Here is a 230686-nt window from a genome sequence, read left to right as displayed (position 1 = left end):
CAGGGCCTCGCCCACGGTGCGGATGCTGCCCAGCTCGCCCCGGACACCCCGGCCGAGCTGCTCGACCCGGCCCCCGCAGCGGGCCTGGGCCCGGCAGTGGAAGCCGAGTTCGCAGGTCGACAGGCAGTCCGGGCTGTACGCGGCCGGCACCGTCCCGACCGTCTTCTCCAGCTCCTCGGTGGAGCGGACGGGGGCGCCGTCCGCGTCGGGGGAGAGGTCGAAGTCCGCCCCCGGCGGCAGCACCGCGAGCAGCCGCTCGATGCCGGTCATCCGGCTCAGCTGGCGGCGGGTGGTCGCCAGCTCGCGGCGGACGTCCACCGGCACGGCGGTCGGCCGGCTGCCGAAGTCCTCCGGGCAGACCAGCAGCACCGTCGTCCGGGGACTGCCCGGCAGCCGCTGCTCGGCGTACGGGTCCGGATCCACCGCTCGCCCGGCCAGCGCCGCCGCGGCCTCCTGGAGCGCCAGCACGTAGACCGCCGCCTGGCGGGCGGCGGCGCCCACCTTGCCCGGGTCGGCGGTGCCGTCCAGCACCGGGAAGGACTTGATCTCGACCACGGTGCAGCGGCCGCCGTGCACCACGACGGCGTCCGGCTCCAGGTAGGCGGTCGAACCGGCCACGTCCAGCCGCAGCAGCGGATGGTCCAGCAGCGTCCAGGCGTGCTCCTCGGCGGCGGCCTCAGCCAGCGCCGCCGTCGTCCGGTCGGCCCGCACGGCCGGACCGGATGAACGCAGCAGGTCCGGCACGAGCAGCGGGCCGTCCTCGCCGGCCGGCCCGAGCCGGTGGCGCAGCGGCTCCAGCAGCGCCGCGTAGCCGTTCTCCTTCAGCCGGGCCTCGAACACGACGCCGCGCGCCAGTGCGAGCGGCGACCGGCCGAAGGGGGCGGGGCGGCCGAGACGGGCGGCCAGCGCCGTCTTGTCCACCCCGGCGGCGTCCAGCACGGCGCGGCGGTGGCACCCCGGATTGGCGGCCAGGGCGGCGAGGGCGCGGGCGTTCAGACTGCGCTGCGGCGCCGGTCCGCGCAGCTCGGCGAGCCGCTGGGCGAGCGGCTCCGCCGGCCCGCGGAGCGGGGCGTTCGTCGAGACGTTCATGGTGCGGCCCAGTGTCGCATCCGGCTCCGACAATCCGGCCGGAACCGGCCGTTGGCGACCGACGGGCGACCGACGGGCGACCGCCGGGCGGCCACCGGGCCCGGTGGCGGGACCGACGGAGCGGGTCGGCGGGACCGTCGGAGCGGGAGCCGGAGGCCGGGATCGTGGGCGCTCCGCGGGTGGGGGATCATGGAGGCCGGTGCTCGATGGCGAGGCCGACGTCGACACCCGCCCCGATCGCGAGGAGCCTGCCATGCCCGCCCGAATCCTGCTGGTCCGCCACGGTGAGACCGAGTGGTCGGCGACCGGCCGCCACACCGGCCGCACCGACATCCCGCTCACCGAGGACGGCCGCGCGATGGCCCGGGCGCTCGGCGTCCGCCTCGCCGCGGCGCCGTGGAACGGCCTGCCCGACGCCCTCGTCCTCACCAGCCCGCTCGACCGCGCCAAGGAGACCTGCGCGTTGGCCGGCCTCGGTGACCGGGCCGTCGAACGCCCTGAGCTCATGGAGTGGGACTACGGCAGCTACGAGGGCCGCACCGGCGCCGACATCCGCGCCGCCGACCACCCCGGCTGGCTGATCTGGCGCGACGGCGTCCCCGGCGGCGAGAAGCTCTCCGACGTCGCCGCCCGGGTCGACGCCCTCCTCGCCGACCTCAACACCGAGCACGGCGTGCCGGAGCCGGACACCACCGTCATGCACTGCGCCGACCGCGACGTGGTGCTCTTCGCCCACGGCCACCTGCTGCGCATCCTGACCGCCCGCTGGCTGGGCCTGCCGCCCGAGTTCGCCCAGCGGTTCAAGCTCGGCACCGCCGCGCTCTGCATCCTCTCCTGGGAGTACGGCGCCCCGGCGGTCGAGCTCTGGAACGACCAGGGCCACCTGGAGACCCTCACGCACAAGTCCTGACCCCGGCACCGGCCCGAGCCGTCCGTCGTCCCTGTCCCGTCGGGGCGGCGGGCGGGCGGTGGGTGGTGGGTGGTCAGGGCGGGCACCGGTCTCAGGCGGCCGCCGTCGCCGCGCCGTACGCGGCCAGGAAGCGCCCGACCTCCGGCACCCGCCGGTGCTGCCGCAGCCGCTGCGCGGTGTCCGCGAGCATCGAGCGGATCCGCGCCGAGCGCACGTTGTCGAACAGCGCCACGGCGGCCGAGCCGTGCTCGGCGGCGCCCGCCAGGTCGCCGCGCCCGAGCCGGTCGTGGGCGAGCTCGGCGGTGTACAGCACCCGGTTGCGGACGAAGTGCGGCTTCTGGAGCGCTATGGCCAGTCCGGCGCGCTCGCTCGCCCGCTCCCAGTCCCCGAGGGCGGACCAGCACTGGGCCTGCAGCCCGGCGAGTTCGGCCTCGCCGAAGAACGACATCCACTCCGGGTCGGTCCCGGACGGGCCCCGGTCGAAGTGCCGGCAGGCCCGGGCGACCGCCCGCTCGCAGGCGGCGCGGTCCTGCAGCAGCGCCCAGCCGCCGGCCTCGCGCATGGCGAGCAGGGCGAGCAACCGGTCCGAGTCGAGCTCCCGGGCGGCGGACTGCCCGGCCTGGGCCGCCCGCAGCGCCTCCCGGGGCCGGCCGGCGTCGCGGGCGAGGAAGGCGCTGTTGCAGAAGACGTGCGCCTCCAGCGCGGCGTCCCCGGCCATCCGCGCGGTGGCCAGCGCCTCGGCGTAGTACGAGCGGGCGTCCGCGAGCCGGTTCGAGTCGTGGGCCAACCAGCCGACCGAGACGGCGAGTTCGCCCGCGCCGGCCTGGAGTCGGCGCTCGGTCCCGGTGGAGTACTCGCACGCGTCGAGCAGGACGTAGGCCTCCCGCAGCGAGCGGCCCGCCTGCTCGAACAGCGCGTCGGCGCCGTGCGCGTCGTCGGCCAACCGGAGGTCCCGGACGGCCTGTTCGACGCTCAGCACCTCGGCCGCGCCGACCTTGCGGGGCGGCGGGACGGCTCGGGGCCGGCCGGGCACGAAGCCGTCGGCGGGCGCGAAGCCGTCGCCGTTGCCGGGGCCGGGCCGGGTGCCCGCCGTGCGGGGGGCGTCGGCCGCGGCGGCCGGGGCGGGCCGGTCGATGCCGATCACGGTGGCCAGCGCGGCAGGGCCGCCGGCCAGGAACGTACGGCGACGCACGTCGTCGTTCTCCTCGTCGGGATGGTGCGGTTCGGCGGACCCCCGGGGCGCCGTCGCGGACCTCGGTGCCGGGGGCCCTTCCGGTGGGGGCGGTTCCGCGTACGGCCAGGCAGCGTACGGGAGTTGGGTGGAGAGCGGAGAGCGGGGGGCGGGCAGGGGCGGGAACGGGGGGTGGAGGAGCGGTGGCGGCCCGCCGGCCGGTGCGCCGTCCGGTGCGCCGTCCGGGCCGGGGCGGAGTCCGGCGGGCTGTCCCGGGTGCTGCCGGAGGTGATGTCCGAGGGCGTTCGCCCCGCCGGGCCGGACGCCGTCGCTCCCGCCCTCACCCTCGCCCCCCGTACCGCCGTCCGTCGAGCGGCGCCGGACGGCGGTACGGGGGGCGAAGCCCAGTTCGGTGAGCGGCCGCTCCGGCCACATGTGCCGGAACACCCGCTCGTACGCGTAGTTGGGGCAGCGGATCTCGCCGGACTCGACCCGCCCGATGTACCGGGCGTCGCACGAGACGTGCTCGCCGATCTCCCGGGCCGCCCGGCGCACGGCCATGGCGAACTCGCCCGGCGAGCGGTCGCCGCGCAGGGCGCGCATCACGGTGTTGGGCGACGGGCGGTTCGGCTCGGCCGGTGGGGTGGCTGCCATGGTGCGCTCCGTGGTGGTGCGGGGTGTCCGTGGTGGTGCGGGGTGGTGGTGCGGGGGTCGGGCGGTGGTGGGGCGGTGGGGGCGCCCGGCCACGAGCGGGTCCGCCGGGGCGTGTCCTGTGGATCGGCCCGGGGCCGCCGGGCGCGGCACCGACAGTACCGGGAGTCACCGGGCGGCCACAGTGCGTCGATGGATGATGTGCCACCAATACCGGGCAAACCGGGCGTAGTTGCCGGGATCCGCCATGAAATGCCATGCCTTGCTGTAAGGCGCCCCGTGGCCTCGGGGGCCCGCCCGGCGTTGTGCTGTTACGTGGAAGCCCCGTCCGCCGCACCTGCCGCACCCCCCCGGCGGCAGCCCCAGCGGCACCCCCCACGCCGGGCGGCGCGGCTTCCACCCCCGACGAGGTGACAGGAGGGCCGATGCCGGCCACTGGAGTACCGCAGTACCGCCGCCTGGTCGCCGGAGGGATGCCGGCCGCCGCCGCCCCCGCCCTGCTGCCCGAGTCCGCCGACGACCGGGGCCCCGCCCGCCCGCCGTCCGGCGGCGGCCCCTCCCGCCGCCCGGCCGTCGATCGGGACCGCGCCCCGGTCGACACCCACGACACCGTGACCGTCTCCTTGCGGCACGGGCTGGAGGCGGTCGACATCCTGCGGCTGCGGCGGGCCTGCGGTGCCGTCCTGCAGAGCCGCAACGGCGCCACCGTCTCCTTCCTCGTCCCGGCCGGCACCTCGGCGACCTGGCACCTGCCCGGCAGCTCCTGTACCGCCGGCGCCCAGCTGCCGCCGGCCACCGACCCGCGCTGGGTGATGCCCCCGGCCGGAGCCGACTGCACCGCCCGCCCCACCGACGCCTGGGTCCTCCGCTCGGCGCTCTGCGAGGCCGCCTGCACCCTCACCGCGGGCGGCCTCGGCCCGTTCTGAGAACGCCGCCGTCCGGGCCGGGACCGCCGCCGTCCGGGCCGGGCCGCCGGTCCTCCCCTAGGGGCGGCGATAATGGCCGGTATGGGACGAAGCAACCGAGCCGGCCGCACCACGGACCGGGGCCGCGCCGCCGCCGCGGACGAGCAGGCCGCCACCGGCCCCGGGGGCCGCACCCACGCGCAGGGACCGCTCACCCGCGCCGTCGACTCCGGCCTCGCCGAACTCCGCCCCGACCGCGACCGCCCCGCCGCCTGGTCGCTGCTGGTCGACGGCGCGCCGCAGTCGCTGGTCGACCTCGCCGACCCGACCCACCTGGGCTTCGAGTACCAGCGCCGGCTCGGCCACCTGGTCGACCTGGTCGCCCCGCCCGGCCGTCCGCTCACCGTCCTCCACCTCGGCGGCGGTGCGCTCACCCTGGCCCGCTACGTGGCCGCCACCCGCCCGCGCTCGCGCCAGCAGGTCGCCGAGATCGACACCGCGCTCACCGACCTGGTCCGCACCGAACTCCCGCTGGAGCGCGGCTGGCAGGTCAAGGTGCGCGGCGCCGACGCCCGGGCCGTGCTGGAGCGCACCCCCGAGGGCAGCGTGGACCTCGTGATCGCCGACGTCTTCTCCGGCGCCCGGGTGCCCGCCCACTGCACCACCGTCGAGTTCACCGCGCTGGCCGCGCGCGCCCTGGCCCCCGGCGGCTGGTACGCCGTCAACATCGCCGACGGTTCGGCGCTGGCGTTCGCCCGCTCCCAGGTGGCCACCCTGGGCGCCGTCCTCCCCGAACTCTGCCTGGTCGCCGACCCGGCGGTGCTGCGCGGCAAGCGGTTCGGCAACCTGGTCCTGGCCGCCGCGCACACCCCGCTCCCGCTGGCCGACCTGGCCCGCCGGGTTGCCTCCGACGCGGCCCTCGGCCGGGTCGAACACGGCCGCGCCCTGGTCGACTTCGCCGCCGGGGCCGCTCCGGTGACCGACGCGGCCGCCGCGCCGTCCCCGGCCCCGCCCCCGGGCGTCTTCCGGTAGCCGCGACGGTGCCCGGTGCGGCCGAACGGGCCCTGTCCGCAGGTCCGTTCGGCGGTCCGGCCGCGCGTTCGGCCGGTCCGGCGCCCGATTGGCCGCCGCGCCGTCGGGCCGCCGAGAATGGGACCGGCGCGGCGGGGACCCGGTCGCGCCGACCCGACCAGGAGGGGCGCACGTCATGCCGATCCGACCGGCCCGGCCCAGCGAGGCGGCGGCACTCAGTGCCCTCGCCCTGCGATCGAAGGCCCATCTCGGCTACGACGCCGCCTTCATGGCGGCCTGTCGCGCCGAACTCACCCTGGAGCCCGGGCGGATCGAGGCCGACCGCACGACCGTCGCCGAGGACGACGGCCGGGTGCTGGGCTTCGTCACCCTCACCGGGGCACCGCCGGAGGGCGAGATGGACATGCTCTTCGTCGAGCCGGACGCCCTCGGCCGGGGGATCGGCCGCCGCCTGGTCGAGCACCTGTGCGCGGAGGCCGCCGACCTGGGCTTCACCCGGATCGTCGTCGAGTCCGACCCGCACGCCGAGCCGTTCTACCTGGCCGTGGGCGCCGTCCGCACCGGCACCGTCGCGTCGGGCTCCATCCCCGGCCGGGAACTGCCGGTCCTCACCCTGCACTTGACCGGGCCGACCCCCGGCCGCTGACCGGCGCCGGAGCGCGGGGCGTCCCGAGGCCCTCGTCCTACCGACCGTGCTCAGTGCCCCTTCGGCAGGCCCCGGTGCTTGTACATCGCGGCAGCGGTCAGGGCCAGGCCGGCCGCGATCGGGGCGAGGACGGAGGTCGCGGTGCCCGCGGCGTCGTGCGCGACGGTGACCACGGCGGTCGTGGCCGCGGCCCGGGCGGGCGCGGGTGCGGTCCCGGCCGTCGCCGAGGTGTCGGCCGCAGTCCGGCCGGGTGCGGTGCCGGCCGCCGGGGTGCTCCCGGCGTCGGCGGTGCCGGGGTGCCCGGGGGCGGGGAGCCGGGGCCGGTCCGAGGGGGCCGGGGCCGGGGGCGGGGCCGCGGGGTGGCGCTGGTCACCGGCCGCCCGTCCGGTTCCGGTGCTCCCGCCGGTCCCGGCGGAACCGCCCGCCGGTCCGTCGGCCGACTCGCCCCGGGTCGTGTGCGCCTCGGCCGGGCGGGCCTGGGCGGGCACGGTGCCGAGCAGCCCGGAGGCGATCGCGAACGCGTCGGGCACGGCGGCCCGTTGCCCCGGCAGGGGGAGCCCGCCGGCCCGGATCCGGTCCTGGAGCGCACTGCCGACGACGGCCGTCGCGCCGTCCAGCTCCGGTACGGCGCCGCCGGTCGCGGGGCCGATGCCCGTGGTGCCCGCTCCGGGGGCGTCCGCGGGAGCCGGGCCGGTGATCCGGTCGAGCAGTCCGGCCGTCGGGTCCTGTCCCGGCAGGTCGGGCCCGGACGACGGGCCGGGTGCGGGGGAGGGGCCGGGCGCGGTGGCCGGGGCGCGGGGCGCGGGCGCTGCCGTCAGGCCGGGGGCGGTCCCGTCCGCGGTGCCGCCCCGGACTCCGCCCGGGTGCCCGGCCGACGGTCCGCCGACCGCTGCCCCGCCGCCGGTCAGCGTCCGGCCGACGGTCCGGCCGGCCGGTTCCGGAAGCGCCTCGGCGGCGGCCGCACAGGCGCCGGGGGCACCGAAGCCCCAGAGCTGCGCGAGCAGCGCCCCGCCGGCCGCGACGGCCCGGGGGCCGGGCAGCCACCGCCGGGCCCGACGCCACCCGGTCGGACGCCACCGGCCGCCGACGGTCCGTCGGGCGGGTTCCGGGCCACTGGTCCCGTGATTGGCTCGCACGTGGATCGAGAACGAGCGGACGGGCCGTGAGGTCACGGCCGCACCGCCGCGGACGGTCGTCGCGATCCGCGCGCCGCCCTCGCCCGCGCCGTGCTTCCGCCCTGCCGCTCCCGCCCCGTCCGCCGGCCGGTCGGCGCGGGTGATCAGGAGTTCGGGCGCAGGGTCCAGATCACCGTCATGACACCGGTCACGCCGCCGTCGGCGCGGGTGATCTCGACGGTCACCGGGAACTCGGGGCGCTCGCCCTTGTCCAGCTCGGCGACGATCTCGGCGGCGGGCCGGCCGAGTACCGCGGTGGCCGTGACGACGCCCATGGCGAGCTTCTTGTAGGCGATCTCGGCACTCACCGCGAGCGGCACCGCGCGCGAGAGCTGGTCGCCGAACGCGGCCAGGACGATGCAGCCGCTGGCCGACTCGGCGAGGGTGAACATCGCGCCGGCGTGCGGGCCGCCCACGTGGTTGTGGTACTCGGGCTGGTCCGGCAGCCGGAGCACGGCGCGCTCGGGGGAGGTCTCCAGGTACTCCAGCTTGAGGGTCCGCGCCATCGGCACGGTGGAGTCGAGCAGCTGGCCGATCGTAGGTGTCGTCATGGCGGCTACGTTACTAGCCGGTAGCTTTTGGCGGCAGGTCTGTGACCGGGGAAAAAGATGAGACGCGGGCCACGGTGCGGCCCGGCTCGCACGGCCCTCCCGTCCCGGCCGCCCCGCCGCGGATGTGAGGGAACGCGAAAAAGCCCCGAGGGCCGGCCTCTTGACGAGACCGACCCTCGGGGTCATGGGGTGAGTGACGGGACTTGAACCCGCGGCCACCTGGACCACAACCAGGTGCTCTACCAACTGAGCTACACCCACCATCAGTCCGGACCGTTCGCGCTTTTCGGCGTTCCCGCTCCGACAAGAAGAACTCTACAGGATCCGAGAGGGTGCTCGCGCCAGGGTTCCCGCTCCCCGCTCCGGTCGGGCGTCCGGGTGTCCGGACGCCCGACCGGGACGGTTCGCGGCCGGTGGGTCAGCCCGCCGGGGGCTGGAACTTCTCGGCGATCGCGCGCGCGGTGTCGGTGTCCGGGCCGGGCTGGGCGACGAACACCGCCTCGCGGTAGTAGCGCAGTTCGTCGATGCTCTCGCGGATGTCGGCGAGCGCGCGGTGGTTCCCGCCCTTCTGCGGGCTGTTGTAGTACGCCTTCGGGTACCAGCGGCGGGCCAGCTCCTTGATCGAGGAGACGTCCACGATCCGGTAGTGCAGGTGACCCTCCAGGGCCGGCATGTCCCGGCTCAGGAAGCCCCGGTCGGTGGCCACCGAGTTCCCGCACAGCGGCGTGCGCCCGGCCTCCGGCGCGTGCTCGCGCACGTAGGCGAGCACCAGCGCCTCCGCCTCGGCCAGGGTGACGCCGTGCTCCAGCTCGTCCAGCAGCCCGGACGAGGTGTGCATCGCCCGCACCACGTCGGGCATGTTCGCCAACGCCTCCGCCGGCGGGCGGACGATGACGTCCACACCCTCGCCGAGGATGTTCAGCTCGGAGTCCGTCACCAGCGCCGCGACCTCGACCAGGGCGTCCCGGTCGAGGTCGAGGCCTGTCATTTCACAGTCGATCCATACCAAACGGTCATTCACGCCACTCACCCTACGGCGCGATCACGCGCCGCGGGCACCGATGGAGCCGAGCGGGGCGCCGGGGCGTAGCCCTCGGAACCGTGCTCGTCCGGCGTGCGGCCGTCCGTCTCCCGCACCTCGCGGGCCTCGCGGGAGTCCCGGACCTCCCTGGCGTCCCGGACCTCCCTGGCGTCCCGGCCGGGGTGACCGGCGGGGTGCGCCGGCCGGCCGTCCCGGGCGGACCGCGCCTCGCGGGGCTCCCTGGCCTCGGCCGCGGCGCTCCGACCGCCCTGCGGACGCAGCTGACCCGCCCGGGCCTGCCGGGCCCTGGCCTCCGCCGACCCGCCCGGGGCAGCGGCCGGCAGACGCCCGCCGGGCGCGCCGTGCGCACCGGTGGCCGGTCCGCCGGAAGGCTCGCTCCGGTGCCCCTGGCCCTGGCCGCGCGCCCCCGGCTGCGGGTGCCCGTCCTCGGCGGCGGCATGCTCCGCCGTCCGGGGCGGACGGCCCGCGCCGGGCCCGGGCTGGGCCGGGACGATCGGCGGCCGCGCCGGACCGCGCCCGGTCCCCGGCTGCCCGGGGTGGGCCTGGTGCCCGGCCGCCTGGTGCGGGTACGGCTGCCCGGCCCGCGCGTGGACGCCCTGGCCGGACGGCTGCCCGTGCTGGCCCGGGTGCGCGGCGGCACCCGGCCCGCCCGGGAAGCCCGGGGCCGGGGACTGCCCGTGCCCGCCCGGCAGGCCGTGGCCGCCGAGCGCCGGGTGGCCGCCGAGCGCGCCGTGCTGGCCCGGCACCGTCCCGCCGAGGGCGGCCGCCGAGGCGATCGCACCGGCGGACCGGAGGTCACCGCCCGCCGACACGGCGGGCACCTGGGTCGACGCACCCGGCCTGCGGGCCCGGTAGCTGGTCCGGTACGCGGCCGGCGAGACCCCGAGCTGACGGCGGAAGTGCCCGCGCAGCGCCACCGGCGAACGGAAGCCGCAACGGCGTGCGACATCGTCCACCGACAGTTCCGAGGTCTCCAGCAGCCGCTGCGCCTGAAGCACCCGCTGGGTGATCAGCCACTGCAGCGGGGCGCTGCCGGTCAGCGTCCGGAACCGCCGGTCGAAGGTCCGCCGGCTCATGTAGGCGCGGGCCGCCAGCACCTCGACGTCGAACTGCTGGTTGAGGTTCTCCAGCGCCCAGGTGACCACCTCGGCCAGCGGGTCGTTGCCGATCTCCTCAGGTAAAGACTGATCGATGTACTGGGCCTGTCCTCCGCCGCTGCGCCGGCTCGGCACCACCAGGCGGCGGGCGAGCGCGTTGGCCGCCTCGGCGCCGTGGTCGCTGCGCACCACGTGCAGGCAGAGGTCGATCCCGGCGGCGGTGCCGGCCGAGGTCAGCACGTCGCCGTCGTCGACGAACAGTTCGCGCGGGTCCACGTGCACCCGCGGGTAGCGCTTGGCCAGGGTCGGCGCGTACATCCAGTGCGTGGTCGCCGGACGGCCGTCCAGCAGGCCGGCGGCCGCCAGGACGAACGCGCCGGTGCACAGGCCGATGATCCGTGCGCCCTCGTGGTGCGCCTTGCGCAGCGCGGTGATCGCCTCGACCGGCGGCGGCTGCGAGATCGAGCGCCAGGCCGGGACGACGATCGTGCCCGCCCGGGCGAGCGCCTCCAGCCCGTAGGGGGCCGAGAGGGTGAGGCCGCCGGTGGTGGCGAGCGGGCCCTCCTCGCCGGCGCAGACCAGCAGCCGGTACCGGGGCACCCCGGCGTCCTGGCGGTCGACGCCGAAGACCGAGAGCGGGATCGAGCTCTCGAAGATCGGCGCGCCGCCGAAGATCAGGACGGCGACGGTCTCCCGGCGCCGACGGCCGGAGAGCTTGCGCGGGGAGGTGGCCGTCACGGCCGTCGAGGAGCCGTTGGGACCGGCCGCGGGACCGCCGTGGCCGCCGGGGCCGTGGCCGAGCGGTCCGGCGGGGAGCCCGGCGGAGGCCGCCGCGCCGACCATGCCGTGGGCGACCGCGCCGAGGCCCTGGCCGGGCGCCCCCGTCGCGGCGAAGGTCGCGAAGCCGCCCTCCGGGCCGGCGTGGCCGTATCCGCTCTGGTGCGCGTTCTGGTGACTGCTCTGGTGGCCGCTCTGGTGACTGCCGGAATGGCCGGTAACCGACGCCCCGGCCCGGCCGTCCGGACCCGCTCCGTACCCGCCCCCGTGGCTGACACCGGATCGGCTGACGGGGCGTCCGCCGTGCTCCGGGGTGACCGGGAAGGACGGGGAACCCGTGCCCGACGGTGCGCCCGCACCGGCTGGGGCGCCTGGTGCGGAAGGTGCGCCCGGGGCTGTCGGGACCGCAGTGGAATAGGAGGGGTACGAGGCGGTGCCGGAGTGACGGGTGTTGGCGGTGGAGGCCTGGGAGCCGGTGCCTCTCGCGGAACGACCCACGATGCCGGCCACGGGCTGGCCGCTGTCAGGACCCGCGTCGCTCCTGCTCACCCTGCTCAAGGCGCTCAAGCCCCCTCGGTGGTGTGGTGTGGTGGTGCGGCACTGCTGGCCAAGATCGAATCTATCGGGTGGACCGTTGCCGTTGTGACAAGTTCACCATCCGACGCTATGTCGACATGGCAATTTGGCGTGATGCATTCGATCACGAAGCGTGGCACCCGTCGACCCTTCTGGGAAGAGGGTCGGTGCAACGGTGGCTGGTTGTCGCGGGACGGGTCCTGGGGCGTCCGGCTCCGACGTACCCGGCCGGTGCGCCTGGGCTGCGGATTTGCCCAAGGGCAGGGGACCCGGGCGAGATTGACCGAAAATAGGCGGTGCACACGAGGGGCGCACAGTCCCGGAGTATGCGCCTCCCAGGCTTCATCCGGCCAGTGCCGGAGCCGGGAAACGGGAACTGGTGACGTCGTGTCACCGAGCTCCCGCAGAGATCGCCGCCGGCTCGAACCGGCCAATGACGGCGGCCTCGTGCGGGCGTCGGACCGGCCGCGATGTCCGCGCGGAGGCCGGGCCGAGCTGCGGTGCGGCCCCGGTTCCTGCCGCCCGTGCACGAACAGGCCGTACAGGAACCGGAACTGACGGTGTCGATCCCGGTACCGGCGGTGCGCCCGGTGGTCCGGTCCCGGCCGGGCGCCGGCCCGAGCGGCGGGCTGCGGCAGCTCCGGCCGGCGCCGGTGCCGCCCCCGGTCCCCGCCGGACCCTCGGCCGGTTCCGGATCGAACTGCTGACGGAGGGTGAGGTTGCCCGCCCCTGGGGCGGCTGGGGACGGTGGGCCGGCCGGCGACCCGGTCGGCCGGTCGATTCGGAGGGGCCGGCGGGGCCCGCGGTGCGCTACCCGGCGCGGGCCGCACTCGCCGCCGAGGCGTCCGGAGCCGGCATCGACGGCGGCGAGGAGGGCGACGGCGACGGCCGGACGGGGAGCGGGACCGGCGGCGGCGTCGCTCCGGGGCGGCCGTCGGACCACCGGGCAAACCCGTCGGACCGGTTTCGGACAGCGGATCCGGCCGTCGCGGCGGACGAGGCATCGCTGTCGGCGTGCGCGACAGAAGGCGCATGCCCGCCGTCCGGGGCGGACAGCAGGAACTGCACGCTGTGGTGCGCGCCGCTCTGCGCCGTCGGACCCTGCTCCAGCACCGCTCCGCCCCGCGCCCCGCTCGCGACGGCCCCGCCTGCGACCGGCAGGCTCACGACCGCCCCGCCTGCGGCTGCCCCGTTCGAGGCCGCCCCGTTCGAGGCTGCCCCGTTTGCGACCGCCCCGCGCCGTCGCCCTGGTGCCCCGGCCCGCACCGCCGGGCGGGGCGACGGTGCGCTGCGGGCTGCCAGCACCTGCCCGACGGCCTCCGGCAGACCGGCCGCCTTGAGCGTGGGCCGGTAGCCGGGCTCCGCCCAGGGCCGGCCGTGGTGCAGCCAGACGCTCCGCAGCCCGGCCAGCTCGGCACCCGCGATGTCGGCGGGAGCGTGGTCCCCGACCATCCAGGTGTGCGCGGCCCAGTCCCCGGTCGGTGCGACGCCGCACCGCCGCGCCGCGATCTCGAAGATCAGCGGGTCCGGCTTGAGGCAGTCGGCCTCCTCGGAGATCACCCAGCCGTCGACCATCGGACCGAGGCCGGTCCGCCGGATCTTCTCCAGCTGGGCCCCGGTGCCGCCGTTGCTGACGATGCCCAGCGTCCACCCGGCGGCGCGCGCGGCCCGCAACGCGTCGAGGTTGCGCGCCGGGCAGTGGATGTGGGCGTTGATACCGCGCCGGTAGTGCGCGAGCAGCCGGTCGAGCGACTCGTCCAGGCCGTAGCGGCGGCGGGCGGCGGACAGTACGGTGCTGCGCGGCACGTAGCCGCCGCCGTCGATGGTGGCGAGCCACTCGACGTCGGCGGGCGGCAGGGCCCGTTCGAGCAGGAAATCCTGAGCCCAGGCCCGGAATGCGGCGTCCCTGGGGAGCAGCGTGTTGTCGAGGTCGAGCAGGAGCAGGGGCATGCCGAGCATGCTGCCAGCGGCCGTGCCTATGCATCTGGCAAATGCCGGGCGCCGTCGCGAACCCGTACGTATTGGCTGAAACGGGGTGCCGGGACCGTTCGGCTCCGCACGGTCCCGGGGCGGGCGGCGGCCCGGACCGCCTCACTGGCCGGTGACCGGCCCGCAACGGATCGTCATCGATCCATGACAGTCCGGTCACGGTGTCCCGGAGTCCTGTTGCGCCGCCCGGTCCGCTCAGTCAAGCTCCAGGGAACCTCCTTCGCCGGAGGGGCGTTCTCGCGCTCGGGCAAGGGGCGCACGGCCGTCGGCACGCGCATCCCTCGTTCGCGGGAAGAGTGTCGCCCCGAGGCCGCACGGCTGGGCGGTATGCCCCGCCCGACGTACTCTGAAAGGAACAGGTCACAAACGGTGGTGCTCGGTGCAGACCGACGACTTCCCGTGGGCGGGCCTGCCGCTCGGGCAGCGTTGTCCTCTCCTTTCGGCCCATCTCCTTCGAAGAGCCTTGTGCCATGGCTGGTTCTGAGCACTCCCGACCGGGGGAACCGGGCGCGGACGCCCGGAGCGGTGGTTTCGCCCGCCCCCTTCGCAACCTCGCGCGCCGCGGCCGCTCCGGTTCCGGCTCCCGCCAGCGGCGCGACGCCCGGCGGTCCGGCCCCCAGGAGCCCCCGGTGACCGGCCGGCCGGGACCGGGCGCCGACCGCCCGGACACCGCCGGCCTGCCCGGTGCGGCCGGAGAGGCGGCCGTCCGGGAGGCACCCGCCAAGTCCTGCGACCCCGCGTTCCAGCACGGCGTGGTGGTGGGCTTCGACGGCTCGCTGTCCAGCGAGCGCGCCCTCGCCTACGCGGTGGGCATGGCCCGCCGCTCCCAGTGCGGGCTGGTGATCGTGCACGTCGCCAACCGGCTGCCCGCCACCGTGTGGGCAGGCTGCGAACCGCCGGTGTTCGTGGACCTCCCCGACCACCGGACGGAGGTGCTCGGCCTGGAACTCGCCTGCGCGGACTTCCTCTCCGGAGTGCCCTGGATCCTGGTCGAGCGGGGTGGCGACATCTGCCACGAGATCGAGGAGGTCGGCCGCGAGTTCGCCGCCGACGCGATCGTGGTCGGCACCACGCACGGCCTGCTCGGCAAGATCTTCGGCTCGGTCTCCGGCCGTCTCGCCCGCCGCGCCAACCGCCCGGTGATCGTCATCCCCTGACGTTCACGGGTGCTGCTGTTCCGGTACGGCTGTTCCGGTGCTGCTCTTCCGGGGGGCTCCTTCGTCTTCCCGGGCGCCCCGCCGAGCGCCCTCTCGGACGTGTTGCGGCCCTCCGCGCCGGCCCCGACGGGCGGCGCGGAGGGCCGGAAAAGGACCTGGCGCAGCCTCAGGAGACGCCGAGCTCACGGGCGATGAGCATGCGCTGCACCTCCGAGGTGCCCTCGCCGATCTCCAGGATCTTGCAGTCCCGCCAGAAGCGGGCGACGGGGAACTCGTTCATGAAGCCGTACCCGCCGTGGATCTGGGTCGCCTCGCGGGCGTTGTCGACGGCGGCCTCCGACGAGTACAGCTTGGCGATCGCGGCCTCCTTCTTGAACGGTTCCGAGTGCAGCAGTCGGGAAGCGGCGTCCCGCCAGGCGAGGCGGGAGGTGTGGGCGCGCATCTCCATGTCGGCGAGCTTGAACTGGATGGCCTGGTTGGCGCCGATCGGCCGGCCGAAGGCGCGGCGGGTACCGGCGTAGAGGACGGACTGGTCGACGCAGCCCTGGGCCAGGCCGGTGGCCAGGGCGGCGATCGCGATGCGGCCCTCGTCGAGGATCCGCAGGAACTGGGCGTAGCCGCGACCTCGCTCGCCCAGCAGGTTGGCCGCGGGAACGCGGCAGTCGGTAAAGGACAGTTCGCGGGTGTCGGATGCGTTCCATCCGACCTTCGAGTACTTCTTCGACACCTGGAACCCGGGGGTCCCGGTGGGCACGATGATGGAGGAGATTTCGCGCCGAGGCGAGGAGAATTCGCCCTCTTCACTCGAACGAGCGAGCGGTTCGGTGAGCGCGGTGACGGTGACCAGACCCGTGATGTCGGTACCGGAGTTGGTGATGAAGCACTTGGTGCCGTTGATCACCCACTCGTCGGTGGCCTCGTCGTAGCGGGCGGTGGTGCGGGTCGCCCCGGCGTCGGAACCGCCCTCCGGCTCGGTCAGGCCGAACGCGCCGAGCAGCTCGCCGGAGGTCAGCCGGGGCAGCCACTCCCGCTTCTGCTCCTCCGTGCCGAAGCGGTGGATGGGCATCGCGCCGAGCGAGACCGCCGCCTCCAGGGTGATCGCGACCGAGGAGTCGACCCGGGCCAGCTCCTCCAGCACCAGGCAGAGCGCGAAGTAGTCGCCGCCCATGCCGCCGTACTCCTCCGGGAACGGCAGGCCGAACAGGCCCATCCGCCCCATCTCCCGCACGATCTCGTAGGGGAACTCGCCCTGCTCGTAGTACTCGCCGATCTTCGGCGCGACCACGTCCTGGGCGAATTCGGCCACGGTGCGCCGCAGTTCCTCGTACTCGGTGTTCAACCGGTGGTCGAGCATGGTGATCCTCCTGGGGCCCCGCCGGGGTGGGCGCGGGCGTGGTCGGGGCGACCGGCGTCCGTGCGGGTGTGACGGACGGCGGACGGTGCGAAGAGCGGACGAACGGGGGTGGACCGGCCGGTGGTCGAACGGCCGGGTCCGCGGGGTGCCGGCCGGGCGGGCAGTCGCCCGGCCGACGGGCGGGACGGTCGGTGCGGGGTCAGTCCCGGGCTCCGGCCCCGACGGCGCCGAGCAGGGCCTGGACCGTGCGGGACGGGCTCGGGCGGCCGAGCCGGCGCGCCATCCAGCCGCTGGTGGCGACCAGGGCGCGCAGGTCGACGCCGGTCCGGATGCCGAGGCCGTGCAGCATCCACACCAGGTCCTCGGTGGCCAGGTTGCCGGTGGCGCTCTTGGCGTAGGGGCAGCCGCCCAGGCCGCCGGCGGACGCGTCCACGGTGGTGACCCCGGCGCGCAGCGCGGTCAGCGTGTTGCTGAGCGCCTGGCCGTAGGTGTCGTGGAAGTGCACCGCCAGCCGGTCGACGGGCACGCCCGCCGCCGCGAACCCGTCGAGCAGGTCGGTGACCTGGCCCGGGGTGGCCACGCCGATGGTGTCGCCGAGGCTCAGCTCGGCGCAGCCCATCTCCAGCAGCCGCAGACCGGACCGGACCACCTGGGCGACCGGGACCGGACCCTCCCAGGGGTCGCCGAAGCACATCGACAGGTAGCCGCGGACCGGGACCCCGGCCGCCGAGGCCCGTTCCACCACGGGGCGGAACATCGCCATCGCCTCGTCCGCCGAGCGGTTGAGGTTGCGGCGGGCGAAGGTCTCGGTGGCGCTGGCGAACACCGCGACATCGGTGGCGTGGTGGGCCAGCGCGCGGTCGAGCCCGCGCTCGTTGGGCACCAGCACCGGCAGCCGCAGCCCGGGGCGGCGCTCCGGGAGGTCGGCCAGCCGGGGCATCAGTTCCTCGGCGTCGGCGAGCTGGGGCACCCATTTCGGGTGGACGAAGCTGGTGGCCTCGACGGTGCGCAGCCCGGCGGCGGCCAGCCGGTCGATGAACTCGGCCTTGACCCCGACCGGGACGAGGGCGCTCTCGTTCTGCAGCCCGTCGCGCGGACCGACCTCGTGGATCCGCACCTCCTCGGGCAGGCCGGGGGCGCGGACCGGGGTGGGCAGCCCCAGGTCGAGGGCGTCGGGTTCCCGCGCGGGGTCGGCGCCTCTCGGCGCGGTGGCGGTCACGACCGGACCGCCGGAACGGGCCCGTCGGCCACCGGGCGGGGCTCGGACCCGGCCTCGGCCGGGGTCACGACGACCAGCAGTTCCTCCATCGCCACGGTGGCGCCGGCGGTGGCCCGGAGCTCGCTCACCGTGCCGTCGTGCGGGGCCGAGATCACGTGCTCCATCTTCATGGCCTCCAGGACGAGCAGGGGCTGGCCCTTGCGGACCGACTCCCCGGCGGTGGTCTTGACGACCGTGACGGTGCCCGGCATCGGCGCGGTCAGGGCACCGTGGTGGGCGGCGCCGTCGGCGGCGCCCTCGCCGACCGGGTCGTGGCCGTGCACCGGCCAGGCGTCGCCGTCGACACCGAGCCAGGTCACCGGGCCGGCGGCCGGGGCGGTCCGGTCCTCGGCGAGGGCGAAGCCCGTCCGCAGGCCGTCGACGGTCAGCCGCAGGCGGTCGCCGGAGCAGTCGGCCGCGGCCCGGTGGACCGGTCCGGCGCCGAGCCTGATCTCGACCTCGGCGGCGGTCCCGGACGGATTGTCGGTGGCCTCCGCTACGTTGCTCGCAGTGATCGGACGGATGCTCACCGACACCGGGTCCTGGCCGGGGACGCGGAGCCGGTGGGTGGTCCAGGCGGGGTCGCCGCCGAGGCGCCAGCCGGAGGGGAGGGAGAAGGGGTCGGTCCAGCCGTCGGCGTCGGCGGCGGGGGTGAGGTCCAGGTGCCGCGCCAGCGCGGCCGCGTAGTAGAGGAGGTGGGCCGGTGCCGGTTCCTCCGGCGGCAGGGTGTCCGGGGTGCCAGCGGCCGTCGCCGGGTTCTCGGAGGCCGTCGTCGGCTTCTCGGCCGAGGTGGCCGCAGTGGCCGGGGAGTACGGCGAGGCGAGCAGTCCGGGCTCGCGCTGCGCCGTCTGCTCGACCAGGCCGGTGTCGAGCCGTCCTGCGGCGACCTCGGGGTGTGCGAGGAGCCGTCGAAGGAAGCCGGTGTTGGTGGTGACGCCGAGGATCCGGGTGTCCGCGAGGGCGGCGCGCAGGCGCCGCAGCGCGGTCGGGCGGTCGGGTCCGTAGGCGATGACCTTGGCGAGCATGGGGTCGTAGGAGCTGGTGATCACGGTCCCGGGGGCGACCCCGGAGTCCACCCGGATGCCTTCGCCCCGGGGTTCGTCGAGGAGCAGGATGCGTCCGCCGGTGGGCAGGAAGTCCCGTTCCGGGTCCTCGGCGCAGATCCGGGCCTCGATGGCGTGGCCCTGGAAGGAGATGTCGGACTGGGTGAAGGCGAGGGGTTCACCGGCGGCGACCCGCAGCTGCCACTCGACCAGGTCGAGCCGCCCCGAGCCGGCCACGGCGACGGCGAGTTCGGTGACGGGGTGTTCCACCTGGAGACGGGTGTTCATCTCCATGAAGAAGAAGTCCCGCACGCCCTCCGTGGGGGTGGGGGAGTCCGGGTCGATGCCGGGGACGATGAACTCCACGGTGCCGGCGCCGGTGTAGCCGCAGGACTCGGCGGCCCGGACGGCCGCGGCGCCCATGGCGGCGCGGGTCTCGGCATTGAGCAGGACGGAGGGAGCCTCTTCGATCAGCTTCTGGTGGCGGCGCTGCAGGCTGCACTCGCGCTCGCCGAGGTGGACGGTGGTGCCGTGGGCGTCGGCCAGCACCTGCACCTCGATGTGGCGCGGCCGGTCGACCCAGCGCTCCAGCAGCAGGGTGTCGTCGCCGAAGGCGGTGCGGGCGACGCGCCGGGCGGCGGCGATCTCGGTCGGCAGCTCGGCCGGGTCGCGGACCAGGCGCATGCCCTTGCCGCCGCCTCCGGCGGAGGGCTTGAGCAGGACGGGGTAGCCGATCCCGACGGCCGCCGCGACGAGGTCCTCGTCGGTGGGCGCGGTGGCCCGGCTGCCCGGGACCACCGGCACACCGGCGGCCCGCACGGCCTCCTTGGCGTTGATCTTGTCACCCATCAGCTCGACCGCGGCGGGAGGAGGACCGATGAAGACGAGGCCGGCGTCGGCGCAGGCGCGGGCGAAGGAGGCGTTCTCGGCGAGGAAGCCGTAGCCGGGGTGGACGGCCCGGGCGCCGGTCCGGCGGGCCGCGGCGAGGATCTGGTCGGTCCGCAGGTAGGTCTCGGCGGCGGAGCTGTCGCTGCGGTCGGCCGGGCCGAGCCGGACCGCGACGTCGGCCTCGCGGACGTGCGGCGCGTCGGCGTCGGCGTCGCTGAACACGGCGACCGAGCGCACGCCGAGCCGCCGCAGGGTGCGGATCACCCGGACGGCGATCTCGCCGCGGTTGGCGACCAGAACTGTGTCGAACATGGGAGGCGTTCCTCCGGGTCGAGGGGGCCGTACGAAGGAGGTGGCGGGCACCGGGTGGGTGCCGGGCACCGGGGAGGGCGGCGGAGCGGGTGGGCCGCCGCCCCGGGCGGAGCGCTACATGCGGAAGACGCCGAACGGGCCGGGCGCCGGGAGCGGGGCGTTGGCGCAGGCGGTGAGGGCGAGGCCGAGGACGGTCCGGGTGTCCATCGGGTCGATCACGCCGTCGTCCCAGAGCCGGGCGGTGGCGTAGTAGGCGTTGCCCTGGCGCTCGTACTGCTCGCGGACGGGGCGCTTGAACTCCTCCTCCGCCTCGGTGGCCCACTCCTCGCCGTGGGCCTCCAACTGGTCGCGGCGGACGGTGGCCAGCACCGACGCGGCCTGCTCGCCGCCCATCACCGAGATCTTGGCGTTCGGCCACATCCACAGGAAGCGGGGTGAGTAGGCCCGGCCGCACATCGAGTAGTTGCCGGCCCCGTAGGAGCCGCCGATCACCACCGTCAGCTTCGGGACGCGGGTGCAGGCGACGGCGTTGACCATCTTGGCGCCGTGCTTGGCGATGCCGCCCGCCTCGTACTGCCGGCCGACCATGAAGCCGGTGATGTTCTGCAGGAAGAGGAGGGGGATGCCGCGCTGGTCGCACAGCTCGATGAAGTGGGCGCCCTTGAGGGCGGACTCGGCGAACAACACGCCGTTGTTGGCGACGATGCCGACCGGGTGGCCGTGGATCCGGGCGAAGCCGGTCACCAGGGTCGCGCCGTACTCGGCCTTGAACTCGGCGAACCGGCTGCCGTCGACCAGCCGGGCGATCACCTCGCGCACGTCGTACGGCGTGCGCGGGTCGACCGGGACGGCCCCGTACAGGCCGGCCGGGTCGACGGCCGGCGGCTCGGCCGGGGCGAGCGGCCACGGGCGGGCGCTGCGCGGGCCGAGCCCGGCGACGATGGTGCGGACGATGGAGAGGGCGTGGGCGTCGTCCTCGGCCAGGTGGTCCGTGACACCGGAGGTCCGGGAGTGCAGATCGCCGCCGCCCAGCTCCTCGGCGGTCACCACCTCACCGGTCGCCGCCTTCACCAGCGGCGGCCCGCCGAGGAAGATGGTGCCCTGGTTGCGGACGATGACGGCCTGGTCGCTCATCGCCGGGACGTACGCGCCGCCGGCCGTGCAGGAGCCCAGCACGGCGGCGATCTGCGGGATGCCCGCGGCGGAGAGGCGCGCCTGGTTGTAGAAGATCCGGCCGAAGTGGTCGCGGTCCGGGAAGACCTCGTCCTGCATCGGGAGGAAGGCGCCGCCGGAGTCGACCAGGTAGACGCAGGGGAGCCGGTTCTCCAGCGCGACCTCCTGGGCGCGCAGGTGCTTCTTGACCGTCATCGGGTAGTAGGTGCCGCCCTTGACGGTGGCGTCGTTGGCGACCACGACCACCTCGCGCCCGGCGACCCGGCCGATGCCGGCGATCACCCCGGCGGCCGGGGCGGCGCCGTCGTACATCCCGTCGGCTGCCAGCGGGGCCAGTTCGAGGAAGGGGGAGGCCGGGTCGAGCAGGGTGTCCACCCGGTCACGGGGGAGCAGTTTGCCGCGCGCGGTGTGGCGGGCGCGGGCCTTGGCGCCGCCGCCGAGCGCGGCGGTGCCGAGCTTCTCGCGGAGTTCGGCGACCAGGGCCCGGTGGGCGTCGGTGTTCGTCCGGAACGCCTCGGACCCGGGGTCGGCGGCCGTGTCGAGGCGGGGCGCCGGTGCGGCCGCGCCGGGTGCGCCGCGGCCGTGGGCCGCGCCGCCCGCCGGGGTGCCGGTAGCCGCGTTGCCATTGATGCCGGTGGGTGCGCCGACAGTGGAGATGACCATCCCAAGAGCTCCCTTGCCCTCGGCGGCAGGTGGGCCGACAGGGCCGGTGAGCCCGCGACCCCCACACGTTAATGAACGTTAACTTCCGTCGCCCAGGTTAACCACCGATAACCCGACTGTCTACGATGGTCGGCATGCCGAACGTCCCGTCCGCCTCCGGGCTCGCACGCCGCGACCAGATCCGCAGGGAGGCCGCGCGACTGTTCGCGGCCCGTGGCTTCCTCGGGGTGGGTGTCGACGAGATCGGCAAAGCCGTCGGCATCAGCGGCCCCGGTCTCTACCGGCACTTCGCCGGCAAGGACGCGATGCTCGCGGACCTGCTGGTCGGCATCAGCGAGCGGCTGCTGGAGGAGGGCCGCCGCCGGGCCGGCGGCAGTGAGGGCCCGGCCGCCGCGCTGGACGCGCTGATCGGCGGCCATGTCGACTTCGCGCTCGACGACCGCGACCTGATCACGCTGCACGACCGGGAACTGCTCAACCTCCGCGACGAGGACCGCCGTACCGTCCGCCGCCTCCAGCGCGCCTACGTGGAGCTCTGGGTGGAGGAGGTCCGCCGGGCCTTCCCGCCGCTCGCCGCCCCGACCGCCGAGCCGGTCGCCCGGGCGGCCGTGCACGCCGTCTTCGGGCTGATCAACTCGACCCCGCACAGCCACGGCCCGAACCCCGCCCAGGGGGACGAGCGCGCCGGGCTCACCCGCGACGCGATGGCCGCCCTGCTGCGCGACCTCGCCCACGGCGCGTTCTCGGCGGCCGCCGACTCCGTCGCCGCCGCCGTCACCGTGACCGCCGCCGATGCTGTCACCGTGACCGCCACCACCGCCACCACCGTCACCGACGCCGCACGGGCCTGACCACCGGGCCCGCCGACCCCCGCGGCGCCGTTGCTCCATTCGGGCGAGCCGGGTCGGCCGCCCGACCTAGGACCAAGGGAGGTCCGCCCCCTGCGTCGGTGGGCGGTGGGCGGTTCCCGCTCCGTCGGCGACCCTGGTAACGAGCGCCGGTCCGGCCCGGCGGGAATCACCGCAGGCCGAGGGCTGTTGGCCCGACCGTCGGGCCGGGACCTCCGGCGCGTCCTGGCCTGAAAAATCCATGGCGGTCACCCGACGGAATGGTTAGCATCCCTAAATATGCCTGAGACTCACGGATCTACGGTGGAGCTTTCCCCGAGCGGCACCCGAACCGGCACCCCGGGCGCGGACGCCGCCAAGAGCGGCGCGGGCACCTCGGCGGACAAGCCCGCGGACGGGCCTGCCCGACCGGGCCAGGAGCCCGGACAGTCCACGACCGCCTCCGACACGCCCGACGGCTCCGGCACGCCGGCCGGCGCCGACGGCCCCGAGGGCGCGGGCTGGCTCCGACGGCTGCTCGGCTACTGCTGGCGCTCCCGGCGCAGCGTGCTGCTCGCCTTCGGCGCCTCGCTGCTGGGCATGGCCGTCACCGCCCTGGTGCCCCTGGTCACCAAGCTGATCATCGACGACGTCATCACCGCGCACTCCCGGCCGCTCGCCCCGTGGGCCGTCGTCCTGCTGCTGGCCGCCGCCGTCGTGTTCGGCTGCACCCAGGTCCGCCGCTACTACGGCGGGCAGCTGGCCGTCGACGTCCAGCACGACCTGCGCGCGGACCTCTTCCGCTCGCTCGGCAGACTCGACGGCCACCGCCAGGACCGGCTCGACACCGGACAGGTGGTCGGCCGCGCGACCTCCGACCTCCAACTGGTCAACGGGCTGCTCTCGATGCTGCCCATGATGACCGGCTACCTGCTGATGTTCGTCATGTCGCTCGGCGTGATGCTCTGGCTCTCGCCGCCGCTCACCCTGGTCGCGCTGGTGATGGCCCCGGTGCTGTGGTGGGTCTCGACGCTCAGCCGCAAGCGGCTGTTCCCCTCCACCTGGGCCGCCCAGCAGGAGGCCGCAGCCGTCGCCGGGGTGGTGGACGAGGCCATCGGCGGCGTGCGGGTGGTCAAGGGCTTCGGCCAGGAGGGGCAGGAGCTGGACAAGCTGGAGGCGGCCTCGCGCAGCCTCTTCGCGTCCCGGCTGCGCTCGATCCGGCTCAACAGCCGCTACAACCCCGCCATGCAGGCCGTTCCGGCGCTCGCCCAGGTGGCGGTGCTGGCCTTCGGCGGCTGGCTGGCGGTCGAAGGGCAGGTCTCGCTCGGCACCTTCGTCGCCTTCTCCACCTATGTCGCGCAGATGACCGGCCCGGTCCGGATGCTGACCATGGTCATCACGGTCGGCCAGCAGGCCCGGGCCGGTGTCGAGCGCGTGCTCCAGCTGATCGACGAGCGGCCGCTGGTCCGGGAGCGCCCGGACGCGGTCGTCCTCGACCCGGCCGCGGAACCGGCCGCCGGCACCGCCGTACCCGGCGCGGGCCCGGACACCACCCCGCCCGTCACCCCGCCCGCAGGCCCGCGCGTGGTCGGACCGCTCACCACCGAGGTGGCGCTGGAGTTCGACCGGGTCGGGTTCCGCTACGACCCCGAGCACCCGGCCCCGGTCCTGCACGGCCTCAGCCTCCGCCTCGCCCCCGGCGAGACCCTCGCCCTGGTCGGCTCCTCCGGTTCGGGCAAGTCCACCGTCGCGCAGCTGGTCCCCAGGTTCTACGACCCGGCCGAGGGCGCCGTCCGCCTCTACGGCCACGACCTGCGCGACCTGACCCTCGACTCGGTCCGGTCGGCCGTCGGCATCGTGCCCGAGGAGAGCTTCCTCTTCTCCGAGACCGTCCGCACCAACATCGCCTACGGCCGCCCGGACGCCACCGACGAGCAGATCGTCGCGGCCGCCCGCGCCGCCCAGGCCGACGAGTTCGTCCGGGCGCTGCCCGACGGCTACGGAACGAAGGTCGGCGAGCAGGGCCTCACCCTGTCCGGAGGCCAGCGCCAGCGCATCGCCCTGGCCCGGGCGATCCTCACCGACCCCCGGATCCTGCTGCTCGACGACGCCACCTCGGCCGTGGACCCGCAGATCGAGGCCGAGATCCACGACGCGCTGCGCTCGGTGATGGCCGGCCGCACCACCCTGCTGATCGCCCACCGCCGCTCCACCCTCCAGCTGGCCGACCGGATCGCCGTCCTGGACCACGGCCGTCTGCTCGACATCGGTACGCACGAGGAACTCGACGCCCGATGTCCCCGCTACCGGGCCCTGATCACCGACCCCGAGGCGGGCCGGACCACCCCCGCCGCACCCCCGGCGGCACCCGGAGCGGCCGAGCCGCCCACCACCGTAGGCGCGGAGACGACCGCCACCGGCGCGGAGACCACCGCCACCGGCGCGGAGACCACTGCCGCGGAGGCCGCCGCCGCAGAACCCACCCAGGACCCGGGCGCCCCCACCCCCGCCATGCCCACCCCGGCCCTGGCCAAGGCCGCCCGCACCGCCGCACCCGAACTGCTCGCCCGGGTCGCCGCCCTCCCGCCGGCCACCGACCACCCGGAGATCCCCCGCGCCGAGGCCGAGCGCGGAGACCCCGACTTCAGCCTCCGCCGCCTGCTGCGCCCCTTCCGGGCCCCGCTCGCCCTGGCGCTGCTCCTGGTCACCCTGGACGCGGGCGCCGGCCTGGTCCTGCCGATCCTGATCCGGCACGGCATCGACGACGGCGTCAGCAAGGGCGTCATGACCGGCGTCGCCGTCGCCTCGCTCGCCGCCCTGGTGATCGTCCTGCTGGACTGGCTGGTGCAGGGCGCCGAGAACCGGGTCAGCGGCCGCACCGGCGAGCGGGTGCTCTACACACTCCGGCTCAAGATCTTCGCCCACCTCAACCGGCTCGGCCTCGACTACTACGAGCGTGAACTCTCCGGCCGCATCATGACCCGGATGACCACCGACCTGGACTCGCTCACCTCGTTCCTCCAGACCGGCGTGGTCACGGCGGTGGTCAGCCTGCTGACCTTCGTCGGCATCTTCGCCGCCCTGCTGGTGATCGACGCCGGACTCGCCCTGGCGGTCCTCGCGGTGCTGCCGCTGCTGGCGGTCGCGACCCTGGTGTTCCGCCGGAAGTCCAAGGCCCAGTACGAGATCTCCCGGGACCTCATCAGCACGGTCAACGCGGACCTCCAGGAGAACGTGGCCGGCATGCGGATCGTCCAGGCGTTCCGCCGCCTGGACGCCAACACGGACCGCTTCGTCGCCCGGGGCATCGCCTACCGGGACGCCCGGGTCCGGGCGCAGTTCTACATCTCGCTGTACTTCCCGTTCGTGCAGTTCCTCTCCAGCGTGGCCGCCGCGCTGGTGCTGATCATGGGCGCGTCGCGGGTGGACGCCGGGACGCTCACCGTCGGCGCGCTGGTCGCCTACCTGCTCTACATCGACCTGTTCTTCGCGCCGGTCAACCAGCTCTCCCAGGTGTTCGACGGCTACCAGCAGGCGGCGGTCGGCCTCGGCCGGATCCGCGAACTGCTGCGCACCCCGACCAGCACCGCACAGGCGGCCGACCCGGTGCCGGTCCCGGCCGGGCTGCGCGGCGAGATCGAGTTCGACCGCGTCGGCTTCGCCTACAACGGCGGCGCGGACGGCGCCCCGGACGTCCTCACCGACATCAGCCTGCGGATCCCGGCCGGGCAGACGGTGGCGCTGGTCGGCGAGACGGGGGCCGGCAAGTCGACCCTGGTCAAGCTGGTCGCCCGGTTCTACGACGCGACCTCGGGCACCGTCCGGGTCGACGGCATCGACCTGACCCGCTACGACCTCGCCGAGTACCGGCACCGGCTCGGGGTGGTGCCGCAGGAGGCGTACCTGTTCGCCGGGACGGTGCGCGAGGCCATCGCGTACGGCCGGCCGGGGGCCTCGCCGGCCGAGGTGGAGGCGGCGGCCCGGGCCGTCGGCGCGCACGACATGATCCTCCGGCTGTCCGGCGGCTACGAGCACGAGGTCGCCGGGCGGGGACGGAACCTCTCGGCGGGTCAGCGCCAGCTGATCGCGCTGGCCCGGGCCGAACTGGTCGATCCGGACATCCTGCTGCTGGACGAGGCCACCGCGGCGCTCGACCTGGCCACCGAGGCGGCGGTCAACCACGCCGCGGACCGGCTCAGCGGCGGCCGCACCACCCTGGTCATCGCGCACCGGCTGACCACCGCCGAGCGCGCGGACCGGGTGGTGGTGCTGGACCGGGGCCGGGTGATCGAGGACGGCACGCACAAGGAGCTGCTGGCGCGGGGCGGGGCGTACACCCGGCTCTGGCAGGCGTTCGTGGCGGAGGGGCACCACCGGTCCGGCACGGGGTCCGCCCCGGTCCCGGACGCGATCGCCGGAGCGTGACGGCCGCGGCGTGAGTGGTCGGCGCGGCGCGGGCGGTCCTCACGACCGCCCGCCCCGCCCGACCACGTGTCCCGACCGCGCGCCCCGACGCTCCTGGGCCGGCCGGCCCCGGTCCGTCACGCCGCGAGCAGCGCGATCAGCAGCCTCGAAGGATCGATCCCCCGGGGCAGTTCGCTCACCTGCCCGTCACCGACCTCGACCACCCGCCAGCCGGAGCCGTCCGCCCGCTCGGCCAGGTCGGTGGTGACGAACCGGCAGCCGAGCGTCCGTACCGGCGCCCGCACCCCGGACAGGTCGGGCGTGGACGGTGAGCCGGGCAGGTCCGGATGCGGTCCGACCAGTACCGGCTCGCCGTCCAGCCACCACACCCGGGACTCCACCGCCCGCCGTCGCCCGCCCCGTCCGTCGTCCGGCAGCCCGGGGTCCTGGGACCGGGCCTGCCCGGAACCGCCGGACGGCGCGTCGTCGGCGTCCCACAGCACCCGGGTGAACTCCTCGAACCGCCGCAGCACCACGCCACCGGCCAGGTAGGGGCCCTGCCGTTCCACGAACCGGGCGACCACCCGGGCCACGGCCGGAAGGTCCGACAGCTCCGGGACGAAGCAGGCCTCGCCCCACTCCTCCTTGCGGGACTTCACGTAGTCCTTGACGATCGCCGGTCCCCGCCCGCCGAGCCCGGCGACGGCCGCCGCCAAGCGCTCCGGACCGGGCGGCGCGATCCCGGCTCCGTCCGCACCGCCGCTCCCGTCGCCGTCACCGCTCCGGGCCCCGCTCCCGCTGCCGGCCCCCGCCAGCGGCAGCCAGACGCTCTGCGGCGTCGCCCCCTCGAACACCCCGTACCAGCCCGGCAGTTCATGCGCCGACGCGTACCCGGGCGGGCTGGTCAGCAGATGCCCGCCGCGCTCGGCCAGGGCGGCCGCGAACGCCGCATAGCGGTCCGAGGGGAGCATCCACCCCCGGTACCAGAACGGTCCGCGACCCGCCGGGACCCGGTCGACGGCCGCGCGGGCGTCGCCGGCGAGCAGCGCGTCGTGGTCGACGAGGTGGTGCTCACCGCCCAGGTCCCGCAGCAGCCGGGCCTCCCGGACGAACTGGGGATCGATCCGGCGCGGGTCCAGCGGATGGGAGGGAAGGAGGAACGCGGGTGCGGGCATGGGCGTCAGAGTACGGGCCCGGACAGTCCGTCGAGCCGTCAAAACCCCGACGCCACAGGCCCTGACCGGCCCGGCGGGGCCTTCGGGCCGCCGCCCTCCGGCCGTCGCGGCCATTGCCCTCCGCCCGCCGGGCCACCGCCCGGCGGGCGGTGGAATCCGTTCGACCGCCGGAGTGCACCGCTGGCAGAGTGACCCGATGCGAAACCTGTGGCGAAACGCGCGAAGGACCCCACGCCGGGCCGCCAGGACGGTCGTCCTGGACGAGCACGGCTCCGTCTTCCTCCTGCGTTCGGACAACAGCGAGGTCGGCGTGCACTGGACCATGCCGGGCGGCGGCATCGAGGCCGACGAGACGCCGTGGGCGGGGGCGCGCCGCGAGCTCTGGGAGGAGACCGGCTGGTCGGACCTCGAACCCGGCCCGCTGCTCTGCACCTGGGAGCACGACTTCACCTGGCACGGCACGCCGGTCCGCCAGCACGAGCACATCTACCTCACCGACGGCCCGCACCGGGGCCCGGTCGGCGACGTCAGCGCGGTGCACGCCGCCGACCGGATCCTCGACTGGCGGTGGTGGACCCCGGCGGACCTCGCGGACGAGAACGCGGACGCACTCTGGCCGCCCCGGCTGCCGGAGCTGCTGGCCGAGGTCCGGGAGGGCTGGCTCACCGAGCGGCGCGAACCCCGGCCCGTCGATCTCGGCTACATCCCGAACGGCGGATCCGTCCGCTCCTGAGCGGCGGTCCCGTCGGCGCCGAACGCCGGGAGCGGGCGGCGCCGGCCGCGTCGGCCCGGCCGCCCGGGCGGGCCGACCTGCCAGTCCCGGAGCTCCAGTTCCCGGTCGTGCAGGGCGGCGGGGTTGATCACCACGGAGAGCCGCGCCTCCGCGAGCTGTTCCCAGGCGAGTCCGGTGGCGCTCAGCAGCTGCTCGGTCGGTACCGAGACGGCGATCGCGGGCCGCCAGACGGGCAGCACGACCAGGCACGTCCCCCGGCCGAGCCGGAGGAGCTCGGCGGTCGCCCGGACGGCGGGCCGTTCCTCGGGGCGGCCCGGGCGCCCGCCGGCCTCCGGCAGCCGGGGCGTGCCACCGATCAGGACGCCCAGCGGGGGTTCGGCCGCCGCCGGCTCCGGCCGGGGGGCCTCCCGGCCGGGGGCGGTGCGCGGTCCGGGGAGGACCGGCGCGCCGGCGGTCGGCGCGGGGCCGGTGCGGGCGCTGTCCGGCCGGACGGGGGCGGCGGTCGTCTGCGGATGCAGCAGGCGGAGGCGGCGCGACGGCGAGGGCCGCCGGCTGATGCCGGTGCGCAGCTCCTCGTGGGCCGCCCGCAGTACCGGGGCCGTCCGCTCCTGGACGGCCGGCGGCTGCCGGAGCCCGGGGGAGGACTCGCCCGACCGGCCGGACCTGCCCGACCCGCCCGCCGCCTCCTCGGCAGCCACGGGGGAGTCGGGGGAGTCGGACGCCGCGGCCCCGCCGTCGGCGTTCCCGTCGCGCGGCCGAGGCACGGAGCCGCCCAGCAGGCCGCCGGCCGCGCCGCCCGTCCGGTTGTCGGTGCCCGCCGCCGTGATCGAGCAGCGGGTCCCCCCGTCCACGGGGGCGGCGGCGTCGAGCGCCGGGGGAGCGGGTGGGGCGGACGGCTGCCGGTCGGCGGCGGTCCGGTCGAGCGTGGTCATCGGCACGGGCCCTTCGGGGTACGGTCCCGTCGATCCTCCCGCACCGGGCGACGTGCTCCAAGCGCGTTTCCGCCCCCTGCGACCCACAACACCGTCACGCCCCACGAGTCCCCCTCGTACCACTGGTCCCACCTGCACAACACCCTGACGTCCTATCGGGCTCGCAGGTTCCCTCCTCGGGCCCACCGGATCCCCGCCGCCCCCCGATCCCCCCCGGGGAGGGTGCCGGTCAGGCGCCGGGTGCCACGAAGCCCTTCAGGTCCGACAGGACAACGTTGGCGGCGGCCACGCCGAGCCCGAGGAACCAGGTCTCGTCCGGGACCGGCCGCGCCTGTCCGGACTTGACCGCGCCCAGGGTCTTCCAGAGCGCCCCGCCGAGCACCGCGTCCTGGTTGGTGGAGCTGGGCGTGCCGTAGACCCCGTAGAAGATCCAGTCGGCGTCCGCCTTGTCGATCTGCTCGGGGCCGATCTCCACCGCGAGCTCCTTGACCTGCTCGATCGGGGGCTGCGGCAGCCGGACGTCGGTGAGGACGGTGCCGATGAAGGACAGCTCCGCGTACAGCCGGGTCTTGCCGGGCATGAAGCGCAGCGGCGTGATGGTGGGCCGCTTGTCGCCGAGCGCGGAGCCGATCGCCGCGGCGGCGGCCTGGTAGGCGTCCAGCTGGGCCCTGGCCTCCGCCTCCAGGCCGAACGGGCTCGCGTTGAGCACGAAGTTCTGCTTCCACGGGTAGCCGGGGCGCAGCGAGAAGACGGTCGGCGCGATCTTGGAGAGCTGCTGGTACTGGTCCTGGGCGCGCAACTGGCTGCCGAGGATCAGGTCCGGCTTGAGCGCGGCGACGGCCTCCAGGTTGAGGCTGTTGATGGTGCCGACGGCGGCGGGGCTGCCGGCCCTGTCCTTGAGGTAGGACGGCATGGTCTTGGAGCCGTCGGTGTGGACCACGCCGACCGGCTGGATGCCCAGCGAGACGACGTTGTCGAGCTCGCCGGTGTCGAGGACGACGACCCGGGTCGGCTTCGCCGGGACGACGGTCTCGCCCAGTGCGTGCCTGATGGTCCGCGGGTAGACGCCGGGTGCGGCGTCGGTGCCGAAGCCCTTCATCTTCTCGATCACGGTGGCGTAGTCGTCGCCGCCCTGCTTGACGGACTTCTGGTCCGGGGAGGAGCCGCCGGAGGGCTTCGCCGCGCCGCCGGAGCCGCCCGGTCCGGTCGACCCGCCGGAGCCGCCCGAGCTGCCGCAGGCGGTGAGGAGTCCGCCGAGGCCGAGGACGGCGCCGCCGGTGAGCGCCGCGGTGAGCAGGGCCCGTCGGCCGGGGCGGGGGGTGGTCTGGTGGCCGGGAGTGGGGGGCACGCGGCGCTCCTTCGGGGGCGGAGTGTTGGTTAGGCAAGGCAAACCTATCCGACGTCCCCCGAACGATCCCGTGCCGCGCCGACCGGGCCCGCGCGGCCGATGGCAAAACATCTCAAAAGGTGACACGGCGGGCAAATCAATTCGGCAACAACCCTTTGAAATAAAGGTACACGCCTTAACAGTCCATGCATCATCGGCCACCGCCCAGCCTCGCGCGGGTGAATCGAAGGGAGTGGTTCAAATCACCAAGGGTTGGCCTACTCAACCTTCGGTACCCGCACCTAGGGTGCGCAGGTGGTTGATCAGCAGCTCTCAGAGCACGGAAGCAGCGGCCGGGCAACGGCGCCCGCCGCTCCGCAGGGTGCCCCGGTCAGTGGTGCCAGTGGTGGAGCCCCCGGCACGGGGGCGACGGGGGCAGCGGGGGACAAGGGCCTACGGGGCAACTCGGTCGGCCTGCTGAGCAGCGTGGTCCTGGGCGTCTCCACGGTCGCCCCGGTCTACTGCCTGACCGCCACCCTGGGACCGACGGTCACCGCCGTCGGCGTCCAGATGCCCGCGGTCTTCCTGGCCGGCTTCCTGCCGATGCTGCTCGTCGCGTTCGCGTACAAGGAACTCAACAAGGACTTCCCGGACTGCGGCACGTCCTTCACCTGGACGGTCAAGGCCTTCGGCCCCCGCGTCGGCTGGATGGCCGGCTGGGGCCTGACGGTCGCCACCATCATCGTGCTGTCCAACCTCGCCGGGGTGGCCACCGACTTCCTGTACCTCATGCTCGGCGAGATGACGGGCAGCGGAGCCGTCGCCGACCTCAACGACAACAAGGCCGTCCATCTGGCCACCGTCGTCGTCCTGATCGCCGCTGCCACCGCGATGAGCTACCGCGGCATGACGGCCACCAAGTGGTTCCAGTACAGCCTGGTCGGGCTCCAGCTCGCCGTCCTGCTGCTGTTCGCCGGCGTCGCCATCGGCAAGGCCGCCACCGGCGACCTGCCCGACTCCGTCGGCTTCTCCGCCTCCTGGCTCAACCCCCTTGAGGTGGGCTCGTTCAGCGCCTTCACCGCCGGCCTGTCGCTCTCGATCTTCATGTACTGGGGCTGGGACACCTGCCTCACCATGAACGAGGAGACCAGCGGCAGCGCCAAGACCCCGGGCCGGGCCGCGATGATCTCGATGGTCACCCTGGTCGGCTCCTACCTGCTGGTCGCCGTCGCCGCCCAGATGTTCGCCGGCGTCGGCAGCACCGGCAACGGCCTCGGCAACCCGGACACCGCCGACAACGTCTTCTCCGCCCTGGCCCGGCCGGTCCTCGGCTCGCCGTGGAGCATCCTGCTCTTCCTGGCCGTCGTCGCCAGCGCCGCCGCCAGCCTGCAGACCACCTTCATCCCGGTCGCCCGGACCCTGCTCGCGATGAGCGCCTACCGGGCCGTGCCGCCCCGCTTCGGCACCGTCCACCCGCGCCACCGCACCCCCGGCTTCGCCACCCTCGCCGCCGGTGCCGCCACCGCCGTGTTCTACGTCGGCATGAGCGTGATCAGCGAGAACGTCGTCCAGGACACCATCCTGGCCCTCGGCCTGATGATCTGCTTCTACTACGCGCTGACCGCCTTCGCCTGCGTCTGGTACTTCCGCCACTCGCTCCGCGACAGCCTGCGCGACCTCGTCCTCAAGGGCCTCGCCCCGCTGCTCGGCGGCCTCCTGCTCGGCGGGGTCTTCCTGCAGACCCTCACCGACGCCTGGGACCCGGAGTACGGCAGCGGCGCCGTCCTCGGCATCGGCTCGGTGTTCGTCATCGGCGTCGGCATCCTGCTGCTCGGCGCGGTCCTCATGCTCGTGTACAGCGCCTACCGGCCCGCGTTCTTCCGCGGCGAGACCCTGCGCCAGGACACCCCCGCCCTCGTCGTCGAGGACTGAGGGCGGCGGAGGACCGCGGCACATCGCGGCGCGGAAGCGGAAAACCGGCGGCGGTCCGGCACCCGCGACCGCTACCCTCGAACCCATGAAGCGCTTCGCAGGTCTCGACTGGTGGCCGTCCTAGGACGGCCACCAGCCACGCCTGACCAGGGCCGTCCGGGATGGACGGCCCTGCTGCGTTTCTCCGACGGGACGGGCCCCGAGCCCCGGACGGCCGCGACCACCGCCGTACCGAGGAGAACCCCCCGTGACCACCGTGACCACCGCGACCACCGCGACCGCCCCGGACGTCCCCGCCGACGCGACCGGCCCGAGCCACCTCACCGACCTGGCCGCCCTGGACGAGGGCATCCGTGCCAACCCGGCCGCCCACCGCGTCCTCACCGGCGACCGCCCCACCGGCCCGCTCCACCTCGGCCACTACTTCGGCAGCCTCCGCAACCGCGTCCACCTCCAGCGCCTCGGCGTCGAGATGTTCCTCGTCATCCCCGATTACCAGGTCATCACCGACCGGGACGTCGCCGACCGCCTCGCCGAACACACCGAGAACCTCGTCGTCGACTACCTCGCCACCGGGATCGACGCCGACCGCGCCACGATCTTCACCCACAGCTCCGTCCCCGCCCTCAACCAGCTGCTGCTGCCCTTCCTCAGCCTGGTCAGCGTCGCCGAACTCCACCGCAACCCCACCGTCAAGGACGAGATCGCCCACTCCAGCCAGGCCGCCGTGAACGGACTGATGCTCACCTACCCCGTCCACCAGGCCGCCGACATCCTCTTCTGCAAGGCCGACCTCGTCCCCGTCGGCAAGGACCAGCTGCCGCACCTCGAAGTCGCCCGCACCGTCGCCCGCCGCTTCCACGAGCGCTACCCGCACCCCGACGGCACCCCCGTCTTCCCCCGCCCCCGCGCCCTGCTCTCCTCCGCACCGCTGCTCCTCGGCACCGACGGCGGCAAGATGAGCAAGAGCCGCGGCAACTCCGTCCCGCTCGCCGCCGACGAGGACACCACCGCCCGCCTCCTCAAGGGCGCGAAGACCGACGCGGACCGCCGCATCACCTACGACCCCGTCGGCCGCCCCGAGGTCGCCAACCTCCTCCTGCTCGCCGGCCTCTGCCAGGACCGCGCCCCCGAGGAGCTCGCCGAGGAGATCGGCGACGGCGGCGCGGCCGCCCTCAAGCGCACCGTCACCGAGGCCGTGAACGAACACCTCCGCCCGATCCGCGCCCGCCGCGCCGAACTCGCCGCCGACCGGGGCCACATCCGCCAGGTCCTGCGCACCGGCTCCGAACACGCCAACGCGATCGCCGACGCCACCCTCACCGAAGTGCGGGCCGTCATGGGATCGCTGTGAGCGCGGCAGGGGCATAACCTCTCGGGGCCGGTCCCGCGCCGGCCCCGAGAGCACCCCGACCCGGAAGGAACCCGGCCATGGCCCAGCACCCGACCACCCCCGGCCGAGGGCTGACCCGCCCGCCGCACCTCCGCCCCGGGGACCACATCACCGTGGTCGCCACCAGCGGCCCCATCGATCCGCAGCGGCTCAGCGCCGGCACCGCCGTCCTCCGCTCCTGGGGACTGCGCGTCACCGTCGCCCCGCACGTCCTCGACACCCACCCCGTCCTCGGCCACCTCGCCGGAACCGACGCCGACCGCGCCGCAGACCTCCAGGCCGCCTGGCTCGACCCGACCGTCGACGCCGTCATCTGCGCCCGCGGCGGCTACGGCGTCCACCGCATGGTCGACCTCCTCGACTGGGAAGCCCTGCGCGCCGCCCCACCCAAGATCCTCATCGGCTTCAGCGACGTCTCCTCCCTGCACGAGGCCTTCGCCCAGCGCCTCGGCCTCGCCACCCTCTACGGACCGATGGCCGCCACCGCCGGCTTCATCGGCGACGCCCCCACCGCCGAACACCTGCGCCGCACCCTCTTCGACCCCGCCGCCACCACCGTCATCACCTCGCCCACCGCCGCCACCCTCGTCCCCGGCAGGGCCCGCGGTGTCACCGCCGGCGGCTGCACCCACGTGCTCGCCGCCGAGCGCGGCACCCCCGCCGCCCGCCCCTCCTACGCCGGCAGCATCCTGATCCTGGAGGACGTCAACGAGCACCCGTACCAGCTCGACCGCCTCCTCACCCAGTTCCTGCGCTCCGGCGCCTTCGACGGCGTCACCGGGGTAGCCCTCGGCTCCTGGGAGGGCTGCGGCCCGCTCGACCGGGTCCGGGACGTCATGCTCGACCGGCTCGGGCCGCTCGGCATCCCCGTCGTCTGGGAGCTCGGCTTCGGCCACTGCCCGTCCACCCTCACCGTCCCGCTCGGCGTCCCCGCCCTGCTCGACGCGGACGCCGGCACCCTCACCCTGGACCTGCCCGCCCTCGCCGACCGCCCCGTGTAGTCGTGGCCGGCGGGGCTGCCTGCCGGGGTCGGCCCGACGAGGTCGCCCGCTGAGTAGGGTTCGCCCATGAACGCGGACCGCACCACCGGGGACCGCACGGGGGACACCCCCGGCGCCGACAGCCTGACGGCCCTCGCCCTCGGCCTGCTGCGAGGCCCCGGAAGCGAGGCCCGCACCGTCCTCGGACTTGCCGGCCCGCCCGCCGCCGGCAAGTCCACCCTGGCCCGGCACCTCGTCGCCGAGGTCGAGCGCCGGGAGGGTCCGGGCAGCGCGGCCTACCTCCCCCTCGACGGTTTCCACCTCTCCGCCGCCCAGCTCGACCGCCTCGGCCTCGGCCACCGCAAGGGCGCGCCCGCCACCTTCGACGCGCACGGCTACGTCGCCCTGCTGCGCCGGGTCGCCACCGAGCGGTTCCAGGACATCTACGTCCCCGACTTCGACCGCGGCCTCGACGAACCGGTGGCCGCCCGCCACGTCGTCCACCCGCGGACCCGCCTGGTCGTGACCGAGGGCAACTACCTCGCCTCCGCCGACCACCCCTGGCCGGAGGCCCGCCGGCTGCTGCGCGAGCTCTGGTACGTCGAGGCCGACGACGCCGTCCGCGAGGCCCGTCTCCTCGACCGCCACCGCACCGGAGGCCGGGACGAGGCCACCGCCCGCCGCTGGGTCACCCGCAACGACCGCCCCAACGGTGAGTACGTGAAGGCCGGCCGTGCCGTCTGCACCCGCGTCGTCCGGGCGGACTGTTTGCCTTTGCCTCCGAACGGGCGTAGTGTTCTGTAGTCGCTCGGCAGGGAGCACCGGACACGCATTGGCGCGGACGGTCCCGGGGCGGCCAATCCTCTGAAACACCACTCCTCCCATTTCGGGCCGAGGCGTGTCGTTATTTCTTTCGATACGTTCCGGCGCAGGGTCTATTAGGTGTGCCTGTTTTCAAGGATTGCGGCCGGATTCGCTTTTCGGAGCGGGGATCGGCTAGAGTTTGAAACGTCGGACGGGGCGTCAAGCCGCAGAAGACACCAGCGAGTTGGACGAAGGAAGCGCCGGGAACGGCACGGAGAACATCTGATAAGCTGGGAACACGAAAGAACGAAGCGCCCGGAGGCCCGGTGTGAAAGCCGCCTGAAGGAAGTGTCCGTTCCTTGAGAACTCAACAGCGTGCCAAAAGTCAACGCCAGATATGTTGACATCCCCGGTCTCAGGGTTTCCTGGGGTTGGAGATTCCTTTTGAAGTAAAACACTAGCGAGGACGCAGTGCGCGGGATCACCTAATTCCGGTGGTTGCCGTGCCGCTCGACGCGAGTGTGAACCGGATTACCGGTAATCATTCACGGAGAGTTTGATCCTGGCTCAGGACGAACGCTGGCGGCGTGCTTAACACATGCAAGTCGAACGGTGAAGCCCTTCGGGGTGGATCAGTGGCGAACGGGTGAGTAACACGTGGGCAATCTGCCCTGCACTCTGGGACAAGCCCTGGAAACGGGGTCTAATACCGGATATGACCTGGGACCGCATGGTCCTGGGTGTAAAGCTCCGGCGGTGCAGGATGAGCCCGCGGCCTATCAGCTTGTTGGTGGGGTAATGGCCTACCAAGGCGACGACGGGTAGCCGGCCTGAGAGGGCGACCGGCCACACTGGGACTGAGACACGGCCCAGACTCCTACGGGAGGCAGCAGTGGGGAATATTGCACAATGGGCGAAAGCCTGATGCAGCGACGCCGCGTGAGGGATGACGGCCTTCGGGTTGTAAACCTCTTTCAGCAGGGAAGAAGCGCAAGTGACGGTACCTGCAGAAGAAGCACCGGCTAACTACGTGCCAGCAGCCGCGGTAATACGTAGGGTGCGAGCGTTGTCCGGAATTATTGGGCGTAAAGAGCTCGTAGGCGGCCTGTCGCGTCGGATGTGAAAGCCCGGGGCTCAACCCCGGGTCTGCATTCGATACGGGCAGGCTAGAGTGTGGTAGGGGAGATCGGAATTCCTGGTGTAGCGGTGAAATGCGCAGATATCAGGAGGAACACCGGTGGCGAAGGCGGATCTCTGGGCCATTACTGACGCTGAGGAGCGAAAGCGTGGGGAGCGAACAGGATTAGATACCCTGGTAGTCCACGCCGTAAACGTTGGGAACTAGGTGTTGGCGACATTCCACGTCGTCGGTGCCGCAGCTAACGCATTAAGTTCCCCGCCTGGGGAGTACGGCCGCAAGGCTAAAACTCAAAGGAATTGACGGGGGCCCGCACAAGCAGCGGAGCATGTGGCTTAATTCGACGCAACGCGAAGAACCTTACCAAGGCTTGACATATACCGGAAACGGCCAGAGATGGTCGCCCCCTTGTGGTCGGTATACAGGTGGTGCATGGTTGTCGTCAGCTCGTGTCGTGAGATGTTGGGTTAAGTCCCGCAACGAGCGCAACCCTTGTTCTGTGTTGCCAGCATGCCTTTCGGGGTGATGGGGACTCACAGGAGACTGCCGGGGTCAACTCGGAGGAAGGTGGGGACGACGTCAAATCATCATGCCCCTTATGTCTTGGGCTGCACACGTGCTACAATGGTCGGTACAAAGGGCTGCGATGCCGCGAGGCGGAGCGAATCCCAAAAGCCGGCCTCAGTTCGGATTGGGGTCTGCAACTCGACCCCATGAAGTTGGAGTTGCTAGTAATCGCAGATCAGCATGCTGCGGTGAATACGTTCCCGGGCCTTGTACACACCGCCCGTCACGTCACGAAAGTCGGTAACACCCGAAGCCGGTGGCCTAACCCGTAAGGGGAGGAGCCGTCGAAGGTGGGACCAGCGATTGGGACGAAGTCGTAACAAGGTAGCCGTACCGGAAGGTGCGGCTGGATCACCTCCTTTCTAAGGAGCAATGTGCCGCTTGCAGGCGAATGTCCTGCACGGTTGCTCATGGGTGGAACGTTGACTATTCGGCACACGGGATCAACTGCCGCAAGTACTGCTTCGGCGTGGAACGCGGTTGATGGATTCTGGGTGTCGGGCACGTTGTTGGGTCCTGAGGGAACGGCCGTGAGGCTGTTGCTTCAGTGATGCCGGTCCCATGCGAGGCAAGTTTTCGGACTTGTCGAGTGTGGGTGTCTGGTCGTTGTTTGAGAACTGCACAGTGGACGCGAGCATCTGTGGCCAAGTTTTTAAGGGCGCACGGTGGATGCCTTGGCACCAGGAACCGATGAAGGACGTGGGAGGCCACGATAGTCCCCGGGGAGCCGTCAACCAGGCTTTGATCCGGGGGTTTCCGAATGGGGAAACCCGGCAGTCGTCATGGGCTGTCACCCATACCTGAACACATAGGGTATGTGGAGGGAACGCGGGGAAGTGAAACATCTCAGTACCCGCAGGAAGAGAAAACAACCGTGATTCCGGGAGTAGTGGCGAGCGAAACCGGATGAGGCTAAACCATGAGCGTGTGAGACCCGGCAGGGGTTGCGCTGATGGGGTCGTGGGATTTTTCTTGACCGGTCTGCCGGCCGGTCGGCGAGTCAGAAACCGTACAGGTAGTCGAAGGACATGCGAAAGGTCCGGCGTAGAGGGTAAGACCCCCGTAGACGAAATCTGTACGGCTCGTTTGAAGAACTCCCAAGTAGCACGGGGCCCGAGAAATCCCGTGTGAATCTGGCGGGACCACCCGCTAAGCCTAAATATTCCCTGGTGACCGATAGCGGATAGTACCGTGAGGGAATGGTGAAAAGTACCGCGGGAGCGGAGTGAAATAGTACCTGAAACCGTGTGCCTACAAGCCGTGGGAGCGTCGGACACGCAGCTTGCTGTGTGTCTCGTGACTGCGTGCCTTTTGAAGAATGAGCCTGCGAGTTTGCGGTGTGTAGCGAGGTTAACCCGTGTGGGGTAGCCGTAGCGAAAGCGAGTCCGAACAGGGCGATACAGTTGCATGCCCAAGACCCGAAGCGGAGTGATCTAGCCATGGGCAGGTTGAAGCGGAGGTAAGACTTCGTGGAGGACCGAACCCACCAGGGTTGAAAACCTGGGGGATGACCTGTGGTTAGGGGTGAAAGGCCAATCAAACTCCGTGATAGCTGGTTCTCCCCGAAATGCATTTAGGTGCAGCGTCACGTGTTTCTTGCCGGAGGTAGAGCACTGGATAGGCGATGGGCCTCACCGGGTTACTGACCTTAGCCAAACTCCGAATGCCGGTAAGTGAGAGCGTGGCAGTGAGACTGTGGGGGATAAGCTCCATGGTCGAGAGGGAAACAGCCCAGAACACCGACTAAGGTCCCTAAGCGTGTGCTAAGTGGGAAAGGATGTGGAGTCGCAGAGACAACCAGGAGGTTGGCTTAGAAGCAGCCACCCTTGAAAGAGTGCGTAATAGCTCACTGGTCAAGTGATTCCGCGCCGACAATGTAGCGGGGCTCAAGCACATCACCGAAGTCGTGTCATTGCAGCACATAGGGCCAACGCCTGCTGTGATGGGTAGGGGAGCGTCGTGTGCCGGGTGAAGCGGCGGTGGAAACCAGTCGTGGACGGTACACGAGTGAGAATGCAGGCATGAGTAGCGATACAAGAGTGGGAAACTCTTGCGCCGATTGACCAAGGGTTCCTGGGTCAAGCTGATCTGCCCAGGGTAAGTCGGGACCTAAGGCGAGGCCGACAGGCGTAGTCGATGGACAACGGGTTGATATTCCCGTACCCGCTTTGAAGCGCCAACGCTGAACCAGGTGATGCTAAAGCCGTGAAGCCGGCCCGGAGTCTTCGGACGAAGGGACGTGGTGGAGCCGCTGGACCAAGTCTGTACTAGGTGAGCGATGGGGTGACGCAGGAAGGTAGTCCAGCCCGGGCGGTGGTTGTCCCGGGGTAAGGGTGTAGGCCGAGTGATAGGCAAATCCGTCACTCATCAAGGCTGAGACCTGATGCCGAGCCGATTGTGGTGAAGTGGATGATCCTATGCTGTCGAGAAAAGCCTCTAGCGAGTTTCATGGCGGCCCGTACCCCAAACCGACTCAGGTGGTCAGGTAGAGAATACCGAGGCGTTCGGGTGAACTATGGTTAAGGAACTCGGCAAAATGCCCCCGTAACTTCGGGAGAAGGGGGGCCATTCCTGGTGACGGCACTTGCTGCCAGAGCTGGGGGTGGCCGCAGAGACCAGCGAGAAGCGACTGTTTACTAAAAACACAGGTCCGTGCGAAGCCGTAAGGCGATGTATACGGACTGACGCCTGCCCGGTGCTGGAACGTTAAGGGGACCGGTTAGCTCTGATTCGTCGGGGCGAAGCTGAGAACTTAAGCGCCAGTAAACGGCGGTGGTAACTATAACCATCCTAAGGTAGCGAAATTCCTTGTCGGGTAAGTTCCGACCTGCACGAATGGCGTAACGACTTCTCGACTGTCTCAACCATAGGCCCGGTGAAATTGCATTACGAGTAAAGATGCTCGTTTCGCGCAGCAGGACGGAAAGACCCCGGGACCTTTACTATAGCTTGATATTGGTGTTCGGTTCGGCTTGTGTAGGATAGGTGGGAGACTTTGAAGCCGTGACGCCAGTCATGGTGGAGTCGTCGTTGAAATACCACTCTGGTCGTGCTGGATGTCTAACCTGGGTCCGTGATCCGGATCAGGGACAGTGTCTGGTGGGTAGTTTAACTGGGGCGGTTGCCTCCTAAAGAGTAACGGAGGCGCCCAAAGGTTCCCTCAGCCTGGTTGGCAATCAGGTGTTGAGTGTAAGTGCACAAGGGAGCTTGACTGTGAGACTGACGGGTCGAGCAGGGACGAAAGTCGGGACTAGTGATCCGGCGGTGGCTTGTGGAAGCGCCGTCGCTCAACGGATAAAAGGTACCCCGGGGATAACAGGCTGATCTTCCCCAAGAGTCCATATCGACGGGATGGTTTGGCACCTCGATGTCGGCTCGTCGCATCCTGGGGCTGGAGTAGGTCCCAAGGGTTGGGCTGTTCGCCCATTAAAGCGGTACGCGAGCTGGGTTTAGAACGTCGTGAGACAGTTCGGTCCCTATCCGCTGTGCGCGTAGGAGTGTTGAGAAGGGCTGTCCCTAGTACGAGAGGACCGGGACGGACGAACCTCTGGTGTGCCAGTTGTCCTGCCAAGGGCATGGCTGGTTGGCTACGTTCGGGAGGGATAACCGCTGAAAGCATCTAAGCGGGAAGCCTGCTTCGAGATGAGCACTCCCACCTCCTTGAGAGGGTAAGGCTCCCAGTAGACGACTGGGTTGATAGGCCGGATATGGAAGCCCTGTGAGGGGTGGAGTTGACCGGTACTAATAGGCCGAGGGCTTGTCCTCAGTTGCTCGCGTCCACTGTGTTGTTCTGAAACAACGACCCCCATGACATGGCCTGTCGTGGGTGCGGTTGACAGTTTCATAGTGTTTCGGTGGTCATAGCGTGAGGGAAACGCCCGGTTACATTCCGAACCCGGAAGCTAAGCCTCACAGCGCCGATGGTACTGCAGGGGGGACCCTGTGGGAGAGTAGGACGCCGCCGAACAATCATTGTGAAGAACCCCCGTCGGGTAACCGACGGGGGTTCTTTGCGTTGTGCCCGATTTCTGCGGAGGAATCGGGCGAGAAACCGGAGAATTCGGCGCCGCCCGGCCGGCCGCCCCGCCGACGACCCAGTCGCGGTCGGCGGATCCCCATCAAAATGGCGCTAAAACTCCCAGCTCAAGGCCCCGATCGCTGGCAAAGCGACGTCTTCGCCGTAGTCTCGAAGGCGAAGGGAACTGGTGTCCGGGATGGCCGCCAGCTTCGGTCGGACCAAGAATGGTGCACATGGGACGCGGCAGGCTACGGATCTACCTCGGGGCGGCCCCCGGGGTCGGCAAGACGTACGCCATGCTCGCGGAGGCGCACCGGCGGCTGGAGCGCGGCACGGACGTCGTGGTGGCGTTCGTCGAGGATCACGGGCGCCGGCACACGGCGGCACAGGCGGCGGGTCTCGAACTGGTGCCGAGGCGGGAGCTGACGCACCGCGGGGCCCGGTTCACGGAGCTGGACCTGGACGCGCTGCTGGCACGCCGGCCGCAGGTGGCGCTGGTGGACGAGCTGGCGCACACCAATGTGCCGGGGTGCCGGAACGAGAAGCGCTGGCAGGACGTCGAGGAGTTGCTCGCAGCCGGGATCGATGTCATCTCGACGGTGAACATCCAGCACCTGGAGTCGCTCGGGGACGTCGTCGAGGGCATCACCGGGGTGCGGCAGCGGGAGACCGTGCCGGACGAGGTGGTGCGCCGGGCGGACCAGATCGAACTGGTCGACATGTCGCCGCAGGCGCTTCGGCGTCGGCTCGCGCACGGCAACGTGTACGCGCCGGAGAAGGTCGACGCGGCGCTCGCCAACTACTTCCGGCCGGGGAACCTGACGGCGCTGCGGGAGCTGGCGCTGCTGTGGACGGCCGACCGGGTCGACGAGTACCTGCAGAAGTACCGGGCCGAGCAGGGGATCAAGGGCACCTGGCAGGCGCGCGAGCGGATCGTGGTCGGTCTGACGGGCGGTCCGGAGGGCGCGACGCTGATCCGCCGGGCGGCCCGGATCGCGGCCCGCGGGTCCGGTGGTGAGCTGCTGGCCGTGCACATCTCCCGCTCGGACGGGCTGGCCGGTTCCGGCTCGGGGTCGTCGCAGACGCTGATCGAGCAGCGGGCGCTGGTGGAGGGCCTGGGTGGTTCGTACCACGCGGTGCTGGGGGACGATCCGGCCGCCGGACTGCTGGAGTTCGCCCGAGGGGTGAACGCGACCCAGATCGTGCTGGGCACCAGCCGCCGCCCGGCCTGGCAGTACGTCTACGGGCCCGGTGTGAGCGGCACGGTGACCCGGGAGTCGGGCGACATCGATGTGCACATCGTCACGCACGAGCACGAGGCGAAGGGCCGGGGGCGGATCCCGGTCCGCCGGGTGACCGATCTCGGCCGGACGAGGACGATCGGCGGTTGGCTGATCGGGGTGGCGGGTCCGCCGCTGCTGGCGCTGCTGCTGATCAATGTGGACGGTCTCGGCCTGACCACGGACATGCTGCTGTTCCTGTCGCTGACGGTGTGCGCGGCGCTGGTGGGCGGGCTGTACCCGGCGATGGCCTCGGCACTGGTCAGCTCCTCGGCGCTGAACTACTACTTCGCTCCACCGATCCACACCTTCACCATCGACGAGCCGCAGAACATCCTGGCGGTGGCGATATTCACCGCCGTCGGCATCGCCGTGGCCTCGGTGGTCGACCTGGCGGCCCGGCGGACCCATCAGGCGGCCCGCAGCCAGACCGAGGCGCAGACGCTCAGTGCTCTGGCGGGCACGGTCCTGCGCGGGGCGCCCAGCGGGGACGGGGTGCTGACCGCGCTGCTGGAGCAGGTCCGGGAGACCTTCCAGCAGGAGTCGGCGGCGCTGCTGGAGCGGCCCGACCCGCTCGGGGCGTGGCACCCGGTGGCGACGGCGGGCCCGCGTCCGCCGGAGCGGCCGGAGACGGCGGACGTCGACGTGCCGGTCGGGGACAACCTGGCCCTGGCGCTGCGGGGCCGGGTGCTGCCGGGCGAGGACCGGCGGCTGCTCGGGGCGTTCGCGGCCCAGGCGGCCGTGGTGCTGGAGCGCCGGCGGCTGGCGGGGGAGGCGGCGGCCGCGCGCCGGGAGGCGGAGGGCAACCGGATCCGGACCGCGTTGCTGGCGGCGGTCTCGCACGATCTGCGGACCCCGCTGGCCGGGATCAAGGCCTCGGTGAGCTCGCTCCGTTCGGCGGACGTGGAGTGGGACGAGGAGGACGAGGCGGAGCTGCTGGCCGGGATCGAGGCGGGGGCGGACCGGCTCGACCATCTGATCAACAATCTGCTCGACATGAGCAGGCTGCAGACCGGTACGGTCACCCCGCTGATCCAGGAGACCGATCTGGACGAGGTGGTGCCGTTCGCGCTGGGCGGTGTCCCGGCGGATGCCGTCCGGCTGGACGTGCCGGAGACGCTGCCGATGATCCGGGCGGACGGCGGGCTGCTGGAGCGCTCGCTCGCCAATCTGATCGAGAATGCCGTGAAGTACAGCCCGGACGGGGTGAAGGTGCTGGTCAAAGCCGGTGCCCTGCGGCCGCCGGGCGAGCCGGGCCGGGTCGAGCTGCGGATCGTGGACCGGGGGCCGGGGGTGCCGGAGGACGCCAAGGAGCGGATCTTCGCGCCCTTCCAGCGCTACGGCGACGCGCCGCGCGGCGCCGGGGTGGGGCTGGGGCTCGCGGTGGCGCGGGGCTTCGTCGAGGCGATGGACGGCACCGTGACCGCGGAGGACACCCCGGGCGGCGGGCTGACCATGGTGGTCACCCTGCCGGCCGTCGACCGCCTGCCCGACGGCCGGGCCCCGAACGACCACCCGCTCGACGACCGTCCGTCCGACGAGCACCTGCCCGACGACCACCCCCCGATCCGACAGCCCCGAAAGGCGGAGCCCGCATGACCCGGGTCCTCGTCGTGGACGACGAACCGCAGATCGTCCGCGCGCTGGTGATCAACCTCAAGGCCCGCAAGTACGAGGTCGACGCGGCGCACGACGGCGCGAGCGCCCTGGAGCTCGCCGCCGCCCGCCATCCCGACGTCGTCGTCCTCGACCTCGGCCTGCCCGACATGGACGGGGTCGAGGTGATCCGCGGCCTGCGCGGGTGGACCAGGGTGCCGATCATCGTGCTCTCGGCCCGGCACGCCTCCGACGAGAAGGTCGAGGCCCTGGACGCGGGCGCCGACGACTACGTCACCAAGCCCTTCGGCATGGACGAGCTGCTCGCCCGGATGCGCGCCGCCGTCCGCCGGGCCGAGCCGGTCGCGGGGGAGGACGACTCGGTGGTGGTCACGGAGAGCTTCACCGTCGACCTGGCGGCGAAGAAGGTGAACCGGGACGGCGGCGACATCCGCCTTACCCCGACCGAGTGGCATCTGCTGGAGGTCCTGGTCCGCAACGCGGGCCGACTGGTCAGCCAGACCCAGCTGCTGCAGGAGGTGTGGGGGCCGGCCTACCGCACCGAGACGAACTATCTGCGGGTGTACCTCGCCCAGCTGCGGCGCAAGCTCGAACGGGACCCCTCCCACCCGCGCCACTTCATCACCGAGCCGGGGATGGGCTACCGCTTCGAGGCGTGAGCGGGCGGCCGTCCGGGGGCGTCCGGCGGCCGCCGCGGGAGGCCCGGAGGAGCCCCGCGGGGGCCCCGGGCGGCTTGCGCGGCCTGCCGCCGGGGGCCCCGGAACCGGTACCCTTCCGGCATGAGTGGTGACAACAGCAGCGGCCAGCCGCAGGGGCGCTTCCGCCGCATGCTCAGCCGGCTGACCTCCTCCGCGGAGGAGCTCCAGGCCGAGGAGCTGCGTCAGGAGATCGCGGCGGAGTCGGGCTGTACCCCGATCGCCAGCTGCGGGGACCGGGAACTGGTCACCGTCGCGGGCACCCTGCGCACCGTGACGCTGCGCCCGAGGGCCGGCGTGCCGGCCCTGGAGGCGGAGCTCTTCGACGGCACCGAGGCGCTGGACGTGGTCTGGCTCGGGCGCCGCTCCATCATGGGCATCGAGCCGGGGCGCCGTCTGGTCGCCAGCGGCCGGATCAGTCATGCGCGCGGTCGGCGGGTGCTGTTCAACCCCCGCTACGAGCTGCGTCCGGTCGGACACGGGAGCGAATGAGCGTGAGCAAGCAGTCCGGCGGCGATTCCGCCGCCCAGCTCGGCCTGGTGGATATCGACGCCGAGGAGGCCGCCCGGCAGGCGCAGGCCTCGCGCGAGGCCGCCGACACCGTCATGAAGGCCTTCGGCGGGGTCCGGGGCATGATCGACATGACCCTGCCCGGTCTGGTCTTCATCGTCACCTACAACATCACCCACAAGGTGCCGGCGGCCGCCTGGGCGGCGCTGGCCCTGAGCGCGCTGTTCGTGGTGGCGCGGCTGCTGAAGCGGGAGACCGTCCAGCACGCCTTCAGCGGGGTGTTCGGCGTCGCGATCGGTGCCTGGATCTCGATGAAGACCGGCAAGGCGGAGAACTTCTACCTGCCCGGCCTGCTCTGGAACGTCGGCTACTGCATCGGCCTGGCCGTGTCGGCACTGGTCCGCTGGCCGCTGATCGGCATCATGCTCGGCCCGGTGACCGGCGAGATGTTCACCTGGCGCAAGGAGAACCCGGGCCGGCTGGCCGCCTACACCAAGGCCACCTGGGCCTGGGTCGTGATCATGGGCATCAAGCCGCTGATCCTCTTCCCGCTGTACTTCACCCACAACGTCAATCTGCTGGGCTGGCTCAAGGTCGCCCTGGGCATCCCGCCGCTGCTGCTGGCGATGTACGTGACCTGGCAGATCCTGCTGAAGGCGCCGCCGCCGATCAAGGCGCAGCTGGACGAGGAGCCGGAGCCGGGGCAGGAGCAGCCCGACCACGAGCACTCCGCGGGCGGTCCGGCCCGGGGGAACTGACCCGGTCGGGGCGCACCGCAGGAACGGCCGGGGGCCCGCACTCACGAGGAGTGCGGGCCCCCGGCCGTTCCCGTACGGCGGAGTACGGCGGCTGCTACTGGGCGTTCGGGGAGCTGGAGAGCAGGTCCTCCAGCTCCTCCTCGCGCTCCTGGGCGGCCACGAAGAGCAGCTCGTCGCCGCCCTCCAGGGTGTCGTCCTTGCCCGGCACCAGGACCCGGCCCTCGCGGATGATCGTCACCAGGGCGGTGTCCTGCGGCCAGGCGACGTCGCCGACCCGGGTGCCGACCAGTTCGGTGTCGGAGGCGAGGGTCAGCTCGACCAGGTTGGCGTTGCCCTGGCTGAAGCGCATCAGCCGGACCAGGTCGCCGACGCTGACGGCCTCCTCGACCAGGGCGGACATCAGGCGCGGGGTGGAGACGGCGACGTCCACGCCCCAGGACTCGTTGAAGAGCCACTCGTTCTTCGGGTTGTTGACCCGGGCGACCACCCGGGGCACCCCGTACTCGGTCTTCGCGAGCAGCGACACGACCAGGTTGACCTTGTCGTCGCCGGTCGCGGCGATCACCACGTGGCAGCGCTGCAGCGCGGCCTCGTCGAGCGAGGTGATCTCGCAGGCGTCGGCCAGCAGCCACTCCGCCATGGGCACCCGCTCCACCGAGATGGAGTTCGGGTTCTTGTCGATCAGCAGGACCTCGTGGCCGTTCTCCAGCAGCTCGCCCGCGATCGAGCGGCCGACGGCTCCGGCTCCGGCAATGGCTACGCGCATCAGTGGCCCTCCTGCTCCGGGCCCCGCGCGAACGCGGCCTCGACCGTCGTCAGGTCGGCGCGGCGCAGCATCACGTGCACCAGGTCGCCCTCCTGAACCACCATCTGGGACGAGGGCAGCACGCCCTCGCCGAGCCGGGTGAGGAACGCGACCCGGGTGCCGGAGGCCTCCTCCAGCTCGCTCAGCCGGTGGCCGACCCACTCGGGGTTGTAGGCGACCTCGGCGAGCTGGACGGCGCCGCTCGGGTCCTGCCAGAGCGGCTCGGAGCCGCTCGGCAGCAGCCGGCGCAGCATCTGGTCCGCCGTCCAGCGGACGGTGGCGACGGTCGGGATGCCCAGGCGCTGGTAGACCTCGGCGCGACGGGGGTCGTAGATCCGGGCCGCGACGTTCTCCACACCGAAGTTCTCGCGGGCCACCCGGGCGGCGATGATGTTGGAGTTGTCACCGCTGGAGACGGCGGCGAAGGCGCCGGCCTCCTCGATCCCCGCCTCCTTCAGGGTGTCCTGGTCGAAGCCGACCCCGGTCACCCGGCGCCCGTTGAAACCGGCACCCAGCCGGCGGAACGACGTCGGGTCCTGGTCGACCACGGCCACCGAGTGGCCCTGTTTCTCCAGTGCGCGGGCGAGCGCGGAGCCCACCCGGCCGCAGCCCATGATGACGATGTGCACCGGCGCTACCTCACCCGTCCCGTTGGGGCCATGACCTGCGCAAACACCGCTCAATCTCCGTTTCCCCGCTCCGGTGTCCGGGGCGGGCGTCCTCGTGGGGCTAGGTACGACAACCTGAGTGTTGCCGCCCTGCTCGTATCCGACACGCTAGCCGGTCCACCGAACACAGTCGCGACGAAGGGGCACCCCGACGGGCGGCAAGGGGGTGGCCCTTCGGACCCCGGGGTCGACTACCCCTACGATTCCTTAACGTGCCTATGCCGACTGACCTACCGAAACGCATCCTGATCGGGCGTGCGTTGCGCAGCGACAAGCTGGGGGAGACTCTGCTCCCCAAGCGCATCGCGCTGCCCGTCTTCGCCTCGGACGCGCTCTCCTCGGTCGCGTACGCGCCCGAGGAGATCCTGCTGACACTCTCCCTGGCGGGTGCCTCGGCCATCCACTTCTCGTGGCAGATCGGCGTCGTCGTCGCCATCGTCATGCTCGCCGTGGTGGCCTCCTACCGGCAGAACGTGCATGCCTACCCGAGCGGCGGCGGCGACTACGAGGTCGCCACCGTGAACCACGGCCCCAACTCCGGCCTGGTGGTCGCGAGCGCGCTGATGGTCGACTACATCCTCACCGTCGCGGTCTCCACCACCTCGGGCGTGGCCAACGTGGTGTCGGCGGTGCCGGCGCTGCGCGGCCACGAGCTGACCCTGTCGGTCGTCGTGGTCATCGTGCTGATGGGTATGAACCTGCGCGGCGTCCGGGAGTCCGGTTCGGCCTTCGCCGTCCCGACCTACGCCTTCATGGTCGGCGTGCTCGGCATGGTGGTGTACGGCGTGGTCCGGCACTTCGGCCTGGGGCAGGACATGCCCGCCGAGAGCGCCGGCTTCCACCTGCAGGCGACCCCGGGGAACGAGTCCCTGGCGGGCTTCGCGATGGTGTTCCTGCTGCTCAAGGCGTTCTCCTCGGGCTGTGCGGCGCTGACCGGAGTGGAGGCGATCTCCAACGGCGTGCCCGCGTTCCGCAAGCCGAAGAGCAAGAACGCGGCGACCACCCTGCTGATGATGGCGAGCATCGCGGTCGTGATGTTCATGGGCATCATCTGGCTGGCCCGGCTGACCGGCGTCCAGATGGCCGAGCAGCCCGCGGAGCAGCTGGTCGGCGTGCCCGGCGACTACCACCAGAAGACCGCGCTGGCGCAGATCAGCGAGGCCGTGTTCTCCAACTTCACGCCGGGCTTCTACTTCGTCGCCGCCGTGACCGGCCTGATCCTGGTGCTGGCCGCGAACACCGCGTTCAACGGCTTCCCGGTGCTGGGCTCGATCCTGGCCCAGGACCGCTACCTGCCGCGCCAGCTGCACACCCGCGGCGACCGGCTGGCCTTCTCCAACGGCATCATCCTGCTGGCGCTGGCCGCGATCCTGTTCATCATCGCCTTCGACGCGGACCCGACCAGGCTGATCCAGCTCTACATCGTCGGCGTCTTCGTGTCGTTCAACATGAGCCAGTCCGGCATGATCCGGCACTGGACCAGGCACCTGCGCACCGAGACCGACCCGGCCAAGCGCCGCCACATGCAGCGCAGCCGGGCGATCAACACCTTCGGCCTGGTGATGACCATGGCCGTGCTGATCGTCGTGCTCGCCACCAAGATCAGCCACGCCTGGATCGCGATCGCGGCGATGGTCGTGCTGTTCGTGATGATGAAGGCGATCCGCCGGCACTACGACCGGGTGTCGGCCGAGCTGGTCGCCGCCGAGGAGCCGGACGACGTGGTGCTGCCCACCCGGGTGCACGCCATCGTCCTGGTCTCCAAGCTGCACAAGCCGGCGCTGCGCGCGCTGGCGTACGCACGGCTCGCCCGGGCGCACACCCTGGAGGCGGTGACCGTGAACGTCGATCCGGCGGACACCGCGGCGCTGCGCGCGGAGTGGGACGAGCGCGGCATCGAGGTGCCGCTGAAGGTCCTGGACTCGCCGTACCGGGAGATCACCGCGCCGGTGCTGGACTACGTGAAGAACCTGCGCCGCAGCAGTCCGCGCGACGTGGTCTCGGTGTACATCCCGGAGTACGTGGTCGGCCACTGGTACGAGCACCTGCTGCACAACCAGAGCGCGCTGCGGCTGAAGGGCCGGCTGCTGTTCAAGCCGGGAGTGATGGTGACCTCGGTGCCGTGGCAGCTGGAGTCGTCCGAACGGCGCAAGCCGCAGAAGGCCTGGTCGGCGCCGGGTGCGGTGCGACGTGGTGAGCCCCGGGCGCCGAAGGCCGTAAAGTCGGAAGTCTCGGCGAAGCCCGCCGGGTCGGCTGACAGCGGCAAGAAGGACTCCTCCCAGTGACCCGCAACACCCCGTCTCGTTCCAACGGCTCCTCCGGCAAGGGTGCCCGCAAGGGCGGTTCGTCCGGCAAGCCGGGGCAGGTCGCCCGGCCCCGCTGGGGCAAGCCGCAGCGGCCGGAGGCGACCGACCGCGACGGATTCACCGCGCGGACGGCGCCGCTCGCGCCGGAGGAGCGCGCTCCGGAGCGCACTGAGCGTCCTGAGCGTGCCGAGCGTGCCGAGCGCACCGACCGGCCGAAGAAGGCCGAGCGGTCCGGGGGCGCCGGGGGCGCCGGGCGTACCGAGCGGACCGAGCGTGCGCCCCGCGGCGAGCGTGACGGCCGTTCCGACCGTCCGGCCCGTTCGGGGCAGCAGGGGCAGGGACAGCAGGGCGACGGCTCGAAGGACGGCGCGCGCCCGCGCAAGCAGGCCGTGCGCCCGCCCCGCGCGCTGCGCTCCACCGTCCGCGCGCCCCGCGCCGAGTCGGCGCCCAGGGTGCCCGCCGGTGACTCGCTGATCGGCGAGCGCTACGAGGTCGAGGTCGGTCCGGTCGCCCACGGCGGCGGGCACTGCGTGGCCCGGCACGAGGGCCGGGTGCTGTTCGTCCGGCACACGCTGCCGGGCGAGAAGGTGATCGCCCAGGTCACCGAGGGCACCTCCTCCTCGCGCTTCCTGCGTGCCGACGCGGTCGAGGTGCTGGAGCCCGCCAAGGAGCGGATCGCCCCGCCGTGCCCGTTCTCCGGGCCCGGCAAGTGCGGCGGCTGCGACTGGCAGCACGTGACGCCGGGCGGCCAGCGCAAGCTCAAGGTGCAGGTGCTGACCGAGCAGCTGGCCAAGCTGGCGGGCCTGACCCCGGCCGAGGCCGGCTGGGACGGCAGCGTCGAGCCGGTCGGCGACAAGCTGCCGGCCGGGCAGGTGCCGACCTGGCGCAGCCGGGTCCAGTACGCCGTCGACCCGGGCACCGGCAAGGTCGGGCTGCGCAAGCACCGCTCGCACGACATCCAGCCGATCGACCGCTGCCTGATCGCCGCCGAGGGCGTCACCGAGCTGGGCGTGGAGGCGCACGACTGGCCGGGCGTCGCCACGGTCGAGGTCATCGCCGCCGCCGGCTCCTCCGACCGCCAGGTGGTGCTCACCCCGGCCCCGGGCGCCCAGCTGCCGCTGGTCGAGCTGGACCGGCCGGTCTCCATCAGCCGCATCGACGACCAGGGCAACATCCACCGGGTGCACGGCCGGAACTTCGTCCGCGAGCGCGCCGCCGGGCGCACCTGGCGGGTCAGCGACGGCGGCTTCTGGCAGATCCACCCCGAGGCCCCGGACACGCTGGTCGACGCCGTCCTGGACGGTCTGGACCCGCAGTGGGGCGAGAACGCGCTCGACCTGTACTGCGGCGTGGGCCTGTTCGCGGGCGCGCTGGCCGACCGGGTCGGCGAGGACGGCGCGGTGCTCGGCATCGAGTCCGGCAAGCAGGCGGTGGCCGACGCCCGGCACAACCTGGCCGCGCTGGAGAACGTCCAGATCGAGTGCGACCGGGTGGAGGCGCTGCTGCCGCGGACCGGCATCACCGCCACCGACCTCATCGTGCTCGACCCGCCGCGCGCGGGGGCCGGGCGGGAGACGGTCGCGCACCTGGCCGGTCTCGGTGCCCGCCGGATCGCGTACGTGGCGTGCGACCCGGCGGCGCTGGCCCGGGACCTCGGCTTCTTCCGCGAGGGCGGCTACCGTCCGGTGTCGCTGCGGGCGTTCGACCTGTTCCCGATGACGCACCACTTCGAGTGCGTGGCGATCCTGGAGCCGATCGCGGGCGCGTAAGCAGGAGCGCGCGGGCCCGGCCGGCGGCCGGGCACGGGCAGGACAGGACGGAGGCGGTACCCGGCGTTCGCGCGGGTACCGCCTCCGTCGTCTCGTGGGCCGGTGCGGCGCCTCAGGGCAGGTTGTGCTCCTCTTCCCGGGCGTCGTGCGGCAGGTCGACGCCGTGCTGGGCGGCGAGCCGCAGCAGCCCGGCGATCCGGCCCTCGTACGCCTGGACGCCGTCGGCGTCCCCCTCGGCCCGGGCGGCCGCGAGTTCCTTGCGGGCCTGGTCGAGCTGCTCGCGCAGCTCCTGGTCGAACATGGCTGTCATTGCCGGCCTCCACAACCGGTCGGTGCCGCTCCAGGGAATGCTCAGGGCACTTCAGAGTCTCCGAACGTGAAGAACTCTTCAAGTCTCACTCCCGGTGGGCCCGGGCGCGTCGGACGGCGGGGGAGCGGGTAGTCGGTAGGGGCGTACGGCGGGCGTGCCGGTGGGGCGTGCGAGTGTGCGTCGGCGGGGGCGTGCGACGGGATGCGTGAGCCCTTGTTGTGCTAGCACTTCGGCGCTAGCTTGAAAGCATGGGTAAGAAGCAGCTGAACGTCCGGGTGGACGCCACCACCGCGGAGATGGCCCGGGAGCGGGCGGAGCAGCAGGGGATCAGCATGAACCAGTACATCGAACGCCTGGTCCAGCAGGACATGGGCGAGGCGGGGCGGGTGTTCGTCGACGCGGCCGCGCAGTTCATGAAGGAGTACGAGACGGCCTTCCTGGCCGAGTTCGGCGAGCAGCGGGGCGAGGCCGACCTCCAGGACGTGCGCCGTTGAAACTGGAGGTCGACCTCTCGTGGCTGCTCATGACCGCCGAGCAGTACACGCCCGGTGACCCGCAGGTCACCGACTACGGATCGCTGCTCGCCGCCGTCGCCCGGCACCAGGCCGAGATCTTCGACATCGCCGTCTACCCCGAGCCGCAGGACCGCGCCGCCGCCCTCATGCACCAGCTGATCCGGGTGCCGGCGCTGGAGAAGACCAACGAACTGTTCGCCACCGCCGTCGCCTACGCCTACCTGGTGGCCAGCGGCTGCACGGTGGCCACCACCGCCCGTGAGGTGCGCAGCCTCGCCCGGGCCATCCGCGAGGGGCGGCTGACCGTCTCCGGGGTGGCGGACCGGCTGGCCGTCTGGGTGGTGGACGAGGCCGAGGACGAGGAGGTCAGCGGCGAGGACGACGACGACGCGGAGTGAGCGGCGGTCCCGGCGGACGGCGGGGTCAGTGGGCCCCGGTGGTCGCCGCGGCGTCCGGCCCGGACTCCGCTTCGGTTCCCGGTTCGGTTCCGGGCTCGGCTCCCGCCTCGGCTCCCGGCTCGGCGATCAGGGCCGTCGCGAAGGAGCGGAAGCCGGCCCGGCGGTAGATCCGGGCCACGTCCTCGTCCGCGGCGGACAGGAACACCGTCCGCGCCCCGCCGGCCCGGGCGTGAGCGACCAGGGCCGCGGTGACCGCCTGCGCGAGGCCCCGCCGCCGGGCCGAGGGGAGGGTGCCCACCCCGGCCACCTCGGTGACCTCGCCGACCGGGTTGTGCTGGCCCGCGCAGAGCGCCGTGCCCTCCCCGAACGCCGCCGCGAGCGCCGTCCTCCCGGCGGTGATCCTGGCGGCGAGCCGCTCCGCGCTCCCGTCGGCCCTCAACGCCTCGGCCCGCACGGCCAGTTCGGTCGGACCCGCGCTGCCCACACCGGTACCCGGTTCGCCGAACGCCAGGTGCGGAACGGCCAGCGCCTCGGCGAGGGCCGGATCGTCGGCGGCCAGCACCCGGACCGACACACCGTCCGGTCCGGCGGCGTCCCCGGCACGGTCCCCGGGCTCGTCCGTGGGCCCGTCCTGCGGGCCGAGCACCAGCAGCGGGTGCTCGTGCACGGTCAGCCCCGCCTCCTCCACGGCGGCTCGCAGCAACGGGTCGTGCTCCGCCACCCACTCGAAGGCCTCCGGCAGTCCCAGCTCGCGCTGGCGGGCCCGCACCCGGCGGACGTCCGCCGCGGTGGCGGCCGGACCCCCGTGGCCCAGCGCCGGCCGGGCGTAGTACGGCCAGCCGGTGCCCTCCGCGACGAACAGGCTGAGCGGACCGAAGTCCTCGACCCGGGCGGAACCGCGCGGTACGGCGTCGTAGTAGCCCTCGATCGCTTCGAGGAGGGCCGGGTCGGGCTGCGCCGGGGCGGCGGCGTCGGCGGCGGTCGGGGCGGTGGATGCGGGATCGTGGGAGGTCACGCCGTGCATCAAAGCAGGCCCGCCGCGTTCCCGCCGGGAATTTCCGGCCACCCCGTCCGGACCTGCCCCGGTCCGCGCCGACGTGACCCGCTGGGCCCTCCGGCGGCCGTTCGGCCCGGGCATTTCACCGCGATTGTTGCCCAACGCTTACAGGCCGGGCGATCTTGCGTGAGGGGCGCGTGGCATCCTGGGGCCTTTACAGCTCTGCCGGACGTGAACGGCGGACGTCCGCGCTGGGCGAAGCGAGGGGGATGACTGGCTCATGAGGCTCTGCTTTCTGGTGGAGGAGCACTACCGGCACGACGGCATGCCGCTCGACGTCGTACGCCAACTCACCGCGTGGGGGCACCGGGTGGACGTGCTGCGCCCCGGCGACTCGCTGATGGCGATCTCCGAGGCGGTCCGGGCCGGCAGCCACGACGCCTGGGTGCTCAAGACCGTCTCCGGCGGACCGGGCCTCACCCTGCTGGAGGCGGCCGCCGCCGTCGGCCTCACCACCGTCAACGACGTCCGGTCCATCCGCGGCGTCCGCGACAAGGCCCTCGCCTCCGTGATCGCCCGCACCCGGGGGCTGCCCGTCCCCGTCACCTACGCGGCCGCCCGGTGGGAACGGCTCGCCGAGATCCCCGCGGCCGAGTACCCGCTGGTCGTCAAGCCCGCCGACGGCAGCTCCGGGCGGGCCGTGCGGCTCGTCCGCGACCCCGGGCACCTCGCCGAGCTCGGCCCCCTGCTGGCCGGCGAGGGCCTGCTGATCGCCCAGCCCTACGTGCCCAACTCCGGCACCGACCTCAAGGTGTACTGCGTCGACGGCGAGCTGTACGCGACCGAGCGGTGCTCGCCGCTCAACCCCGACCAGGGGGTGCGGGAGCGGCAGGTGCCGCTGCCCGCCGAGGTCGCGCGGATCGCCGCGCAGGTCGGCGAGGTGTTCGGGCTCGACCTCTACGGCGTCGACGTGCTGCTCGGGCCGGACGGTCCCGTGGTCGTCGACATCAACGACTTCCCGAGCTTCCGGCAGGTGCCGGACGCGGTCGCGCGAGTGGCGCGGGCGGTGCTGCGGCTGGCCCGCACCGGGACGGCGGTCACGGCCCCTGCGGTGGCGCTCGACGCCTCGGAGCTGGAGACGGTCGTACTGGGGGCCGGGTCGGTCCGGATGCCCGCGCAGGGCGGCGGCGCGTCGGTCGGGGCCGGTGTCGCGAGCGGACTCGGCGGCGGACTCGGCGGCGGTGGCGTCGCGGTCGGTGGCGTCGGCGGTGTCGGCGTCGGTGGCATCGGGGCCGCGCCGGTCGGCGGCGCGATATGAGGATCGGTCTGATCACCTCCGCCCCGGACCACCCGGTGCTCGCCGCGACCGCCGCGCTGCTGACCGCTCGCGGCCACCACGTCGAGGCCCTCGACCCGACGTCCGGTCCGGCCGGTCCGGACGATTCGGACGGTCCTCACGGGCACGCCGGGCCGTTCGACCCGCCCGCGGACGTCTACCTGCTCAAGGCGCACACCCCGGCGGCGCTCGCCCTCGCCCGGCGGCTGGAGGAGCGCGGCGCGGCCGTCGTCAACCCGGTCGCCGCCACCGAACTCTGCCAGGACCGGCTGGCCATGGCCGAACTCGCCCGGCGGGCCGGACTGCCGTTCGCGCCCACCCGCGCCGCCGCCGACCCCGCCGAACTGCTCCGGGCGGTCGAGGCGGGAGAACTCCTCCTGCCGATCGTCGTCAAGAGCCGGCACAGCCGCCGCCACGACCTCGTCGCCCGCGTCGACGACCCGGCCCGGCTGCGCGCCCTCGCCGAGGAATGGCCGGACGAGCCCGTCGTCGCCCAGCCCTACCTGCCGAGCACCGGCTGGGACCAGAAGCTGTGGGTCGTCGCCGGGCAGCTGTTCTGCGCCCGCCGCCGCTCCGAGCTCGCCGGCCCCGAGCACGCCGAACTCCCGGACGGCGACGGTGGGTTCGGGCCTGCCGAGCTGTCCGCCGAGCGGGCCGGCGTGGCGCTGCGGGCCGGTGAGGTGTTCGGCCTCGACGTCTACGGCGTCGACCTGCTGGACGGGCCGGGCGAACCGGTCGTCGTCGACGTCAACGCCTTCCCGGGCATCCGCGGGCAGGCCGGGGCGCCCGAGGCGCTCGCCGCGCTCGCCCTGCGCGTCGGCGGGGCGGCGTCCGGGGTCCCGCGCCCACGGGCGGACGGCGCCGGTACCGGCCCCGGCCCCGGCGCCGCGACGCCCGCGTCGGCGGATGCGGGACCGGGCACCGCCGCTGGTTAGGCTGGCACTCCCGGCCCGAGCACACGACCGGGCCGCGAGAGAAGACGGACCCTTGCTGCAGGACATCGAGCCCTACCTGGCCTGCCCGCACTGCGCGCGGCCGCTCACCCTCGACGGGCGCACCCTGCGCTGCCCCGGCGGGCACAGCCACGACCTTGCCAAGCAGGGCTACGTCAGCCTGCTCGCGGGCGACGCCCACACCGGCACCGGGGACACCGCCGACATGGTCGCCGCCCGGGGCGACTTCCTCGCCGCCGGCCACTACCGGCCGATCGCCGACGCGCTCGCGGCGGCCGCCGTCGCGGCCGAGGACTCTGGCGGCGGTGACGGTGACGGTGACGGCCCCGGGGGGCTGGTCGCCGACCTCGGCGCCGGCACCGGCCACTACCTCGCCCACGTCCTGGACGCCCTGCCCGGTCGGCCCGGCGCCGCCCTCGACATCTCCAAGTACGCACTGCGCCGCGCCGCCAGGGCCCACCCCCGGATCGGCGCCGTGGTCTGCGACGCCTGGCGGCCGCTGCCCCTGCTGGACGCCTCCGCCGGACTCGTCCTCAATGTGTTCGCCCCGCGCAACGGACCCGAGATCCGCCGCGTGCTGCGGCCCGGCGGCACCCTGCTCCTGGTCTCGCCCACCTCCCGGCACCTGCGTGAACTCGTCGACACCCTCGGCCTGTTGTCGGTCGACGAGGAGAAGCAGCGACGCATCGACGAGAAGCTCGGGCCCTACCTGACGCCCGCCGGTCGGCGCGAGGTCGAGTTCACCATGCGGCTGTCCGCCGAGGACGTGCGGACCGTGGTCGGCATGGGGCCGAGCGCCTGGCACACCGACCCGGACCGGCTCGCGGAGCAGCTCGCCGCACTGCCCGACCCGGTCGAGGTCACGGCCTCCGTCACCGTCGCCGCCTACCGGCGCTGAACCGACGGGCGGCCCCCGCCGCAGGGGCCGCCCGCCCGGCGTCCCGCCCGGCGTCCCGCCCGGCGTCCCGGCCCCGTGCCGGAGTCACCCCGATGGGATGAATCTGCCGGGCAGGCACGTTTCTGCCGCGCGACCGGCGGCTAACGTCCGACGGGTGAACCGCGACGCCACCCGCCCCGCCGTGCCGGCCCACCCGCAGCAGCGCACCCCGGAACCAGGACCGGCGGCCGCGACCGCCCGGCGCCCGATCGTCGAGGAGCTCCGGCTCACCTCCTTCAAGTCCTACCGGCGCGCGAACCTCCCGCTCGCCCCCCTCACCGTGCTGCACGGCCCCGCCGGCGTCGGCAAGTCCAACGCGCTCGACGCCCTCGCCGTCCTCTCCCGACTCGCCCTCGGCGAGGAGATCGGTGAGTCCCTCGACGGCCGGCCCGGCACCACCGGGCCGCTCGCCGCCCCCGTGCGCGGCGGCCTCGCCGGGTGCGTGCCGCACGGCCGCGACGCCTTCATCCTCGGCTGCACCGTCCGCTCCCCGGACGGGCCGATCGCCCTGGAGGTCGTCGTCCGCACCGACGGCCCCGTCCGCATCGCCAGGGAACAGCTCACCCTCGACGGCCGGACCCTCGTCGAGACCGGCGAACAGGACCTGCGCCACCGGCGCGTCAACGTCAGCTGGCACAACGACACCAGGCAGGGCGACATCCGCGCCCCCTTCCCCAGCGGCACCCTGGTCACCGCCCAGATCCCGCTGCGCGTCGCCGGATCCTCGCCCGGCGAACGCAAGGTCCTCGCGGCCGCCGAACAACTGCTCACCGCGCTGCGCGAGGTCTTCCCGGTCTGCCCCGTGCCCGCCCTGATGCGGGGCTGGGCCCGCCCCCACCCGCAGGCCAGGCTGCTCAGCTCGGCCGCCAACATCTCCGCCGTCGTCGCCCGGCTCGGCAACGAGTGCGGCCGCCGGTTCGGGCAGCTGCTGCGCGTCGTCCAGTCCGCCGCCCCGCACCCGCTGCTCGGCCTCGACCTCGCCCACCGCGGCACCGGCGCCGACCGGCGGGTGCTCGCCGTGTTCGACGAGGGCGTCCTCGGCCGCACCGGGGCCGACCAGGCCTCCGACGGCATGCTCCGCCACCTCGCCTTCGCCGCCGTGCTGCTCACCGGCGCCGGTGTGCTGGACCTCGACGTGGCCGCCGAGGTGCCGTGGGCGCAGCGGCAGCTCACCGTGCTGGCGGAGGACCTCGGCGCGGGGCTCTCCACGGACCAGGCCGCCTCGCTGCTGCGGCTCGCCCGCGACATGTCGGGGCGCAACCAGCTGCGGGTGCTGGCCACGCTCCAGGAGCCGGCGGCGGCCCGGGACGCCCTGGGCGGGCCGGGTGAACTGCCGGCCGGGGCGGCGGTGGTGGAGTGCCGGCGCGATCCGGGCTCGGGGCTCACGGTGCTGCGGACGGAGACCGCGCGGGTGCCGGTCCAGGCGGTGCGCGACGGCGGGGCGGTGGCCCCGGGGCCGGGGTCGGGGGTGGGGGTGCCGTTGCCGGAGCCTTGGACGCCGGGCCCCGGGGCCGACCGGGCGGCGGTCGATGCGGTAGACCTGGACGGGTGAACGAACGACACACGGAACCCGCCGGGCCGACCCTGGAGGAGCTGCGGCAACGGCTCGTGGACTTCGCCGCGGCTCGCCGCTGGGAGCCCTTCCACACCCCCAAGAACCTCGCCTCGGCCCTGACCGTGGAGGCCGGCGAGCTGCTGGAGATCTTCCAGTGGCTCACCCCCGAGCAGGCGGCCGCCGTGATGGCCGACCCGGACCGCGCCCACCGGGTGCGGGACGAGGTGGCCGACGTGCTCGCCTACCTGCTCCAGTTCTGCACGGCCGTCGGGGTCGATCCGCTGACGGCCCTGGCCGCCAAGATCGAGCGGAACGAACTGCGCTTCCCGGTCCCCGACGCCCCCGTCGAGGGCGAGGAAGTCAACCCGTAGGGCTGCCCATAACCCCTGCGGGGGACGGAAGTTGTCCACAGCCCCAGGGTTGTCCACAGGTTTCCGAAGTCCGGATGCGCCACCCCCGGGCTCCGTCGCACCCTCTCACCGTGACCGCACGGCAAGGCGCCGCGCGGGCGACGGAAGGGGTGTCCGGCCGTGGAAGCGCTGCGACTGATCAAGACCGCCCGGCACGCCCTGGCGGAGACCAGGAACGTCCCCGACGTGCTGGCCGAGGCCCGGCAGGCCGCGCTGCTCACCGAGGCGGTGGCCACCCGGCTCGCCAGATCGGGGGAGGAGGGGCTCTCCGGCCTCGGGCAGCTGTTGGCCGAGGCGGCCACCCACGCGGCCTGCTGCCTGGAGCATCCGGAGGAGGGTGCCGCCTCGGCGTCCGCCTTCGGGCCGGGCGGCCGGGCCCGAAGGCTCACCGAGCTCGGGGAGTTCGGGCCGATGCTGGACGAACTCGGCCGCCTGCTGCGGGACATGGGGGAGACGCTGGTCGTGCTGGCCTGCGGGGCCGACACCGAGAGCCTCTACTGGGCCTGCATCGACGGGGTCGACGCGGGAGCGGAGTGCACCCAGCTGGTCGGCCAACTGCTGGACGCCGTACGGCAGGCGGCGGGCGAGCGGCCCGAGGAGTACGACGCGGAGCCGTGCGGGGCGGCGGAGGGCGGGCCCGGGGAGCCGTTCGGGCCGGACGGTGCCCGAGGGCTCCCCGAACCGGCGGCGGAGCACGAGGAGCGGTTACTGGTGCTCCGGCTCGACCCGCCGGGTCAGCGGGCGGCGGAGAGCCCGCCGTCCTCGCCGGCGGCGGAAGCGGTCGCGGCGGGGGAGGTGGTACGGGCACCGATGGCCTGAAGGTCGGCGAGGTCCGCGGTCACCGAGGCGAGCAGCTCCTGCATCTGCTCCAACAGGCCCTTCGGGGCGGCCGGCGCCGCCGTCCCGTCGGTGGGGTACTGCGAGGGGGTGGACACCTCGGACCAGGGCTCGGACATGCGGGGACCTCTTCGGATCGGTGGTGCGGCGTGGAGCGGTCGGCGGGCGGCCGGACGCGGCCCCGCCGCTGCAACCAACGAACACCCCGCCGCGCGGTCACCGGCCACCACTCGATGCGGTCCAACCACCGGCACGGGTAAGCCGCCCGGGTGACCCCGGGCTTGCCGCCACCGACCCGCCTGGGCTACGGCCGCCCGGGGGAAGGTGCCGGCCCGGGGCCGGTGGCGGTGGAGCCTGCCGAAACGGCCGGTGCCGGGGCTCCGAGCCGTTGGCTCGGAGCCCCGGCACCGGGAGCCGGACCCTCAGGGGCGGGTGGGGTCAGTTGTGGGCGTGGAGGTCGGCGTTGAGGCCGCCCCAGGAGCCGGAGCGGGCGATGACCTCGACGGCGCCGGTCTGCGAGTTGCGGCGGAACAGGAGGTTGTCCTGGCCGGACAGTTCGACGGCCTTGGCCACGGTGCCGTCCGGGGTGGTCACCCGGGTGCCGGCGGTGACGTAGAGGCCGGCCTCGACGACGCAGTCGTTGCCGAGCGAGATGCCGATACCCGCGTTGGCGCCGAGCAGGCAGCGCTCGCCGACGGAGACGACCTGCTTGCCGCCGCCCGACAGCGTGCCCATGATCGAGGCGCCGCCGCCGATGTCGCTGTGGTCGCCGACCACGACGCCGGCACTGATCCGGCCCTCGACCATCGAGGTGCCCAGCGTGCCCGCGTTGAAGTTGACGAAGCCTTCGTGCATCACGGTGGTGCCGACGGCCAGGTGCGCGCCGAGGCGGACGCGGTCCGCGTGCGCGATGCGCACACCGGAGGGGGCGACGTAGTCGGTCATCCGCGGGAACTTGTCGATCCCGTAGACGGCGAGCTGTCCGCCCTGGGCGCGCACGGCCAGCCGGGCCTGCTCGACCTTGTCCACCGGGACCGGGCCGATGCTGGTCCACGCCACGTTGGCGAGCAGCCCGAAGACACCGTCCAGGCTCAGACCGTGCGGCTGGACCAGGCGGTGGCTGAGCAGGTGCAGACGCAGGTAGGCGTCGTGCGCGTCGAGCGGCTTCTCGTCCAGCGAGGCGATGGTGGTGCGCACGGCGACCACCTCGACACCGCGGCGGGCGTCGGCGCGCAGTGCCTCGGCGGCACCCGCGCCCAGCTCGGCCTCGGCCTGCTCGGCGGTCAGGAGGACGGTCCCGGCCGGGCCGGGCGCGGCGTTCAGCGCGGGGGCCGGGTACCAGGTGTCGAGGACGGTGCCGTCCGCGGCGATGGTGGCCAGACCTGCGGCAACGGCGCCGCTCACGGGGGAGGTGGATTCAGCAGTCACATCGTGCACGTTAACGAATCAGGGCGGCCGTTGCCGAACGCGCCCACCGTCCGGACCGATCGGCGGCACGCGGCGCACCGGGGAAAATCCGGCGGTCGGGCGGGCGCGGCTGGGCGATACTCGGACGGGTGTTCATGTCGATCTCCACCACCGGAGCCACCGGAGCCACCGGCCTCGCCGGGGAAACCGGCCCGACCGGCCCCGCCGGTCCCCCCGGACGCCCGGCCACCGATCTGGCGCGCCTGCTGCACCGGCGGCCGGACACGGTGCACCGGGTCGCGACCGCGTTCGGTGAGGCACACGTCTTCTTCCCCGACGCCGACGCGGAACGCTGCACCGCCGTCCTGCTGGCCGAACCCGACCCGGAGGCACCGGTCCGAGGCCGCCGGGGCAAGGGCCGGCCGCCCGCCGTGCCCGACGCGCACGTCGGCGACCGTCCCTACGCGGCCTCCTCGGTGTTCGCGGCGGTGCTGCGGACGGTGTTCCGGCAGCCGCTCGGGCAGTCGCTCGCGACGCCCGACCCGGCCGACCCGGACGGGGACGAGGCGCTGCCGCTGGAGATCGAACTGCCGGTCGTCCGCGCGGACCGGGAGCCGGAGCCCGCCCCGGGCGGTGTCGACGGTGCCGTGCTGGCGCGGCGGCTGTTCGAGCCGCTGGGCTGGCGGGTCGAGGCGGCGGTACTGCCGCTGGACGCGGAAGCCGTCCCCGGTGGCTCGCCGTACCTGCGGCTCAGGCTGTCCGCGCCGGCGGTCCGGCCGGCCGAGGCGCTGCGGCACCTGTCGGCGCTTCTGCCGGTGCTGGACGGCGCCGCGCACCACTGGGTGCCGCCGGAGCGGGCGGATGCCGACGGGCTGCTCGCCGTCCACCCCGAGCGGGCCGTGATCGCCCGCCGTCTGGCCCGGCACGGCCACGCCGTGGCGTGGGGAGAGGACGACGAGAGCGACCGGGACGGCGCGGCGTCGGTGCGGGCCGCGCTGGGAACGGTCGGGGCCGGCCGGGTGGTGCACCTCGGGTGCGGGCACGGTGGGCTGCTCGCCGGGCTGCTCGGGGACGGCGGCTTCACCGAACTGCTGGGCGTGGACGTCTCACCGGCGGCCCTGGCCGCGGCCGCCCGTCGGCTGGGGCTGGAGCGGACGGCGGACCCGGCGCCGGAGTGGGAGCTGCGGAGCGGCGCGGGCCGCCCCCGGGTCCGCCTGGTGCAGGGCGCGCCGGTCTACGCGGACGCCCGGCTGACGGGGTTCGACGCGATGGTGTTCGAAGCCCCGGCCGTGGCACCGGCCGCGGCTCCCGCCGTGACCGGGACGACGGACCGGGTGACGCCCGCCGCGCACCCGGCGTACCTGGAGCACGCGGTCTTCGGCGCCGCCCGCCCGCCGGCCGCGGTGGCGACCGCGCCGCCCGGCGCCGACGGGGCGGCCTTCGCCGCCTGGGCGCGCCGGACGGCCGCCGCGCACGGCTACGCCGTCACCCTTCCGTCGGTCTCCCGACCGCCCCTGCTCGCCCTGTTCGAACGCGCTGCCCCGGCCCCCGGAGGAGGTGGGCCCCGATGACCCGGCCCGACGACGCACCCAGCACCCCGACCACCCCGACCACCCCGACCCCGACCCCGACCACCCCGACCCCCACTCCCACCCCCGCTCCGACCCCCACCCCTGAGCGGGCCCCCGAGCCCCACCCCGTCCTCCCCGTGACCGAGGGCTCCCTCGTCCTCCTGGTCGGCACCAGCGCCGCGGGCAAGTCGACCTTCGCCCGCCGCCACTTCCGCCCCACCGAGGTGGTCTCCTCCGACACCTGCCGCGCCCTGGTCGGCGACGACGAGAACGACCAGTCCGTCACTGCGGACGCTTTCGAGCTGCTGCACTTCCTGGTCGGCAAGCGCCTGGCGGCCGGCCGGCTGACCGTCGTCGACGCCACCAATGTGCAGGCGGACGCCCGCAAGCAGCTGCTCGCCGTCGCCCGGGAGCACGACGCGCGGGCGGAGGCGATCGTGCTCGACGTCCCGCCGGGCGTGTGCGCCGAGCGCAACCGCACCCGCCCGGACCGCGAGCTTCCGGCGTTCGTGATCCCGCGCCAGCACCGGGAGCTGCGCGCCTCCCTCCCGGGCCTGGCCAAGGAGGGCTTCCGCCGGGTGCATGTGCTGCGCGGGGCGGCCGAGGTGGCGGCCGCCGAGGTGGTGCTGGAGCGCCGGAGCGCCGATCTGCGCCATCTGACCGGCCCGTTCGACCTGGTCGGCGATGTGCACGGGTGCCGGTCCGAACTGGAGACCCTGCTGGGCAGGCTCGGCTACCGGCTGGTGCGGGACGCGGCGGGCCGCCCGGTGGACGCGGTGCCGCCGGTCGGCCGGACGGCGGTGTTCGTCGGTGACCTGGTCGACCGGGGCCCGGACACCCCGGGCGTGCTGCGCCTGGTGATGGGCATGGTGGCGGCGGGTCACGCGCTCTGCGTGTCGGGCAACCACGAGCTGAAGGTGGCCCGCGCCCTGGACGGCGACCGGGTGACCCTCTCCTACGGGCTGCGGGAGTCGATGGAGCAGCTGGGCGCGGAGCCGGCGGAGTTCCGGGCCGAGGTGCGGGAGTTCGTACGGGGCCTGGCCGACCACTACCTGCTGGACGGCGGCGCCCTGGTGGTGTGCCACGCGGGGCTGCCGGAGCGGTACCACGGCCGTTCCTCGGGCCGGGTGCGGTCGCACGCACTGTACGGCGGCACCACGGGGGAGACCGACGACTACGGTCTGCCGGTGCGTCTGGCCTGGGCCGAGGACTACCGGGGGCGGCCGCTGGTGGTCTACGGGCACACGCCGCTGCCGGTCGCGAGCTTCCTGCACAACACGGTGTGCCTGGACACCGGTTGTGTCTTCGGCGGCGCGCTGACGGCGTTGCGGTACCCGGAGCGCGAGCTGGTCCGGGTGGAGTCGGAGCGCCGGTGGTACGAGCCGGTCCGGCCGCTGCTGAGCGGTGCGCCGGGCGGCCGGGAGGGGCGTCCGCTGGACGTGGCGGACGTGGCGGGGCCGCACACGGTGGAGACGGCGCTGCACGGGACGGTGGCGGTGCGGCCGGAGAACGCCGCCGCGGCACTGGAGACGGTGGGGCGGTCCTCTGTCGATCCCCGGCTGCTGGTGTACCTGCCGCCGTCGGTGCCACCGGTGGCGGCCGGGCGCCGGCCGGGTTTCGCGGAGCACCCGGACGAGGCGTTCGCCGGGTACTGGGCGGACGGGGTCGGGCGGGTGCTGTGCGCGGAGCTGCTGCCGGGTCCTCGCGCGGTGGTGCTGGTGGCGCGGGACGACGCGGCGCTGGCGCGGCGGTTCGGGCCGGCCGGGCCGGGGGCGGTCTGGTCGCGGTCCGGGCGGGCGCTGTTCGGCCCGGCGGAGGAGGCGGAACTGCTGGCCCGGCTGCGGGCGGCGGCGGAACGGTCGGGGCTCTTCGAGGAGCTGGGGAGCGGCTGGCTGCTGCTGGACGCCGCCCTGACGGGGCTGCCCGCACCGGGCGTCGACGCGGGCCCGGACCTCGTGGCGTCCTCGGCGTCCTCGGCGCAGGCCCGGCGGGCCCGGAACGAGGTGGTGGTGGCGTCGGCGGGCGCGCTGCTGCCGCCGGTGCTGTCCGCGCTGGAACGGGCCGCGGCCCGGGGGCTGGACGTCGCCGGGCTGCTCGACCGGCAGCGCGGCCGGGCGGCGGACCTGCGGGACTTCGCCGAGGCGCACCGGCGGGCCGGGGTGCCGGGGCGTCCGCTGCTCGCTCCGTTCCGGCTGCTGGCCGCCGAGGGGGCCAATCTCGCGACCGGTCCCGAGCGCGAGCACCTGGCCCGGATCGACCGCCTGGTCGAGGCCGACCGGACGGCCTCCGCCGACGGTGCAGCGCGCGCCGACGGCACGGCCCCCGCCGACGGCACCGCCCCGGCTCCCGTCCTGTACCGGACGGCCCACCGCTGGGTGGACACCGCGGACGAGGAGTCCACGGCCACCGCCGTCGCCTGGTGGGAGGAGCTGACGGCGGCGGGCGGCGCGGGCATCGTGGTCCGTCCGCCGGTGTCGCCGACGCGGACGGTGCCGGGGGAGGGCCGCCCGGGCGGGCTGGTGCAGCCGGCGGTGCGGGTCAGGGGCCGCGAGTGGCTGAGGCTGATCCACGGCCCGGTCCCGGCGGACCACCTCGACCGGCCGTCCGACGGTGCGCCGGGCCTGCGGCGCTCGCTGGCGCTGCGCGAGTACGCCCTGGGCCTGGAGGCGTTGGACCGGCTGGCCGCCGGCGAGCCGCTGTGGCGCGTGCACCAGGCGGTGTTCGCGGTCCTCGCCCTGGAGTCGGCACCGGTGGGCCCGCGACCGTGAGCAGGCGTCGGGTGGACGGCCGGCAGGGGTATCAGTGCATACAAATTCTGAGCATCGTATAGACTTGCCGCTTTCCACTCGCCCGCCCGTCACCGTCACCGTCATCACAGGAGCCCGGCATGGCGTACAACCTCCGGAACAGACACTTCCTCAAGGAGCTCGACTTCACCCCCCAGGAGTTCCGCTTCCTGGTGGACCTCGCCGCCACCCTCAAGGCGGCGAAGTACGCGGGTACCGAGCAGCCCCGGCTGCGCGGCAGGAACATCGCGCTGATCTTCGAGAAGACCTCCACCCGGACTCGCTGCGCCTTCGAGGTGGCCGCGCACGACCAGGGCGCCACCACCACCTACCTGGACCCGGCCGGTTCGCAGATCGGGCACAAGGAGTCGATCAAGGACACCGCCCGGGTGCTGGGCCGGATGTTCGACGGCATCGAGTACCGGGGCCACGGGCAGGCGATCGTCGAGGAGCTGGCCGCGTACGCGGGGGTGCCGGTCTGGAACGGCCTCACCGACGAGTGGCACCCCACCCAGATGCTGGCCGACGTGCTCACGGTCACCGAGCACACCACCAAGCCGCTCACCGAGGTGACGCTCGCCTACCTCGGCGACGCCCGCTCCAACATGGGCAACTCGCTGCTGGTGACCGGCGCGCTGCTCGGCATGGACATCCGGATCGTCGCGCCGCGCGCGCTCTGGCCGGACGAGGAGGTCCGCAAGGCCGCGGAGTCGCTGGCCGGGGACACCGGGGCCCGGATCACCCTCACCGAGGACGTCGCCGAGGGCGTCGCGGGCGCCGACTTCCTCTACACCGACGTGTGGGTCTCGATGGGTGAGCCCAAGGAGGTCTGGGCCGAGCGGATCGCGCTGCTCAGGCCGTACCAGGTGTCCATGGAGACGGTGCGGGCGACCGGCAACCCGCGGGTGAAGTTCCTGCACTGCCTGCCGGCCTTCCACGACCTCGGCACGGTGCTCGGCCGGCAGCTGTTCGAGGAGACCGGCATGGCCGAACTGGAGTGCACCGACGAACTGTTCGAGTCGGCGCACTCCGTGGTCTTCGACCAGGCCGAGAACCGGCTGCACACCATCAAGGCCGTCCTCGTCGCGACCCTCGGCGGCTGACGCGGACCCCTCGGGCCACCGCGCCGAGAGGCTCGCACCGAGAGGACCGTGCCGAGAGGCCCGCGCCGAAAGGCACGTCCTAGCCGTCCAGGCCCTCCAGGTTCACGCAGGCGGCCCGCTCGGCGGCGGTGTGCGCGCCGGTCGGGGTGCCCGCGTGCAGGACCAGGGAGCGGGCCTCGCCCGGCCGGGGCCGCCAGGCCACCGAGGTGGCGGCGGTGCCGTCGCCCCGCTCGTCGGTGTGCAGGGCGAGCCGCAGTTCGTTGCGGTCGTTGGCGTAGGCGGGGTCGGTCGACGGGCTGACCGGGTCCACCGCGTCCTGGTAGTGCGGGCCGGACGCGGCCGGGTCGGCCCCGCAGAGGCCGGTGTGCAGGTGCACCGGGAACTCGTGGTCGGCGGCGACCCCGGAGACGCTCATGGTGAGGATCGTGCGGCCGGGCACCGAGCGGTCGACGATCACCCGCACGTGCGAGCCGAACGGCACCAGGTCCGGCGCGTGGCTGATCGCGGTCGGCGGGAGGAAGGCGGTGGCCGGGTCGAAGTCGGCCTCGGTGACCGACACGGGCGAGGCGGCGGGCGCCAGCAGGGCGAGCGGGAGCAGGGCGGCGGCGAGCGGAGCGGGCATCGGCGGACCTCTTCGGGTGGGGGCGCGCGCACCCGGGCCGGGGCGCGGCGGACCTGACACCCCGTTCAACGGCCCCGCGGGCACCCCGGACACGCCCGGCCGCCCCACCGGCCCCGCGCGAGCGGCCCGCCCCGCGCCCGTTCGTCCTACGTGCCGGACCGGCCGATCCCCCGGATCGCGCACCGGGGCCCGCTGGCCCGCATCAGCCGCAGGTCGGCCGTGACCAGCGGTGCGCCGACCAGCTCCGCCACCGCCACGTACGCGGCGTCGTCCGGGGTGAGGTTGTCCTTGAGTTCCCAGATCCGCCCGAGCAGCGGCTCGACCGGGATCTTGCGGATCGCCAGCCGGGGGAGTTCGGCGGTGAGCTCGCCGACCCGTTCGGCGTCGAGTTCGCGGGCCAGGTAGAGGCCGCGCAGGGACTGCATCACCTCGACGACGATGTGCTCGGGCGCCACCCACTCCCCGTCCGCGGCCAGTTCGGCGCGGGCGGCGGTGCCCCGCTCGCCCTCGTCGGCCAGCGCGAGCACCAGCGCGGACGCGTCCACCACGATCATCGGTCGGCCCCCGGCCCGCTCGGCATGTCGGTCACCGGCCACGCTACCGGGGCGTTCGGCACGGGCCCGCGGCGGCGGGTGCGGCGGCGGGCGCTCGACGGTTGCTGAACGGGTCCGCACGGTGCCGGATCCGTGGTACCGCGGGGGCGCGTGGCGCACCCCCGGGCGGAGGGGGCAGGCTGGACGTGGTGCCGACGTGGCGGACGCTGCGCCATGCACTATGGTTTATCTCGACATCGAGATAACTCCGCCTTAAGATATATCTCGACATCAAGATACTTGCCGAGAGGCGCTCACCGGCGGTGCGGGCAAGGTAAGCCTAAGTAAGGCTGACCTTACCACCGTGGCGGCCGGATACCGCACGAAGCACCTAGAAGGAGTCAGTCGTGTCCGCGAACAGCTTCGACGCCCGCAGCTCGCTGCAGGTGGGCGACGAGTCGTACGAGATCTTCAAGCTCTCCGCCGTCGAGGGGTCCGAGCGGCTGCCCTACAGCCTCAAGGTGCTGCTGGAGAACCTGCTCCGCACCGAGGACGGCGCCAACATCACCGCCGGCCACATCCGGGCCCTCGGCGACTGGGACGCCGACGCCCAGCCGAGCCAGGAGATCCAGTTCACGCCGGCCCGCGTGATCATGCAGGACTTCACCGGCGTGCCGTGCGTGGTCGACCTCGCCACCATGCGTGAGGCCGTCAAGGAGCTGGGCGGCGACCCGGCCAAGATCAACCCGCTGGCCCCGGCCGAGCTGGTCATCGACCACTCCGTCATCGCGGACAAGTTCGGCACCCCGGACGCCTTCGTCCAGAACGTCGAGATCGAGTACGGCCGCAACAAGGAGCGCTACCAGTTCCTGCGCTGGGGCCAGACCGCGTTCGACGAGTTCAAGGTCGTCCCGCCCGGCACCGGCATCGTCCACCAGGTGAACATCGAGCACCTGGCCCGCACCGTCATGGTCCGCGGCGGCCAGGCCTACCCGGACACCTGCGTCGGCACCGACTCGCACACCACCATGGTCAACGGCCTGGGCGTGCTGGGCTGGGGCGTCGGCGGCATCGAGGCCGAGGCCGCGATGCTCGGCCAGCCGGTCTCCATGCTGATCCCGCGCGTCGTCGGCTTCAAGCTGACCGGCGAGCTGCCGGCCGGCACCACCGCCACCGACCTGGTGCTCACCATCACCGAGATGCTGCGCAAGCACGGTGTGGTCGGCAAGTTCGTCGAGTTCTACGGCGACGGCATCGGCTCGATCCCGCTGGCCAACCGCGCCACCATCGGCAACATGTCGCCGGAGTTCGGCTCGACCTGCGCGATCTTCCCGATCGACACCGAGACGATCAACTACCTGAAGCTCACCGGCCGCGACGCGCAGCAGCTCGCCCTGGTCGAGGCGTACGCCAAGGAGCAGGGCCTCTGGCACGACCCGTCGGTCGAGCCGGTCTACTCCGAGTACCTCGAGCTGGACGTCTCCACCGTCGTCCCGTCGATCTCCGGCCCGAAGCGCCCCCAGGACCGCGTGATCCTGGCCGAGGCCGCCGCGAAGTTCGCCGAGGCGCTGCCGACCTACTCCGCCGAGGCCTCGAAGCCGACCGCCGTCACCGCCCCCGACGGCTCGACCTACGAGATCGACAACGGCGCGGTCGTGATCGCCTCGATCACCTCCTGCACCAACACCTCCAACCCCTCCGTCATGCTGGGCGCCGCCCTGCTGGCGAAGAAGGCCGTGGAGAAGGGCCTGACGGTCAAGCCCTGGGTCAAGACCACCCTGGCGCCGGGCTCCAAGGTCGTCATGGACTACTACGAGAAGGCCGGCCTGCTCCCGTACATGGAGAAGCTGGGCTTCAACCTGGTCGGCTACGGCTGCGTCACCTGCATCGGCAACTCGGGCCCGCTGCCCGAGGAGGTCTCGGCCGCCGTCAACGAGGCCGACCTCGCGGTCGTCTCGGTGCTCTCCGGCAACCGCAACTTCGAGGGCCGGATCAACCCGGACGTCAAGATGAACTACCTGGCCTCCCCGCCGCTGGTGGTCGCCTACGCCCTCGCCGGCAACATGAACATCGACATCACCCGTGACGCCCTGGGCCAGGACGCCGACGGCAACGACGTGTTCCTCGCCGACATCTGGCCGTCCGAGCAGGAGGTCGCCGACACCGTCGCCGGCTCCATCGACGAGGCCATGTTCGACAAGGGCTACCAGGACGTCTTCGCCGGCGACCACCGCTGGCAGTCGCTCCCGGTCCCGACCGGCAACACCTTCGAGTGGGACGCCGAGTCCACCTACGTCCGCAAGCCCCCGTACTTCGAGGGCATGGCCAAGACCCCGAGCCCGGTGAACGACATCGCCGGCGCCCGCGTCCTGGCCAAGCTGGGCGACTCGGTCACCACCGACCACATCTCCCCGGCCGGCAACATCAAGCCGGGCACCCCGGCGGCGCAGTACCTGACCGCCAACGGTGTCGAGAAGCGCGACTTCAACTCCTACGGCTCGCGCCGCGGCAACCACGAGGTCATGATCCGCGGCACCTTCGCCAACATCCGCCTGCGCAACCAGATCGCGCCGGGCACCGAGGGCGGCTACACCCGCGACTTCACCCAGGCCGACGCGCCGGTGTCGTTCATCTACGACGCCTCGCAGAACTACCAGGCCGCCGGCACCCCGCTGGTCGTCCTGGCCGGCAAGGAGTACGGCTCCGGCTCGTCCCGCGACTGGGCTGCCAAGGGCACCGCGCTGCTCGGCGTCAAGGCCGTCATCGCCGAGTCCTACGAGCGCATCCACCGCTCGAACCTGATCGGCATGGGCGTCCTCCCGCTGCAGTTCCCGGAGGGCGAGAACGCCGACTCGCTGGGCCTGACCGGCGAGGAGACCTTCTCCTTCACCGGTGTGACCGAGCTCAACGAGGGCCGCACCCCGAAGACCGTCAAGGTCGTCGCCGGTGACAAGGAGTTCGACGCGGTCGTCCGCATCGACACCCCCGGTGAGGCGGACTACTACCGCAACGGCGGCATCCTGCAGTACGTGCTGCGCAGCCTGATCAACGGCTGACCACCCGGCAGCACCCGCACGGCCTGAAGGGGGCCGGGCCGCGTTCGCGCGGTCCGGCCCCTTGTGCGTGCCCGCCTTTTTGCATGCTGCACCGTCCGGATCCGTCCCCTTGTGCGGCCCGGGCGCAATGGACTAAACCTCTTTGTCGTCTGGTCCAGACCATTTGACGACGCCTCAGAGGACAGGTCAGGTATGCCCACACGTGCCTCCGCCATGCTCGCCGCCGCCACCGTCGCCGCACTGCTGACCACCACCACCGCCACCGCGACCGCCGCCGAGGCCCACGGCCCGAGGCTCAAGGGCCAGCGGGTCGGCTACTTCACCCAGTGGGGCGCGGACAGCTCCGCGAAGCGCGTCCAGGAGACGGGGCAGGCCGGCAGACTCACCGTGATCAACTACGCCTTCGGCAACGTCTCCGCCGACGGCACCTGCTTCGAGACCGACGAGGCCGGCCAGGGCGACGCCCACAACGACTACCGGCGGGCGTTCTCCGCCGCCGACTCGGTGGACGGCGTGGCCGACGCCCCCGGCCAGCGGCTCAAGGGCCACTTCAACCAGCTGCGCAAGCTGAAGGCGAAGAATCCCCGGCTCAGGACCGTGATCTCGCTGGGCGGCTGGAGCTGGTCCAAGTACTTCTCGGACGCCGCAGCCACCGACGAGGCCCGCAGGAAGTTCGTCTCCTCCTGCCTCGACCTCTACCTCAAGGGCGACCTGCCGCGGCTCGCCGGCTCCCCGGAGGGCGGCCCCGGTGCGGCCGCCGGGGTCTTCGACGGCATCGACCTCGACTGGGAGTACCCGGGCGGCGGCGGTGACGCGGGCAACGTGGTCCGCCCCGAGGACGGGCACAACTTCACCCTGCTGGTGGCCGAGTTCCGACGGCAGCTGGACGCCCTGGGCGGCCGCAAGGGCAAGCACTACCTGCTGACCGCCGCGGTCGCCGCCAACGAGACCGTCGCCGACCGGCTGGAGCTGCCCGAGGTCGCGGAGTCCGTCGACTGGCTCAACCTGATGACCTACGACCTGCACGGTCCCTGGGAGGGCAAGGGCCCGGCCAACCACCAGGCCAACCTCTACTCCGACCCGGCCGACCCCGACGCCCGGCAGCGCAGCGCCGACAAGGCCGTGACGCACTACCAGGAGCGCGGCCTGCCCGCCGAGCAGCTCGTCCTCGGCGCGCCGTTCTACGGCCACGGCTGGACCGGCGTGCCGGCCGGGAACCGGGGCGGCCTGTACCAGAAGGCCACCGGCACGGCGCCGGACCTCTCCTACAAGGAGATCGGCGCGCTGCCCGGCCGGACGTACGTGGACCGCGACCACGGCGCGTCCTGGAAGTACGACGGCACCACCTTCTACAGCTTCGACTCGGCCGAGGTGCTCACCGGGAAGGCCCGCTACGTCCGCCGGAACGATCTGGGCGGCGTGATGGTCTGGTCGCTGGACGGCGACGACGCGCGGGGCAGCGGGATCGCCGCCCTGGACCAGGGCCTGCGCGGCAAGTGATCCGCCGCTGATCCGGCGCTGATCCGGCGCTGATCCGGCGCCGGGCAGCCGGTACGACAGGGGCCCGCCGCGACACGTCGCGGCGGGCCCCCGGGCCGTTTCTCAGCCCCGGTCGCAGGCCTGCGCCCGCAGCGCCCTGGCCAGGTCGTCCCGGCGCTCCAGCACCAGTCGGCGCAGCGCGGGCGCCGCGTCCGGGTGGCCGGTCAGCCAGGTGTCGGCCTCGGCCAGGGTGGCCTCGTCGACCTGGGTCTGCGGGAAGAAGCCGCCGACGATCCGCATCGCGATCTCGATGGTCCGCTCGGCCCAGACCCGCTCCAGCAGCTTGAAGTAGGGCGCCGCGTAGAGGGCGGTCAGGTCGCGGTGGCCGGGCACCGCGAAGCCGGCGATGTTGGCCTCGACCAGCGCGTTGGGCAGCTCGTCGGAGTCGATCACGGCGGACCAGGCGGCGGCCTTGGCCTCCGGGGTCGGCCGGGCGGCCAGGCACTGGGTGTGCTGGCGGCGGCCGCTCGCGGTGTTGTCGGCGGCGAGCTCCCCGGCCAGCTCCTCCTCGCCGGCCTGGCCGGACGCGGCCAGCGTCAGCCACAGCGCCCAGCGCAGCTCCTGGTCGACCTCCAGGCCGTCGATCCGGGCGCTGCCGGCCAGCAGGCCGCGGACCAGGCCGAGGTGCTCGGAGCCGTTGGCGGTCTGGGCGAGGAACCGCGCCCAGGCGAGCTGGTGGTCGCTGCCGGGCGCGGCGGCGCGCAGTTCGCGCAGCGCGCTGTCGGCGAGCAGCCGGCCGCCCTCGCCGCGCCAGGCGGGGTCGGCGTAGAGGTCGACGGCGGTCTTGGCCTGGGCGTGCAGCGACTGCAGGACGCCGATGTTGGCCTCCTGGCCGCCGAACCGCAGGACCAGCGCGACGTAGTCGCGGGCCGGCATCAGGGCGTCCCGGGTGAGGTTCCAGACGGCGGACCAGGCGAGCGCGCGGGCCAGGTCGTCCTTGATGTCGCCGAGCCCGGTGCGCAGGGTCTCCAGCGACTCCTCGTCGAAGCGGATCTTGCAGTACGTCAGGTCGTCGTCGTTGAGCAGGACGAGCGCGGGCCGGGCGCGGCCGGCGGCGCCGTCGACGACGGTGCGGGCGCCGGTGACGTCCAGTTCGAAGCGCTCGGTGCGCACCAGCGCGCCGTCGGCGTCGCGGTCGTAGAGGCCGACGGCGATCCGGTGCGGGCGCTGGACGTCGCCGTCCTGGAGCACGGCGAGTTCGGTGATCCGGCCCTCGGCGTCGACGGTGAGCTGCGGGGTGAGGGTGTTGACGCCGGCGGTCTGCAGCCAGGCGGCGGCCCAGGACTTGAGGTCGCGGCCGCTGGTCTCCTCCAGGATGTCCAGCAGGTCGCCGAGTTCGGTGTTGCCGAAGGCGTGCCGCCGGAAGTAGCGGCGGGCACCCTCGAAGAAGGCGTCGGCACCGGCGTACGCCACGAGCTGCTTGAGCACCGAGGCGCCCTTGGCGTAGGTGATGCCGTCGAAGTTGAGCTTGGCGTCCTCGAGGTCCCGGATGTCCGCGGTGATCGGGTGGGTGGTGGGGAACTGGTCCTGCCGGTAGGCCCAGGCCTTGCGCTGGTTGGCGAAGGTGACCCAGGCGGCCTGGTAGCGGGTGCCGGCGCCGACGAGCCCGTAGGAGCCCATGAAGTCGGCGAAGGACTCCTTCAGCCACAGGTCGTCCCACCAGCGCATGGTGACCAGGTCGCCGAACCACATGTGCGCCATCTCGTGCAGGACGACGTTGGCGCGGGCCTCGTAGGCGGCGTCGGTGACCTTCGAGCGGAAGACGAACTCCTCGCGGAAGGTGACGCAGCCGGGGTTCTCCATCGCGCCGATGTTGTACTCGGGGACGAACGCCTGGTCGTACTTGCCGAAGGGGTACGGGTAGTCGAACTTCTCGTGGAAGAAGTCGAGTCCGAGCTTGGTGACGCCGAGGATCTCGTCGGCGTCGAAGTACGGGGCGAGCGAGCGGCGGCAGAGCGCGGCGAGCGGGATGTCGAGCACGGTGCCGTCGGCGACGGTGCGGCTGTAGTGGTCGCGCACGACGTGGTACGGGCCGGCGACGACGGCGGTGAGGTAGGTGGAGATCGGCTGCGTCGGCGCGAACTCCCAGGTGCGGGCGGTGCCGTCCTCGGTGACGCTCTCGTGCGCGGCGTTGGAGCGGACGTCCCAGGCGGCCGGCGCGGTGACGGTGAAGGTGAACGGCGCCTTCAGGTCGGGCTGTTCGAAGGTGGCGAAGACCCGGCGGGCGTCGGCCGGCTCGTAGTGGGTGTAGAGGTAGGTCTCGCCGTCGGCCGGGTCGGTGAAGCGGTGCAGGCCCTCGCCGGTGCGGCTGTAGGCGCAGTCGGCCTCGACGGTGAGCACGTTCTCGCCGGCCAGGCCGTCGACGTGCACCCGGGCGCCGTCGTAGGCGGTGGCCGGGTCGAGGGCGCGGCCGTTGAGGGTGACGGCGCGGACCGAGGGGGCGAGCAGGTCGACGAAGGTCGAGGCGCCCGGCTCGGCGCAGCGGAAGGCGACGGTGGTGGTGGACCGGAACGTCGCGGCCGCCGGATCGGGGGCCGAGGTCAGGTCAAGCCGGACCCGGTAGCTGTCCACGGTGAGGATGCTGGCCCGCTGCTGGGCTTCGTCGCGGCTCAGGTTCTTGCCCGGCACGGCGGTACTCCTTTGTCCGGCTCGCACGGTGGTGCGGTCTTCGCTGGTGCACTGGTGCGGCGCTCTGTGACGCTGCGGGGGCATCCTTTCACGCCCCCCGCGCCGGTACCATTGCACAACTCGTCGGGGCGGGCCGGAATCACCGGCCGGGTCCGGGTGTTGGGGGGTGACGGGGCGGTCGCGCGGGTCCGCGCGGCCCCGGCCCCGACCGTTTTCCCGCCGCTTTTCCTCCCGGACGACTCCGGACGATTCTCGAAGGACGACAGCCGTGACGACTGCCGCTGATTCCGCCGCCGGTTCCACCGCCACCGAGCGCAGGACCGCCGACTTCTGGTTCGACCCGGCCTGTCCGTGGGCGTGGATGAGCTCCCGCTGGCTGATCGAGGTCCAGCAGCTCCGTCCGGTGGACGTGAAGTGGCACGTCATGAGCCTGTCGGTGCTGAACGAGCACCGCGACCTGCCGGCGAACTACCGGGAGCTGCTGGACAACGCCTGGGGCGCGGTGCGGGTGTGCATCGCCGCCGCGGAGAAGCACGGCGAGGAGGTGCTGGGCCGGCTGTACACCGAGCTGGGCACCCGTTTCCACAACCAGGGCCTGCCGCAGGACCGGGAGACGATCGAGGCGGCGCTGGCCGCGGCCGGCCTGCCGGTGGAGCTGGCCGAGGCGGCCGGTACCGACGCCCACGACGACGCCCTGCGGCTCTCGCACCAGGAGGGCATCACCCTGGTCGGCGAGGACGTCGGCACCCCGGTGATCGCGGTCGAGGGCGCGGACGGCGGTCGGGTCGCGTTCTTCGGCCCGGTGGTGACCCCGACCCCGCGTGGCGAGGCCGCGGCCCGGCTGTGGGACGGCACGCTGCTGGTGGCCTCCACCCCGGGCTTCTACGAGCTCAAGCGGACCCGCACCGCGAGCCCGTCCTTCGAGTAGCGGTCGTCGAGCGGCAGCGCCGCACATGCGGGAGGGCCCGGTACCAGGTGGTACCGGGCCCTCCCGCATGTCGGGTCCGGCCCGTCAGTCGGTGGCGGTCGCGGCGGCGGCGTCGCGGCGCTGCTTCATCAGCCCGGCACCGATCAGCAGGGCGACCAGCACCCCGGCGGCGTACAGCTGCTCGCGGTTGCCCTCGGTGGTGGTCATCAGCGCCAGGATGCCGACGACGGCGGCCATCGCGATCCAGGTCAGGTACGGGTAGCCCCACATCCGGACGGTGAGCAGCTCGGGCGTCTCGCGCTCCAGCCGGCGGCGCATCCGCAGCTGGACGACGCAGATGAACAGCCAGACCACCAGGATGGCGACGCCGGTGGTGTTCATCAGCCAGGTGAAGACGGTGTCGGGCCAGAACTTCGCGGCCAGGACGGCGCCGAAGCCGAACAGGCAGGAGGCCAGCACGGCTCGCCGGGGGACCCCGCCGCTCACCTTGGCGAGCGAGCGCGGGCCCTGGCCGCGGCCGACCAGCGAGTACGCCATCCGGGAGGCGCCGTAGATGTTGGCGTTCATCGCGGACAGCAGCGCGATCAGCACCACCACCTGCATGATCGTCCCGGAGCCGGGCACCCCGAGGTGGCTCAGCACGGTGACGTAGGGGCCGTCGGAGACGACCGCCGGGTCCTTCCAGGAGACCAGGGTGACGACCAGGGCCATCGAGCCGATGTAGAAGATCGCGATGCGCCAGACCGCGGTGCGCACGGCGTTGGCGACGTTGCGCTTGGGGTCGTCGGACTCGGCGGCGGCGATGGTGACGGTCTCCAGGCCGCCGTAGGCGAACACGGAGGCGAGCAGGCCGACGATCAGTCCGCTGGTGCCGTTGGGCAGGAAGCCGCCCTGGCCGGTGAGGTTGGCGGTGCCGGGGGCGCCGGGGCCGATCACCCCGGCCAGGCCGAGTCCGCCGAGCACCAGGAAGGCGACGATCGCGGCGACCTTGACGGTGGCGAACCAGAACTCGAACTCGCCGAAGTTCTTCACCGCGGTGAGGTTGCTGGCGCAGAAGAACACCATGAACAGGGCGACCCAGACCCAGGCGGAGACGCCGGGGACCCAGCCGTTGACGATCTTCCCGGCGGCGGTGGCCTCGGCGGCGACGCCGCAGCAGAGCATCACCCAGTACATCCAGCCGGCCGTGATCCCGGCCCAGGGGCCGATCTCCTTCTCCGCGTGCACGGAGAAGGAGCCGGAGGCGGGGCGGGCCGCCGACATCTCGCCGAGCATCCGCATGATCAGCATGACCAGCAGGCCGGAGAGCACGAAGGCCAGGATGATGGCGGGCCCGGCCGCGGCGATGCCCGCGCCGGAGCCGACGAAGAGGCCGGCGCCGATGACGCCGCCGAGCGCGATCATCGAGAGGTGGCGCTGCTTGAGCCCGTGGGAGAGCTGCTGGCCGCCGCCCGGGGGAGCGGGCGTGGTGGTCCCGGGCGCCGTGGGCGCGGAGGTGGGGGCCATGGGGGTGGGATCCAGACTGTTCGACATGCGGTGCGAGTTGCCCAATATCCGGGGACGAGGCCTTCGGCGCCAAGAATGTCCGGTTCGGGCCCAGAATGCGGACCCTGTCATGACTCTACTCGTCCATCCGCTCGCACTCGGTAGTGGAAAGCGGGCGGGAGCGGGCCGGGAGCGGGCGGCGAACGGGGGCGGGACCCGACAAGGACGGGGCCCGGGGGTTTGTCCGGATCCATGGCGGTCCCCCGGGTGATCGACGCGTAGGTTCGGAGTGATCACTCACTCCGTCCGCCGCCCCCCGGGGCCGTCCGGATCCGCACCGTGCCGAGGAGAAGCCCGATGGCCACCGCCAGCACCCCCGTCCCCAGCCGCGCCGTCCTGGCCGACCTGCTGCCCGCCGCCGGCACCCGCCTCGGCACCCAGGCCCGGGACCTCGCCCTGGTCGCCGGGGGCGCCGCCCTCACCGGCCTGGCCGCCCAGCTGTCGGTGAACGTCCCCGGCTCCCCGGTGCCGGTGACCGGCCAGACCTTCGCCGCCCTGCTGGTCGGCACCGCGCTCGGCGCCCGCCGCGGCGTCGCCTCGCTCGGCCTCTACCTGCTGGCCGGGGCGGCGGGCCTGCCGTGGTTCGCCGAGGCCACCTCCGGCTGGGCCGCGGCCTCGTTCGGCTACGTGATCGGCTTCGTGCTCGCGGCCGGCCTGGTCGGCGCCCTGGCCCGGCGCGGCGCCGACCGCTCGCCGGTGCGCACCGCCGCCGCGATGGTCCTCGGCAGCCTCGCCATCTATGCCGTCGGGGTGCCCTACCTGGCGTTCGCGCTCGACGTGCCGCTCGCCCGCGCCGCCGAGCTCGGCCTCTACCCGTACCTGGTCGGCGACGCCCTGAAGGCCGTGCTCGCGGCCGGCGCCCTCCCGCTCGCCTGGAAGCTGCTCGGCGGCCGCCGGGACTCGTGACCGGGGCTCACCGGCCCCCTGCGGAGCCCGGGTACGGGCGCATGCCACACTCATGGGCATGCGCGTGTACCTGGGCTCCGACCATGCCGGATACGAACTGAAGAACCACCTCGTGGAGTGGCTGAAGGAGGCCGGCCACGAGCCGGTCGACTGCGGGCCGCACATCTACGACGCCCTCGACGACTATCCGCCGTTCTGCCTGCGGGCCGCCGAGCGCACCGCCTCGGACCCGCAGTCGCTGGGCATCGTGATCGGCGGCTCGGGCAACGGCGAGGCGATCGCCGCCAACAAGGTCAGGGGCGTCCGCGCCGCGCTGGCCTGGAGCGAGCAGACCGCCGCGCTCGGCCGCGAGCACAACAACGCCAACGTGATCTCCATCGGCGGCCGGATGCACACCGAGGAGGAGGCGACCAAGTTCGTCGAGATCTTCCTCAACACCCCGTACAGCGGCGACGAGCGGCACACCCGCCGGATCGACATGCTGGCCGTGTACGAGACCACCGGCGAGCTCCCGCCGATCCCGGCCCACCACCCGCAGCAGGAGGGCTGACCCTCCCGCCCCTACCGGCCCCCTCGACCGGCCGCGCCCCGACGGCGCGGCCGGTCGCCGTGTTCCCGGGGGCCCGGTACCGGCGGGCCGCCGGTGCTCCGCGGAGCACCCGGAACCGGCCGGACAGCAGCTGTGCGGCAGCTGTACGGCAGCTGTGTGTTCACCGTGTGTTCGCTGTGTGATCGGCCACAGCGCGCACGGCGGCGCGCGCCCGGTCCGACCGCCCGCGCGCAGGCCGCCTGCGCCGCCCGGGCGGTTCGTACGCCCCGTGCCCGTACGCCTCCTGACGCTCCGGACGGCGCCCGCCGCAATCGGCCGAAACCCGCTGACACGCCCGCGCCAGCGGGACATCGCCACCGCCCCGGCCGTCGACGCCGACCGGGAGCGCTGGATATGGTCGGTCCCCATGGCTGGCAGACCGCCGGGCACACCGCCCCAGACGACTGCGACGAGGCCCGGCGCCGTACCGGCGTCCGACCCCGTGACGGCCCGGTTGCGCAAGAGGCTCCGCCGGGTCCGCCGAAGGCTGCGCACTGCCGCCGTCGACTGGTTCCGCGGCGGCGCCGCCGACTGGCCCGTGCTCTGCGCCCTGGCCCTGCTGGTACCGCTGCTGATCGTGCTCAACGTGCGCTGGCCCGCCTGGGCCCCGCCCACCGCCCTGGTCCTGCCGATCCTGGCGGCCGCCCTGCTGCTGCGCCCCGGCTCGCTGGTGGTGCTGTACGCGCTCGCCGCGCTCGGGCTGTCCGCCGAGTCGGTCATCCACACCGGCCAGCGGGTCGCCAGCGACCATCCCGAGGCCTACACCTACGGGGTCACCCCCGGCGCCGCCCTGGTGGTCGGCGCGGCCGGGGTCGGCGGCCTGCTGCTGGCCCAGTTCCGCAGCCGGGTCGGCGTGCCCTGGTGGGGCGGCTCCACGATGCTGTTCGACCTGCGCGAGCGCCTCCGGGTGCAGAGCCGGGTGCCCCGGCTGCCGGAGGGATGGCACGCCGACATGGCGCTGCGCCCCGCCGGCGGGCAGTCCTTCTCCGGCGACTTCGTGGTCGCCGACCGCACCGGCCCCGGCCGGCGGGTGCTGGAGGTGGTCCTCGCGGACGTCTCCGGCAAGGGCATGGACGCGGGCTCCCGGGCCCTGCTGCTCTCCGGCGCGTTCGGCGGACTGCTCGGCTCGCTGCCCGCGCACGACTTCCTCCCGGCCGCCAACGGCTATCTGCTGCGGCAGTCCTGGGAGGAGGGCTTCGCGACAGCCGTGCACCTGGTGCTCGACCTGGACACCGGCGAGTACGAACTGCTCTCGGCCGGCCACCTGCCGGGGATGCAGCGGCTGGCGGGCGCCGGCCGCTGGGAGACCAAGGAGGCCCTGGAGGGCCCGGCGCTGGGCATCTACGACGGCGCCAAGTTCGAGGGCGTGCGGGGACGGCTGAACCGCGGCGACGTGCTGATGCTCTGCACCGACGGCATGGTCGAGGCGCCCGGCCGGGACCTCTCCGAGGGCATGGACCGGCTGATGGGCGAGGCGGACCGGCTGGTGCCGGGCGGCGGTCCGGGCGCCGGCGGCGGCTCGGCGTCCCGGCTGATCGAGACGGTCGCCCGGGACATCAACGACGACCGCGCGGTCCTGCTGATCTGGCGCGACTGAGCGGCGCCCGCGTCCCGGCCGGGGCCCGCAGACCGTGGCATGTGCCAAGGGCAGCTGCTGTCAACCCCCGGAGCTGATCTTCGGCCAATTCCGGTGCTCCGGAGGCGGAGCGGACCTGCCGGTTCCGGTCCGGCCCGCCGAACGTTTCCCGGCCGCTCAGCGGCACCCCGCCGACGATTCGTCAGGATGTCTCGACTATCGTCCCGGTCGGCGGAAACTCGTCTCGCATCGCAGGATGCCGGTGTTCGACAGTCAGTCAGGCCTTTACGCAGTCGGCACGGTCGACCACACTGAGTCCGGGCGGGACTGTTCAGGATTCGGGGGATGGGGGGCGTCACATGCGGCACGAAGGACACCGTGCGGCCGTGCCGGGCGGCCTTCCCTCCGGCTTCGACGGGCCGGACGAACTGCTGTTCCGCCTCGGGACCGTCGGACAGGCCGGGGTCCGGCTTCACAGGGGTCGTCAGCCGGTGGCGCCCCGCTATGAAACGAGGAAGTGAGTCCGGGTGGCACTCTCCGTCTCCGCGCTGGTCCTGTTCGGCATCGTCTGCTTCATCTTCATCCGCCAGAAGCAGCTGAAGACCGGGCACTTCATCCTGGCCGCCCTGTTCGGCTTCATGCTCAACCAGAGCACGGCAGCCAAGCCGATCCAGGACTTCCTGAGCCAGGTCGCCAAGTCCATCTCCGGCATCGCCAGCTGATCTGCGGCCCGCCGGCCCTCCGCGGCCGGCGAACCGTTCACCGGTCCGCGCGTCTTGCCTGCCGCCACCGGGCGAAGAGGCCCTGCGGGCGTGCCGCCGCCACGGCCGCCGGCCGGGCCGGCTCCGCTCCGTCGGTGCCCGCCGGGGCCAGCGGCTCCCCGTGGGCCGTCAGCAGGACGAACAGCCGCGCCCAGCAGAGCCGTTCGCCGCGCGGCCAGTCCAGCGCGCGCAGCGCCGCCGAGGCCGCCTCGCTGACCTCGCCGTCGACCCGGACCTCGGCCACGTCGTCCCCCGTGCGGCCGCCCAGGAACAGCTTCACCCCGTGCGGCCGCCGCCCGCCCGGTCCGGCCAGCCCCGCCAGCAGCGCGGGCGCCAGCGCCGGCACCACCCGGTTCCCGGCCAGCCAGGCGGCCAGCCGCTCGTTGCCGAACCCGAACACCGCCGCCGGCCCCTGGACGGTGTGCCAGCCCGGCAGTTCGGGGTGGTCGGCGTGGTCGCCGTGCGCCCCCCGGCCCTCCCCCAGCTCGACCAGCGCGCTCGCCGTGGTCGTCGCCCACATGCGCACCGCGTTGTCGAGCTTCTCCTCCTCGGTCTTGCCGAGGCCCGCCGTGCAGTCCCACACCACCGGCGCGTCCGCCCGGCCGAGCTCCAGCACCCAGCCGAGGTCGACGTGCCCCGGGCCCTCGCCGTCCTGGTGCTCGCGCACGGCCACCGCCGTGGTGCCGGGACCGCGCACCACCTCGCCGTCGGCGGTGAACTCCTGCCCGAGCCGTGCCATCTCCCGGACCACGCAGCGCTGTATGACGGCCAGTCGGTCCTGCGGGCGCACGGGGACTCCTAGGCTCTGGGCTTCGAATCGTCTCGAACTGTCGTCTGCCCGTCGAACTGCTCTCGAACGCCGCCGAGGCTATCGGCCCGGAGGCCCCCCGGGAAACCGTGCGGGCACGGCAGGACCGGGCCGGCGCGACCCGGGCGCGCCCGGGTCGGCGGACCCCTCGCTCCGGTCGCGGAAATGTCACTGATGCCCCACTTTGGGTAGCGGACACCCCCGGCACCGCCTGGAGAACGCCGCATGCCCCGCACCGCACCGAAACCCCCGCCGGCACCGCTGCTCACCCCGGACGCCTCCGGACTGGTCGCCGAGATCGAGGCGTACCTGGCCTCGCTGCCCGCCCCGGCGTGCACCCCGGCGCCCTACCTCCCGCCCGGCGGCGGGCCGTACGTCTGCCCGTTCGGCTCGGTGCTCCGGCCCTGGTACGCCGAGCACGCCCCGCCCCGCGCCACCCTGCTCGACCGCGCGCTGCGCCGCCCGGCCCGGCCCGTGCCGGTGACCGCCGCCGAGCACCTCGGCCTCGCCTCCCGCTACATCACGGCGCACGGATGGCTGCAGGGCGCGATGTGGGACGGGGCCGGCCGGGTCTGCCTGCTCGGTGCCCAGGCCGCGGTGCTCGCTCACGGCTACGGCACCCCGGCCACCGCCCGTACCGCCCGGGTCCAGCTGATGGAGGTGCTGCACGCGACCGGCCGCCGGGTCGGCTCCCCGGACGAGTTCAACGACCGGCCCTCCACCCGCCAGTCCGACGTGCACCGGCTGCTGGAGCGGGCCGCCGCCCGCGCCGCCCGGCTCGGACTCTGAACCGCCCGCGCCGGACGACCGGCCGCGGAGGCGCGAAGGGCCCCGGGCATGCGAACGGCCCCGACGGATGCTCAGCATCCCTCGGGGCCGTCCCGCAGAGCGGGTGACGAGAATCGAACTCGCGTGACTAGTTTGGAAGACTAGGGCTCTACCATTGAGCTACACCCGCGCGAACCCCCGGCCGTCACCGGACGGAAGGTCGGGAACAGCGTACCTGGTCCGGTCGGTCGCGCGCACACCCCATTCCCGTGAGGGCCTCGGAATATCTCGCCGATCCGGCAGGGCCCGGCGTGTACGCTTCCTCTCGGCACCACGGGGTGTGGCGCAGTTTGGTAGCGCGTCCGCTTTGGGAGCGGAAGGCCGTCGGTTCGAATCCGGCCACCCCGACAGAGTGCGCAGGGTCTCGCCCACGGCGGGGCCCTGTTGTCGTTGGTGCCCGACGCGACCCCTTGCCGCTCCTCCCCGCGGTGTCCCGTCGTGCCGTGCGGAGCGCTCACCGGAAAGAGTGCCGCACGCCACACTCCGGGCGCGCGCCCCCGGGCGCGGACGCCTCCCCGATCGCCCGCGAACAGGCCGGAAACGCCCCGGAACGGCCCCGAAGGGCCGCCGAAGGCGGCGCGCTGGCGTCCGCCTTTCGTGGTACCGGTAGGATGGGGCGCTGGCGGTAGTCCCTGTGGCGTCAACCCAGGCCGACCGCACGAGGGCGAGGAGTCACGCTCACCGTCCACCCCCCACGGGAGATGCAGCTCCAACCGCCCATCGCCCGTCTCGCCCGACCCGACCGACCCGGCTCCGGCCGACCGTCCGGGGAGGGTGCAGGCAACCCGACCGCAAGCCCCATAGGAGACCCCACCGTGAAGAGCGCCGTCGAGACTCTGAACCCGACCCGGGTTCGACTCACCGTCGAGGTGCCCTTCGAGGAGCTCAAGCCCAGCCTCGACGCGGCGTACAAGAAGATCAACCAGCAGGTCTCGGTCCCGGGCTTCCGCAAGGGCAAGATCCCGAACCGGGTCATCGACCAGCGCTTCGGCCGTGGCGCCGTGCTGGAGGAGGCCGTCAACGACGCCCTCCCGCGCTTCTACACGCAGGCCGTCGACGAGGGCAAGATCGAGGTCCTCGGACAGCCCGACATCACCAACATCGAGGGTGTCGAGAAGATCGCCGATGGCGGCGACCTGAAGTTCACCGCCGAGGTGGACATCCGTCCGGAGATCACTCTCCCGGACTTCTCGGCCATCGAGGTCACCGTCGACCCGATCGTCGTCTCGGACGAGGACATCGACAAGTCCCTGGAGCAGCTGCGCGAGCGCTTCTCCTCGGTCAAGGACGTCGAGCGCGCCGCGGCCGCCGGTGACACCGTGGTCCTCGACCTCGAGGCCAAGGTCGACGGCGAGGTGCCGGAGGACGGCACCGCGTCCGGCGTCAGCTACGAGATCGGCTCGGGCCGTCTGATCGACGGCATCGACGAGGCCGTCGTCGGCCTGGAGGCCGGTGGCACCGCGACCTTCACCACCGAGCTCAAGGGCGGCACCCAGGCCGGCCAGACCTCCGAGGTCACCGTCACGGTCACCGCGGTCCAGGAGAAGGAGCTGCCGGAGCTGGACGACGAGTTCGCCCAGCTGGCGAGCGAGTTCGACACCCTGGAGGACCTGAAGGCCGACTCCCGCAAGCGCCTGGAGCGCATGAAGGAGTACGACCAGGCCACCCAGGCCCAGGAGAAGGTGCTGGACGCGCTGCTCGGCCTGGTCGAGATCGAGTTCCCGGAGAAGCTCCTCAAGGACGAGATCGAGACCCGCAAGCACAACCTCGAGCACCACCAGCTGGAGCCGATGGGCCTCGACCTGGCGACCTACCTGGAGACCCAGGGCAAGTCGGAGGAGGAGTTCCTGGCGGAGACCGAGGAGCAGGCGAAGAAGGGCATCAAGACCCAGTTCGTCCTGGACCAGATCGTCGCCGACGAGGAGCTCAACGTCTCCCAGGAGGAGCTGACCGAGCACCTCATCCGTCGCGCCGCCGGCTCGGGTCTCACCCCGGACCAGTTCGCCCAGCAGGTCGTCCAGGGCGGCCAGGTTCCGCTGCTGGTCGGCGAGGTCGCCCGCGGCAAGGCGCTGGCCACCGTGGTCGAGGCCGCCAAGGTCGTCGACACCGAGGGCAACGAGGTCAACTTCGACGACGACGAGGCCGACGAGTCGGCCGAGGCCGTCGAGGCCCCGGCCGCCGAGGCCGAGGCCGAGGAGAAGGCCGAGGCCTGATCGCCCCGGTAGCCTCGCTCGCCCCGAGCCGACAGCGGGCCCGGACGCCTCACGGTGTCCGGGCCCGCTGCGTTGCCGCCGCGAACCCTGCGCTCACAGCGAACAGTTCTGCGTGAGGGATTCTGCGGCCCGGCCTGCGCGTTAGGGTCCATGGACAGCAACAATCACGACGTGATACCCGGAAGCTGTGCGACATCGTGACGGCCGTGGAGCGACCGTCCAAATCGACTGAGCAGGTGGCTAAGTGACGTACCCGCAGATGCAGATGCCCGGCCCGATGGCGCCGCACGCCGCCGCTGGTGACGTGCTCGGCGGCCTCGGCGACCAGGTCTACAACCGGCTGCTCAACGAGCGGATCATCTTCCTCGGCCAGCAGGTCGACGACGACATCGCCAACAAGATCACCGCTCAGCTGCTGCTGCTGGCCGCGGACCCGGACAAGGACATCTTCCTCTACATCAACTCTCCGGGCGGCTCGATCTCGGCCGGCATGGCGATCTACGACACCATGCAGTACATCAAGAACGACGTCGTCACGATCGCGATGGGCATGGCGGCCTCGATGGGTCAGTTCCTGCTGACCGCGGGCGCCAAGGGCAAGCGCTTCTCGCTGCCGAACGCCAACATCCTGATGCACCAGCCGTCCGCCGGCCTCGGCGGTTCGGCCACGGACATCCGGATCCAGGCCGAGCAGCTGCTGCGCACCAAGAAGCGGATGTCGGAGCTGATCGCCTTCCACAGCGGCCAGTCCTTCGAGCAGATCACCCGGGACTCCGACCGTGACCGCTGGTTCACCCCGGAGGAGGCCCTGGAGTACGGCCTGATCGACGCGATCATGCACAGTGCCGCGGACGTCCCCGGCGGCGGCGGCACCGGCGCCTGAGCCCCGCCCCGGGCCCACGAGACCACAGCCACAACGCTCCGGAGGACCAGAACACCCATGAACATCCCCAGCCTGTCGGCCGCCAAGGCCCGCGTCGAGGACATGCGAGCGGAGGGCCGCTACATCGTCCCGCGCTTCGTCGAGCGCACTTCCCAGGGCATCCGCGAGTACGACCCGTACGCCAAGCTGTTCGAGGAGCGCATCATCTTCCTCGGCTCCCAGGTGGACGATGTCTCGGCCAACGACATCATGGCGCAGCTGCTGTGCCTGGAGTCGATGGACCCGGACCGCGAGATCCAGATGTACATCAACTCGCCCGGCGGCTCGTTCACGGCCCTGACGGCCATCTACGACACCATGCAGTACGTCAAGCCCGACATCACCACCGTCTGCATGGGCCAGGCGGCCTCGGCGGCGGCCGTGCTGCTGGCGGCGGGCACCCCCGGCAAGCGGATGGCGCTGCCGAACGCCCGCATCCTGATCCACCAGCCGTACACCGAGACCGGCCGCGGCCAGGTCTCGGACCTGGAGATCCAGGCCCGGGAGATCTTCCGGATGCGCGAGCAGCTGGAGGAGATGCTGTCGAAGCACTCCAACAAGTCGGTCGAGGTGGTCCGCGAGGACATCGAGCGCGACAAGATCCTCACCGCCGAGGAGGCCGTCGAGTACGGTCTGGTGGACCTGGTCATCTCGACCCGCAAGGCCTCGCTGACCTCCTGAGGCCAGCACCCCCTCGGCGCCGTACCCGGGCCGGGGGAGCCGGGGGCGGGGCGCGCGATCGGTTCGCGCGCCCCGCCCCTGGCGCACCGGTGGCTCCTCCGACGGCATCTGTTCGGTATCAATTCGCCCAGGGCGTAGGGCAGACCCGGCGAAGAGGGCGGAATCGACGGCTCGGCAGAGTACCGTCGGACAGCGAGACCGATCGCCGTCGGCGTCTTCGGTCCACAGCACCAGGCCCCGGAAACCCCGCGGGGCCCCTGGCGAAGGGGAAGCACCTCGTGGCACGCATCGGAGACGGTGGCGACCTGCTCAAGTGCTCGTTCTGCGGCAAGTCGCAGAAGCAGGTGAAGAAGCTGATCGCCGGCCCAGGCGTGTACATCTGCGATGAGTGCATCGACCTGTGCAACGAGATCATCGAGGAGGAGCTCGCCGAGACCTCCGAGGTGCGCTTCGAGGAGCTGCCGAAGCCCCGCGAGATCTACGAGTTCCTCGACCAGTACGTGGTCGGCCAGGACCTCGCCAAGAAGGCCCTGTCGGTGGCGGTCTACAACCACTACAAGCGGGTCCAGGCCGGTGAGGCCGGGCGCAGCGGCGGGAACGGCCGCGAGGACGCCATCGAGCTGGCGAAGTCCAACATCCTGCTGCTCGGTCCGACCGGTTCCGGCAAGACGCTGCTGGCGCAGACCCTGGCCCGGATGCTGAACGTGCCGTTCGCCATCGCGGACGCCACCGCGCTGACCGAGGCCGGCTACGTCGGCGAGGACGTCGAGAACATCCTGCTGAAGCTGATCCAGGCGGCGGACTACGACGTCAAGAAGGCCGAGACCGGGATCATCTACATCGACGAGATCGACAAGGTCGCCCGTAAGAGCGAGAACCCGTCGATCACCCGGGACGTCTCCGGCGAGGGCGTGCAGCAGGCGCTGCTGAAGATCCTTGAGGGCACCACAGCCTCGGTGCCGCCGCAGGGCGGGCGCAAGCACCCGCACCAGGAGTTCATCCAGATCGACACCACCAACGTGCTGTTCATCGTGGGTGGCGCGTTCGCGGGCCTGGAGCGGATCATCGAGGGCCGGGCGGGTGCCAAGGGCATCGGCTTCGGGGCGAACATCCGCTCGAAGCGGGAGCAGGACGCCAGCGACCACTTCCGTCAGGTGATGCCGGAGGACCTCGTCAAGTTCGGCATGATCCCCGAGTTCATCGGCCGTCTGCCGGTGATCACCAGCGTGCACAACCTCGACCGCGAGGCGCTGCTGCAGATCCTCACCGAGCCGAAGAACGCGCTGGTCAAGCAGTACCGCAAGCTCTTCGAACTCGACGGTGTGGAGCTGGAGTTCTCCCGGGACGCGCTGGAGGCCATCGCGGACCAGGCGATCCTGCGCGGCACCGGCGCGCGCGGTCTGCGGGCCATCATGGAGGAGGTGCTGATGTCCGTGATGTACGAGGTCCCCTCGCGTCAGGACGTCGCCCGGGTGGTCGTGACCGGGGACGTCGTCTCCAAGCACGCCATCCCCACCCTGGTGCCGCGCGACATGATCAAGCGGGAGCGGCGCGACAAGAGCGCCTGAGACCCCTCCGGCCCAGTGCTCCCGGGCCGGGCCAGGGCCCCGGTGCCGCCCCCGCGGCGGCGCCGGGGCCCTCGCGTACGCGCCCTTCCGGGCCGGTCCGGGAGTCCGGGGGGTGAAAGGCGTTCGTAACCGGGTTCCCGGGTTACGTAAACTGTGCGTCGTGACCGACACCACGAACCAGCGCCCCGCGAGCACGCCCGCAGGGGACGACGCAGCCACCCTCCCGACGACCTACACTCCGGCGGACGTAGAGGGCGAGCTGTACGAGCGCTGGGTAGAGCGCGGTTACTTCACCGCCGACGCCACGAGCGACAAGCCCCCGTACACCATCGTCATCCCCCCGCCGAACGTCACCGGCTCGCTGCACCTGGGCCACGCCTTCGAGCACACGCTGATCGACGCCCTGGTCCGCCGCAAGCGGATGCAGGGGTTCGAGGCGCTCTGGCAGCCCGGTATGGACCACGCCGGCATCGCCACCCAGAACGTGGTCGAGCGCGAGCTCGCCAAGGAGGGCAAGTCCCGCCACGACCTGGGCCGCGAGGAGTTCGTCGAGCGGGTCTGGAAGTGGAAGGCGGAGTCCGGCGGCCAGATCTCCGGCCAGATGCGCCGGCTCGGCGACGGCGTCGACTGGTCGCGCGAGCGCTTCACCATGGACGAGGGCCTGTCGCAGGCGGTCCAGACCATCTTCAAGAAGCTCTTCGACGACGAGCTGATCTACCGCGCCGAGCGCATCATCAACTGGTGCCCGCGCTGCCTGACCGCCATCTCGGACATCGAGGTGGAGTACCAGGACGACGACGGCGAGCTGGTCTCGATCCGCTACGGCGAGGGCGAGGACTCCATCGTCGTCGCCACCACCCGCGCCGAGACGATGCTGGGTGACACCGCGGTCGCCGTCCACCCGGACGACGAGCGCTACCGGCACCTGGTCGGCACCGAGATCGAGCTGCCGCTCACCGGCCGCCGGATCCCGATCGTCGCCGACGAGCACGTCGACCCGGAGTTCGGCACCGGCGCCGTCAAGGTGACCCCGGCCCACGACCCGAACGACTTCGAGATCGGCCAGCGCCACGGCCTGCCGAACATCGCGGTGATGGACGAGCACGCGGTGATCACCGTGCACGGCCCGTTCCTGGGCCTGGACCGGCTGGAGGCCCGCTCGGCGATCGTCGCCGCGCTGCGCGCCGAGGGCCGGATCGTCGCCGAGAAGCGCCCGTACGTCCACTCGGTGGGCCACTGCTCGCGCTGCAAGACCACCATCGAGCCGCGGCTGTCGATGCAGTGGTGGGTCAAGGTCGGCCCGCTGGCCCAGGCGGCCGGCGACGCCGTCCGGGACGGCCGGGTCAAGATCCACCCGCAGGAGATGGAGAAGCGCTACTTCGACTGGGTGGACAACCTGCACGACTGGTGCATCTCGCGCCAGCTGTGGTGGGGCCACCGGATCCCGGTCTGGTACGGCCCGAACGGCGAGATCGTCTGCGTCGGCCCGGACGAGCAGCCGCCCGCGGGCGAGGGCTGGCACCAGGACACCGACGTCCTGGACACCTGGTTCTCCTCGGGCCTGTGGCCGTTCTCCACGCTCGGCTGGCCGGAGCAGACCGGGAGCCTGGCGAAGTTCTACCCGAACTCCGTCCTGGTCACCGGTTACGACATCCTGTTCTTCTGGGTCGCCCGGATGATGATGTTCGGGCTCTACGCGATGGACGGCACCCCGCCGTTCCACACCATCGCGCTGCACGGCATGGTCCGTGACCAGAACGGCAAGAAGATGTCGAAGTCCTTCGGCAACGTGGTCAACCCGCTGGACTGGATGGACAAGTACGGCTCGGACGCGCTGCGGTTCACGCTGGCCCGGGGCGCCAACCCGGGTGTCGACGTCCCGATCGGCGAGGACTGGGTCCAGGCGGCCCGCAACTTCGCCAACAAGATCTGGAACGCGACCCGCTTCGCGCTGATGAACGGCGCCACCGTCGAGGGCCCGCTGCCCGCGCCGGAGGAGCTGACGGCCGCGGACCGCTGGATCCTGTCGCGTCTGAACAGCACCGTCGCCGAGGTGGACGCGCTGTACGACGACTACCAGTTCTCGAAGCTCTCCGAGGCGCTGTACCACTTCGCCTGGGACGAGGTCTTCGACTGGTACGTGGAGCTCTCCAAGACCACCCTGGCCAAGGGCGGCCCGCAGGCCGACGCCGCGCGCCGGGTCCTCGGCGAGGTCCTCGACATCACGCTGCGGCTGCTGCACCCGATCGTGCCCTTCGTCACCGAGACGCTGTGGACCACGCTCACCGGGGCCGAGTCGCTCGTCGTCGCCGACTGGCCGCAGGACAGCGGGTTCCGCGACGCCGGGGCCGAGGCGGAGATCGCCACCCTGCAGCGGGTGGTCACCGAGGTGCGCCGGTTCCGCACCGACCAGGGCCTGAAGCCGGGCCAGCGGGTCCCGGCCCGGCTGGACCTGGACGGCACCGTGCTGGCCGTGCACGAGGACGCGATCCGCTCGCTGCTGCGTCTGACCGTGCCGGAGGAGGGCTTCGCGGCCACCGCCTCGCTGCCGGTCGCCGGTGCCACCGTGGCACTGGACCTGTCCGGCACGATCGATGTCGCGGCGGAGCGCAAGCGCCTCGCCAAGGACCTCGCGGCGGCCGAGAAGGAGAAGGCCCAGACCGCCGGCAAGCTCGGCAACGAGGCGTTCCTCGCCAAGGCGCCGGACGACGTGGTCGCCAAGATCCGGACCCGCCAGGAGGCCGCCGAGGCCGACATCGCCCGGATCACCGCCCAGCTCGCGGCGCTGCCGCAGGGCTGACGCGCCGACGGCTCCCCGGAGCCGTCGCCCGGTGCACCAGGAGCCGCACCCCGCCGACGCGGGGTGCGGCTCCTCCGCTTTTCCGGATGTCGGCTGATCGGGAGTCCCAATAGCCCAATTCGTTGCTCCCTTCCGGCGAATATTCATCCTGGACCGGGTGAGGTCCTATTCCGCCCGAATCGATTCCTGTCTTGCCCGCGCGGTTTCGCGGAATTTCGCAGGTCGGATGTGTACGGTGTGCTTCGAGTTCCGGACAGTGAGGGACGACGGGAGGGCATGGGCGTGGTGGTGGTGACCGAGGTGTCGGCCGACGAGCTGCCTGTCGAGGCGGTCGAGGAGGCCAAGGCGCGCGCGGCGACCCTGCTGCTCGCGTTCCGGCACGGCAACCAGCTCGCGTTCGACCACGCGCTGGACCGGCTGCTGGACGAGCACGTCGAGCGCGAGGTGGCCACACTGCTGACCTGGATCGCCGCCGAGGCGGTCCGCAAGGCCTACGCGCCCGAGGTGGGCGACCGGGTGCTGCGGTCGATGGCCCGGCGGGCCCCGCGCGACACCGGGGCGGTGCTCGTCGACGAGGACGGCGTGGACGCGGCCCGGCTGATCGAGGCGGTCGCGGCCGGCGAGGTGACGGAGGTCCGGGACCTGGTCGCCGCCACCCCCGACACCACCTTCCTGCTCGGCGGGCTGCTCCAGGGCGTGGCGATGATGCTGCCGCTGCTGCCGGAGGGCGAGCTGGCCGGGATCACCGCCGAGCTGCGCCGCCGTCACGGCGGCGCGCCCGCAAGCGTGCCGGAGGCCCGGGCCGGCGTGTGACCGGCTCCGGGCCCCCGGCTCCCGCCTCGTCGGCGGAGTCCGCGTGCCGGTTACGGCATCGCGTGCAGGTGCGAGCCGACGGTGGAGGCGATCCCGCCGCCCGCCTTGGCGTCCCAGTTGGTCGACCAGGTCATGGCCCCGCCGATCCCGGGCCACTTGGTGTCGGGCTTGAAGGTGCCGCAGTTGGTCCCGGCGGCCAGGCAGTCCAGCGCGTTGTTGACCACGCTCGGGCTGACGTAGCCGCCGCCGGCCGCGCTGGTGGAGGCCGGGACGCCGAGTCCGACCTGGTCGGGCCGCAGCCCGCCCTTGAGCTGGATGCAGGCGAGGCCGGTCAGGAAGTTGACGGTGCCCTGGGAGTAGACCTGCCCGTCGCAGCCCAGCATCGCGCCGGAGTTGTAGTACTGCATATTGACGATGGTGAGGATGTCCTTCACGTTCAGCGCCAGCTTGAAGTACTCCGCGCCGGTCGACTGCATGTCGATGGTCTGCGGCGCCATGGTGAGCGTGAAGCCGGAGCCGGCCCTGCCCGCCAGGGTGTGCAGCGCCTGGCCCATCCAGGTGGAGCTGACGCCGTTCTCCAGGTCGATGTCGACGCCGTCGAAGCCGTAGGTCTGCATCAGCGACCAGGCGCTGTTGGCGAAGTTGGTGGCGGAGGCGGAGCTGTTGACGGACACCGTGCCCTTCTCGCCGCCGACCGACAGGATCACCTTCTTGCCGGCCGCCTTCTTGGCCGCGATGTCGGCCTTGAACTGCGCCTCGGTGTAGCCGCCGAGCCGGGAGGAGAGCGTCGGGTCCAGGGCGAAGCCCAGGCCCCCGGCCGTGCCGGTGGCCTCGGCGAAGGAGACCGCGATGATGTCGTACGCGGCCGGGACGTCGCTGATCCGCTGCACGGTGGCGCCGTTGTCGAAGTTCTGCCAGTAGCCGGTGAGCAGGTGCCTGGCCGGCGGCCGCGGCGTGGTGGCGGTGGGGGAGGGCGTGGTGGTGTCGGTGGGCGACGCGGTGACGGTCGGGGTGGGACTGGTCGCGGTGGGGGAGGGCTTGGGGTCGCCCGGGCCGAGCAGGGAGACGTCGTCGGCCAGGAAGGCCGGCTGTCCGTACCAGCCGTGCAGGTAGACGGTGACGCTGGTGGTGGAGGCCCCGGTGGTGAAGGTGGTGCTGAGCTTGGACCAGGCGGCGCCGCCGGGGGTCCAGGTGCTCGGATCGGTGCCGCCGGTGCCGCGGGCGCCGAGGTAGATGTACGAGCCCTGGACCCAGCTGCTCAGGGTGTACGTCGAGGAGGGCCTGACCGTGACGGTCTGGGTGCACTCGCCGGTGGCGCTGCCGCCCGGGGTGGAGCGCAGCGCGCCGGTGCCGGAGTGGACGGTGGTGGTCTCCGGCGCGCCGGCCGCGCAGGTCCAGCCGTTGAGGCGGTTGGCGTCCTCGAAGCCGCCGTTGGTGACGAGTTCGACGTCGTTGGGGGCGGCCTGGGCGCCGGCGCCGCCGGCGAGCACGAGGCCGCCGAGTCCGAGGGCGACGGCGGTGGCGCCGGCGAGCAGCGAGTGGACGGCGCGCGGGCGCCGGTGTGTGGCAGGTGGCATGGCTCCATCTCCGGTGGGGGAGGCCGGCGGTCCTCGTGGGGGAGGGCCGTCCGGGTGTCGACGGATCTGTGTGCGGGAGCTACCGACAACACAAGTCCCTGTCGGGGGAGGAGACTTGCCTTCACAAGGTGGAGTAGACCAATTCCGCTGTCAAGAGGGCCCCGGCCGGGCGGCCCCCGTCGGGTCAGGCGGCCTGCGGCGCCGCGGCGGGCCCGTGGGCGAGCCGGGCGGTCAGTCCGGCGATCCGGGCGGAGGCCAGGCCGTCCCCGTAGGGGCTGGGGGTGCCGGCGAGCCGGGCGAGCCGTTCCGGGGTGTCGGCGAGCCAGGCGCGGGCGAGTCCGCCGAGTTCGGCACCGGGCGCCACCAGCGCGGCGAAGCCGGTCTCGACGGCCTCGGGCCGTTCGGTGGAGCGGCGCACGACCAGCAGCGGGCGGCCGAGCACGGTGCACTCCTCCTGCACCCCGCCGGAGTCGGAGACCAGCAGCGCGGCGTGCCGGGCGAGGCCCAGGAAGTCGGCGTAGCCGACCGGTCCGGTCACCGTGAGCCGGGCCAGCAGGCCGTCCAGGCCGAAGCGCTCGACGGCGGCGCGGGTGCGCGGGTGCATCGGGAACAGCACCGGCGTGCCGGCCCGCGCGATCCGGTCGAGCTCGGCGAGGACGGCGCCGAGCGCCTCGGCGGTGTCGGTGTTCTCCGGCCGGTGCACGGTGGCGAGGACGTAGCCGTCCGCGGCGAGGCCGTGCCGGGCGAGCAGGACGGCCCGCTCCCCGGCGTCGGGCAGCGAGCGGCGGACCACCTCGACGACGGTGTTGCCGGTGAGCACGATCCGCTCCTCGTCGAGGGACTCGGCCCGCAGGTTGGCGGCGTTGTCGGGGGTGGCGGCGCACAGCAGGTCGGAGACGTGGTCGACCATCACCCGGTTGTGCTCCTCGGGCATCGCCCGGTCGAAGCTGCGCAGTCCGGCCTCGACGTGGACGAGCGGGATCTCCCGGGCGTTGGCGGCGAGGGCGCCGGCCAGGGTGGCGTTGGTGTCGCCCTGGACGACGACGGCGGCCGGGCGGTCCTCGGCGAACGCGGCGTCGAGCTGGCCGAGGGACTGGGCGATCTGGCCGGCCCGGGGGCGGCCGCCGACGCCGGTGAGCAGTTCGGGGCGGGGCAGGCCGAGGTCGCGCAGGAAGCGGCCGGACATCGCCTCGTCCCAGTGCTGGCCGGTGTGGACCAGCCGGGTGGCGGGGCCGAGTTCGTGGATCAGCGGGGCGAGCTTGACCAGCTCGGGGCGGGTGCCGAGGACGACGGCGACGCTGCCGGGGGCGAGCGGGCGGGCGGCGGACCGGGGGGCGGGGCACAGGTTCATGCGGGACGGCTCCGGGGTCTGGGGCGGGGCGGTGGGGGAGGGGGCGGCGGGGTGTCCGGCCGGGGTCAGGACTCCAGGGCGGTGGGGGCGCCGACGGCGACCTTCTCCGCGTTGCGCCGGGTCTTGGCCCAGCCGTTGCGGCCGAGCAGCATCCGGACGGCGGCCCGGGCGGCGACCACGAACAGGTGGTAGGCGTAGAGCCAGACCAGGACGCCCCAGAGCAGGCCGGTGAGCCTGCCGCGGTCGGGGCGGACGAGCCGGCGGTAGGTGGGGCCCCAGAAGACCATCGGCAGGGTGGCGAGCACGAAGGCGACCGCCATCCAGGGGCCGTAGGTCAGCTGGAAGTCGGCGGTCTCCTCGGGGAAGAGCACCAGCCCGGCGCCGGTGATGGCGAGCGACAGCGGGGTGAGGACGACCAGCAGGACGCAGACCACGGGCTGGAGGAAGGTGTACAGCACCTCGGCCTTGCCGGCGGGCCGGTAGTGCGGCGAGCGCAGCACCCGGCCGGTGTAGCGCAGGCACTGCATGTTGCCCTGGGCCCAGCGGGTGCGCTGGGTGAGGAAGCGGCGCCAGGAGACCAGGGCCTCCTGGGAGACGTTGGTCTCGGTGACGTGGGTGAGCCGCCAGCCGGCCAGCCGCAGGTCGAGGCCGGACTCGTAGTCCTCCAGCAGGGCGCGCTCGGGCCAGGGGCGGCCGTCGCGGCCCTCCTCGGCGGTGAGCGAGTCGAGGGCGGTGAGCCGGACGAACTGGCCGTTGCCGCCGAGGCCGACGCTGCCGGTGCGGCGGCGCAGCAGCTGCATGCCGGCGTTGTTGGCCTGGAACTCGACGTCCTGCATCCGGACCAGGGCGCGGGCGAGGGCGTTGGCGGTCCGGCCCCGGCCGGCCAGCGGGCGCGGGTCCTCGGCGTTGCGCATCCGGACGCCGATCTGCACGGCGCCGGTGTCGAGGCGGCCCATCGCGTGCTCGTTGCCGACCTGTTCGAGGGTGCCGGGGTCGAGCCGCCCGTCGGCGTCGACCACGCCGAGGACGACGCGGGAGCGGTCGGTGCCGGGCGGCAGCGAGGCGGAGACCTCCCGGTAGGCGGCGTTGAGGGCGGCGCCCTTGCCGATCCGGGCGTGCGGGCGGCGGCGCTGGACGAGGTGGACCAGGGGGTCGTGCCCGGCGGCGGCCAGGACCAGGTCGCGGGTGGCGTCCTCGCTGTCGTCGTCGATCACCCAGAGGTGGGCGGTGGGGGCGACGGCGCGCAGCCCGGCCAGGGTCTGGGCGATCACCGCCTCCTCGTCGCGGCAGGGGACCACCAGGTGCCACTGGAAGGCGGCGGGGTCGCCGGGGCGGGCCGGGCGGTTGCGCCGGAAGGCGTGCCGGGAGCCGGCCCAGTAGACCAGGAAGCGGCCGAAGACCAGGGCCATGTAGACCACGAGGGCCAGCGAGATCAGCCCGGCGAGCTGGACGAAGCCGTCCCGGCGCATCTCGACGAACTGGCGCAGGGCGTCGGGCATGGCGCGGTGCTCCTCATGATCAAAGGCGATTTGTCTCCCTGGGCTGCGAATCAATGCTTCTTTGCGGTCTGATGTCGCGAAAACGATAGTAAACGCGGAAAACGCCCAACTCGGGCAAAGTGGTGGTTCTCACCCCGTCGGGAGAGCCGCCCCGCGCTCCGTAGACTGTGGACGTGAGCGACAAGGCCGACCCGAACCCGTACACCCTCCGCCCCGCCGACGGCAGCCCCGCCGACGCCCTGCGCGACGTCGAGGTGGAACTCTCCGAGCGCTGGCCGGAGAACAAGCTGGAGCCCTCGCTCGACCGGATCGAGGCCCTGATGGACATCCTGGGCCAGCCCCAGCGGTCCTTCCCCTCCATCCACATCACCGGCACCAACGGCAAGACCTCCACCGCCCGGATGATCGAGCAGCTGTTCGCCGTCTTCGAGCTGCGCACCGGCCGCTACACCAGCCCGCACGTGGAGAGCGTCACCGAGCGGATCAGCCTGGACGGCGCCCCGATCACCCCCGAGCGGTTCGTCGAGGTCTACCGCGACATCGAGCCCTACGTGCGGATGGTCGACGAGCGCGAGCCGGTCGCGATGTCCTTCTTCGAGGTGCTCACCGGCATGGCCTACGCGGCCTTCGCCGACGCGCCGGTGGACGTCGCCGTGGTCGAGGTCGGCATGGGCGGCTCCTGGGACGCCACCAACGTCATCGACGCCGGGGTCGCCGTGATCACCCCGATCGGCCTCGACCACACCGACAAGCTGGGGGAGACCACCGGCGAGATCGCCGTCGAGAAGTCAGGGATCATCAAGTCCGACGCCGTCGCGGTCGTCGCCCAGCAGCAGCTCGACGCCGCCCAGACCATCCTGCGGCGCGCGGTCGAGGTGGACGCCACGGTCGCCCGCGAGGGCATGGAGTTCGGCGTCGTCCGCCGCGAACTCGCGATCGGCGGCCAGCTGGTGACGCTGCGCGGGATCGGCGGCGAGGAGTACGAGGACATCTTCCTGCCGCTGCACGGCGAGCACCAGGCCCAGAACGCGGCCCTCGCGCTGGCCGCCGTCGAGGCGTTCTTCGGCGTCGGCGGCGCCCGCGGCGGGAAGCTCGACCCCGACAAGGTCCGCCAGGGCTTCTCCGGCGTCAGCTCCCCGGGCCGGCTGGAGGTCGTCCGGCGCAGCCCCACCATCCTGCTGGACGCCGCCCACAACCCGCACGGCGCCCGCGCGGCCGCCGCCGCCATCGGCGAGTCCTTCGGCTTCACCCGGCTGGTCGGCGTGATCGGCACCAGCGGCGACAAGGACGTGGCCGGCCTGCTGGAGGCCTTCGAGCCGCTCCTCGCCGAGGTCGTCATCACCCAGAACTCCACCCACCGCGCGATGGACGTGGACGCCCTGGCCGCACTCGCGGTCGAGGTCTTCGGCGAGGACCGGGTCCAGGTCGAGCCCCGGCTCGACGACGCCATCGCCGCCGCCGTCACCCTGGCCGAGGAGGAGGGCGACCTCGGCGGCGCCGGGGTGCTGGTCACCGGATCGGTCATCACGGTGGGCGAGGCCCGCCTGCTGCTCGGGAGGAAGTGACGATGAGGACGCTCTGCTCCTCGACGCTGATCGGCGAGGCCCTCGTGGTGCTCTTCGCGGCCCTGGTCGCGATGCAGCTCACCGACGTCTCCCACGGCGCCCTCTGGACGGTCAGCGGCATCGCCATGGTGCTGTGCGTCCTGCTCTGCGGCATGATCACCCGCCCCGGCGCGGTGGCCGTCGGCTGGGCGCTGCAGCTCGGGCTGATCGCCAGCGGCTTCGTGGTGCCGACCATGTTCGTGCTCGGCGTGATCTTCGCCGGCCTCTGGTGGTGCTCGGTGCACTACGGCCGCAGGATCGACGAACTCAAGGCCGCCCGGACCGCCGCCGCGACCGCCTGAGACGCCTCCGGACCGCCTCCGGGCCGGGCCAGGACCGGGTCCGGGGCGTTCGCTCACGCAAGGTAACCTCTGCGGTAGTCGCACGGCGCACGCGGAATCGCGCGTGCGTGCCGATCCGCGTGCGCGCCGATCCGTGTGCGCCGCACCCGATTTCCCCAGGAGAAGCCCCGTGTCCCAGCGCACTCTCGTCCTGCTCAAGCCCGACGCCGTCAAGCGCGGCCTGGCCGGCGAGATCATCAGCCGGATCGAGCGCAAGGCCGGCTGGCGGCTCGCCGCCGCCGAGCTGCGCACCTTCGAGCGGGCGACGCTGGAGCAGCACTACGCGGAGCACGTCGGCCGCCCGTTCTACGAGCCGCTGCTGGAGTTCATGACCTCCGGCCCGTCGATCGCCCTGATCGTCGAGGGCGAGGAGGTCGTCGCCGGCATCCGCATGCTGGCAGGCGCCACCAACCCGCTGGAGGCCGGGGCCGGCACCATCCGCGGCGACTTCGCGACCATCACCCGCGAGAACCTGATCCACGCCTCCGACTCGGTCGAGTCCGCCGAGCGCGAGATCAAGATCTTCTTCCCCGCCCACGCCTGACCGAGCGGGCACCGGGACCTTCGGGACGCCCCGGCCGGGACCATTGGCCCGGCCGGGGCATTCTTATCGGGAAATAGGGAACCAGGCCCTCCGACACGGCGTCCCAATGCCCTGAGAAGCGATCACGCCCCGGACAATGGACGGCGTGCCCCAGGTCGACGTCCGTGCCGAACGGCGTGACTACGATGGACGCGACTCAAGGGCCCGGTAAGGCAGCTCAGCTGGTCGTCGCCCGCCCGCGGGCGCCCACACCCTCCACCCCCACATGACTCCGAGCCCGGGAAGGCACCCACACCCCATGGCGAGCAACCTGTCGTTCATCGGCCGCGACCTGGCGATCGACCTCGGAACTGCCAACACGCTGGTGTACGTCAGGGGCAAGGGGATCGTTCTCAACGAGCCGTCCGTCGTCGCGGTCAACACCAACACCGGGGGCATCCTCGCCGTCGGCACCGAGGCCAAGAAGATGATCGGGCGCACGCCCGGCAACATCGTGGCCATCCGCCCCCTCAAGGACGGCGTGATCGCCGACTTCGAGATCACCGAGCGGATGCTGCGCTACTTCATCCTCAAGGTGCACCGCCGCCGCTTCCTCGCCCGCCCCCGGGTCGTCGTCTGCGTCCCCTCCGGCATCACCGGCGTCGAGCGCCGCGCGGTCATCGAAGCCTCCCTCCAGGCCGGCTGCCGCCAGGTGCACATCATCGAGGAACCGATGGCCGCCGCGATCGGCGCCGGACTCCCCGTCCACGAGCCCACCGGCAACATGGTCGTCGACATCGGCGGCGGCACCACCGAGGTCGCCGTCATCTCCCTCGGCGGCATCGTCACCGCGCAGTCCATCCGGGTCGCCGGCGACGAACTGGACAACGCCATCGTCCAGCACATCAAGAAGGAGTACTCGCTGCTCCTCGGCGAGCGCAGCGCCGAACAGATCAAGATGAGCATCGGCTCCGCCTTCGGCCTGGAGGGCGAGAAGGACGAGCACGCCGAGATCCGCGGCCGCGACCTCGTCAGCGGCCTGCCCAAGACCGTCGTCATCTCCGCCGCCGAGGTCCGCGAGGCCATCGACGAGCCGGTCAACTCGATCATCGACGCGGTCAAGACCACCCTCGACCAGTGCCCGCCCGAGCTGGCCGGCGACGTCATGGACCGGGGCATCGTGCTCACCGGCGGCGGCGCCCTGCTCCGCGGCCTGGACGAGCGGCTGCGCCGGGAGACCGGCATGCCGATCCACATCGCCGAGAACCCGCTGGACTCCGTCGCGCTCGGCTCCGGCAAGTGCGTCGAGGAGTTCGAGGCACTCCAGCAGGTACTCGACGCCGCACCGCGCCGTTAGCAGAACCGGAACACCAGCCGAACCGACAGGTCCCCGCCCGGGTCCACAGCCCGGGCCGGCGGACCAGGGGCACGAAGGGGCAGTACCAGCACCGTGAGGGACACACGAGAGAGCCGGCTGCTGCTCATCCTGCTGGTGGCCGTCGCGTTCGCACTGATCACCGTCGACATCAAGGGCGGCGAGAGCTCCCCGCTCGGCGGCGCCCGGCGCGCCGCCGCCACCGTCCTCGGCCCGGTCGAACGCGGTGCCGCCAGCGCCGTCGACCCGGTCGCCGACACCGTCCGCGCCTTCCGCGACGCCGCCTCCAACAGCGGCCGCACCGACCAGCTCGCCCGCGAGAACACCGAACTGCGGCAGAAACTGGCCTCCTCCGACATGGCGGGCGGGCGCACCAAACAGCTCGACGACCTGCTGCGCACCGCCGGCGCCGGCGGCTACACCGTCAAGGCCGCCCAGACCATCGCGATCGGCCCGGCCCAGGGCTTCTCCTGGACCATCACCATCGACGCCGGCAGCGACGACGGCCTCACCCGCGACATGACCGTCGTCAACGGCCAGGGCCTGGTCGGCCGGATCACCACCGTCGCCCCCACCACCTCCACCGTGCTGCTCGCCTCCGACCCCGGCTTCACCGCCGGCACCCGGCTGGAGGGCACCGGCGAGATCGGCTTCGCCGCCGGCGGCGGCACCAGCGCCATGAAGGTCTCCCTCCTCAACGGCAAGGCCCAGGTCAAGGAGGGCGACCGGCTGGTCACCTTCGGCTCGCAGAGCGGCCGCCCGTTCGTCCCCGGCGTCCCGGTCGGCCGGGTCGTCCAGGTCGAGGCCACCCCGGGACAGCTCACCAAGACCGTCCTGGTCGAACCCTTCGTCCAGTTCACCCGGCTGGACCTGGTCGGCGTCGTCGTCGTCCCGCCCCGCACCGACCCGCGCGACGCCGTCCTGCCGCCCGCCCCCGCGCCGGGCGCCCAGGGCCAGGCCGCCCCCGCGGCCCCCGCCGCGCCGGCCGCGGCCGTCCCGCCCGCCAAGCCCACTGGGGGGAACTGAGCCATGCGCCTCGCCCGCATCCCCGTCTCCGCGATCCTGATCCTGCTCGGACTTCTGCTCCAGGTCAGCGTCTTCGGCCGACTGCAACTGCCCGGCGCCACCCCGGACATACTGCTGCTCGTGGTCGTCGGCCTCGCCCTCGTCTACGGACCCACCGGCGGCTGCCTGGTCGGCTTCGCGGCCGGCCTGCTCGCCGACGTCGCCCCGCCCTCGGACCACGCCATCGGCCGCTACGCGCTGGTGCTCTGCCTGATGGGCTACGCCGCCGGACTGCTGCGCCCCGAGCACGGCCGCCAGCGCTCGGTCTCCAGCGCGCTGCTCGTGGTCGCCGGCGCCGCGATCGCCTCCACCCTGCTGTACGCGATGGTCGGCGCCCTCGTCGGCGACACCGCCGCCCGGCACGTCGGACTCGGCCAGCTCGTCGTCACCGCCCTGCTCTACGACCTGCTGCTGGCGCCCTTCGTGGTGCCCGCCGTGATGCTGGTCGCCCGCCGCTTCGGCAAGGACCCGCTGTCGGTCGCCGAGGACGACGAGGGCGGACCCGGCCTCGGCAGCCTGACCCGCTACCGCACCACCCGCGAGCCCACCGCCGGCCCGGCCTACCGCAAGAAGCGCCTGCTCGGCGCGGGAAAACGCCCGTAGCCCGGCCCCGACCAGCCTGCCCGCCCTGTTCAGTTTTGGAGCGCACGAGACGTGAGCAACATCCCCGAGACCGGCCGAACCCGGCGGGTGACGATCCGTCTGGTGGTGCTGCAGATCCTGGTGCTCTCGCTGCTCGCCACCCTCGGCGGACGGCTCTGGTACCTGCAGATCCGCAACGCCAGCGTCTACACCGCCAAGGCGACCGGGAACCACATCCGCGAGGTCGTCGAACCGGCCGTCCGCGGCGAGATCCTGGACGCCTCCGGCCGCATCCTCGCCGGGAACGAGACCAAGCTGGTCGTCTCGGTCAGCCGCACCTCGCTGCTCCAGCAGAAGGACGCCGGCAAGGCGGTGCTGACCCGGCTCGCCGAGGTGCTCGGGATGCCCGCCAAGGACGTCCAGGAGAAGGTCCGGCTCTGCGACGCCAAGACGCAGCAGCCCTGCTGGAACGGTTCTCCTTACCAGCCGATCCCGGTCACCAAGGAGGCGACCACCCAGCAGGCGATGCAGATAATGGAACGCCGCGAGGACTTCCCCGGGATCACCGCCCAGCCGACCGCCGTGCGCCACTACACCGGCGCCGAGGGCGCCAACCTCGCCCAGGTGCTCGGCTACCTCTCGCCGGTCACCGACGAGGAGGTCTCCAAGACCGCCGAGCAGGTCGGCCTCGACCGCTACCTGCCGGCCGACCAGATCGGCCGGGCCGGACTGGAGTCCGTCTACGACCGCGACCTGCGCGGCACCGCCGGCATCACCAAGCTGGAGGTGGACAACCTCGGCCGGGTCATCGGCACCGCCGACCAGGCCGCCCCGCAGACCGGCAACAACCTGGTGACCAGCATCGACGCCAAGGTGCAGAAGGTCGTCGAGGACAACCTGGCGCAGGCGATGAGCGACGCCCGCAAGACCTTCGACAAGGTCACCAACCGCAACTACGAGGCCGACTCCGGCGCCGCCGTCGTGATGGACGTGCACACCGGGCGGATCGTCGCGATGGCCAGCGCGCCCACCTACGACCCCAACCTGTGGCAGGGCGGCATCAGCGGCAAGGACTACCAGGCGCTGACCAGCAAGGACTCCAACTTCCCGCTGCTCAACCGCGCCATACAGGGTCAGTCCGCCCCCGGCTCGACCTTCAAGGTCATCTCCACCACCGCCGCCGTCCAGGCCGGCTACTCGCTCGACGGCCGCTACGACTGCCCGAAGAGCATGACCATCGGCGGCCGCGAGTTCAAGAACTTCGAGAGCGAGAGCTTCGGGGCGATCTCCCTGGAGCGCGCCCTGGAGGTCTCCTGCGACACCGTCTTCTACGGCCTGGCGTACGACCAGTGGATGAAGGACGGCGGCATCAAGCCGAAGAAGGACCCGGGCGACTGGTTCTTCAAGACCGCCCACCAGTTCGGCCTCGGCGCCAAGACCGGCATCGACCTCCCCAGCGAGGTCACCGGCCGGGTCCCCGACCGGCAGTGGAAGCAGTCCTTCTACGACAACAACAAGGACGCCTGGTGCAAGCAGGCGGAGAAGGGCGGCAACACCTTCTCCGACCAGATCGCCCGGGAGAACTGCGTCGACGGCTACCAGATGCGCGCCGGTGACGCCGTCAACTTCGCGATCGGCCAGGGCGACACCCTGGTCACCCCGGTCCAGATGGCCCGGATCTACTCGGCGCTCGCCAACGGCGGCACCTTCTACCGGCCCACCGTCGCCAAGGCCGTGATAAGCCCGGGCGGGGATCTCGTCCGCGAGATCGCCCCGCACGAGGACGGCCGGCTGCCCGGCGACCAGAAGCTGCTCGGCTACATCGACCAGGCCACCGCGGGCGTCGTCACCAGCGGCACCGCAGCCTGGAAGTTCACCGGCGCGGGCTGGCCCCAGGGCAAGATCGAACTGCACGCCAAGACCGGCACCGCCGAGGTCGAGGGCAAGCAGACCACCTCGTGGCTGACCACCTACAGCCGCGACTACGCGGTCGTGATGACGATAAGCCAGGGCGGCACCGGCTCCGGCGGCTCCGGCGACGCGATCCGGCGGATCTACCAGTCCCTGTACGGCGTCGACGACAAGGGCAACATCGACCAGGGCAAGGCGCTGCTGCCGAAGCCGCAGGCCGAACTGCCGAAGTTCAACCCGGACGGCACCGCGATCATCAAGCCGGTGTCCTTCGACGCCGCGGCCGGCTCCGCCGCTCCGGCCGGCCCGGTCGCCCCGGCCGCCCTGCTCGGCGCGCCGCCGGCCTTCCTGGACCCGGACCGGTCCGGCGGCGGCATCCCGGTGCCGGGCATCGCCGCCGCGGCCGCCGTCGAACCCACCCGCTCCACCACCGGAAGGGGCCGGGCATGACCTCCTACGGTTCCTACCGCCAGCTCCGGCTCGCCCCGCAGCGCGGCGGGGTGCCCAAGGCGCTGGCCAAGGACTCCCCGCTGTGGCGGATCGACTGGATACTGCTGCTGGCCGCGGCCGTCCTGTCGCTGGGCAGCTCCCTGCTGGTCTGGTCGGCCACCCGGGGACGCGACTCCCTCACCCACGGCGACCCGCAGTACTTCCTGTTCCGGCACCTGACCAACGTCATGGTCGGGGCGGCGCTGTGCGCCGTGGTGATAGCGATAGGGAGCCGGCGGTTCCGCACCGTGGTGCCCTTCCTGTACGCCGGTGTGATCCTGCTGCTGATGGCCACCCTGAGCCCGCTCGGCTCGACCATCAACGGCCAGCACTCCTGGATCCAGCTGGGCGGCGGCTTCTCCGTGCAGCCGGCCGAGTTCGCCAAGCTGGCGATCGTGCTGTCCATGGCGCTGGTGATGTCCGACCAGGTGGACGCCGGGGAACGGGAGTTCCCGGCGAACAAGGCGGTGTTCCGGGCGCTGGTCTGGGCGACCCTGCCGATGGCGATCGTGATGCTGATGCCGGACGCCGGCTCGGTGATGGTGATGGCCGTCATCGTGCTGGGCATCCTGCTCGCCTCCGGCGCGGCCAACCGCTGGGTGTTCGGACTGATCCTGGCGGGCGTCGGCGGCTGCGTCGCGATCTGGAAGCTCGGCGTGCTGAGCAAGTACCAGATCGACCGCTTCGCGGCCTTCGCCAACCCGGCGCTCGACCCGTCCGGCGTCGGCTACAACACCGCGCAGGCCCGGATCGCGATCGGCTCCGGCGGACTGACCGGCAAGGGGCTGTTCCACGGCACCCAGACCACCGGGCAGTTCGTGCCGGAGCAGCAGACCGACTTCGTCTTCACGGTCGCCGGCGAGGAGCTCGGCTTCCTCGGGGCGATGGCGATCATCGTGCTGCTGGGCGTCGTGCTCTGGCGCGGCTGCCGGATCGCCCGCCAGGCCACCGACCTGTACGGCACGATCGTGGCGGCCGGGGTGGTCGCCTGGTTCGCCTTCCAGGGCTTCGAGAACATAGGGATGTGCCTGGGCATCATGCCGGTGGCCGGCATCCCGCTGCCGTTCGTCTCCTACGGAGGATCGTCGATGTTCTCCACCTGGGTGGCGATCGGGCTGCTCCAGGCGGTGCAGAGCCAACGGCCGATAGCGGCCTGAGCGGGCCGAGGGCGTACGGCGAGGGCCGGACCGGGAATCACCGGTCCGGCCCTCGCCGTACGCCCGGGTGCTACGGCAGCAGCAGGTCGGCGGCGGCGAGCACCGCCCTGGTCTGGTGGGCGACCTGGGTCTCGACCGGGACCCAGCGGGCGCCCAGCCGCTGCAGGCCCTCCAGGCTCGCCGCCGCCACCCCCCGGGCCCGCGCCCGGGCCGTGTCCGCCGCCGGGCCGCCGCTGTCCGCGAGCAGCCGCAGCAGCATCGCGGCGATCCGCAGCGGCAACCGCTCGGCGACGATGCGGGCCGTCGTCACCCGGGACACCGACAGCGCCGCCGCCGACCAGTTCGCCAGCCAGTCGTCCACCACCGGCGGGCAGACCGCCAGATTGAACTCGACCGAGCGCAGCAGCGGCCCGTACGCCACCCCCGCGTGCGTCGGCACCTGCGGCAGCAGGGCGGTCAGCTCCGCCACCCGGGACCGCAGCCGGTCCGCGCAGGCCGCCATGGCGGCGGCCACGTCCGGGGCCGGGCGGTGGTCGCCGACCGCGTCGACCGCCCACATCGGGACCTCCAGCACCGCCGTCGTCCCGCCGTGGCGCCCCGCGTACGCCCAGGTGGACAGCTCGGGGCGGTCCGGCAGCGGCTGCCGGCTCCGGCCCGGCAGCGGCATCAGATAGGTGCCGGGCGCCGGGCTGGCCCAGCCGAGCGCGTCGTAGGAGTCGACGTCCAGCGGGATGCCGCCGCGGGCCGCCGAACGGGCGAAGCGCCCGGCGAGGGCCGGCAGCGGCCGGGTGAGCTGGACGAAGGCGCCGCCGAAGTCCACGCCGTGCAGCGAGCACTGGAGCACCGGGCGCAGCTCGTCGATCAGCCCGGTCAGCACCCGGCTCTCCGGCATCGGGGTGAGCGGCCCGTCCGGGTGCGGCAGCAGCTCGGGCTGCTCGTGGAAGGCGGGCCGGAAGAAGTGCTCGTAGTGCCGGGCCGCGGTGAGCGGCCCGTTCAGCCAGCCCTCGTTCAGCGCGGCGCCGTCCGGGTCCAGGCAGAGCAGGACGTGCCAGCCGACCCCGGGGCGGGGCGGCTGCGCCAGCGCCTGCTCGGCGAGCCGGACGGCGGAGGCGAGGCCGACCGGCTCGTTCGGGTGCGGGCCGCCGACCACGAGGACGGTGTGCTCGCCGTCGTCCACCGAGAGCAGTACCAGCGGGCGTCCGGCGCGGGAACGGCCCACCTCGCGCACCCGGCAGCGGCCGGGGTGGCGGCGGGCCAGCCCGCGGGCTGCGGCGATCGCCCGGGCCACGGTCGGGTAGCTCTCGGTGTCGTTGCACGGGCTGTCGATCCGGCGCGTCCGCCGGCCCGTGTCGGTCATGACTCTCCAGTCCTCGGGGGCGGGCGGGCGGGTCGGCGCGGGCGGGGCCTGGGCCGGGAGTCCGGCGCGGGGTCGTGCCGGGCCGCCCGGCACGGCCGGTTCGCGCGCGGCCGACTCCCTTGTCCCGGGGACGCACAGGACCTTCCGGTGGAGCCTTGCCAGTACCGCACGCGGCCTCGGAGCGTGTCAACAGTCGCCGGGGTCCCGCGGTGGGGCCGCGTTCACGTGCCGGGACCTGTCCGTACACCCCCCGGCACGGGCGGTCGCGCGGCCCGCGGCGGGTCCCGGGGGCGAAGGCACCCGGGCCGGGGAACACGGCGGTTCGGCTACTCTTGAGGGTCACCCCACCCAGCCGTCGCCGTGCTGAGCGCGCGGCGGTTCCGAACGTCGTAAGGGTTCCTGGTACTCATGACTGTCGAATCGGTCTTCCCACGCCTGGAGGCTCTCCTCCCGCACGTCCAGAAGCCGATCCAGTACGTCGGCGGCGAGCTCAACTCGACCGTCAAGGACTGGGACGCCTGCGACGTCCGCTGGGCGCTCATGTACCCCGACGCCTACGAGGTGGGGCTGCCCAACCAGGGCGTCATGATCCTCTACGAGGTGCTCAACGAGCAGGAGGGCGTCCTCGCCGAGCGCACCTACAGCGTGTGGCCGGACCTGGAGGCGCTGATGCGCGAGCACGGCGTGCCCCAGTTCACGGTGGACGCCCACCGGCCGGTGAAGGCGTTCGACGTGTTCGGGCTCTCCTTCTCCACCGAGCTCGGCTACACCAACATGCTGACGGCGCTCGAACTGGCCGGCATCCCGCTGGAGTCCCGCGACCGCACCGAGGACCACCCGGTCGTGCTGGCCGGCGGCCATGCCGCGTTCAACCCCGAGCCGATCGCGGACTTCATCGACTGCGCGGTGATCGGTGACGGCGAGCAGGCTGTGCTCGACATCACCAGGATCGTCCGGGAGTGGAAGGCCGAGGGCCGCCCGGGCGGCCGCGACGAGCTGCTGCTGCGGCTGGCCCGCACCGGCGGCGTGTACGTGCCGAGGTTCTACGACGTCGAGTACCTGCCGGACGGCCGGATCGCCCGGGTCGTGCCGAACGCCCCCGGCGTGCCGTGGCGGGTCTCCAAGCACACCGTGATGGACCTCGACGAGTGGCCCTACCCCAAGCAGCCGCTCGTCCCGCTCGCGGAGACCGTGCACGAGCGGATGTCCGTGGAGATCTTCCGCGGCTGCACCCGCGGCTGCCGCTTCTGCCAGGCCGGCATGATCACGCGCCCCGTGCGGGAGCGAAGCATCACCGGCATCGGCGAGATGGTCGACCGCGGACTCAAGGCCACCGGCTTCGAGGAGGTCGGCCTGCTGTCGCTGTCCTCCGCCGACCACACCGAGATCGGTGAGATCGCCAAGGGCCTGGCCGACCGCTACACGGAGGACAAGGTCGGCCTCTCGCTGCCGTCCACCCGCGTCGACGCCTTCAACATCGACCTCGCCAACGAGCTCAGCCGCAACGGCCGCCGCTCCGGCCTCACCTTCGCCCCCGAGGGCGGCAGTGAGCGCATGCGCAAGGTGATCAACAAGATGGTGTCGGAGGAGGACCTCATCCGCACCGTCTCCACCGCGTACGGCAACGGCTGGCGCCAGGTGAAGCTGTACTTCATGTGCGGCCTGCCCACCGAGACCGACGAGGACGTGCTCCAGATCGGCGAGATGGCGAAGAACGTCATCCAGAAGGGCCGCGAGGTCACCGGCCAGAACGACATCCGCTGCACCGTCTCCATCGGCGGGTTCGTGCCCAAGCCGCACACCCCGTTCCAGTGGGCCCCGCAGCTGTCCGCCGAGGCCACCGACGCCCGCCTGGCCAAGCTGCGCGACTCGATCCGCGGCGACCGCAAGTACGGCAAGAACATCGGCTACCGCTACCACGACGGCAAGCCCGGCATCGTCGAGGGCCTGCTCTCCCGCGGCGACCGCCGGGTCGGCGCGATCATCCGCGCGGTCTACGAGGACGGCGGCCGCTTCGACGGCTGGCGCGAGCACTTCTCCTACGACCGCTGGATGGCCTCCGCCGAGAAGGGCCTGGCCGGCACCGGCGTCGACGTCGACTGGTACACCACCCGCGAGCGCGGCTACGAGGAGGTCCTGCCCTGGGACCACCTGGACAGCGGCCTCGACAAGGACTGGCTGTGGGAGGACTGGCAGGACTCCCTGGAGGAGGTCGAGGTCGACGACTGCCGCTGGACGCCGTGCTTCGACTGCGGCGTGTGCCCCCAGATGGACACGGCCATCCAAATCGGTCCGACCGGGAAGACGATGCTCCCGCTCACCGTGGTGAACAAGTAGTTCTTTGATGTCGAAGCCCCCTCGGATATATCCGAGGGGGCTTCGACTTGTCCGAATGGACTTGCGGCCCAGGTGGTGCCTATGGGAGTGTGTGTATATACATAGAGGGTGGTGTAGCATATGTCGAAGACGGTCATCGATATCGATGATGAGGCTCTGGCTCTGGCTGCCGAGGTGCTCGGAACGACCACCAAGAAGGACACGGTCAACGCGGCCCTGATCGAGATAGGGGCGCGGCGTCGCAGGGAGCTCGCACTGAAGGAACTCGTGCGGCTGGCTGAGGACGGCGCGTTCGACCGGACGCTGGAGCCGGACTTCAAGGATGAGGCCTGGCGGGGAAAGCAGGGTGGGGCCGAATGGGAGACCGGGAAGATTTCCTGATCGATTCGTCTGCTGCGGCGCGGTTGGTGACGCGGCCTGCGGCGTTGGCCCTGTGGAGCGAGGCGCTGACCGGCGGGCGGGTCGGCATGTGCTCGGCGGTTGAGGCGGAGCTGCTCTACTCCGCCCGTTCGGCTGCCGAGATGCGGGCGATGTCGGTACAGCTCGACCGCCTGTACACCTGGTGGGTCACGCCGGACGATGTATGGCGCCGGGTCAGGGAGCTCCGGTTCGCACTGGCCGAATCGGGGGCCCATCGCTCTGCAGGAGTGGTGGATCTGCTCCTGGCTGCGACCGCGTTGCACCACGGGCTGACCGTGCTGCACTACGACCGGGACTTCGAGACCGTCGCCAAGTACTCCGAGCTGAAGACCCGGTGGCTCGCGGAGCCCGGATCGCTCGACTGAGGACGGGGCCCTGGCGGGCGGGGGCGGAGCGAGGGGTGGGTGGGGGCGCGTACCCTTTGAGGTGTAAGAGTCCGGACAGTGGCGGGAAATCGCCGCCGCCGCGGACGGGGACCACTGACGAAGGACTGAGCGACCCTGGCACGCCGTACGCCCGACGGTCCGCCGCCCGCGCCGACGGTGCAGCGGATTCGTCTCCGCTACACCAAGCGCGGCCGGCTCCGCTTCACCAGCCACCGCGACTTCCAACGCGCCTTCGAGCGCGCCCTGCGCCGGTCGGTGGTGCCGATGGCCTACTCGGCCGGCTTCACCCCGCACCCCAAGGTGTCCTACGCCAATGCCGCGCCGACCGGTGTGGCCAGTGAGGCGGAGTACCTGGAGATCGGCCTCGCGGCCCACCGGGACCCGGAGGAGCTGCGCGTCCAACTGGACGAGTCGCTGCCCGAGGGACTGGACGTGATCGACGCGGTCGAGGTGCGGACGCCCAACTTCGTGGAGCGCCTGGAGGCCTCCGAGTGGCGGGTGCGGCTCGACGGCGTCGAGCCGCAGGAGGCGGCCCGCGCGGCCGCCCTGTTCCTCGCCGAGGAGCGGGTCGAGGTCGAACGCCTCACCAAGAACGGTCTGCGGGTCTTCGACGCGCGCGGGGCGGTGGCGGCTCTTGAGCTCCTCCCGTCGCAGGTCGACGGCGGTGCGGACACGGAGGGCGAAGAGACCCTCGATGTTCGGACCGGGCGTCCCTGTGCGATACTGCGCCTGGTAGTACGACACGCCACACCCGCCGTACGACCCGACGACGTGTTGTCCGGTCTCCGTGCGACGGCCGACCTGGCGCCGCCGGTCCCCGCAGAGGTGACCAGGCTGGCGCAGGGGCCGCTCGACGAGGGGACCGGCACGGTGACCGACCCGTTGGCGCTCGACCGCGCCGCGGCCCAGGCCGACCCTCTGGCGGTCGGCGAGCCGCGCGCAACCGCGTCCGCCTAGCGGGCGGAGGCCGGGTCCAGTTCCCCACTGGGCCCGCTGGTTCTCCAGGCCCCCGCTGCTCCCCAGGGGAGCGAGCGTCGTCGAAGCACAGGCCGGCCTCTTGCGGCCCGCCGACCCCGATGGTCGGTGGGCCCGAGGACCCCGTCCGGGAGCCACCCGGGGTTGGGGGACGGCGCAGCTTGGGAAAACCTCAGAAGACTGGTCAGACCAGAAGACTTTCGACACCCCGCCGAGGGCGGGGCGCCGAGCGAGACTACGAGCCCCTGTGCGGCCTCGCGTCCGCGCGGCGGCACCGTGAGAGGGTCCGGGCCGAGCATCGTCGTGATGCCGGCCGGCCACCGGTGCCGTGCCGTGCCCGGATGCGGAGCCCGGGGGCCTGACGGGAGATCCACCCGCATGCTCGATAACACCGATCCGCAGCAGCCTGCGGCCACGGAACCGAACGACACCGCCGGGACCGGCGGCGACAGCGCGTCCGCCGCGCCGCCGCGCCGGCGTCGCCGCGCCGTGTCCCGCCCGGCCGGAGCGCCTCAGGGCGCTGCCGCCGAGGCCGCCGAGACGGTCGTCCAGGCCGAGGCCGAGGCCACCCGTCCGGCAGAAGCGCCGGTCGCCGAGGCCGCCGCCGAGCCGGCGGCGGAGAAGCCGGTCCGGGCCCGCCGCACCCGTAAGCGGGCCGAGGCGCCCGCCGGAGCGCCCGAGGACTCCTCGATCGTGGTCACCGCGCCGGAGGCCGAGCCGGCCCCGGTCGCCGCCGCGAAGGCGGAGAAGGCCCCCAGGGCGGAGAAGGCCGCGAAGGCCGACAAGACGGAGACGGAGCCGGCGGAGAAGCCCGTGCGGGCCCGTCGGACCCGCAAGAAGGCCGAGCCCGAGGCCGCTCCCGCGGTCGAGGCGCCCGCCGCCGCGGCGGAGCCGGTGGTCGTCGAGGCCCCCGCCGCCGTGGAGGAGCCGGCCGCCCCGGCGCGCCGTCCCCGCCGCCGCCGGGTGGTCGAGGCCGCCCCCGTGGTGGTCGAGGAGCCGGTGGCCGATGAGGCCGAGGTCGAGGAGCCCGTGGCCGAGGAGGTCCCGGTCGAGGAGCCGGTCGCCCCGGCGCCGGTCGTCGAGTCGGCCGAGCCGCCGCAGCGGGTGCGCCGCCGCGCGGTCCGCCCGTCCACCGCGATCTTCCAGGCCCCGGTCTTCCAGGAGCCCGCCCCCTTCGTCGCCCCGACCGCTCCGGCGGCCCAGGCGGCCCCGGTCGCCCAGCCCGCCCCCGCCCCCGCCGCGCAGCCGGCCGCCGTCGAGGCGAAGTCCGCCCCGGCCGCGCCGCAGCGCGAGGAGGAGGAGTTCGAGTACAGCGGTGTCGGCCGCCGTCGCCGCACCTCGGTGCGGGTGCAGACCCCCGCCCGGGGCAGGCGCTCCGCCGCCGCCGCGGAGCGGGTCGAGGCCCCCGCCGCGAAGACCGCTGCCGCGAAGGCCCCTGCCGTCAAGGCGCCGGCCGCCGTCAAGGCCCCCGTCGTGGTCGAGGCGCCCGCCGCCGTGGAGACCCCGGCCGTCGCCGCCCCCGCCACCGGCCCCGAGGCCGAGGACGAGTGGGAGGACGGTCGCCCGTCGCGCCGTCGCCGCCGGGGCGGCCGTCGCCGCCGTCGCGGTGAGGCCGACGAGGAGGCCGAGGCCCCCGAGACCGAGCAGCCCGCCGTCGAGGAGCCGGCCGTCGCGGCCGCCGACGAGGACGACGAGGACGACGACGACCTGGCCGCCGGCCTGTCCTCCTCGCGCCGTCGCCGTCGCCGTCGCCGCCGCAGCGGTGAGGCCGGTGCCGTGGAGGTCGCCGAGACCACCGAGGACGGCGTCCGCACCGTGGTGAAGGTGCGCGAGCCGCGCCGCCGCTCCACCGAGCCGTCGTTCGACCCGGACGAGGTGCAGTCCATCAAGGGCTCCACTCGTCTGGAGGCCAAGAAGCAGCGCCGCCGCGAGGGCCGCGAGCTGGGCCGCCGCCGGGTGCCGATCATCACCGAGGCCGAGTTCCTGGCCCGCCGCGAGTCGGTCGAGCGCGTCATGGTGGTGCGCCAGAACGGCCAGCGCACCCAGATCGGCGTCCTCGAGGACGGCGTGCTCGTCGAGCACTACGTCAACAAGGAGCAGGCCACCTCGTACGTCGGCAACGTCTACCTGGGCAAGGTCCAGAACGTGCTGCCGTCGATGGAGGCCGCGTTCGTCGACATCGGCAAGGGCCGCAACGCGGTCCTGTACGCCGGTGAGGTCAACTTCGGCGCGCTGGGCGGCCACGGCGGCCCGCGTCGGATCGAGTCGGTGCTGAAGTCCGGCCAGTCCGTGCTGGTCCAGGTCTCCAAGGACCCGATCGGCCACAAGGGCGCCCGCCTGACCAGCCAGATCTCGCTGCCCGGCCGCTACCTGGTCTACGTGCCCGAGGGCTCGATGACCGGCATCTCCCGCAAGCTGCCGGAGAACGAGCGCGCCCGTCTGAAGCAGATCCTCAAGAAGATCGTCCCGGACGACGCGGGCGTCATCGTGCGCACCGCCGCCGAGGGCGCCTCCGAGGAGGAGCTGACCCGCGACGTCCAGCGCCTCCAGCAGCAGTGGGAGGACATCCGGAAGAAGGCGACCTCCGGCAACGCCCCGGCGCTGCTGTACGGGGAGCCGGACATGACCGTCCGGGTCGTCCGCGACATCTTCAACGAGGACTTCACCAAGGTCATCGTCTCCGGCACCGAGGCGTGGAGCACCATCCACGACTACGTCGCCAACGTGGCCCCGGACCTCGCCGGGCGGCTCCAGCGGTGGACCTCCGAGGTGGACGTCTTCGCCACCTACCGGATCGACGAGCAGCTGATGAAGGCGCTGGACCGCAAGGTCTGGCTGCCCAGCGGCGGCTCGCTGGTGATCGACCGCACCGAGGCGATGATCGTCGTCGACGTCAACACCGGGAAGTTCGTCGGCCAGGGCGGCAACCTGGAGGAGACGGTCACCCGGAACAACATCGAGGCGGCCGAGGAGATCGTGCGCCAGCTGCGGCTGCGCGACCTCGGCGGCATCATCGTGATCGACTTCATCGACATGGTCCTGGAGTCCAACCGCGACCTGGTGCTGCGCCGTCTGCTGGAGTGCCTGGGCCGGGACCGGACCAAGCACCAGGTGGCGGAGGTCACCTCGCTGGGCCTGGTGCAGATGACCCGCAAGCGGGTCGGCCAGGGCCTGCTGGAGTCCTTCTCCGAGCCCTGCGTGCACTGCAACGGCCGCGGCGTGATCGTCCACATGGAGCAGCCGAGCGCCCACTCCCACACCCACACTGGTGGCGGCGCGGCCGCTGTCGAGGCGGGCACGGGCAGTGGCAAGCGTCGCCGCCGGGGCAAGGGCGGCGCCGGCGAGGAGTCGCAGGCCGTCGAGGCGGCCGAGGTCGCTCCGGTCGACGAGGCCGACGAGGACTTCGAGATCGTCGAGTCCGCGCCGGTCCGCGAGGAGATCGAGGGCCAGCTGGCGATCGAGGTTCCCGGCGAGGCCGAGGCCGAGGTAGTGGCCGAGCCGGTCGCCGCCGCGCCGGTCGTGGTCGAGGCCCCGGCCGAGGAGCCGGTCGCCCCGGCTCCGGCCGCCGCCCCCGCCGGACGGCCCCGCCGTCGGGCGGTCCGCAAGGCGACGGCTCCGGCCGGTGCGCCGGGCGGGGCGGAGATCGTGGTGCTGCAGGCCAAGGCCGAGGCGGCCCTGGAGTCGGCCCTGGCGGCCTCCTCGGCAGCCCAGGCCACGGCGGCGCAGACCCCGGTCGAGGAGCCGCAGGCCGAGCCGGCCGCGGTCGAGGAGGCCCCGGCCGAGGTCGTGGCCGAGCCGGCCGCCGCCGAGGCCCCGGAGGCCGCCGAGGCCGCCGCTGCCGAGGTCGCTCCGGACGCGGTCGAGGAGCCCGCCGAGGAGGCGCCGGCCCCGAAGAAGCGGGCGGTCCGCAAGACCGCCGCCAAGAAGACCACCGCCGCCGTCGCCAAGAAGACGACGACTGCGGCGAAGAAGACCACCGCCCGCAAGACCGCCACCAAGCGGACGAGCGCGGCGGCCAAGAAGGCGGCGGCCGCCGAGGGTGATACGGCGGCCGAGTAGGGCCCGGTCCCGGGCGGACACCCCTCCGCCCGGGCCCCGTACGGGCCGGTTTGCCCCAGCGGCGACCGGCCCGTATTCTTGACCACTGGCGTGTCTACGCCTTGCTCCCGAGCACATCACCTCCCGGTCCTCGCAAGAGGACGGCCCCTCGCAAGGGGGGACGGGGGAGGCCCCTGTGTCCGTACCCAGGTGGCTGGCATCGAGAGTTCCGACCGAGTTGGGAAAGTAGGTACCGCATGTACGCGATCGTTCGCGCAGGCGGCCGCCAGCACAAGGTCGCCGTCGGCGACGTGCTGGAGATCGACCGTATTGAGGCCAAGCAGGGTGACTCGGTGGAGCTCTCCACCATCCTGGTCGTCGACGGTGACGCCGTCACCTCCGACCCGTGGGTGCTGGCCGGCGTGAAGGCTCACGCCGAGGTGGTCGACCACACCAAGGGCGACAAGATCGTCATTCTGCGCTACAAGAACAAGACGGGCTACCGTCGCCGTCAGGGTCACCGCCAGAAGCACACCGCGGTGCGCATCACCAGCATCGACTCGGTCAGCAAGTAAAGGGGATAGCGAAAAATGGCACACAAGAAGGGCGCAAGCTCTACTCGTAACGGCCGTGACTCGAACGCCCAGCGCCTCGGCGTGAAGCGCTTCGGCGGCCAGGTCGTCTCCGCCGGCGAGATCATCGTCCGCCAGCGCGGCACCCACTTCCACCCGGGTGCCGGTGTCGGCCGCGGTGGCGACGACACCCTGTTCGCGCTGACCGCCGGTGCTGTGCAGTTCGGCACCCGCCGCGGCCGCAAGGTCGTCAACATCGTGGCCGTCGAGGCCTGAGTCACACCAGACTCACAATGAAGGGTGGGCCGGAATGTTCCGGCCCACCCTTCATGCTTTACAGGTAGAACACTGACTTCTTCGCACTGGAGGCACACCCATGACCACCTTCGTGGACCGCGTCGAACTTCATGTCGCCGCGGGCAACGGGGGCCACGGCTGCGCCTCCGTGCACCGCGAGAAGTTCAAGCCGCTCGGCGGCCCGGACGGCGGTAACGGCGGGGACGGCGGCAGTGTCGTCCTCACCGTGGACGCGCAGGTCACCACCCTGCTCGAGTACCACCACTCGCCCAAGCGCAAGGCCACCAACGGCAAGCCCGGTGCCGGCGGCAACCGCACCGGTGCCCTCGGCCAGGACCTCGTGCTCCTCGTGCCGGACGGCACCGTCGTCCTGGACCGCGAGGGCAACGTGCTCGCCGACCTGGTCGGCCACGGCACCAGCTTCGTCGCCGCCCAGGGCGGCCGCGGCGGCCTCGGCAACGCCGCGCTCTCCTCCGCCCGCCGCAAGGCGCCCGGCTTCGCGCTGCTCGGCGAGCCCGGCGACGCCCGTGACATCGTCATGGAGCTCAAGTCCGTCGCCGACGTCGCCCTGGTGGGCTACCCGAGCGCCGGCAAGTCCTCGCTGATCTCCGTGCTCTCCGCCGCGAAGCCGAAGATCGCCGACTACCCCTTCACCACCCTGATCCCCAACCTCGGCGTGGTCACCGCCGGCGACACCGTCTACACCATCGCCGACGTCCCCGGGCTGATCCCCGGCGCCAGCCAGGGCCGGGGCCTCGGCCTGGAGTTCCTGCGCCACGTCGAGCGCTGCTCCGTCCTGGTCCACGTGCTGGACTGCGCCACCCTGGAGCCCGGCCGCGACCCGCTGACCGACCTGGAGACCATCGAGGCCGAACTCTCCGAGTACGGCGGCCTCGACGACCGTCCGCGACTGGTCGCCCTCAACAAGATCGACGTGCCGGACGGCCAGGACATCGCCGACCTGACCCGCGCCTCCCTGGAGGAGCGCGGCTACCGGGTCTTCGAGGTGTCGGCCGCCTCCCGCAAGGGCCTGCGCGAGCTCAGCTTCGCCCTGGCGCAGATCGTCGGCGAGGCCCGCGCGGCCAAGCCGCTGGAGGAGTCCACCCGGATCGTGCTGCGGCCCACCGCCGTCGACGACGAGGGCTTCACGATCATCGAGGAGGACGGCGTCTTCCGCATCCGCGGCGTCAAGCCGGAGCGCTGGGTCCGCCAGACCGACTTCTCCAACGACGAGGCCGTCGGCTACCTCGCCGACCGGCTGGCCCGCCTCGGCGTCGAGGACAAGCTGTGGAAGGTCGGCGCCCACGAGGGCGACACCGTCGTCATCGGCTCGGACGAGAACTCCGTCGTCTTCGACTGGGAGCCGACCATGGCCGCCGGCGCCGAGATGCTCGGCCGCCGCGGTGAGGACCACCGCATGGAGACCCAGCGTCCGGCCGTCGACCGCCGCCGCGAGAAGCAGAAGGGCCGGGACGCCGCCGAGGCCGAGTACCTCGCCTTCGAGGCGCTCTCCAGCGGCCGCCAGGCCTCCATCGAGGGTGACGACGAGGACAGCTGAGTCCCCGCCGCGAGCCTCGCGAGCCCCCGCCGCCCCGTCAACGGGCGGCGGGGGCTCGCGCGTTGACGGGGCGCCGGGTGGAGCGGACCCGCCCCGCGGGCCGTCCGGCGGCTGGAACGCGGTGCGGGCCGGGCGGCCCGATCGCGTAGATTGCGGGGGATACGGCCGGGCCGGGCCCGCCGCCAGCGCACCACACCGGAAGGGCGAGACCCGAGATGAGCGAGGACGAACTGCGGGCGGAGGTGCTGACCGCCCGGCGCATCGTCGTCAAGGTCGGCTCCTCCTCACTCACCACCGCCGCCGGCGGCATCGACGCCGACCGGGTGGACGCCCTCGTCGACGCGCTCGCCAAGGTCCGCACCCGCCCGGACGCCCCCGAGGTGGTGCTCGTCTCCTCCGGCGCCATCGCCGCCGGCCTCGCCCCGCTCGGCCTGGAGCGGCGGCCCAAGGACCTCGCCCGCCAGCAGGCCGCCGCCAGCGTCGGCCAGGGCCTGCTGATCGCCCGCTACACCGCCTCCTTCGCCCGCTACGGGCTGCGCGTCGGACAGGTCCTGCTCACCGCCGAGGACGCCAGCCGCCGCGCCCACTACCGCAACGCCTACCGCACCCTGGACCAGCTGCTGGCGATGGGCGCGATGCCGGTCGTCAACGAGAACGACACCGTCGCCACCGCCGAAATCAAGTTCGGCGACAACGACCGGCTGGCCGCGCTCGTCGCCCACCTCGTCCGCGCCGACCTGCTCGTGCTGCTCTCCGACGTCGACGGCCTCTACGACGGCGATCCCAGCCGCCCCGGCAGCAGCCGGATCGCCCGGGTCGCCGGCCCGCACGACCTCGACGGCGTCGAGATCGGCAGCGCCGGCAAGGCGGGCGTCGGCACCGGCGGCATGGTCACCAAGGTCGAGGCCGCCCGGATCGCCACCGGCGCCGGCATCCCGGTCGTCCTCACCGCCGCCAGCCACGCCGCCGACGCGCTCGCCGGCCGCCCCACCGGCACCCTGTTCCTGCGCACCGGCAGCCGCTCCTCCGACCGGATGCTCTGGCTCGCCCACGCCAGCAGCCCGCGCGGCACCCTGCACCTGGACGCCGGGGCCGTCGAGGCCGTGGTCTCCGGCGGCGCCTCGCTGCTGCCCGCCGGGGTCACCAAGGTCGACGGCGAGTTCGCCGCGGGCGATCCGGTGGACCTTCTTGCCGAAAACGGCCACATCGTGGCGCGCGGACTGGTCAACTTTGATGCGAGGGAGTTGCCCCGCCTGCTCGGCCGGTCCACCCGGGACCTCGCCCAGGAGTTCGGCGCCGCCTACGAGCGGGAGGTCGTCCACCGCGACGACCTGGTCGTCCTGCGCGGCTGACCCGCCGTCGGACCGCCGGGAACAGGGGCGGCTCCGTGCGGGGAGCACGCCCGGCCACGGGCGAGGAGGGGCGCGGTCGGATCCGCGTCGGCCGGGGCCGGCGGGCACGACGACACGACATCGCCGAACAGGAGGCCGCCGGTGGAACGCAGGCGCGAGGCAGCGCTGACCGGAGGAACCGCGGGCCGACGGCTGACCAGCATCGACGGCGGCGGGGACGAGTGCCCCGGCGGACCGGCCGGTCCGCCGGAGGGTCCCGGCACGGTGCGCCGGCTCCCGACGGAGCGGCGCACCTCGGCCGAACCGCCCGCCGCGCCCGACCAGGCCCGGCTCTGGCACGTGGTGCTCAGCGTGGCCGGACCGGTCACCCCGCTGACCGAGCTGCGGGCCGGGCTGGAACGGCTGGCGCACGACCACTCGTTCTTCCTGACCGCCCGCTACGCCGCCGACCACGCCGAGATCCGCTACTGGGAGCAGGCCCGGGACCTGCACGACGCGGCGGCGATCGCGCTGCGGCTGTGGGGCGAGCACAAGGCGACGGCCAAGCTGCCGCCGTGGGAGATCGTCGGCCTGGAGGTGGTCGACCGGGCGACCTACCACAAACGGGTCGCCGAGGGCTTCGCCGGCCCGCCCCCGCAGCTGGGCGGCGTCCACCCCTACTGACCCCCGCCGAGGGCCGGACGGCGCTGCGACAGGGGCCGGGAACGGCGTCTCACCGGGCGAAACGGGGCGGGGGAGCGGCGACGGCCTCCACTACCCTGGGCGCATGAGCAGCGTCCCCGCCTCCGCCGACAGCCCCGTCCTCGCCGTAGCGCGCCGAGCCAGGGAGGCCGCCGCCGCGCTCGCCCCGGTGCCGCGCGCCGCGAAGGACGCCGCGCTGCGGGCGATCGCCGACGCCCTGGTCGCCCGCACCGCCGAGATCACCGCCGCCAACGCCGAGGACGTCGACCGGGCCCGCGCGGCCGGCACCCCCGAGTCGGTGGTCGACCGGCTCACCCTCACCGAGGAGCGGATCGCCGCCATCGCCTCCGACGTCCGCGACGTGGCCGGCCTGCCCGACCCGGTCGGCGAGGTCGTCCGCGGCTACACCCTGCCCAACGGCCTGGACGTCCGTCAGGTCCGGGTGCCGCTCGGCGTGGTCGGCATCATCTACGAGGCCCGCCCCAACGTCACCGCCGACGCCGCGGCGCTCTGCCTGAAGTCCGGCAACGCCGTGCTGCTGCGCGGCTCGGCCTCCGCCTACCGCTCCAACACCGCCCTCGTCGCCGTGCTGCGCGACGCCGTCGCCGGGGCCGGGCTGCCGGCCGACGCGATCCAGCTCGTCCCCGGCGAGAGCCGGGACTCCGTCCAGGAGCTGATGCGCGCCCGCGGCCTCGTCGACGTGCTCATCCCGCGCGGCGGCGCCTCGCTGATCCGTACCGTCGTCGAGGGCTCCACCGTCCCCGTCATCGAGACCGGCACCGGCAACTGCCACGTCTACGTGGACGCCGAGGCCGACCTCGCGATGGCCGTCGGCATCCTGCTCAACTCCAAGGCCCAGCGGGTCAGCGTCTGCAACTCGGCCGAGACCCTGCTCGTCCACCAGGACATCGCCGACGCCTTCCTGCCGCTCGCGCTCGCCGCGCTCGCCGGGGCCGGGGTCACCGTGCACGGCGACGAGGCGGTGCTCAAGGCCGCGGATGGCACCGGCGCCACCGTGCTGCCCGCCACCGACGAGGACTGGGAGGCCGAGTACCTGTCGTACGACATCGCGGCCGCCGTCGTCCCGTCGCTGGACGCCGCCGTCGCGCACATCCGCCGCTGGACCTCCGGCCACACCGAGGCCATCGTCACCGGCTCGCAGACCGCTGCCCGCCGCTTCACCAAGCTCGTCGACTCCACCACGGTCGCCGTCAACGCCTCGACCCGGTTCACCGACGGCGGTGAGTTCGGTTTCGGCGCCGAGATCGGCATCTCCACCCAGAAGCTGCACGCCCGGGGCCCGATGGGCCTGCCCGAGCTGACCAGCACCAAGTACATCGTCACTGGTGACGGCCATGTCCGGGGCGAGGCGACGCAGACCGTGGGCGGCGCCGCCGACGCCGGCTGAACCCGCCCCGTTCGGGGCCCGGCAGCCCCGCCGTCACACGGGCGACGGACCAACTGGCCCGAGCCCCAGACAAATCGCCCGCCCGGTAATACGCTGAATCCGTGGCTGACGATGTGGGGGGCTTGCCGTACCCCGACGGTGCCGACCACGGTGGTGCGGACGACGAGTTCGCCACCGTGGTCTTCGACGAGGCGTTCGTCCGGTCCGCCGCCGTGCACGAGCCGACGGCCAAGGAGCGGCAGCTCGCCGCTGCCGAGGCCCGTCTCGAGCCGGACGCGGCCGGACCCGGCTGGGGCTTCGAACCCCCGGCCCCGGACGGACTGCCACTGGAGCTGCGCCCGTACCCGAGCCGGCTCGACGACGACCGCCTCTACCCCGATCCGTGGTCCGGCCCCGGCCGGGCCGGCGGACGGCGCTCGCGGCGCTGGCGCCCGGGCGGATTCGACCCGATCGGCGCCGGTCGCGGCCGGTACGTCGCCCAGCAGCGCTGGCACCGGCCGGTGGCCTGGGTGCTCGCCGTGATCATGGGCGTGAGCCTGGTCGCGGTGGCCGTCGCGGCGATCTACCAGGGCGTGGGCGGGGCCGGCGGTACCCCTCAGCGGCCCGGGTCCGGCAGCAGCAGTGCCGGGGTCGACCCGGCGCCGCCGCCGGCCGAGCCGTCGCTGGTGGTCACCGGCCCGGCGGGCTGAGCCACTGCCCGGCGGGCGGGCCGGTCCGGCGCGCCCCGGGGCGGCTGCCACCGGTCACGGAGAGCTTCCGGTGATCTGCCGCAGGACCCTCGTGGCCGAGCGGGGATGCGCCTTACCCTGGTGTCATGGGTGACCCGCGCGAGCCTCCGGAGGGTGCGCCCGACGGTGGTTCGGGGAACGAGGACGAGTACCGGTCCGTCGTGTTCGACGAATCGTTCGTCCGGGCTGCCCGGATCCAGGAGCTGTCCGCGCGCGAGCGGCTCTCCGGCTCCTTCGCCCGCGCCACCCGGCCCAAGGTCCGGCTGGGGCCGCTGGGCAGTGTGCCCCGGCAGGCGCTGGCCCTGCTGCTGGTGATCCTGCTGGCCTTCGGCGCCGCCGTGTACTTCGGTGTCACCTCGCCGACCCGGCCCACGGCCCGGCCCCAGGGCAGCCAGCTGACCGTGAGCCTGGTGGCGCTGACCCCGGCCTCGTCGGTCCACCCGGTGGCCGACCCGGCGAACCCGTTCGTGTCCCTGCCACCGGGCTACAGCGACGGCGCGGTCGGACTGGGGACGCCCGCCGGGGCGGCCAGCGGCCACTTCTCCCGGGTCGAGGTGACCAAGGCCCTCGACACCGTGCAGCGCTACCTGGTGGCGTCCTCGCTGTCGCCCGCCGTGCTGGTGCAGGGGGCGACCGCGGAGGTGCGGGCCTTCGTCACGCCCGGTGAGCAGGCCCAGTTCGACGCGAGCGTGCTCCAGCCGACCGACGACCGCCACCACGCGCTGACCGGCTGGCTGGTCCGCTTCGACCCGGGACAGGTCGCGCTGGCCGCCGACACCGTGAAGGTGGCCGGGGCGATGCGGATCGACGAGGCGGACAGCGGCACCCTGCGGATCACCACCGACCACACCTTCGTCTACGCGCTGAAGGCCGCCGGGGCACCCGCCGGGGCGCCGGTCACCCTGGAGACCGTGCGGCGGCAGCTGACCTTCGAGTTCGACCGGATCGACCTGGCGGCGGCGCAGCTGCGGCTGGTCGACTCGGTGCTGCAGGCCGGTCCGGCGCCGTGCGACGGCTCGCTGGCCGGGGTGGTGCAGCCGGTGCTGGCCGGGACGGATCCCGCCGCTCCGCCCGGCGGGCCGTCGGCGGTGGACCCGGGCAACCATGCCCGGCCGGCCTGGCAGGTGTGCGGGGTGCTGGCGGGCGGCTGAGCGCCCCGGCTCCTCGCGGGGCGGGCGGTCGGACGGTGGGATGGCGGACGGACGGACGGACTGGCGGCGGGTGGTCGGTGGGCGCGGCCGGTGGGCGTGGCCGGAACCCCCGGCGGCCCCCGGTCGGTGTGACCGGGGGCCGCCGGGGCCCGCCGCAGGGCGGGGCCGGGCTCAGTTCGTCCCGGACGCACCGCCGTTGCCGCCGTCGCCGCTGCCGCTTCCGTTGGAGCCGTTGCCGTTGCTGGAACCGTTGCTGGAGCCGTTGCCGCCGGCGCGGGCCCCGGTGAAGGTGTCGCGGAGCTTGCCGCCGACCGTCGCCGCGCCGCCCGCGACATCGCGGATCAGGCCCATCAGCGGGTCCTTGCTCTCCTTCACCGAGGTCGTGTAGTGGTCGGCCGCCGCCCGCCACTGGTCGCCGACCGAGGTGTTGGGGTCGTCGGTGCGGCGCGGGTAGGCGCCGGCCAGGATGGAGCGGTAGTCCTCGCTCTCGGCCCACTTCTTCAGCTGGGCGACCCGGACCACCGCGAACGGGTGGCTCTGCGGCAGCACCTGCAGCAGCTTGAGCACGCCGTCGCGCAGGTCGCCGGCCTTCTCGTACTCCTCGGCCTGCTCCAGGAAGGCGTCCACGTTCATCTCGGCCAGGTTGTGGCCGCCGGCCAGCTTCATCAGCGCCCGCATCGAGGCCTGGAGGTCCTGCCCGGCGAGCAGGCCGGCCCGGTCGCTGGAGAGCTCGGCCTTGCGGAACCACTCCTTGAGCGCGGTGACGATCGCCATGATCGCCAGATTGCCGAGCGGCACCCAGGCGATCCGGGCGGCGATGTTGGTGAGGATCATCAGCATCGTCCGGTAGACCGCGTGGCCGGACATCGCGTGACCGACCTCGTGGCCGATCACCGAGCGGAGCTCCTCCTCGTCCAGCAGCTCGACCAGGCCGCTGGTGACCACGATCACCGGCGTGTCGATGCCGATGCAGAACGCGTTGACCGCCGGGTCCTGGCTGACGTAGAGGTCCGGCACCTTGTCGAGGTCGAGCACGTAGGCCGCGTCGCGCACCATGCCGTGCAGTTCGGGGAACTGCCGCTCGGAGGTCTTCACGGCGGTGGCCAGGAACATCAGCCGGATCGAGCGCTCGGAGACCAGGCCGGCGAGCTTCTTCAGCACGTCGTCGAAGCCGGTGAGCTTGCGCAGCGCGACGAGCGCGGAACGGTCGGCCGGGTGCTCCCAGGCCCGGGTGGAGATCTCCGGGAAGCGCTGGCGGCGCCGGCTCGGGGTCTTCGCGATCGGGTCGGTCATGGTGTGAGTACCTCCTGTCGACGGCGGCCCCGGCAACCGGCCGGCCCCCGCTGGTCCTTCGCCTGTAACGACTGTCTGTGCAACGTCCGTGGTTGCGTACTCGTCCCCGCGGCCACCCTACGTGTCGCCGGGAGCCCGTCCGGGGCCGCCTCGGGGGCCGGTTCGGGCCCGGCGCCGGAGGCCCTCCGCGGGCCCGTCCGGGGTGCGTCCGGGAACCCGCAGGAGCCTTCCGGGGCCCGTCGGTGCGGCCGTCGGTGCGGCGCGGACGTGTCTGCGGGGGCGGTGGGCGGCCCCGGTGTGAGGGCGGTTTACCCTGAATGCCCGGGGAAAGCCGGGCCACCTCCGGCCTCGGCACCGAGCAGTCCGAGGAGCCCGCCGATGTCCACCGCCGCCCTTGTCAGCCTGGCCACCCCGATCTCCGGGGAGAACGGTCCCGGGCTCTTCCTGCGGATCATCCTGATCTCCTCCTTCGTCGGCGTCGGCCTGCTCGCCTGGATCCTGCTGCGGGCCGGTCGCAACAGCTGACCGTCCCCGCGGCGGAGCGTCCCCGGCCGAGGGCTCACGGCGGTTCAGACGTGGTGGGCCGCCGAGCGGTTGCCCTGTAACCCCCCGTACGATGACGGGTGGGCCCTCACCGGCCCGTACGACACCCCTGTCCGTCATCCGAGCCGAGAAGGTCCCGCCGACCATGAGCACTGCCGCCGCACTCCCTGTCCTGAACCTTCTCGCCAACGAGAGCGAGGGGGGCAACCACGACAGCCTCAACCCGTACCTGACGGGTGGCGCCGCGTTCTTCGTCCTTCTGCTGCTGCTCTTCGTGACCACCCGCTTCAACCGGGACCGCTGACCCGGACGCGACGGCCCGGCCGACGGCGGCCCGGGGTGCGCAACCGCCCCCGGGACGCCCGGCACCCGGCCGTTCCCGCACCGTAACGGGCGTCGCGTAAGGTGTGGCGCCATGGGAGAGCAGACCGGGAGTCCCGGTGTACCGGCGCCGGCGAAGCGTCGTGTCGGCGTCATGGGCGGCACCTTCGACCCGATCCACCACGGGCACCTGGTCGCGGCCAGTGAGGTCGCCAGCGCGTTCCACCTGGACGAGGTGATCTTCGTCCCGACCGGGCAGCCCTGGCAGAAGAGCGACCGCGAGGTCACGCCGGCCGAGGACCGCTACCTGATGACGGTCATCGCCACCGCGGAGAACCCGCAGTTCTCGGTCAGCCGGATCGACATCGACCGCGAGGGACCGACCTACACCGTCGACACCCTGCGCGACCTGCGGGCGCTGCACCCGGACGCCGACCTCTTCTTCATCACCGGTGCGGACGCGCTCGCCCAGATCCTCTCCTGGCGCGACTCCGAGGAGCTCTTCTCGCTCGCCCACTTCATCGGCTGCACCCGGCCGGGGCACGTGCTGACCGACGCCGGGCTCCCGGTGGGCGGGGTCTCCCTGGTAGAGGTCCCGGCGCTGGCCATCTCCTCCACGGACTGCCGCGACCGGGTCGCCAAGGGCGAGCCGGTCTGGTACCTCGTGCCGGACGGCGTGGTCCGCTACATCGACAAGCGGGCGCTCTACGCGCCGCACCGGACCTGATCCCGGAGGGGCCGACGGATGAGCGAGCGCAGGGGACCGCAGGGGCAGCAGCCCGGGCAGCCGGACGACTGGTCGACCGGGCAGTACCAGCCCTACCAGCAGCAGGGCGGCTACGAGCAGCAGCAGTACGACCAGTACGAGCAGCAGCCGGGGATCTACGAGCAGTCGGGGCAGTACGAGCAGTCCGGACAGTACGAGCAGCCCGGGCAGCACCAGCAGTACGACCAGTACGGGCAGCCGGTGCCGTCCGCGCCCTACGGGCAGGGCCAGTACGGCTACCAGGACCAGTACCAGCAGCAGGGCTACCAGCAGGGCTACGAGCAGCCCCGGGAGCAGTCCGGCCAGTCCGGCCAGTACGGGCAGCAGCCGGCCCAGGGGTACCAGCAGCAGGGCGGCTACGGCTACCAGGACCAGTACCAGCAGCAGGGCTACCAGCCGTACGAGCAGCCGCAGGAGCCCGCGCAGCCGCAGTCCCCGGCGCAGGCGTACGCGACCGCTCCGATGCCGGCCGTCGTCGAGCCGGAGCCGGCCGCGCCCGCGGCCCCGGTCGCCCCGCGGGCCCGGGTGCCGCGTCCCGCCGCCGCCGGGCCGGCCGCCCCCGCCCGCCCCGAACCGCCGTCCGAGCAGGTCGGCGGCTCCCGCACGGCCCGGTCCAGGACCGCCGGCGGCGCCGAGGACAACTACGCCACCGGCGAGTTCGCCTTCGTCGAAGAGGAGGAGGCGGAGCCCGAGGACGTCATCGACTGGCTCAAGTTCGCCGAGTCCCGCAGCGAGGTGCGCGCCGAGCGCCGCCGAAAGCTCCGCAACCGGCTGATCGGCCTCGTCGCCGTGGCCGCGGTCGCCGGTGCCGGCGCCGGCGGCTACCTCTGGTTCACCCGCGACAAGGGCGACTCCGCCACCGCCGCCGCCGGTCCGCGCCAGGTCAACGTCGTCCACCTGCGCGACCTCCAGGGCAAGGTCTCCAGCGCGCTGCTGGTCAACGACAGCGCGGGCAAGAAGGGCACCGTGCTGCTCCTGCCGGACACCCTGCGGCTGCCCGGCCCCGGCGACCCGCCGGTCACCACCGTCGGCCAGGCCATGGACTCCCTCGGCGCCTCCGGCACCCGGGACGGCCTGACCACCGTGCTCGGCGCCCCCGTCGCCGGCACCTGGCGGCTCGACACCCCCTACCTGGAACTGCTGGTCACCCAGCTCGGCGGTGTCCGGGTGGACACCGACGCCGAGATCCACGAGGGCGGCAAGCCCGACGGCAAGGTGCTCGCCGCCGCCGGGAAGAACACCCTGCTCGGCGGAAAGGCCGCGGTCGGCTACGCCACCCTCCAGAACGCCGGTGAGAGCCGGGACGCCCAACTCGCCCGCTTCGGCCAGGTGATGGACGCGGTGGTGCGCACGATGCCGGTCGTGTTCAAGGACGCCAAGGACGACGTGCACCGGATGAACGCGGTGCTCGACCCCTCCCTGCCCGAGGACGCGCTCGCCGGAGTGCTCGCCCAGCTCGCCCAGCAGTCGAAGGACGGGCAGTTCGGCACCGCCACGCTGACCGTCAAGCCGGACGGCTCGCTGGACGAGGCCACCGCCGGCAAGCAGGTCAAGGACGTGCTCGGCGGCACCGTGAAGTCCGCGACCAGCGCCGACGCGCCGGCCAGGGTCTCCGTCCAGGACGCCTCCGGCAACGACCTGGCGGCGCCCGCCGCCCAGGTCCAGGTGGTCAACGCGGGCCTCACCTTCGTCCCCGGCGGGGCCAAGGCCGCGCCGCAGGCCGCCAGTGAGATCCGCTACACCGACGATGCCCGGCAGGCGGCCGCGAAGTCCCTGGCGACCAGCCTCAACCTGCCGGAGACGGCGGTGAAGAAGGTCACCGACGCCCAGAACGCCGACCTCGTCGTGGTGCTCGGCAAGGACTACGCGCCGCCGAAGGCGCCGTAGGGGTTCGCCCGGCCCCGGCCGCCGCAGGGGCGCCCCGCGCGCCCCTGCGGCCCGCCCCGGGTCGGCCCACGGCCCGGCCGTCCCGGAAAACGGTTCCGGGACCGCCGGGGCGGCGTGAGATCCTGGAAGGCGATCCCCGCGCCCCGTGCGCCGGGCGACCCCAAGCAGCCGAGCCGGAAGTACATCGTGACCGCCACTGAGCACAGCCAGGAACTCATCAACGTCGCCGCCCAGGCGGCGGCCGACAAGCTGGCCCACAACATCGTCGCGTTCGACGTCAGCGAGGTGCTGTCGATCACCGACGCCTTCCTGATCGCCTCCGCGAGCAACGACCGCCAGGTCCGTTCCATCGCCGAGGAGATCGAGGACCAGCTGCGCGAGAAGCTGGACATCAAGCCGGTGCGCCGCGAGGGCGAGCGCGAGGGCCGCTGGGTCCTGCTCGACTACCTCGACATCGTCGTGCACGTCCAGCACTCCGAGGAGCGCTCCTTCTACTCGCTGGACCGCCTCTGGAAGGACTGCCCCGAGCTGCCGCTGCCGGAGGACGCCATCGCCTCCCGCAACCGCCCCGACGCCCACGCCGACGCGGCCGGCAACGCCCTGGCCCCGGCCGAGCAGGCCCCGGCGGACGACTTCGGCGCCGAGGACTACAGCTGAGCCGGGAGGCGCGAGGTCCGCGCATCGTCTTCTGGCGGCACGGCCAGACCTCCTGGAACCTCGAATCGCGCTTCCAGGGCACCACGGACATCGAGCTGACCGAGGAGGGCGTGCTGCAGGCGCGGCGCGCCGCCCGGCTGCTCTCCGGACTGCGCCCTGACCTGCTGGTCTCCTCCGACCTCTCGCGGGCCCGCCGTACCGCCGACGAGCTGGCCGGGGTGACCGGCCTGGACATCCAGCACCACGAGTGCCTGCGCGAGACCTATGCCGGTTCCTGGCAGGGGCTGACCAACGCGGAGATCCGCGAGCGCTACCCGGAGGAGTTCGCGGCCTGGGCGCAGGGCGAACCCGTCCGGCGCGGCGGCGGCGAGCTCGCGACCGAGGTCGCGGACCGCGCGGTGCCGGTGGTGCTCGACGCGGTCGGCAAGCTGCCCGAGAACGGCACCCTGGTGGTGGTCAGCCACGGCGGCACCATCCGCACCGTGCTGGGGCGGATGCTCGGCCTGGAGCCGGAGCTGTGGGAGTGCTTCGGCGGGCTGTCGAACTGCTGCTGGTCCGTGCTGGGCCTCGGCACGCGGGGCTGGCGGCTGCTGGAGCACAACGCCGGCACCCTGCCGCAGCCGGTCATCGGCGACGACACCTGAGCGGTCCGGACACCGTCCGGACGGTGTCCGGGTGGTGCCCGGGCACGGTCGGGACGGTGTCCGGGCGATGTCCGTCGCGGTGTGCCCGGTCGAGGGCGCGGAGCGGGTGCGGAGCGGGGCCGGAAAGGGCGGATTTCGCAGTTCCGGGTCCGACCGGTTAGAGTTTTCCTCGTTCGCACGGAGGGAACGCGGCCCGGTAAGGGAAGCGGGAGATCCGGACGACGAGGGGCTGTAGCTCAGTTGGTAGAGCGCTTGCATGGCATGCAAGAGGTCCGGGGTTCAATTCCCCGTAGCTCCACTCCGCACCCGGAGTGTTCCCTCAGGAGATTTTCTTCTTCCCGGAAGACTGTGTGTGTCGCGGGGCTGTAGCTCAGTTGGTAGAGCGCTTGCATGGCATGCAAGAGGTCCGGGGTTCAATTCCCCGTAGCTCCACAGACGAACGGAAGGCCGTCACCCCCCGGGTGGCGGCCTTCGGTCGTTCCCGGGCGGCGGTTCGGCCGGTGGGGCCGGTGCGGTGGGTAGGCCGGTGGGTCCGGATCAGCCGACGGGCCCGGTGAACCGGTGGCCGCACGGGGCGGTCCAGCCGCCCGGGGGCAGCATCGACAGCCGCTCGACCCGGTCACGGTCCTCGGCCCCCTCCGGCGTGTAGACCGCCACGTACGCCTCCGGCACCCCCGGAATCGTCAGGTACGTCGCGTTCAGCCGCATCACCCCCGCCTGCGGGTGCCGGAACACCTTCAGCGCCGTCCGCCGCGTCGACACCTCCTGCCTGGCCCACAGCTCCCGGAACTCGGCGCTCGCCCGCAGCAGCGACCGCACGTACTCCTCCCAGCGCGGCTCCCCGACGTGCTTGCCGTACGCGCCGCGCAGCACCGCGACCATCTGCGGCAGCTGCTCGGCCCGGTTCAGGAAGGGATTGCAGCACTCCGGGCTGGTGACCGTGCACCAGAGGCTGTTGAACCAGCCGTCGCCCGTGCGGGGCCGGCTCGTGGCGAACAGCGCCTCGTAGGCGGAGTTCCAGGCCAGGACGTCGAACCGGCTGTTGGAGACGGCGGCCGGCAGCGGCGCCAGCGCGTCCAGGATCACCTGGGTCGACGGGTCCAGCACCGGCGGGTCCGGGTGCGCCGACGGGCGGACCGCCACCCCGGCCAGCCGGAACAGGTGCTCGCGCCCGGTCGCGTCCAGCAGCAGCACCCGGGCCACCGCCGTCAGCACCTGCGCGCTGGCGTTGATGGGACGCCCCTGCTCCAACCACGTGTACCAGGTCACCCCGACGCCGGCGAGCTGGGCGACCTCCTCGCGGCGCAGCCCCGGGGTGCGGCGGCGCAGGCCGGGCGGCAGGCCGACGTCGTCGGGGGAGACCCGGGCGCGGCAGGCGCGCAGGTACTCGGCCAGCTCGGTGCGCCGCCGGTCGCGCGGGGTGGGCGGGCCGGGGGCGGGCGGGACGGTGCCGGGGGTGTCCACGACGGTCATACCCGCCATGGTGCCGCAGCCCGGTGGGGCGCAACAGGTGCTGCCAGTACCAGGATCCGCAGGCTCTAACCACTGGTACCAGGATCCGGCGAGGCTCGATCCATGACCGATCTCCAGACCCGACGCGGCCCGGTCCGGACCGCCCCGCCGACCGGGGCGGCCGGTGCCGGGACCGCCGCGGCCCCTGTCGCCAGGCCCGGACTGCTGCTCGCGCTCGTCCTCGGCGGCCAGTTCATGGCCGTGCTCGACACCGCCATCGTCAACGTCGCCGTGCCGACCGTCCGCACCGACCTGCACGCCTCCGGCGCGGCCCTCCAGTTCGTGGTGGCCGGCTACACCATCGCCTACGCCGTGCTGCTGATCACCGGCGCCCGGCTCGGCGCCCGGTACGGCTACAGCCGGCTCTTCCAGTCCGGCCTGGCCGTCTTCACCGCCGCCTCGCTGGCCTGCGGGCTCGCCCCCGCCACCGGCTGGCTGATCGGCTTCCGGCTGCTCCAGGGCGCCGGGGCGGCCCTGATGGTGCCCCAGGTGATGAGCATCATCCAGCGGACCTTCACCGGCCGGGCCCGGATCCGGGCCCTCGGCCTCTACTCGGCCGTGCTGGCCGGCGGCATCGCGGCCGGCCAGGTGCTCGGCGGCCTGCTGGTCAGCGCGGACCTGTTCGGCTCCGGCTGGCGCCCGGTCTTCCTGGTGAACCTGCCGATCGGCCTGGTGCTGCTCGCCGCCGGGGCCCGGCTGCTGCCCGACCTGCCCGGCGACCGGGAGCGCGGCTTCGACCTGCCCGGTCTGCTGGTGCTCGGCGCCGCCCTCGGCCTGCTGGTGGTCCCGCTGGTGCTCGGCCACGAACTCGGCTGGCCGCTCTGGGGCTGGGTGATGCTCGGCGCGAGCGCGCTGATGTTCGCCCTGTTCGCGGTCGTCGAGCGGAGGATCGCGCGGCGCGGCGGGCAGCCGCTGATCAACGGGCGCGTCCTCGGCGCGGCCGGTCTGCTGCCGGCCGTCGGCGCGCTGCTCATGATCATGCTGGCCTTCGCGGGCTTCATGTTCTCCTTCGCCCTGCACCAGCAGGCCGGTCTCGGCCACAGCGCCCTGCGGGCCGGGCTCTGCTCCGCGCCGATCGCGGTCGGCTTCGGCGCCGCCAGCCTGTACTGGCAGCGGCTGCCCCGGCGGCTGCACGGCGTCCTGCCGCCCCTCGGCACCGGACTGCTCGCCGTCGGCTACCTGCTGCTCGGCCGGCTGCTGGGCGACGGGTCCGGGGTCGGCGCGGCGCCGCTGCTGCTGACCGCCGTCCTGGGGCTGCTCGCGGGCTGCGCCTACGCGCCGCTGTTCGGCCGGGCGCTCGCCCGGGTGGCCCCCGCCGACGCGGCGGACGCCAGCGGGCTGGTGGTCACCGCCGTCCAGCTCGGCCAGGTGCTCGGGATCGCGCTGCTCGGCTCGGTGTTCCTCGGCGCGGTGGACGTGCCGACGTCCGCCCGGGGGGCCGGGCACGCGCTGCTGGTGACCTCGGTCGCCATCGGCGGGGTCGTCGCGCTCGCCGCGGGCCTCGCCGTCCGGGCGGGGCGGGAGGAGCGGCGGGCGGAGCGCCGGGGGCAGGGGTAGGGCGGGCGTCCGTACGGGGCTCGGGTCGCGCCGGCGCGGGCGTCCGCGCGGGCCCCGCGGGAACGGATTCGTGGAGCACCCCCCGGACCGTGTAAAGTAAGTGATGTCGCCGAGGGAAACGGAACGAAACCCCCGGTGACATCGCAGGTCGAGGGGCTGTAGCTCAGTTGGTAGAGCGCTTGCATGGCATGCAAGAGGTCCGGGGTTCAATTCCCCGTAGCTCCACAGGAATCGAAGGCCGTCTCCCGGAAACGGGGGGCGGCCTTCGGCGTTGTCGGCGTTCCCGGAGCGCCGGCGGGTCCTTGTCGGTGCTGTCGGCGTCCGGAACCCGTTCGGGACCTGCGGCCCGGTGCGGCGACCGGTTTTCGGCGACCCCCCGACGACGGCCCCCGGCGGACCGCTACCGTCGGAGCCATGGCCGATCTGGAGCGCAGACGCAACGAGGAACTCGCCCGGATACTCCACCAGCTGGGCTGGAGCCCGGAACGGCTCGCCCGCGAGGTCAACCTCACCCTCCCGGCCCGGCTCGCGATCAGCTCCACCGCCCCCTACAAGTGGCGCGACCGGGGCATGGTCCCGCGCAGCCCCCACGACCAGGCCGTCTGCGAGGTGTTCAGCCGCACCCTCGGCATCGCCGTCACCTACGAGCAGCTCTGGGGCCGGATGGGCGGCCACCGCGGCGCCAAGATCCTCTCCCCGCGCCTGCTGACCGACCCGTGGACGGCCGACACCGCCCAGACCGCGCTGCGCGAGACCGCCGCCGACGCCGGACCCGTCCGCCTCACCGACCTCTTCCGCGGCGCCGACCTCGCCGAGGCCGCCCGTCGGCTCACCACCCCGCCCCCGGCCCTCGGCGGCGACGGCGCGCTGCGTGTCGACCCCGCGCTGGTCGGCGAGCTCTCCGCCGCCCACCGCAGCAAGCAGCGGCTGGAACGGTCCTGCGGCGGCGGACTCGTCCTCGGCCCCGCCCGGGCCGAACTGGCCATGGTCACCAAGCTGTTGGAGCTCGGCGCCTACGACGAACCGCTCGGCCGGACACTCTACGGCGCGGCCGGCCGCCTCGCCGGCCTCGCCGCCTGGGCCGCGTACGACCTCGGCCACGACGCCACCGCCCAGCGGGCGTTCGCGGCAGCGCTGCGCGCCGCCCACCTCAGCGGCGAGCGGCGGGCCGGGGTGGCCGTGCTCGGCGGCCTCGTCGTGCTGGCCACCGGGAGCGCGGGCGGGCGGGGGCAGGACGCGGTCACGGTGCTGGCCGAGGCCGTGGCGGCGGCCGGTGACGCGCTCGGGCCGGCCGACCGGGCGCTGCAGCTCGGCCGGATCGCCCGCGCGCACGGGCGGCGCGGGGACGCCGCCGGGCTGGCGGAGGCGGCGGGGCGGGCGTTCGCGGAGCTGGACGGGGAGGCCGAGGGGGCGGTCGGCGGGGAGGCGTGGGGGGATCTTGCCGGGATGGTGGGGGAGGGGCACCTGTTCCTCGGCGAGCACCGGCGGGCCCAGGAGCTGCTGACGGGGGCGGTGGCGGCGCTCGGACCGGGGCGGGCCAGGGCGCGGGCACTGCTGATGGTGCGGCTGGCCGAGTCGCAGCGGCTGGCCGGTGCGGCCGCCGAGGCGGTGCGGACGGCGGACCGGGCGCGGGCGCTCGCCGCCGGGATGCAGTCGGAGCGGGTGGCGCGGGCGTTGCGCGGGATCGACGCGGAGTTCCGCTCGGCGGAGTCGGAGTCGGAGTCGGCGGTGGGGGAGGCCGCGGTGGCTGCGTTCGCCGGGCCGGAGGGTGCCGTGCTGGAGGTGCCGGCGGGGACCGGCGTCTGACGGGCGCGCCCGCGGTCTCCCCCGGAGGCGCCCGACCCCTTGCGGTACCCTGAGCCCATGCGAACCGCGTGCCTGCTCCTTAGTCGGCCGCGCTGACCAGGACCGGCCACGCCCCAGGGCGGAGCCGGAGTCGGCGTGGCACCCCCTCCTGCGAGGGGCTTTTTTGTTTTCCGCCCGGCTCACCGCCCGGCAGCGTCCGGGCCCCGGTCCGGACACCCCGCCCCGTCGCCGGCCCTGGACGCCGGTTCGCCAACTGACATCGATGGAGCTTTAAGGACCATGAGCGAGACGACCCCTGCGTCCGGCGCGGCCGACACCGCGACCGCGCCGTTCCGGTACAGCGCTGCCCTGGCAGCCGAGATCGAGTCCCGCTGGCAGGACATCTGGGAGAAGGAGGGCACGTTCCACGCCCCCAACCCGGCCGGCGACCTCGCCGATCCCGCCGCCGCCGACGTCGCCGCGAAGCCGCACAGCTTCATCATGGACATGTTCCCGTACCCGTCGGGTGCGGGCCTGCACGTCGGCCACCCGCTGGGTTACATCGCCACCGACGTGTTCGCCCGCTACCAGCGGATGAACGGCTTCAACGTGCTGCACACCCTGGGCTACGACTCGTTCGGCCTGCCGGCCGAGCAGTACGCCGTGCAGACCGGCACCCACCCGCGGGTGTCCACCGAGGCGAACATCGCCAACATGCGCCACCAGCTGCGCCGGCTGGGCCTGGGCCACGACCCGCGCCGCTCGATCGCCACGATCGACCCGGAGTACTACCGCTGGACGCAGTGGATCTTCCTGCAGATCTTCAACTCCTGGTACGACGAGCAGGCCCACCGGGCCCGCCCGATCGCCGAGCTGGTCGCCGCGTTCGCCGACGGCACCCGTGAGGTCCCCGGCGGCCGCGACTGGGCCGCGCTGAGCGGCGCCGAGCGCGAGGAGGTGCTGGGCGAGTACCGGCTGGCCTACGCCAAGGAGGTGCCGGTCAACTGGTGCCCCGGCCTGGGCACCGTGCTGTCCAACGAGGAGGTCACCGCCGACGGTCGCTCCGAGCGCGGCAACTTCCCCGTCTTCAAGTCCAACCTGCGCCAGTGGATGATGCGGATCACCGCCTACTCCGACCGGCTGATCTCCGACCTGGACCTGCTGGACTGGCCCGAGGCGATCAAGCTGCAGCAGCGCAACTGGATCGGCCGCTCCGAGGGCGCCCGGGTCGACTTCGCCGTCGGCGAGCGGAAGATCACCGTCTTCACCACCCGCCCCGACACCCTGTTCGGCGCCACCTACATGGTGCTGGCCCCCGAGCACGACCTGGTCGACACCATCGTGCCCGCCGCCTGGCCCGAGGGCACCCCCGAGGCGTGGACCGGCGGCGCCGCCACCCCCGCCGAGGCCGTCACCGCCTACCGCGCCGCCGCAGCCGCCAAGTCCGACGTCGAGCGCCAGGTCGAGGCCAAGGTCAAGACCGGCGTCTTCACCGGCGCCCACGCCGTCAACCCCGTCAGCGGCGAGCCCGTCCCGGTCTTCATCGCCGACTACGTGCTGATGGGCTACGGCACCGGCGCCATCATGGCCGTCCCCGCCCACGACCACCGCGACTTCGCCTTCGCGCGCGCCTTCGACCTGCCGATGCGCTGCGTCGTCGAGCCCACCGACGGGCGCGACGAGGACCCGGCCGGCTGGGACGACGCCTTCGACACCTACGACTCCGTCATCGTCAACTCGGCCCACACCGAGGGCACCGAGGACGGCATCTCGCTGAACGGCCTGGGCGTCGTCGACGCCAAGGCCGCCGTCACCGCCTGGCTGACCGCCCGCGGCATCGGCGAGGGCACCGTCAACTACCGCCTGCGCGACTGGCTGTTCAGCCGCCAGCGGTACTGGGGCGAGCCCTTCCCGATCGTCTACGACGAGGACGGCGTCATGCACGCGCTGCCCGAGTCGATGCTGCCCGTCGAGGTCCCGCAGGTCGACGACTACTCGCCGCACACCTACGACCCGTTCGACTCCACCTCCACGCCGAAGACCCCGCTGTCCCGCAACGAGGACTGGGTCAACGTCGAACTGGACCTGGGCGACGGCGTGAAGACGTACCGCCGCGAGACCAACACCATGCCCAACTGGGCCGGCTCCTGCTGGTACGAGCTGCGCTACATCGACCCGTCCAACCGCGAGCAGGTCGTCGACCCCGCCAACGAGCAGTACTGGCTGGGCCCCACCGAGCAGAAGCCCGGCGGCGGGGCCGACCTGTACGTCGGCGGTGCCGAGCACGCCGTGCTGCACCTGCTGTACGCCCGCTTCTGGCACAAGGTGCTGCACGACCTGGGGCACGTCTCCTCCGTCGAGCCGTTCCACAAGCTGTTCAACCAGGGCATGATCACCGCCGACGTCTACCGCGACGAGCGCGGCTTCCCGGTGCCCGCCGCCGAGATCGAGGAGCGCGACGGCCAGTACTTCTGGCAGGGCGAGCCGGTCAAGCGCGAGGCCGGCAAGATGGGCAAGTCCCTGAAGAACGCCGTCGCCCCCGACGAGATCGCCGACGAGTACGGTGCCGACACGCTGCGCCTGTACGAGATGTCGATGGGCCCGCTGGACGTCTCCCGTCCGTGGGACACCCGCGCCGTCGTCGGCTCCTACCGCTTCCTGCAGCGGCTGTGGCGCAACATCGTCTCCGAGACCAGCGGCGAACTGGTCGTGACGGACGAGGAGCCGGACGAGGCGACCCTGCGCGCCCTGCACAAGGCCGTCGACGGCGTCCGCGCCGACATGGCCGGGCTGCGCTTCAACACCGCGGTGGCCAAGGCGATCGAGCTGAACAACTACCTGGTCAAGCGCGGCTCCACGCCGCGTTCGGTGGCCGAGCAGGTGGTGCTGATGGTCGCGCCGCTGGCCCCGCACATCGCCGAGGAGCTGTGGCGCCGGCTGGGCCACGGCGACTCGCTGGCGCACACCGACTACCCGGTGGCCGACCCGGCGTACGTCGTCGACGAGTCGGTGACCTGCGTCGTCCAGATCAAGGGCAAGGTCAAGGCCCGGCTGGAGGTCGCTCCGTCGATCTCGGACGCCGAGCTGGAGGCGCTGGCGCTGGCCGACCCGGCGGTCGTCGCGGCGATCGGCGGGGCCGAGGTGCGCAAGGTGATCGCGCGGGCGCCGAAGCTGGTCAACATCGTCACCGGCTGAGGCCGGTCTGTTCCGCCGGGGCGGGCGTTCCTTCGGGGCGCCCGCCCTGCGGCGTTCCGGGGGCCTCCGGGGGGTCTCCGCAGGTATACGGGGGGTCGGTGGGGGTTCGGGACTCGGGGTTCCCCCCGATGCGTCCCTGAACCTTTCCCTGAACTCGGGCCCGGCACCCCCGAACGGTGGCCCGCCCGGCCGGTCCCGGGGCTACGGTGGAACCCTCGGTGGGCCGGCCCGCGTTGGGCCCGGTGGGGGCCGGTTCGGCTGGCGGAAGGCGGCGTGTGATGGAGATTCTCGGGGTGTTGCTCGGAGTCGCCCTGCTCCTCGGGCTCGGGGTGGTGGTGCTCGTCGTCATCGGCCTGGTCAAGGCGGCCCGGGCGGTCGGCGAGAAGGTGGAACGCCAGGAGGCCAAGGCCCGACGGGCCGTGGAGAACGTCACGCTCAAGGCGAAGTCCTACACCCAGACCGGTCCGCAGGGGCAGATCTCCGCCGTCCGCCTCGGACTGCGGACCTCGCTGGACGGCACCCGGCGGGTCCTGGAGGGCGCTGTCGGCCAGGACGGCCAGCTCGGCGAGGCGCTCGCGCTGCTGGGCCGGCTGGACGCCCACGCGGCGGAGCTGGACGGCGAACTGCGGATGCTGGAGCGCGAACCGGACGCCGGGCGGGTCGCGGCGAAGCTGCCCGAGCTGCGGGAGCGGGCGGACCGGATCACGCACTCGGCGGAGACCATGCGGTGGGCGGCGCAGGACCGGATGCACCGGTTCGCGGCCGACGAGCTGGGGCGGCTGAGCCGGGAGTGCGAGGACGAGGCGGGGGCGCTGCGGCACTGGGACACCGTGTCGGGGGCCTCGGGTGCGGGCACGGCTACGGCGCCGGGGGCTTCCGCTTCGGCTACGGCTCCCGGGGCTTCGGCTTCGGCTTCGGGTGACTCGGCTGGTGCTGGTGCTGGTGCTGGTGCGGCTCGGGAGGCCGGTGGCGCCCGGCGCGGACTCACGGACGGACGGGGCGGGCGGCCCAGCGCCGAGGAGCTCCTCGGCCTCGCCGACCCGGTCGCCAAGCTGGCGCAGCGGCTGCGGAAGCCGACCACCGGCCCCTCGGCCGGTTGAGCGGCCTCCGGATACTGCCGACCGGCCCGAGCTGGGAGTAACCTCCGCCTCATGCCCGCCGACCTCGCACTTGTCACCGACTCCACCGCCTACCTGCCCCAGCAGGCCGTCGACCGGCACCGGATCACCATCGTCCCGCTGAGCGTCGCGGTCGGCGACGAGGTGCGCGCGGAGGGCGTCGAGATCGCCCCGAAGGACGTGGCCGAGGCGCTGCGGGGCAAGCACCGGGTGACCACCTCGCGACCCAACCCGGAGGCCTTCGCCGCCGCCTACCGGGCGGCGGCCGAGAGCGGCGCGCGCGGCATCCTCTCGGTCCACATCTCCGGCGAGCTGTCCGGGACGGTGGCGGCGGCCCGGCTGGCGGCCGCCGAGTCGCCCGTCCCGGTGCGGGTGGTGGACAGCCAGCTGGTCGGCATGGCGCTCGGGTACGGGGTGCTGGCGGCGGCCGAGGCGATCGAGGCCGGGCAGCAGCTCGACGAGGCGGCGGCGGCCGTGGTGCGCCGGACCGCCGGGACCAGCGGCTTCTTCTACGTCGACACCCTGGAGTACCTGCGCCGGGGCGGGCGGATCGGCGCCGCGCGGGCGCTGCTCGGCTCGGCGCTGGCGGTGAAGCCGCTGCTGCACCTGGCCGGCGGGCGGATCGAGCCGCTGGAGAAGGTGCGCACGGCGTCCCGGGCGATCGCCCGGCTGGAGGAGATCGCGGTCGAGCGGGCGGGGGAGCGGGAGGTCGACATCGCCGTCCACCACCTGGCGGCGGAGGAGCGGGCCGAGCCGCTGGCGGAGCGGCTGCGGGGGCGGATCCCGGGGCTGCGCGAACTGTACGTGGCCGAGGTGGGCGCGGTGATCGGCGCGCATGTCGGACCGGGGCTGCTGGCGGTGGTGGTCTCACCCCGGTGAGGTCTGCCGGGGGAATGTCAACGCCGGTCGGCCCACTTCACTCCTCGGGGTGTGCTCGGCTGTCCACAACCCCGGGGTTGTCCACAGGATTTCGGTAAAGTCCGCGCGCTGCTCGGCCGGTTCCTACCGTGCTCCGCATGACGAACCTGCGCATCGGCGCACGCAAGCGCCACGAGATCCGTCGGGCCCACGAGACCGCCCGCCTGCGGATGGCGGCCCTGCTGCCGGGGGCGGCCGAGCTGCCGGACACCGAGCCCTCGGTGTACACGGCGTCCCCGCCGGGGCGGGGCGACGGCGGTCCGCGCGGTGGCCCGCAGGGCAGTCCGCACGGCAGTCCGCAGGGTGGTGCCTCCGAGGGGGCGTCCGAGAGTGTGCCGGGCAGGCCGTCCGACGACGGCGGTGCCAGGGGTGCGGTGCCGGGCCCGGCGTCCGAGGGCGGTGAACCGGGCTCCTCGGGTTCCTCGGGTTCCTCCGGCTCTTTGGGCCCGGCGGTGGGCGCGGTGGGCGCGGTGGGCGAGGTGCCGCCGGGGCCGCCGTTGCCGCCGGGGCATCCGCTGGCGCTCGAACGCCGGGCGGCGGTCGGCCTGCTCGTCCTCCTGCTGCTCGCCGTCGGCTACGGCGTCCAGCACTTCTGGCTAGCGCGGCCGCAACCGGTCGAGGTGCCGACGGTCGCCGTCGGCCCGGTGGCGCCGACCGGGAGCCCGGGCGCGGGTCCGCCCGGCGACGGGCCCGGGCCCCCGGGAGGCGGCACCGGCGGCGGGGCTCCCGCCGTCGTGGTGGTCGACATCGGCGGCCGGGTCGCCACCCCGGGCGTCCACACCCTGCCGAACGGTTCCAGAGTGGCGGACGCGCTGCGGGTGGCGGGCGGACCGCTGCCGGGGGCGGACACCAGGAACCTCAACCTGGCCCGCGTCCTGGCGGACGGCGAACAGATCCTCGTCGGCGAGCCCAGCCCCCAGCCGGCCGCAGGAGCGGGCCCGGGACCGCCCCCGGCCGGGCCGTCGAAGCAGCCGGTCAGCCTGAATCGCGCGACCCTCGAACAACTCGACACGCTCCCCGGCGTCGGCCCGACCCTCGCCCAGCGCATCATCGCCTTCCGTGCCTCCCACGGCGGTGCCTTCCGTTCGCTCGACCAACTCCGCCAGGTGAGCGGGGTGGGCGAGCGCATCTACGCGGAACTCCGGCCGCTGCTCACCCTCTGACGGGGCGTTCGCCGAGATCGTTCGCCGAGGTCGTTCACCGAGGTCGTTCGCTGCGGTCGTGCGGCAGGCTCCCCTTTCCGTCCTGTTCCCCCGCTCTCAGCTCCGCTCCGTTCTCTTCGCTCCGACGAAAGGAGGTGTCGTCATCGCCACCGCCCTCGCCCCCACCCCCGGCACGGAGCCGGGCACCGGCTCCTCCACCGGACCACGGCCGGGTGACCTTCGACTGCTGCTGCCCGCAGGTGCCGCCTGGGCGGTGACGGCCGGCGTTCTCGGGCCGGGGTCCGGCCACGGCGCGGCCCTCGCCATGGCGGCGGGCGCGGCGGCAGTTCTGGGCCTGACCCTTTTCGTCCTCGGGATCCGGACGTCCACCGGTTCGACCCGGGGCCGCTCCGTCGCCGTGACCGCGGGGGTCGTCCTGCTCACCGCGGCCGCCGCCGCAGCCGCCACCCTCCTTCACACCGCCGATCTGCGCCGCGGACCGCTGCCCGAACTGGCCCGGACCGGCGACCCGGCCCCGGAGGTGGGCGTCGACCTCACCGTCACCGGGGACCCGCGGGTCAGGGTCTCCCGCAGTGGCGGATCCGGTGCCGGGCAGAGTCTGCTCACCGTGGAGGCGGTCGTGGACCGCGTCACCGTCCCCGACGGCCGGCTGCGGGGCGAGCCGGGCCCGCGCACCGTCCGGACCCGCACACCCGTCACCGTCCTGGTGCGCGGCGAGGACGTAGCCGCCTGGGAGCCCCTCCTGCCGTCGGCCCGGCTGGTGGCCGAGGTGACCGTCCGGCCACCGGGGGAGGGCGACCACGGGTCGGCGGCCCTGCTGATCGCACACGGCGAGCCCCGCGCGTCGGCTCCGCCGAGCCTCCCGCAGCGGATCGCCGGACGGCTCCGGGCAGGACTGCGCTCCGCCACCGACGGTCTGCCGCCGGACGAGCGCGGGCTGCTCCCGGGCCTGGTCGTGGGCGACACCTCCCGGCTGCCGGACGAGCTCCGGGAGGCGTTCCGGGACACCGATCTGGCCCACCTGGTGGCGGTCAGCGGGGCCAACCTCGCGATCGTGCTCGGCGTGCTGATCGGCGCCCCGGGGCGTGCCGGCACTGCCGAGCGGCGCGGACTTGCCGCCCTGCTCGGGATTCCGCTGCGCACCACGGCGCTGGTGGGGGCGGCCGTGACACTGGCCTTCGTCACGATCTGCCGCCCCGAGCCGAGCGTGCTCAGAGCGGCGGGCACCGGGCTGATCGGGCTGCTGGCGCTGGCCACCGGCCGTCCGCGCCGGGCGGTGCCCGCGCTGGCCGGCACGGCCCTGCTGCTGATCCTCCTCGACCCCTACCTGGCACGCTCCTTCGGCTTCCTGCTGTCGGTGCTCGCCACGGCCGGGCTGCTGGTGCTCGGCCCGCGTTGGGCGGACGCCCTCCGGGCGCGGGGCTGGCCCCGGCATCTCGCGGGCGCGGTCGGAGCCGCGGCCGCGGCCCAAGCGCTCTGCGCACCGGTGACGGTGCTCCTCTCCGGACACGTCAGCCTCGTCGGGATCCCGTGCAATCTGCTGGCCGAACTGGCGGTGGCCCCGGCGACCCTGCTCGGGTTCGCGGTCCTGATCGCCGACCCGGTCTCGCCGGCGCTGGCCCGGATCCTCGCCGAGCCCGCCGCGGTGCCGACCGGCTGGCTGGCCGCGGTGGCCAGGCACGGCGCCGAACTGCCGGGCGGCCGACTGTCCTGGCCGGGCGGGTGGTTCGGCACGGTGAGCCTCGCCGTCGGCACGGCCGCACTGTGCTGGACGGTTCCGTTGCTGCTGCCCGGGCGCTCCACCGGGCCCCGCCGATGGCGCTCCCCACGCGGCTGGATCCGCCCGGTGGTGACGGGAGCCCTGCTGCTGGTCCTGCTGACCGTGCTGCTGAGGCCGCCGCCACTGGCCCGGATCGCGACCGGCTGGCCGCCGCCCGACTGGCGGCTGGTCATGTGCGACGTGGGGCAGGGCGACATGGTGGTGCTGCCGGTGCCGCCCGAGGGCGGGGGGCCGCCGGACAGCGCCGTGGTGGTGGACGCGGGGCCGGATCCGCGGGAGGCCGACCGCTGTCTGCGTGATCTCGGGATCGACCGGGTGCCGCTATTCCTGGCGACACATTTCCACGCGGATCACGTCGAGGGCCTGCCGGGGGTGCTGCGCGGCCGGAGGGTCGGGGCGGTGGAGGGTACGGCGGTGGACGATCCACCGGGCGAGGCCGCCCGAGTGGCGGCGTGGGTGGCGCGGGCCGGGGTCCCGTTGGTGCGGGCCGCTCCTGGTGAGCGGCGGTCGGCGGGGCCGAGGGTCTCGTGGGAGGTGCTGTGGCCGGAGGGAGAGGAGTCCTCGGTGGTGTCGGGTCCGAACAACGCGAGTGTCGTGCTGCGGGTGGCGGTGGCGGGAGGTCTGCGTTTCGCCCTGCTGGGCGATCTGGAGCCGCCGGCCCAGGAGGCGTTGCTGAGCCGGCTGAGGGCGGCCGGGAAGGAGAACGAGGTGGACGTGCTGAAGGTGGCGCATCATGGCTCGGCCTATCAGGACTGGTCGCTGACCGAGGTGTTGAGCCCTCGGCTGGCTCTGATCTCCTGTGGGGAGGGAAACCCGTACGGCCATCCGTCGCCGCGGACGGTGGACCGGCTGCGGGCTCTGGGAGCCACCGTGCTGCGCACGGACCGGGTGGGCGACATCGCGGTGACCGGTGCGGGGCCGGGTGATCTCGGTGCCTCCGTCCACCCGCGCGGGGAGCGCCCCGGTCACGGTCGGTCCGGGGCCCGGGCCAGTCGGGCGGCCGAGCCCGGCGTCGCGTCGGCGGCGCGCGGGGGCCACGGGCCCCGCGCGCCGCCCGGGTGACCCCCGCTGCTGCCTTCCTCCCCGACCCCGTGAGTGGGGGTGGGAAATTGGGGGGTTGGGGTTGGGGAGGAGGGGCGGGGGCGGGCCCGGCAGAAACGATTCTTCTCGCCGGGCCCGAGCGGTGCGCTCGGGCCCGGCGAGGGCAGGCTGCCGGGGCGGGAGCGGCAGGTGTTGTCCGGGCGGGGGCGTGGACGGAGGAGAGAATGCCGTTGCGCTCCGGGCGGGGCCCGGAGCGCAACGGGAGGGCCGGACCGGGGAGGTCGGACGAACCGGGACCATCGGGCGCCTCGCGTGGGAAGTCGGCCCGTCCGACTTCCCACGCGACCTCGCACGAGGGGCGGGTCAGTGCTGTGCGCGCCAGCCGTGGCAAGCACCAACCCCCGAAGAAGGCGCTGATGAACCGGGCAGGCCGGGATCAGGAGACAGAAGATCGGTCTCAAGGTGCCGCAGATCCTGGCCCCGACTGCATGGAACAGGTCGCCGAAGCCCTCGCCGCCGTGTTGGCCGGCACGGTGTCACGGCATCGCCGCGAACGCCGCCTGCACGTCCTCACGTCGCCCGGTCCACCAGATCAGGAATCGCTCGGCGGGCAGGAAGAGATGGTCGCAGGAGTGGTCGTCGCGGTCGTAGTGGAAGACCAGCTGCCAGTAGTCCGACATGCGCTTCCACCACAGTCGCTCCACCGCGTCCGCGAGGGCCGCCACCGGGATCGGCACCACCGACCGGTAGCCGGCCACGAACGCGGCCGTCCGCTCCAGGTCGAGGAAGCCGTTCTCGCCGCCGAACTGCACGGTGGCGGTGCGGGCGACCTCCTCACCCAACGGGCGCACGCGGATGCGGTCCCAGTCGATCACCCCGGCGATCCGGCCGTCGAGCCACAGCACGTTGCGGTGCTGCACGTCACCGTGCGTCCAGCCCACCGGACCGACCGCCACTTCGGCGGCGGGGCGTTCGCTGCCGTGCCTGTCGAGCAGCACCTTGCGCCTGCGTAGCGCCCGGGCCGCCTCGGCGTCGAACGCGGTCGGGCTCTCCAGCGTGGCGATCAGCGCGAGGAAGCGGTTCGCCTCGGCGCGCGCCGCACTCGGGGCAGTCACCGGGGCGGCCACGGGTTTCGATCCCTGCGGCAGCAGGTGGGGAGGCTGTCGCACGGCTTCCCCCGTCCGCGAGTCAAGAGCGATTCGATGTTCGGTTCAAGTCGTCGTGGGGACGTTGGAGTCTGGATCGGTGGGGCGGAACTTCCTGCTGTGCGACCGCGAACGTGATCTTGAGATGCCGAAGAGTGCCCGGGAGTGGCTGCCGCCAGGGCACTTGTGTTGGAGAGTGCTTGAGGTGGTCGAAGGGCTCGACCTCTCGGCCTTCGAGGGCGGCTATCGTGCCGACGGGCAGGGCGGCGTCGCCTACCCGCCAGCCGCCTTGGTGGCGCTGATCTTCTACTGCTACAGCAAGGGCATACGCTCCTCGCGCGGCATCGAACGGGCCTGCTGGGACGATCTGGGCTGCCGGATCATCACCGCGAACCGCGCCGTGGACCATTCCACCGTCGCACGGTTCGTCCAGCGTCACCGCGACGCGCTGACCCGGCTGTTCGTGCAGGTGCTGGCCCTGTGTGGCAGTCGTGGGCTGGTCGATCTGTCGGCGGTCGCGGTGGATGGCTCGCCGATGGACGCGAACGCGTCCCGTGACTCCAACAAGCAGTTGCCGCGTCTCGAGACCGTCATCGCCCGGTGCGAGGACGAGATCAGCGCGCTCATGGACGACGCGCGCGACCATGCCCGGCGCGTCGAGACCCGCGACGCTACGGACGCCGACGACGAGCCCCAGCGTGACGACTGGCCGAGGATGTCACGCCTGTGTGACCTGCTCGCCAGGGCTCGCACGGCCCGGGACCGGCTCCACCAACGCGCCCTGCCGTCCGCCAACGAGATAAGGATCAAGGTTCAGGCAGCCGAACGCATCGTGGCCCGCGCGGAGGAGCGGTTGACCGCGGAGACTGCGGCCCATCAGGAGAAACTGAGGAAGTACCAAGCACGGACCGAGGCCGACCGGGAGGCAGGGCGCCGGGCCGCCAACGGTCGACCGCCCGTGCCCATGGAGAACAAGACGGTCCTGGTCCGGCAGCGGGCCCGACTGGCGAAGGCCCTCGCTCACCTGGAGCGGGCAAGCAGCCCCGAGCCGATGCCCTCCCCGACCGCCGTCGCCAGCCTGAGCGATCCGGACTCACGGCTACAACTGGGCAAGCACGGCGGCTACCTGCAGGGATACAACCTGCAGATCGTCTGCGCGCGCCGCCAGATCCTGCTGGCCATCGACCTCCACGACAACCCCTCGGACCGCACCGCACTGATCCCGATGGTCAGGAAGACCCAGGAGAACCAGCGCGCGGCAGGTCTGGCGGGCGACATCCTGCTCTGGCTCGCGGACAGCGGATACGCCAGCGCCGCCTCCTTCGAGGAGCTCGCCGACCTGCCGCTGCTGGTCTCGGTCACCAGCGAGGCTGACCAGGCAGGCTTCCCCGCGAAGCGCCAGACCGCCCCCGCCGGCCAACAACCCATGGCCGACCGCCTGGCGACCCCGGCCGGCCGGGCCCGGTACCGCCAGCGCAGCGCTCTCGTCGAGCCTGGCTTCGCCCAGCTCTTCCAGCGGTTCGGCCGACACCTCAACTACCGCGGACGCCGAGCTGTCGACACCGAGATCAAGCTCCTCGGCACCGTCCACAACCTCAGCAAACTCCTTGTCGGCACCACGAAATCGCGCTCTTGACTCGCGGACGGGGGAAGCCGTGCGACAGCCTCTGGGTGGTTCGCTCGTCGTTCAGGTTCCGGTGGATCCGGCCGAGCAGGACACCGAGGCCCCTCGCCTGGTCCAGCGTGAGTTCTGTCCCGGGCCGGTGGCCGCCCTCCAGCCAGGGGATCAGGCAGTAGCCGCGGCCTGCCACCTCCGCCACGGTGTCCCCGGAAGAGGTCGCCATTGGCCGCCCGACCGGGACTCCGACGTCTGCCAGCTCCGCCAGGACCGCCAGATTCCGGCGGGCGAGCGGCAGCGGCACGTCCATGATCCGCTTCAGCGCGAACGCACCTGCGGCTGTCTCCAGCCGCCAGTTGCCGTTCATGAGGCCGTTGGGCAGGAAGTCGCACGCCCGGATCTCACCGAGCCCGAAGGACTCGCCGAGGACCACAAGGTCCTCTTCGATCTTGCTGTAGCGCGAACCGCACGAGGCGCCGTCCATCGCTTCTGTCACCTCAAGCAGGCTGTCGGGGGCGGGAGGGACGAACCGGACCGGTCGACGAACCGAAGGCACCCAGCGCCTTACGTGGGAAGTCGGCCCGTCCGACTTCCCACGCGACCTCGCACGAGGGGCGGGTCAGTGCTGCTCGCGCCAGCCGTCGTGGGAGGCGGCGACGGTGTCGAGGGCGTGGAGGAGGGCCGGGGTCCAGCCGTGCTCGGGGGGTTCCACGACCACCAGCCACTGGGCGTCCTCGGCGTCGTCCTCCCCCGCGAGGGCGTCCCGGACGATCTCCGGCTCGCCGAGGTCGGGGTGGTCCGCGCCGAGGTCCTCGGCGGCCTCCTCGGCGGCGTCGCGGTCGGGCAGGACGAGCAGCTGCCGGGCGTGCGGGTCGACGTCGTCCGGCAGGCCGGCGGCCGGCTCGACGGAGGGCTCGGCCACGGGCTCGGCCACGGGCTCGGCCACGGGCTCGGCAAGGGGCTCGGTGGTGGGGTCTTCGGTCACCCGTCCATTCTCCAGGGCGGCCGGAGCTGTCCGTGCCCCGTGGGATGCTGGTAGGCGATGGCCAGGAAGAGTGCACCCGACGACCTGCTCGCCCCGCTGACCCTCGCGGTCGGTCAGGAGGAGCTGCTGCTGGACCGCGCGGTGGCCCAGGTGGTGGCTGCGGCGAGGGCCGCCGACCCGGACACCGATGTGCGGGACCTCCCGCCCGGGGGCCTGCAGCCCGGCAGCCTGGCCGAGCTCACGACCCCCTCGCTCTTCGCCGAGCGCAAGGTCATCGTGGTCAGGGCCGCGCAGGACCTCTCCGCCGACTCCGTGAAGGAGGTCAAGGCGTACATCGAGGCCCCCGTCGAAGAAGTGATCATGATCCTGGTGCACGCGGGCGGAGCCAAGGGCAAGGGCCTGCTGGACGCGGGCCGCAAGGCGGGCGGCCGCGAGGTGGCCTGCGCCAAGCTCGCCAAGGCGGGCGAGCGGCTGACCTTCGTCAAGGGCGAGTTCCGCACCCTCGGCCGCTCGGCGACGCAGGAGGCCTGCCAGGCCCTGCTGGACGCGCTCGGCAGCGATCTGCGCGAGCTGGCGGCCGCCTGCAGCCAGCTGACCTCCGACGTCGAGGGCACCATCGACGAGACCGTGGTGGCCCGCTACTACAGCGGCCGGGCCGAGGCCACCGGCTTCGAGGTCGCGGACCTGGCGGTCACCGGCCGGGCCGCCGAGGCGCTGGAGCGCCTGCGCTGGGCCCTGGCGGTCGGCCAGCCGCCGACCGGCATCACCTACGCCCTGGCGTCCGGCGTGCGGAGCATCGGGCGGCTGGCGACGGCCGGGCGGAACATGCGCCCGGGGGACCTCGCCCGTGAGCTGGGCATGCCGCCGTGGAAGGTGGAGCGGGTCCGCCAGCAGATGCGCGGCTGGACGGGCGACGGCGTGGCCGTGGCGCTGACGGCGATCGCGCAGGCGGACGCCGCCGTCAAGGGCGGCTCCGACGACCCGGCCTTCGCCCTGGAGCGCGCCGTGGTCGCCGTGGCGAGGGCCGCCAGGGCCGGTTCCCGGCAGCCCTCGTACTGAGCCCGCCCCGGGCTACGGGCCGCCGATCGCCTTGAGCATGTCCCGGGTGTCGTCGAGCATGGCCTTGCGCACGGTCTCCCGGTCCAGGGTGTGGTTCTTGCCGACCTGGTAGTTGTCGGTCCAGTACAGCGAGTACGTCATGCCGCCGTCCCGGATCTGCAGGTAGTAGTTGATGTCGAGGAAGGTCTTGTCCGAGCTGGTCGGTTCGTCACCGTAGGCGAGGTAGGCCTCCTCGCCGAGGCCCGGCACGGGGGTGATCTCGTACTTCTGCTGCTCGAAGTACTGCCGCAGGGCGGCGAACTCCGGTGCGGAGTCGACGGCCCGGTGCAGTTCGGCCCGGATGTCGAGGGTGGCGTAGTCGGTGGTCTCGCTGTCGGACGGGGTGCGCTTCATCAGCGCGTAGCAGCGCATCACGTCCATGGTGTCGGTGCGGCCGACGTGTTCCAGCGGGTAGTTGTCCACCATCTTGTACTTGCCGCGGAACGCGGTGAGCTTGCCGGCGTCGCAGATCCGGTCGACCGCGTGGTAGCCGCGGAGGCTCTGCGCCCCGGAACCGTCGTCGACGAGGCCGGGCACCGCGAGCACGGTGCCGGTCCAGACGGCGGAGGCGAGGATCGCACCGACGAACGCCCAGGTCGCGTTGCGCCGCAGTCCGCCGCTCCGGCGGCCGTCCGGTGCGGGGGCGCCGGCCACCGCGGCCGAGCCGGGCACCGTGGGAACGCCAGGGGCACCCGGTGCGCCGGGCGCGCTGGGGAGGCCGGGCGGCGGCCCGAAGCCGGGCGGGCTGCTGGGCGCCGGCGGCTGCTGCGGGAAGCCGGCGAAGCCGGGTCCGTTCTGCGGCGGCGGTGACGGTGCCGGTGAAGGTGATGACGGCGGCGGCGGTGTCCCCAATGTGTGCCTCCCTCGGGCCTGCGACGTGGGTGCCGGAGACCCGACCCTATCGGCCGGGCCCGGCGACCGTTCGAGGAAAGCGACGGCCGCCGGGCCGCCCCGGTTCCCGCCCCCGCCCGGCTGCCCGAGCCCCCGCCCGGCCCCACCCCGGAACGGCCTCGCCCCGGAACGGCCCGGAAACGCCGACTGCCCGCCCGGTGTGTACCGGGCGGGCAGTGGTGGGAGGTCCTGCGGGCAGGTACTTCCGGTCAATCCCTGTGCACCGCACCCGCGTGGCGAACGCAGGCCGCGTGCGGTGCGAAGTCTGTTGTGCGCCTCGGGGGTTCCGGGTAGAGGGCCGGGCGTCCCGAGGGGTGGGGCCGTCGTGCGGCCCCGGGGGCGTCAGGCCTGGACGGCGGTGTTGACGCGCTTGGTGATGGCCGACTTCTTGTTGGCGGCCTGGTTGGCGTGGATGACGCCCTTGCTCACGGCCTTGTCCAGCGCCTTGGAGGCGGCGCGGGCCAGCACGGCGGCCTTCTCGGTCTCGCCGGCGGCAGCGGCCTCACGGGCCTTGCGCAGGGCGGTCTTCAGCGAGGACTTGACGGCCTTGTTGCGCAGGCGCGCCTTCTCGTTGGTCTTGTTGCGCTTGATCTGGGACTTGATGTTCGCCACGAAAGTGCCTCAGTCTGTGAAATCGGATCTGGGGTCCCCCGGCCGGAGGCCGGGAGGGCTGCACCAGCGGCGCTCGGGTCAGCTGAGAGGGCATGCCGGGGCCAGGTGCAGCGGCCAACGCTACCAGGGGTGGCGGGTCCGGCCCAAACCGGGCGGGGCCCGTGGGCGTCCGGCGGCCACCAGGGCGAGCGCGCCGGTCAGGCCCGCAGGAGCGGCTCGCCGTAGTGCTCGACCTCGGGGAACGGCCGGTAGAAGTGGTGCAGCAGCGCGCGCCACCGCTGGTACTCGGGGGAGCGGCGGAAGCCCTCGGTGTGGTCGGTGAGGTTCTCCCACTCCACCTGGAGCAGGAACCGGGAGCCGCGCCCCTCGTCCAGGCAGCGGCGCAGGGCCAGCGAGCGGAAGCCGGGCTGCCCGGCGATCAGCGGGCGTGCCCCGGTGAAGGCGGCGAGGAACTCCTCCTCCCGGCCGGGCAGGACGTCGAGCAGGGCGCTTTCGAGGATCATGGCCCGCCATCCTGCCCTGCCGCCCCGCCCTGCCACCTTGCCACCCTGCCCCGCCGTCCCGACCCTGCGGCACGGCCCCCGCGGGCCCCCGGGCGGCCCGAAGCGGACGGGTGGCGCGCGGTCCGCCCGCGGGAGGTGGGAAGATGGGAGGAACTATCTCGATCGGACGACCGTCCGGTCGCCCGGGAAGCCGGTCAGCGATGATCCGGACACCCCCGGCCCCCGGACCAACGGAGAATCGGACCAAGGTGCCCGCGACCCCCAGCAATGTGCCAGAGCCCAGCCGTACCGACCCGGCGCTGATCCGCAACTTCTGCATCATCGCCCACATCGACCACGGCAAGTCGACCCTCGCCGACCGGATGCTGCAGATCACCGGTGTGGTCGACCCGCGGCAGATGCGCGCCCAGTACCTCGACCGCATGGACATCGAGCGCGAGCGCGGCATCACGATCAAGTCGCAGGCCGTCCGTCTCCCGTGGGCGCCGAGGACCGGTCCCCACGCCGGGAACACGCACATCCTCAACATGATCGACACCCCGGGCCACGTGGACTTCACGTACGAGGTGTCGCGTTCCCTCGCGGCCTGCGAGGGCACCGTCCTGGTGGTCGACGCGGCCCAGGGCATCGAGGCGCAGACCCTCGCCAACCTGTACCTGGCGCTGGAGAACGACCTCACCATCGTCCCGGTGCTGAACAAGATCGACCTGCCGGCCGCGCAGCCGGAGAAGTACGCCGCGGAGATCGCCCACATCATCGGCTGCGACCCGTCCGACGTGCTCCAGGTCAGCGCCAAGACCGGTCTCGGTGTCGAGGACCTGCTGGACCACATCGTCAACACCGTCCCGGCCCCGGTCGGCGTCAAGGACGCCCCGGCCCGCGCGATGATCTTCGACTCGGTGTACGACTCCTACCGCGGCGTGGTCACCTACGTCCGTGTGGTGGACGGCCAGCTGACCAAGCGCGAGCGCATCGCGATGATGTCCACCGGCGCCACCCACGAGCTGCTGGAGATCGGCGTCATCTCGCCGGAGCCGAAGGTCTCCGACGGCCTGGGCGTCGGTGAGGTGGGCTACATCATCACCGGTGTGAAGGACGTCCGGCAGTCCAAGGTCGGTGACACCATCACGTCGATGCACAAGGGCGCCACCGTGCCGCTCGGCGGCTACAAGGACCCGCGTCCGATGGTGTTCTCCGGCCTGTACCCGCTGGACGGCTCGGACTACCCGCTGCTGCGCGACGCCCTGGACAAGCTGCGGCTGAACGACGCGGCGCTGGTGTACGAGCCGGAGACCTCGGTCGCGCTCGGCTTCGGCTACCGCTGCGGCTTCCTCGGCCTGCTGCACCTGGAGATCATCCGGGAGCGCCTGGAGCGCGAGTTCAACCTCGACCTCATCTCCACCGCCCCGAACGTGGTCTACCGGGTGAACATGGAGGACGGCACCGAGCACACCGTCACCAACCCGAGCGAGTTCCCGGTCGGCAAGATCGCCGAGGTGTACGAGCCGGTCGTGCGCGGCACCATCCTGGCGCCGAACGAGTTCGTCGGCGCGATCATGGAGCTGTGCCAGTCCCGCCGCGGCAACCTCCAGGGCATGGACTACCTGTCCGAGGACCGGGTCGAGCTGCGCTACACCCTCCCGCTCGCGGAGATCGTCTTCGACTTCTTCGACCAGCTGAAGTCCAAGACCCGCGGTTACGCCTCGCTCGACTACGAGCCCATCGGCGAGCAGACCGCCGACCTGGTCAAGGTCGACATCCTGCTGCACGGCGACGCGGTGGACGCGTTCTCCGCGATCGTGCACAAGGACAAGGCCTACGGCTACGGCGTGATGATGGCCGGCAAGCTGCAGAAGCTGATCCCGCGCCAGCAGTTCGAGGTGCCGATCCAGGCCGCGATCGGCTCCCGGGTGATCGCCCGCGAGACCGTCCGCGCCATCCGCAAGGACGTCCTCGCCAAGTGCTACGGCGGTGACATCTCCCGTAAGCGGAAGCTGCTGGAGAAGCAGAAGGAGGGCAAGAAGCGGATGAAGATGGTCGGCCGGGTCGAGGTCCCGCAGGAGGCCTTCATCGCCGCGCTGTCCACGGACGCCGAGACCCCCAAGGGCGAGAAGAAGTAACCGGGGGAGGGGCGGCCGGGGAGGATCCGGCCGCTTGCTCTCCACCGTGAGGGGCCCGGGACGCAATGCGCGTCCCGGGCCCCTCGTGCGTGCTTCAGCGCAGCGACATGACGACGCTCTTGAGGATCGCGGCCTTGACCAGCCGCCCGGTCCGGCCGGTGAGCACGGCGGGCCGCATCGAGTCGTCGCCGTGGATCAGCTGGACCAGCCCGTCCCGCCGGCCGAGGCTCAGGCACTGCACGACGTAGCGGAAGGCGAACGGCTTGTCGGTGCGCCCGGCGAGCACCTTGCCGAGGTACTGGCCCTGCGGCAGGGCGGTGGCGCAGCCCATCCGCAGGGTGCCGGTGCCGGGGACGGTGACCTCGGCGGCGTCGCCGATCACGTACACCTCGGGGTGCGAGACCGACCGCAGGTGGTCGTCGACGATCGCCCGGCCCGCCGGGGTGACGGCGAGGCCGGCCTCGGCGGCGAGCGGGTGCGGTTCCATCGAGGCGGCCCAGACGACCAGGTCGGCGGGGATCCGGCCGTCGGCGGTGGTGAGGCCCTCGGTGTCGACGGCGGTGACGGTGGTGTGCTCGTGGATCGCGACGCCGAGCCCGCGCAGCACCCGGTGGACGTGGCCCCGGCCCTTGGCCGAGAACCAGCCGCCGACCTGGCCGGCGGCGACGATCCGCACGGTCCAGCGGGGGTGGGCCTCGGCGAGTTCGGCGGCCAGTTCGATGCCGGTGGCGCCGCCGCCGACCACGGCGACGGTGCCGGGGCGGTCGGCGGTGCGCAGCCGTTCGGCGATCCCGGCGGCGCGTTCGGCGGCGTAGGCGTGTTCGGCGGCGCCGGGGACGCCGTGCCAGGCGGTGCGGCTGCCGAGGGCGTGGACGAGGGTGTCGTAGGCGACGACCTCGCCGTTGTCGAGGACGATCTTGCGGCCGTCGAGGTCGATGCCGGTGGCGCGGGCCGCGATGTGGCGGACGGCGCGTCCGCGCAGCACCTCGGCGACGGCGGGCCGGTGCTCGGGGTGCCCGGCGGCGGTCTCGTGCTGCCGGACGCGGTGCAGGATCCGCTGCTCGGGGGCGATCAGGGTGACCTGGCCGCGCTTGCCGGCGCGGGTGGTGGCGGCGAGGCCCGCGTAGCCGGCACCCAGTACGACGATCTGCTTCTCGGTCATGTCGTCCCGCTCCTTCGTGGCGCCGTCGGCGGCGTCCGGTCGCGGCGCCCCCGGGGTGGCCGGGGAGCGCTCTCCGCGTGTTCGGAAGGGGGACGACGCGGCCGGTCGGAGTATGACGGTGACCTGCGTCACATCGCCGGAGGGGTGTCGGCGGGGTTGAGGTGGGTGAGCTTCTCCGGGTTGACCACGGTGTAGGCCGAGGTGATCCGGCCGTCGGCGACGGTGAAGCCGACCACGCCGCCGACCAGGCCCGGCTGCTGGTACCAGACCAGGCCGGGTTCGCCGTTGACCAGGGCGAACTCGATGACGGTGTCGGGGGTGCCCCACTTGGCGACCATGCCGGCGACGAGCCGGGCGACCTTGTCCGCGCCGAACACCGGGCGGGCGCCGGCGGTGACGAGGCCGCCGCCGTCGGAGTGCCAGACCACCTCGGGGTCGAGGACGGCGAGCAGGCCCTCGATGTCGCCGCGGGCGGTGGCGGCGGCGAACGCCTCGACGGCCTGCCGGTGTTCGGCGGGGTCGGCGGTGGCCCGGCGGCCGCCGTCCTTGACCCGGCGGCGGGCGCGGGAGGCGAGCTGGCGGGCGGCGTCGGGGCTGCGGTCGAGGGAGGTGGCGATCTCGTCGAAGCCGACGGCGAAGACGTCGTGCAGGACGAAGGCGGCGCGTTCGGCGGGGGTGAGCTGTTCGAGGACGGCGAGCAGGGCCAGTGAGACGGATTCGCCGAGTTCGGCGAGTTCGGCGGGGGAGGCGGGGCCGCTCTGGTAGGAGACGGACGGTTCGGGCAGCCATTCGCCGAAGTAGGACTCGCGGCGGGCCCGGGCGGAGCCGAGCTGGTCGTAGCAGAGGCGGGTGACGACGGTGGTGAGGTAGGCGCGGGGGTCGTCGACGCCGGTGCGGTCGGCGGCGCGCCAGCGCAGCCAGGCCTCCTGGAGGACGTCCTCGGCGTCGGTGAAGGAGCCGAGCATCCGGTAGGCGACGGAGCCGAGGTAGCGCCGGTTGGCCTCGAAGGCGTCCGGGGCGGTGCCGCCGGTCGTGGCGTCAGTGCTGCCGGTGCCAACGCCTCCGGTGCCATCGCTTCCGGTGCCGTCGCTTCCGGTGCTGGGCGCGGCGGTCGTCGCCGACGGGTCGTCACTCACGGCCCCACGGTAGCGTCCCGCCCCCGGGCGCGGCGGGGCGGGACGGCCCCGGACGTGCGGGAACCCGGGGCGGTCGGCCTTCGGGCCGGCCGCCCCGGGTTCGCGGAGAGGTTCGCCGGGAGGATCCCCGGGCTACTCGACCTCGGCGACCGCCTCGGCGAACTGCGCCTGGTAGAGCCGGGCGTAGGCCCCGTCGGCGGCGATCAGCTCGTCGTGGCCGCCCTGCTCGACGATGGAGCCGTTCTCCATCACCAGGATCACGTCGGCGTCCCGGATGGTGGAGAGCCGGTGGGCGATGACGAAGCTGGTGCGGCCGGTGCGCAGCCGGGCCATGGCCCGCTGGATGAGCACCTCGGTGCGGGTGTCGACGGAGCTGGTGGCCTCGTCGAGGACCAGGATCGACGGCTGGGCGAGGAAGGCGCGGGCGATGGTGATGAGCTGCTTCTCGCCGGCGCTGACGCCGGTGCCCTCGTCGTCGATGACCGTGTCGTAGCCGTCCGGCAGGGTGCGGACGAAGCGGTCGACGTGGGCGGCCCGGGCGGCCTCGACGACCTGGTCGCGGGTGGCGCCCTCGGCGCCGTAGGCGATGTTGTCGGCGATGCTGCCGCCGAACAGCCAGGTGTCCTGGAGGACCATGCCGATGCCGGAGCGGAGTTCCTCGCGGGACATGGCGGCGATGTCGACGCCGTCGAGGGTGATCCGCCCGGAGCTGACCTCGTAGAACCGCATCAGCAGGTTGACCATGGTGGTCTTGCCGGCGCCGGTGGGGCCGACGATGGCGACGGTCTGGCCGGGTTCGACCTTGAGCGAGAGGTCGTCGATGAGCGGCTTGTCGAGGTCGTAGCGGAACGCGACGTCCTGGAAGACCACCCGGCCGCGCAGCGTGTCGGGGCGTTCCGGCATGGCCGGTTCGGGGGTCTGCTCGGCCGAGTCGAGGAGTTCGAAGACGCGCTCGGCGGAGGCGACGCCGGACTGCACCAGGTTGGCCATGCTGGCGACCTGGGTGAGCGGCTGGCTGAACTGCCGGGAGTACTGGATGAACGCCTGGACGTCGCCGATGCTCAGGGCGCCGCTGGCGACCCGCAGGCCGCCGACGACGGCGATCAGCACGTACTGGAGGTTGCCGATCAGCATCATCGCGGGCTGGATGATGCCGGAGATGAACTGGGCCTTGAAGCTGGAGGCGTAGAGGGCCTCGTTGTGCTCGCGGAAGGTGGCGGCGGACTCCTTCTGGCGGCCGAAGACCTTGACCAGGGAGTGGCCGGTGTACATCTCCTCGATGTGCGCGTTGAGCTGCCCGGTGGAGCGCCACTGCTGGACGAACTGGGGCTGGGCGCGCTTGCCGACGCGGGTGGCGACGACGACGGACAGCGGGACGGCGATCAGCGCGATCAGGGCGAGCAGCCAGGAGATCCAGAACATCATGGCGAGTACGCCGATGACGGTGAGCAGGGAGTTGATCACCTGGCCGGTGGTCTGCTGCATGGTCTGGCTGATGTTGTCGATGTCGTTGGTGACCCGGCTGAGGACCTCGCCGCGGGGCTGCTTGTCGAAGTAGCTGAGCGGCAGCCGGGCGAGCTTGGCCTCGGTGTCCTGGCGCAGCCGGTAGCCGACGCGCTGGATGGCGCGGGCGGCGAGGCGGCCCTGGACGACGCCGAAGACGGCGGAGGCGACGTAGATGGCGAGGACCCAGAGCAGGATGCTGCCGATGGCGTCGAAGTCCATGCCCTGGCCGGGGGTGAAGTCGACCGAGGAGATCAGGTTGGCGATGTCGCCGTCGCCGCGGGCGCGCATGGCGTCGACGATCTGCTGCTTGGAGGATCCGGCCGGGAAGCGGCTGCTGACGACGCCGGCGAAGATGAGGTCGGTGGCGTGGCCGAGGATCTTGGGGCCGACGATGGCGGCGCCGATGCTGAGGACGCCGAGGCCGAGGACGCCGGCGATCAGGGCGCGTTCGGGGCGGAGCAGTTTGAGCAGTCGTTTGCCGGAGGCCTTGAAGTCCATGGACTTCTCGGCGCCCTGACCGCCCATAAAGCGGCCGGGTCCGGCGGGGCCGCGGCGGGCGGCGGCGGACTGGGAGTCACCGGCCGGCGCGTCGGGTCCGCCTGGGCCTCCGGGGCCTCCGGGGCGTCCGCCGGGGCCGCCCGGTCGGCCGCCCGGCCCCTTGGCGAAGTCCGGTCGTCCACCGGGGCCGCCGGGGCCGCCCGGCCGTCCGCCGGGTGCTGCGTCGGACCCGGGTGCGGGCCTGTCGGGGCTGGTCACGCCGCCTCCTGCTCGGTGAGCTGGGAGAGCACGATCTCCCGGTATGTCGGGTTGCCGGCCATGAGCTCGCCGTGGGTGCCGGTGCCGACCACGGCGCCCTCGTCGAGGACGATGATCCGGTCGGCGTCCCGGATGGTGGAGACGCGCTGGGCGACGATCACGACGGTCGCCTCGGTGGTCTCGCGGGCGAGCGCCTTGCGCAGCTTGGCGTCGGTGGCGTAGTCGAGCGCGGAGAAGGAGTCGTCGAAGAGGTAGATGTCGGGCCGGCGCACCAGGGTGCGGGCGATGGCCAGGCGCTGGCGCTGGCCGCCGGAGACGTTCCCGCCGCCCTGGGCGATGGGCGCGTCCAGGCCCTCGGGGAACTTCTCGACGAACTCCTTGGCCTGGGCGATCTCCAGCGCGTGCCAGAGCTCCTCGTCGGTGGCGTCGGGCCGGCCGTAGCGGAGGTTGCTGGCGACGGTGCCGGAGAACAGGTAGGGCTTCTGCGGGACGAGTCCGACGCTGTCCGAGACGGCGCCGGGGTCGAGTTCGCGGACGTCGACGCCGCCGAGCAGGACCTGGCCGGAGCTGACGTCGAAGAGCCGGGGGACGAGGCCGAGCAGGGTGGACTTGCCGCTGCCGGTGGAGCCGATGACGGCGGTGGTCTCGCCGGGGCGGGCGGTGATGTCGATGCCGCGCAGCACGGAGGCCTCGGCCCCGGGGTAGCGGAAGTCGACCTCGCGCAGTTCGAGGTGGCCGCGGCGCAGCACCTCGGTGACCGGGTCGGTGGGCGGTACGACGCTGGAGTCGGTGCCGAGCACCTCCTGGATGCGTTCGGCGCAGACCTCGGCGCGCGGCACCATCATGAACATGAAGGTGGCCATCATGACGCTCATCAGGATCTGCAGCAGGTAGGAGAGGAACGCGGTGAGCGCGCCGATCTCCATGTCGCCGCTGTTGATCCGGTGGGCGCCGAACCACAGGACGGCGACGCTGGAGACGTTGACGACCAGCATCACGCTCGGGAACAGGTAGGCCATCAGCTTGCCGACCTGCAGCGAGACGCCGGTGAGGTCCTCGTTGGCGTCGGCGAACCGGTTCTGCTCGTGGTCGTCCTTGACGAAGGCGCGGATGACCCGGATGCCGGTGATCTGCTCGCGCAGCACCCGGTTCACGGTGTCGATCTTGTCCTGCATGCTGCGGAAGCGCGGGCGGAGCTGGCGGACGAGCACGGCGACCACGACGGCGAGGGCGGGGACGACCGCCAGCAGCAGGCCGGAGAGCGGCACGTCCTGGTTGAGGGCCATGATGATGCCGCCGACGCACATGATCGGCGCCGCGACCATCATGGTGAACGACATCAGGACCAGCATCTGGACCTGCTGGACGTCGTTGGTGGTGCGGGTGATGAGGGACGGGGCGCCGAACTGGCCGACCTCGCGGGCGGAGAAGCCCTGGACGCGGTCGAAGACGGCGGCGCGGATGTCGCGGCCGACGGCCATGGCGGTGCGCGCCCCGTAGTAGACGGCGCAGATCGAGCAGAGGGTCTGGAGGACGGTGACGCCGATCATCACGGCGCCCACCTGCAGGATGTAGCCGGTGTCCCCCTTGATGACGCCGCTGTCGATGATGTCGGCGTTGAGCGTGGGCAGGTAGAGCAGCCCGAGGGTGGACACCAGCTGGAGCAGCACCAGCAGGGTGATCGGTCGGGAATAGGGGCGGAGGTACGCCCTTAGCAGTCTGATCAGCACTGGCTCACTCTTGTCGTCGGCGGCGTCGTTGGCATCCCAATTCTCGTTGTTCGGAGGGCTCGTACAGCCGATTCCGGGCAAGCGAGCCGGATCTTTGTCCGGCTCTTTGCCGAACGTTCCGGGCGGCGGGGTGGTGCCGTGCACCGGTGGTTCGGCATGGTGCCAGCTCGGCCTGCCCTCTTACGGAATGACCGGTTTCCCCCTAGGCTGCTGAAAGCCCTCTTGTTACTCACTGGTACCGGCCCGGTTTGCGTCAGGCGGGCCGGCGACCGCCCCCACGGCCGCCACGCGTTCCGTCCGCGGTGCCGGCCCCAGCCGCAGACCCGTCCCTCCACGTCCATCGGACGGCCACCCGCCCCCGGAGGTCCTCGTTGAGTTCCGCGCAGTCCCTGATCGACTCCGGCCGTCCCGACCTCGTCGCCGGGCGCCCGACCTCCGTCGCCCACCTGTTCCAGGAGCGGGTCGCGCTGACCCCCGGCGGTGAGGCCTACCGCTACCCGGTGCCGGTGGACGAGCACGCGGCGGACAGCACCCCCGGCGCCGAGCAGTGGCGGTCGCTGACCTGGGCGCAGGCCGCGACCCGGGTGTACGCGGTGGCGGCGGGGCTGCTGTCGCTGGGCATCGAGGCCGAGGACCGGGTCGCGCTGGCCTCCTCCACCCGGCTGGAGTGGGTCCTGGCCGACCTCGGCAACATGTGCGCGGGCGCGGCCACCACGGCCGTCTACCCGAGCACCAACGCCGACGAGACCGCGTTCATCCTCTCCGACTCCGGCTCCCGGGCCATGTTCGCCGAGAACACCGCCCAGCTGGACAAGGTGGTCGCGGAGCTGGACCGGCTGCCCGCGCTGGAGACGGTGGTCCTCTTCGACGCGCCCGACGGGCCGCCCGAGGCCGGCCGGCTGAAGGTGCTCTCCTTCACCGAGCTGGAGCGGCTCGGCGCCGAGCACCTGGCCGCGCACCCGGACGCGGTCGAGAAGGCGATCGCCGCGCTCGACAAGGAGCAGCTGGCGACCCTGATCTACACCTCCGGCACCACCGGCCGCCCCAAGGGCGTGCGGCTGGTGCACGACTGCTGGGCGTACGAGGGGCGGGCCCAGGAGGCCAGCGGGCTGCTGGCCGCCGACGACGTGCAGTTCATGTGGCTGCCGCTGTCGCACGTGTTCGGCAAGACGCTGATCTCGGGGCAGATCGCCACCGGGCACGTGATGGCGCTGGACGGCCGGGTGGACCGGATCATCCACAACCTCCCGGTGATCCGGCCGACGATCATGGCCTCGGCGCCGCGGATCTTCGAGAAGGTCTACAACGGCATCGCCGGCAAGGCCAGGGCCGAGGGCGGCGCCAAGTACAAGATCTTCCTGTGGGCGGCGCGCACCGCCCGCGGCCACGCCCGCGCGGTGCAGGAGAGCCGGGTGGCGACCGGGGTGGGCACCGCGCCGGTGGGGCTGAGGCTGAAGCACGCGATCGCCGACCGGCTGGTGTACGCGAAGATCCGGGCCGCGTTCGGCGGACGGCTGCGCGGGGCGGTGTCCGGCAGTGCCGCGCTGGCGCCCGAGATCGGCTACTTCTTCGTCGGCGCGGGCGTGCCGATCCTGGAGGGCTACGGCCTGTCCGAGACCAGCGCCGGATCCTGCGTCAACCGGGCCGAGGACATCCGGGTCGGCACGGTGGGCCGTCCGCTGCCGGGCACCGAGGTGCGGATCGCCGAGGACGGCGAGATCCTGCTGCGCGGCCCCGGGGTGATGCGCGGCTACCACAACCTGCCGGAGAAGACCGCCGAGGTGCTGGAGTCGGACGGCTGGTTCCACACCGAGGACATCGGCGAGCTGTCCCCGGACGGCTTCCTGCGGATCACCGACCGCAAGAAGGACCTCTTCAAGACCTCCGGCGGCAAGTACGTCGCGCCGAGCGAGGTGGAGGGCAAGTTCAAGGCGGTCTGCCCGTTCGTCAGCAACATCCTGGTGATCGGCAACGGCCGCAACTTCTGCACCGCGCTGATCGGCCTGGACGAGGCCGTGATCATGCCGTGGGCCGCCGAGCACGGGATGGCCGGAAGCTCCTACGCCGAGGTGACGGCCGACCCGAGGACCCACGAGCTGATCGAGGGCTTCGTCCGGCGGCTGAACGGCTCGCTGCAGCGCTGGCAGACGATCAAGAGGTTCCACCTGCTGCCGCGCGACCTGGACATCGAGCACGGCGAGCTCACCCCGAGCCTGAAGATCAAGCGCCCGGTGGTGGAGCGGACCTACGCGGACGAGGTCACGGCGATGTACTCGGGCGCCAACGAGGCCTGAGCCGGCCCCGCTCCGCCGCGTCCAGCGCCGTCCCGTACGGCCCGGGGGGATCACTCCGGCCGTACGGGACAATGGGGTCATGCCCTCCGCACTCCCCGACGGCGAACCGGTGCCGTCCGACGGTTCCCTGCCCGCGCACGCCCTCGACGGGCTGGGCTCCCGGCCGTTCGGCTTCTACCTGCACGTGCCGTACTGCGCCAGCCGCTGCGGCTACTGCGACTTCAACACCTACACCGCCACCGAGCTGCGCTCCTCCGGCACGGTCGCCTCCCAAGAGACCTACGCGGACAACGTGGTCGCCGAGGTCAGGATGGCCCGCCGGGTGCTCGGCGACGCCGCCCCGCCGGTGCGCACCGTCTTCCTGGGCGGCGGCACCCCGACCCTGCTGCCCGCCCGCGACCTGGTGGCGATGCTCGCCGCGATCCGCGAGGAGTTCGGGCTCGCCGAGGGGGCCGAGGTCACCACCGAGGCCAACCCGGAGTCCGTGGACCCGGCGTACCTGGCGGAGCTGCGCGAGGGCGGCTACAACCGGATCTCCTTCGGCATGCAGTCGGCCCGCCCGCACGTGCTGAAGCTGCTCGACCGCCACCACACCCCCGGCCGCCCCGAGGCCTGCGTCGCCGAGGCGCGCGCGGCGGGCTTCGAGCACGTCAACCTCGACCTCATCTACGGCACCCCCGGCGAGTCGGACGACGACTGGCGGGCCTCCCTGGACGCCGCGATCGGCGCCGGCCCCGACCATGTCTCCGCCTACTCGCTGATCGTCGAGGAGGGCACCAAGCTGGCCGCCCGGGTCGGCCGCGGCGAACTGCCGATGATCGACGACGACGTGCACGCCGACCGCTACCTGATCGCCGAGGAGGCGCTGGCCGCGGCCGGCTACTCCTGGTACGAGGTCTCCAACTGGTCCACCACCCCCGAGGGCCGCTGCCGCCACAACGAGCTGTACTGGACCGGCGGCGACTGGTGGGGCGCCGGCCCCGGCGCGCACAGCCACGTCGGCGGCGTCCGCTGGTGGAACGCCAAGCACCCCGCCGCCTACGCCCGCGCCCTCGCCGAGGGCCGCACCCCCGCCCAGGGCCGCGAACGCCTCGCCGCCGAGGACCGCCGGGTCGAGCGCATCCTGCTGGAGCTGCGCCTGGCCGAGGGCATCCCGCTGGACCTCCTGACGGAGACCGGCCTGAAGGCCGCGCGCCGGCACCTGGCCGACGGCCTCCTCGCCCCGGAGCCCTGGGCCGCCGACCGCGCCGCCCTCACCCTCCGCGGCCGCCTCCTGGCCGACGGGGTGGTACGTGACCTGGTGGACTGACCCGGGCCACCTTCTCCCGGTGACCGCCGATGGGCGCGGGGCGATCGATCGGTTCGACGGGCCGGCTGTTCCGGTCGTCGACGTGGTCCGGCCCTACTCCTGACCCGGCAGGGTGACGAAGTCGATCAGCTCCTCGACCTTGCCCAGCAGCTCGGGCTCCAGGTCCCGGTAGGAGTCCACCTTGGACAGGATGCGCTTCCACGCGGCCGGGGTGTCCTCGGGCCAGCCCAGGCGGCGGCAGGTGCCGGTCTTCCAGTCCTCGCCCCGGGGGACGGCGGGCCAGGCCGGGATGCCGACGGAGGAGGGCTTCACGGCCTGCCAGACGTCGATGTAGGGGTGGCCGACGACCAGGACGTGCGGGCCGCTCGCCCGGGCGGCGATGCGGTGCTCCTTGGTGCCCGGGAGCAGGTGGTCGACCAGGACGCCGAGGCGGCGCTCCGGGCCGGGGGCGAATTCGGCGACGATCGCGGGCAGGTCGTCGACGCCCTCCAGGTACTCGACGACCACGCCCTCGATCCGCAGGTCGTCGCCCCAGACCCGCTCCACCAGCTCGGCGTCGTGCCGGCCCTCGACGTAGATCCGCGACTCGCGGGCGACCCGGGCCCGGGCACCGGGGACGGCGACCGAGCCGGAGGCGGTGCGGGCGGGGGTGCGGGCCGGGGCGGGGCCCGAGGGGCGGACCAGGGTCACCGTCCGGCCCTCCAGCAGGAAGCCGCGGGGGACCAGCGGGAACACCCGGTGCTTGCCGAACCGGTCCTCCAGGGTGACGGTGTGGCCCTCGGCGGTCCTCTCGCAGTGCACCACCGCCCCGCAGAAGCCGGTCGACGCCTCCTCGACCACGAGGTCCCGCTCGGCCGCTACCTCGGGGACGGGGGTCGTCCGCTTCCACGGCGGGGTCAGGTCCGGTCCGTACTGGCGGCTGCGCATTCCCCGGAGTCTACGGGGCGTCAGCCGGTGAACGGCGAGTTCAGCACCAGCACCTCGGCGATCCGCGCGCGCAGGGCCGCGGAGTGCGGCAGCGGCACGGGTGCGCCACCGCGTTCCATCCGGACGCCGCGGTCGGCGAGCACGTAGACGGCCCGCAGGGTGCGCAGGGTGTTGGAGACGACGGCGGGGACGGCGCCCGCGGTCGCGGAGGGGCGGCGCGGCGGCTGCGCGGCGATCGGGTCGAGCCAGCCGAGGGCCTGGCGCTCGGTCAGCTCCGGGCGGGTGAGGATCTGGGCGACGGCGCGGCCGAGCCGGTCGTCCTCCATGGCGTCCAGCACGTGGTCGGTGGGGGCGAGCAGCCGGGCGGCGACCAGGTCCAGCAGCGGGGTCGGGTCGGCGAGCAGCGGGCCCCGGCCGAGGGCGGCCAGCAGGTCGGCGCCGTGGGCGACCGCGTGCAGCCAGCCGAGCCGGGGGTCGAAGCCGCGCAGGTCGGTCTCCTCGACGTACCAGCGGGCGAAGGACTCCAGCCAGGCCGGGCGGTGGGCGCCGTGGTCGGCGAGGTCGGCGAGGACCAGCGGGGCGAAGGTGCGGGCCTGGATCTCGGGGTCGGTGAGGCGTTCGGCCATCTCGTCGCCGAGCGCGAGGCGCTGTTCGGGGGTGAGCAGCGGCACCCAGCGGCACAGCTGCTCGTAGGCGAGGCTGTCGCGGACGTGCGGGTCGGGCGAGCGCAGTGCGGCGCTGACGGCGGCGAGGGTGTCGGGAGTGGGGGCGGCGGATTCGAGTGCGGTCCAGTTGATCACGGGGCGGACCCTAGGGGCGGGGGCGGCCGAGGGCCACCGATTTACCGGGCCCGGTGGTGGCGGCCCCGGGTCACAGCCCCGGTGCGCCCCAGACCGGGAACCAGCGGGTGAGGTCCTTCTCCAGCCGCAGGTCGTTGCCGAGCATCGCGTTGACCTCCAGCTCCAGCGGGTTGTCGCGCTTCTCCCCGCCGCCGGGCAGCGGCGCGAAGGGGTAGAACGTGCCGCGCTTGTACAGGTAGACGAGGGCGAGCGGGCGCCGTCCGTCGGTGTCGCGGAAGCCGACCAGGGAGCAGAGCAGCTGGGGGCCGAAGCCGTGCGCCTCTAGTTCGCTGTTGACCGCGTGCAGGTCGTTGACCAGTTCGGGCAGTTCGTCGGGCGTGTGCCGGGCGAGCAGCCAGGAGTAGCCGTAGGAGTCCTTGGACGCCTCGACGGGGACGCCGCCGCGTTCGGTGTCGGCGTCGAGCAGGGCCCTGACCTGCCGTTCGACCTCGTCGAAGGCGCCGCCCTCGACGGAGGCGAAGCAGACCGAGCCGAGCCCGGTGGGCCGGAAGCCGGCCGCGGCCTCCAGGGTGAGGGCGGCGGACGGGACGCCGAACAGCTGGTCGAGGTCGGGTTTGACGGGCTTGGTGCGGCCGAACAGCGTGTCCAGGATGCCCACGGCGGTCCTTCCGGTCGGAGGGCGGGTGCGGGTGCGGAGGCCGGGAGCGGTGCGGGCGGCTCAGCGGCCGAGCTCGGAGGAGATCTTCGCCAGCTGGGCCAGCCGCTGCTCCAGCGACGGGTGGGTGGAGAACAGCTGGGTGGCGGCCTCCCGGGCGCTCAGCGCCGGCGCGAACCAGAACGCGTTGTACGCCTGCGCCTGGCGCAGGTCCCGGGTCGGGATGGCGGCGATCTGGCCGGTCACCTTGGTGAGCGCCGAGGCCAGCGCGCTGGGCCGCCCGGTCAGCTGGGCGGCGGCCCGGTCGGCGGCCAGCTCCCGGTAGCGGGAGAGCAGCCGGGTCAGCAGGAAGCTGATCGCGTAGACGGCGATCGACACCAGCGGGACCACCAGGGCGGCGATCGCGGCGTTGGAGTCGTTGCTGTTGCGCCCGCCGCCCATGAAGCCGCCGTACATCGCGATCCGGGTCATCGCGCCGGCCAGCACGCCGAGGAAGCCGGCCACCGTCATCACGGCGACGTCCCGGTGGGCGACGTGCGACAGCTCGTGGGCGAGCACGCCCTCCAGTTCCTCGGGCTCCAGCCGGCGCAGCAGGCCGGTGGTCACGCAGACCACCGCGTTCTGCGGGTTGCGGCCGGTGGCGAAGGCGTTCGGCATGTCGTTGTCGGCGACCGCCACCCGGGGTTTGGGCATGTCGGCGAGCGCGCAGAGCCGGTCGACGGCGCCGTGCAGCTGCGGGTACTGCTCCGGGGTGACCCGGTGGGCGCCCATCGCCCGTTCGGTGATCCGGTCGCTGAACCAGAACTGGGCGACGAACAGGCCGCCCGAGATCAGTACGACGATCGGCCACGCGCCGCGCAGCAGCACGATCAGCAGACCGGTGAATCCCACGTACAACAGCCCGATCAGGAACATCGTCCCCACCATGCGGCCGGTCAGGCCGCGGTCGGGGGCGAAGCGGGTGTGCTGGCCCGAGCTCGACATCGCTGCTCCTCCGTTCGCCGTCCGCTTCCGATGCTGCCACCGGGCGGGCCCCGCGGCATCACCCGCGCGCCGCGGACTGCGGGCAGGATCACCCCGGCCGGGCCGTTCCTGCCGTCGGACCCGGGCCTTACACTGGCAGGTACGGTTCTGGCACTCGTGTGTTCAGAGTGCCAAGGCCGGGCCCCGCGGGGTCGGACCGGACAGCTCGAACACGGACACATGCCACGACGGTGTGTCACAACGGACAACGCGTGAAGACGGAGGTGCGTGCCCATGGCCGGTGAGGTCCGCCAGCTCGACGACCGCAAACTCGCGGTGCTTCGCGCGATCGTCCAGGACTACGTGGGGACGGAGGAGCCGGTCGGCTCCAAGGCCCTGGTCGAACGGCACAACCTCGGGGTCTCCCCGGCCACCGTCCGCAACGACATGGCGGCGCTGGAGGAGGAGGGGTACATCCACCAGCCGCACACCAGCGCCGGGCGGATCCCCACCGACAAGGGCTACCGGCTGTTCGTCGACAAGCTGGCCGAGGTCAAGCCGATGAGCGCGCCCGAGCGGCGGGCGATCCGGCACTTCCTCGACGGCGCGGTGGACCTCGACGACGTGGTCGCCCGCACGGTGCGGCTGCTCGCCCAGCTGACCCGCCAGGTCGCGGTGGTGCAGTACCCCTCGCTGAGCCGCTCCACGGTGCGGCACATCGAGCTGGTCGCGCTGGCCCCGGCCAAGGTGATGCTGGTGCTGATCATGAACACCGGCCGTGTCGAGCAGCGGTTGGTGGACTGCCCGGGTACGGTCGGCGAGACCGTGCTGGCGGACCTCCGGGGCCGGATCAACGCCCGGGCCGCCGGACAGCGGCTCCCGGACGTCCCGGGGCTGCTGGAGGAACTGCCCGGGCTGTTCGAGGCGGTCGACCGGCCGACCGTGTCGACGGTGCTGGCGACGCTCTTCGAGACCCTCGCCGAGCAGCGCGAGGAGCGGATCATGCTGGCCGGCACGGCCAACCTGACCCGCTTCGGCCACGACTTCCCGCTGACCATCCAGCCGGTGCTGGAGGCCCTGGAGGAGCAGGTCGTCCTGCTCCGCCTCCTGGGTGAGACCGCGGACGCCGGGATGACGGTCCGGATCGGGCGGGAGAACGCCTACGAAGGGCTGAATTCCACCTCGGTCGTCTCGGTCGGTTACGGTTCGGGCGACGAGAGCGTGGCCAAACTGGGGGTGATCGGTCCGACCCGGATGGACTACCCGGGCACAATGGGGGCGGTGCGAGCGGTGGCACGGTACGTGGGCCAGATTCTGGCCGAGTCGTAGGAACGGTCGTCGTCGGACAGCTGACGGCGCCCTAAGTCGCAAGCACTCACACAGGCGGAACAAGCGGAGCATTTGGTGGCCACGGACTACTACGCGGTACTCGGCGTCCGACGGGATGCGGGGCAGGACGAGATCAAGAAGGCGTTCCGGCGCCTGGCACGCGAACTGCACCCGGACGTCAACCCGGACCCGAAGACGCAGGAGCGGTTCAAGGAGATCAACGCCGCCTACGAGGTGCTCTCCGACCCGCAGAAGCGCCAGGTCTACGACCTCGGCGGCGACCCGCTCTCGCCGAACGGCGGAGCCGGTGCGGGCTTCGGCGCGGGCGCGGCGGGCTTCGGCTTCTCCGACATCATGGACGCCTTCTTCGGCGCCGCCTCCGGCCAGCGCGGACCGCGCTCCCGGACCAGGCGCGGCCAGGACGCCATGATCCGGCTGGAGATCACCCTGGAGGAGGCCGCGTTCGGCACCACCAAGGAACTCCAGGTCGACACCGCCGTCACCTGCACCACCTGCAGCGGCGAGGGCGCCGCGCCCGGCACCTCCGCGCAGACCTGCGACATGTGCCGCGGCAAGGGCGAGGTCTCCCAGGTCACCCGGTCCTTCCTGGGCCAGGTCATGACCTCGCGGCCCTGCCCGCAGTGCCAGGGCTTCGGCACCGTCGTGCCGACCCCGTGCCCGGAGTGCGCCGGCGACGGCCGGGTCCGCGCCCGCCGCACCCTGACCGTCAAGATCCCGGCCGGGGTCGACAACGGCACCCGGATCCAGCTGGCCGGCGAGGGCGAGGTCGGCCCCGGCGGCGGCCCGGCCGGCGACCTCTACGTCGAGATCGCCGAGACCGCCCACCCGACCTTCCAGCGGCGCGGCGACGACCTGCACTGCACGGTCACCATCCCGATGACGGCGGCCTCGCTCGGCACCCAGGTGCCGCTGCAGACCCTGGACGGGATCGAGGAGGTCGACATCCGGCCCGGCACCCAGTCCGGCCAGTCGATCCCGCTGCACGGCCGGGGCATCACCCACCTGCGCGGCGGCGGCCGGGGCGACCTGATAGTGCATGTCGAGGTGCAGACGCCCACCAAGCTCGACCCCGAGCAGGAGGAGCTGCTGCGCCGCCTGGCGGTGCTGCGCGGCGAGGAGCGGCCGTCCGGCCAGTTCGCGCCCGGGCAGCAGGGGCTGTTCTCCCGGCTGAAGGACGCCTTCAACGGCCGGTAGCCGTCCCGCGCGGGGGTGCCGAGGCTTCCTCGGCACCCCTTTCGCGTTCCCGTTCCCGTCCCCACCCCGGAGGTTCCCCGCATGACCGCGCCCGTGTTCGTCGTCGACACCGAGCGGATCGCCGCCGCCGCGCCGGGCGCGACGGTGCGCCTGGACGGGCCGGAGGGCCGGCACGCCGCCGCGGTGAAGCGGCTGGAGCCGGGCGAGGCGGTCACCCTGGCCGACGGGCTCGGCCTCGGCGCGGACGGCACCGTCGCGGCGGTGCACGGCAAGGACGCGATCGAGGTGACGGTGACGGCGGTGCGCCGCGAGCCGGAGCCTGCGCCGCGGATCGTCGTCGTCCAGGCCCTGCCCAAGGGTGACCGGGGCGAGCTGGCGGTGGAGACCATGACCGAGGTCGGCGTGGACGTGGTGATCCCCTGGGCCGCGTCGCGCTGCATCACCCAGTGGAAGGGCGAGCGCGGCGCCAAGGCGCTCGCCAAGTGGCGGGCCACCGCGCGGGAGGCCGGCAAGCAGTCCCGGCGGCTGCGCTTCCCCGAGGTCCGCGAGGCGATGACCACCCGGCAGCTGGCCCCGGTACTGGCCGCCGCCGCGTTCGCCGCCGTGCTGCACGAGGAGGGCGCCGAACCGCTGGCCGCCGCGGACCTGCCGACCGGCGGGGACCTGGTGCTCGTGGTCGGCCCCGAGGGCGGCGTCTCCCCGGAGGAGCTGGCCGCCTTCGCCGGGGCCGGCGCGAAGCCGTACCGGCTCGGCCCCTCGGTGCTGCGCACCTCCACGGCCGGGGTCGCGGCCGGCGCGCTGCTGCTGGGCCGCACCGGCCGCTGGGCCTGACACCGGAATCCCCCGTGGGGGTTCGCGGACCGCGAACGGCGGGCGCGCCGTGCCCCTGGCTGCCTAGGGTGGCGACCGTGAGCGAACCCGAGAGCACCCCCGAGGGCGCCTACCTGCGCCACCCGCACCTGCACGGCGACCTGATCACCTTCGTGGCCGAGAACGACGTGTGGCTCGCCCCGCTGGACGGCGGCCGGGCCTGGCGGCTGACCGCCGACCACCGTCCGGTCCGCAGACCGATGTTCTCCCCGGACGGCCGCCACGTCGCCTTCACCTCCACCCGGGACGGCGCCCCCGAGGTGCACGTGGCCCCGGTGGACGGCGGGCCGTCCCGGCGGCTGACCCACTGGGGCGACGCGCAGACCCAGCTGCGCGGCTGGACCGCCGACGGCCGGCCGATCGCCACCACCGCCACCGGGCAGGCCTCGCTGCGCCGCACCTGGGCGCGGGCGGTGCCGCTGGACGGCGGCGAGGCGGCCCGGCTGCCGTACGGCCCGGTCGGCGGGCTGGCCTTCGAGCCCGGCGGCGACCGGGTGCTGCTGGTCTCCGCCTACGCCACCGAGCCGGCCTGGTGGAAGCGCTACCGGGGCGGGCGGACCGGCCGGCTGTGGATCGGCGCCGACCGCTTCGAGCGCGTCCACGAGGACCTGGCCGGGCACATCGAGTCGCCGCTGTGGGTGGGCGGGCGGATCGCCTTCCTCTCCGACCACGAGGGCGTCGGCGCGCTGTACTCCAGCCTCCCGGACGGCTCCGACCTGCGCCGGCACGGCATCTCGCCGGAGGGCTTCTACGCCCGCACCGCCACCACCGACGGGAGCCGGGTGGTCTGGCACAGCGCCGGCGACCTGTGGCTGCTGGAGGACCTCGACGGCGCCGAACCGCGCCGCCTGGACGTCCGCCCGGCCGGCCCGCGCACCGGCCGCCGCCCCTGCCCGGTGTCCGCCGCGCACTGGCTGGAGAGCGCCGCCCCGGACCGCACCGGGCGGGCCGGGGCCGTGGTGGTGCGCGGCTCCGTGCACTGGCTGGCCCACCGGGAGGGCCCGGCCCGGGTACTGGACGAGACGCCGGGCGTGCGCGGCCGGCTGGCCCGGGTGGTGCCGGGACCGGCCGGCGAGGACGCCGCGCAGGGCGTGGTCTGGGTGACCGACGCCGAGGGCGAGGACGCGATCGAGTACGCGCCCGCGGTGCTCGGCACCGAGCGCCGCCGGCTCGCCGCCGGGCGGCTGGGCCGGGTCCGCTCGCTGCTGGTCTCCCCGGACGGCAAGCAGCTGGCGGTCGGCGCGCACGACGGCCGGGTGCTGCTGGTCGGCCTGGCCGACGGCGCCGTGCACGAGCTGGCGCACAGCACCGACGGCGAGGTCAGCGGGCTGGCGTTCAGCCCGGACTCGGCCTGGCTGGCCTGGTCGCAGCCGACCCTCGGGGCGTGGTCGCTGCGTCAGATCGTGCTGGCCAACCTGGCCACCCGGACGGTCTCCGAGGCGACCCCGCAGCGGTTCGTCGACACCTCCCCGGCGTTCACCGCCGACGGCCGGCACCTGGCCTTCCTCTCGGTGCGCAGCTTCGACCCGGTGTACGACTCGCACGTCTTCGACCTGTCGTTCCCCAACGGCTGCCGCCCGTACCTGATCACGCTGGCCGCCGACACGCCGTCGCCGTTCGGCCCGCGCCGCGCGGGCCGAACGGCCGGCGGGGAGGAGGACGAGCCGAAGGGCCGCCGGACGGACGGCGAGGAGGGCGCGGCCGACGCGCCGCCGGCGACCCGGGTCGACCTGGACGGCATCGCCGACCGGATCGTGCCGTTCCCGGTGGAGGGCGGCCGGTTCGGCGTCCTGCGGGCCGCCAAGGACGGCGTGCTGTGGACCAGGCTCCCGCTGGTCGGCGAGCTGGGCGACGAGGCCGCCTCGCTGGAGGACGAGCGCCCGCGGGCGACCCTGGAGCGCTTCGACTTCCGCAAGCGCCGGGCGGAGCAGCTGGTGGACGGCCTGGACGCGTTCGCGGTGAGCGGGGACGGCACCCGGCTCGCGGTGCTGGACGAGGGCGAGCTGCGGATCGTGCCCGCCGACCACAAGGCGTCCGGCGAGGACGACGAGATCGACGTCGACCTGGACCGGCTGCGGGTGACGGTCGACCCGGCGGCCGAGTGGCGGCAGATGTACGACGAGAACGGCCGGCTGATGCGGGACAACTTCTGGCGTCCCGACCTCGGCGGGGTGGACTGGGCCGGGGTGCTGGCCCGCTACCGGCCGCTGGTGGAGCGGCTCGGTTCGCACGACGACCTGGTGGACCTGCTCTGGGAGGTGCACGGCGAGCTGGGCACCTCGCACGCGTACGTGGTGGCGCACGGCGTGCACAGCGAGCCGGCCCGCCGGCAGGGCCTGCTGGGCGCGGACCTGGTCCGGGACGGCGAGGTGTGGCGGGTCGCGCGGATCCTGCCGGGGGAGTCCTCCGACCCCCGGGCGCACTCGCCGCTGGCCGCCCCCGGCGCGGCGGTCCGTCCCGGGGACGCGGTGCTGGCCGTCAACGGCCGCCCGGTGGACCCGGTGACCGGCCCGGCGCCGCTGCTGGCCGGCACCGCCGGGCAGCCGGTCGAGCTGACGGTGGCCGGCAAGGACGGCACCGACCAGCGGCACCCGGTGGTCGTGCCGCTCGCCGACGACGAGGCGCTGCGCTACCACGACTGGGTGGCCGGGCGGCGGGCCGCCGTCCGGGAGCTGTCCGACGGCCGGCTCGGCTATCTGCACATCCCCGACATGCAGACCACCGGCTGGGCGCAGATCCACCGCGACCTGCGGTCGGAGATGGCCAGGGAGGGCGTGGTCGTCGACATCCGGGGCAACCGGGGCGGGCACACCTCGCAGCTGGTGGTCGAGAAGCTGGCGCGGCGGATCGTCGGCTGGGGCGTGGGCCGGGACGTCGCCAATCCCGCGCCGTACCCGGAGGACGCGCCGCGCGGTCCGGTCGTCGCCCTGGCGGACGAGTACTCGGGCTCGGACGGCGACATCGTCAACGCGGCGATCCAGGCGCTGGGGATCGGCCCGGTGGTCGGCACCCGCACCTGGGGCGGGGTGATCGGCATCGACAGTCGCTACTCGCTGGTGGACGGGACCCTGGTGACCCAGCCCAAGTACGCGTTCTGGTCGGAGCGGCTCGGCTGGGGCCTGGAGAACCACGGGGTGGACCCGGACGTGGAGGTGCCGTTCCCGCCGCACGCCTGGGCGGCGGGGGAGGACCCGCAGCTCGCCGAGGGGGTGCGGATCGCCCTGGCGGCGCTCGCCGAGCGGCCGGCGAAGACCCCGCCGGCGCTGCCCTGGGAGCGGTAGCCCGGTGCCCGTGGGAGGCCGGACCCCGGTCCGGCCTCCCGTCCCCCGCGCGGTCGTCGCCGTGCGTGTTCCGGCGGCGACCGCCTGGCGTGATCCGAAAGAGAGGGCCTAGCATGCCGCCGTACGGTCCCTCCGGACCGGCACCAGCATCCCGCGAGGAGATCCCGATGGCCGGCGAGCCGCAGCCCGACTGCCTGTTCTGCAAGATCGTGGCGGGCGAGATCCCGGCCACCGTGGTCCGCAAGACCGACCGGACCCTCGCCTTCCGCGACATCGCCCCGAAGGCCCCGGTGCACGTCCTGGTGGTCCCGCACGCCCACTACCCGAACGCGGCCGCGCTGGCCGACGCGGAGCCCGACATCGCCGGCGAGCTGCTCGCCGAGGCGGGCCGGGTCGCCGCGGACGAGGGAGTCGAGGACTACCGGCTGATCTTCAACACCGGTGCCGGCGCGGGCCAGACCGTCTTCCACGCCCACGTCCACGTGCTGGGCGGCACCTCCATGACCGAGCGCATGGTCTAGCGGGTGTCGCAGCGCGAACTCGTCGTCCTCGGGACCGCCAGCCAGGTCCCGACCCGGCACCGCAACCACAACGGCTACCTGCTGCGCTGGGACGGCGAGGGCCTGCTGTTCGACCCCGGCGAGGGGACCCAGCGGCAGATGCTGCGCGCCGGGGTCTCGGCCACCCAGCTCACCCGGATCGCCGTCACGCACTTCCACGGCGACCACAGCCTGGGCCTGGCCGGGGTGATCCAGCGGATCAACCTCGACCGGGTCCCGCACCCGGTGGACGTCTACTTCCCGGCCTCCGGCGAGGTGTACTTCGAGCGGCTGCGGCACGCCACCGCCTTCCACGAGACGGCCGTGCTGCGGCCCCGCCCGATCGAGGAACCGGGCCCGCTGCCCGCGCCCGGCGCCCGCTTCGCGCTGGAGGCGGTCCGGCTCTCGCACCCGGTCGAGTCCTTCGGCTACCGGCTGAGCGAGCCGGACGGCCGCCGGCTGGTGCCCGAACGGCTGGCCGCCCTGGGCATCGCCGGCCCCGACACCGGCCGGCTCCAGCACCAGGGCGCGATCGAGGTGGACGGCCGGCGGGTCGCCCTGGAGGAGGTCAGCGAGCCCCGGCCCGGGCAGCGCTTCGCCTTCGTCATGGACACCCGGCTCTGCGAGGGCGTGTACGAGCTCGCCGAGCGCGCCGACCTGCTGGTCGTCGAGGCCACCTTCTCCGACGCGGACGCCGGTCTCGCCGAGGACCACGGCCACCTCACCGCCGGCCAGGCCGCCAAGGTCGCCGCCGAGGCGGGCGTCCGCACCCTGGTGCTGACCCACTTCTCGCAGCGCTACCCCGACCTCGGCCAGCACCTCGCCGACGCCCGCAAGCACTTCGACGGCCCGATCGTGCTTGCCGAGGACCTCGCCCGGGTACCAGTACCGCCCCGGCACAAGTGAGGCGCCCTCCGTCAGGGCCGCGGTGAACAGCGGGGAAAACCGCTCGCGCCGCCCGGCGTTCTGCCGCAGCATCGTCGGGTGCGGCCCCGCCGCCCGCCGCGTCGATCATCCGCGCGGCGTACCCTGGTGCCCCGGAGAGACCGAGCGGCACACGAGACACGGATGGGATGAGGCAGGCCCCAGCGCCGACCTATGAGTGACACATCGCAGACCCGTTCCAACGGACAGCCGCGCCCCGAACCGGCCGAGGACGGCCGTGTCAGCGCCCGGATCGTCATCCCCGAGAAGCATCCGATGGTCACCCTGCTCGGTGCCGCCGACTCGCTGCTGCGAGTGATCGAGCAGGGCTTCCCCGCCGCCGACATCCACGTCCGGGGCAACGAGGTGACCGCGACCGGCGAGCGCGCCGAGGTCACCCTCGTCAAGCAGCTGTTCAGCGAGCTGATGCTGGTGCTGCGCACCGGCCAACCCCTCACGGAGGACTCCGTGGAGCGATCCATCGCCATGCTCCGCAGCGGCGTCGACGACCCGGACAGCCCGGTGCCGTCGAAGGTCTTCACCGCGAACATCCTGTCCAACCGGGGCCGGACCATCCGTCCGAAGACCCTCAACCAGCAGCGCTACGTCGACGCCATCGACAAGCACACGATCGTCTTCGGCCTCGGCCCGGCCGGTACCGGCAAGACCTACCTCGCGATGGCCAAGGCCGTCCAGGCCCTCCAGGCCAAGGAGGTCAACCGGATCATCCTGACCCGTCCGGCCGTCGAGGCGGGCGAGCGGCTCGGATTCCTGCCCGGGACCCTCTACGAGAAGATCGACCCGTACCTGCGGCCGCTGTACGACGCGCTGCACGACATGATGGACCCCGACTCCATCCCGCGGCTGATGGCCGCCGGGACGATCGAGGTCGCGCCGCTGGCCTACATGCGCGGCCGTACCCTCAACGACGCCTTCATCATCCTGGACGAGGCCCAGAACACCTCGCCCGAGCAGATGAAGATGTTCCTCACCCGCCTCGGGTTCAACTCCCGGGTGGTCGTCACCGGCGACACCAGCCAGATCGACCTCCCGGGCGGCACCCGCAGCGGCCTCAAGGTCGTCCAGGAGATCCTGGTCGACGTGCCCGACATCCACTTCTCCGTCCTCACCAGCACCGACGTGGTCCGCCACAAGCTGGTCGGCCGGATCGTGGACGCGTACGAGCGCTGGGACGCCCTCCAGGAGGCCCAGGAGACCGAGGAGCGACGCCCCCCGGTCAAGGCCGCCCAGCGGCGCGGCTCACGCGCACCCCGACAGTCCCATCGCACCGAAAGCTGAGTAACCAGCCCGTCATGTCGATCGACATCGCCAATGAGTCCGGCTGGGACGTCGACGAGGAGTCCGTCCTCGCCGTCGCCCGCTACGCCCTGGACAAGATGCGGATCCACCCGCAGTCCGAACTGTCCGTGATCCTCGTGGACGGGGCGGCGATGGAGGAGCTGCACATCCAGTGGATGGACCTCCCGGGCCCCACGGACGTGATGTCCTTCCCCATGGACGAGCTGCGCCCCGGCAAGGAGGGCGAAGAGCTGCCGCAGGGGCTGCTCGGCGACATCGTGCTCTGCCCCGAGGTCGCCGAGCAGCAGGGCAAGGCGGCCCCGTCCAAGCACTCGATGGACGAGGAGCTGCAGCTGCTCACCGTGCACGGCGTGCTGCACGTGCTCGGCTACGACCACGAGGAGCCGGACGAGGAGGAGGAGATGTTCGGCCTCCAGAAGGCGATCCTCGACGGCTGGCGGGCCGAGCGGGGCCTCGGCGGCATCTCCCCGGCCCCCACCACCCACTGAGCGCGGAGCCCGAACCCCTGTGAGTGGTGAAAGTACGAGCTTCATCCTCGGCGCGGTCGCGCTGGTCGTGCTCGGCTGGCTGGCCGCGTGCGCCGAGGCGGGCATCTCCCGGGTGTCCCGGTTCCGGGCCGAGGAAGCGGTCCGGTCCGGGCGCAGGGGCTCGGCCCGGCTGCTGGCACTGGCCTCCGACCCGATCCGCTACCTCAACCTGGCCACCCTGATCCGGGTGGCCAGCGAGATGGCGGCGGCGGTGCTGGTCACCGTGGTGTGCGTGCGCAACATCGACACGACCTGGCAGGCCGTGCTGCTGGCGTTCGGCGTGATGGTGCTGGTGTCCTTCGTGGCGGTGGGGGTCTCCCCGCGCACGATCGGCCGCCAGCACCCCCTCACCACCGCCACCGCGGCCTCCTTCGTGCTGCTGCCGCTGGCCCGGATCCTCGGCCCGATCCCCAGGCTGCTGATCCTGCTCGGCAACGCCCTCACGCCCGGCAAGGGCTACCGGGAGGGCCCGTTCGCCTCCGAGGCGGAACTGCGGGCCCTGGTCGACCTGGCCGAGAAGAACGACGTCATCGAGGACGAGGAGCGCCGGATGGTGCACTCCGTCTTCGAGCTGGGCGACACCATCGTCCGCGAGGTGATGGTGCCGCGCACCGACCTGGTGATGATCGAGCGGCACAAGACCGTCCGCCAGGCGCTGACCCTGGCGCTGCGCTCGGGCTTCTCGCGGATCCCGGTGGTCGGCGACAACGAGGACGACGTGGTCGGCATCGTCTACCTCAAGGACCTGGTGCGCCGCACCCACATCAACCGCGACTCCGAGTCGGACGAGGTCGGCGCCGTGATGCGCCCGGCGGTGTTCGTCCCGGACTCCAAGCCCGCCACCGACCTGCTGCGCGAGATGCAGCAGATGCGCTCGCACGTGGCGATCGTGATCGACGAGTACGGCGGCACGGCCGGCCTGGTCACCATCGAGGACATCCTGGAGGAGATCGTCGGCGAGATCACCGACGAGTACGACCGGGAGATCGCCCCGGTGGAGGACCTCGGGGACGGCTCCTACCGGATCACCGCCCGGCTGCTGGTCGAGGACCTGGGCGAGCTGTTCGGGATCGAGCTGGAGGACGAGGACGTCGAGACGGTGGGCGGCCTGCTGGCCAAGCACCTGGGCCGGGTGCCGATCCCCGGCTCCTCCTGCGCGATCCCGCTGCCGGAGGAGGTCCCGGGCGGCCTGACCGCCATCCGCCTGACCGCCGAGAGCTCCGCCGGCCGCCGCAACCGGATCGGCTCCGTCGTCGCCGCCCCGGTGCGGGAGGCGGAGGATCCGGCCCGCGGGGCCGACGAGTAGCGTCCGGGTACGTCCGGGGCGACGATGGGGGCATGAGTCACCAACTTCGCGCGGAGTACGGCCCGCAGGGGGCGGCGGGCGGGGTGAAGGTCTGGCACGTCGTGCGGGAGGGGGATCCGGCCGCGGCGTTGTGCGGCCGGAGCATGCCCGCCGACGCGGAGACCCGGTCGGACCAGGAGTGGGGGACCGGGCTCCGGTGCTGTCAGCAGTGCGGTTCGCTGTACATGCACGAGGTGCCGCACATGCAGGGGAGCCACCCCTACAGCTAGGCGGGACAGTTGCGCGGGCCCGGGCCCGACAAGAAACAGCCAGGCGCTACGACCGTGTCGGAGGTCGCCATGAAGCTGCAGGACGAATTGCCCGTCGACCACAAGCTGGTGCTGGTGTGGCGGATCGGGGCGGGGCTCGGTGGGGTGTTCCTGATCGTGTTCGGCTGCCTCGGGCTGGCCGACCACCCGGGATTCCTGTCCACCGAGGGCAACGACATCGCCGGTATGTCCACCAACGGCGCGCTGAGCGTCCTGTCCATCGTGATGGGCGGGGTCCTGGTGGTCGCCGCGGTCATCGGCGGCAATGTCGCCGCCAATGTGAACATGGCGGTCGGCGTGCTGTTCGTGCTGTCCGGGTTCTACGGGCTGACCGTGCTCGGCCGTCCGGACGCCAACATCCTGAACTTCGGGATCCACAACGTGATCTTCGCCTTCGCGTTCGGCGTGGTGCTCACCACCTTCGGGATGTACGGACGGGTCAGCAGCCACCTGCCGCACGACAACCCGTACTGGCGCCAGCGCGCGGCGGACGAGGTGGCGATGCCCAACGGTCCCAAGACCTTCGTGAAGGTGATCCGGCCCGGTCCGCCCAATCCGATCGGCCACTGAGGCCGCCGGCCGGCGGGGCCTATGCTCCTGGGCATGAGTGACATCGTCGAGCTGGACCCCGAAGACAAGAAGATCATCACCCTGGCCCGCTCCGCCCGCGCCCGCAACGGCGTCGCGGAGGGGGCCGCGGTGCGTGACGAGACCGGCCGGACGTACGTGGCCGGGACGGTCGCGCTGGAGTCCCTGCGGCTGAGCGCGGTGCAGACGGCGGTGGCGATGGCGGTGGCCAGCGGTGCGAAGTCGCTGGAGGCGGCGGCCGTGGTGTCCGAGGCGGAGCAGCCGGCCGAGGCCGATCTGGCGGCCGTGCGGGACCTCGGCGGCGCGGGCACCCCGCTGCTGCTGGCCGGGCCTGACGGGGTGCTGCGGGTCTCCGTCGCGGCGCGCTGAGTGCTCGTGGCGCGGCCGGTGCCCGGGGTCGGTGCCCCGGGCATCCGCGCGTTCGAACACCTCTGAATCCAGCGGATAATCTCACCGGGGACGGGCGGGGAAACCGCACGGTGAGGGGGCTGGGCGATGGGGCCGTACGCGTTCTTCGCGGGACTGCTGCTGGGCGTGATGGGCATGGGCAAGTGGCAGGAGACCGGCTCGCCGTTCTGGCTCTGGGGCTCGGTCTCCTTCCTGCTGATCGTCCTCGGCTGGGGGCTGGGCGCGCTGTTCGGCGGGAAGAAATGACCGGCCCGGACGCCGGTGGCGGTCCCCTCGCGGGTGATCAGGGAGAATGGGGTCCATGAGTGCCCCTTCCTCCTCGTACCGCTCCGGCTTCGCGTGTTTCGTCGGCCGGCCCAACGCGGGCAAGTCGACCCTGACCAACGCTCTGGTGGGGACGAAGGTCGCGATCACCTCCGACCGCCCGCAGACCACCCGGCACACCGTGCGCGGCATCGTGCACCGCCCGGACGCCCAGCTCGTGCTGGTCGACACCCCCGGCCTGCACAAGCCGCGCACCCTGCTCGGCGAGCGCCTCAACGACCTGGTCCGCAGCACCTGGGCCGAGGTCGACGTGATCGGCTTCTGCCTGCCCGCCGACCAGAAGCTCGGCCCCGGCGACAAGTTCATCGTCAAGGAACTCGCCGAGATCAAGAAGACCCCCAAGATCGCCATCGTCACCAAGACCGACCTGGTCGACTCCAAGCGGCTCGCCGAGCAGCTGATCGCCGTCCACCAGCTCGGCGCCGAGCTGGGCTTCGAGTGGGCCGAGATCATCCCGGTCTCGGCGGTCGGCGAGAAGCAGGTGGACCTGGTCGCCGATCTGATCACCAAGCTGCTCCCGGAGGGCATGCCGCTCTACCCGGACGGCGACCTCACCGACGAGCCCGAGCAGATCATGGTGGCCGAGCTGATCCGCGAGGCCGCCCTGGAGGGCGTCCGCGACGAGCTGCCGCACTCGCTGGCCGTCGTGGTCGAGGAGATGCTGCCGCGCGAGGGCCGCCCGGCCGACCGGCCGCTGCTCGACATCCACGCCAATGTGTACATCGAGCGGCAGAGCCAGAAGGCGATCGTCATCGGCGCCAAGGGCGCCCGGCTCAAGCACGTCGGCACCACCGCCCGCAAGCACATCGAGGCGCTGCTCGGCACCCCGGTCTACCTGGACCTGCACGTCAAGGTGGCCAAGGACTGGCAGCGGGACCCGAAGCAGCTGCGCAAGCTCGGGTTCTGACCGACGGCGGGTCCGGGTCGACGGCGGTGGCGGCGAGGGGGCGGGGATGAAGCTGAACACGCGGGAGTGGGGCACCGGCGACCGGGTGGCGCTGCTGGTCCACGGGATCATGTCCGACCACCGCAGCTGGCGGTCGGTCGGCCCGGCGCTGGCCGGGCGCGGCTACCGGGTGATCGCGGTCGACCTGCGCGGCCACGGCGCCAGCCCGCGCGGGGAGGGCGCCGCCCCGGAGGACCGCTACGGGCCCGAGCACTACGCCCAGGACCTGGTGGACACCCTGCCGGCGGGCGCGGACCTCGCGATCGGCCACTCCCTGGGCGCCCTGACCCTGCTGCACGCGGTGGACCGGCTCCGGCCGGCCCGGGCCGTCTACTCCGACCCGGCCTGGCGGTTCGTCCGGCCCGGCCTGTTCGACCCGGCCGTGTTCACCCAGTTCAAGGCGGCCACCCGGGAGCAGATCGGCGCGCTCAGCCCGCGCTGGGACGCGGCGGACGTCGAGGTCGAGCTGGCCACCCTCGCCGCCTGGGACCCGGACACCGCGCTCGCCCTCTCCACCCTCGCGGACCGGGCCGCGCTGCCCGGCGCCCCGGTGGTGCCGTCCCTGGTGCAGCTGGCCGACAACAGCTGGCTGATCGGGCCCGAGGACGCCGTGACGCTGCGCGGCCTGGGCTACGAGGTCCGGACGGTGCCCGGTGCCGGGCACACCATCCACCGGGACGACCTGCCGGGCTTCCTGGCCTCGCTCGACGGCTGGCTGTGACGGCCGCGTTGTGACAGCTGTGGTGTGACGGGACGGCTCGGTCGGCTCGGTCGGCTCAGGTGGGACGGTCCGGGTGCGGGACGGGGAGGGGCCGGTCAGGTGCCCTCGCGCAGGACCAGCGAGACCAGCTCCCGCTGGGACTCGGTGAGCTTGGGGTCCGCGCAGTGCACCGTGCGCCCGTCGACGGTGATCGCGTAGTGGTAGCCGTCCGGCACCCCGTAGGAGGGCGCGCGCAACCCGCCCGCGACGGCCTCGCGGGCGAGCGCGTGCACATGCGGGGCGTCCACCCGCTCGGTGGTGTCGAGCTCAGCGCGGCGGACGTGTCCCGCGAGGCCGCCGGTCCGGGTCACCTGGATACGCATGGTGTCCATGGTGCTACCCAGGGATGGCGTTTGCCGGTGTTTTTCCGGACCTTGACCCAATCGCCACTCAGGTCGGGCTGATGCCGACCTTCGCCCAGGACGCGGTCACCGTGTCCGCGACCTCCGGCTCCGGGTAGCGGGCCTTCGCGGCCGCCACGGTGGCCCGGGCGAAGGCCGTGAAGTCCGCGTCCGCGGGCAGCCGCCGGCCGGTCAGCGCGTCGTACCAGATCTGGCCCGCGCGCTCCCAGGAGCGGCCGCCGAGCGCGGTGGCGAGCAGGTAGAACGCGTGGTTGGGGATGCCCGAGTTGATGTGCACGCCGCCGTTGTCCTGGCCGGTGCGCACATAGTCGCGCATGTGCGCGGGCTGGGGGTCCTTGCCGAGCCGGGGGTCGTCGTACGCGGTGCCGGGCTCCTTCATCGAGCGCAGTGCCGCGCCCTGCACCCCGGGGGCGAGCAGGCCGGCGCCGATCAGCCAGTCCGCCTCGGCGGCGTCCTGGGCCAGCGCGTGCTGCTTGACCAGGGAGCCGAAGACGTCTGAGACCGACTCGTTGAGCGCGCCCGGCTGGTCCCGGTACTCCAGGCCCGCGGTGAACTGGGTGACGCCGTGGGCGAGCTCGTGGCCGATGACGTCGATGCAGGCGGTGAAGTCGCCGAACACCTCGCCGTCGCCGTCTCCGAAGACCATCCGCCGGCCGTCCCAGAAGGCGTTGTCGTAGTCCTGGCCGTAGTGGACGGTGGCGTCCAGCCGCAGCCCGCGGTCGTCGATGGAGTGCCGGCCGTAGACGGCGGAGAACAGGGTCCAGGTCGCGCCGAGGCCGTCGTAGGCGTGGTTGACGGACTGGTCCGGGACGGCGCCCTCGCCCTCCCGGCGGACGGTGCGGCCGGGCAGGCGCTCGCGGTGCGCGGCGTCGGAGATCACCCGCTCCAGCCGGTCGGCGGCGGCCCGGTCCGGCAGGGCGGCGGTGAGCCGCGCGGCCCGGTGCGCGGCGTCGAGGGCGAGGGAGCGGGCGGCGGGCTCGTGACCGTCCTCGGCGAGGCGGTCCAGGACGTACGGCGGAACGATCGCGCAGAGCGTCGGTTCGGCTGTCATGTGGCCCAGGGTGAGGCATTGATGACGTGTTGTCACCGGCGCGGACAGGATTTGCGCGCCGTCCGGGCCGCGCCGTGCGCGGCCGGGGGCCGTCTCAAGGGGTGGGAAGACCGTCCGGGCCGCTTCGGGGTCGTGCGGCACTGGGTTAGGCTGGATCGCATCATGCGCATCGGGCTGCTTCTTCTTAGCTGCCGCGTCGAGGGCCTGTAGTCCGTCAAGGGCCGGCTTCCCTCGCCGCGGGGACTGTGCTGCGCGCTGATTTCGGACGATCCGGGACGGGTCGTGAGCGGCAGCAGGCCGGCCGAGTCGGGTGAGAACTCACCCCGACCCGCCCGCACCACGCATCACAGGAAGCCGAGACTCACCTCCATGACCGAGCAGAGTTCCGCCGCGCCCATCCACGCCGCCCGCGCCTTCGTCGACCGTCCGACCCCGATCACCGCCGCCTCGGTACGCCAGCGGCCGTCCGGGATGCGGCACGGCCGCTACCTGCCGTTCGGCGCCGTCGACCTGCCGGACCGCACCTGGCCGGACCAGGTGATCACCAAGGCGCCGCGCTGGCTGTCCACCGACCTGCGGGACGGCAACCAGGCGCTGATCGACCCGATGTCCCCGGCCCGCAAGCGCAAGATGTTCGACCTGCTGGTGGCGATGGGCTACAAGGAGATCGAGGTCGGCTTCCCGTCGTCCGGGGCCACCGACCACGCCTTCGTGCGCTCGCTGATCGAGGAGGGGGCGATCCCGGAGGACGTCACCGTCTCGGTGCTGACCCAGGCGCGCGAGGAGCTGATCGAGAAGACCGTCGAGTCGCTGGTCGGGGCGCCGCGGGCGACCGTGCACCTGTACAACGCGACCGCGCCGCTGTTCCGCCGGGTGGTGTTCCGCAACGACCGGGAGGCCACCAAGGCGATCGCCGTCGACGGCACCCGGCTGGTGATGGAGTACGCCGAGAAGCTGCTGGGCGACGAGACCGCCTTCGGCTACCAGTACTCGCCGGAGATCTTCGTCGACACCGAGCTGGACTTCGCGCTGGAGGTCTGCGAGGCGGTGATGGACGTCTGGCAGCCCGGCGAGGGCCGCGAGATCATCCTGAACCTGCCGGCCACCATCGAGCGGGCCACCCCGAACGTCCAGGCCGACCAGTTCGAGTGGATGTCGCGCCACCTGTCGCGCCGGGAGTTCGTCTGTCTGTCGGTGCACCCGCACAACGACCGGGGCACCGCCGTGGCCTCCGCCGAGCTGGCCTACATGGCCGGCGCCGACCGGATCGAGGGCTGCCTGTTCGGGCAGGGCGAGCGGACCGGCAACGTCGACCTGGTGACCCTGGGCATGAACCTGTTCTCGCAGGGCATCGACCCGCAGATCGACTTCTCCGACATCGACGAGGTCCGCCGCACCGCCGAGTACTGCAACCAGATGGAGGTGCACCCGCGCCACCCGTACGCCGGTGACCTGGTGTACACCTCCTTCTCCGGCTCCCACCAGGACGCCATCAAGAAGGGCTTCGACGCCCTGGAGGTGGACGCCGCCGCCGCGGGCGTGCCGGTCGAGCAGCACACCTGGGGCGTGCCGTACCTGCCGATCGACCCGAAGGACGTCGGCCGCACCTACGAGGCGGTCATCCGGGTCAACAGCCAGTCCGGCAAGGGCGGTGTGGCGTACGTCCTGAAGAACGACCACAAGCTGGACCTGCCGCGCCGGATGCAGATCGAGTTCTCCCGGATCATCCAGGCCAAGACCGACGCCGAGGGCGGCGAGGTCACCCCGGCCGAGATCTGGCGGGTCTTCGAGGACGAGTACCTGCCGACCACGGGCAACCCGTGGGGCCGGATCTCGCTGACCGGTTCGCGCAGCCTGACCACCGAGGACGGCCGGGACGCGCTGACCGCCCACGCGGTGGTGGACGGGGCGACGGTCAGCCTGGCCGGTACCGGCAACGGCCCGGTCTCGGCCTTCGCGGACGCGCTGGCGCAGATCGGCGTGGACGTCCGGGTGCTGGACTACGCGGAGCACGCGCTGAGCGAGGGCGGCGACGCCCAGGCCGCCGCGTACGTGGAGTGCGCGGTGGACGGCCGGGTGCTGTGGGGCGTCGGGATCGACAGCAACACCGTGCTGGCCTCGCTGAAGGCGATGATCAGCGCTGTCAACCGGGCGCAGCGCGGTTAGTTCGTACGGGTAAAAGTTTCCGGGCCGTCCCCTGCGGGGCGGCCCGGCGGCGTTCCCGGACGTCGCGGGGCGGTCGTCCGGCCGGGGGCGCCCCGGCTGTGTCCTGCGCCACATTTTTTGCCGGATCGGGCCGTTCGAGGTACTGACACGTGTCGGCAACCGTGGCAACATCGTCCCACCGGTAAGCCGGGTCGGTGGGACGGCCCGGTGGCCGGTCGCGTGACCTGCCCATTGTTGTGCAGGCCGCCTGCCATGTCTGGGGAGTGGCGCCGTGACAGGGATGTGGGGTGTTCGCCCGAGGTGGCGGACTGATGTTCTCGGTGACTTCTTCTGCCCGGGCTGCGGCGGGGACCGCAACTACCGCCGGCAACACGGCCGGCGGTGGCTGCGGCTGCTGGGGACTCCGGTGCTTCCGCTCGGACCGGTGATCGGCAGCGTCCAGTGCACCAGCTGCCACGGCCGGTTCGGGGTGGAGAGCCTGGAGCAGCCGACCTGCGTGCGTCTGGGCGGGATGCTGCGCGACGCGCAGTACACCGTCGCGCTGGCCGTGCTGGCGGCCGGTGGCACGGCTCACCGCGCGGCCCGCGAGGCGGCCTGCGGGGCGGTCCGGGACGCCGGTTTCGAGGACTGCGGCGAGGCGCAGGTGCTGGCGGCCCTGGCCGCGATGTCCGGTCTCGGCGGCGAGCTGTACGACGCGCACGGCATGTCGGGCGGGCTGGCCGTGGAGCTGCACGCCGTCCTGGAGCCGCTGGCCCCGCACCTGGCCCGGCCGGGCCGGGAGCGGCTGCTGCTGCAGGGGGCGGCGATCGCCCTGGCCGACGGCCGGTACCGGCCGCAGGAGCGGGAGGCGCTGGCCGCGATCGGGCGCTGTCTGGACCTGCCGCACGCGCGGGTCGGGGCGCTGCTGGAGGCGGCGACCCGGGCGCCGTACTAGCGCTCCGGTCCTTCCTGTTCTCCTTCTCCCGGTCCTTCGGTTCCCCCGTCCTTCGGTTCCTCCGTCCTTCGGTTCCTCCGTCTTTCGGATTCCCGGTCGTTCCGTTCGCGGTCCTTCCGGCGGACCCCTTCGCCGGATCCGCGACCCCCTCTCCCTCTCCTCCTTCGACACCTCCTCCCCCTCCGGACCCCCACAACCGGGCCCCTTCCGCCCCCGGCTCCCGGCCGGTGGCGTCCCCACGGCCGGGGCCCGCCGTGACCCGCACCGCTCGGCGAGCCCCCACGGCCCCGGTGCGGGTCACGGCTGTCCGCCGCTGGGGGACAATGGTGGGATGTCCACACTGTTCCACGGCCGCTGCGGCGGTGAGGCGGGCGCATGAGTCTCTTCCGCGACGACGGCGTGGTGCTCCGGGCGCAGAAGCTCGGCGAGGCGGACCGGATCATCACCCTCCTCACCCGCCACCACGGCAAGGTCCGCGCGGTGGCGCGCGGCGTGCGCAAGACCAAGTCGAAGTTCGGCGCCCGCCTGGAGCCGTTCTCGCACGTGGACGTGCAGTTCTTCAGCCGGAACAACAGCGAGCTGGTCGGCCGCGGCCTGCCGCTCTGCACCCAGGTGGAGACGATCGCCCCGTACGGCGGATCGATCGTGACCGACTACGGGCGGTACACCGCGGGGACGGCCATGCTGGAGACGGCGGAACGGTTCGCCGAGAACGAGGGCCAGCCGGCCGTCCAGCAGTACCTGCTGCTGGTCGGCGGCCTGCGCACACTGGCCGCCGGGGTGCACGAGTCGCACCTGGTGCTGGACGCGTTCCTGCTGCGCTCGCTCGCGGTCAACGGGTACGGCGCGACCTTCGACGACTGCGCGAAATGCGGCATGGAGGGACCCAACCGGTTCTTCTCGCTCCAGGCCGGAGGAGTGCTCTGCCCGGACTGCCGCGTGCCCGGATGTGCCGTACCCTCCCCTGAGACACTGGTACTGCTCGGCGCGTTGTTGTCAGGGGACTGGCAGACGGCGGACGCCTGCGAGCCGAGGTACTGGCGGGAAGGCAGCGGACTGGTCGCGGCCTATCTGCAGTGGCACCTGGAGCGGGGTATCCGCTCGATGAGATACGTGGAGAAGTGAGCACATGGCAGCGCGACGGCTCTTCGGCGGCGGCAAGCAGAGGGAGTACCTCCCCCCGACCCCGCACCCCAGCGGCGCCCGGCCCCCGAAGATCCCCGGCGAGCTCGTCCCGGGCCATGTCGCGATCGTCATGGACGGCAACGGCCGCTGGGCCAAGGAGCGCGGGCTGCCGCGCACCGAGGGGCACAAGGTCGGCGAGTCCGTCGTGCTGGACGTGCTCAAGGGCGCGATCGAGCTCGGCGTGAAGAACATCTCGCTCTACGCGTTCTCCACCGAGAACTGGAAGCGCTCACCCGACGAGGTGAAGTTCCTGATGAACTTCAACCGCGACGTGATCCACCGCCGCCGCGACGAGATGGACGCGATGGGCGTGCGGGTGCGCTGGGCCGGCCGGATGCCGAAGCTGTGGAAGAGCGTCGTCCAGGAGCTCCAGGTCGCCGAGGAGCAGACCAAGGACAACGACGCCGTCACGCTGTACATGTGCGTCAACTACGGCGGCCGGGCCGAGATCGCGGACGCCGCGGCGGCGATCGCGGCCGATGTCGCGGCGGGCCGGCTGGACCCCAAGAAGGTCAACGAGAAGACCCTCGCCAAGTACCTGTACCACCCGGACATGCCGGACGTGGACCTGTTCCTGCGCCCCAGCGGCGAGCAGCGGACGTCGAACTTCCTGCTCTGGCAGTCGGCCTACGCCGAGCTCGTGTTCCAGGACGTGCTCTGGCCGGACTTCGACCGCCGTGACCTGTGGCGGGCCTGCGAGCAGTACGCGAGGCGCGACCGCCGGTTCGGCGGGGCGCTCCCGAACGAGGCGCCGGCCGAGCTGGTCGGCGAGGTGCCGGCGCAGCGCTGAGCCGGTGCGGTGCCGAGCCGGTGCGGTGCCGAGTCGGTGCCTGCGGCGAGCCGGTGATGTGCTCGGTGCGGCGCTGAGCCGGCTCAGCGCTCGCTGCGGTGCGGCGCCGGGTGCGCGCGCGGAGAAGGGCCCGCGGGAGGTGACTCCCAGCGGGCCCTTCGGCGTACCGGTGCCGGTGCTCAGACCTTCGCGGCGCACTCCGCGCAGGTGCCGAAGATCTCCAGGGTGTGCGCGATGTCGCTGAACCCGTGCTCGGCGGCGACCGAGTTGGCCCAGCGCTCGACGGCCGGGCCCTCGACCTCGACGGTGGCACCGCACTGGCGGCAGACCAGGTGGTGGTGGTGCCCGCTGCTGCACCGGCGGTAGACGGCCTCACCGTCGGCGGTGCGCAGGACGTCCACCTCGCCGGCGTCGGCGAGGGACTGGAGCGTCCGGTAGACGGTGGTCAGACCGACCGAGTCCCCCCGGTGCTTCAGCATGTCGTGGAGCTCCTGGGCACTGCGGAAGTCCTCGATCTCGTCCAGGACCGCCGAGACGGCGGCGCGCTGCCGGGTCGATCGGGCTCGCGGCGACGGGCCTGCGGTGGTCACCGTGGGTCCTCCTGCTGGTGTGGGCGACTGGCACCTCATTGTGCCAGCCCCGCACTGGGCGCCGGAGTGGTCGCGTCGACCCGCTCCGGGCCGGGCAGTCGGACGTCGCAGACCTGCGGTCCGCTCTCCGGGGTGTCGCGGTGTCGGCGGCGGGCGAGCGGGGCGGCGATCGCGCCGAACACCGCGAACACCACGATGGCCAGCAGCACGATGGCCGGGCCGGAGGGCACGTCCAGCTGGTAGGAGCCGGTGACGCCGGCCAGGGCGACGAGCACGCCGACCGCGATCGAGCCGGCCTGGGTGGCGGCGAAGGAGCGGGTGAGCTGCTGGGCGGCCGCGACCGGAACGACCATCAGGGCGCTGACCAGCAGCAGGCCGACCACCCGCATGGCGACGGTGACGGTGACCGCGGCCATCACCGCGAGCAGCAGGTTGAGCAGCCGCACCGGGACGCCGGTGACCCGGGCGAAGTCCTCGTCCTGGCAGATCGCGAACAGCTGGCGGCGCAGGCCCAGGGTGACGGCGACGACGACGCCGCCGAGCGCGCCGATGGTGGCGAGGTCGGCGGGGGAGACGGTCAGGATGGAGCCCCAGAGGTAGCTCTCCAGCGAACCGGCGCCGGCCTGGGCGGACTTGGAGACCAGCAGCTTGCCGCAGGCCATGCCGCCGTAGAAGAGCATCGCGAGGGCGATGTCGCCGCGCTGGTTGCCGCGCGCGCGGACCAGTTCCATGGTGACGGCGCCGAGCACGCAGACCGCCACGGCCATCCAGACCGGGCTGGTCTGGAAGATGAAGCCGAGGCCGACGCCGGTCATCGCGACGTGGCCCATGCCGTCGCCCATCAGCGCCTGGCGCCGCTGCACCAGGTAGATGCCGACGGCGGGGGCGGTGATGCCGACCAGCACGGCGGCGATCAGCGCCCGCTGCATGAAGTCGTAGCTGAGCATCTCGGTCATGACAGCAGTCCCCGGGGTCGGTCGTGTTCGTGGCCGTGGTCGGCGTGCGGATGGACGTGGTCGTGGCCCGGCAGGGCGTGCAGACCGGTGTTGGGAACGGGCGGGCCGTCGTGCGCGACGCAGCCGTCGCGCAGCACCACGGCCCGGTCGATCAACGGCTCCAGCGGCCCGAGTTCGTGCAGCACCAGCAGGACGGCGGCGCCGCGCGCGACCTCGGCGCGCAGGGTGTCGGCGAGTACCTGCTGGCTGGCGGCGTCCACCCCGGCCATCGGCTCGTCCATGATCAGCAGATCGGGGGCGCCGGCCAGGGCGCGGGCGATCAGCACCCGCTGCTGCTGGCCGCCGGAGAGGTCGGCGACCCCGTCCCGGGCCCGGTCGAGCATGCCGACGGCGGCCAGCGCGCGGTCCACGGCGTCGCGGTCCGCGCGGCGGAACGGCAGCAGCCGGTGCAGGGGCAGCCGGCCGGTGGAGACGACCTCCCGGACGGTGGCCGGGACGCCGGAGGCGGCGGTGGTGCGCTGCGGCACGTAGCCGATCCGGTGCCAGGCGCGGAACCGGGCGAGCGGGGTGCCGAACAGTTCGAGCGTGCCGCGCTCCAGCGGGACGGCCCCGGTGACGGCCTTGATGGTGGTGGACTTGCCGGAGCCGTTGGCGCCGAGCAGGGCGACCACCTCGCCGGGGCGGACGGTGAGGTCGATGCCGCGCAGCACCGGCCGTCCGCCGCGCGAGGCGACGGCGTCGTGGAGGCGGACGGCCGGGTGGGCCGGGGATGCCGGGGATGTCGGGGAGGTCATGCCGGTGGTCCCGTCAGCTGGTGGGTGCGGCGGGCGCGGCCGGCGCGGTGGTCGCGGTGGTCGCGGTGGTCGCGCCGGAGGGGGCGGCCGCGGCCGGTGTGTCGGCGCCGAGGGCGGTCCGCAGGTTGGCCAGGTTCTGCCGCATGACCGAGAGGTAGTCGTCCTTGGCCGGGTCCTTGACGCCTTCCAGCGGGTCGAGGACGGCGGCCCTGAGGCCGAGGTCCTTGGCCACGGTGTCGGCGAGCTTGGGGCTGACCAGGGTCTCGAAGAAGATCGTGGTGACGCCGTTCTCCTTGGCGGCCTTCTGGACGTCGGCGAGGCGGGCCGGGGTGGGCTCGGACTCGGGGTCGACGCCGTTGATGGCGACCTGGGTGAGGCCGTAGGCCCCGGCGAGGTAGCCGAAGGCGGCGTGGCTGGTGACGAAGGTGCGGTTCCGGACGTCCTTCAGCCCGTCCTTGAACTCCTGGTCCAGGGCGGTGAGGCGGCCGACCAGCTCGTCGGTGTTCTTCCGGTAGTCCTCGGCGTGGGCCGGGTCGGCCTTGGCGAACTCGGCGCCGACGCTCCTGGCCACCGCCGCGTAGCGGGCCGGGTCGAGCCAGATGTGCGGATCGCCGGCGGCCCCGTCGTGGTCGTGGCCGTCGTGCCCGCCGCCGCTCTGCCCGTCGGCGCCGTGGTCGTGCCCGTCGCCCTCGGTGTGGCCCTCGGCGAGGTGGTGGTCCTCCAGCGGGGCGGCCGCGGTGGCGTCGATCTTGTGCTTGGAGCCGGAGCCGGCGACCGCCTTGTCGACGGTGGGCTGCAGGCCCTTGAGGTAGACGATCGCGTCGGCCTTCTTGACCGTCCCGACCTGCTTGGCGGTGAGTTCGAGGTCGTGCGGCTCGACGCCGGCGGCGGTGAGGTCGGTGACCTTCACGTGCTCGCCGCCGATCCGGTCGGCGAGGAACTCCATCGGGTAGAAGGACGCGACGACGTTCAGCTTGCCCTCCGCGCCCTGGGCGCCGCCACTGCTGCCACAGGCCGTCAGGGTGAGGCCGGCGGTGAGGGCGGTGGCGGTCAGGGCTATGGCGCCGCGAGTACGTCGTCGGATCATCATGACAACCATTCTCAGATTAGATGGAAATGATTGTCAAATCACTCGGACGGGTGAACGGGTGGTGACGGTGAGTGGGCCGGTGCCGGAGATACCGATTTGAACCCCGTACCCATATGGCCGGTAACCTGAGGTATTCGGGTACGCGCAACCAGCCGTGCCCTGACCGTGCCGTACGTACTGAAGAGAGCACTGTGGCAGCCGACAAGATCGAGACGATCGTCAGCCTTAGCAAGCGCCGTGGCTTCGTCTACCCCTGCAGCGAGATCTACGGCGGCACGCGTGCCGCCTGGGACTACGGTCCGCTGGGCGTCGAACTCAAGGAGAACATCAAGCGCCAGTGGTGGCGCGCGATGGTGCAGGCCCGTGAGGACGTCGTCGGACTCGACTCGTCGGTGATCCTGGCCCGCGAGGTCTGGGAGGCGTCCGGCCACGTCAAGACCTTCAACGACCCGCTGACCGAGTGCCTCTCCTGCCACAAGCGCCACCGGGCCGACCACCTGGAGGAGAAGTACGAGGCCAAGCACGGCTTCCCGCCGCCGAACGGCCTCCAGGACGTCAACTGCCCCGACTGCGGCGTCAAGGGTCAGTTCACCGAGCCCAAGGACTTCTCGGGCATGCTGAAGACCCACCTCGGCGTCACCGAGGAGGCGAGCGGTCTGGCCTACCTGCGCCCGGAGACCGCCCAGGGCATCTTCACCAATTTCAAGGCCGTCCAGACCACCTCGCGCAAGAAGCCGCCGTTCGGCATCGCCCAGGTCGGCAAGAGCTTCCGCAACGAGATCACTCCCGGCAACTTCATCTTCCGGACCCGTGAGTTCGAGCAGATGGAGATGGAGTTCTTCGTCAAGCCGGGCGAGGACGAGCAGTGGCACGAGTACTGGCTCCAGCAGCGCTGGGACTGGTACGTCGGCCTCGGCCTGCGCACCGACAACATGCGTCTGTTCGAGCACCCGAAGGAGAAGCTCTCCCACTACGCCAAGCGCACGGTGGACATCGAGTACCGCTTCAACTTCGGCGGCACCGAGTTCTCCGAGCTGGAGGGCATCGCCAACCGCACCGACTACGACCTGACGGTGCACAGCGAGGCCTCCGGCCAGGACCTCAAGTACTTCGACCAGGAGTCCGGCGAGCGGTACTTCCCGTTCGTCATCGAGCCGGCGGCCGGTCTCAACCGCGCCATGCTGGCCTTCCTGATCGACGCCTACTTCGAGGACGAGGCGCCGAACGCCAAGGGCGTCATGGAGAAGCGCGTCGGCATGCGGCTCGACCCGCGACTGGCCCCGGTCAAGGTCGCGGTGCTGCCGCTGTCGCGCAACGCCGACCTCTCGCCGAAGGCCCGCGGCCTGGCCGCCGACCTGCGCACCGCCTGGAACGTCGAGTTCGACGACGCCGGTGCCATCGGCAAGCGCTACCGCCGCCAGGACGAGATCGGCACGCCGTTCTGCGTGACGGTCGACTTCGACACCCTGGAGGACAACGCGGTGACCGTGCGCGAGCGCGACACCATGACGCAGGAGCGCGTCTCGCTCGACCAGGTGAAGTCCTACCTGGCGGCGCGACTCATCGGCTGCTGACGTCGGCGGGCCCTGCGCCCGCGGCCTTCCGTGCGAACCCCCGTTCGCCCCGGTGTCCCCGGGGCGGGCGGGGGTTCCGCGTCGGGGGGTGCTGTGTCCGGCGGTGCCGCTTCTGGGGGCGCTGCTCCGGGAGCGCTGCGCCCCGGGGGTGCTGTTTCCGGAGTTTCCCCTTCGGGTCCGATCGTCGGGACGATCGGCTAACCTCCGCTCCGGGCCGCCGGACCGGCCCCAGCTACGGGGAGGTTGGGATGGCGGATCCATGGTCGATCGCGTCGGGCGTCGGCGCCCTGGCATCGGTCGCGGGGGCCTGGGCGGTCTACCGGGGACAGACCCGGCAGGTGGACTTCGAACTCGCCCGGACGCTCCACCTCGACCTGACGAGCGGTGAAGTGGCGCTGGCCCGCTACGCCCTGGTTGCCTTCCGTCGGGGGCAGCAGCCGTACGGACCCGATGTGCTCGCGGCCTACTTCACGATGCTGTGGTGCTTCGAGCGCGTCCTCCGGGGCCGGCGGTCCATGATCCGGTCGCCGCTCGACCGGGTCCGCCGCAGCTCTCCCGTGCGCTTCCTCGACGAGGCCATCGCCATGCACGTGGCGAGCTGGGAGAGGAACCTGCCGGAGATCCGGCGCCGGTTGATCGAGGCCCTGGCCGAGGTGCACGGCGACGAGCTGCGCGACCGGGGCCTCTCCGCCAAGTTCGAGGCGCTCGCCGGGGCGCTGCGCTCGGCCGGGGTCATGCCGACGCCGGCCCCCGTCGTCCTTCCCCCGCAGGGGGAGTCCGCCCCGGCCTCGTGAGGGACGGGTGGGGCCGGCGCCGACCGGGTGGGTCCGGGCTCAGCGGCGGCCCCAGCGGGAGCGGGGGCGGTTGGCCGGGGTGGTGGGGAGACCGGCGGTACGGAGTGCGGCGAGGGTGGTGCGGTGCTGTCCGGGGTCCGCGAGCAGGGGCGTGAGCAGTGCTTCGTAGAGGTCGGTCCGACCGGCCAGCGCGCCGGCCAGCCGGACCAGTTCGGCCGGTGGGCGCAGCGTCGCCAGCTCGCCCAGCAGCAGGGCGGGCAGCGGGGTCGGGAGGGTGGTGGCCAGGGCGGTGAGGTCGCCGGTGGGACGGCCGGCCGCCTGGCGCAGCAGGGTCCGGGCGTCGGCGGCGCGGTCCGCCCGGTGGAGGACGGTGGCGAGGGCGGCCAGCTCGGCGGTCGGGGCGGAGCCCCATTCCCAGAGCAGGGTGGCGCCGTCGGCGTGCTGCCCGGCCCGCTCCAACCCGTCCAGCAGGGCCGGCAGGTCGGCGGCGGGGCAGGAGCGCAGCGCGTTGAACAGGTCCCCGGCCTCGTCGGCCAGTCCGGCCCGGCGCAGCTCGGCGAGGGTGGCGGCGGCGTGGTGGGGGCTGCCGTGGACGGCGCTGCGGGCGAGGTGGAGGGAGGCGTCGGTCGGTCCCCGGTGGGAGAGTCGGGCGGCCAGCGCGGCGGTGTCCTCCGGGGTGAGGTGCTCGGCGGCCTGGCCGAGGATGTCGGCGGCCTCGGTCGGGGAGGCTTTCCGGTACAGGCCGGTGATGCGCTCGGCGAGGGCGGCGAGCTCGCCGGGGGAGCGGTGGCGCGGCGGGGCCGGCGCCGGTGCGGGTGCGGGGCCGGGCGCGGACGTGGGTCCGGGTGAGGGCGCGGGTCCGGTGGGTGTGGGGTGGGGGTCGCCGTCGGCCGGGGCCCGGTGGAGGTCGTGGTGGACGTTGTGGCGGAGGTCGTGGTGAACCTCGTCGTGGGCGTTGTCCGGTATGCCGTCCGGGGTGCCCGCACCGGCCCCCGGTCGTTCCCCGCCTCCGACCCGTGGCGAAGGCTGTCGCAGTTGCTCCTCCACGGTCTTCAGTCGGTCGCTCAGCTCCAGGCAGCGTGCGCCGAGCCCTTCGCGCAGTGTCCGCGCCTGGGTCAGCTGCCGCAGCAGCTCGCCGTCCACCGACTGCCGGTCGGTCAGCGACCGGACGGCTTCGGCGAGCCGCCGCTCGCGTTGCACCGCGTACTGTCTGGCACGCAGTAATTCGTCCAGCTGGGATCTGAGTTCGAGAGCGTCCTGCTCGCTCGCACCGATGCCCGCGTCCGGGGCGAGGGGCTGTTCCGTGTGCCGTGTACGCATGATCACCGCAACCTGTCCAACTTGACCCTGACGGCCAGTCATCCTGGCGTTGAAATACGGCGCTGGAGTTACGGCAGTGCGTCCACAGTCTTGCGAGTGGTGTCCGCGGGCGCATGGGGCGCACGGATCGTGAGCGACCCGGCGCGCGCGTGCTATCCGTGCGCCTCCCGGTCGGCGGCACCGGTCCGGCTCATCGCTCGGCCGGGGCGAGCCGGGCGCGGGCCTCCATGAGGGCGAAGCCGAGCAGGTTCTCGCCGCGCCACTCGGCGGGCCGCTCGGCGCGCTCGTTCTCCGCGCCGAGGCCGATGCCCCAGATCCGGTCCAGCGGGCTGGCCTCCACCAGGACCCGCCGCGCGGTCGACAGCAGGTAGGCGCGGAGTCCGGCATGGGCGCCGAACTTGGCGACGTTGCCCGTGACGACCAGTTCGAAGCGGCCCGCACGCCAGACGGCGTCGTCGAAGCCGCGGACCTGACGGCCCAGCTTCTTGGCCTCGCCGGCACTCGGCGCGGCGAGGATCTGGGCGAGCGTCCTGCTGTCGTCGAACATCCGGGCCTTGCCCGCCATCATCCAGTGCTCGGCGGTCCGGTACTCGACACCGTCGACGGTGAAGGGGTGGTCGGGCCACCACTGGCTCAGCACGCCGGGGCCGAACGACCCGTCCCGCTGCGGCTTGTGACCCCAGAACATCAGCCACTTGGCTTGGGCGCCGGCCGCCACGGCCGCGGTCAGGGCGGCTCGGTCGCGGGTGTCGGCCGGGTCGATCGTGCGTTCGTCGCTCATATCGTCATGCTGACACGAAGGGGTTCGGTGCGGCGAGCGGATTTCCCGTCGGGTGCGGGTGCGGGTGCGGGTTCGCCGTCGTCGGCGTCGGAGGTGATCGCCGAAGCCCTCCGTACCGCTCGGGACTCCCTCGACTCCCGCCTCGGACCTGCCGGGGACGTCCGCCTCTCCCTCTGCATCGAACTCGGCGACCCGGTCGCGGAGTGGCCTTCGGTCGCGGTGGGGGTGAATCCTTTCCCGGGGTCGCCGCCTCTTATGGACGACCTCGGTGAGGACCGGGGCGGACGAGGAGGTTGCGACGATGGTCTGGGCGGCTGTGGTGGTCGGTGTGCTGCTGGTCGGGGCGTGCAGTGCGACGGTGCTGCGGAAGTGGGGGCGGCGGCGTGGCTGAGGTGCGGGAGTGGCCGGGGAGTTCGGTGGTGGCCGCGGCGCAGGACGGTGATGTGGAGGCGATCGCCGCGCTGGTCTCGGGAGCGCATCCGCATGTGCGGCGGTTCGCGCGCTCGCTCTGCGCCACGCCGGAGGACGCCGAGGACGCGGCGCAGGAGGCGCTGATCATTCTCTACCGCAAGATCGGGATGCTGCGGGCGACCGGGGCACTGGCCTCGTGGATGTTCCGGATCGTGCGGAACGAGTGCCTGCGGCGGGCGCGTTCGGCGCTGTGGGAGCGTCCGGTGGCCGGGGCGGTGCCGTACCGGTCGGCCGAGGACGAGGTGCTGGGGCGGTTGGAGGCCGGGCGGGTGGCGGAGGCGATCGCGGCGTTGCCGGAGGATCAGCGGCGGGTGCTGGTCATGCGGGACGTCCAGGGGCTCAGCGGGCGGATGGTCGCCGATCTGCTGGGGCTGAGCACCGCGGCCATGAAGTCGCGGTTGCACCGGGCGCGGGCGGCGGTCCGGGCGGTCACCGTCGGAGCGGAGTGGTGAAGGGCGGCGCTTCCGGGTATGCCAGCCGGACGGTGGCCGGGCACCTGGTGCGGGGCGGGGTCGGATTCGGCGCGTTGGCGGGGGCGTTCCTGCTGCTGCCGTTCGTCGGGCCGGTGTCGCTGCTCCTCCTGCCGCTGGGGGCGGTCGCCCTGCGCGGGTGTCCGACCTGCTGGGTGATCGGGCTGCTGGAGACGGTGTCGCGGGGGCGGCTGCGGCAGGAGTGTGTCGACGGGCGGTGCGAGCTGCGTCCCGCCGGGGCGGACTAGGCCCGGTCGTGGCCACCCGGAGCGGGTGGCCACGACGGAAGGGGGACCCAGGGCCGGCCGTCAGCCGATGGAGCGGGGGAGGCGGGTCGTCAGGTAGAGGACGGTGAAGGACCCCAGGAGCTGGATGCCGAGGCAGAGGGCGAGCGCGCGGTCCATGCCCAGCGTGGGGGAGAGGCTCAGGTAGAGGGAGCCGAGGGTGGCGACGCCCAGGGCGAGGCTGGACTGCTGACCGGTGGCGAGGACACCGCTGCCCACGCCCGCCCGTGCGGCGGGGACCTTGGAGAGGACGACGCGGAACAGCGGGGTGCCGATCAGGCCCTGGCCGATGCCGGCCAGTGCGACGCCGGGGGCCATCCGCAGCGGGGAGAACCCGTTCTGGTCGGCGAGCACGGTGACGGCCAGGGTGACGAGGCCGAGGGCCTGGACGGCGGCGCCGGCGGTCAGGACCCGGCTGCCGAAGCGGCCGATGAGGCGCGGGCCGGAGAGCGAGGCGGTGAAGTAGCCGACGGCCATCGGGACCAGTGCCCAGCCCGCCGCGACCGGGCCGAGGTGCAGGCCCTGCTGGAGGGCGACCGCGATGACGAACATGAAGCCGCCGAAGCCGCCGAAGTAGGGGAGGGCGATGCCGAGGCCGCGCCGCATCTCGGGGATGCGCAGCAGGGTGGGCGGCACCAGAGGGGCGCCGCCGAGGCGCTCGGCCCGGCGCTCGACCAGGGCGAAGGCGGTGGCGAACACGGGGAACAGGGCGAGCAGCAGCCAGGACCACAGCGGCCAGCCGGCGGCGCGGCCCTCCATCAGCGGCACCAGCAGGGCGAGCAGGGTGGCGGTGAGCAGCACCGTCCCGGCGACGTCGACCTTGGCGCCCTGCGGGGCGCGGCTCTCCGGGACGAAGCGCAGGGCGAGGACGAGGGCGAGCAGGGCGAAGGGGACGTTCAGCAGGAAGACCGAGCGCCAGCCTGTGCCGAAGAGGTCCGCGGCGACCAGCATCCCGCCGAGGACCTGCCCGATGACCACCGAGATGCCGCCGACCGCGCCGTAGACCGAAAGGGCGCGCCCGCGCCGGGCGCCGTGGGTGGCGGCGGTGATGGTGCCGAGGACCTGGGGGATCAGCAGGGCGGCCGACGCGCCCTGGGCGGCTCGGGCAGCGACCAGGCTCCATGCTCCGGGGGCGAGTCCGCAGGCGAGCGAGGTCACGGCGAAGGCGGCCGCTCCGACCACGAAGAGGCGGCGCCGGCCGAAGATGTCCCCGAGTCGTCCGCCGAGGACGAGGAGGACGGCGAAGGCGATGCCGTACCCGGCGGCGACCAGCTCCAGGACGGCGGGTCCGGCGCCGAGGTCGTGGTCGATGGTCGGCAGGGCGACATTCACTATGAAGAAGTCAAGCATCGGGAGGAACGCCCCGAGCAGGACGGTGACCAGTCCGGCTGTGCCGAGGGAAGGGGAGGAGGGAGAAGAAGGAGCGGAGGAGTGGGGGGAGGCCGGGACGGTGGTGGTGCCGGTGGAGGCGGCTGAGGTGGCGGCGGGGACGAGGGGCCTGGTGGTGGTCAGTTGCTGGGTCACGGTCATACGATCCGCCGTGCCGGACCCTGGTACCAGAGTGTGCTTATCCAGGTATAAGAAGTACTTGGCAACAGGATGAGCTGTGCCGCATGCTGGTGGAATGAGTCTGACCGCCGTCACGGCAACCACCGGGAAAGTGCCCGCCGATCCTCGGCGGCAACAGCTGGCGGCGTTCCTGCGCAGTCGCCGGGAGCGGATCACCCCCGAGCAGGTGGGGCTGCCGCCGACCGGTCGGCGGCGGACGCCGGGGCTGCGCCGTGAGGAGGTGGCGCAGATCGCCGCCGTCGGCATCACCTGGTACACGTGGCTGGAGCAGGGGCGCGAGATCCAGGTGTCCGTGCAGGTACTGGACGCGGTGGCGCGCGCCCTGCTGCTCGACCCCAGTGAGCGGGCCCATCTGTTCACCCTGGCCGGCGCGGAGGATCCGACGCCGGTCCGGGAGTGCCCGACCGTCACGCCCGCGGTCCGGATGACGCTGGACCGGATGGCCCCCTACCCCGCCGCGGTGATCAACTCCCGCTACGACGTCCTGGCCCACAACGCGCAGTACACCGGGATCGTCGGCGATCTGGCCGCGCTGCCGCCCGAGGACCGCAATCTGATGTGGCTGGCCTTCACCCCCTCGCGCTTCCACCAGGTGCTGGTGGACCACGAGGAGGAGCGGGACGTCATGGTCGCCCGGTTCCGGTCCGGGATGGGCGACCACGGGGCCGAGCCCGCCTGGCGGGCGCTGCTCTGCCGGCTGCGCAAGGCCTCTCCGGTGTTCGACGCGGCCTGGCAGCGGCACGACGTGCTGCGGCCGGGGAACGGCCTGAAGCGCTTCCTGGTGCCGGAGGTGGGCCTGCTGCGGCTCGACTACACCAGTCTCTGGCTCGGTCCGGTCCAGGGACCGCGAATGATCGTCTACACCCCGAAGGACGAGGAGAGCGCCGCGCTGCTGTCGCGGCTTCCCACCCGGCTTCCGTCGGCTGCGGCTGCGGCTGCGGCTGCGGCGGGGGCGGGGGCTGTGGCGGGGGTGCCGCTCGGCTGACGGCCGCCCGGTGCGGGCCAGGCCGAGAGTGAGGCAGAGCGCGGCCAGCGGGAGCTCGGCACAGCCCGCCATGATCAGTGCGGCGAGCGTCTCCTGGCCCGGCAGCGCGGTGGCGATGTCGACCAGGGCGTCGCCCGCGAGCAGCAGGGCCACCACAGCGGCCGGTCCGGCGGCGGCCGCGCCGCGGCGGCGCAGCCCGGCGTCGAGCCGGAGCAGGGCGGCCAGTTCGCACAGGTCGAAGGCGGCCCAGGCGGTGTCGCCCGCGGCCACGAGCAGGGCCGTCCAGGGCAGCAGCAGGAACGCGGCGAGCGCGGGCACCTGCTCGGCGAGCGGGCCGAGCACGGGACGGCCGGCTCGTGCGGCGCGCGGCGCGAAGGCTGGGGCGAGACCGAGGACGGCGGTGCTCATCGGGCACCCCCGGCGCCGCCGACGCGGGCCCGGACCAGCGGCGACCGCTCGGGGGCGGCACCGCCCGCCTCGACCAGCACACCGTCGAACACACCCTCGCCCCAGGCGAGCCAGAACTCCCCGCCGACGGTGACCACCTCGGCCGCGCGGACGACCGGGGCGGGCCGGCCGGGCAGCCGGAGCAGCCGCCCGCCGGTGAACCCGACGACCGGGACCGCGCCGCCGTCCGGCAGCCGCCCCCAGGCGAGACCGTGCCGGGACCGGCGGCGCCCGACCGCCCCCGCCACGGCCCAGGCGCGGGCCCCGCGCAGCAGGCCGCCGGTGAGCCGGGTCGCGACCAGAACGTCCACCAACTCGTCGTGTTCGTAGATCTCGAGGGCTGCCCGGCCGCGGGACCGGCCGGCCCGGACGCTGCGCACCGACCACGGCCCGGAGGCCGGGTGGGCGGGGCCCCGCAGGCCGGCCGGCCCGACCGGAAGCCGCCCCTCGGCCCGGTCCGCCGGGGCGGCCGCGGCGGTGGCGCCGGGGGTCGGACGCCCGTGCGGCAGATCGGCGGAGTGCGATGCGTAGCTCGTCATGCCCTCAAGACTGGCCGTCCCCGGCAGCGTTGTCGGTAGTGCACCGATCCGAATCGAGGGTGTACCCAGCTTCACCATTTCTCGGTACCGACCTTCATGGTGACGGCCGATCACGGCACTCTAGGCTGTCCGCCATGCTCTCCACGAAGCCGCGCCGTGCGCTCATCGGGAGCGCCGCCCGGCCCCCGTGGCCTGCGGCGTCCTGGCGGGACGCCCGGTTCCTCGCCGCCGGAATCCCGCTCTCCCTTCCCGTCTGGCTGACCCTCACCGTCCCCAAGGTGTCGCTGTTCCTCGTGGGCGTGATCCTGCTCGGGATCCGCCTGCTCTCCGCCGCGCAGCGCGCCCGGCTGCGGGCGTTGCGCGGGGTGGACGTCCCGCCGCTGCTGCGGCCCGCCGGCTCCTCGTCCGGCGCGGTGACCGCACTGCGCACCGCGGTGAGCTGGCGCCAGGTCGGCTACCACCTGGTGGTCGGTCCGCTGGTCGCGCTCGGCGCGCTGGCCGTGCTGTGGGGGTGGGGCGCGGCCGTCGTGGCCTCGACGGTCCTCGGCTGGGCCTGGATGATGCCGTCCACCTCACCGGTCGCGGACCACTGGGCCAAGCTGGACGTCCCGCTCACCGTCGGCGGTGTGCTGCTGCTGGCGGTCCTGCCCCGGGCCGTGCGACTGCTGGCCGCCCTGGACGAGGCGCTCGCGGTGCGCATGCTCGGTCCGGGCCGGACGGCGGTGCTGGAGCACCGGATCGAGGAGGTGGTGGAGAGCCGGGCCGGCCTGGTGGACGCGGTCGACGCCGAGCGGCGCCGGATCGAGCGCGACCTCCACGACGGGGCCCAGCAGCGGCTCACCTCCCTGGCGATGAACCTCGGCCTGGCCCGCCGCACCCTCAAGGACGTCCCGCCCGAGGCCATGCAGGTGATAGTCGAGGCGCACGAGGAGGCCCAGGCGGCCATCGACGAGCTGCGGGACCTCGTCCGCGGCCTGCACCCGGCCGTTCTGGAGGACCGCGGGCTGGACGCGGCGCTCTCCGGCATCGCGGCCAGGGTCCCGCTGCCGGTCCGGCTGGACGTCGACCTGGCCGAACGGATAGCGCCCACGGTCGAGGCCGTCGCCTACTTCACCGTCTCCGAGGCGCTGACCAATGTCGCCAAGCACGCCCGGGCCTCCCGGGTGGACGTCTCGGTGCGGACGGCCGGCGGTCGGCTGCGCCTGGTCGTCAGCGACGACGGCGTGGGCGGGGCGGACGCCGCTCGGGGCACCGGCCTGACCGGCCTGCGGCAGCGCACCGCCTCGGTCGACGGATCCCTGTCCCTGCTCAGCCCCGTCGGGGGCCCGACCACCATTACCGTGGAGTTGCCGTGCGTGCTGTGATCGCCGAGGACTCGGTCCTGCTGAGGGTCGGTCTGGTCAAGGTCCTGGAGGCCGTGGGCTACGAGGTGGCCGCCGCCGTCGGGGACGCCGAGGCACTGCTCGTCGCGGTGGAGGAGCACCGCCCGCAGGTGGTGGTGGCGGACGTCCGGATGCCGCCCGGCTTCTCCGACGAGGGGGTGCGGGCCGCGCTGGTGATCCGCCGGCAGTGGCCGGAGGTGGCAGTGCTGCTGCTCTCCCAGTTCGTCGAGGAGCGTTACGCCGCGGACCTGCTGACCAGCAACACCAGCGGGGTCGGCTACCTGCTCAAGCAGCGGGTGGCCAATGTCGACGAGTTCGTGGACGCGCTGCAGCGGGTCGCCGAGGGCGGGACGGCGCTGGACCCGGAGGTGGTGGCGCAGCTGCTGGTGCGGCGCCACCGCGATCCGTTGGAGCGGCTGACACCGCGCGAGCGGGACGTGCTCGCCCTGATGGCGGAGGGCCGGTCGAACGCGGCCATCGCCGGTTCCCTGGTGGTCAGCGACAGCGCGGTGGCCAAGCACATCAACTCGATCTTCGCCAAGCTCGACCTGCCGCAGGCCGACGACAGCCACCGCCGGGTGATGGCGGTGCTGCGTTTCCTGGAGGTGGCATGAGGACGCCGGACGCCGGTCCGACGGCGGGCACCGGCCCGTCCCGGAGCGGGGGGACGACGACGGCCCGCCCGGAGGTGCCGGTACCCGGGCCGCCCGCGCGCGGCGGCCACCGGGGCTGGCGGGTGGTCGGGACCCTGGCACTCGTCGTGGTGATGCTGGTCGGTGCTGTGCAGACCTGGGCGATGGCGGTGCAGCAGCAGGCCCGTGCGGAGCGGACCTACGGGATCGCGGTGACCAAGGTGCGGCTGGACACCGGGCGGGCCACCGTCCGGATCAGGCCCGGTAAGGAGGGCCAGGTGGTGGTCCGGCAGTTCCTGAACTGGGTGGTGCGGAAGCCGGTGGTCTCGGCGCTGTTCGACCAGGACGAGCTCGACGTCCGGATGTTCTGCAACCAGGTGTTCGCGGTCAGGGACGTCGGCTGCGGGGCGGTGGTCGAGCTGGAGGTTCCGCCCGGGGTCTCGGTGACCGGCCGGCAGTCCAGCGGCAACATCGACATCGCCGGGGTGACGGGGGAGATCGATCTGGTCGCCACTTCGGGGGAGGTCCGGTTGGCCGATGTGTCCGGTCCGCTGACCGTGCGCACCACCTCCGGCTCCGTGCACGGCCGGCGTCTCGCCTCCCCGAGGGCCGACGTGGCCGCGACCTCGGGCTCGGTGGAGCTGGGCTTCGTTTCGGAGCCCTCGGCCGTGGACATCGGTGTCACCTCGGGATCGGTGAGCCTGGGCCTGCCGCGCGGGTCCCACTACGACTTCGAGGGCGGCATGGCTCCCCGGGGCGGGATCGATACGGCGCTGGCCGACCGCTCCAGCCCGCACAAGGTCAGGATCTCGGTCAGCTCCGGTTCGGTGGAGGTCTTCGCGGGGGACGGTGACGCCGACGGCGGCTGAGAGGCGACCGACCGCCCGGCAGGGGCCGGGGCGGCGTCGGGGCGAGGGTGGTGGGGAGCCCGGGCCGGGCCGCCCCAGGGGCGGTGGGGAGCCCGGGTCGGCGGCCCCCCGGGGCGGGCGCGGCGGGTGGGGGACAATGGAGAGTCCCCGAATCGCCGTCCCCGAGGTCAGCCGCGCATGACAGTCCCGCCCGCACCCACCGAGCCGAGCACCGCGACCGGCACGACCGGCGCCACCGGTACGACCGGCACCAGCACCGCGACCGGCGCCACCGGCACCGCAGCCACCGGCCTCACCAGCACCGCGACCGCCACCACGACCGGCAGCGCCACCGCGACCGGTACCGCGACCGCCACCGCCGCTGCAGCCACCCCAGCCACCGCCGAGTTCGCGCCGCTGACCGTCGGCCCGATGCGGGTCTGGCCGCCCGTGGTCCTGGCGCCGATGGCCGGTATCACCAACGCGCCGTTCCGTACCCTCTGCCGCGAGCAGAGCGGAGGCAAGGGCCTCTACGTGTCGGAGATGATCACCACCCGGGCCCTGGTCGAGCGCAACGCCAAGACCATGCAGCTGATCAAGTTCGACCCGAGCGAGAAGCCGCGCTCGATCCAGCTGTACGGTGTGGACCCGGTGACCGTCGGCAAGGCGGCCCGGATGATCGCGGACGAGAACCTCGCCGACCACATCGACCTCAACTTCGGCTGCCCCGTCCCCAAGGTGACCCGCAAGGGCGGCGGCTCGGCGCTCCCGTACAAGCGCAACCTGCTGCGCGAGATCCTCCGCGAGGCCGTGTCCAACGCCGGCGACCTGCCGGTCACCATGAAGATGCGCAAGGGCATCAATGACGAGCACCTCACCTACCTCGATGCCGGCCGGATCGGCGCCGAGGAGGGAGTCTCGGCGATCGCCCTGCACGGACGCACCGCCGCCCAGCACTACGGCGGTACCGCCGACTGGTCGGCGATCGCCCGGCTGCGCGAGGCCGTCCCGGCGGAGATCCCGGTGCTCGGCAACGGTGACATCTGGTCGGCGGACGACGCGGTGCGGATGATGCGCGAGACCGGCTGCGACGGCGTGGTGGTGGGCCGCGGCTGCCTGGGCAGGCCGTGGCTGTTCAGGGACCTGGTGGCGATCTTCGAGGGCGAGGTCGACTACGCCCGTCCGACCTTCGCCGGTGTGGCGCGGGCGATGGTCCGCCACGCGCAGCTGCTCGGTGAGTGGCTGGGCGACGAGACCCGCGGCGTGATCGACTTCCGCAAGCACGTCGCCTGGTACACCAAGGGCTTCTCGGTGGGCTCGGAACTGCGGGTGAAGCTGGCGAACTCGTCCTCGTTGGCCGAATTGGCCGAAACCCTGGCCCTGGTGGAGCAGTCGCAGAGCTGGCCGGCCGGTGCCGACGGCCCGCGGGGCCGGACCAGCGGCAACAACCGCGTGGTTCTGCCGGAAGGCTGGTTGGACGATCCGTACGACTGCGCCCGACCGGGCGAAGACGCCGAATCGGACACCTCTGGGGGATGATCTGTACGGGGTGGCAAAGATGGCCCTCCCGGGCCGATGGCCACCCCGTCCCAGCCATCTTTGCCACTCTGGACAAGAGGGCTCCCTTTTGGCATTGGAATGTCACGGAGCGAGCACGTTTCTGGACATAGTGCGACGATGGGCGGGGTCGGCCTACGCTCGATCGGTGAGATGTGTCCGTGACGCTTGCCACATGCCCCGGGTGCCCGAGGGGTCCGACAGGACGAAATGAACAAGTCGGTGGCGGATCGCTTCCCGAAGGGGGGCGGCGGCGGATCGGCACTGAGGGTGCAGGAAATCAAGCCGGGCCGTCAGGCCGGGCGCCCGGTGGCTACCGTGTGTTCCGGATATGTGATCTTCCGGTTTCCCCGTGTTCAAGACTTGAACGCTTGCTAGCGTCATCCGGACGATTTCACCTCCAGAGGTGAACGCCGTTCCATGCATTCGATCTAGCGGGTTACCTGCTGGTCCTGGCCACGTACGGCCTATTGGAGGCGCAGAAGAGCCTTCGAAATGGGTATGTTCTCCGGCGTCAGGGCAACCGTGCGCGAGGAGACAGACCCGTGGCGTCCCAGCAGAAGTTTGTTTACTCCTTCACTGAAGGAAACAAGGACCTCAAGGATCTTCTTGGCGGCAAGGGCGCGAACCTGGCCGAGATGACCAACCTCGGTCTTCCGGTTCCCCCGGGGTTCACGATCACCACCGAGGCCTGCAAGGTCTTCCTGGAGACCGGCACCGAGCCCACCTCGCTGCACGAGGAGATCAGCGCCCACCTGGACGCGCTCGAGCAGGAGATGGGCAAGCAGCTCGGCCAGGCCGACGACCCGCTGCTCGTCTCGGTGCGTTCGGGCGCCAAGTTCTCCATGCCCGGCATGATGGACACCGTCCTGAACATCGGCCTCTCGGACGCCTCGGTGGCCGGCCTGGTCGCGCAGTCCGGCAACGAGCGCTTCGCCTGGGACTCCTACCGCCGCCTGGTCCAGATGTTCGGCAAGACCGTGCTGGGCGTCGACGGCGAGCTGTTCGAGGAGGCACTGGACGAGGCCAAGCACGCCAAGGGCACCGCCGACGACCTCGACCTCGACGCCGCGGACCTGAAGCAGCTGGTCGAGGTGTTCAAGGGCATCGTCGAGCGCGAGACCGGCCGGGACTTCCCGCAGGACCCGCGCGAGCAGATGGACCTCGCCATCCACGCCGTCTTCCACTCCTGGAACGGCGACCGCGCCCGGCTCTACCGCCGCCAGGAGCGCATCCCGAACGACCTGGGCACCGCGGTCAACGTCTGCAGCATGGTGTTCGGCAACCTCGGCGAGGACTCCGGCACCGGCGTCGCCTTCACCCGCGACCCCTCCACCGGCGCCCAGGGCGTCTACGGCGACTACCTGTCCAACGCCCAGGGCGAGGACGTCGTCGCCGGCATCCGCAACACCCTGCCGCTGTCCGAGCTGGAGAAGCTCGACAAGAAGTCGTACGACGAGCTGATGTCGATCATGCAGACGCTCGAGACCCACTACCGGGACCTCTGCGACATCGAGTTCACCATCGAGCGCGGCAAGCTCTGGATGCTCCAGACCCGGGTCGGCAAGCGCACCGCCGCCGCGGCCTTCCGGATCGCCGTCCAGCTGGTCGACCAGGGCCTGATCGACCTGGACGAGGCCCTGATGCGGGTCACCGGCGGCCAGCTCTCCCAGCTGATGTTCCCGCGCTTCGCGCCCAACGCCGAGTCCAAGCAGATCGCCCGGGGCCTCGCCGCCTCGCCCGGCGCCGCGATCGGCAAGATCGTCTTCGACTCCTACACCGCGGTGAAGTGGTCGCGCTCCGGCGAGAAGGTCATCCTGGTCCGCCGCGAGACCAACCCGGACGACCTGGACGGCATGATCGCCGCCGAGGGCATCCTCACCTCGCGCGGCGGCAAGACCTCGCACGCCGCCGTCGTCGCCCGCGGCATGGGCAAGACCTGTGTCTGCGGTGCCGAGGAGCTCGAGGTCGACACCAAGCGCCGCCGGATGACCACCGCCGACGGCCTGGAGCTGGAGGAGGGCGACGTCGTCTCCATCGACGGCGCTACCGGCAAGGTCTACCTCGGCGAGGTACCCGTGCTCCCCTCCGCGGTGGTGGAGTACTTCGAGGGCACCCTGCACGCCGGCGCCGACGTCCAGGGCGGTCTGGTCCAGGCCGTGCACCGGCTGATGTCCCACGCCGACGTCCGCCGCCGCCTCGCGGTGCGCGCCAACGCCGACAACGCCGAGGACGGTTCGCGCGCCCGCCGCTACGGCGCCCAGGGCATCGGCCTGTGCCGCACCGAGCACATGTTCCTCGGTGAGGAGCGCCGCAAGGAGGTCGAGCACCTGATCCTCGCGGACAACGACAAGGACCGCGAGGCCGCGCTCTCCACCCTGCTGCCGCTGCAGAAGGGCGACTTCCTGGAGCTGTTCCAGGCGATGGACGGACTGCCCGTCACCGTCCGCCTGCTCGACCCGCCGCTGCACGAGTTCCTGCCCGACATCACCGAGCTGTCGGTGCGCGTCGCCCTCGCCGAGGCCCGCAAGGACCCGAACGAGAACGACCTGCGCCTGCTCCAGGCGGTGCACAAGCTGCACGAGCAGAACCCGATGCTCGGCCTGCGCGGTGTGCGTCTCGGCCTGGTCATCCCCGGCCTGTTCGGCATGCAGGTCCGCGCCATCGCCGAGGCCGCCGCCGAGCGCAAGCTGGCCGGGGCGGACCCGCGCCCCGAGGTCATGATTCCGCTGGTCGGCACCGTCCAGGAGCTGGAGCTGGTCCGTGACGAGTGCGAGCGCGTGCTCGCCGAGGTCGCCCAGTCCACCGGTGTCCGGCTGGACATCAAGCTCGGCACCATGATCGAGCTGCCGCGCGCCGCCGTGACGGCCGGCCAGATCGCCGAGGCCGCCGAGTTCTTCTCCTTCGGCACCAACGACCTCACCCAGACGGTCTGGGGCTTCTCCCGCGACGACGTCGAGGCCTCCTTCTTCACCGCCTACCTGGAGAAGGGCATCTTCGGGGTCTCGCCGTTCGAGACCATCGACCGCGACGGTGTCGGCGCGCTCGTGAAGCACGCCGTCCAGGCCGGCCGGGCCACCCGCCCGGACCTCAAGCTCGGCGTCTGCGGCGAGCACGGCGGCGACCCGGAGTCGGTGCACTTCTTCCACGAGGTGGGGCTGGACTACGTCTCCTGCTCCCCCTTCCGGATCCCGGTGGCGCGTCTGGAGGCCGGCCGCGCCGCCATCGAGACTGCGGGCAGCGACCCGCGCTGAGTGCCGGGGGCTCGTCATGAGCCCTTCGGCACGGCCGAATCGCTGACCGTGTCCCCTCCATCGGGGAGGGGCGTACACCGGAGCTCGGCGCAGGAGAACCGGCGTACGTGAAGCGGCCGGGGCAGGAACGGACAATGGCGTCCGTACCCGCCCCGGCCGCATGCTTTTCCCGGCTGGTCGGTCCGGTCGGGCCTGCCCGGCGGGATCCGGTCCCAGGCCCCCCGGCGGCCGTTGCCCCCGCCTCCGACGGCCCCGCCTCCAACGGCCGTCACCGCGGTGGCCGCCCCGATGGCCGCCGCCCCCGTTGTGGTGCCGACCACGCGTGTGGCTGGCCGGGCCCCGGCCCGCCGACTGCCAAGCTGGGCCCATGACCAGCAGAAACCGCCTGTGGACCGCCCTCGCCGTGCTGATCTGCGTGCTCGCCGCCGCGGTCGGCTACTTGCTCTCGGACGACACCGGCGGCAGCGCGTCCAAGACCGCCGCGTCCAGAACCACCGCCCCGGGCGCCACCGCCACCGGCCCGGCCGCGGCCTCGACCGCCCCGGTGGCGCCGAAGCCCAGCGCACCCCGGTCCTCGGCCCCCGCCACCCCGCCCGCGACCGCCGCCGGTACCGGCTGGGTGCCGACCGACCCGGCGCTGGCCGACGTCTGCCGCACCAGGCTCCCGGACCAGGCCCGCGACACCCTCGGGCTGATCTCCAAGGGTGGCCCCTACCCCTACCGCTCCGACGGCATCGTCTTCGAGAACCGGGAGAGCCGCCTGCCGCGCAAGACCTCGGGCTACTACCACGAGTTCACCGTCGTCACCCCCGGCTCCGGTGACCGGGGCGCCCGCCGGGTGGTCACCGGCGACTCCGGCGAGCAGTACTGGACCGCGGACCACTACGCCACCTTCCAGGAGATCGACTCCCGCTGCTGAGGAGCGGGTGCGACGGCCCCGGTGCTCCACTGAAAGTACTTTCCATCGCGGAAAGTACGTGCCATAGTGGAATCAAGATCAACGATCACCACCGGGGGACTTCATGAGCGATTCCGTGCCCGTCGAGCTGTCCGCGGCCGAGGCGCTGGGCCTCGCCGCCCGGGCCCGCGCCGCCGCCCAGGCACCGCAGCTGGTGCCCACCTGGTACGGCGCCACCTTCGCGGCCGGCTTCTCGCTCTACGGCCTCGGCCTCGGCTACGCCCTGTGGGCGGACGCGAGCTGGCTGGCCGGCGTGCTGGGCGCGGTCTTCGCGGCGGCCAGCGGCGCCCTGGGGGCCGTCGTGACCCGTCGGGGCGGTGTCGCGAGGGGCTGGACGCCCGGCTACGGCGGACCGATGACGCGCTGGGTGGTGCTGGTCTTCGTCGGAGCCCTCGCCGTGGCCGGCGTCGTCCGGCTGCTGGGTGCCGACGCCCGGGGGACGTTCGGCAGTGCCGGTGTCACGGCCGGTGCGCTGTTCTGGCTGGCGATGGTGCGCGTGAACGCCCGGATCCGCCGTGAGGCGGAGGGCGTCTGATGGCCGGGCTCGACCCGCTGCTCCAGCACCCCACCCGGCTCACCGTGCTGGCGTTCCTCGGCGGCTGCATCGAGGCCGAGTTCTCCGCCGTCAGGGACTACTGCCAGGTCTCCGACTCGGTGCTCAGCAAGGCGGCGAGCGCGCTGGAGGAGGCGGGCTACCTGTCGGTGAAGAAGGGCTATGTCGGCAAGCGCCCACGCACCTGGCTGGCCGCGACCCGGGCCGGTCGCCGGGCGCTCGCCGACCACCTGGGCGTCCTGCAGCACCTGGCGGCGGCGGCCGAGGCGGCGGGCCGGGAGGCGGAGACCCAGCAGCCGTGACCCCCTCCCGGGGCGCACGCCGCCGAGCCACCGGGCCGCCCCGCCGCCGAGGCACCCCGACCGCCGACACCGAGCCGCCCCGGCGGCGCCCTCACCGGGCCTGCCGCCAGGTGACCCGGCCGTGCGGCCCGTGCGGACCGGCGGAGAGCAGCGCGGCCAGCTCGTGCAGCACCGGACCCGGGTCGCGGCGCAGCTGGACCGGGGTGGTGCGGACGACCAGGAGGCCGGCGGCGGTCAGCCGGTTGGCCCGGGTCAGACTCCGCTCGTGGTCGGCCGGGCGCAGGTGCCAGGCCCGGGAGTCGATCTCCAGGGCGACGCAGGCCTGCGGCCAGTACGCGTCCGGCACGGCCAGGAACCGCCCGTCGAGGAAGAGCGCCGGGTTCCAGAGCGGCTCGGGGAGCCCGGCGCCGCGCACCGCGTCCCGGGCCTCGGCCTCGACCACCGACCGCACTCCGGCCGTCAGATCCTCCACCACCCGGGCCACCCCGGCCAGTTCGCGGGCCTCCGGCCGGGCGAGCAACTGGTCCAGCAGCTCGCCCAGTTCGCAGTGCCGCCGCTGGACGGCCTCGGCGCAGAGCGCGCGGAACCGGCGCCCTCCGCCCTCCCGGGGCGCGAGGTCGGCCAGCGCCCGGGCGACCGAGGTGCTCCAGAGCCCGTCGTCGCGTTCGAAGCCGCCCGGCATCGCCCCGCCCGCGCGGTGGATCCGGACGAACCCCCGGTCGGCGACCCGTCGCCGGGCCGGGACCAGCACGTCCACCTCGGTGAGGTCCGCCGGGTGCCCGGCGGAGGGGAGGCCGGCGTCGGCGAGCACGGCCGTCCCGGTGAGCAGCACCTCCCCGGCCTGCGGCGGCGGTTGACCCTTGGGGCCCGCGTAGGCGAGTGCGGCCCGCAGCCGCTGGTGCGCGGTCAGCCGGCCGGTCTGCAGGCAGATCACCCGGGGCAGCACCCGCTGCCACGGCCCGCCGGGCCGCAGCCGGTGCGCGATGCTCCCGGACGGCACACCGAGCGCGCGCAGTTGGGCGCGGGTGACGATGTGCTGCTGGTCGTCGCCGACCAGCAGCAGCGGGTCGACGACCGGTCGGGGGGCGGCCCGCGCGCGAGCGGCGACGGGCGGGCGCGGAACAGCGGCGACCGGGGTGACGGGCGGAACGGCGGCGACCCGGGTGACAGGCGGAACAGCGACGGGCGGAACAGCGCCAGGCGGATCATCGGCGGACGGAACGGCGGCGACCGGGACGGCGAGGGTCATGCCGAGGTGTTTCCCGCCCGGTTCGGAGGTATGCGAAACATCGCCCGCCCGGGGAGTGCCCGGTCGAACCGGGTTGACGCCGGACCGGTCCGGACGGTGGGCTTGGTGCCCAAGATGACGATTCCTCACCCCGGCCCCGCGCTCGACGCGCTCCAGGGCCTCTCCGTCGGCGACGCCCTCGGCGCGCAGTTCTTCGTCCCCGCCACCGCGCGGGCCCACCTCTCCGCCCGCACCGCCCCGCCCGGCCCGTGGCCGTGGACGGACGACACCGAGATGGCGTGCTCGGTGTACGCCGCGCACACCGAGCGCGGCGCGATCGACGTGTTCGACCTCACCCACGCCTTCGCCCGCCGGCACGACTTCGACCGGGGCTACGGCCCGGCCGCCAACCGGCTGCTGCGGCTGGTCCGGGAGGGCGGTGACGCCCGCGAGCTGGCCTCGGCGCTGTTCGACGGCCAGGGGTCGTACGGCAACGGCGCCGCGATGAGGGTCGCCCCGCTCGGGGCGGCGTACGCGGCCGACCCGGCGGAGGCGGTGCGTCCGGCCGTCGAGACGGCACTGATCACCCACACCCACCCGCAGGCGGTGGACGGCGCGGTCGCCGTCGCGGTGGCCGCCGCCTGCGCGGCGCGGGCCCGCGGCGGCCGGACGGCGCCGGGGGAATTCCTGGAGCAGGTCCTCGGGCTGACCCCGCGCGGTGCTGTCCACGACGGCCTGGCCGAGGCGGTCGCCCTGCTCGCCGAACCGGACCTCACCGCGGTGGCGCGGGTGCTCGGCAACGGGAGCCGGACCAGTGCCGCCGACACCGTCCCGTACGCGCTGTGGTGCGCGGCCCGGCACCTCACCGACTACCCGGAGGCGATCCGGACGGCGGTGGCCGCCGGCGGGGACGCGGACACCGTGGCCGCGATCACCGGCGGCGTGGTCGCCGCGCACACCGGGACGGCAGGCATCCCCGCCGCCTGGCTGGCCGCCCGGGAGCCGTTGCCGGCCTGGGCCTTCGCCGAGCCGGGCAGCGTGTCCGCCGGCCGGGGCCGCGCGGAGATGCTGGTGCCGCGGCCGTGCCCGGTGCCGGACGTGCTGTGGACGGACGAGCAGTGGCAGCGGCTGCGCACCGGGCCCGGGCCGCTGCTCGTCGGGGGCCGCCGACCGGCGGTGCACACCCGGGAGGGCACGCTCCGGCTCTGCGGTCCGGACGGCCACCCCTGGTGGGAGCTGACGGTGGCGCCGGACCGGGCCGGTCGGCGCCCGGTCTCCGCCGTGGTCGAGGCCTGCCCCGGCAGGGCGCCCGAACCGGACGGGGGTCGGGGCGCCGACCTGCTGGCCCGCCTGCTGCGGGTCGCCGCCGCGGGCGAGCCGGTGGCGGACTGACGTCCCGGCCCGAGTGTCCGGACCCGCGCGGGTCCGGACACTCGGGCAACGAACCCTCCGGCCCCGAACCACCGGACCGCCGGAACCCCTGAAGCCCCCGAGCAGCACCCCCGAGAAGCACCCTCGCGAAGTCCCGGGCGGAGCGCTCAGGCCGTGATCAGATGCCCCGCGCCGCCGCCGTGTCTAAGGCACTCCTGGTTGATCGCCGGGTCCGGGGCGCTCGGCGAGGTCGCGGCGGCGATCCGCAGCTCGATGATGTCCCGCACGGCGGGCCACTCGTTGTCCAGGATCGAGTAGAACGCGGTGGACCTGACCACCCCGTCCAGCCCCCGCGAGTGCGCCCGGCGGACGCCCTCGCCGGTCGCGCCCAGCCGCTCGATGGCGGCCCGCGACCGCATGTTGCGGGCGTCGGCACGCAGCGAGATCCGCTGCACGCCCCACACCTCGAAGGCGTGCCGCAGCATCAGCAGCTTGGCCTCCGTGTTGATGCCGGTGCCCTGGGCGCGCGGGGACAGCCAGGTGTTGCCGATCTCGGCGGCGTCCGGGACGGCCGTGGCCGGGTCGCCGAACGGCACGCCGGGAACCGGCGGCCAGACGAGCGGCCCCTGCCAGTAGTCGAGTTCCAGGAACCGGGTGGAGCCCACCACTCGGCCGTCGGCCTGGTTCACCGTCGCGAACGGCAGCGACCGGCCGGAGGCCTGGTCCGCCAGGGCGCGCGCGATGTACTCCCGGGCAGCTTCCAGGCCGTGCGGGACGGGAGTGAAGGCGTAAGTCGTACGGTCCTCGGCGCCGGCCTGGGCGATGGCCTCGGCATGATGCGCGGCGAGGGGCTCCAGCCGCACGGTGCGGCCGGTGAGGATGACAGGTACGGGCACGGAACCTTCGGTCCTTCGGCGGTCGGAGGGTGCTGGCCCGTGCCGGGGTGCGGCGAGGGTCAGCAGTGGACGGTTCGCCCCGCTCCGGAGTGCGCCCACCGGTGCCCGCGCACGCCGGAGGTCCGGTCGAGCGGGGCGGGGAGCGACGGCCCGGAGTCGGGCAGCGCGGTGCCGGAACGGACACGGGTCGACGGACCGGTCCGGCGGGATGAGCGAGGGGACAGTGTGTGTCCGCGAGATGGCCGAGGAGGAAACGAGAGCGCGAAGGGAAGCAGGCGGCCAGATGAAGGCAAGATGCGTCGTGGGTGACTGGCCGAGCACCGGTCCGGGTCGTGATCGACGGCGTTACGGACGACGTGACGACGACGCGACGATGCGAGGCAGCGAGAGGACGATACCCGCCAGAAGGCAATGCGTCACTTCGCGGCACACGAATGGCCGTCGGGGCTGGTCCGGGGCCTGCGGCGGCGACCGTTCGCACCCCCCTGACCAGGGCCTTTCGGGCCGGGTGCGATCATGGTCCGGTCGGCCTCGCGGGGGCGCGCGACGGGCGGGGCGACGGGCGGGGCCGGGAAACGGGCCCGGCCCGGCGGGAATTCCGGCGGCACTCCGCACGCTGGACGAGGAGAGCCGGGCAGCAGTCCCAGCGCGGGCAGCCGCGCGGGGGCGTGCGCGGTGAACCGCGACGAGGAAAGAAACGGGGTGTGGGTGAGCGGTGCGTGATCCCCAGGCGCTGTACGAGCTGGACCAGCAGGGTGTGGCCGCGGTGGCCGCGGCGAGGGCCGCGCTGGCGGACACCGGTGCCGGCCTGGTGCTGCTCCACCACTTCGAGGGCTTCATGGACGCCGGCGAGGCGGGCGCCCAGGTGGTCGACCACCTGCTGGAGACGGGCGAGCCCCAGGTCGTCGCCCGCTTCGACCACGACCGTCTGGTGGACTACCGGGCCCGCCGCCCCGCGATGCTCTTCGACCGCGAGCACTGGTCGTCCTACGAGCCGCCGGAGATCCTCCTCCAGCTGCTGCACGACGCGGCCGGTGCCCCGTTCCTGCTGCTCACCGGGCCGGAGCCGGATGTCGAGTGGGAGCGTTTCGCCGCCGCCGTCCGGCAGCTGGTCGAGCGCTTCGACGTCCGGCTGGCCCTCGACTTCCACGGCATCCCGATGGGTGTGCCGCACACCCGCCCGGTCGGTCTGACCCCGCACGGCAACCGGCTGGACCTCGCGGCCGGCTACCCGCAGTGGTTCGAGCAGGCGCAGGTCCCCGGCAGTGCCCAGGCGCTGCTGGAGTACCGGCTCGCCGAGGCCGGGCACGACGTGCTGGGCTTCGCCGCGCACGTGCCGCACTACGTGGCGCGCTCGGCGTACCCGGCGGCCGCGGTGCTGATCCTGGAGGCCGTCCAGTCGGCGACCGGGCTGGTGCTGCCCGGCACGCTGCTGCGCGAGCGGGTGGACGAGGTGTACGCCGACATCGAGGAGCAGCTGGCGCAAGGTGACGGCGACCTCCGCTCGGCGATCCGAGGCATGGAGGGCCAGTACGACGCGGTGGCCGGTTCGCAGGGCCGGGAGAGCCTGCTGGCCGAGCCGGTGGACCTGCCCTCGGCGGACGAGCTGGGCCGCCGCTTCGAGCAGTTCCTGGCCGAGCACGAGCGCGGGCCGGAGTAGCGGGCCTGGCTGAAGTCGGCCGGGCCGGCCGGAGCAGCCGACCGAACGGCCCCGGGTGACGGTTGCCGCCGCCCGGGGCCGTTCGCTGTCGGGGCGTCCCGCGACGCCGCCGAAATTTCCCGTTCCGGACGGGAGCGATCGCGCCCGCCCGTCCGTTGGGGACTGCGGTGCCCGGGGGACGGGCCGTCGTAGGGAGAATGCCAGCGGCTCCTACCGGGGGGTTCCCGTGTCACTGTCCGTACGCCCGATCGGCACGCTCGGCGGCGTGTTGAGCGCGGGCCTCGCCGCCCTGCTGGTCGCCGGGTGCTCCGGCTCGTCCGGCTCGGAGACCGTCGCCGCGGCCGCCGCGGGCGGTTCGGCACCGCCGCGCGCCGCCGCCACCGGGTCCGCGCCGACGCCGACGCGCACGCCCACCCCGACGCCCACCGGGCCGTACGTGGCGCTCGGCGACTCCTACACGGCGGGCCTGAAGATCAGCCCCCAGGTGGGAGAGCCGAAGGGCTGCTCCCGCTCGTCGGTCAACTACCCCTCGCTGGTGGCCCGGGCGCTCGGCCTGGTCGGCGAGCGGTTCCGCGACGTCAGCTGCAGCGGTGCCCGGACCGGCGACCTCACCGGCGCTCAGAGCACCGAGGGCGGCGTCAATCCGCCGCAGCTGGACGCGCTCACCCCGGCCACCCGGCTGGTGACCCTCGGGATCGGCGGCAACGACGCCGGGTTCATGGAGGTCGTCGGCCAGTGCGCCAAGGAGAACCTGGTGGACGCGATCAAGGGGCTGGTCGGCTCTGACCGCGCGGCCGCGCCCTGCCGGGACTCCTACGCGGCCGCGGACGGCGGCGACCAGGTGCAGCGCAAGGTGGACACTGCCGGCGAGCGGCTCGGCGAGACCCTCAAGGAGGTCAAGCGGCGGTCCCCGCAGGCCAGGGTCTACGTGGTCGGCTACCCGGCGCTGCTGCCCGCCGATCCGGCGGGCTGCGTCCCGGTGCTGGGGTCGACCGTCGCGGGCGGGGACCTCGGCTTCCTGGTGGAGAAGGAGCAGCAGCTCAACGCCATGCTCAAGCGCCGGGCGGAGGCGGCCGGAGCGGTCTTCGTGGACCTCACCGGGCCCTCGGCCGGCCACGACATGTGCGCGGGCGAGACCGCCCGGTGGGTGGAGCCGCCGTTCCCCACCCACGGCCTGGCGGCGATCCACCCCAACGCCAGGGGCCAGGAGGGTGCGGCCGCGGCCGTCCTCAAGGCGCTGCGGGGCTGACCGCCGCCCTCGACAACAGGGCCCGGTGGTAGGCGTCCAAGGGTTCACGCCCCGGCCCGCGCGCGGTCGCGCGCGGCACACTTCCGGTGTCACAGCCGCGGCGTACGGTGAAGGGCATATGGACGACACCGCGCACCGCCTCACCGCCGCCACGACCCCGACCCCGTACGACCGCGCCGCCGAGGCCCGCTGGGTGCCCGAACCGGACAAACGCCCGGGGCGGACGGCGTTCCAGCGCGACCGCGCCCGGGTGCTCCACTCCGCCGCCCTGCGCCGGCTGGCCGGCACCACCCAGGTGGTCGCCCCGATGCGCAGCGACTTCCCCCGCACCCGGCTGACCCACTCGCTGGAATGCGCCCAGGTCGGCCGGGAGTTGGGCGCGGCCCTCGGCTGCGACCCGGACCTCGTCGAGACGGCGTGCCTGGCCCACGACATCGGCCACCCGCCGTTCGGCCACACCGGCGAGGAGGCGCTCGACCAGGCCGCCGAGACGTGCGGCGGCTTCGAGGGCAACGCCCAGTCGCTGCGGATCCTGACCCGCCTGGAGCCCAAGCGCTTCGCCCCGCAGGACGGCATGCCGGCCCGGCTGGCCCCCTGGCCGGGCCGCAGCGTCGGCCTCAACCTGAGCCGCGCCGCCCTGGACGCCGCCACCAAGTACCCGTGGCCGCACGGCGCCCACCCCACCGACCCGGCCTCGCCCAAGTACGGCGTCTACGCCGACGACCTGCCGGTCTTCCGCTGGCTGCGGGCCGGTGCCCCGGCCGGGGCGAAGTGCTTCGAGGCCACCGTCATGGACTGGTCCGACGACGTCGCCTACTCGACCCACGACGTCGAGGACGGCCTCCAGGCCGGCCACATCGACCCGGTCGCGCTGCGTGCCCCGAGCGAGCGGTCCGAGCTGTTCAAGGTCGCCGAGCGCTACGCCGGGGACGCCGAGCCGGAGGAGCTGGCGGAGGCCCTGGACCGGCTGCTCGACAAGGACTGGTGGCCCGAGTCGTACGACGGCACCGCCCGTGCCCGGGCCGGGCTGAAGGACCTCACCAGCCAGCTGATCGGCCGGTTCTGCCTGGCCGCCGAGCAGGCCACCCGGGCCCGCTACGGCCCCGGCCCGCTGACCCGGTACGGGGCCGAGCTGGTGGTGCCGCGCGAGGTCCGGCTGGAGTGCGCGGTGCTCAAGGCGGTCGCCGTGCGGTACGTGATGCAGCGCGACGAGCAGGCCCAGCTGCGGGCCAGGCAGCGGATCGTCATCGCCGAGCTGGCCGAGGTCCTCACCCGGCGCGCCCCCGAGGTGCTGGACCCGGTGTTCGCCGCGATGTACGAGGAGGCGGAGGACGACCGCGGCGCCCTGCGCACCGTGATCGACCAGATCGCTACCCTCACCGACGCCTCCGCGCTGGCCCTGCACGCCCGGCTGACCGGCCCGGCCGGGGCCTGACGGGCGGCGGGCCGGTCGGGCCCGCCGGACGACCCGGCCGCCCCAGTAGACTTCCGGGGTGGCCGGGCGGATCAGGGACGAAGATGTACAGGCGGTGCGGAGCGCGCTGCCGATCGACGCCGTGGTCGGCGACTACGTACAGCTGACCAACGGTGGCGGCGGTGAGTACAAGGGCGTCTGCCCGTTCCACGACGAGAAGTCCGCCTCCTTCTACGTCAATCCGGCCAAGGGCGTCTTCCACTGCTTCGGCTGCCAGGAGAACGGCGACACCATCGCCTTCCTGATGAAGATCGAGCACTTCACCTTCGCCGAGGCCGTCGAGCGGATGGCGGCCCAGGCCGGCATCACCCTGCGTTACGAGGAGGGCGGCTACAGCCCCCGGCACCAGCAGGGCGAGCGCACCCGGCTGGTCGAGGCGCACAAGGTCGCCTCCGCCTGGTACCAGGAGCAGCTGGCCTCGCCCGAGGCCGAGATCGGCCGCCGCTTCCTGGCCGAGCGCGGCTTCGACGAGGAGTCCGCGCGGACCTTCGGCGTCGGCTACGCCCCGGTCGGCTGGGAGCACCTGGTGCGCTACCTGCGCGGCAAGGGCTTCACGGACAAGGAGATCCTGCTCGGCGGCCTGGCCTCGCAGGGCCAGCGCGGCGGTCTGATCGACCGGTTCCGGGGGCGGCTGGTCTGGCCGATCCGGGACATCGCGGGCGAGGTGATCGGCTTCGGCGCCCGTCGGCTGCGCGAGGACGACAACGGTCCGAAGTACCTCAACACGCCCGAGACGCCGATCTACAAGAAGTCGCACGTGCTCTACGGCCTCGACCTGGCGAAGAAGGAGATCGCCAAGTCCGGCCGCGCGGTGGTGGTCGAGGGCTACACCGATGTGATGGCCTGCCACCTGGCCGGGGTCACCTCCGCCGTGGCCACCTGCGGCACCGCCTTCGCCGAGGACCACATCAAGATCATCCGCCGGCTGCTGATGGACACCTCGCAGTACCGGGGCGAGACCGTCTTCACCTTCGACGGCGACGCGGCCGGCCAGAAGGCCGCGCTGCGGGCCTTCGAGGACGACCAGAAGTTCGCCGCCAAGACCTCCATCGCGGTCAGCCCCGGCGGCATGGACCCGTGCGAGCTGCGCCTCGCCAAGGGCGACGACGCGGTCCGCGAACTGATCGACAACCCCGTCCCGCTCTTCGAGTTCGCACTGGGCTCGGCCGTCGCCAAGCACCGGGTGGACACGCCCGAGGGCCGGTCGGCAGCGCTGGAGGAGGCGGCGCCGATCGTCGCCAGGATCAAGGACCGCTCCATCCAGCACGAGTACGCCGTCCGGCTGGCCGGCATGCTGGGCATCCTGGACGAGCCGTTCGTGGTCCGCCGGGTGGGCCAGCTGGCCCGCTGGGACCGCGAGCGCCAGCAGAACCCCCGGGCCAGCGGCCAGCGCCGCCCCGAGCCGCCGCAGCCGGTCCGCCCGGCCCGGCCCGCCTTCGTGCTCAACTCGCGCGACCCGGCCCAGTTCGTCGAGCGCGAACTGCTCAAACTGGCCCTCCAGCACCCGGACCTGGTCGCGCCGGCCTTCGACAACTACGCCGAGGACGAGTTCCCCACCCCGCCCTACACCGCCGTGCGGCGGGCCATCGGCCAGGCCGGCGGCGCCGCGTACGGGGCGACCCTGGCCGACTTCACCAGCGTGGTGCGCGAGATCTGCCCGGACGACCGGGTGCGTTCCCTGGTCACCGAGCTGACCGTGGAACCGGTGCGCTCGCGCCGCAAGGTGGACGCCGTCTACGCGGGGGAGTTCCTGGTCAAGCTGCGGCTGCTGGCCGTGGACCGACGGGTCGACGAGGTCCGCGCGCACCTCCAGCGCCTCGGCAACCGCGCCGCCGCGGAGGACCTGCACGCCGTGCAGACCGAGCTGTGGCAGCTCCAGCAGTACGGGCAGTCCCTGCGCAGCGGCGGTTCCGCGGCGCTGTAGCCCCCGGGGCGGGCCTTCCGGTCGCAGACAGGGCCCCGGACCGGTTCGCGCACCCGTTCAGAAAGTCCGCGCACGAGTCTCGGCCACGGAGCGTGGCGTGCCGCACACTGGAGGGCGTCTTCCTGCCTCCGCACAGCGCGGGTCCGCCAGAGTCGCGCCCGCCCAGAGGGGATGCCCGTGGACCGAGGCCTCGCCGCGACCGCCCAGCCGACCACCGATCCGCTCGCCCCGCCTCCGCCGTACGACGACACCGCCGACCCGCCGGAGGACCACGGCCGGGCGGGGGCGGCGCCCGTGGACGGCGCGCGCGTGCCCGTCCAGGGCCACCCGTCGGGGCACCCCGACGCCGAGGGGGCGGGCGGCCCCGAGGACACCGAGGACACCGAGGAGGCGGAGGACACCGAGGAGCCGGAGGACCACGAGCAGCGGGCCGGTCCGGGCCGCCCGGCGGCCGATCCGAGCGGGCCCGCCGCCGACCTGCTCCGCCAGTACCTCCGCGAGATCGGCCGGATCCGGCTGCTCACCGCCGCCGAGGAGGTCGACCTCGCCCGCCGGATCGAGGCCGGGCTGTTCGCCGAGGAACGGCTGCACCGCGAACCGCCGCCGCCCGACCGGCTGGCCGCCGAACTCGGCACCCTGGTGCTGATCGGCGGGCTCGCCAAGCGCCGCCTGATCGAGGCCAACCTGCGGCTGGTGGTCTCCGTCGCCAAGCGCTACATCGGCCGCGGCCTGACCCTGCTCGACCTGGTCCAGGAGGGCAACCTCGGTCTGATCCGTGCGGTCGAGAAGTTCGACTACGCCCGGGGCTACAAGTTCTCCACCTACGCGACCTGGTGGATCCGCCAGGCGATGAGCCGTGCCTTGGCCGACCAGGCCCGGACGATCCGGGTGCCGGTGCACGTCGTCGAACTGATCAACCGGGTGGTGCGGGTGCAGCGTTCGCTGCTGCAGGAGCGCGGCGCCGAGCCCGGCCCGGCCGACATCGCGGCCGCCCTGGAGCTCACCGAGGAACGGGTGCGGGAACTGCTCCGCCTCGCCCAGGAGCCCATCTCCCTGCACACCCCGGTCGGCGAGGAGGACGACGTCGCGCTCGGCGACCTCATCGAGGACGCCGACGCGGCCTCACCCGCCGAGTCCGCCACCTTCCTGCTGCTGCGCCAGCATCTGGAGGCGGTCCTGGCCACCCTCGGCGAGCGCGAGCGCCAGGTGGTCCAGCTCCGGTACGGCCTGGACGACGGGCGGGCCCGCACGCTGGAGGAGATCGGCGTGCTGTTCGGGGTGACCCGGGAGCGGATCCGCCAGATCGAGTCGAAGACCCTGGTCAAGCTCCGCGACCACGCCTTCGCCGCTCAGCTCCGCGGGTACCTCGAATAGCGAACGGCCGCCCGACGCGTCCGGTCGCCCGGTGGTGCGTCGTGCGGCCGCTCGGCCGGTGCCGGCCCGTCAGCCGGACGGGGTCGGCGCCGGAGCCGGGTCGCCCGCGATCGCCGGCGGGGAGGCCGGGCCGACCGGGATCGGGGTGTTGGCGACCACCCGGGCCAGGTCGGAGATGCTGGCGGTGCAGGAGGCGCCCTCCGGCTGGGCCTGCTTGCCGCAGACCTGGAGGACGGCCGAGGGGTCGCCCGCGTTCACCATCTGCGAGTAGTTGTCGTACCCCCAGTGGATCAGCGCCGTCTCCGACTCGCCGGCGCTGGTGGTGATGGTCGCCTGGTCGCCGGGCTGGCCCTCGGTGATGGCGGCCCAGGCCGCCTGGCACTTCTGGCTGTACCGGAGGTAGATGACGACCTTGCCGATGTTGGTGGTCAGCAGGGTGCGGGCGTCGCCGCCGCAGCCGGCCCCCTTGGGGTCCTTGTGCGCGCAGCCGAGGGCCTGGCAGGCCGGGACCGCCGGGGCGGGGTTGGCCGGTACGGCGGGTGCGGAGGTGCTCGGCGAGGCGGAGTCGACGGGCGCCGCCGGGGTGGAGGTGGAGGTGGAGGTCAGCACCGTGGCGGCGGTCGGTCCGACGTTGTCCTCGGTGTCGCCGGAGAAGTACCGCACCCCGGCGAGGGCCAGCAGCAGGACCGCGACCACCGAGGCGGCGATCAGGGTCACGGACCGGCCGCGCACCGGGCGGGCCGGCCGGGCGGTGGCCCTGGCGCGGCCGGGAGCGGGAACGGAGGTGGGGGCGGCGGCGCTCCCGGCCGGAGGGCCGTCGGCGGCCGGGCTGTCCGCCCCGGTGCCGTCGGTCGGCGAGCCCTCGGTCGTGCCGGTGGCGGCCTCCCCGTCGGCGCCGGGGCCCTGGCCGGGCCCGTCCGAGCCCTCGGGGGCCGCCGAGCCCTCCGGGACGGCCGCGGCCTCGGCATCCGCCGTCGTGCCACTCGCCGCAGTGCTTCCTGCTGCCGTGTCACCCGTCGCTGTGTCACCCGCCGCGGTGTCGCCGGACGTCGCGCTCTCGGCCGCCGTCAGCTCCCACAGCGCCCGCAGCTTCGGCCCGTCGCAGTCGACGGCTCCGACCAGTGCTTCGAGCGCCTGCTCGGTGATGACCCGCTTGCCGTTCAGCCAGCGTTCCCAGGAGGCCCGGCTGTAGTGGGTCAGGGCGGCCAGCTCGGAGAGCGAGAGTCCGGTCGCGTCCTTGACGGCCCGGAGTTCCTCCGTGAGGCGCCTGGCAGGGTCGGACAGGTCGTCGGGCAGCTGCTTCCAGGCGGAACCCATGCGGTCTCTTCCAAACGTGCGAGGCGGGCGGGGCGGGCGGTGCTGGAACCGGTCCGGGCCCCGTGACGTGTCCGCGTCTCAAACCTCGACGGCCCGGTGTCCCAATACCCAGGTCCTGGCGCTGAGACGGACGGAAGTGTCTCACAACACCGGGAGACGCTCGAACATTCATATGGCGGTCGGGCATTGTTCTTTCCGCCGGAGCGGTCCGCCGTCCCGGTCCCACCGCCCGGGTGCCGCCCCTACGGCCCCGGTGCCGCCGTTCCCTGACCCCCCACCGGTCCGAGACAGTCTCACGGGGGGATACTGCCCCGGACCGCAGGGACGCACGGTGGGAAGGGTGTCCCAAGCTGTCTCAAGCAGCCCTTCCCACCGTGACCACGGCCCCGCGCGCCCGCCCGGGACCCACCTGTCGGCGACCCGCCCGCCCGTGACCCGCCCGCCCGTGACCCGCCCGCCCGTGACCCGCCCGCCCGGGACCCACCTGCCCGTGACCCACCTGCCGGCGACTCAGTGGTGGAAGGCCGTCCGGACCGGCACGCCGAGGTCCTTGAGCGGGACCGGCTGGCTGCGCAGCTCCGGCAGCAGCCGCTCCAGGTCCGTGAGCAGCAGCTCGGCGAGGTCGCGGGAGAACCCGTTGCGGCAGACCACCCGCAGGACCGCGAGGTCCTCCCGGTTCGCCGGGAAGGTGTACGCGGGCACCTGCCAGCCCCGCTCGCGCAGCCGCCGCGACACGTCGAACACGTCGAACGGCACCTCGTCCGTGGTGGTGAACGCGAACACCGGCAGCTCGTCGCCCCGGGTGATCAGCCGGAAGCCGCCGAGTCCCTCGATCTCCCCGGCCAGGTAGCCGGCCACCTCCCGGCAGACGCCCTGGACGGCCCGGAAGCCGGCCCGGCCCAGCCGCAGGAAGGTGTAGTACTGCGCGACCACCTCGGCGCCGGGCCGGGAGAAGTTCAGCGCGAAGGTCGGCATCTCCCCGCCCAGGTAGTTGACCCGGAACACCAGCTCCTCGGGCAGCGCCTCCTGGTCCCGCCAGAGCGCCCAGCCGACGCCCGGGTAGACCAGTCCGTACTTGTGGCCGGAGGTGTTGATGGAGGCGACCCGGGGCAGCCGGAAGTCCCAGGCCAGGTCCTCGTCCAGGAACGGCGCGACCATGGCGCCGGAGGCGCCGTCCACGTGCACCGGCACGTCCAGTCCGGTGCGCCGCTGGAGGTCGTCGAGCGCGGCGCAGATCTCCGCCACCGGCTCGTAGGAGCCGTCGAAGGTCGAGCCGAGCACGCCGACCACACCGATGGTGTTCTCGTCGCAGAGCTCCACCGCCTGCTCGGGGCCGAGGTGGAAACGCTCCCCGTCCATCGGCGCGGTGCGGGCCTCGACCTCCCAGAAGGTGCAGAACTTCTCCCAGCAGACCTGCACATTGACGCCCATCACCAGGTTGGGCCGGGCGCCGGCGGCGTAGCGCTCGGCGTTGCGGGTCATCCAGCGGCGCTTGAGCGCGAGTCCGGCCAGCATGCAGGCCTCGCTGGAGCCGGTGGTGGAACAGCCGACGGCGGCGTCCGGGTCCGGGGCGTTCCACAGGTGGGCGAGGATCGACACGCAGCGACGCTCCAGTTCGGCTGTCTGCGGGTACTCGTCCTTGTCGATCATGTTCTTGTCGAGGCACTCGGTCATCAGCCGGGTGGCCTGGGCGTCCATCGAGGTGGTGACGAAGGTCGCCAGGTTGAGTCGCGCGTTGCCGTCCAGCAGCAGCTCGTCGTGGATCAGCTGGTACGCCGTGTCGGCGGGGACCGGGCCGTCGGAGAGCCGGTGCAGCGGGGGTGACAGCGCCATCCCGCCGAGAGGGTCGGCGGCGGTGCCGACGTACGGCCCGACGGTCAGCCGGCGGTCGTCACCGGCGCCTTTGTGCAGTGCCATGGCGAATCCGCCGCCCTTCCGTCCGGTGGCCCGGGGTCGCCTTCCACGCTGCCACCGGTCGCCGGGTGCCGCATCCGCTGCGGCCGCGGCGGGGCCCCACGGCCCGGGGACCCCGCCCCGGTGCTCTCAGCCGGCCGTCTCCGGGTGGATCTGCTCGCGGGCGGCCCGGTACTGCTGGCGGACCGCCGCACCGACCGCCAGGTCGTGCTCGGCGTCCGGGGCGACGGTGACGGCCCCCGGCAGCTCCCAGCGCGGCGGTTCGGGCGTCCCGGCCAGCGCCCAGGCCGCCTGCCGGGCGGCGCCGCGCGCCGCGTGGGCGCCCGGGGGCGGGACGACCACCGGGACGCCGAACAGCTGCGGCGCGATGTGCCGCACCGCCTCCAGCCGTCCGGCGGCGCCCAGCAGGAAGACCCGCTTCACCTCGACGCCGCGGGCGCGCAGTACGTCCAGGGCGTCCGCGCTGTTGCAGAGCATGCCCTCGACGGCCGCCCGGGCCAGGTGCTGGGGGGACATCGACTCGGCCCGCAGGCCGGTCAGGGTGCCGGCCGCGTGCGGCAGCGCGGGCGTCCGCTCGCCGTCCAGGTAGGGGAGCAGCACCAGCCCGTACGAGCCGGGGGAGGACTGCATGGCGAGGTCGCTGAGGCCCTCCAGGTCGCGGCCGAGCAGGGCGGCGGTGGAGCGCAGCACCTGGGCGGCGTTCAGGGTGGCGACCATCGGCAGGTGGCGGCCGGTGGCGTCGGCGAAGGAGGAGACCAGCCCGGTGGCGTCCACCACGGCCTGCTCGTGGACCGCGAAGATCGTCCCGGAGCTGCCGAGCGAGACCACCGCGTCCCCGGGGCCGAGGCCGAGGCCGAGCGCGGCGGCCATGTTGTCCCCGGTGCCGGCCGAGATCAGCAGGCCCTCGGGGGTGTGGCCGGCGGGTTCGGCGGGGCCGAGCACGTCCGGCAGCTTCAGCTGGTGGCCCAGGGCCAGTTCGACCAGGTCCTGGCGGTACTCGGAGGTGATCGGGGACCAGTAGCCGGTGCCGGAGGCGTCGCCCCGGTCGGTGGTGCGGCGCCTGGGGTGGCCGAGCAGTTGCCAGACCAGCCAGTCGTGCGGGAGCAGCACCTCGGCGACCCGCCGGGCGTTGGCCGGCTCGAACTCGGCGAGCCAGCGCAGTTTGGCGACGGTGTAGGTGGGGCCGGGGACGGCGCCGATCGCTGCCGTCCAGGCCGCGGGGCCGCCCAGTTCGTCGACCAGGGCCGCGGCGGCGCCGCCGGCGCGCGGATCGTGCCACAGGATCGCCGGCCGGACCAGCACGCCGCCGGCGTCGAGGCCGATCAGGCCGTGCTGCTGCGCGCTGACGCCGATCGCCCGGACGCCCTCCAGCAGTCCGCCGGCCGCGGCGTTGCCGAGGGAGTGCAGCCAGAGCTGCGGATCGGCCTCGCCGGGGCGGGTGTCCGGGTCCTCCGGCGCGGGGTGCTCGGCCTTGCCGGAACGCAGGACGGCGCCGGTGGCTGAGTCGCACGCGACGATCCTGGTGCGACCGGTGGAGCTGTCTATCCCCGCGACGATGGCCATAGTCGAGATCATGCCTCAGTGGGCGTCCGGACGCGGCCCGGCCGGGCAAGTTCTGCCCGTTCGGTACCGCGTCCGGGAGCCCTGCTCCGGCCGGGCGCCACCGGGGTGCCGCCCGGCCTCCGGACCCGCCCCGGACCCGCCCCGGGCACGGTGGCCGGGGCGACGGTCGTGGCGACTCCCAGGGCGACTCCTAGGGGCGGAAGGTGCCCCAGGCGTCGTCCTCGGCCTTCGGCCGGTTGAAGTACGGCACCCGGTCGGTGACGGCGTTGGGCAGCCGGTCGCCGACCTTGTCGGCCACGGCCCCGGCGGCCTTCCCGGCGACCGCGCCGGCCTGCTGGCGGGCCTTGTCCGTCGCGCCCTGGACCTTGGGGTTCTGGGCGACCTGCCGGGTGACCCTGGCGATCTGCTCGTACCGCTGGCGCCCGGCCCGTGTGCCGAGTACGTAGCCCGCTGCGAGTCCGACGCCGAACGACAGCTTCCACATGGTCGGATTCCACCCTCTCCTGGCGGCCATTGCCGCGTTGCCCTACCCGTCTGTCGGGACGGTGAACCGTCGGTGACCCCAGCATCCACGGACGGGGCCCGGAGCGCGCGGGGAGCGCGCCCGGCGGGACCGGCCGGCGGCGGCCGGGGAAAGCGATTGGCGGACCACCCCCCCGAGTGCGCTAATGTATGTCCCGCAGCGAGCGCCGAGGAGCCCGGGAGACCGGGGGCCGAAGCGGAAGCTCGATCCCCCATAGCTCAATTGGCAGAGCAGCCGACTGTTAATCGGCAGGTTATTGGTTCGAGTCCAATTGGGGGAGCCGAGGTGGTGGCCTTCGGGCCCATCACCCGTACGTGGTACGGCTGTTGTGTACCGCGATCCCGCATAGCTCAATTGGCAGAGCAGCCGACTGTTAATCGGCAGGTTATTGGTTCGAGTCCAATTGCGGGAGCTGCGCCGGGTCCGCCCGGTGACTGCTCAGAGCGAAGGCCCCTCGGTAGACCGGGGGGCCTTCGTGTTGCCCGGGGCCGCCCGCCGCGAGCCCGCCCGGGCGGCGCCGGAGCCCGCCTGCCGGAAGCCGGCCCCCGGCCGAGGGCCCGGGCTCAGGTCAGGGCCTGCTGGTACAGCTCGGCGACCCGTTCGTCGAAGGTGATGCTGTACGAGGTCTGCGGTGTCGCGCCGCCCTCCTGGTAGCCGCCGATCACCCCGATCACCCGCCCGTTGGTGGTCAGCCAGGGGCTGCCGCTGGTGCCGTCGGTGTAGCCGCCGCAGTCGAACCGCTCCTGGGTCGGGCTCTGCGAAGCGGTCAGGCCCGAGCAGGTGATCGGCTCGTCCCGCTCGTTGGGGTAGCCGGTGACCGAGACCGCCAGACCGAAGCCCTGGTCGGTGCCGAGCGGGTTGCCGCCGACGGCGTCCTCGACCTGCCGGCCGCCCACCGCCCGCACCGTGACGAACGCCACGTCGTACTCGGGGTCGTCGTCGCTCTCCCAGTGCGGGTCGACGGTGACCGACTCCACCGGCCAACTGCCGTACGGCGAGTACCCGTTGCGGTAGCCGGGGGTGAACACCAGGCCGTCCAGCAGGCCGATCCGGCGGCTCTGCACGCAGTGCGCGGCGGTGACCAGCAGATTGCGCCCCGGGCTCCTCACCACGCTCGCCGTGCACGCCCTGGGGCCCTCCGGGGTGTGCACGGACAGGGTGCCGATCCGGTCCCAGGCGGGGTTCTGCGGCGCGACCGAGGCCGTCCGGCCCTCCTCGCCACCGCCGCAGGCGATGGCGGCGGCCAGCAGCAGGGCCGCCAGGGCGAGCGTCCGGGTCGCGCGCGCGGGTCGAACCGGGCGGGAGGGCATCGGTTCTCCGTCCGGTCCTCGGGGGCGGTCGCCGCCGGTCACGCGTCCGCCGTTCGAGAGCAAGATCTACCAGGCCGGGCCCGGCCGCGCCACTGCCGCCGTCCGGCTCCCGACCCCCCGTCACCCGGCCCCGCCGGAGCCCCCACCGGGGTCGGCGCCCCCGGTGCGCACCCGTGTGCGCCCCCGGCGCGCACCACGGGTGATCGACCGGCTATGCTGCCCGGGACGGCCTTTCGGGGCCGTCTGCTGCTGCCGCGACCGGCCTGCCGTCGCGCGCTGCGAACCGGGGCGGTAGCTCAGCCGGTTAGAGCAGGGGACTCATAATCCCTTGGTCGTGGGTTCGAGTCCCACCCGCCCCACCTCTCACGCCCGCGCGGGCGGCCCCTGGCTGGGAAAACCCTAGGGGATCAAGCCCGCCGCCACGCCACGACGCGCCGGAATTCACCCGCTCGTGGGCATCGCCCGGCCACCCCGCGACTCCCCTCCGTCCGAGGCACTGTTCCCGGACACCCCTCCCCGGTCCACCGATCGGTTGATCCCCCCTCCACCGCGCCCGCCGACCGCCGGGACCGTTCGGTCGATCCGCCGCCGGGGCCCCGCGCGGGAGGCTCGTAGCAGGCCGGGAAACACGGCCGGGAGCGAGCGGGACGAGGGGGGAGCGGCGACATGGCCGTGATCGAGGTGGCGGGGCTGAGCAAGTCCTACGGGCGCCGACGGGTACTGGAGGACGTCTCGTTCCAGGTCGAGCGGGGGGAGGTGTTCGGCCTGCTCGGGCCCAACGGCGCGGGCAAGACCACCGCCGTGGAGTGCTGCGAGGGCCTGCGCCGGGCCGACGCCGGAACGGTCCGGGTGCTCGGCCTGGACCCGGTCCGGGACGCCCGCCGGCTGCGGCCCCGGATCGGCGTCCAGCTCCAGCAGGCCCAGCTGCAGGTGGCGCTGCGGGTCGGTGAGGCGCTGGATCTGTACGCCGGGCTCTACCCCGACCCCCGGGACCCGCGGGAGCTGCTGGACGAGTGGGGGCTCGCCGACCAGAGCCGCACCCCCTTCGACAAGCTCTCCGGCGGGCAGCGCCAGCGGCTGTTCGTCGCGCTCGCGCTGGTCGGCAACCCCGAGGTGGCGTTCCTGGACGAGCTGACCACCGCGCTCGACCCGCAGGGCCGCCGCGACACCTGGGAGCTGGTCCGCCGGATCCGCGACAACGGCGTGACGGTGGTGCTGGTCTCGCACTTCATGGACGAGGTCGAGGCGCTGTGCGACCGCGCCGCGGTGCTCGACGGCGGGCGGATCGTCGCCACCGGCACCCCCGCCGAGCTGGTCGCCCGCTCCGGGGCCGGCGGCACCCTCGGCTTCCGTCCCACCGCGCCGCTGGACCCGGCCCGGCTGGCGGCCCTGCCCGGGGTCACCTCGGTGGAGGAGCGGGGCGGCCGGATCGAGGTCACCGGCACCGGGGACTTCGCCGACCGGGTCACCGGCCTGCTGGCCCGCGAGGGGATCGTCGTCACCGGCCTGCGGATCCGCGAGCACGGCCTGGACGAGGCCTACCTCGCGCTCACCCGGCACGACTCCTGAGCCGTACCGCTCCTGAGCCGTACCGCTCCCGAACCGGCGCGGCTCCCGAGCCGCCACCACCGCACCCGAGGGGACCACCACCGTGAACCGCACCGCCCACGCCGTCCGCCGCCTGGCCGTCGCCGAGACCCGGCTGTTCCTGCGCGACCCGATGACCGCCTTCTTCACCCTGCTCTTCCCGGTCGCCCTGTTCGGCGTGCTGGGTTCCGTCCCGGCCCTGCGCAAGGCCTCGCCGGACGCGCACGGCCTGAGCACGGTCCAGCTGTACGCGCCGATCCTCGCCGTCCTCGCGCTGATGATGCTCGGCCTCAACGGCCTGCCCTCGCTGCTGGCCACGTACCGCGAGCGCGGCGTGCTGCGCCGGATGTCCGCGAGCCCGGTCCGCCCGGCGCTGCTGTTCGGGGCGCTGCTGCCGCTGTACCTGGGCATCGCGACCGTCTCGATGCTGCTGGTGACGGCGCTCGCGCCGGTGCTGGGGGTGGGGCTGCCGCGGCGGCCGGCGGCCTTCGCGCTGGCCTTCCTGCTCTCCGCCGCCGCGATGCTCTCGGTCGGCCTGCTGCTCGCCGCGGTCGTCCCGTCCGCGAAGGCCGGCAACGCGGTCGGCGCGCTGGCGCTCTTCCCGATGATGTTCTTCTCCGGGCTCTGGCTGCCCCGCGAGTTCGCACCCGCGGTGCTGAACCGGATCGGCGACCTCACCCCCGGCGGGGCCGCCGCGCAGGCCCTCCAGGACTCCTGGGACGGCCGGTTCCCGCAGGCCGTGGCCCTGCTCACACTCGCGGCGTACGCCCTGCTCGCCGGTGCCGCGGCTGCCAGGCTGTTCCGGTGGGAATGATCAAGGCCGACCCGGCGGACGGGGGTTCGCTCGGAGCCTGGCAGCGGCGGCTGGACCGCGCTGCCGGGCTGCTCGGCTACGTCGGACTGCTGATCGCCACCGGGCTCGTCCTGCTGGTCCCGGTGCCGACCGCGCGGTCCGTCCGGGCCACCCTGCCGGCTGCGGCGCTCGCCCTGCTCTGGCTGCTGCTGCGCTCGGCGCTGGACCGCCGGACCCGGCCCGACGGCGGGGCGCGGTTCGCCGGCGCCCACTTCCTCGGACTGCTCGCGGTGACCACCGTCCTGGTGCTGGACAACCCGCTCTACGGCTTCTTCGCCTTCAGCTGCTACCTGCACGCCGCCCAGTACCTGAGGGGTCCGGCCAGGGTGCTGGGCACGGTGGTGGCGGCCGTCCCCACCGCACTGGCCCAGAGCGGCGGGGCACTGCCGACGAGCCCGGGGCAGGTCGGCGGCTTCCTGGCCGTCCTCGCCTTCAACCTGGTCGTGGTCGGGGTGCTGCTGGCGCTGAGCGAGGTCGCCGACCGGCTGAGCCGTCAGCGCGAGCGCGCCAACGCCGAACTCGCCGAGGCCAACCGGCGGCTGTCCGGGATGCTCGCGGAGAACGCCGGACTGCACGCCCAACTGCTGGTCCAGGCCCGCGAGGCCGGGGCCGCCGACGAACGCCGCCGGTTCGCCCAGGAGATGCACGACACCGTCGCCCAGGGCCTGGCCGGCATCGTCACCCAGCTCCAGGCCGCCGAGCAGGTCCGGGAGCGCGGCGCGGCGGACGCCGACCGGCACCTGGCCAACGCCGTCGGCCTCGCCCGGGAGAGCCTCACCCAGGCCCGCCGGGCCGTGCACGCGCTGCGCCCGCTGGAGCTCGAACGGGCCGCGCTGCCGGAGGCGATCGCCGAGCTGGTCGAGCAGTGGCGCGAGCGCAACAGCGCCGCCGCCGCGCTGACCGTCACCGGCGAGGCCCGCCCGCTGCACCCCGAGGTCGAGGTGACGCTGCTGCGGATCGCCCAGGAGTCGCTGGCCAACGCCGGCCGGTACGCCCGGGCCTCGCGGGTCGGGCTGACCCTCTCGTACATGCCGGGGCTGGTCACCCTGGACGTCCGGGACGACGGCGTCGGCTTTGACCCGAGGGCCGAGCCGGCCTCCCGGGCCACCGGCGGCGGCTACGGGCTGGACGTGATGCGCCGCCGGGTCGGACGCCTGGCCGGGCGGTTGGACCTGGAGACCGAACCGGGCGCCGGGACGACGGTGTCGGCGACCCTGCCGGCGATCAGCGCGGAGGAGTAGGACCGTGGACGACGCGACGACGATCAGAGTGCTGCTGGTGGACGACCACCCGGTGGTCCGGGACGGGCTGCGCGGCATGTTCGCCGCCGCCCCCGGCTTCGAGGTGGTCGGCGAGGCCGGGGACGGCGCCGAGGCGCTGGTGCTGGTCGCCGCGCTGCGTCCGGACGTGGTGCTGATGGACCTGCGGATGCCGCGGATGGACGGCGTCACCGCGATCCGCGAGCTGGCCGAGCGCGGCCTGCCCGGGCGGGTCCTGGTGCTCACCAC

At 73.3% G+C, this 230686-nt stretch carries 185 protein-coding genes, 9 tRNA genes, 3 rRNA genes and 1 pseudogene (2 of these 198 cut by a window edge); 134 read left to right on the top strand and 64 right to left on the bottom strand.

Annotation, left to right across the window (positions count from 1 at the left end):
• Positions 1–1089, bottom strand: the 5' portion of a protein-coding gene (locus OG715_RS16155) for a hypothetical protein (RefSeq protein WP_266269469.1). Its footprint begins 171 nt before the window's first position; 1089 of the gene's 1260 nt are visible here — the first part of the coding sequence; its start codon is at positions 1087–1089; the stop codon falls past the left edge of the window.
• 253 nt (positions 1090–1342) lie between these two features.
• On the opposite strand from OG715_RS16155, the gene OG715_RS16150 reads away from it, so the two are divergent.
• Positions 1343–1999, top strand: coding sequence for a histidine phosphatase family protein (locus OG715_RS16150; RefSeq protein WP_266269468.1), 657 nt, complete (start codon positions 1343–1345; stop codon positions 1997–1999).
• Between the two features lie 91 nt (positions 2000–2090).
• Here the strand turns inward: OG715_RS16150 and OG715_RS16145 are convergent, their stop codons facing one another.
• Positions 2091–3824: a hypothetical protein gene (locus OG715_RS16145; RefSeq protein ID WP_266269466.1), complete on the bottom strand. Its 1734-nt coding sequence runs from the start codon at positions 3822–3824 to the stop codon at positions 2091–2093.
• A 422-nt stretch (positions 3825–4246) separates the two neighbouring features.
• Between OG715_RS16145 and OG715_RS16140 the strand changes: the two genes are divergently transcribed.
• The 3 genes from OG715_RS16140 to OG715_RS16130 all read left to right on the top strand — a co-directional run bounded on the left by OG715_RS16140 (position 4247) and on the right by OG715_RS16130 (position 6404).
• Positions 4247–4747, top strand: a complete 501-nt coding sequence (locus tag OG715_RS16140; protein WP_266269464.1) for a hypothetical protein — start codon at positions 4247–4249, stop codon at positions 4745–4747.
• Positions 4748–4828: 81 nt separating this feature from the next.
• Positions 4829–5758, top strand: a complete 930-nt coding sequence (locus OG715_RS16135; RefSeq protein WP_266269462.1) for a spermidine synthase — start codon at positions 4829–4831, stop codon at positions 5756–5758.
• Positions 5759–5933: 175 nt separating this feature from the next.
• A complete protein-coding gene (locus tag OG715_RS16130; protein ID WP_266269460.1) occupies positions 5934–6404 on the top strand; it encodes a GNAT family N-acetyltransferase in 471 nt (156 codons plus the stop codon).
• A gap of 50 nt (positions 6405–6454) precedes the next feature.
• Here the strand turns inward: OG715_RS16130 and OG715_RS16125 are convergent, their stop codons facing one another.
• The 6 genes and pseudogenes from OG715_RS16125 to OG715_RS16100 form a co-directional block, all read right to left on the bottom strand.
• Complete coding sequence (locus tag OG715_RS16125) at positions 6455–7576, bottom strand: hypothetical protein (RefSeq protein ID WP_266269458.1); 1122 nt, start codon at positions 7574–7576, stop codon at positions 6455–6457.
• A 107-nt stretch (positions 7577–7683) separates the two neighbouring features.
• A complete protein-coding gene (locus tag OG715_RS16120) occupies positions 7684–8130 on the bottom strand; it encodes a DUF4442 domain-containing protein (RefSeq protein ID WP_266269457.1) in 447 nt (148 codons plus the stop codon).
• Positions 8131–8315: 185 nt separating this feature from the next.
• Positions 8316–8391, bottom strand: a tRNA-His gene (locus OG715_RS16115).
• 157 nt (positions 8392–8548) lie between these two features.
• On the bottom strand, positions 8549–9151 hold the full coding sequence (gene orn, locus OG715_RS16110; protein ID WP_078880011.1) for an oligoribonuclease: 603 nt from the start codon (positions 9149–9151) through the stop codon (positions 8549–8551).
• An 853-nt stretch (positions 9152–10004) separates the two neighbouring features.
• A pseudogene (locus OG715_RS16105) lies at positions 10005–11007 on the bottom strand (helix-turn-helix domain-containing protein); the annotation flags it as partial.
• A 1425-nt stretch (positions 11008–12432) separates the two neighbouring features.
• Positions 12433–13572, bottom strand: a complete 1140-nt coding sequence (locus tag OG715_RS16100) for an HAD family hydrolase (protein WP_266269456.1) — start codon at positions 13570–13572, stop codon at positions 12433–12435.
• A gap of 716 nt (positions 13573–14288) precedes the next feature.
• Here OG715_RS16100 and OG715_RS16095 point away from each other — a divergent pair.
• Positions 14289–14768 (top strand): universal stress protein, encoded by a 480-nt coding sequence (locus OG715_RS16095; RefSeq protein ID WP_234371483.1) that lies wholly within the window; start codon positions 14289–14291, stop codon positions 14766–14768.
• A gap of 166 nt (positions 14769–14934) precedes the next feature.
• Here the strand turns inward: OG715_RS16095 and OG715_RS16090 are convergent, their stop codons facing one another.
• The 4 genes from OG715_RS16090 to OG715_RS16075 form a co-directional block, all read right to left on the bottom strand.
• Complete coding sequence (locus OG715_RS16090; protein ID WP_045942848.1) at positions 14935–16122, bottom strand: acyl-CoA dehydrogenase family protein; 1188 nt, start codon at positions 16120–16122, stop codon at positions 14935–14937.
• A 199-nt stretch (positions 16123–16321) separates the two neighbouring features.
• Positions 16322–17341 carry a hydroxymethylglutaryl-CoA lyase gene (locus OG715_RS16085; protein ID WP_407660982.1) on the bottom strand — a complete coding sequence of 340 codons (1020 nt, stop codon included), beginning with the start codon at positions 17339–17341 and terminating at the stop codon, positions 16322–16324.
• Positions 17338–19623 (bottom strand): acetyl/propionyl/methylcrotonyl-CoA carboxylase subunit alpha, encoded by a 2286-nt coding sequence (locus OG715_RS16080; RefSeq protein WP_266269455.1) that lies wholly within the window; start codon positions 19621–19623, stop codon positions 17338–17340. Before OG715_RS16080 ends, OG715_RS16085 begins: the two co-directional genes overlap by 4 nt.
• Positions 19624–19737: 114 nt before the next feature.
• A complete protein-coding gene (locus tag OG715_RS16075) occupies positions 19738–21459 on the bottom strand; it encodes a carboxyl transferase domain-containing protein (protein ID WP_266269454.1) in 1722 nt (573 codons plus the stop codon).
• A gap of 134 nt (positions 21460–21593) precedes the next feature.
• Between OG715_RS16075 and OG715_RS16070 the strand changes: the two genes are divergently transcribed.
• On the top strand, positions 21594–22310 hold the full coding sequence (locus OG715_RS16070; protein WP_266269453.1) for a TetR/AcrR family transcriptional regulator: 717 nt from the start codon (positions 21594–21596) through the stop codon (positions 22308–22310).
• Positions 22311–22820: 510 nt separating this feature from the next.
• Positions 22821–26711, top strand: coding sequence for an ABC transporter ATP-binding protein (locus OG715_RS16065; RefSeq protein ID WP_266271691.1), 3891 nt, complete (start codon positions 22821–22823; stop codon positions 26709–26711).
• Positions 26712–26827: 116 nt separating this feature from the next.
• On the opposite strand, the gene OG715_RS16060 is transcribed toward OG715_RS16065, so the two are convergent.
• The gene (locus OG715_RS16060; RefSeq protein WP_266269451.1) at positions 26828–27865 is read right to left on the bottom strand and encodes an ATP-grasp domain-containing protein; all 1038 of its coding nucleotides are present in this window, start codon (positions 27863–27865) and stop codon (positions 26828–26830) included.
• A gap of 196 nt (positions 27866–28061) precedes the next feature.
• Here OG715_RS16060 and OG715_RS16055 point away from each other — a divergent pair, with 196 nt between their 5' ends.
• Entirely contained in the window at positions 28062–28598 is a 537-nt protein-coding gene (locus OG715_RS16055) for an NUDIX hydrolase (protein ID WP_030394120.1), read from the top strand.
• Here OG715_RS16055 and OG715_RS16050 read toward each other — a convergent pair.
• On the bottom strand, positions 28565–29530 hold the full coding sequence (locus OG715_RS16050; protein WP_266269450.1) for a hypothetical protein: 966 nt from the start codon (positions 29528–29530) through the stop codon (positions 28565–28567). The genes OG715_RS16055 and OG715_RS16050 overlap by 34 nt on opposite strands.
• 229 nt (positions 29531–29759) lie before the next feature.
• Positions 29760–30878 carry an ABC transporter substrate-binding protein gene (locus tag OG715_RS16045; protein ID WP_266269449.1) on the bottom strand — a complete coding sequence of 373 codons (1119 nt, stop codon included), beginning with the start codon at positions 30876–30878 and terminating at the stop codon, positions 29760–29762.
• A 294-nt stretch (positions 30879–31172) separates the two neighbouring features.
• On the opposite strand from OG715_RS16045, the gene OG715_RS16040 reads away from it, so the two are divergent.
• The 11 genes from OG715_RS16040 (at position 31173) to OG715_RS15990 (ending at position 46549) form a co-directional block, all read left to right on the top strand.
• Positions 31173–32789: an APC family permease gene (locus OG715_RS16040; RefSeq protein ID WP_266269448.1), complete on the top strand. Its 1617-nt coding sequence runs from the start codon at positions 31173–31175 to the stop codon at positions 32787–32789.
• Between the two features lie 256 nt (positions 32790–33045).
• On the top strand, positions 33046–34143 hold the full coding sequence (gene trpS / locus OG715_RS16035) for a tryptophan--tRNA ligase (RefSeq protein WP_407661111.1): 1098 nt from the start codon (positions 33046–33048) through the stop codon (positions 34141–34143).
• Positions 34144–34220: 77 nt separating this feature from the next.
• The gene (locus OG715_RS16030) at positions 34221–35183 is read left to right on the top strand and encodes a S66 peptidase family protein (protein WP_266269447.1); all 963 of its coding nucleotides are present in this window, start codon (positions 34221–34223) and stop codon (positions 35181–35183) included.
• A 66-nt stretch (positions 35184–35249) separates the two neighbouring features.
• Positions 35250–35966, top strand: coding sequence for a nucleoside/nucleotide kinase family protein (locus OG715_RS16025; protein ID WP_266269446.1), 717 nt, complete (start codon positions 35250–35252; stop codon positions 35964–35966).
• 544 nt (positions 35967–36510) lie between these two features.
• Positions 36511–38033 (top strand): 16S ribosomal RNA (locus OG715_RS16020).
• 280 nt (positions 38034–38313) lie between these two features.
• Positions 38314–41436, top strand: a 23S ribosomal RNA gene (locus OG715_RS16015).
• Positions 41437–41521: 85 nt separating this feature from the next.
• Positions 41522–41638, top strand: a 5S ribosomal RNA gene (gene rrf / locus OG715_RS16010).
• Together the 16S, 23S and 5S rRNA genes form the textbook arrangement of a ribosomal RNA operon.
• Positions 41639–41922: 284 nt before the next feature.
• Complete coding sequence (locus OG715_RS16005) at positions 41923–44568, top strand: sensor histidine kinase (protein ID WP_266269445.1); 2646 nt, start codon at positions 41923–41925, stop codon at positions 44566–44568.
• Positions 44565–45245, top strand: coding sequence for a response regulator (locus tag OG715_RS16000; protein WP_030397355.1), 681 nt, complete (start codon positions 44565–44567; stop codon positions 45243–45245). The genes OG715_RS16005 and OG715_RS16000 overlap by 4 nt, the downstream gene beginning before the upstream one ends.
• Before the next feature lie 120 nt (positions 45246–45365).
• Positions 45366–45773 (top strand): OB-fold nucleic acid binding domain-containing protein, encoded by a 408-nt coding sequence (locus OG715_RS15995; RefSeq protein ID WP_030397356.1) that lies wholly within the window; start codon positions 45366–45368, stop codon positions 45771–45773.
• Between the two features lie 2 nt (positions 45774–45775).
• Positions 45776–46549, top strand: a complete 774-nt coding sequence (locus tag OG715_RS15990; protein WP_266269444.1) for a DUF3159 domain-containing protein — start codon at positions 45776–45778, stop codon at positions 46547–46549.
• A 94-nt stretch (positions 46550–46643) separates the two neighbouring features.
• On the opposite strand, the gene OG715_RS15985 is transcribed toward OG715_RS15990, so the two are convergent.
• Entirely contained in the window at positions 46644–47315 is a 672-nt protein-coding gene (locus OG715_RS15985) for a potassium channel family protein (RefSeq protein WP_266269443.1), read from the bottom strand.
• Complete coding sequence (locus OG715_RS15980; protein WP_045942213.1) at positions 47315–47983, bottom strand: potassium channel family protein; 669 nt, start codon at positions 47981–47983, stop codon at positions 47315–47317. Before OG715_RS15980 ends, OG715_RS15985 begins: the two co-directional genes overlap by 1 nt.
• 251 nt (positions 47984–48234) lie before the next feature.
• Between OG715_RS15980 and OG715_RS15975 the strand changes: the two genes are divergently transcribed.
• Both OG715_RS15975 and OG715_RS15970 read left to right on the top strand, forming a co-directional pair.
• Positions 48235–50307 carry an APC family permease gene (locus tag OG715_RS15975; protein ID WP_266269441.1) on the top strand — a complete coding sequence of 691 codons (2073 nt, stop codon included), beginning with the start codon at positions 48235–48237 and terminating at the stop codon, positions 50305–50307.
• A 473-nt stretch (positions 50308–50780) separates the two neighbouring features.
• On the top strand, positions 50781–52097 hold the full coding sequence (locus tag OG715_RS15970; RefSeq protein ID WP_266271688.1) for a class I SAM-dependent RNA methyltransferase: 1317 nt from the start codon (positions 50781–50783) through the stop codon (positions 52095–52097).
• Positions 52098–52209: 112 nt separating this feature from the next.
• Here OG715_RS15970 and OG715_RS15965 read toward each other — a convergent pair whose 3' ends face one another.
• Positions 52210–52407 (bottom strand): hypothetical protein, encoded by a 198-nt coding sequence (locus OG715_RS15965; protein WP_149030414.1) that lies wholly within the window; start codon positions 52405–52407, stop codon positions 52210–52212.
• Positions 52408–52655: 248 nt separating this feature from the next.
• On the opposite strand from OG715_RS15965, the gene OG715_RS15960 reads away from it, so the two are divergent.
• Positions 52656–52901 carry a toxin-antitoxin system HicB family antitoxin gene (locus tag OG715_RS15960; protein WP_030397363.1) on the top strand — a complete coding sequence of 82 codons (246 nt, stop codon included), beginning with the start codon at positions 52656–52658 and terminating at the stop codon, positions 52899–52901.
• Positions 52898–53320 carry a hypothetical protein gene (locus tag OG715_RS15955; RefSeq protein ID WP_045942211.1) on the top strand — a complete coding sequence of 141 codons (423 nt, stop codon included), beginning with the start codon at positions 52898–52900 and terminating at the stop codon, positions 53318–53320. Before OG715_RS15960 ends, OG715_RS15955 begins: the two co-directional genes overlap by 4 nt.
• Before the next feature lie 25 nt (positions 53321–53345).
• On the opposite strand, the gene OG715_RS15950 is transcribed toward OG715_RS15955, so the two are convergent.
• Complete coding sequence (locus OG715_RS15950) at positions 53346–54335, bottom strand: GNAT family N-acetyltransferase (protein ID WP_266269440.1); 990 nt, start codon at positions 54333–54335, stop codon at positions 53346–53348.
• Positions 54336–54597: 262 nt separating this feature from the next.
• Here OG715_RS15950 and OG715_RS15945 point away from each other — a divergent pair, with 262 nt between their 5' ends.
• The 6 genes from OG715_RS15945 to OG715_RS15920 all read left to right on the top strand — a co-directional run bounded on the left by OG715_RS15945 (position 54598) and on the right by OG715_RS15920 (position 60327).
• On the top strand, positions 54598–55635 hold the full coding sequence (locus OG715_RS15945; protein WP_266269438.1) for an ATP-grasp domain-containing protein: 1038 nt from the start codon (positions 54598–54600) through the stop codon (positions 55633–55635).
• The gene (locus OG715_RS15940) at positions 55632–56588 is read left to right on the top strand and encodes an ATP-grasp domain-containing protein (RefSeq protein ID WP_266269437.1); all 957 of its coding nucleotides are present in this window, start codon (positions 55632–55634) and stop codon (positions 56586–56588) included. Before OG715_RS15945 ends, OG715_RS15940 begins: the two co-directional genes overlap by 4 nt.
• 52 nt (positions 56589–56640) lie before the next feature.
• Positions 56641–57504, top strand: coding sequence for a putative RNA methyltransferase (locus tag OG715_RS15935; protein WP_266269436.1), 864 nt, complete (start codon positions 56641–56643; stop codon positions 57502–57504).
• Positions 57505–57658: 154 nt separating this feature from the next.
• On the top strand, positions 57659–59095 hold the full coding sequence (locus OG715_RS15930) for an AAA family ATPase (RefSeq protein WP_266269435.1): 1437 nt from the start codon (positions 57659–57661) through the stop codon (positions 59093–59095).
• Positions 59092–59469, top strand: coding sequence for a nucleotide pyrophosphohydrolase (locus tag OG715_RS15925; protein ID WP_266269434.1), 378 nt, complete (start codon positions 59092–59094; stop codon positions 59467–59469). Before OG715_RS15930 ends, OG715_RS15925 begins: the two co-directional genes overlap by 4 nt.
• A gap of 159 nt (positions 59470–59628) precedes the next feature.
• Positions 59629–60327, top strand: a complete 699-nt coding sequence (locus tag OG715_RS15920; protein ID WP_266269433.1) for a DUF6099 family protein — start codon at positions 59629–59631, stop codon at positions 60325–60327.
• Here OG715_RS15920 and OG715_RS15915 read toward each other — a convergent pair.
• Together OG715_RS15915 and dapD are read right to left on the bottom strand one after the other, a co-directional pair.
• On the bottom strand, positions 60243–60464 hold the full coding sequence (locus tag OG715_RS15915) for a hypothetical protein (protein ID WP_266269431.1): 222 nt from the start codon (positions 60462–60464) through the stop codon (positions 60243–60245). The two genes, OG715_RS15920 and OG715_RS15915, sit on opposite strands and share 85 nt — an antisense overlap.
• A 319-nt stretch (positions 60465–60783) precedes the next feature.
• A complete protein-coding gene (dapD, locus tag OG715_RS15910; protein ID WP_266269429.1) occupies positions 60784–61773 on the bottom strand; it encodes a 2,3,4,5-tetrahydropyridine-2,6-dicarboxylate N-succinyltransferase in 990 nt (329 codons plus the stop codon).
• A gap of 134 nt (positions 61774–61907) precedes the next feature.
• Between dapD and OG715_RS15905 the strand changes: the two genes are divergently transcribed.
• The 3 genes from OG715_RS15905 (at position 61908) to argF (ending at position 67212) form a co-directional block, all read left to right on the top strand.
• Positions 61908–63323, top strand: coding sequence for a 3' terminal RNA ribose 2'-O-methyltransferase Hen1 (locus OG715_RS15905; protein WP_266269428.1), 1416 nt, complete (start codon positions 61908–61910; stop codon positions 63321–63323).
• The gene (locus OG715_RS15900) at positions 63320–66091 is read left to right on the top strand and encodes a polynucleotide kinase-phosphatase (RefSeq protein ID WP_266269427.1); all 2772 of its coding nucleotides are present in this window, start codon (positions 63320–63322) and stop codon (positions 66089–66091) included. Before OG715_RS15905 ends, OG715_RS15900 begins: the two co-directional genes overlap by 4 nt.
• Before the next feature lie 119 nt (positions 66092–66210).
• Positions 66211–67212 carry an ornithine carbamoyltransferase gene (gene argF, locus OG715_RS15895; RefSeq protein WP_266269426.1) on the top strand — a complete coding sequence of 334 codons (1002 nt, stop codon included), beginning with the start codon at positions 66211–66213 and terminating at the stop codon, positions 67210–67212.
• A 79-nt stretch (positions 67213–67291) separates the two neighbouring features.
• On the opposite strand, the gene OG715_RS15890 is transcribed toward argF, so the two are convergent.
• Positions 67292–67834, bottom strand: a complete 543-nt coding sequence (locus OG715_RS15890; RefSeq protein WP_266269425.1) for a superoxide dismutase family protein — start codon at positions 67832–67834, stop codon at positions 67292–67294.
• Between the two features lie 146 nt (positions 67835–67980).
• Positions 67981–68388, bottom strand: a complete 408-nt coding sequence (locus OG715_RS15885; protein WP_266269424.1) for a type II toxin-antitoxin system VapC family toxin — start codon at positions 68386–68388, stop codon at positions 67981–67983.
• Positions 68389–68774: 386 nt separating this feature from the next.
• Here OG715_RS15885 and acnA point away from each other — a divergent pair, with 386 nt between their 5' ends.
• Both acnA and OG715_RS15875 read left to right on the top strand, forming a co-directional pair.
• Positions 68775–71423, top strand: coding sequence for an aconitate hydratase AcnA (gene acnA, locus OG715_RS15880; protein WP_266269423.1), 2649 nt, complete (start codon positions 68775–68777; stop codon positions 71421–71423).
• A gap of 192 nt (positions 71424–71615) precedes the next feature.
• The gene (locus OG715_RS15875) at positions 71616–72923 is read left to right on the top strand and encodes a glycoside hydrolase family 18 protein (protein WP_266269422.1); all 1308 of its coding nucleotides are present in this window, start codon (positions 71616–71618) and stop codon (positions 72921–72923) included.
• Between the two features lie 102 nt (positions 72924–73025).
• Here OG715_RS15875 and pepN read toward each other — a convergent pair whose 3' ends face one another.
• Complete coding sequence (pepN, locus tag OG715_RS15870) at positions 73026–75590, bottom strand: aminopeptidase N (protein WP_266269421.1); 2565 nt, start codon at positions 75588–75590, stop codon at positions 73026–73028.
• A gap of 268 nt (positions 75591–75858) precedes the next feature.
• Between pepN and OG715_RS15865 the strand changes: the two genes are divergently transcribed.
• Positions 75859–76518 carry a mycothiol-dependent nitroreductase Rv2466c family protein gene (locus OG715_RS15865; RefSeq protein WP_266269420.1) on the top strand — a complete coding sequence of 220 codons (660 nt, stop codon included), beginning with the start codon at positions 75859–75861 and terminating at the stop codon, positions 76516–76518.
• An 84-nt stretch (positions 76519–76602) separates the two neighbouring features.
• On the opposite strand, the gene OG715_RS15860 is transcribed toward OG715_RS15865, so the two are convergent.
• On the bottom strand, positions 76603–78024 hold the full coding sequence (locus OG715_RS15860; protein ID WP_407660981.1) for an amino acid permease: 1422 nt from the start codon (positions 78022–78024) through the stop codon (positions 76603–76605).
• A gap of 336 nt (positions 78025–78360) precedes the next feature.
• Here OG715_RS15860 and OG715_RS15855 point away from each other — a divergent pair, with 336 nt between their 5' ends.
• From OG715_RS15855 to OG715_RS15840, 4 genes are all read left to right on the top strand, one after another.
• The gene (locus OG715_RS15855) at positions 78361–78969 is read left to right on the top strand and encodes a biotin transporter BioY (RefSeq protein ID WP_266269419.1); all 609 of its coding nucleotides are present in this window, start codon (positions 78361–78363) and stop codon (positions 78967–78969) included.
• Between the two features lie 58 nt (positions 78970–79027).
• Positions 79028–79519: a ribose-5-phosphate isomerase gene (locus tag OG715_RS15850; protein ID WP_266269417.1), complete on the top strand. Its 492-nt coding sequence runs from the start codon at positions 79028–79030 to the stop codon at positions 79517–79519.
• 493 nt (positions 79520–80012) lie between these two features.
• Positions 80013–81155 (top strand): PP2C family protein-serine/threonine phosphatase, encoded by a 1143-nt coding sequence (locus OG715_RS15845; RefSeq protein ID WP_266269416.1) that lies wholly within the window; start codon positions 80013–80015, stop codon positions 81153–81155.
• 506 nt (positions 81156–81661) lie between these two features.
• On the top strand, positions 81662–81856 hold the full coding sequence (locus OG715_RS15840) for a hypothetical protein (protein WP_030397386.1): 195 nt from the start codon (positions 81662–81664) through the stop codon (positions 81854–81856).
• Positions 81857–81893: 37 nt separating this feature from the next.
• Here the strand turns inward: OG715_RS15840 and OG715_RS15835 are convergent, their stop codons facing one another.
• The gene (locus OG715_RS15835; protein ID WP_266269415.1) at positions 81894–82685 is read right to left on the bottom strand and encodes a DUF6348 family protein; all 792 of its coding nucleotides are present in this window, start codon (positions 82683–82685) and stop codon (positions 81894–81896) included.
• 243 nt (positions 82686–82928) lie between these two features.
• Here OG715_RS15835 and OG715_RS15830 point away from each other — a divergent pair, with 243 nt between their 5' ends.
• Positions 82929–83492: a DUF6197 family protein gene (locus tag OG715_RS15830; protein ID WP_266269414.1), complete on the top strand. Its 564-nt coding sequence runs from the start codon at positions 82929–82931 to the stop codon at positions 83490–83492.
• A gap of 98 nt (positions 83493–83590) precedes the next feature.
• Here the strand turns inward: OG715_RS15830 and OG715_RS15825 are convergent.
• Positions 83591–83661, bottom strand: a tRNA-Gly gene (locus OG715_RS15825).
• A gap of 144 nt (positions 83662–83805) precedes the next feature.
• On the opposite strand from OG715_RS15825, the gene OG715_RS15820 reads away from it, so the two are divergent.
• The 7 genes from OG715_RS15820 (at position 83806) to OG715_RS15790 (ending at position 92528) form a co-directional block, all read left to right on the top strand.
• A tRNA-Pro gene (locus tag OG715_RS15820) sits at positions 83806–83879 on the top strand.
• A gap of 467 nt (positions 83880–84346) precedes the next feature.
• On the top strand, positions 84347–85744 hold the full coding sequence (gene tig / locus OG715_RS15815) for a trigger factor (protein WP_266269413.1): 1398 nt from the start codon (positions 84347–84349) through the stop codon (positions 85742–85744).
• A 265-nt stretch (positions 85745–86009) separates the two neighbouring features.
• On the top strand, positions 86010–86627 hold the full coding sequence (locus tag OG715_RS15810) for an ATP-dependent Clp protease proteolytic subunit (RefSeq protein WP_380303373.1): 618 nt from the start codon (positions 86010–86012) through the stop codon (positions 86625–86627).
• Positions 86628–86684: 57 nt separating this feature from the next.
• The gene (locus OG715_RS15805; protein ID WP_266269411.1) at positions 86685–87347 is read left to right on the top strand and encodes an ATP-dependent Clp protease proteolytic subunit; all 663 of its coding nucleotides are present in this window, start codon (positions 86685–86687) and stop codon (positions 87345–87347) included.
• A 278-nt stretch (positions 87348–87625) separates the two neighbouring features.
• Complete coding sequence (gene clpX, locus OG715_RS15800; RefSeq protein WP_030397392.1) at positions 87626–88915, top strand: ATP-dependent Clp protease ATP-binding subunit ClpX; 1290 nt, start codon at positions 87626–87628, stop codon at positions 88913–88915.
• A gap of 160 nt (positions 88916–89075) precedes the next feature.
• A complete protein-coding gene (locus OG715_RS15795) occupies positions 89076–91715 on the top strand; it encodes a valine--tRNA ligase (RefSeq protein WP_266269410.1) in 2640 nt (879 codons plus the stop codon).
• 276 nt (positions 91716–91991) lie between these two features.
• A complete protein-coding gene (locus OG715_RS15790) occupies positions 91992–92528 on the top strand; it encodes a hypothetical protein (protein WP_266269409.1) in 537 nt (178 codons plus the stop codon).
• Positions 92529–92578: 50 nt separating this feature from the next.
• On the opposite strand, the gene OG715_RS15785 is transcribed toward OG715_RS15790, so the two are convergent.
• From OG715_RS15785 to OG715_RS15775, 3 genes are all read right to left on the bottom strand, one after another.
• Entirely contained in the window at positions 92579–94105 is a 1527-nt protein-coding gene (locus OG715_RS15785) for a chitinase (protein WP_266269407.1), read from the bottom strand.
• A 184-nt stretch (positions 94106–94289) separates the two neighbouring features.
• Positions 94290–95456: a non-hydrolyzing UDP-N-acetylglucosamine 2-epimerase gene (wecB, locus tag OG715_RS15780; RefSeq protein WP_266269406.1), complete on the bottom strand. Its 1167-nt coding sequence runs from the start codon at positions 95454–95456 to the stop codon at positions 94290–94292.
• A 65-nt stretch (positions 95457–95521) separates the two neighbouring features.
• Entirely contained in the window at positions 95522–96955 is a 1434-nt protein-coding gene (locus tag OG715_RS15775) for a glycosyltransferase family 2 protein (protein WP_266269405.1), read from the bottom strand.
• A 173-nt stretch (positions 96956–97128) separates the two neighbouring features.
• Here OG715_RS15775 and folC point away from each other — a divergent pair, with 173 nt between their 5' ends.
• The 8 genes from folC to rodA all read left to right on the top strand — a co-directional run bounded on the left by folC (position 97129) and on the right by rodA (position 106002).
• Positions 97129–98520 carry a bifunctional tetrahydrofolate synthase/dihydrofolate synthase gene (gene folC, locus OG715_RS15770; protein ID WP_266269404.1) on the top strand — a complete coding sequence of 464 codons (1392 nt, stop codon included), beginning with the start codon at positions 97129–97131 and terminating at the stop codon, positions 98518–98520.
• Positions 98521–98522: 2 nt separating this feature from the next.
• Positions 98523–98861, top strand: coding sequence for a DUF4233 domain-containing protein (locus OG715_RS15765; RefSeq protein ID WP_266269403.1), 339 nt, complete (start codon positions 98523–98525; stop codon positions 98859–98861).
• Positions 98862–99030: 169 nt separating this feature from the next.
• A complete protein-coding gene (gene ndk / locus OG715_RS15760; protein ID WP_266269402.1) occupies positions 99031–99444 on the top strand; it encodes a nucleoside-diphosphate kinase in 414 nt (137 codons plus the stop codon).
• 310 nt (positions 99445–99754) lie between these two features.
• Entirely contained in the window at positions 99755–100780 is a 1026-nt protein-coding gene (locus OG715_RS15755) for a rod shape-determining protein (protein ID WP_323182175.1), read from the top strand.
• Between the two features lie 93 nt (positions 100781–100873).
• Positions 100874–101824, top strand: coding sequence for a rod shape-determining protein MreC (gene mreC, locus OG715_RS15750; protein WP_266269399.1), 951 nt, complete (start codon positions 100874–100876; stop codon positions 101822–101824).
• Between the two features lie 3 nt (positions 101825–101827).
• Positions 101828–102466, top strand: coding sequence for a rod shape-determining protein MreD (gene mreD, locus OG715_RS15745; RefSeq protein ID WP_266269397.1), 639 nt, complete (start codon positions 101828–101830; stop codon positions 102464–102466).
• A gap of 51 nt (positions 102467–102517) precedes the next feature.
• Positions 102518–104806 carry a penicillin-binding protein 2 gene (mrdA, locus tag OG715_RS15740; RefSeq protein WP_266269396.1) on the top strand — a complete coding sequence of 763 codons (2289 nt, stop codon included), beginning with the start codon at positions 102518–102520 and terminating at the stop codon, positions 104804–104806.
• Positions 104803–106002: a rod shape-determining protein RodA gene (rodA, locus tag OG715_RS15735; protein WP_266269395.1), complete on the top strand. Its 1200-nt coding sequence runs from the start codon at positions 104803–104805 to the stop codon at positions 106000–106002. Before mrdA ends, rodA begins: the two co-directional genes overlap by 4 nt.
• A 70-nt stretch (positions 106003–106072) precedes the next feature.
• Here the strand turns inward: rodA and OG715_RS15730 are convergent, their stop codons facing one another.
• Positions 106073–107359: a M14 family zinc carboxypeptidase gene (locus tag OG715_RS15730; RefSeq protein ID WP_266269394.1), complete on the bottom strand. Its 1287-nt coding sequence runs from the start codon at positions 107357–107359 to the stop codon at positions 106073–106075.
• Positions 107360–107767: 408 nt separating this feature from the next.
• Between OG715_RS15730 and OG715_RS15725 the strand changes: the two genes are divergently transcribed.
• The 13 genes from OG715_RS15725 to OG715_RS15665 all read left to right on the top strand — a co-directional run bounded on the left by OG715_RS15725 (position 107768) and on the right by OG715_RS15665 (position 123262).
• The gene (locus tag OG715_RS15725) at positions 107768–109696 is read left to right on the top strand and encodes a TIGR03960 family B12-binding radical SAM protein (RefSeq protein ID WP_266269393.1); all 1929 of its coding nucleotides are present in this window, start codon (positions 107768–107770) and stop codon (positions 109694–109696) included.
• Positions 109697–109816: 120 nt separating this feature from the next.
• The gene (locus OG715_RS15720) at positions 109817–110077 is read left to right on the top strand and encodes a type II toxin-antitoxin system VapB family antitoxin (protein WP_266269392.1); all 261 of its coding nucleotides are present in this window, start codon (positions 109817–109819) and stop codon (positions 110075–110077) included.
• Positions 110053–110481: a PIN domain nuclease gene (locus tag OG715_RS15715; RefSeq protein ID WP_327064147.1), complete on the top strand. Its 429-nt coding sequence runs from the start codon at positions 110053–110055 to the stop codon at positions 110479–110481. Before OG715_RS15720 ends, OG715_RS15715 begins: the two co-directional genes overlap by 25 nt.
• Before the next feature lie 177 nt (positions 110482–110658).
• On the top strand, positions 110659–111459 hold the full coding sequence (locus OG715_RS15710) for a TIGR03936 family radical SAM-associated protein (protein ID WP_266269390.1): 801 nt from the start codon (positions 110659–110661) through the stop codon (positions 111457–111459).
• 396 nt (positions 111460–111855) lie between these two features.
• Positions 111856–115536, top strand: coding sequence for an Rne/Rng family ribonuclease (locus OG715_RS15705; protein ID WP_266269389.1), 3681 nt, complete (start codon positions 111856–111858; stop codon positions 115534–115536).
• Between the two features lie 236 nt (positions 115537–115772).
• A complete protein-coding gene (rplU, locus tag OG715_RS15700; protein ID WP_266269388.1) occupies positions 115773–116090 on the top strand; it encodes a 50S ribosomal protein L21 in 318 nt (105 codons plus the stop codon).
• Between the two features lie 15 nt (positions 116091–116105).
• On the top strand, positions 116106–116363 hold the full coding sequence (rpmA, locus tag OG715_RS15695; RefSeq protein ID WP_030397425.1) for a 50S ribosomal protein L27: 258 nt from the start codon (positions 116106–116108) through the stop codon (positions 116361–116363).
• Between the two features lie 100 nt (positions 116364–116463).
• Positions 116464–117942 carry a GTPase ObgE gene (obgE, locus tag OG715_RS15690; protein ID WP_266269387.1) on the top strand — a complete coding sequence of 493 codons (1479 nt, stop codon included), beginning with the start codon at positions 116464–116466 and terminating at the stop codon, positions 117940–117942.
• 215 nt (positions 117943–118157) lie between these two features.
• Positions 118158–119294 (top strand): glutamate 5-kinase, encoded by a 1137-nt coding sequence (gene proB, locus OG715_RS15685; RefSeq protein ID WP_266269386.1) that lies wholly within the window; start codon positions 118158–118160, stop codon positions 119292–119294.
• Positions 119295–119435: 141 nt separating this feature from the next.
• Entirely contained in the window at positions 119436–119957 is a 522-nt protein-coding gene (locus OG715_RS15680; RefSeq protein WP_266269385.1) for a hypothetical protein, read from the top strand.
• A 103-nt stretch (positions 119958–120060) separates the two neighbouring features.
• A complete protein-coding gene (locus OG715_RS15675) occupies positions 120061–121383 on the top strand; it encodes a glutamate-5-semialdehyde dehydrogenase (protein WP_266269384.1) in 1323 nt (440 codons plus the stop codon).
• Between the two features lie 101 nt (positions 121384–121484).
• Entirely contained in the window at positions 121485–122072 is a 588-nt protein-coding gene (locus OG715_RS15670; protein ID WP_266269383.1) for an SCO2584 family spore wall biosynthesis protein, read from the top strand.
• 125 nt (positions 122073–122197) lie between these two features.
• The gene (locus tag OG715_RS15665) at positions 122198–123262 is read left to right on the top strand and encodes an SCO2583 family membrane protein (RefSeq protein ID WP_266269382.1); all 1065 of its coding nucleotides are present in this window, start codon (positions 122198–122200) and stop codon (positions 123260–123262) included.
• 171 nt (positions 123263–123433) lie between these two features.
• Here the strand turns inward: OG715_RS15665 and OG715_RS15660 are convergent, their stop codons facing one another.
• A complete protein-coding gene (locus tag OG715_RS15660) occupies positions 123434–124555 on the bottom strand; it encodes a M48 family metallopeptidase (protein ID WP_266269380.1) in 1122 nt (373 codons plus the stop codon).
• Between the two features lie 378 nt (positions 124556–124933).
• Between OG715_RS15660 and OG715_RS15655 the strand changes: the two genes are divergently transcribed.
• From OG715_RS15655 to OG715_RS15620, 8 genes are all read left to right on the top strand, one after another.
• Positions 124934–125080: a hypothetical protein gene (locus OG715_RS15655; RefSeq protein ID WP_266269379.1), complete on the top strand. Its 147-nt coding sequence runs from the start codon at positions 124934–124936 to the stop codon at positions 125078–125080.
• 163 nt (positions 125081–125243) lie between these two features.
• Positions 125244–125402: a hypothetical protein gene (locus OG715_RS15650; protein WP_167349791.1), complete on the top strand. Its 159-nt coding sequence runs from the start codon at positions 125244–125246 to the stop codon at positions 125400–125402.
• Positions 125403–125513: 111 nt separating this feature from the next.
• Entirely contained in the window at positions 125514–126146 is a 633-nt protein-coding gene (nadD, locus tag OG715_RS15645) for a nicotinate-nucleotide adenylyltransferase (RefSeq protein ID WP_266269378.1), read from the top strand.
• An 18-nt stretch (positions 126147–126164) separates the two neighbouring features.
• Positions 126165–128072 carry an LCP family protein gene (locus tag OG715_RS15640; protein ID WP_266269377.1) on the top strand — a complete coding sequence of 636 codons (1908 nt, stop codon included), beginning with the start codon at positions 126165–126167 and terminating at the stop codon, positions 128070–128072.
• Between the two features lie 186 nt (positions 128073–128258).
• A complete protein-coding gene (rsfS, locus tag OG715_RS15635; protein ID WP_266269375.1) occupies positions 128259–128729 on the top strand; it encodes a ribosome silencing factor in 471 nt (156 codons plus the stop codon).
• The gene (locus OG715_RS15630; RefSeq protein WP_266271685.1) at positions 128726–129373 is read left to right on the top strand and encodes a histidine phosphatase family protein; all 648 of its coding nucleotides are present in this window, start codon (positions 128726–128728) and stop codon (positions 129371–129373) included. The genes rsfS and OG715_RS15630 overlap by 4 nt, the downstream gene beginning before the upstream one ends.
• A 225-nt stretch (positions 129374–129598) precedes the next feature.
• Positions 129599–129671: transfer RNA gene (locus OG715_RS15625), tRNA-Ala, on the top strand.
• Between the two features lie 61 nt (positions 129672–129732).
• Positions 129733–129805, top strand: a tRNA-Ala gene (locus OG715_RS15620).
• Positions 129806–129910: 105 nt separating this feature from the next.
• Here OG715_RS15620 and OG715_RS15615 read toward each other — a convergent pair.
• Positions 129911–130846: a helix-turn-helix transcriptional regulator gene (locus tag OG715_RS15615; protein WP_266269374.1), complete on the bottom strand. Its 936-nt coding sequence runs from the start codon at positions 130844–130846 to the stop codon at positions 129911–129913.
• Between the two features lie 102 nt (positions 130847–130948).
• Between OG715_RS15615 and OG715_RS15610 the strand changes: the two genes are divergently transcribed.
• The 8 genes from OG715_RS15610 (at position 130949) to OG715_RS15575 (ending at position 143463) form a co-directional block, all read left to right on the top strand.
• Entirely contained in the window at positions 130949–132442 is a 1494-nt protein-coding gene (locus OG715_RS15610) for an MFS transporter (protein WP_266269373.1), read from the top strand.
• Positions 132443–132594: 152 nt separating this feature from the next.
• Positions 132595–132667: transfer RNA gene (locus OG715_RS15605), tRNA-Ala, on the top strand.
• A 189-nt stretch (positions 132668–132856) separates the two neighbouring features.
• Positions 132857–134248, top strand: a complete 1392-nt coding sequence (locus OG715_RS15600; protein WP_266269372.1) for a hypothetical protein — start codon at positions 132857–132859, stop codon at positions 134246–134248.
• 279 nt (positions 134249–134527) lie between these two features.
• Complete coding sequence (gene leuS, locus OG715_RS15595) at positions 134528–137422, top strand: leucine--tRNA ligase (protein WP_266269371.1); 2895 nt, start codon at positions 134528–134530, stop codon at positions 137420–137422.
• 278 nt (positions 137423–137700) lie between these two features.
• Complete coding sequence (locus OG715_RS15590; protein ID WP_266269370.1) at positions 137701–138522, top strand: hypothetical protein; 822 nt, start codon at positions 137701–137703, stop codon at positions 138520–138522.
• 51 nt (positions 138523–138573) lie between these two features.
• Complete coding sequence (locus OG715_RS15585; protein WP_266269368.1) at positions 138574–139419, top strand: DegV family protein; 846 nt, start codon at positions 138574–138576, stop codon at positions 139417–139419.
• A 137-nt stretch (positions 139420–139556) separates the two neighbouring features.
• The gene (locus OG715_RS15580; protein ID WP_266269367.1) at positions 139557–140621 is read left to right on the top strand and encodes a ComEA family DNA-binding protein; all 1065 of its coding nucleotides are present in this window, start codon (positions 139557–139559) and stop codon (positions 140619–140621) included.
• 58 nt (positions 140622–140679) lie between these two features.
• Complete coding sequence (locus OG715_RS15575; protein WP_266269366.1) at positions 140680–143463, top strand: ComEC/Rec2 family competence protein; 2784 nt, start codon at positions 140680–140682, stop codon at positions 143461–143463.
• Positions 143464–143978: 515 nt separating this feature from the next.
• Here OG715_RS15575 and OG715_RS15570 read toward each other — a convergent pair.
• Complete coding sequence (locus tag OG715_RS15570) at positions 143979–144569, bottom strand: phosphotransferase (protein ID WP_266269364.1); 591 nt, start codon at positions 144567–144569, stop codon at positions 143979–143981.
• Between the two features lie 223 nt (positions 144570–144792).
• On the opposite strand from OG715_RS15570, the gene OG715_RS15565 reads away from it, so the two are divergent.
• Complete coding sequence (locus OG715_RS15565; RefSeq protein WP_327063443.1) at positions 144793–146223, top strand: transposase; 1431 nt, start codon at positions 144793–144795, stop codon at positions 146221–146223.
• Here the strand turns inward: OG715_RS15565 and OG715_RS15560 are convergent.
• Together OG715_RS15560 and OG715_RS15555 are read right to left on the bottom strand one after the other, a co-directional pair.
• Positions 146183–146701, bottom strand: a complete 519-nt coding sequence (locus OG715_RS15560; protein ID WP_266269363.1) for a phosphotransferase — start codon at positions 146699–146701, stop codon at positions 146183–146185. The two genes, OG715_RS15565 and OG715_RS15560, sit on opposite strands and share 41 nt — an antisense overlap.
• A gap of 123 nt (positions 146702–146824) precedes the next feature.
• Positions 146825–147061, bottom strand: coding sequence for a hypothetical protein (locus OG715_RS15555; protein WP_407661110.1), 237 nt, complete (start codon positions 147059–147061; stop codon positions 146825–146827).
• Between the two features lie 186 nt (positions 147062–147247).
• On the opposite strand from OG715_RS15555, the gene holA reads away from it, so the two are divergent.
• Positions 147248–148249: a DNA polymerase III subunit delta gene (gene holA / locus OG715_RS15550; RefSeq protein ID WP_266269362.1), complete on the top strand. Its 1002-nt coding sequence runs from the start codon at positions 147248–147250 to the stop codon at positions 148247–148249.
• Between the two features lie 12 nt (positions 148250–148261).
• On the opposite strand, the gene OG715_RS15545 is transcribed toward holA, so the two are convergent.
• From OG715_RS15545 to OG715_RS15535, 3 genes are all read right to left on the bottom strand, one after another.
• Positions 148262–148960 (bottom strand): hypothetical protein, encoded by a 699-nt coding sequence (locus OG715_RS15545; protein ID WP_266269361.1) that lies wholly within the window; start codon positions 148958–148960, stop codon positions 148262–148264.
• Positions 148961–149521: 561 nt separating this feature from the next.
• Complete coding sequence (gene rpsT, locus OG715_RS15540; protein WP_045938443.1) at positions 149522–149791, bottom strand: 30S ribosomal protein S20; 270 nt, start codon at positions 149789–149791, stop codon at positions 149522–149524.
• 197 nt (positions 149792–149988) lie between these two features.
• On the bottom strand, positions 149989–150294 hold the full coding sequence (locus OG715_RS15535; RefSeq protein WP_266269360.1) for an antibiotic biosynthesis monooxygenase family protein: 306 nt from the start codon (positions 150292–150294) through the stop codon (positions 149989–149991).
• Positions 150295–150542: 248 nt separating this feature from the next.
• On the opposite strand from OG715_RS15535, the gene lepA reads away from it, so the two are divergent.
• Positions 150543–152414, top strand: a complete 1872-nt coding sequence (gene lepA / locus OG715_RS15530) for a translation elongation factor 4 (RefSeq protein WP_266269358.1) — start codon at positions 150543–150545, stop codon at positions 152412–152414.
• 94 nt (positions 152415–152508) lie between these two features.
• Here the strand turns inward: lepA and OG715_RS15525 are convergent, their stop codons facing one another.
• The 4 genes from OG715_RS15525 to OG715_RS15510 all read right to left on the bottom strand — a co-directional run bounded on the left by OG715_RS15525 (position 152509) and on the right by OG715_RS15510 (position 158704).
• Positions 152509–153576: an NAD(P)/FAD-dependent oxidoreductase gene (locus OG715_RS15525; RefSeq protein ID WP_266269357.1), complete on the bottom strand. Its 1068-nt coding sequence runs from the start codon at positions 153574–153576 to the stop codon at positions 152509–152511.
• 128 nt (positions 153577–153704) lie between these two features.
• A complete protein-coding gene (locus OG715_RS15520) occupies positions 153705–154712 on the bottom strand; it encodes a sigma-70 family RNA polymerase sigma factor (protein ID WP_266269356.1) in 1008 nt (335 codons plus the stop codon).
• Positions 154713–154844: 132 nt separating this feature from the next.
• A complete protein-coding gene (locus tag OG715_RS15515; protein WP_266269355.1) occupies positions 154845–156743 on the bottom strand; it encodes an ABC transporter ATP-binding protein in 1899 nt (632 codons plus the stop codon).
• A gap of 227 nt (positions 156744–156970) precedes the next feature.
• Entirely contained in the window at positions 156971–158704 is a 1734-nt protein-coding gene (locus OG715_RS15510) for an ABC transporter ATP-binding protein (RefSeq protein WP_266269354.1), read from the bottom strand.
• A 371-nt stretch (positions 158705–159075) separates the two neighbouring features.
• Between OG715_RS15510 and OG715_RS15505 the strand changes: the two genes are divergently transcribed.
• Positions 159076–160998 (top strand): AMP-dependent synthetase/ligase, encoded by a 1923-nt coding sequence (locus OG715_RS15505; protein WP_266269353.1) that lies wholly within the window; start codon positions 159076–159078, stop codon positions 160996–160998.
• Between the two features lie 79 nt (positions 160999–161077).
• Complete coding sequence (gene hemW, locus OG715_RS15500; protein ID WP_266269352.1) at positions 161078–162307, top strand: radical SAM family heme chaperone HemW; 1230 nt, start codon at positions 161078–161080, stop codon at positions 162305–162307.
• Between the two features lie 93 nt (positions 162308–162400).
• On the opposite strand, the gene OG715_RS15495 is transcribed toward hemW, so the two are convergent.
• The 4 genes from OG715_RS15495 to htpX form a co-directional block, all read right to left on the bottom strand.
• Positions 162401–163234: a DUF3097 domain-containing protein gene (locus tag OG715_RS15495; protein WP_266269351.1), complete on the bottom strand. Its 834-nt coding sequence runs from the start codon at positions 163232–163234 to the stop codon at positions 162401–162403.
• Between the two features lie 20 nt (positions 163235–163254).
• Entirely contained in the window at positions 163255–164034 is a 780-nt protein-coding gene (locus OG715_RS15490) for a DUF2785 domain-containing protein (RefSeq protein WP_266269350.1), read from the bottom strand.
• A gap of 70 nt (positions 164035–164104) precedes the next feature.
• Positions 164105–164692: a PspA-associated protein PspAB gene (pspAB, locus tag OG715_RS15485; RefSeq protein WP_266269349.1), complete on the bottom strand. Its 588-nt coding sequence runs from the start codon at positions 164690–164692 to the stop codon at positions 164105–164107.
• A 60-nt stretch (positions 164693–164752) separates the two neighbouring features.
• On the bottom strand, positions 164753–165673 hold the full coding sequence (gene htpX / locus OG715_RS15480) for a zinc metalloprotease HtpX (RefSeq protein WP_266269348.1): 921 nt from the start codon (positions 165671–165673) through the stop codon (positions 164753–164755).
• 273 nt (positions 165674–165946) lie between these two features.
• On the opposite strand from htpX, the gene hrcA reads away from it, so the two are divergent.
• The 15 genes from hrcA to OG715_RS15405 all read left to right on the top strand — a co-directional run bounded on the left by hrcA (position 165947) and on the right by OG715_RS15405 (position 180258).
• Entirely contained in the window at positions 165947–166981 is a 1035-nt protein-coding gene (gene hrcA / locus OG715_RS15475; RefSeq protein WP_266269347.1) for a heat-inducible transcriptional repressor HrcA, read from the top strand.
• A gap of 75 nt (positions 166982–167056) precedes the next feature.
• A complete protein-coding gene (gene dnaJ, locus OG715_RS15470; RefSeq protein WP_266269346.1) occupies positions 167057–168196 on the top strand; it encodes a molecular chaperone DnaJ in 1140 nt (379 codons plus the stop codon).
• A gap of 81 nt (positions 168197–168277) precedes the next feature.
• Positions 168278–169027 (top strand): 16S rRNA (uracil(1498)-N(3))-methyltransferase, encoded by a 750-nt coding sequence (locus tag OG715_RS15465; protein WP_266269345.1) that lies wholly within the window; start codon positions 168278–168280, stop codon positions 169025–169027.
• A 77-nt stretch (positions 169028–169104) separates the two neighbouring features.
• The gene (locus tag OG715_RS15460) at positions 169105–172347 is read left to right on the top strand and encodes a S41 family peptidase (RefSeq protein WP_266269344.1); all 3243 of its coding nucleotides are present in this window, start codon (positions 169105–169107) and stop codon (positions 172345–172347) included.
• Between the two features lie 167 nt (positions 172348–172514).
• Positions 172515–172868 (top strand): histidine triad nucleotide-binding protein, encoded by a 354-nt coding sequence (locus OG715_RS15455; protein ID WP_266269343.1) that lies wholly within the window; start codon positions 172515–172517, stop codon positions 172866–172868.
• Between the two features lie 3 nt (positions 172869–172871).
• Entirely contained in the window at positions 172872–173792 is a 921-nt protein-coding gene (locus OG715_RS15450; RefSeq protein WP_266269342.1) for a ribonuclease Z, read from the top strand.
• Positions 173793–174086: 294 nt separating this feature from the next.
• Complete coding sequence (locus OG715_RS15445) at positions 174087–175109, top strand: PhoH family protein (RefSeq protein ID WP_266271683.1); 1023 nt, start codon at positions 174087–174089, stop codon at positions 175107–175109.
• 14 nt (positions 175110–175123) lie between these two features.
• Positions 175124–175618, top strand: a complete 495-nt coding sequence (gene ybeY, locus OG715_RS15440; protein WP_030395777.1) for an rRNA maturation RNase YbeY — start codon at positions 175124–175126, stop codon at positions 175616–175618.
• 19 nt (positions 175619–175637) lie between these two features.
• Positions 175638–176963, top strand: a complete 1326-nt coding sequence (locus OG715_RS15435; RefSeq protein WP_266269341.1) for a hemolysin family protein — start codon at positions 175638–175640, stop codon at positions 176961–176963.
• Between the two features lie 32 nt (positions 176964–176995).
• Positions 176996–177232 carry a hypothetical protein gene (locus tag OG715_RS15430; RefSeq protein WP_266269340.1) on the top strand — a complete coding sequence of 79 codons (237 nt, stop codon included), beginning with the start codon at positions 176996–176998 and terminating at the stop codon, positions 177230–177232.
• A gap of 69 nt (positions 177233–177301) precedes the next feature.
• Positions 177302–177841: a DUF4383 domain-containing protein gene (locus tag OG715_RS15425; RefSeq protein ID WP_266269338.1), complete on the top strand. Its 540-nt coding sequence runs from the start codon at positions 177302–177304 to the stop codon at positions 177839–177841.
• Positions 177842–177874: 33 nt separating this feature from the next.
• On the top strand, positions 177875–178228 hold the full coding sequence (locus tag OG715_RS15420) for a cytidine/deoxycytidylate deaminase family protein (RefSeq protein WP_266269336.1): 354 nt from the start codon (positions 177875–177877) through the stop codon (positions 178226–178228).
• A gap of 126 nt (positions 178229–178354) precedes the next feature.
• Positions 178355–178513 (top strand): hypothetical protein, encoded by a 159-nt coding sequence (locus tag OG715_RS15415; RefSeq protein WP_266269334.1) that lies wholly within the window; start codon positions 178355–178357, stop codon positions 178511–178513.
• Between the two features lie 55 nt (positions 178514–178568).
• A complete protein-coding gene (era, locus tag OG715_RS15410) occupies positions 178569–179498 on the top strand; it encodes a GTPase Era (RefSeq protein ID WP_266269333.1) in 930 nt (309 codons plus the stop codon).
• Between the two features lie 46 nt (positions 179499–179544).
• Positions 179545–180258, top strand: a complete 714-nt coding sequence (locus OG715_RS15405) for an alpha/beta fold hydrolase (protein ID WP_266269332.1) — start codon at positions 179545–179547, stop codon at positions 180256–180258.
• Positions 180259–180353: 95 nt separating this feature from the next.
• Here the strand turns inward: OG715_RS15405 and OG715_RS15400 are convergent, their stop codons facing one another.
• Both OG715_RS15400 and OG715_RS15395 read right to left on the bottom strand, forming a co-directional pair.
• A complete protein-coding gene (locus OG715_RS15400) occupies positions 180354–180620 on the bottom strand; it encodes a protealysin inhibitor emfourin (protein ID WP_266269331.1) in 267 nt (88 codons plus the stop codon).
• A gap of 67 nt (positions 180621–180687) precedes the next feature.
• On the bottom strand, positions 180688–181710 hold the full coding sequence (locus tag OG715_RS15395; protein ID WP_266269330.1) for a M4 family metallopeptidase: 1023 nt from the start codon (positions 181708–181710) through the stop codon (positions 180688–180690).
• 369 nt (positions 181711–182079) lie between these two features.
• Here OG715_RS15395 and leuA point away from each other — a divergent pair, with 369 nt between their 5' ends.
• From leuA to OG715_RS15375, 4 genes are all read left to right on the top strand, one after another.
• Positions 182080–183876, top strand: coding sequence for a 2-isopropylmalate synthase (gene leuA, locus OG715_RS15390; RefSeq protein ID WP_266269329.1), 1797 nt, complete (start codon positions 182080–182082; stop codon positions 183874–183876).
• 424 nt (positions 183877–184300) lie between these two features.
• Positions 184301–184810, top strand: a complete 510-nt coding sequence (locus tag OG715_RS15385; protein ID WP_266269328.1) for a TerB family tellurite resistance protein — start codon at positions 184301–184303, stop codon at positions 184808–184810.
• A gap of 375 nt (positions 184811–185185) precedes the next feature.
• Positions 185186–185935, top strand: coding sequence for a DNA repair protein RecO (gene recO, locus OG715_RS15380; protein WP_266269327.1), 750 nt, complete (start codon positions 185186–185188; stop codon positions 185933–185935).
• Between the two features lie 4 nt (positions 185936–185939).
• The gene (locus OG715_RS15375) at positions 185940–186785 is read left to right on the top strand and encodes an isoprenyl transferase (protein WP_266269326.1); all 846 of its coding nucleotides are present in this window, start codon (positions 185940–185942) and stop codon (positions 186783–186785) included.
• Positions 186786–186964: 179 nt separating this feature from the next.
• On the opposite strand, the gene OG715_RS15370 is transcribed toward OG715_RS15375, so the two are convergent.
• The 4 genes from OG715_RS15370 to OG715_RS15355 are packed head-to-tail and all read right to left on the bottom strand — an operon-like array spanning position 186965 to position 190215.
• Positions 186965–187375, bottom strand: coding sequence for a Fur family transcriptional regulator (locus tag OG715_RS15370; RefSeq protein WP_045938470.1), 411 nt, complete (start codon positions 187373–187375; stop codon positions 186965–186967).
• Positions 187376–187410: 35 nt separating this feature from the next.
• A complete protein-coding gene (locus OG715_RS15365; protein ID WP_266269324.1) occupies positions 187411–188331 on the bottom strand; it encodes a metal ABC transporter permease in 921 nt (306 codons plus the stop codon).
• Positions 188328–189125 (bottom strand): metal ABC transporter ATP-binding protein, encoded by a 798-nt coding sequence (locus tag OG715_RS15360; protein WP_266269323.1) that lies wholly within the window; start codon positions 189123–189125, stop codon positions 188328–188330. Before OG715_RS15360 ends, OG715_RS15365 begins: the two co-directional genes overlap by 4 nt.
• A 13-nt stretch (positions 189126–189138) precedes the next feature.
• A complete protein-coding gene (locus OG715_RS15355; RefSeq protein ID WP_266269322.1) occupies positions 189139–190215 on the bottom strand; it encodes a metal ABC transporter substrate-binding protein in 1077 nt (358 codons plus the stop codon).
• Between the two features lie 191 nt (positions 190216–190406).
• On the opposite strand from OG715_RS15355, the gene OG715_RS15350 reads away from it, so the two are divergent.
• A complete protein-coding gene (locus tag OG715_RS15350; RefSeq protein ID WP_030395794.1) occupies positions 190407–191789 on the top strand; it encodes a glycine--tRNA ligase in 1383 nt (460 codons plus the stop codon).
• Positions 191790–192037: 248 nt separating this feature from the next.
• Positions 192038–192583: a hypothetical protein gene (locus tag OG715_RS15345; protein WP_266269321.1), complete on the top strand. Its 546-nt coding sequence runs from the start codon at positions 192038–192040 to the stop codon at positions 192581–192583.
• Between the two features lie 39 nt (positions 192584–192622).
• Here the strand turns inward: OG715_RS15345 and OG715_RS15340 are convergent, their stop codons facing one another.
• A complete protein-coding gene (locus OG715_RS15340) occupies positions 192623–193903 on the bottom strand; it encodes a hypothetical protein (RefSeq protein ID WP_266269320.1) in 1281 nt (426 codons plus the stop codon).
• 190 nt (positions 193904–194093) lie between these two features.
• Positions 194094–194684, bottom strand: a complete 591-nt coding sequence (locus OG715_RS15335) for an NADAR family protein (protein ID WP_266269318.1) — start codon at positions 194682–194684, stop codon at positions 194094–194096.
• A gap of 383 nt (positions 194685–195067) precedes the next feature.
• On the opposite strand from OG715_RS15335, the gene OG715_RS15330 reads away from it, so the two are divergent.
• Together OG715_RS15330 and OG715_RS15325 are read left to right on the top strand one after the other, a co-directional pair.
• The gene (locus OG715_RS15330; RefSeq protein ID WP_266269316.1) at positions 195068–195607 is read left to right on the top strand and encodes an RNA polymerase sigma factor; all 540 of its coding nucleotides are present in this window, start codon (positions 195068–195070) and stop codon (positions 195605–195607) included.
• Positions 195604–195873, top strand: a complete 270-nt coding sequence (locus OG715_RS15325) for a hypothetical protein (RefSeq protein ID WP_266269315.1) — start codon at positions 195604–195606, stop codon at positions 195871–195873. Before OG715_RS15330 ends, OG715_RS15325 begins: the two co-directional genes overlap by 4 nt.
• A 60-nt stretch (positions 195874–195933) precedes the next feature.
• Here OG715_RS15325 and OG715_RS15320 read toward each other — a convergent pair whose 3' ends face one another.
• The gene (locus OG715_RS15320; protein ID WP_266269314.1) at positions 195934–197439 is read right to left on the bottom strand and encodes an MFS transporter; all 1506 of its coding nucleotides are present in this window, start codon (positions 197437–197439) and stop codon (positions 195934–195936) included.
• 94 nt (positions 197440–197533) lie between these two features.
• Between OG715_RS15320 and OG715_RS15315 the strand changes: the two genes are divergently transcribed.
• The gene (locus OG715_RS15315) at positions 197534–198463 is read left to right on the top strand and encodes a helix-turn-helix transcriptional regulator (RefSeq protein WP_266269313.1); all 930 of its coding nucleotides are present in this window, start codon (positions 197534–197536) and stop codon (positions 198461–198463) included.
• A 404-nt stretch (positions 198464–198867) separates the two neighbouring features.
• Here OG715_RS15315 and OG715_RS15310 read toward each other — a convergent pair whose 3' ends face one another.
• Complete coding sequence (locus OG715_RS15310) at positions 198868–199449, bottom strand: hypothetical protein (protein WP_266269312.1); 582 nt, start codon at positions 199447–199449, stop codon at positions 198868–198870.
• 134 nt (positions 199450–199583) lie between these two features.
• Here OG715_RS15310 and OG715_RS15305 point away from each other — a divergent pair, with 134 nt between their 5' ends.
• From OG715_RS15305 to OG715_RS15270, 8 genes are all read left to right on the top strand, one after another.
• Complete coding sequence (locus tag OG715_RS15305) at positions 199584–200813, top strand: sensor histidine kinase (RefSeq protein WP_266269311.1); 1230 nt, start codon at positions 199584–199586, stop codon at positions 200811–200813.
• Complete coding sequence (locus OG715_RS15300) at positions 200801–201445, top strand: response regulator (RefSeq protein ID WP_266269310.1); 645 nt, start codon at positions 200801–200803, stop codon at positions 201443–201445. Before OG715_RS15305 ends, OG715_RS15300 begins: the two co-directional genes overlap by 13 nt.
• Positions 201442–202332: a DUF4097 family beta strand repeat-containing protein gene (locus tag OG715_RS15295; protein WP_266269308.1), complete on the top strand. Its 891-nt coding sequence runs from the start codon at positions 201442–201444 to the stop codon at positions 202330–202332. Before OG715_RS15300 ends, OG715_RS15295 begins: the two co-directional genes overlap by 4 nt.
• Positions 202333–202743: 411 nt before the next feature.
• Positions 202744–203850 carry a tRNA dihydrouridine synthase DusB gene (dusB, locus tag OG715_RS15290; protein ID WP_266271682.1) on the top strand — a complete coding sequence of 369 codons (1107 nt, stop codon included), beginning with the start codon at positions 202744–202746 and terminating at the stop codon, positions 203848–203850.
• Between the two features lie 563 nt (positions 203851–204413).
• Positions 204414–207122 carry a pyruvate, phosphate dikinase gene (gene ppdK / locus OG715_RS15285; protein ID WP_266269307.1) on the top strand — a complete coding sequence of 903 codons (2709 nt, stop codon included), beginning with the start codon at positions 204414–204416 and terminating at the stop codon, positions 207120–207122.
• A gap of 367 nt (positions 207123–207489) precedes the next feature.
• Positions 207490–208041 (top strand): ribonuclease domain-containing protein, encoded by a 552-nt coding sequence (locus OG715_RS15280; protein WP_323182128.1) that lies wholly within the window; start codon positions 207490–207492, stop codon positions 208039–208041.
• A gap of 103 nt (positions 208042–208144) precedes the next feature.
• A complete protein-coding gene (locus tag OG715_RS15275; RefSeq protein ID WP_266269305.1) occupies positions 208145–208615 on the top strand; it encodes a hypothetical protein in 471 nt (156 codons plus the stop codon).
• Positions 208615–208935 (top strand): transcriptional regulator, encoded by a 321-nt coding sequence (locus tag OG715_RS15270; RefSeq protein ID WP_266269304.1) that lies wholly within the window; start codon positions 208615–208617, stop codon positions 208933–208935. The genes OG715_RS15275 and OG715_RS15270 overlap by 1 nt, the downstream gene beginning before the upstream one ends.
• Positions 208936–209026: 91 nt before the next feature.
• Here OG715_RS15270 and OG715_RS15265 read toward each other — a convergent pair whose 3' ends face one another.
• Positions 209027–210184 (bottom strand): hypothetical protein, encoded by a 1158-nt coding sequence (locus OG715_RS15265; protein WP_266269303.1) that lies wholly within the window; start codon positions 210182–210184, stop codon positions 209027–209029.
• A gap of 114 nt (positions 210185–210298) precedes the next feature.
• On the opposite strand from OG715_RS15265, the gene OG715_RS15260 reads away from it, so the two are divergent.
• A complete protein-coding gene (locus tag OG715_RS15260; protein WP_323182127.1) occupies positions 210299–211555 on the top strand; it encodes an ADP-ribosylglycohydrolase family protein in 1257 nt (418 codons plus the stop codon).
• A gap of 146 nt (positions 211556–211701) precedes the next feature.
• On the opposite strand, the gene OG715_RS15255 is transcribed toward OG715_RS15260, so the two are convergent.
• On the bottom strand, positions 211702–212430 hold the full coding sequence (locus OG715_RS15255) for a GNAT family N-acetyltransferase (protein WP_266269302.1): 729 nt from the start codon (positions 212428–212430) through the stop codon (positions 211702–211704).
• Positions 212431–213145: 715 nt separating this feature from the next.
• Between OG715_RS15255 and OG715_RS15250 the strand changes: the two genes are divergently transcribed.
• The 5 genes from OG715_RS15250 (at position 213146) to OG715_RS15230 (ending at position 220111) form a co-directional block, all read left to right on the top strand.
• Positions 213146–214090, top strand: a complete 945-nt coding sequence (locus OG715_RS15250) for a PAC2 family protein (protein WP_266269301.1) — start codon at positions 213146–213148, stop codon at positions 214088–214090.
• 226 nt (positions 214091–214316) lie between these two features.
• The gene (locus OG715_RS15245; RefSeq protein WP_266269300.1) at positions 214317–215339 is read left to right on the top strand and encodes an SGNH/GDSL hydrolase family protein; all 1023 of its coding nucleotides are present in this window, start codon (positions 214317–214319) and stop codon (positions 215337–215339) included.
• 118 nt (positions 215340–215457) lie between these two features.
• The gene (locus tag OG715_RS15240) at positions 215458–216774 is read left to right on the top strand and encodes a deoxyguanosinetriphosphate triphosphohydrolase (RefSeq protein ID WP_266269299.1); all 1317 of its coding nucleotides are present in this window, start codon (positions 215458–215460) and stop codon (positions 216772–216774) included.
• A 58-nt stretch (positions 216775–216832) separates the two neighbouring features.
• Positions 216833–218737 carry a DNA primase gene (gene dnaG, locus OG715_RS15235; protein ID WP_266269298.1) on the top strand — a complete coding sequence of 635 codons (1905 nt, stop codon included), beginning with the start codon at positions 216833–216835 and terminating at the stop codon, positions 218735–218737.
• A 171-nt stretch (positions 218738–218908) separates the two neighbouring features.
• Entirely contained in the window at positions 218909–220111 is a 1203-nt protein-coding gene (locus OG715_RS15230; protein ID WP_266269297.1) for an RNA polymerase sigma factor, read from the top strand.
• Positions 220112–220180: 69 nt separating this feature from the next.
• Here OG715_RS15230 and OG715_RS15225 read toward each other — a convergent pair whose 3' ends face one another.
• The 4 genes from OG715_RS15225 to OG715_RS15210 form a co-directional block, all read right to left on the bottom strand.
• Entirely contained in the window at positions 220181–221428 is a 1248-nt protein-coding gene (locus OG715_RS15225; protein ID WP_266269296.1) for an XRE family transcriptional regulator, read from the bottom strand.
• A gap of 510 nt (positions 221429–221938) precedes the next feature.
• Positions 221939–223345 carry a glutamate decarboxylase gene (locus OG715_RS15220; protein WP_266269294.1) on the bottom strand — a complete coding sequence of 469 codons (1407 nt, stop codon included), beginning with the start codon at positions 223343–223345 and terminating at the stop codon, positions 221939–221941.
• A 126-nt stretch (positions 223346–223471) separates the two neighbouring features.
• Positions 223472–224905: an FGGY family carbohydrate kinase gene (locus OG715_RS15215; protein ID WP_266269293.1), complete on the bottom strand. Its 1434-nt coding sequence runs from the start codon at positions 224903–224905 to the stop codon at positions 223472–223474.
• A 190-nt stretch (positions 224906–225095) separates the two neighbouring features.
• Positions 225096–225389: a hypothetical protein gene (locus OG715_RS15210; RefSeq protein ID WP_037781098.1), complete on the bottom strand. Its 294-nt coding sequence runs from the start codon at positions 225387–225389 to the stop codon at positions 225096–225098.
• 246 nt (positions 225390–225635) lie between these two features.
• On the opposite strand from OG715_RS15210, the gene OG715_RS15205 reads away from it, so the two are divergent.
• Together OG715_RS15205 and OG715_RS15200 are read left to right on the top strand one after the other, a co-directional pair.
• Positions 225636–225708: transfer RNA gene (locus OG715_RS15205), tRNA-Asn, on the top strand.
• Between the two features lie 59 nt (positions 225709–225767).
• Positions 225768–225840: transfer RNA gene (locus OG715_RS15200), tRNA-Asn, on the top strand.
• A gap of 151 nt (positions 225841–225991) precedes the next feature.
• On the opposite strand, the gene OG715_RS15195 is transcribed toward OG715_RS15200, so the two are convergent.
• Positions 225992–226738 carry a trypsin-like serine peptidase gene (locus tag OG715_RS15195; RefSeq protein ID WP_266269292.1) on the bottom strand — a complete coding sequence of 249 codons (747 nt, stop codon included), beginning with the start codon at positions 226736–226738 and terminating at the stop codon, positions 225992–225994.
• 285 nt (positions 226739–227023) lie between these two features.
• On the opposite strand from OG715_RS15195, the gene OG715_RS15190 reads away from it, so the two are divergent.
• From OG715_RS15190 to OG715_RS15170, 5 genes are all read left to right on the top strand, one after another.
• Positions 227024–227097, top strand: a tRNA-Ile gene (locus tag OG715_RS15190).
• Positions 227098–227404: 307 nt separating this feature from the next.
• Positions 227405–228307, top strand: a complete 903-nt coding sequence (locus OG715_RS15185; protein WP_266269291.1) for an ABC transporter ATP-binding protein — start codon at positions 227405–227407, stop codon at positions 228305–228307.
• Between the two features lie 82 nt (positions 228308–228389).
• Positions 228390–229139 (top strand): ABC transporter permease, encoded by a 750-nt coding sequence (locus OG715_RS15180; protein WP_266269290.1) that lies wholly within the window; start codon positions 228390–228392, stop codon positions 229137–229139.
• Entirely contained in the window at positions 229136–230419 is a 1284-nt protein-coding gene (locus OG715_RS15175) for a sensor histidine kinase (RefSeq protein ID WP_266271680.1), read from the top strand. Before OG715_RS15180 ends, OG715_RS15175 begins: the two co-directional genes overlap by 4 nt.
• A 4-nt stretch (positions 230420–230423) precedes the next feature.
• Positions 230424–230686: the beginning of a response regulator gene (locus tag OG715_RS15170; protein ID WP_266269289.1), read on the top strand. The gene runs 400 nt beyond the window's last position; 263 of the gene's 663 nt are visible here — the first part of the coding sequence; its start codon is at positions 230424–230426; its stop codon lies beyond the right edge, outside the window.

It is taken from the genome of Kitasatospora purpeofusca (assembly GCF_036010405.1).
Classification (GTDB): domain Bacteria; phylum Actinomycetota; class Actinomycetes; order Streptomycetales; family Streptomycetaceae; genus Kitasatospora; species Kitasatospora purpeofusca.
The sequence above is the reverse complement of the archived record's forward strand: the minus strand, read 5'-3'. Positions and strand labels throughout refer to the sequence as shown.

Excerpts from the sequence above, each read along its gene's own strand:
- OG715_RS16050 (WP_266269450.1), bottom strand. The coding sequence starts at position 29,530 with ATGACCACGCTCGACCGGACCGCCGCCGACCGGCAGCCGTCCGCCCCA.
- holA (WP_266269362.1), top strand. The coding sequence starts at position 147,248 with ATGGCCAGGAAGAGTGCACCCGACGACCTGCTCGCCCCGCTGACCCTC.
- hrcA (WP_266269347.1), top strand. The coding sequence starts at position 165,947 with ATGGCCGGTGAGGTCCGCCAGCTCGACGACCGCAAACTCGCGGTGCTT.
- OG715_RS15375 (WP_266269326.1), top strand. The coding sequence starts at position 185,940 with ATGGCAGCGCGACGGCTCTTCGGCGGCGGCAAGCAGAGGGAGTACCTC.
- OG715_RS15535 (WP_266269360.1), bottom strand. The coding sequence starts at position 150,294 with ATGATCCTCGAAAGCGCCCTGCTCGACGTCCTGCCCGGCCGGGAGGAG.
- OG715_RS15995 (WP_030397356.1), top strand. The coding sequence starts at position 45,366 with ATGAGTGGTGACAACAGCAGCGGCCAGCCGCAGGGGCGCTTCCGCCGC.
- OG715_RS15675 (WP_266269384.1), top strand. The coding sequence starts at position 120,061 with ATGAGCAGCGTCCCCGCCTCCGCCGACAGCCCCGTCCTCGCCGTAGCG.
- OG715_RS15355 (WP_266269322.1), bottom strand. The coding sequence starts at position 190,215 with ATGATGATCCGACGACGTACTCGCGGCGCCATAGCCCTGACCGCCACC.
- OG715_RS15960 (WP_030397363.1), top strand. The coding sequence starts at position 52,656 with ATGGGTAAGAAGCAGCTGAACGTCCGGGTGGACGCCACCACCGCGGAG.
- OG715_RS15495 (WP_266269351.1), bottom strand. The coding sequence starts at position 163,234 with ATGCGCAGCCGCCAGTACGGACCGGACCTGACCCCGCCGTGGAAGCGG.
- OG715_RS15890 (WP_266269425.1), bottom strand. The coding sequence starts at position 67,834 with ATGCCCGCTCCGCTCGCCGCCGCCCTGCTCCCGCTCGCCCTGCTGGCG.
- OG715_RS15715 (WP_327064147.1), top strand. The coding sequence starts at position 110,053 with ATGGGAGACCGGGAAGATTTCCTGATCGATTCGTCTGCTGCGGCGCGG.
- OG715_RS15295 (WP_266269308.1), top strand. The coding sequence starts at position 201,442 with ATGAGGACGCCGGACGCCGGTCCGACGGCGGGCACCGGCCCGTCCCGG.
- OG715_RS15175 (WP_266271680.1), top strand. The coding sequence starts at position 229,136 with ATGATCAAGGCCGACCCGGCGGACGGGGGTTCGCTCGGAGCCTGGCAG.
- OG715_RS16100 (WP_266269456.1), bottom strand. The coding sequence starts at position 13,572 with ATGCCCCTGCTCCTGCTCGACCTCGACAACACGCTGCTCCCCAGGGAC.
- OG715_RS15785 (WP_266269407.1), bottom strand. The coding sequence starts at position 94,105 with ATGCCACCTGCCACACACCGGCGCCCGCGCGCCGTCCACTCGCTGCTC.
- OG715_RS16140 (WP_266269464.1), top strand. The coding sequence starts at position 4,247 with ATGCCGGCCACTGGAGTACCGCAGTACCGCCGCCTGGTCGCCGGAGGG.
- OG715_RS15220 (WP_266269294.1), bottom strand. The coding sequence starts at position 223,345 with ATGGCACTGCACAAAGGCGCCGGTGACGACCGCCGGCTGACCGTCGGG.
- OG715_RS15395 (WP_266269330.1), bottom strand. The coding sequence starts at position 181,710 with ATGACAGCCGAACCGACGCTCTGCGCGATCGTTCCGCCGTACGTCCTG.
- recO (WP_266269327.1), top strand. The coding sequence starts at position 185,186 with ATGAGTCTCTTCCGCGACGACGGCGTGGTGCTCCGGGCGCAGAAGCTC.
- rpmA (WP_030397425.1), top strand. The coding sequence starts at position 116,106 with ATGGCACACAAGAAGGGCGCAAGCTCTACTCGTAACGGCCGTGACTCG.
- OG715_RS15430 (WP_266269340.1), top strand. The coding sequence starts at position 176,996 with ATGAGTCACCAACTTCGCGCGGAGTACGGCCCGCAGGGGGCGGCGGGC.
- dusB (WP_266271682.1), top strand. The coding sequence starts at position 202,744 with ATGCGGGTCTGGCCGCCCGTGGTCCTGGCGCCGATGGCCGGTATCACC.
- OG715_RS15515 (WP_266269355.1), bottom strand. The coding sequence starts at position 156,743 with ATGGGCGGTCAGGGCGCCGAGAAGTCCATGGACTTCAAGGCCTCCGGC.
- leuA (WP_266269329.1), top strand. The coding sequence starts at position 182,080 with ATGACCGAGCAGAGTTCCGCCGCGCCCATCCACGCCGCCCGCGCCTTC.
- era (WP_266269333.1), top strand. The coding sequence starts at position 178,569 with ATGAGTGCCCCTTCCTCCTCGTACCGCTCCGGCTTCGCGTGTTTCGTC.
- OG715_RS16000 (WP_030397355.1), top strand. The coding sequence starts at position 44,565 with ATGACCCGGGTCCTCGTCGTGGACGACGAACCGCAGATCGTCCGCGCG.
- OG715_RS15725 (WP_266269393.1), top strand. The coding sequence starts at position 107,768 with ATGACTGTCGAATCGGTCTTCCCACGCCTGGAGGCTCTCCTCCCGCAC.
- mreD (WP_266269397.1), top strand. The coding sequence starts at position 101,828 with ATGCGCCTCGCCCGCATCCCCGTCTCCGCGATCCTGATCCTGCTCGGA.
- rplU (WP_266269388.1), top strand. The coding sequence starts at position 115,773 with ATGTACGCGATCGTTCGCGCAGGCGGCCGCCAGCACAAGGTCGCCGTC.
- OG715_RS15730 (WP_266269394.1), bottom strand. The coding sequence starts at position 107,359 with ATGACCGACACGGGCCGGCGGACGCGCCGGATCGACAGCCCGTGCAAC.
- OG715_RS15415 (WP_266269334.1), top strand. The coding sequence starts at position 178,355 with ATGGGGCCGTACGCGTTCTTCGCGGGACTGCTGCTGGGCGTGATGGGC.
- OG715_RS15310 (WP_266269312.1), bottom strand. The coding sequence starts at position 199,449 with ATGACGAGCTACGCATCGCACTCCGCCGATCTGCCGCACGGGCGTCCG.
- OG715_RS15405 (WP_266269332.1), top strand. The coding sequence starts at position 179,545 with ATGAAGCTGAACACGCGGGAGTGGGGCACCGGCGACCGGGTGGCGCTG.
- rodA (WP_266269395.1), top strand. The coding sequence starts at position 104,803 with ATGACCTCCTACGGTTCCTACCGCCAGCTCCGGCTCGCCCCGCAGCGC.
- OG715_RS15640 (WP_266269377.1), top strand. The coding sequence starts at position 126,165 with ATGAGCGAGCGCAGGGGACCGCAGGGGCAGCAGCCCGGGCAGCCGGAC.
- OG715_RS15320 (WP_266269314.1), bottom strand. The coding sequence starts at position 197,439 with ATGACCGTGACCCAGCAACTGACCACCACCAGGCCCCTCGTCCCCGCC.
- OG715_RS15665 (WP_266269382.1), top strand. The coding sequence starts at position 122,198 with ATGGGTGACCCGCGCGAGCCTCCGGAGGGTGCGCCCGACGGTGGTTCG.
- OG715_RS15185 (WP_266269291.1), top strand. The coding sequence starts at position 227,405 with ATGGCCGTGATCGAGGTGGCGGGGCTGAGCAAGTCCTACGGGCGCCGA.
- hemW (WP_266269352.1), top strand. The coding sequence starts at position 161,078 with ATGCCCTCCGCACTCCCCGACGGCGAACCGGTGCCGTCCGACGGTTCC.
- OG715_RS16135 (WP_266269462.1), top strand. The coding sequence starts at position 4,829 with ATGGGACGAAGCAACCGAGCCGGCCGCACCACGGACCGGGGCCGCGCC.
- OG715_RS16130 (WP_266269460.1), top strand. The coding sequence starts at position 5,934 with ATGCCGATCCGACCGGCCCGGCCCAGCGAGGCGGCGGCACTCAGTGCC.
- OG715_RS15885 (WP_266269424.1), bottom strand. The coding sequence starts at position 68,388 with ATGATCGTGGTGGACGCGTCCGCGCTGGTGCTCGCGCTGGCCGACGAG.
- OG715_RS15830 (WP_266269414.1), top strand. The coding sequence starts at position 82,929 with ATGCCCCGCACCGCACCGAAACCCCCGCCGGCACCGCTGCTCACCCCG.
- OG715_RS15965 (WP_149030414.1), bottom strand. The coding sequence starts at position 52,407 with ATGACAGCCATGTTCGACCAGGAGCTGCGCGAGCAGCTCGACCAGGCC.
- OG715_RS16070 (WP_266269453.1), top strand. The coding sequence starts at position 21,594 with ATGCCGAACGTCCCGTCCGCCTCCGGGCTCGCACGCCGCGACCAGATC.
- OG715_RS15600 (WP_266269372.1), top strand. The coding sequence starts at position 132,857 with ATGGCCGATCTGGAGCGCAGACGCAACGAGGAACTCGCCCGGATACTC.
- OG715_RS15455 (WP_266269343.1), top strand. The coding sequence starts at position 172,515 with ATGGCCGGCGAGCCGCAGCCCGACTGCCTGTTCTGCAAGATCGTGGCG.
- OG715_RS16075 (WP_266269454.1), bottom strand. The coding sequence starts at position 21,459 with ATGGTCATCTCCACTGTCGGCGCACCCACCGGCATCAATGGCAACGCG.
- OG715_RS16090 (WP_045942848.1), bottom strand. The coding sequence starts at position 16,122 with ATGCTCGACCACCGGTTGAACACCGAGTACGAGGAACTGCGGCGCACC.
- OG715_RS15655 (WP_266269379.1), top strand. The coding sequence starts at position 124,934 with ATGTCCACCGCCGCCCTTGTCAGCCTGGCCACCCCGATCTCCGGGGAG.
- OG715_RS15650 (WP_167349791.1), top strand. The coding sequence starts at position 125,244 with ATGAGCACTGCCGCCGCACTCCCTGTCCTGAACCTTCTCGCCAACGAG.
- OG715_RS15945 (WP_266269438.1), top strand. The coding sequence starts at position 54,598 with ATGAGGCTCTGCTTTCTGGTGGAGGAGCACTACCGGCACGACGGCATG.
- OG715_RS16055 (WP_030394120.1), top strand. The coding sequence starts at position 28,062 with ATGCGAAACCTGTGGCGAAACGCGCGAAGGACCCCACGCCGGGCCGCC.
- OG715_RS15240 (WP_266269299.1), top strand. The coding sequence starts at position 215,458 with ATGGACGACACCGCGCACCGCCTCACCGCCGCCACGACCCCGACCCCG.
- OG715_RS15345 (WP_266269321.1), top strand. The coding sequence starts at position 192,038 with ATGGCGGATCCATGGTCGATCGCGTCGGGCGTCGGCGCCCTGGCATCG.
- OG715_RS15445 (WP_266271683.1), top strand. The coding sequence starts at position 174,087 with ATGGTCACCCTGCTCGGTGCCGCCGACTCGCTGCTGCGAGTGATCGAG.
- OG715_RS15425 (WP_266269338.1), top strand. The coding sequence starts at position 177,302 with ATGAAGCTGCAGGACGAATTGCCCGTCGACCACAAGCTGGTGCTGGTG.
- OG715_RS15810 (WP_380303373.1), top strand. The coding sequence starts at position 86,010 with ATGCCCGGCCCGATGGCGCCGCACGCCGCCGCTGGTGACGTGCTCGGC.
- OG715_RS15420 (WP_266269336.1), top strand. The coding sequence starts at position 177,875 with ATGAGTGACATCGTCGAGCTGGACCCCGAAGACAAGAAGATCATCACC.
- OG715_RS15765 (WP_266269403.1), top strand. The coding sequence starts at position 98,523 with ATGAGGACGCTCTGCTCCTCGACGCTGATCGGCGAGGCCCTCGTGGTG.
- OG715_RS15280 (WP_323182128.1), top strand. The coding sequence starts at position 207,490 with ATGACCAGCAGAAACCGCCTGTGGACCGCCCTCGCCGTGCTGATCTGC.
- OG715_RS16030 (WP_266269447.1), top strand. The coding sequence starts at position 34,221 with ATGGCCCAGCACCCGACCACCCCCGGCCGAGGGCTGACCCGCCCGCCG.
- wecB (WP_266269406.1), bottom strand. The coding sequence starts at position 95,456 with ATGAACCTGTGCCCCGCCCCCCGGTCCGCCGCCCGCCCGCTCGCCCCC.
- OG715_RS15265 (WP_266269303.1), bottom strand. The coding sequence starts at position 210,184 with ATGACCCTCGCCGTCCCGGTCGCCGCCGTTCCGTCCGCCGATGATCCG.
- OG715_RS15270 (WP_266269304.1), top strand. The coding sequence starts at position 208,615 with ATGGCCGGGCTCGACCCGCTGCTCCAGCACCCCACCCGGCTCACCGTG.
- OG715_RS15585 (WP_266269368.1), top strand. The coding sequence starts at position 138,574 with ATGCCCGCCGACCTCGCACTTGTCACCGACTCCACCGCCTACCTGCCC.
- OG715_RS15850 (WP_266269417.1), top strand. The coding sequence starts at position 79,028 with ATGCGCGTGTACCTGGGCTCCGACCATGCCGGATACGAACTGAAGAAC.
- OG715_RS15705 (WP_266269389.1), top strand. The coding sequence starts at position 111,856 with ATGCTCGATAACACCGATCCGCAGCAGCCTGCGGCCACGGAACCGAAC.
- OG715_RS15805 (WP_266269411.1), top strand. The coding sequence starts at position 86,685 with ATGAACATCCCCAGCCTGTCGGCCGCCAAGGCCCGCGTCGAGGACATG.
- OG715_RS15275 (WP_266269305.1), top strand. The coding sequence starts at position 208,145 with ATGAGCGATTCCGTGCCCGTCGAGCTGTCCGCGGCCGAGGCGCTGGGC.
- OG715_RS15775 (WP_266269405.1), bottom strand. The coding sequence starts at position 96,955 with ATGCCCGACGCCCTGCGCCAGTTCGTCGAGATGCGCCGGGACGGCTTC.
- OG715_RS15465 (WP_266269345.1), top strand. The coding sequence starts at position 168,278 with ATGACCGCGCCCGTGTTCGTCGTCGACACCGAGCGGATCGCCGCCGCC.
- nadD (WP_266269378.1), top strand. The coding sequence starts at position 125,514 with ATGGGAGAGCAGACCGGGAGTCCCGGTGTACCGGCGCCGGCGAAGCGT.
- OG715_RS15790 (WP_266269409.1), top strand. The coding sequence starts at position 91,992 with ATGGGCGTGGTGGTGGTGACCGAGGTGTCGGCCGACGAGCTGCCTGTC.
- OG715_RS15225 (WP_266269296.1), bottom strand. The coding sequence starts at position 221,428 with ATGGGTTCCGCCTGGAAGCAGCTGCCCGACGACCTGTCCGACCCTGCC.
- htpX (WP_266269348.1), bottom strand. The coding sequence starts at position 165,673 with ATGTCGAGCTCGGGCCAGCACACCCGCTTCGCCCCCGACCGCGGCCTG.
- OG715_RS16145 (WP_266269466.1), bottom strand. The coding sequence starts at position 3,824 with ATGGCAGCCACCCCACCGGCCGAGCCGAACCGCCCGTCGCCCAACACC.
- OG715_RS15335 (WP_266269318.1), bottom strand. The coding sequence starts at position 194,684 with ATGAGCGACGAACGCACGATCGACCCGGCCGACACCCGCGACCGAGCC.
- OG715_RS15985 (WP_266269443.1), bottom strand. The coding sequence starts at position 47,315 with ATGCGCGTAGCCATTGCCGGAGCCGGAGCCGTCGGCCGCTCGATCGCG.
- leuS (WP_266269371.1), top strand. The coding sequence starts at position 134,528 with ATGAGCGAGACGACCCCTGCGTCCGGCGCGGCCGACACCGCGACCGCG.
- OG715_RS16025 (WP_266269446.1), top strand. The coding sequence starts at position 35,250 with ATGAACGCGGACCGCACCACCGGGGACCGCACGGGGGACACCCCCGGC.
- proB (WP_266269386.1), top strand. The coding sequence starts at position 118,158 with ATGAGCGAGGACGAACTGCGGGCGGAGGTGCTGACCGCCCGGCGCATC.
- OG715_RS15360 (WP_266269323.1), bottom strand. The coding sequence starts at position 189,125 with ATGACCTCCCCGACATCCCCGGCATCCCCGGCCCACCCGGCCGTCCGC.
- OG715_RS15590 (WP_266269370.1), top strand. The coding sequence starts at position 137,701 with ATGGAGATTCTCGGGGTGTTGCTCGGAGTCGCCCTGCTCCTCGGGCTC.
- argF (WP_266269426.1), top strand. The coding sequence starts at position 66,211 with ATGGCGTACAACCTCCGGAACAGACACTTCCTCAAGGAGCTCGACTTC.
- OG715_RS15905 (WP_266269428.1), top strand. The coding sequence starts at position 61,908 with ATGTCGATCTCCACCACCGGAGCCACCGGAGCCACCGGCCTCGCCGGG.
- OG715_RS16080 (WP_266269455.1), bottom strand. The coding sequence starts at position 19,623 with ATGTTCGACACAGTTCTGGTCGCCAACCGCGGCGAGATCGCCGTCCGG.
- obgE (WP_266269387.1), top strand. The coding sequence starts at position 116,464 with ATGACCACCTTCGTGGACCGCGTCGAACTTCATGTCGCCGCGGGCAAC.
- OG715_RS16150 (WP_266269468.1), top strand. The coding sequence starts at position 1,343 with ATGCCCGCCCGAATCCTGCTGGTCCGCCACGGTGAGACCGAGTGGTCG.
- OG715_RS15855 (WP_266269419.1), top strand. The coding sequence starts at position 78,361 with ATGGCCACCGCCAGCACCCCCGTCCCCAGCCGCGCCGTCCTGGCCGAC.
- OG715_RS15230 (WP_266269297.1), top strand. The coding sequence starts at position 218,909 with ATGCCCGTGGACCGAGGCCTCGCCGCGACCGCCCAGCCGACCACCGAT.
- OG715_RS15210 (WP_037781098.1), bottom strand. The coding sequence starts at position 225,389 with ATGTGGAAGCTGTCGTTCGGCGTCGGACTCGCAGCGGGCTACGTACTC.
- OG715_RS15615 (WP_266269374.1), bottom strand. The coding sequence starts at position 130,846 with ATGACCGTCGTGGACACCCCCGGCACCGTCCCGCCCGCCCCCGGCCCG.
- OG715_RS16060 (WP_266269451.1), bottom strand. The coding sequence starts at position 27,865 with ATGCCCGCACCCGCGTTCCTCCTTCCCTCCCATCCGCTGGACCCGCGC.
- OG715_RS15215 (WP_266269293.1), bottom strand. The coding sequence starts at position 224,905 with ATGGCCATCGTCGCGGGGATAGACAGCTCCACCGGTCGCACCAGGATC.
- OG715_RS15400 (WP_266269331.1), bottom strand. The coding sequence starts at position 180,620 with ATGCGTATCCAGGTGACCCGGACCGGCGGCCTCGCGGGACACGTCCGC.
- OG715_RS15940 (WP_266269437.1), top strand. The coding sequence starts at position 55,632 with ATGAGGATCGGTCTGATCACCTCCGCCCCGGACCACCCGGTGCTCGCC.
- OG715_RS15660 (WP_266269380.1), bottom strand. The coding sequence starts at position 124,555 with ATGACCGACCCGATCGCGAAGACCCCGAGCCGGCGCCGCCAGCGCTTC.
- OG715_RS15915 (WP_266269431.1), bottom strand. The coding sequence starts at position 60,464 with ATGTCCGAGCCCTGGTCCGAGGTGTCCACCCCCTCGCAGTACCCCACC.
- OG715_RS15340 (WP_266269320.1), bottom strand. The coding sequence starts at position 193,903 with ATGCGTACACGGCACACGGAACAGCCCCTCGCCCCGGACGCGGGCATC.
- OG715_RS15365 (WP_266269324.1), bottom strand. The coding sequence starts at position 188,331 with ATGACCGAGATGCTCAGCTACGACTTCATGCAGCGGGCGCTGATCGCC.
- ybeY (WP_030395777.1), top strand. The coding sequence starts at position 175,124 with ATGTCGATCGACATCGCCAATGAGTCCGGCTGGGACGTCGACGAGGAG.
- OG715_RS15900 (WP_266269427.1), top strand. The coding sequence starts at position 63,320 with ATGACCCGGCCCGACGACGCACCCAGCACCCCGACCACCCCGACCACC.
- OG715_RS15525 (WP_266269357.1), bottom strand. The coding sequence starts at position 153,576 with ATGACCGAGAAGCAGATCGTCGTACTGGGTGCCGGCTACGCGGGCCTC.
- OG715_RS15315 (WP_266269313.1), top strand. The coding sequence starts at position 197,534 with ATGAGTCTGACCGCCGTCACGGCAACCACCGGGAAAGTGCCCGCCGAT.
- OG715_RS15720 (WP_266269392.1), top strand. The coding sequence starts at position 109,817 with ATGTCGAAGACGGTCATCGATATCGATGATGAGGCTCTGGCTCTGGCT.
- OG715_RS15195 (WP_266269292.1), bottom strand. The coding sequence starts at position 226,738 with ATGCCCTCCCGCCCGGTTCGACCCGCGCGCGCGACCCGGACGCTCGCC.
- OG715_RS16120 (WP_266269457.1), bottom strand. The coding sequence starts at position 8,130 with ATGACGACACCTACGATCGGCCAGCTGCTCGACTCCACCGTGCCGATG.
- OG715_RS15260 (WP_323182127.1), top strand. The coding sequence starts at position 210,299 with ATGACGATTCCTCACCCCGGCCCCGCGCTCGACGCGCTCCAGGGCCTC.
- OG715_RS15860 (WP_407660981.1), bottom strand. The coding sequence starts at position 78,024 with ATGGCCCCCACCTCCGCGCCCACGGCGCCCGGGACCACCACGCCCGCT.
- OG715_RS16005 (WP_266269445.1), top strand. The coding sequence starts at position 41,923 with ATGGGACGCGGCAGGCTACGGATCTACCTCGGGGCGGCCCCCGGGGTC.
- OG715_RS15875 (WP_266269422.1), top strand. The coding sequence starts at position 71,616 with ATGCCCACACGTGCCTCCGCCATGCTCGCCGCCGCCACCGTCGCCGCA.
- OG715_RS15580 (WP_266269367.1), top strand. The coding sequence starts at position 139,557 with ATGACGAACCTGCGCATCGGCGCACGCAAGCGCCACGAGATCCGTCGG.
- OG715_RS15610 (WP_266269373.1), top strand. The coding sequence starts at position 130,949 with ATGACCGATCTCCAGACCCGACGCGGCCCGGTCCGGACCGCCCCGCCG.
- OG715_RS15305 (WP_266269311.1), top strand. The coding sequence starts at position 199,584 with ATGCTCTCCACGAAGCCGCGCCGTGCGCTCATCGGGAGCGCCGCCCGG.